The sequence below is a fragment of the Kitasatospora sp. NPDC005748 genome (genome assembly GCF_040630735.1).
Classification (GTDB): Bacteria; Actinomycetota; Actinomycetes; order Streptomycetales; family Streptomycetaceae; genus Kitasatospora.
This window is the reverse complement of record NZ_JBEXYD010000001.1, coordinates 1-230,686: the sequence shown is the minus strand read 5'-3', so window position 1 is coordinate 230,686 and position 230,686 is coordinate 1. Positions and strand designations below refer to the sequence as shown.

Annotated in this window: 174 protein-coding genes and 2 pseudogenes (1 of these 176 cut by a window edge); 73 read left to right on the top strand and 103 right to left on the bottom strand. The window is 74.2% G+C overall.

Going from position 1 to position 230,686, the window contains the following annotated elements:
* Positions 1-202, bottom strand: the beginning of a protein-coding gene (locus ABZ495_RS00880) for a BTAD domain-containing putative transcriptional regulator (protein WP_359833777.1). The gene continues 2,717 nt to the left of window position 1, outside the view; only the first 202 of its 2,919 coding nucleotides appear in the window; it begins with the start codon at positions 200-202; the stop codon falls past the left edge of the window.
* A gap of 238 nt (positions 203-440) precedes the next feature.
* On the opposite strand from ABZ495_RS00880, the gene ABZ495_RS00875 reads away from it, so the two are divergent.
* The 3 genes from ABZ495_RS00875 (at position 441) to ABZ495_RS00865 (ending at position 7,258) form a co-directional block, all read left to right on the top strand.
* On the top strand, positions 441-3,269 hold the full coding sequence (locus tag ABZ495_RS00875) for a BTAD domain-containing putative transcriptional regulator (protein WP_359833775.1): 2,829 nt from the start codon (positions 441-443) through the stop codon (positions 3,267-3,269).
* A gap of 617 nt (positions 3,270-3,886) precedes the next feature.
* Positions 3,887-6,277, top strand: a complete 2,391-nt coding sequence (locus ABZ495_RS00870) for a helix-turn-helix domain-containing protein (RefSeq protein WP_359833773.1) — start codon at positions 3,887-3,889, stop codon at positions 6,275-6,277.
* 357 nt (positions 6,278-6,634) lie between these two features.
* Positions 6,635-7,258, top strand: a complete 624-nt coding sequence (locus ABZ495_RS00865; protein ID WP_359833771.1) for a sigma-70 family RNA polymerase sigma factor — start codon at positions 6,635-6,637, stop codon at positions 7,256-7,258.
* 16 nt (positions 7,259-7,274) lie between these two features.
* Here ABZ495_RS00865 and ABZ495_RS00860 read toward each other — a convergent pair whose 3' ends face one another.
* The gene (locus ABZ495_RS00860) at positions 7,275-7,667 is read right to left on the bottom strand and encodes a hypothetical protein (RefSeq protein WP_359833769.1); all 393 of its coding nucleotides are present in this window, start codon (positions 7,665-7,667) and stop codon (positions 7,275-7,277) included.
* Positions 7,668-8,152: 485 nt separating this feature from the next.
* Here ABZ495_RS00860 and ABZ495_RS00855 point away from each other — a divergent pair, with 485 nt between their 5' ends.
* Positions 8,153-9,718, top strand: a complete 1,566-nt coding sequence (locus ABZ495_RS00855) for a hypothetical protein (RefSeq protein ID WP_359833767.1) — start codon at positions 8,153-8,155, stop codon at positions 9,716-9,718.
* Positions 9,719-9,860: 142 nt separating this feature from the next.
* Here the strand turns inward: ABZ495_RS00855 and ABZ495_RS00850 are convergent, their stop codons facing one another.
* The gene (locus ABZ495_RS00850) at positions 9,861-10,364 is read right to left on the bottom strand and encodes a hypothetical protein (RefSeq protein ID WP_329486417.1); all 504 of its coding nucleotides are present in this window, start codon (positions 10,362-10,364) and stop codon (positions 9,861-9,863) included.
* A 284-nt stretch (positions 10,365-10,648) separates the two neighbouring features.
* Positions 10,649-12,307 (bottom strand): CehA/McbA family metallohydrolase, encoded by a 1,659-nt coding sequence (locus ABZ495_RS00845; RefSeq protein ID WP_359833765.1) that lies wholly within the window; start codon positions 12,305-12,307, stop codon positions 10,649-10,651.
* A 277-nt stretch (positions 12,308-12,584) separates the two neighbouring features.
* On the opposite strand from ABZ495_RS00845, the gene hemC reads away from it, so the two are divergent.
* Positions 12,585-13,520 (top strand): hydroxymethylbilane synthase, encoded by a 936-nt coding sequence (gene hemC / locus ABZ495_RS00840; RefSeq protein ID WP_359833763.1) that lies wholly within the window; start codon positions 12,585-12,587, stop codon positions 13,518-13,520.
* A 111-nt stretch (positions 13,521-13,631) separates the two neighbouring features.
* Here hemC and ABZ495_RS00835 read toward each other — a convergent pair whose 3' ends face one another.
* Positions 13,632-14,579, bottom strand: coding sequence for an SMP-30/gluconolactonase/LRE family protein (locus ABZ495_RS00835; RefSeq protein ID WP_359833762.1), 948 nt, complete (start codon positions 14,577-14,579; stop codon positions 13,632-13,634).
* A 261-nt stretch (positions 14,580-14,840) separates the two neighbouring features.
* Between ABZ495_RS00835 and ABZ495_RS00830 the strand changes: the two genes are divergently transcribed.
* Together ABZ495_RS00830 and ABZ495_RS00825 are read left to right on the top strand one after the other, a co-directional pair.
* Positions 14,841-15,788, top strand: coding sequence for a polysaccharide deacetylase family protein (locus tag ABZ495_RS00830; protein WP_359833760.1), 948 nt, complete (start codon positions 14,841-14,843; stop codon positions 15,786-15,788).
* Positions 15,789-16,181: 393 nt separating this feature from the next.
* Positions 16,182-16,409 carry a hypothetical protein gene (locus ABZ495_RS00825; protein ID WP_329486410.1) on the top strand — a complete coding sequence of 76 codons (228 nt, stop codon included), beginning with the start codon at positions 16,182-16,184 and terminating at the stop codon, positions 16,407-16,409.
* Between the two features lie 115 nt (positions 16,410-16,524).
* Here the strand turns inward: ABZ495_RS00825 and ABZ495_RS00820 are convergent, their stop codons facing one another.
* Positions 16,525-17,190, bottom strand: a complete 666-nt coding sequence (locus ABZ495_RS00820) for a 4'-phosphopantetheinyl transferase superfamily protein (protein ID WP_329492031.1) — start codon at positions 17,188-17,190, stop codon at positions 16,525-16,527.
* 89 nt (positions 17,191-17,279) lie between these two features.
* Here ABZ495_RS00820 and ABZ495_RS00815 point away from each other — a divergent pair.
* From ABZ495_RS00815 to ABZ495_RS00800, 4 genes and pseudogenes are all read left to right on the top strand, one after another.
* A pseudogene (locus ABZ495_RS00815) lies at positions 17,280-17,612 on the top strand (Uma2 family endonuclease); the annotation flags it as partial.
* 132 nt (positions 17,613-17,744) lie between these two features.
* Positions 17,745-18,671, top strand: a complete 927-nt coding sequence (gene bla, locus ABZ495_RS00810; RefSeq protein ID WP_359803912.1) for a class A beta-lactamase — start codon at positions 17,745-17,747, stop codon at positions 18,669-18,671.
* 194 nt (positions 18,672-18,865) lie between these two features.
* Entirely contained in the window at positions 18,866-19,726 is an 861-nt protein-coding gene (locus ABZ495_RS00805; protein WP_359803913.1) for a metallophosphoesterase, read from the top strand.
* Positions 19,727-19,765: 39 nt separating this feature from the next.
* On the top strand, positions 19,766-19,894 hold the full coding sequence (locus ABZ495_RS00800) for a hypothetical protein (RefSeq protein WP_359803914.1): 129 nt from the start codon (positions 19,766-19,768) through the stop codon (positions 19,892-19,894).
* A gap of 364 nt (positions 19,895-20,258) precedes the next feature.
* Here the strand turns inward: ABZ495_RS00800 and ABZ495_RS00795 are convergent, their stop codons facing one another.
* Positions 20,259-21,164: a hypothetical protein gene (locus ABZ495_RS00795; RefSeq protein WP_359833758.1), complete on the bottom strand. Its 906-nt coding sequence runs from the start codon at positions 21,162-21,164 to the stop codon at positions 20,259-20,261.
* Between the two features lie 281 nt (positions 21,165-21,445).
* Between ABZ495_RS00795 and ABZ495_RS00790 the strand changes: the two genes are divergently transcribed.
* Positions 21,446-22,276: an SMP-30/gluconolactonase/LRE family protein gene (locus ABZ495_RS00790; protein WP_359803916.1), complete on the top strand. Its 831-nt coding sequence runs from the start codon at positions 21,446-21,448 to the stop codon at positions 22,274-22,276.
* 74 nt (positions 22,277-22,350) lie between these two features.
* On the opposite strand, the gene ABZ495_RS00785 is transcribed toward ABZ495_RS00790, so the two are convergent.
* Positions 22,351-22,608 carry a hypothetical protein gene (locus ABZ495_RS00785; protein ID WP_359803917.1) on the bottom strand — a complete coding sequence of 86 codons (258 nt, stop codon included), beginning with the start codon at positions 22,606-22,608 and terminating at the stop codon, positions 22,351-22,353.
* Positions 22,609-22,900: 292 nt separating this feature from the next.
* Here ABZ495_RS00785 and ABZ495_RS00780 point away from each other — a divergent pair, with 292 nt between their 5' ends.
* The 5 genes from ABZ495_RS00780 to ABZ495_RS00760 all read left to right on the top strand — a co-directional run bounded on the left by ABZ495_RS00780 (position 22,901) and on the right by ABZ495_RS00760 (position 27,441).
* Entirely contained in the window at positions 22,901-23,404 is a 504-nt protein-coding gene (locus tag ABZ495_RS00780; protein WP_329486399.1) for a cysteine/serine endopeptidase inhibitor, read from the top strand.
* A 444-nt stretch (positions 23,405-23,848) separates the two neighbouring features.
* Positions 23,849-25,261, top strand: coding sequence for an FAD-binding oxidoreductase (locus tag ABZ495_RS00775; RefSeq protein ID WP_359833756.1), 1,413 nt, complete (start codon positions 23,849-23,851; stop codon positions 25,259-25,261).
* Positions 25,262-25,504: 243 nt separating this feature from the next.
* Positions 25,505-26,350 carry a DUF6528 family protein gene (locus ABZ495_RS00770; RefSeq protein ID WP_359833755.1) on the top strand — a complete coding sequence of 282 codons (846 nt, stop codon included), beginning with the start codon at positions 25,505-25,507 and terminating at the stop codon, positions 26,348-26,350.
* A 231-nt stretch (positions 26,351-26,581) separates the two neighbouring features.
* Positions 26,582-26,905 carry a hypothetical protein gene (locus ABZ495_RS00765; protein WP_329486396.1) on the top strand — a complete coding sequence of 108 codons (324 nt, stop codon included), beginning with the start codon at positions 26,582-26,584 and terminating at the stop codon, positions 26,903-26,905.
* Positions 26,791-27,441 (top strand): thioesterase family protein, encoded by a 651-nt coding sequence (locus tag ABZ495_RS00760; RefSeq protein WP_359833753.1) that lies wholly within the window; start codon positions 26,791-26,793, stop codon positions 27,439-27,441. Before ABZ495_RS00765 ends, ABZ495_RS00760 begins: the two co-directional genes overlap by 115 nt.
* Before the next feature lie 467 nt (positions 27,442-27,908).
* Here ABZ495_RS00760 and manA read toward each other — a convergent pair whose 3' ends face one another.
* From manA to ABZ495_RS00725, 7 genes are all read right to left on the bottom strand, one after another.
* Positions 27,909-29,165: a mannose-6-phosphate isomerase, class I gene (gene manA / locus ABZ495_RS00755; RefSeq protein WP_359833751.1), complete on the bottom strand. Its 1,257-nt coding sequence runs from the start codon at positions 29,163-29,165 to the stop codon at positions 27,909-27,911.
* 33 nt (positions 29,166-29,198) lie between these two features.
* The gene (locus ABZ495_RS00750; RefSeq protein WP_359833749.1) at positions 29,199-30,188 is read right to left on the bottom strand and encodes an ROK family protein; all 990 of its coding nucleotides are present in this window, start codon (positions 30,186-30,188) and stop codon (positions 29,199-29,201) included.
* Between the two features lie 141 nt (positions 30,189-30,329).
* Positions 30,330-33,380: a glycoside hydrolase family 38 C-terminal domain-containing protein gene (locus ABZ495_RS00745; protein WP_359803924.1), complete on the bottom strand. Its 3,051-nt coding sequence runs from the start codon at positions 33,378-33,380 to the stop codon at positions 30,330-30,332.
* Positions 33,381-33,461: 81 nt separating this feature from the next.
* A complete protein-coding gene (locus ABZ495_RS00740; RefSeq protein WP_359833748.1) occupies positions 33,462-34,775 on the bottom strand; it encodes a glycosyl hydrolase in 1,314 nt (437 codons plus the stop codon).
* Between the two features lie 67 nt (positions 34,776-34,842).
* Positions 34,843-35,784: a carbohydrate ABC transporter permease gene (locus tag ABZ495_RS00735; protein WP_329486390.1), complete on the bottom strand. Its 942-nt coding sequence runs from the start codon at positions 35,782-35,784 to the stop codon at positions 34,843-34,845.
* 4 nt (positions 35,785-35,788) lie between these two features.
* Positions 35,789-36,661: a sugar ABC transporter permease gene (locus tag ABZ495_RS00730; RefSeq protein ID WP_359803926.1), complete on the bottom strand. Its 873-nt coding sequence runs from the start codon at positions 36,659-36,661 to the stop codon at positions 35,789-35,791.
* 239 nt (positions 36,662-36,900) lie between these two features.
* The gene (locus ABZ495_RS00725; protein ID WP_352295524.1) at positions 36,901-38,187 is read right to left on the bottom strand and encodes a sugar ABC transporter substrate-binding protein; all 1,287 of its coding nucleotides are present in this window, start codon (positions 38,185-38,187) and stop codon (positions 36,901-36,903) included.
* Between the two features lie 132 nt (positions 38,188-38,319).
* On the opposite strand from ABZ495_RS00725, the gene ABZ495_RS00720 reads away from it, so the two are divergent.
* The 4 genes from ABZ495_RS00720 to ABZ495_RS00705 all read left to right on the top strand — a co-directional run bounded on the left by ABZ495_RS00720 (position 38,320) and on the right by ABZ495_RS00705 (position 47,269).
* Positions 38,320-39,396, top strand: coding sequence for a LacI family DNA-binding transcriptional regulator (locus ABZ495_RS00720; protein ID WP_359803927.1), 1,077 nt, complete (start codon positions 38,320-38,322; stop codon positions 39,394-39,396).
* Between the two features lie 376 nt (positions 39,397-39,772).
* Complete coding sequence (locus ABZ495_RS00715) at positions 39,773-42,220, top strand: discoidin domain-containing protein (RefSeq protein ID WP_359803928.1); 2,448 nt, start codon at positions 39,773-39,775, stop codon at positions 42,218-42,220.
* 103 nt (positions 42,221-42,323) lie between these two features.
* Positions 42,324-46,544, top strand: a complete 4,221-nt coding sequence (locus tag ABZ495_RS00710) for an NEW3 domain-containing protein (protein WP_359833746.1) — start codon at positions 42,324-42,326, stop codon at positions 46,542-46,544.
* On the top strand, positions 46,541-47,269 hold the full coding sequence (locus ABZ495_RS00705) for a hypothetical protein (RefSeq protein WP_359803930.1): 729 nt from the start codon (positions 46,541-46,543) through the stop codon (positions 47,267-47,269). Before ABZ495_RS00710 ends, ABZ495_RS00705 begins: the two co-directional genes overlap by 4 nt.
* Positions 47,270-47,282: 13 nt before the next feature.
* Here ABZ495_RS00705 and ABZ495_RS00700 read toward each other — a convergent pair whose 3' ends face one another.
* Both ABZ495_RS00700 and ABZ495_RS00695 read right to left on the bottom strand, forming a co-directional pair.
* Positions 47,283-47,642 (bottom strand): SgcJ/EcaC family oxidoreductase, encoded by a 360-nt coding sequence (locus ABZ495_RS00700; protein WP_359803931.1) that lies wholly within the window; start codon positions 47,640-47,642, stop codon positions 47,283-47,285.
* Positions 47,639-47,941: a muconolactone Delta-isomerase family protein gene (locus ABZ495_RS00695; protein WP_329486382.1), complete on the bottom strand. Its 303-nt coding sequence runs from the start codon at positions 47,939-47,941 to the stop codon at positions 47,639-47,641. Before ABZ495_RS00695 ends, ABZ495_RS00700 begins: the two co-directional genes overlap by 4 nt.
* Positions 47,942-48,247: 306 nt before the next feature.
* On the opposite strand from ABZ495_RS00695, the gene ABZ495_RS00690 reads away from it, so the two are divergent.
* A complete protein-coding gene (locus tag ABZ495_RS00690; protein ID WP_329486381.1) occupies positions 48,248-49,816 on the top strand; it encodes an APC family permease in 1,569 nt (522 codons plus the stop codon).
* 118 nt (positions 49,817-49,934) lie between these two features.
* Positions 49,935-50,195 (top strand): GlsB/YeaQ/YmgE family stress response membrane protein, encoded by a 261-nt coding sequence (locus tag ABZ495_RS00685; protein ID WP_329486380.1) that lies wholly within the window; start codon positions 49,935-49,937, stop codon positions 50,193-50,195.
* An 82-nt stretch (positions 50,196-50,277) separates the two neighbouring features.
* On the opposite strand, the gene ABZ495_RS00680 is transcribed toward ABZ495_RS00685, so the two are convergent.
* Genes ABZ495_RS00680 through ABZ495_RS00665 form a run of 4 tightly spaced genes read right to left on the bottom strand, consistent with a single transcriptional unit; the run spans position 50,278 to position 54,728 of the window.
* Positions 50,278-51,618 carry a GH1 family beta-glucosidase gene (locus ABZ495_RS00680; protein ID WP_359804032.1) on the bottom strand — a complete coding sequence of 447 codons (1,341 nt, stop codon included), beginning with the start codon at positions 51,616-51,618 and terminating at the stop codon, positions 50,278-50,280.
* 35 nt (positions 51,619-51,653) lie between these two features.
* Positions 51,654-52,496 (bottom strand): carbohydrate ABC transporter permease, encoded by an 843-nt coding sequence (locus tag ABZ495_RS00675; protein WP_359803932.1) that lies wholly within the window; start codon positions 52,494-52,496, stop codon positions 51,654-51,656.
* On the bottom strand, positions 52,493-53,413 hold the full coding sequence (locus ABZ495_RS00670; protein ID WP_329486378.1) for a sugar ABC transporter permease: 921 nt from the start codon (positions 53,411-53,413) through the stop codon (positions 52,493-52,495). The genes ABZ495_RS00675 and ABZ495_RS00670 overlap by 4 nt, the downstream gene beginning before the upstream one ends.
* Before the next feature lies 1 nt (position 53,414).
* On the bottom strand, positions 53,415-54,728 hold the full coding sequence (locus ABZ495_RS00665; RefSeq protein WP_329486377.1) for an extracellular solute-binding protein: 1,314 nt from the start codon (positions 54,726-54,728) through the stop codon (positions 53,415-53,417).
* 145 nt (positions 54,729-54,873) lie between these two features.
* On the opposite strand from ABZ495_RS00665, the gene ABZ495_RS00660 reads away from it, so the two are divergent.
* Positions 54,874-56,130, top strand: coding sequence for an ROK family transcriptional regulator (locus ABZ495_RS00660; RefSeq protein ID WP_359803933.1), 1,257 nt, complete (start codon positions 54,874-54,876; stop codon positions 56,128-56,130).
* Positions 56,131-56,459: 329 nt separating this feature from the next.
* Positions 56,460-59,027 (top strand): discoidin domain-containing protein, encoded by a 2,568-nt coding sequence (locus ABZ495_RS00655; protein WP_359803934.1) that lies wholly within the window; start codon positions 56,460-56,462, stop codon positions 59,025-59,027.
* Between the two features lie 125 nt (positions 59,028-59,152).
* On the opposite strand, the gene ABZ495_RS00650 is transcribed toward ABZ495_RS00655, so the two are convergent.
* Both ABZ495_RS00650 and ABZ495_RS00645 read right to left on the bottom strand, forming a co-directional pair.
* Positions 59,153-60,469 (bottom strand): cytochrome P450, encoded by a 1,317-nt coding sequence (locus ABZ495_RS00650; RefSeq protein WP_359803935.1) that lies wholly within the window; start codon positions 60,467-60,469, stop codon positions 59,153-59,155.
* A 314-nt stretch (positions 60,470-60,783) separates the two neighbouring features.
* Complete coding sequence (locus ABZ495_RS00645) at positions 60,784-63,978, bottom strand: M28 family peptidase (protein ID WP_359833744.1); 3,195 nt, start codon at positions 63,976-63,978, stop codon at positions 60,784-60,786.
* A 308-nt stretch (positions 63,979-64,286) separates the two neighbouring features.
* On the opposite strand from ABZ495_RS00645, the gene ABZ495_RS00640 reads away from it, so the two are divergent.
* Together ABZ495_RS00640 and ABZ495_RS00635 are read left to right on the top strand one after the other, a co-directional pair.
* On the top strand, positions 64,287-65,702 hold the full coding sequence (locus ABZ495_RS00640; protein ID WP_359833743.1) for a helix-turn-helix transcriptional regulator: 1,416 nt from the start codon (positions 64,287-64,289) through the stop codon (positions 65,700-65,702).
* A 354-nt stretch (positions 65,703-66,056) separates the two neighbouring features.
* Entirely contained in the window at positions 66,057-66,464 is a 408-nt protein-coding gene (locus tag ABZ495_RS00635; RefSeq protein ID WP_359803939.1) for a nuclear transport factor 2 family protein, read from the top strand.
* 27 nt (positions 66,465-66,491) lie between these two features.
* On the opposite strand, the gene ABZ495_RS00630 is transcribed toward ABZ495_RS00635, so the two are convergent.
* Positions 66,492-67,523: a saccharopine dehydrogenase NADP-binding domain-containing protein gene (locus ABZ495_RS00630; RefSeq protein WP_359833741.1), complete on the bottom strand. Its 1,032-nt coding sequence runs from the start codon at positions 67,521-67,523 to the stop codon at positions 66,492-66,494.
* Between the two features lie 100 nt (positions 67,524-67,623).
* On the opposite strand from ABZ495_RS00630, the gene ABZ495_RS00625 reads away from it, so the two are divergent.
* A complete protein-coding gene (locus ABZ495_RS00625) occupies positions 67,624-68,571 on the top strand; it encodes a helix-turn-helix domain-containing protein (protein WP_359833739.1) in 948 nt (315 codons plus the stop codon).
* A 39-nt stretch (positions 68,572-68,610) separates the two neighbouring features.
* Here ABZ495_RS00625 and ABZ495_RS00620 read toward each other — a convergent pair whose 3' ends face one another.
* The 25 genes from ABZ495_RS00620 to ABZ495_RS00500 form a co-directional block, all read right to left on the bottom strand.
* Positions 68,611-70,791 (bottom strand): molybdopterin-dependent oxidoreductase, encoded by a 2,181-nt coding sequence (locus tag ABZ495_RS00620; protein WP_359833738.1) that lies wholly within the window; start codon positions 70,789-70,791, stop codon positions 68,611-68,613.
* A 48-nt stretch (positions 70,792-70,839) separates the two neighbouring features.
* On the bottom strand, positions 70,840-71,628 hold the full coding sequence (locus ABZ495_RS00615; RefSeq protein ID WP_329486364.1) for a DNA alkylation repair protein: 789 nt from the start codon (positions 71,626-71,628) through the stop codon (positions 70,840-70,842).
* 93 nt (positions 71,629-71,721) lie between these two features.
* Positions 71,722-72,423 carry a hypothetical protein gene (locus ABZ495_RS00610; protein ID WP_352297866.1) on the bottom strand — a complete coding sequence of 234 codons (702 nt, stop codon included), beginning with the start codon at positions 72,421-72,423 and terminating at the stop codon, positions 71,722-71,724.
* A gap of 129 nt (positions 72,424-72,552) precedes the next feature.
* The gene (locus tag ABZ495_RS00605) at positions 72,553-74,184 is read right to left on the bottom strand and encodes an MFS transporter (RefSeq protein WP_359833736.1); all 1,632 of its coding nucleotides are present in this window, start codon (positions 74,182-74,184) and stop codon (positions 72,553-72,555) included.
* A gap of 200 nt (positions 74,185-74,384) precedes the next feature.
* The gene (locus tag ABZ495_RS00600) at positions 74,385-74,984 is read right to left on the bottom strand and encodes a methyltransferase domain-containing protein (protein WP_329486360.1); all 600 of its coding nucleotides are present in this window, start codon (positions 74,982-74,984) and stop codon (positions 74,385-74,387) included.
* Positions 74,981-75,541: a hypothetical protein gene (locus ABZ495_RS00595; protein WP_329486359.1), complete on the bottom strand. Its 561-nt coding sequence runs from the start codon at positions 75,539-75,541 to the stop codon at positions 74,981-74,983. Before ABZ495_RS00595 ends, ABZ495_RS00600 begins: the two co-directional genes overlap by 4 nt.
* Before the next feature lie 99 nt (positions 75,542-75,640).
* Positions 75,641-76,297 (bottom strand): NADPH-dependent FMN reductase, encoded by a 657-nt coding sequence (locus ABZ495_RS00590; protein WP_359833734.1) that lies wholly within the window; start codon positions 76,295-76,297, stop codon positions 75,641-75,643.
* Positions 76,294-76,530 (bottom strand): ferredoxin, encoded by a 237-nt coding sequence (locus ABZ495_RS00585; protein WP_329486357.1) that lies wholly within the window; start codon positions 76,528-76,530, stop codon positions 76,294-76,296. The genes ABZ495_RS00590 and ABZ495_RS00585 overlap by 4 nt, the downstream gene beginning before the upstream one ends.
* Positions 76,531-76,603: 73 nt before the next feature.
* On the bottom strand, positions 76,604-77,227 hold the full coding sequence (locus tag ABZ495_RS00580) for a hypothetical protein (RefSeq protein ID WP_329486356.1): 624 nt from the start codon (positions 77,225-77,227) through the stop codon (positions 76,604-76,606).
* A gap of 6 nt (positions 77,228-77,233) precedes the next feature.
* The gene (locus ABZ495_RS00575; RefSeq protein ID WP_359803945.1) at positions 77,234-78,166 is read right to left on the bottom strand and encodes a carbon-nitrogen hydrolase family protein; all 933 of its coding nucleotides are present in this window, start codon (positions 78,164-78,166) and stop codon (positions 77,234-77,236) included.
* A gap of 4 nt (positions 78,167-78,170) precedes the next feature.
* Entirely contained in the window at positions 78,171-79,199 is a 1,029-nt protein-coding gene (locus tag ABZ495_RS00570; RefSeq protein WP_359833733.1) for a carbon-nitrogen hydrolase family protein, read from the bottom strand.
* Positions 79,200-79,314: 115 nt separating this feature from the next.
* Positions 79,315-80,079, bottom strand: coding sequence for a class I SAM-dependent methyltransferase (locus ABZ495_RS00565; protein WP_329486352.1), 765 nt, complete (start codon positions 80,077-80,079; stop codon positions 79,315-79,317).
* Positions 80,066-81,565: a coproporphyrinogen-III oxidase family protein gene (locus tag ABZ495_RS00560; protein ID WP_352291421.1), complete on the bottom strand. Its 1,500-nt coding sequence runs from the start codon at positions 81,563-81,565 to the stop codon at positions 80,066-80,068. Before ABZ495_RS00560 ends, ABZ495_RS00565 begins: the two co-directional genes overlap by 14 nt.
* 15 nt (positions 81,566-81,580) lie before the next feature.
* Positions 81,581-82,270, bottom strand: a complete 690-nt coding sequence (locus ABZ495_RS00555; protein WP_359833731.1) for a methyltransferase domain-containing protein — start codon at positions 82,268-82,270, stop codon at positions 81,581-81,583.
* Positions 82,267-83,406 carry a BtrH N-terminal domain-containing protein gene (locus ABZ495_RS00550; protein ID WP_359833728.1) on the bottom strand — a complete coding sequence of 380 codons (1,140 nt, stop codon included), beginning with the start codon at positions 83,404-83,406 and terminating at the stop codon, positions 82,267-82,269. Before ABZ495_RS00550 ends, ABZ495_RS00555 begins: the two co-directional genes overlap by 4 nt.
* A complete protein-coding gene (locus ABZ495_RS00545; protein ID WP_359833727.1) occupies positions 83,403-84,308 on the bottom strand; it encodes an NAD(P)-binding domain-containing protein in 906 nt (301 codons plus the stop codon). The genes ABZ495_RS00550 and ABZ495_RS00545 overlap by 4 nt, the downstream gene beginning before the upstream one ends.
* Complete coding sequence (locus tag ABZ495_RS00540) at positions 84,305-85,639, bottom strand: AMP-binding protein (RefSeq protein ID WP_359833725.1); 1,335 nt, start codon at positions 85,637-85,639, stop codon at positions 84,305-84,307. Before ABZ495_RS00540 ends, ABZ495_RS00545 begins: the two co-directional genes overlap by 4 nt.
* On the bottom strand, positions 85,636-86,688 hold the full coding sequence (locus ABZ495_RS00535) for a zinc-binding dehydrogenase (protein ID WP_359833723.1): 1,053 nt from the start codon (positions 86,686-86,688) through the stop codon (positions 85,636-85,638). Before ABZ495_RS00535 ends, ABZ495_RS00540 begins: the two co-directional genes overlap by 4 nt.
* A complete protein-coding gene (locus ABZ495_RS00530) occupies positions 86,685-88,142 on the bottom strand; it encodes a cobalamin-dependent protein (protein ID WP_329486345.1) in 1,458 nt (485 codons plus the stop codon). The genes ABZ495_RS00535 and ABZ495_RS00530 overlap by 4 nt, the downstream gene beginning before the upstream one ends.
* Entirely contained in the window at positions 88,139-89,386 is a 1,248-nt protein-coding gene (gene mfnA, locus ABZ495_RS00525; protein WP_359803952.1) for a tyrosine decarboxylase MfnA, read from the bottom strand. The genes ABZ495_RS00530 and mfnA overlap by 4 nt, the downstream gene beginning before the upstream one ends.
* Positions 89,331-90,251 (bottom strand): deoxyribonuclease, encoded by a 921-nt coding sequence (locus tag ABZ495_RS00520; RefSeq protein WP_329486343.1) that lies wholly within the window; start codon positions 90,249-90,251, stop codon positions 89,331-89,333. The genes mfnA and ABZ495_RS00520 overlap by 56 nt, the downstream gene beginning before the upstream one ends.
* A gap of 7 nt (positions 90,252-90,258) precedes the next feature.
* Entirely contained in the window at positions 90,259-91,095 is an 837-nt protein-coding gene (locus ABZ495_RS00515) for a sugar phosphate isomerase/epimerase family protein (RefSeq protein ID WP_329486342.1), read from the bottom strand.
* A 123-nt stretch (positions 91,096-91,218) separates the two neighbouring features.
* On the bottom strand, positions 91,219-91,857 hold the full coding sequence (locus ABZ495_RS00510) for a methyltransferase domain-containing protein (protein WP_329486341.1): 639 nt from the start codon (positions 91,855-91,857) through the stop codon (positions 91,219-91,221).
* A gap of 94 nt (positions 91,858-91,951) precedes the next feature.
* Positions 91,952-93,061: a 2-deoxy-scyllo-inosose synthase gene (locus ABZ495_RS00505; RefSeq protein ID WP_359803953.1), complete on the bottom strand. Its 1,110-nt coding sequence runs from the start codon at positions 93,059-93,061 to the stop codon at positions 91,952-91,954.
* A 250-nt stretch (positions 93,062-93,311) separates the two neighbouring features.
* A complete protein-coding gene (locus ABZ495_RS00500) occupies positions 93,312-94,634 on the bottom strand; it encodes a TrpB-like pyridoxal phosphate-dependent enzyme (RefSeq protein ID WP_359833721.1) in 1,323 nt (440 codons plus the stop codon).
* Between the two features lie 353 nt (positions 94,635-94,987).
* Here ABZ495_RS00500 and ABZ495_RS00495 point away from each other — a divergent pair, with 353 nt between their 5' ends.
* Both ABZ495_RS00495 and ABZ495_RS00490 read left to right on the top strand, forming a co-directional pair.
* Positions 94,988-95,761, top strand: coding sequence for a GyrI-like domain-containing protein (locus tag ABZ495_RS00495; RefSeq protein ID WP_359803955.1), 774 nt, complete (start codon positions 94,988-94,990; stop codon positions 95,759-95,761).
* Positions 95,762-96,157: 396 nt separating this feature from the next.
* The gene (locus tag ABZ495_RS00490) at positions 96,158-97,027 is read left to right on the top strand and encodes a helix-turn-helix domain-containing protein (RefSeq protein WP_329486337.1); all 870 of its coding nucleotides are present in this window, start codon (positions 96,158-96,160) and stop codon (positions 97,025-97,027) included.
* A 66-nt stretch (positions 97,028-97,093) separates the two neighbouring features.
* On the opposite strand, the gene ABZ495_RS00485 is transcribed toward ABZ495_RS00490, so the two are convergent.
* Complete coding sequence (locus tag ABZ495_RS00485; protein ID WP_359833720.1) at positions 97,094-99,169, bottom strand: discoidin domain-containing protein; 2,076 nt, start codon at positions 99,167-99,169, stop codon at positions 97,094-97,096.
* A gap of 473 nt (positions 99,170-99,642) precedes the next feature.
* Here ABZ495_RS00485 and ABZ495_RS00480 point away from each other — a divergent pair, with 473 nt between their 5' ends.
* The 5 genes from ABZ495_RS00480 (at position 99,643) to ABZ495_RS00460 (ending at position 105,179) form a co-directional block, all read left to right on the top strand.
* Positions 99,643-100,464 (top strand): alpha/beta hydrolase, encoded by an 822-nt coding sequence (locus ABZ495_RS00480; protein ID WP_359833719.1) that lies wholly within the window; start codon positions 99,643-99,645, stop codon positions 100,462-100,464.
* 397 nt (positions 100,465-100,861) lie between these two features.
* Complete coding sequence (locus ABZ495_RS00475; protein ID WP_359803958.1) at positions 100,862-101,839, top strand: helix-turn-helix domain-containing protein; 978 nt, start codon at positions 100,862-100,864, stop codon at positions 101,837-101,839.
* 290 nt (positions 101,840-102,129) lie between these two features.
* Positions 102,130-103,128, top strand: coding sequence for an alpha/beta hydrolase (locus ABZ495_RS00470; RefSeq protein WP_359833718.1), 999 nt, complete (start codon positions 102,130-102,132; stop codon positions 103,126-103,128).
* Between the two features lie 213 nt (positions 103,129-103,341).
* Positions 103,342-104,277, top strand: coding sequence for a helix-turn-helix domain-containing protein (locus ABZ495_RS00465; protein ID WP_359833716.1), 936 nt, complete (start codon positions 103,342-103,344; stop codon positions 104,275-104,277).
* A gap of 341 nt (positions 104,278-104,618) precedes the next feature.
* Positions 104,619-105,179: an endonuclease domain-containing protein gene (locus ABZ495_RS00460; RefSeq protein WP_359803962.1), complete on the top strand. Its 561-nt coding sequence runs from the start codon at positions 104,619-104,621 to the stop codon at positions 105,177-105,179.
* A 91-nt stretch (positions 105,180-105,270) separates the two neighbouring features.
* On the opposite strand, the gene ABZ495_RS00455 is transcribed toward ABZ495_RS00460, so the two are convergent.
* The 5 genes from ABZ495_RS00455 to ABZ495_RS00435 all read right to left on the bottom strand — a co-directional run bounded on the left by ABZ495_RS00455 (position 105,271) and on the right by ABZ495_RS00435 (position 111,587).
* Positions 105,271-107,547, bottom strand: coding sequence for a helix-turn-helix domain-containing protein (locus ABZ495_RS00455; protein ID WP_359833714.1), 2,277 nt, complete (start codon positions 107,545-107,547; stop codon positions 105,271-105,273).
* 225 nt (positions 107,548-107,772) lie between these two features.
* Positions 107,773-108,786 carry a 2,3-diaminopropionate biosynthesis protein SbnB gene (gene sbnB / locus ABZ495_RS00450; RefSeq protein ID WP_359833713.1) on the bottom strand — a complete coding sequence of 338 codons (1,014 nt, stop codon included), beginning with the start codon at positions 108,784-108,786 and terminating at the stop codon, positions 107,773-107,775.
* Positions 108,780-109,799 (bottom strand): 2,3-diaminopropionate biosynthesis protein SbnA, encoded by a 1,020-nt coding sequence (gene sbnA, locus ABZ495_RS00445; protein ID WP_329486327.1) that lies wholly within the window; start codon positions 109,797-109,799, stop codon positions 108,780-108,782. The genes sbnB and sbnA overlap by 7 nt, the downstream gene beginning before the upstream one ends.
* 205 nt (positions 109,800-110,004) lie before the next feature.
* Positions 110,005-111,339, bottom strand: coding sequence for an MFS transporter (locus tag ABZ495_RS00440; protein ID WP_359833711.1), 1,335 nt, complete (start codon positions 111,337-111,339; stop codon positions 110,005-110,007).
* Between the two features lie 32 nt (positions 111,340-111,371).
* The gene (locus tag ABZ495_RS00435; protein WP_329486323.1) at positions 111,372-111,587 is read right to left on the bottom strand and encodes an MbtH family NRPS accessory protein; all 216 of its coding nucleotides are present in this window, start codon (positions 111,585-111,587) and stop codon (positions 111,372-111,374) included.
* A gap of 190 nt (positions 111,588-111,777) precedes the next feature.
* Between ABZ495_RS00435 and ABZ495_RS00430 the strand changes: the two genes are divergently transcribed.
* The 3 genes from ABZ495_RS00430 to ABZ495_RS00420 are packed head-to-tail and all read left to right on the top strand — an operon-like array spanning position 111,778 to position 126,495.
* Positions 111,778-112,809, top strand: a complete 1,032-nt coding sequence (locus tag ABZ495_RS00430) for a TauD/TfdA family dioxygenase (RefSeq protein WP_352291402.1) — start codon at positions 111,778-111,780, stop codon at positions 112,807-112,809.
* Entirely contained in the window at positions 112,796-119,275 is a 6,480-nt protein-coding gene (locus ABZ495_RS00425; protein ID WP_359833709.1) for an amino acid adenylation domain-containing protein, read from the top strand. Before ABZ495_RS00430 ends, ABZ495_RS00425 begins: the two co-directional genes overlap by 14 nt.
* On the top strand, positions 119,272-126,495 hold the full coding sequence (locus ABZ495_RS00420; RefSeq protein ID WP_359833707.1) for an amino acid adenylation domain-containing protein: 7,224 nt from the start codon (positions 119,272-119,274) through the stop codon (positions 126,493-126,495). Before ABZ495_RS00425 ends, ABZ495_RS00420 begins: the two co-directional genes overlap by 4 nt.
* Positions 126,496-126,936: 441 nt before the next feature.
* Here ABZ495_RS00420 and ABZ495_RS00415 read toward each other — a convergent pair whose 3' ends face one another.
* From ABZ495_RS00415 to ABZ495_RS00370, 10 genes are all read right to left on the bottom strand, one after another.
* The gene (locus tag ABZ495_RS00415; RefSeq protein WP_359833705.1) at positions 126,937-129,234 is read right to left on the bottom strand and encodes a lantibiotic dehydratase; all 2,298 of its coding nucleotides are present in this window, start codon (positions 129,232-129,234) and stop codon (positions 126,937-126,939) included.
* A gap of 11 nt (positions 129,235-129,245) precedes the next feature.
* Positions 129,246-129,506 carry a phosphopantetheine-binding protein gene (locus ABZ495_RS00410; RefSeq protein ID WP_329486317.1) on the bottom strand — a complete coding sequence of 87 codons (261 nt, stop codon included), beginning with the start codon at positions 129,504-129,506 and terminating at the stop codon, positions 129,246-129,248.
* A 47-nt stretch (positions 129,507-129,553) separates the two neighbouring features.
* On the bottom strand, positions 129,554-130,531 hold the full coding sequence (locus ABZ495_RS00405; protein WP_359833703.1) for a pyridoxal-phosphate dependent enzyme: 978 nt from the start codon (positions 130,529-130,531) through the stop codon (positions 129,554-129,556).
* Positions 130,528-132,054, bottom strand: coding sequence for an amino acid adenylation domain-containing protein (locus tag ABZ495_RS00400; protein WP_359833702.1), 1,527 nt, complete (start codon positions 132,052-132,054; stop codon positions 130,528-130,530). The genes ABZ495_RS00405 and ABZ495_RS00400 overlap by 4 nt, the downstream gene beginning before the upstream one ends.
* Positions 132,051-134,384, bottom strand: a complete 2,334-nt coding sequence (locus ABZ495_RS00395) for a lantibiotic dehydratase (RefSeq protein WP_359833700.1) — start codon at positions 134,382-134,384, stop codon at positions 132,051-132,053. The genes ABZ495_RS00400 and ABZ495_RS00395 overlap by 4 nt, the downstream gene beginning before the upstream one ends.
* 59 nt (positions 134,385-134,443) lie before the next feature.
* Complete coding sequence (locus ABZ495_RS00390; protein ID WP_329486311.1) at positions 134,444-135,391, bottom strand: ornithine carbamoyltransferase; 948 nt, start codon at positions 135,389-135,391, stop codon at positions 134,444-134,446.
* 69 nt (positions 135,392-135,460) lie between these two features.
* Positions 135,461-136,729, bottom strand: a complete 1,269-nt coding sequence (gene ectB, locus ABZ495_RS00385; protein ID WP_359833698.1) for a diaminobutyrate--2-oxoglutarate transaminase — start codon at positions 136,727-136,729, stop codon at positions 135,461-135,463.
* A 34-nt stretch (positions 136,730-136,763) separates the two neighbouring features.
* Positions 136,764-139,967 carry an amino acid adenylation domain-containing protein gene (locus tag ABZ495_RS00380; protein WP_359833696.1) on the bottom strand — a complete coding sequence of 1,068 codons (3,204 nt, stop codon included), beginning with the start codon at positions 139,965-139,967 and terminating at the stop codon, positions 136,764-136,766.
* Between the two features lie 181 nt (positions 139,968-140,148).
* Positions 140,149-140,793, bottom strand: coding sequence for a response regulator transcription factor (locus ABZ495_RS00375; RefSeq protein WP_359833694.1), 645 nt, complete (start codon positions 140,791-140,793; stop codon positions 140,149-140,151).
* The gene (locus ABZ495_RS00370) at positions 140,790-141,413 is read right to left on the bottom strand and encodes a response regulator transcription factor (protein ID WP_329486306.1); all 624 of its coding nucleotides are present in this window, start codon (positions 141,411-141,413) and stop codon (positions 140,790-140,792) included. The genes ABZ495_RS00375 and ABZ495_RS00370 overlap by 4 nt, the downstream gene beginning before the upstream one ends.
* A gap of 536 nt (positions 141,414-141,949) precedes the next feature.
* On the opposite strand from ABZ495_RS00370, the gene ABZ495_RS00365 reads away from it, so the two are divergent.
* From ABZ495_RS00365 to ABZ495_RS00345, 5 genes are all read left to right on the top strand, one after another.
* A complete protein-coding gene (locus ABZ495_RS00365; RefSeq protein WP_359833692.1) occupies positions 141,950-145,096 on the top strand; it encodes a type 2 lanthipeptide synthetase LanM family protein in 3,147 nt (1,048 codons plus the stop codon).
* 132 nt (positions 145,097-145,228) lie between these two features.
* Positions 145,229-145,432 (top strand): hypothetical protein, encoded by a 204-nt coding sequence (locus tag ABZ495_RS00360; protein ID WP_329486304.1) that lies wholly within the window; start codon positions 145,229-145,231, stop codon positions 145,430-145,432.
* Between the two features lie 72 nt (positions 145,433-145,504).
* The gene (locus tag ABZ495_RS00355; RefSeq protein WP_359833690.1) at positions 145,505-148,411 is read left to right on the top strand and encodes an AAA family ATPase; all 2,907 of its coding nucleotides are present in this window, start codon (positions 145,505-145,507) and stop codon (positions 148,409-148,411) included.
* A 319-nt stretch (positions 148,412-148,730) separates the two neighbouring features.
* On the top strand, positions 148,731-149,540 hold the full coding sequence (locus ABZ495_RS00350) for a methyltransferase domain-containing protein (protein WP_359833688.1): 810 nt from the start codon (positions 148,731-148,733) through the stop codon (positions 149,538-149,540).
* A gap of 612 nt (positions 149,541-150,152) precedes the next feature.
* Positions 150,153-151,154 (top strand): LuxR C-terminal-related transcriptional regulator, encoded by a 1,002-nt coding sequence (locus ABZ495_RS00345; protein ID WP_359833687.1) that lies wholly within the window; start codon positions 150,153-150,155, stop codon positions 151,152-151,154.
* A gap of 17 nt (positions 151,155-151,171) precedes the next feature.
* Here the strand turns inward: ABZ495_RS00345 and ABZ495_RS00340 are convergent, their stop codons facing one another.
* The 5 genes from ABZ495_RS00340 to ABZ495_RS00320 form a co-directional block, all read right to left on the bottom strand.
* Positions 151,172-151,447 (bottom strand): hypothetical protein, encoded by a 276-nt coding sequence (locus ABZ495_RS00340; RefSeq protein ID WP_329486300.1) that lies wholly within the window; start codon positions 151,445-151,447, stop codon positions 151,172-151,174.
* A gap of 291 nt (positions 151,448-151,738) precedes the next feature.
* Positions 151,739-153,124, bottom strand: a complete 1,386-nt coding sequence (locus tag ABZ495_RS00335; protein WP_359833685.1) for an MFS transporter — start codon at positions 153,122-153,124, stop codon at positions 151,739-151,741.
* Positions 153,125-153,151: 27 nt separating this feature from the next.
* The gene (locus tag ABZ495_RS00330; protein ID WP_359833683.1) at positions 153,152-154,015 is read right to left on the bottom strand and encodes a phytanoyl-CoA dioxygenase family protein; all 864 of its coding nucleotides are present in this window, start codon (positions 154,013-154,015) and stop codon (positions 153,152-153,154) included.
* Entirely contained in the window at positions 154,012-155,166 is a 1,155-nt protein-coding gene (locus ABZ495_RS00325; protein WP_329486297.1) for a hypothetical protein, read from the bottom strand. Before ABZ495_RS00325 ends, ABZ495_RS00330 begins: the two co-directional genes overlap by 4 nt.
* A gap of 161 nt (positions 155,167-155,327) precedes the next feature.
* On the bottom strand, positions 155,328-155,456 hold the full coding sequence (locus ABZ495_RS00320; RefSeq protein WP_329486296.1) for a hypothetical protein: 129 nt from the start codon (positions 155,454-155,456) through the stop codon (positions 155,328-155,330).
* A 248-nt stretch (positions 155,457-155,704) separates the two neighbouring features.
* Between ABZ495_RS00320 and ABZ495_RS00315 the strand changes: the two genes are divergently transcribed.
* The gene (locus ABZ495_RS00315) at positions 155,705-155,854 is read left to right on the top strand and encodes a hypothetical protein (RefSeq protein ID WP_359833681.1); all 150 of its coding nucleotides are present in this window, start codon (positions 155,705-155,707) and stop codon (positions 155,852-155,854) included.
* A gap of 77 nt (positions 155,855-155,931) precedes the next feature.
* Positions 155,932-157,239, top strand: coding sequence for a cytochrome P450 (locus ABZ495_RS00310; protein ID WP_359833680.1), 1,308 nt, complete (start codon positions 155,932-155,934; stop codon positions 157,237-157,239).
* Positions 157,240-157,299: 60 nt separating this feature from the next.
* On the opposite strand, the gene ABZ495_RS00305 is transcribed toward ABZ495_RS00310, so the two are convergent.
* Positions 157,300-157,860, bottom strand: a complete 561-nt coding sequence (locus ABZ495_RS00305; protein WP_359803981.1) for a hypothetical protein — start codon at positions 157,858-157,860, stop codon at positions 157,300-157,302.
* A 132-nt stretch (positions 157,861-157,992) separates the two neighbouring features.
* Here ABZ495_RS00305 and ABZ495_RS00300 point away from each other — a divergent pair, with 132 nt between their 5' ends.
* Positions 157,993-158,349, top strand: coding sequence for a DUF6234 family protein (locus ABZ495_RS00300; protein ID WP_359803982.1), 357 nt, complete (start codon positions 157,993-157,995; stop codon positions 158,347-158,349).
* Between the two features lie 37 nt (positions 158,350-158,386).
* On the opposite strand, the gene ABZ495_RS00295 is transcribed toward ABZ495_RS00300, so the two are convergent.
* From ABZ495_RS00295 to ABZ495_RS00285, 3 genes are all read right to left on the bottom strand, one after another.
* Positions 158,387-159,472 carry a restriction endonuclease gene (locus tag ABZ495_RS00295; protein WP_359833678.1) on the bottom strand — a complete coding sequence of 362 codons (1,086 nt, stop codon included), beginning with the start codon at positions 159,470-159,472 and terminating at the stop codon, positions 158,387-158,389.
* Positions 159,473-159,728: 256 nt separating this feature from the next.
* A complete protein-coding gene (locus ABZ495_RS00290; protein ID WP_359833676.1) occupies positions 159,729-160,166 on the bottom strand; it encodes a hypothetical protein in 438 nt (145 codons plus the stop codon).
* A 156-nt stretch (positions 160,167-160,322) separates the two neighbouring features.
* The gene (locus tag ABZ495_RS00285; RefSeq protein WP_359803985.1) at positions 160,323-161,000 is read right to left on the bottom strand and encodes a macro domain-containing protein; all 678 of its coding nucleotides are present in this window, start codon (positions 160,998-161,000) and stop codon (positions 160,323-160,325) included.
* Between the two features lie 255 nt (positions 161,001-161,255).
* Between ABZ495_RS00285 and ABZ495_RS00280 the strand changes: the two genes are divergently transcribed.
* Positions 161,256-162,887, top strand: coding sequence for an ADP-ribosyltransferase domain-containing protein (locus tag ABZ495_RS00280; protein WP_359833675.1), 1,632 nt, complete (start codon positions 161,256-161,258; stop codon positions 162,885-162,887).
* A gap of 113 nt (positions 162,888-163,000) precedes the next feature.
* Here ABZ495_RS00280 and ABZ495_RS00275 read toward each other — a convergent pair whose 3' ends face one another.
* From ABZ495_RS00275 to ABZ495_RS00225, 11 genes are all read right to left on the bottom strand, one after another.
* Positions 163,001-164,470 (bottom strand): M1 family metallopeptidase, encoded by a 1,470-nt coding sequence (locus ABZ495_RS00275; RefSeq protein ID WP_359833673.1) that lies wholly within the window; start codon positions 164,468-164,470, stop codon positions 163,001-163,003.
* A gap of 125 nt (positions 164,471-164,595) precedes the next feature.
* Positions 164,596-165,114 carry a nucleoside 2-deoxyribosyltransferase gene (locus ABZ495_RS00270; RefSeq protein WP_359803988.1) on the bottom strand — a complete coding sequence of 173 codons (519 nt, stop codon included), beginning with the start codon at positions 165,112-165,114 and terminating at the stop codon, positions 164,596-164,598.
* A gap of 102 nt (positions 165,115-165,216) precedes the next feature.
* Positions 165,217-165,837, bottom strand: coding sequence for a class I SAM-dependent methyltransferase (locus tag ABZ495_RS00265; RefSeq protein ID WP_359803989.1), 621 nt, complete (start codon positions 165,835-165,837; stop codon positions 165,217-165,219).
* Between the two features lie 25 nt (positions 165,838-165,862).
* Positions 165,863-167,755 carry a hypothetical protein gene (locus ABZ495_RS00260; protein WP_359833672.1) on the bottom strand — a complete coding sequence of 631 codons (1,893 nt, stop codon included), beginning with the start codon at positions 167,753-167,755 and terminating at the stop codon, positions 165,863-165,865.
* Positions 167,756-167,862: 107 nt separating this feature from the next.
* Complete coding sequence (locus ABZ495_RS00255; RefSeq protein WP_359833670.1) at positions 167,863-169,239, bottom strand: MFS transporter; 1,377 nt, start codon at positions 169,237-169,239, stop codon at positions 167,863-167,865.
* 77 nt (positions 169,240-169,316) lie between these two features.
* Complete coding sequence (locus tag ABZ495_RS00250) at positions 169,317-170,558, bottom strand: ATP-dependent carboxylate-amine ligase (RefSeq protein WP_359833668.1); 1,242 nt, start codon at positions 170,556-170,558, stop codon at positions 169,317-169,319.
* Entirely contained in the window at positions 170,555-171,736 is a 1,182-nt protein-coding gene (locus ABZ495_RS00245) for a DegT/DnrJ/EryC1/StrS family aminotransferase (RefSeq protein WP_329486281.1), read from the bottom strand. Before ABZ495_RS00245 ends, ABZ495_RS00250 begins: the two co-directional genes overlap by 4 nt.
* Complete coding sequence (blsG, locus tag ABZ495_RS00240; protein ID WP_329486280.1) at positions 171,733-172,899, bottom strand: arginine 2,3-aminomutase; 1,167 nt, start codon at positions 172,897-172,899, stop codon at positions 171,733-171,735. The genes ABZ495_RS00245 and blsG overlap by 4 nt, the downstream gene beginning before the upstream one ends.
* A gap of 175 nt (positions 172,900-173,074) precedes the next feature.
* On the bottom strand, positions 173,075-174,178 hold the full coding sequence (gene blsF / locus ABZ495_RS00235; RefSeq protein ID WP_359833666.1) for a CGA synthase-related protein: 1,104 nt from the start codon (positions 174,176-174,178) through the stop codon (positions 173,075-173,077).
* Positions 174,166-175,155, bottom strand: coding sequence for a cytosylglucuronate decarboxylase (blsE, locus tag ABZ495_RS00230; RefSeq protein ID WP_359803994.1), 990 nt, complete (start codon positions 175,153-175,155; stop codon positions 174,166-174,168). Before blsE ends, blsF begins: the two co-directional genes overlap by 13 nt.
* Before the next feature lie 72 nt (positions 175,156-175,227).
* Entirely contained in the window at positions 175,228-176,484 is a 1,257-nt protein-coding gene (locus ABZ495_RS00225; RefSeq protein WP_359833664.1) for a hydroxymethylcytosylglucuronate/cytosylglucuronate synthase, read from the bottom strand.
* 321 nt (positions 176,485-176,805) lie between these two features.
* Here ABZ495_RS00225 and ABZ495_RS00220 point away from each other — a divergent pair, with 321 nt between their 5' ends.
* From ABZ495_RS00220 to ABZ495_RS00200, 5 genes are all read left to right on the top strand, one after another.
* On the top strand, positions 176,806-178,446 hold the full coding sequence (locus tag ABZ495_RS00220) for an ATP-binding cassette domain-containing protein (RefSeq protein WP_359833662.1): 1,641 nt from the start codon (positions 176,806-176,808) through the stop codon (positions 178,444-178,446).
* 183 nt (positions 178,447-178,629) lie between these two features.
* A complete protein-coding gene (locus ABZ495_RS00215; protein ID WP_359833660.1) occupies positions 178,630-178,788 on the top strand; it encodes an acyl carrier protein in 159 nt (52 codons plus the stop codon).
* 19 nt (positions 178,789-178,807) lie between these two features.
* Positions 178,808-179,896, top strand: a complete 1,089-nt coding sequence (locus ABZ495_RS00210; RefSeq protein WP_359833658.1) for an ROK family protein — start codon at positions 178,808-178,810, stop codon at positions 179,894-179,896.
* 310 nt (positions 179,897-180,206) lie between these two features.
* A complete protein-coding gene (locus tag ABZ495_RS00205) occupies positions 180,207-182,177 on the top strand; it encodes a cellulase family glycosylhydrolase (RefSeq protein WP_359833656.1) in 1,971 nt (656 codons plus the stop codon).
* Between the two features lie 280 nt (positions 182,178-182,457).
* A complete protein-coding gene (locus ABZ495_RS00200; protein ID WP_359833655.1) occupies positions 182,458-183,492 on the top strand; it encodes a LacI family DNA-binding transcriptional regulator in 1,035 nt (344 codons plus the stop codon).
* A gap of 233 nt (positions 183,493-183,725) precedes the next feature.
* Here ABZ495_RS00200 and ABZ495_RS00195 read toward each other — a convergent pair whose 3' ends face one another.
* Entirely contained in the window at positions 183,726-184,523 is a 798-nt protein-coding gene (locus ABZ495_RS00195; RefSeq protein ID WP_359833889.1) for a maleylpyruvate isomerase N-terminal domain-containing protein, read from the bottom strand.
* Between the two features lie 555 nt (positions 184,524-185,078).
* Between ABZ495_RS00195 and ABZ495_RS00190 the strand changes: the two genes are divergently transcribed.
* Positions 185,079-185,747, top strand: a complete 669-nt coding sequence (locus ABZ495_RS00190; RefSeq protein ID WP_329486270.1) for a cutinase family protein — start codon at positions 185,079-185,081, stop codon at positions 185,745-185,747.
* An 81-nt stretch (positions 185,748-185,828) separates the two neighbouring features.
* Here the strand turns inward: ABZ495_RS00190 and ABZ495_RS00185 are convergent, their stop codons facing one another.
* From ABZ495_RS00185 to ABZ495_RS00135, 11 genes are all read right to left on the bottom strand, one after another.
* A complete protein-coding gene (locus ABZ495_RS00185) occupies positions 185,829-186,893 on the bottom strand; it encodes an AfsR/SARP family transcriptional regulator (protein ID WP_359803999.1) in 1,065 nt (354 codons plus the stop codon).
* Between the two features lie 150 nt (positions 186,894-187,043).
* Positions 187,044-188,444 (bottom strand): serine/threonine-protein kinase, encoded by a 1,401-nt coding sequence (locus ABZ495_RS00180; RefSeq protein WP_359804000.1) that lies wholly within the window; start codon positions 188,442-188,444, stop codon positions 187,044-187,046.
* 11 nt (positions 188,445-188,455) lie between these two features.
* Positions 188,456-189,223 carry a serine/threonine protein kinase gene (locus ABZ495_RS00175; RefSeq protein WP_359804001.1) on the bottom strand — a complete coding sequence of 256 codons (768 nt, stop codon included), beginning with the start codon at positions 189,221-189,223 and terminating at the stop codon, positions 188,456-188,458.
* Between the two features lie 212 nt (positions 189,224-189,435).
* Positions 189,436-190,821 carry a hypothetical protein gene (locus tag ABZ495_RS00170; protein ID WP_359833887.1) on the bottom strand — a complete coding sequence of 462 codons (1,386 nt, stop codon included), beginning with the start codon at positions 190,819-190,821 and terminating at the stop codon, positions 189,436-189,438.
* Between the two features lie 80 nt (positions 190,822-190,901).
* Positions 190,902-192,407: a peptidoglycan DD-metalloendopeptidase family protein gene (locus tag ABZ495_RS00165; protein WP_359833653.1), complete on the bottom strand. Its 1,506-nt coding sequence runs from the start codon at positions 192,405-192,407 to the stop codon at positions 190,902-190,904.
* Positions 192,408-192,691: 284 nt separating this feature from the next.
* Positions 192,692-194,083 (bottom strand): amino acid adenylation domain-containing protein, encoded by a 1,392-nt coding sequence (locus ABZ495_RS00160; protein ID WP_359833651.1) that lies wholly within the window; start codon positions 194,081-194,083, stop codon positions 192,692-192,694.
* On the bottom strand, positions 194,080-195,819 hold the full coding sequence (locus ABZ495_RS00155; protein WP_359833650.1) for an alpha/beta fold hydrolase: 1,740 nt from the start codon (positions 195,817-195,819) through the stop codon (positions 194,080-194,082). Before ABZ495_RS00155 ends, ABZ495_RS00160 begins: the two co-directional genes overlap by 4 nt.
* Entirely contained in the window at positions 195,812-197,083 is a 1,272-nt protein-coding gene (locus ABZ495_RS00150; protein ID WP_352294768.1) for an LLM class flavin-dependent oxidoreductase, read from the bottom strand. Before ABZ495_RS00150 ends, ABZ495_RS00155 begins: the two co-directional genes overlap by 8 nt.
* Positions 197,084-197,205: 122 nt before the next feature.
* Complete coding sequence (locus ABZ495_RS00145) at positions 197,206-198,426, bottom strand: hypothetical protein (protein ID WP_359833648.1); 1,221 nt, start codon at positions 198,424-198,426, stop codon at positions 197,206-197,208.
* 173 nt (positions 198,427-198,599) lie between these two features.
* Positions 198,600-199,763 carry a cytochrome P450 gene (locus tag ABZ495_RS00140; protein WP_359804007.1) on the bottom strand — a complete coding sequence of 388 codons (1,164 nt, stop codon included), beginning with the start codon at positions 199,761-199,763 and terminating at the stop codon, positions 198,600-198,602.
* A gap of 299 nt (positions 199,764-200,062) precedes the next feature.
* Positions 200,063-203,239: an amino acid adenylation domain-containing protein gene (locus ABZ495_RS00135; RefSeq protein WP_359833646.1), complete on the bottom strand. Its 3,177-nt coding sequence runs from the start codon at positions 203,237-203,239 to the stop codon at positions 200,063-200,065.
* 751 nt (positions 203,240-203,990) lie between these two features.
* Here ABZ495_RS00135 and ABZ495_RS00130 point away from each other — a divergent pair.
* Positions 203,991-204,896 carry a phytanoyl-CoA dioxygenase family protein gene (locus tag ABZ495_RS00130; protein WP_352294776.1) on the top strand — a complete coding sequence of 302 codons (906 nt, stop codon included), beginning with the start codon at positions 203,991-203,993 and terminating at the stop codon, positions 204,894-204,896.
* Positions 204,897-205,072: 176 nt separating this feature from the next.
* Here the strand turns inward: ABZ495_RS00130 and ABZ495_RS00125 are convergent, their stop codons facing one another.
* Positions 205,073-206,320: an MFS transporter gene (locus ABZ495_RS00125; RefSeq protein WP_359833644.1), complete on the bottom strand. Its 1,248-nt coding sequence runs from the start codon at positions 206,318-206,320 to the stop codon at positions 205,073-205,075.
* A 442-nt stretch (positions 206,321-206,762) separates the two neighbouring features.
* Between ABZ495_RS00125 and ABZ495_RS00120 the strand changes: the two genes are divergently transcribed.
* The 5 genes from ABZ495_RS00120 (at position 206,763) to ABZ495_RS00100 (ending at position 211,664) form a co-directional block, all read left to right on the top strand.
* Positions 206,763-207,272 (top strand): phosphopantetheine-binding protein, encoded by a 510-nt coding sequence (locus ABZ495_RS00120; RefSeq protein WP_359833886.1) that lies wholly within the window; start codon positions 206,763-206,765, stop codon positions 207,270-207,272.
* A 98-nt stretch (positions 207,273-207,370) separates the two neighbouring features.
* Positions 207,371-209,296, top strand: a complete 1,926-nt coding sequence (locus tag ABZ495_RS00115) for a radical SAM protein (protein WP_359804011.1) — start codon at positions 207,371-207,373, stop codon at positions 209,294-209,296.
* 68 nt (positions 209,297-209,364) lie between these two features.
* Positions 209,365-209,634 carry a hypothetical protein gene (locus ABZ495_RS00110; protein WP_359833642.1) on the top strand — a complete coding sequence of 90 codons (270 nt, stop codon included), beginning with the start codon at positions 209,365-209,367 and terminating at the stop codon, positions 209,632-209,634.
* Between the two features lie 20 nt (positions 209,635-209,654).
* Positions 209,655-210,599, top strand: a complete 945-nt coding sequence (locus ABZ495_RS00105) for a chlorinating enzyme (RefSeq protein ID WP_329486254.1) — start codon at positions 209,655-209,657, stop codon at positions 210,597-210,599.
* A 57-nt stretch (positions 210,600-210,656) separates the two neighbouring features.
* Positions 210,657-211,664: a helix-turn-helix domain-containing protein gene (locus tag ABZ495_RS00100; protein ID WP_359804013.1), complete on the top strand. Its 1,008-nt coding sequence runs from the start codon at positions 210,657-210,659 to the stop codon at positions 211,662-211,664.
* A 73-nt stretch (positions 211,665-211,737) separates the two neighbouring features.
* Here ABZ495_RS00100 and ABZ495_RS00095 read toward each other — a convergent pair whose 3' ends face one another.
* Positions 211,738-212,544: an exodeoxyribonuclease III gene (locus ABZ495_RS00095; protein ID WP_359804014.1), complete on the bottom strand. Its 807-nt coding sequence runs from the start codon at positions 212,542-212,544 to the stop codon at positions 211,738-211,740.
* Between the two features lie 284 nt (positions 212,545-212,828).
* On the opposite strand from ABZ495_RS00095, the gene ABZ495_RS00090 reads away from it, so the two are divergent.
* Positions 212,829-213,602: a GntR family transcriptional regulator gene (locus ABZ495_RS00090; RefSeq protein WP_329486249.1), complete on the top strand. Its 774-nt coding sequence runs from the start codon at positions 212,829-212,831 to the stop codon at positions 213,600-213,602.
* A 138-nt stretch (positions 213,603-213,740) separates the two neighbouring features.
* Here ABZ495_RS00090 and ABZ495_RS00085 read toward each other — a convergent pair whose 3' ends face one another.
* A complete protein-coding gene (locus ABZ495_RS00085; RefSeq protein ID WP_329486247.1) occupies positions 213,741-214,919 on the bottom strand; it encodes an ROK family protein in 1,179 nt (392 codons plus the stop codon).
* Positions 214,920-215,279: 360 nt separating this feature from the next.
* Here ABZ495_RS00085 and ABZ495_RS00080 point away from each other — a divergent pair, with 360 nt between their 5' ends.
* The 3 genes from ABZ495_RS00080 to ABZ495_RS00070 all read left to right on the top strand — a co-directional run bounded on the left by ABZ495_RS00080 (position 215,280) and on the right by ABZ495_RS00070 (position 217,577).
* Positions 215,280-215,975, top strand: a complete 696-nt coding sequence (locus tag ABZ495_RS00080; RefSeq protein WP_359833640.1) for a 50S ribosomal protein L11 methyltransferase — start codon at positions 215,280-215,282, stop codon at positions 215,973-215,975.
* Positions 215,976-216,048: 73 nt separating this feature from the next.
* Entirely contained in the window at positions 216,049-216,486 is a 438-nt protein-coding gene (locus ABZ495_RS00075) for a GNAT family N-acetyltransferase (RefSeq protein ID WP_359833638.1), read from the top strand.
* Positions 216,487-216,638: 152 nt separating this feature from the next.
* The gene (locus tag ABZ495_RS00070; RefSeq protein ID WP_329486244.1) at positions 216,639-217,577 is read left to right on the top strand and encodes an aldo/keto reductase; all 939 of its coding nucleotides are present in this window, start codon (positions 216,639-216,641) and stop codon (positions 217,575-217,577) included.
* Between the two features lie 145 nt (positions 217,578-217,722).
* Here ABZ495_RS00070 and ABZ495_RS00065 read toward each other — a convergent pair whose 3' ends face one another.
* Positions 217,723-218,964: a GNAT family N-acetyltransferase gene (locus tag ABZ495_RS00065; protein WP_359833636.1), complete on the bottom strand. Its 1,242-nt coding sequence runs from the start codon at positions 218,962-218,964 to the stop codon at positions 217,723-217,725.
* A gap of 218 nt (positions 218,965-219,182) precedes the next feature.
* Here ABZ495_RS00065 and ABZ495_RS00060 point away from each other — a divergent pair, with 218 nt between their 5' ends.
* Positions 219,183-219,764, top strand: a complete 582-nt coding sequence (locus ABZ495_RS00060; RefSeq protein WP_359833634.1) for a hypothetical protein — start codon at positions 219,183-219,185, stop codon at positions 219,762-219,764.
* Between the two features lie 30 nt (positions 219,765-219,794).
* Here ABZ495_RS00060 and ABZ495_RS00055 read toward each other — a convergent pair whose 3' ends face one another.
* The gene (locus ABZ495_RS00055; protein WP_359804019.1) at positions 219,795-220,853 is read right to left on the bottom strand and encodes an endonuclease/exonuclease/phosphatase family protein; all 1,059 of its coding nucleotides are present in this window, start codon (positions 220,851-220,853) and stop codon (positions 219,795-219,797) included.
* Positions 220,854-220,955: 102 nt separating this feature from the next.
* On the opposite strand from ABZ495_RS00055, the gene ABZ495_RS00050 reads away from it, so the two are divergent.
* The 8 genes from ABZ495_RS00050 to ABZ495_RS00015 all read left to right on the top strand — a co-directional run bounded on the left by ABZ495_RS00050 (position 220,956) and on the right by ABZ495_RS00015 (position 229,459).
* A complete protein-coding gene (locus ABZ495_RS00050) occupies positions 220,956-221,999 on the top strand; it encodes a glycosyltransferase (RefSeq protein ID WP_359833632.1) in 1,044 nt (347 codons plus the stop codon).
* A complete protein-coding gene (locus tag ABZ495_RS00045; protein ID WP_359833630.1) occupies positions 221,999-222,922 on the top strand; it encodes a lysylphosphatidylglycerol synthase domain-containing protein in 924 nt (307 codons plus the stop codon). Before ABZ495_RS00050 ends, ABZ495_RS00045 begins: the two co-directional genes overlap by 1 nt.
* Entirely contained in the window at positions 222,919-222,978 is a 60-nt protein-coding gene (locus ABZ495_RS00040; RefSeq protein ID WP_352294817.1) for a hypothetical protein, read from the top strand. Before ABZ495_RS00045 ends, ABZ495_RS00040 begins: the two co-directional genes overlap by 4 nt.
* Positions 222,960-224,309 carry an aminotransferase class III-fold pyridoxal phosphate-dependent enzyme gene (locus ABZ495_RS00035; RefSeq protein WP_359833885.1) on the top strand — a complete coding sequence of 450 codons (1,350 nt, stop codon included), beginning with the start codon at positions 222,960-222,962 and terminating at the stop codon, positions 224,307-224,309. The genes ABZ495_RS00040 and ABZ495_RS00035 overlap by 19 nt, the downstream gene beginning before the upstream one ends.
* Positions 224,303-225,325 carry an NAD-dependent epimerase/dehydratase family protein gene (locus ABZ495_RS00030; protein ID WP_329486236.1) on the top strand — a complete coding sequence of 341 codons (1,023 nt, stop codon included), beginning with the start codon at positions 224,303-224,305 and terminating at the stop codon, positions 225,323-225,325. The genes ABZ495_RS00035 and ABZ495_RS00030 overlap by 7 nt, the downstream gene beginning before the upstream one ends.
* 11 nt (positions 225,326-225,336) lie before the next feature.
* Positions 225,337-226,233 (top strand): UbiA prenyltransferase family protein, encoded by an 897-nt coding sequence (locus tag ABZ495_RS00025; protein WP_359833628.1) that lies wholly within the window; start codon positions 225,337-225,339, stop codon positions 226,231-226,233.
* A gap of 77 nt (positions 226,234-226,310) precedes the next feature.
* A complete protein-coding gene (locus ABZ495_RS00020; protein ID WP_359833625.1) occupies positions 226,311-228,512 on the top strand; it encodes a glycosyltransferase in 2,202 nt (733 codons plus the stop codon).
* 11 nt (positions 228,513-228,523) lie between these two features.
* Positions 228,524-229,459, top strand: coding sequence for a class I SAM-dependent methyltransferase (locus tag ABZ495_RS00015; RefSeq protein ID WP_359833623.1), 936 nt, complete (start codon positions 228,524-228,526; stop codon positions 229,457-229,459).
* 29 nt (positions 229,460-229,488) lie between these two features.
* Here the strand turns inward: ABZ495_RS00015 and ABZ495_RS00010 are convergent, their stop codons facing one another.
* On the bottom strand, positions 229,489-230,310 hold the full coding sequence (locus ABZ495_RS00010) for an AfsR/SARP family transcriptional regulator (protein WP_359833621.1): 822 nt from the start codon (positions 230,308-230,310) through the stop codon (positions 229,489-229,491).
* A gap of 186 nt (positions 230,311-230,496) precedes the next feature.
* Between ABZ495_RS00010 and ABZ495_RS00005 the strand changes: the two are divergent.
* Positions 230,497-230,686: pseudogene (locus ABZ495_RS00005) on the top strand (hypothetical protein); the annotation flags it as partial.

Here is a 230,686-nt window from a genome sequence, read left to right as displayed (position 1 = left end):
CGGCGAGGACCTTGCGCAGCGCGGCGACGTGCCCCTGCAGGGCCGCCCTGGCGCGGGCCGGTGGATCCTCGCCCCAGAGCAGCTCGAAGAAGCGCTCCACCGCGACGACCCGACCGAGCCGCAGGGCCAGCAGGGCCAGGACGGCGCGCCGTTGCGGTCCGGGTAGCGCGACGTACCCGTCGGACCCGGTTCGCAGCTCCACGGGGCCGAGCAGTCGGATGCCCACGCGGTCGCCCACAGTCGCCCCCCACGGCGGTCCAGCCTGATATCGGGCTGCAGTGTATCCGTGCCGTTTGTCCGGGTTGGCATTTCGTCCGCGCCGTGGACGCCGGAGCGGGGTGCCGGCTCCTGCCCTTTCGGGCACACCGTGGTCCGTGATTGGGCATTTCCCGGTCGGATCCGTCAATATGCCGATCACTGACATATGACGAGGAGGCCGTATGCGGATCGACCTGCTCGGTGCCGTGACCGTCCGCTACGACTGCAGCACGGCGGCCACGCCCTCGGCGCCGAAGCGCCGTGCGCTGCTCGCCGCGCTGGCCGTGGAACTCGACCGGGTGGTGCCCACCGACCGGCTGATCGAGCTGGTCTGGGACGGGAACCCGCCCGCGACCGCGCGTGCCGCGCTGCAGGGGCACGTCGCCGGACTGCGCCGGCTGCTGGACGGTGGACTGGAGCTGGCCACCCGGGGCGCCGGCTACGTCCTGAGCGGGGATCCCGAGCAGGTGGACGCCCTGCGCTTCGAACGCCTCTGCGACCGGGCCGGGGTGCTGCTCCCCGGCCGGCCGGACCCCGCCGCCGCCCCGGCGGACCGCGCCACCGGGGCGGACGACCCGGTGCTGCCACTGCTGCGGGCGGCGCTGGACCTCTGGCGCGGTCCGGCCCTGACCGACTGCGGCTCCGCCCTGCTGCGCGAGCAGGCCGCCCCCCGGCTGACCGACCTGCGGCTGCGCGCCCTGGACCGGCTGGCCGAGGGGCTCTGCCGGCTGGACCGCGGCGCCGAACTGGTCGCCGAGCTGGTCGAGACCGCCGCGGCCCACCCCACCCACCAGCGGCTGGCCGTCCGGCTGATCGACTGCCTGGACCAGGCCGGGCGCCGGGCCGAGGCGCGGGCCTGGTACGAGCGGGTCACGGCGCAGCTGCCGACGGCGCCGGGGCCCGAACTGCGGCTGGCCGGCGAGCGCGTCGCGGGCCGGCCGGCCGTCCTCGCCACGCCCCGCGCCGAGCCCCGGCCGCCCGTTGCCACGGCCCGCCCGCCGCACCTCGTCCCCTCACAACTGCCCCGCGCCAACCGGCGGTTCGTCGGACGGGCGGCCGAGCTCGACCGCCTGGACGCGGCCGTCGCCGCCGGCCGGGAGGCCGGCCCCGTCCTGGTCACCGGACCGGCCGGGGTCGGGAAGAGCAGCCTGGTCCAGAGCTGGGCCCACCGGGCCGCCGACCGCTTTCCCGACGGCCGGCTCCACGCCGACCTGCGCGGCTTCGACGAGAGCGGCCCCCGCGACCCGGCCGAGGTGCTGGCCGGTTTCCTGGCCGCCCTGGGCGTCACCGGGAGCGCGCTGCCCGCCTCGCTCGACGGCCGCGCCCGCCGCTTCCGCGAGCTGGTGACGGGCCGCCGGCTGCTGATCGTGCTGGACAACGCGCGCTCCTACGAGCAACTCGCCCCGCTGCTGCCCGATCCGCCGCCCGAGGCCGGCTCCGAGACCGGTCGGGCCTGGGTCGGACCCGTCACCGTCATCACCAGCCGCAGCCGGCTGCGGGACCTGCTGGTGCACGAGGGCGCCACCCCGTTCCCGCTCGACGCCCTGACCCCGGCCGAGTCCCAGGAGCTGCTGGCCCGGGCGCTGGACCCGGCCCGGGTGACCGCCGAGCCGCTCGCCGCCGCCGAACTCGCCGAACGGTGCGACCACCTGCCGCTCGCCCTGCGCCTCGCCGCGGCCCGGCTGGGCGCCCGCCCGGACTGGGCCCTGGAGGACCTGGTGGCGGAGTTCGCCGAGGAGCCGTCGGGGCTCGCCGACCCGGCCCGCGCCGACCTCGGTCCGCCCGGCTTCGGCGCTGCCCTCGACCTGACCTGCCGCACCCTGGCGCCGGCCGCGGCGCGCCTGTTCGCCCTGCTCGGCCTGCACCCCGGCGCGGTCATCGAGCCGCTCGCCGCCGCCGCCCTCGCCGAGGTGCCGCCGGCCGCGGCGCGCGGCCTGCTGGTCCAGCTCGACGCCGTCCACCTGGTGGAGGAGGGCGCGCCCGGCCTGTTCGCCCGGCGGGAGCTGGTCCGCCGGCACAGCGCCCGGCTGGCCGCCGAACTCCCGGCCGACCAGCGCGCGGCGGCCCTGGACCGGCTGATCGAGCACTACCTGAACGCCACCGCCGCCTGGGCCGGCCGGCCGGGCGACGGTCCGCCGTCCGCCGTCGGCCCGTCCGCTGTCGCTCCGTCGGTCGTGGGCCCGTCCGCCGGGGACCGCCCCCTGCCGCCGAGCGCCCGCCGGGCCGCCGACTGGTTCGACCGCGAGGAGCCCGCCGTCCGCGGCCTGGTGCTGCGCGCCGAACGGCACGGCCGGTTCGCCGAGGCCTGGCGGCTCGCCCACCGGGCCGGCGCCCTCTACGCCGGGTCCGGGCACCGCCGCGCCGGGTGGTGGACCACCGTCGAGTCCGGGCTGCGGGCCGCCCGCGCCTGCGCCGATCCGGCCGCCGTGGCCCGGCTGACCACCGACCTCGCCGCGGTCCTGGCCGACCGGCGGGACGTCAGGGCCGCCCTCGACCACCTGGACCGGGCGCTCACCTCCGCCGACCAGGTCGGCGACCCGGTCGAACGCCACCACTGCCGGGTCCGGATCGCGGCCGGCCTGGCCGGCGCCGGGAGGCCGGACCGCGCCGTGCCGCTGATGGCGGACATCGTGGCCCGCGCCCGCTCGCTGGCCGACGACCGGCTGCTCGCCCGGGCGCTCGACGACCTGGCCGGAGCCCAGGTGGCCGGCGGCGCCCTCGAAGCGGCTCTCGCCCACGCGGACGAGGCCGTGCGCATCCTCGCCGCCCACCCGGACGCGGCCGAGACCGTCCGGGCCACTCACACCCGGGCCGAGGCCCTCCATGCGCTCGGCCGCCACGGCGACGCCCTGACCACGGCCCGGCTGGCCCTGGTGCTCGGCCGCACCCAGGCGGATCCGGGTGTCGAGGCCCGCTCGCACACGCTGATGGCCACGGTCCTGCGGGCGCTCGGCCGTACGGCCGAGGCCGCGGCGGAGGAGCGCCGGGCCGCCGCCACCGCTGCCCGCTGACGGCGGGTCCGTCTCGGCGGATTCAGGTGGCTCCGTCGCATGAGGCCTGCCGGCCCGCGTCGGCGGCCCTGGTCCCGGGTCGGCCGGGCCGTGCGGTCGGGGAGGCGCCGCCGCCGAGGGCGGTGTCGGGGGGCCTCGTGTGCGGGCGGACCCGTCTCGGTCGCATGAGGACCGTTCGCCTGCGCCGGTGGCCACGCTCCTGGGCGCGTCGGGCCGTGCGGTCGGGAGCCGCCACCGCTGACCGTCGCGTGCCCGCCCATGCGGACGGCGGGCGGTTCTGGGCACCTTCGTGTGCGGGGATGGGCAGAACCACAGGCGGAAGTAGCGGCGGAGCCACCGCCCCGCAGGTGGCGGCGCATCGTGTTCCGCCCATCCCGTTCCCGGGCGGGCGGACCAGCGGCCCGGCTCCGGCCGGGGCGCCACCGAGCGGCCGGGCGCGGGCCGATCCGGTGCAAGATCACGACTTTGACCAGTGCATACTGTCTGACCTGACGTGTTCGGTGAAGCGGCCGACACCGTGAGTGACAGGGGTGGCGATGGGTGCGACAGGCAACCCCGCAGGCAGCCCGCAGGGCATAGCGACAGGCAGTTCCGCCGCGGCGGAGGAGTTCTGCCTGTTGCTGGCACGCTTCCGGGTACTGGCCGGTCTGACGCAGGCCGAGCTGGCCCGGGCGGCCGGGATCAGCCTGCGCGCGCTCGGCGACATGGAGCGCGGCCGCACCCGGGGACCGCAGCAGCGCACCGTGCAGGCCCTGGCCGTCGCGCTGCGCCTCGACCCGGACCGGACCGCCGCGCTCGACCGGGCCGCCCGCGACGGGCGTCCCCGGCGCACCCCCACCCGCGCGAGGGCCCCGCGCCCGGCCCCCGGGACCGCCGCGCCCGCCGCCCCCGAGACGCCCGCCGCCGTGGACGTCCCCGTGCCCGTCCCCGCGACCGCGACCGCGCCCGAGACCGTGCCCGCGACCGCGGCCGATGCCGGGAGCGACAGCCCGGCCGAGGCGGTGTTCTCCGCACTCGCGCTGCCCCGGGACATCGCCGACTTCACCGCCCGGGAGGACGCCCTGGCCCGGCTGCACCGGCTGGTCCGGGACGCCGATCCGGCACACCCCCGGATCGTGCTCGCCTACGGTCAGCCCGGCCTGGGCAAGACCGCCTTCGCCCTGCACGCCGCCCACACCCTGGCCCCGCAGTTCCCCGACGGCCAGCTCTCCCTCGACCTGCGTGGGATGGCTCCGACGCCGCTCGCACCGCGCGACGCCCTCGGCCAGATCCTCCGCGCCCTCGGCGTCGCCGACCGCTCGGTGCCCGCCGACACCGAGGAGCGCGCCAGCCTGTTCCGCACCCTGGTCCGGGAGCGGCGCCTCGTCCTGATCCTGGACAACGCCGCCGACGAGGCACAGGTCCGCCTGCTCCTGCCGGGCTCCGGCCCGGCCCTGACGATCATCACCAGCCGGCACGTGCTGCCCGGCCTGGAATCGGTGCACCGCCTGCCCCTGGACGTCCTCGCCCCTGGCGAGTCGGCCGCCCTGCTGGCCCGGATCGCCGGCCCCGAGCGGCTCGCGGCCGAACCCGACGCCGCCGCCGAACTCGCCCGGCTCTGCGGCCACCTGCCGCTCGCCCTGCGGATCGCCGGACAGCGGCTGGTGGCCCGCCCGCAGCAGCCCGTCAGTCACCTGGTCCGCCAACTCGCCGCCGAGGAGTACCGGTTGGACGTGCTGGAGGCCGGTGACCTGCGGGTGCGCGCGGCCTTCGCGCTCTCCTACCGCAAGCTCCCCGCCGCCACCGCGCTGGTCCTGCGCCGCTGCTCGCTGTCCGCGGGAAAGGACTTCACCGCCGCCACCGTCGCCGCCTACGCGGGCCTTCCCGTCCAGCAGACCGACCGCCGGCTGGAGGAACTCGCCGACGCCGGACTGCTGCAGCCCGCCGCGACCCCCGAGCGCTACCGCCTGCACGACCTGGTCCGCCTCTACGCGGGCGAGCGGCTCGCCGCCGACGACGGCCCGCAGGCCCTGGAGGCCGCCCGCGAGCAGGCCGGCGACCGGTTGCTGCGCCGGGCCGCCGCCGCCGGTCTGCGGTTCGACGTGGAGGGCGCCGAGCACGCCGGCGCCGAATCGGCCGACCCGGATCCGGCCACCGCCCCGGTCACCCTCGCCGACGCCCGGCGCTGGCTGGAGGAGGAGCACCCCGAGTGGCTGGCCGCCCTGCAGCACGCGAACGCCACCGGCCGGCACCGGCGGGTGGTGGACACCGCCGAGGCCATGCACTGGTTCTCCGACAGCCTGCTGCACTGGGACGTCTGGGCCGAGGTCTTCCGGCTCTCGGCGGACTCCGCCCGCGCCGTCGGCGACCGGCTCGCCGAGGCCGTCCACCTGAACTACCTGGCCTGGTCCCACATCACCTGCCTGCACCGCTACCGGTCGGGGCTCGCGGTCGCCTCGCAGGCCCTGGACCTGGCCCGCCGGATCGGCGACGCCCAGCAGGAGGCCTGGGCCCTCGCCTACTGCGCCACCGCCCTGCGCCGGCTGCACCGGCCGGAGGAGGCGATGGACTCCTACCGCCAGGCCGCCGAGGTGTTCACCTCGCTGGAGGGCCGGTCCGCCGAGGTGGGGCGGATCGTGGCGCTGCGCTGCGTCGGCTCGTGCCTGCGGGAGTCCGGCCGGCCCCGGGAGGCGCTGGAGAGCCACCGGCTGCTCGTCGCCGAGATCCTCGGGTGGCTGGACGGCTCCTCCCCGCACATCGTCCACCTGTTGGCCGGGTTCGCCGCCCACGAGGTCGGCCTCGACCACTCCGCACTGCTGGAGTGGTCCGAGGCGGAGGCCGCCTACCGCCAGGCCCTCGGCCACTTCGAGGGGGCCGGGCAGCCCGACAGCATGACCCAGACCCTCACCGAGCTGGGCACCGCCCTGATCGAGCTGGACCGTGCGGACGAGGCCCGCGAGCTGCTGACCACGGCACTGACCGACCTCACCGCCGAGGGCGCCCGCGGGAACCACCGGCGCACCGGCTGACGCGGCGCCGCTCCGCCCCGGCCGTGCCGGTCGGCCCGGGGCGCCCACCGCCCGCCGGTGATCGGCCACCGGTGAACCGCGCGGCCGGGTCGGGCCGTGGGTAGGGAGTGGAAGCGGCCGCGGGCCCCGGCCGACCGGGGGCCTCCGTCGACGGGGCGTGACATCGGCCGCCCTGCGGTCGCGGTACGGGGAGCGGCGCACGCCCCTCCCGCCGCCAACGCCCTGGCGTGAGGTTCGTTGGCGCAGCGTTGGTCCGGTCTTGGCCGTGGCTGGAAATGTGTCCCAGCAAGGGGGGAGGGACAGCCGCACCGGCTCGTCCCGACATATCGACCAACCGTTGCGAGGGACTCAACCGCCGTGGCCATCGACGCTACCGTTCACGCCGAGGACACCCATCGGGCAGCCGGGGAGGCCGGGGACGCCGGGGAGGCCCCGGGCGCTCCCGTCAGCCGTGCGGACCGGCCCACCCTCGACCAGCAGACCCTGGCCGAGCTGTACCGCCTGCACGGCGGCTACCTGCTGCGCGCGATGCTGCGCGTCACCAGCGGCGACCGGGGCAAGGCCGAGGACATCGTGCAGGAGACCCTGCTGCGCGCCTGGCAGAACCCGGCCGCCATCCGCCGGGGCCCCGAGTACAGCCGTCCGTGGCTGTTCACGGTGGCCCGCCGGATCGCCATCGACCACTTCCGGATGCAGGCCGCCCGCGCCCAGGAGGTCGCCGACGACGCTCCCGAGGAGCACGCCGGCACCCACGACCCCTACGACGAGGTGCTCGCCGCCCAGGACATGGCGATCGCGCTCGCCGAGCTGCAGCCGCACCACCGCGACGTCCTGGTCGAGCTGCACATGCACGGCCGCTCGATGGCCGAGGCCGCCGCCGTCCTCGGCGTCCCGGTCGGCACCGTCAAGTCCCGCAGCTTCTACGCGGTCCGCGCGCTGCGCCCGATCCTCGAAGCCCGCGGCATGGTCGCCGCGGGGTAGCCGCCCCGGTCCGCACTCAGGTGCGGACCACGCGGTCGCAGTACGGGCACACCTGGCCGCTCCACTTCGGCGGGTACCACGGCGCGTCGGGGTCGGGCGCCCGGTACGGGTCGCGGCGCATCCGGTCGGTTCCCATGCCGCAGAGGGTCAGTTCCTCGGGCCGACCGGCCGGCGCCGGGGCGGCCCGGGCCGCGTGGACGGTGCGCACGACCTCGACGTAGTCGGTGCCGCCGCTCGCTGTCGAGGTGCGGACGAGTTCGGGTTCGAGGAGTACCAGGATGCTCACCACCTCACTCTGGTCGTCGGGGCCGGTGGGCGCACCTCGGCGGTGGGGGGTGAGGGTGCGGAACCGGCCGTCGGGCGGTGAGGGCGGCGGCCCGGGCGCCGTCCAGTACGTGGACGTGCTCACGGGGCGGCCCCCACGCCCAGGCCCGAGCCCAAGGCTCAGGGCTCAGGGCTCAGGGCTCAGGAAGTTCTCCGCGGTGGTGAACCACTCCGGGGGTCCGGGCCGTTCTCCAGGGTGGCGGTATCGCCACCGGCGCTCGTCCCCCCGTGCGGGCGCCGGTTCACCCGCCCTCCGGCGGGTGTCAACTCCGGCCCGGTGCGGCGTCTCTGACGGTCAATCCGGTGTGGAGAGCGTGAACCGGGAGGCGTGGCCCGTCCGTAGCTACTGCTGAGAGCCGCGCCCCGTGTACGGCGCGCGGCGTGTCCCGGGCCCACCGGCCCAGGTTCAGCGTCCGGCTCCGGCCATGGAACTCCCGGCTCCCGCGCCCCGGCGGGATCCGGGTCCCTGGCGCCCCGGCGGTGCCCTTGTGGGAGGGCTACCGCCGGGGCGCGCCGCGTGGCGGACGCCGGGCCGGCCCGCCCGTCCGCTCCCAGCCCAGGAGAGTCCCGATGCCCAAACACCGGCTCACCCGACGACGACGGATGGCGGCGGCCTCCACCGCCCTCGTCGCCGGCGCCGCGCTCATCCTCATGCAGCACCAGGCTCCCGCCGCCGAGGCCCCGGACCCGGTCGGCCTCAACGCCGTCTCCGAGTACCTCGGTTGGGGCGACGCCCCCGACCCGGTCGCCGTCATGAAGGCCACCGGGCTGCGGCAGTTCGCCCTCTCCTTCGTCCTCTCCGGCGGTGGCTGCGACCCGAAGTGGGACGGCAGCCGCGCCCTCACGGGCGGCGCCGACGAGAAGGTGATCAAGCGGATCCGGGCCGCCGGCGGCGAAATCCTCGCCTCCTTCGGCGGCTGGGACGGTGCCAAGCTCGGCGAACGCTGCGCCACCGCCGCCGAACTGGCCGCCGCCTACCAGAAGGTGGTCGACGCGTACGGCCTCCAGGCCGTGGACATCGACCTGGAGTCGACCGAGCTGAGCACCCCCGCGGTGCGGCAGCGGGTCGTCGACGCGCTGAAGACGCTGAAGGCCAAGAACCCCGGACTGCTCGTCTACGTCAGCTTCCCGGTCGACCCGGCCGGCCCGGACGCCGACGGCGCCGACCTGATCAGGACCGCCGCCAAGGCCGCTCTGGTGGTGGACGGTTGGACGGCCATGCCGTTCGACTTCACGAGCCATGACGGCACCATGGCCGCCGCGACCGTCACCGCCGTCAGCGGCCTCCAGCGGGCCGTCGCCGCCGCCTACGGCTGGGACGACGACAAGGCCTGGCGCCACTCCGGCCTCTCCTCCATGAACGGCCGCACCGACCAGCAGGGCGAGCAGCTCACCCCGGCCGACTTCCGCTCCGTCCGCGACTTCGCCGCCACCCACCACCTGGCCCGGTTCGGCTTCTGGGCGGTCAACCGCGACCGCCCGTGCGCGAGCGGCACCTTCACCACCGCGACGTGCAGCGGCGTCCAGCAGACCGCGTACGACTTCACCCGGATCGTGGCCGGCTACCACGTGGACTCGGTGCCCGGTGGGGACGGCCCCTGCCCGAGCCCGTCGGTCGTCACCACGCTGCCCCCGGGCCCCGGCCGGACCACCTGGCCGCTGCCGACCCCGACCGTCGCCCGCCCGGCCGACGCGGTCCCGCCGGCCGACGGCCCGTCGGCCTCGCCGTCCGCCCGCCCGTCCGACGGCACCCCGACGCCCGCCCGTACGGCCTGCGTCCCGCCGAGTCCGGCCCCGGTCACACCGGCGCCGACGGGCGTACCCACGACGCCGGCCTCGACCGCCCCCACCACCCCGGGTGCGACCACCACCACCTCGAAGCCGCCCGTGACCCCAACGGGTACGGCCACCACCGCGTCCGGCCCGGCCACCGCGGCCACCGAGGGGTCGCCCCCGCCGACCCAGGCCGCCGGCGGTGCTCCCGCGCCCGCCGCGCCGGGCGGCGGCTCGCTCGCCTCCACCGGTGCGGACGGCACCGACATCCTGCTCACCACCACCGGGGCCCTGCTCTTCCTCGGCGGTGCGCTCGGGCTGGTCTCCACCCGCCGCCGCGACCCGGAGCCGGCCGCCGGCTGATCGTGCGGGCCCGCTCCCACCGACGGCAGGTGACGACGCGCGGCCCTCGGTACCCGGTGGATCGGGGTGCCGAGGGCCGCGTGTCGTCAGGTTCGGCCGGGGGCCGCGTCCACCGGGGTGCCGGGGGCGGCCTCCGTCGGATTCACCAGCCGAGCAGGAAGGCCCCCCGGCCCAGGCCGGCGAGCACCGTCCCGGCCGTCGCCTTGGGCTCCGCCGCGACGTCGACGTCGTGCCGGTCCGGCGGGTCCGACTCCCCGGGGCCGCCGGACGGCCGCAGGACCACGTAGTGCAGGGGCGCCCCGGTCGTCCGGCTCTCCCGGCGCAGCACGTCCAGCGCCGGCGGCGCGACCGTGGCCTCCAGCACCACCTGGTAGCCGCCGGTGGCGAAGGCGAAGGCGGCCTGGATCGCGGCCGCCAGGGCCGTCTCGTTCTGCCGGTGCGCCTGCGGCAGGTGCGACGGGACGAACCCCTGCCGGATCGCCCGCCGGAAGTCGTCCGCCCGCAGGAGCACGCTCGGGTGCAGGGAGTTGGCCAGCAGGGGTGCGACCGCGCCGCTGCCGGCCCCGGCCGGGTCGGCGAGGACGACGACGCCGCCGGCGCCCCGACCGCCCCCGAGCTTCGGCCCACCTACGGTCGTACGGTTCACAGCTGCTGATCCCTTCGCGGGCCGGGGGGACGGGGTAACCGGGGGAGGGGTGGCGGCCGGTGCACCGGGCCGACCGGAGACGAACCGGCGGCCGGGCCCTGGCACGGCGGCCGGACCCGGCTACGGACAGCCGGCCGCCTCGTCCCCACGACCGACTGCTGTCGGAGATCAACCTAGTCCACGCCGGTGCTCCGAGTCCTCCCCCCGTCGGTCCTCGGACCGCCGCCCCCACCGCACCTCCACGACTCCTCCCACCGATCGTCCCGGGAATCGCCGGACTGACGCTAACGGTCCCCGGACCGCTTCGGCGTCCGCAGCACGATCGGGTTGGTCAGCGCCGCCATCGGCCCCCACGGGAGGTCCGGCCCCATCGCGTTGCCCCGGCCGGGCGTCCCGTCCGCCCTCGGCCGGCGCACCTCCGCCCGGACGTACGCGGCGAGCGAGGCGGTGGTGCGCCAGACCACCGTGCCGGCGCCGTCGGCGGGCAGCGACTCCTGGTGCAACTGGCCCTCGTCGGTCAGGAGGCGGACGGTGCCGCCCGGCACTCCGGAGACCGCGAGCCGGACGTCCACCGGCGCGTCCGCCGGAACGGTCAGCTGTTCGCCGATGCCCGCCTGGCGGCCCTGCCCGGTGGCGGTGAGGTCGAGCTCGACGGCGGCCGATTCGGCCAGCCAGCTGCGGCCGGCCCGGAGCCCGTCGAGGATCGCCGCCCGGGTGAGGTCCTCGGCCCGGACGACGGTGTGCGGGGAGCCGATGACCTGCGGGGCGCTGTGCGCGTCGCTGTTGCCGACGGCCGGCAGCCAGGGCCGCCCCTCGCGCAGCGCGACCGCGAGCTGTGCGTCCCAGGTGTCCACCGCCGACTCGTCGTCGTACGTCCACGGTCCGTTCCAGACCTCGACCGCGTCCGCGTCCTGGTAGCCGAACTTCCACTGGCAGGCGACGTACGGGCAGTACGGGTGCGCGGGCACCACCAGGCCGCCCTGGCGGCGGACCTGCCGGGCGAAGCGCGGGAACTCCCCGTCGCGTGCCCGGTAGCGCCAGTCGACGAACCGGCCCGGCTCCAGGCCCAGCGCCAGCCAGTGGCCGTTGCGGGTGGTGACCTCCTCGCCGAGCACGATCAACAGGTCCGGGCCGGCCAGCGGCCCCCAGACGCCGTGCGCGGAGGTGGTGTTGTGGTCGGTGGAGACGATGAAGTCCAGCCCGGCCTCCCGGGCACCCGCCGCCACCTCCGCCGGGAGCCGGCGTCCGTCGGAGTGCACGGTGTGCAGGTGGGAGTCGCCCCGGTACCAGGCGCGGCCCCGGCCACGGGCCCGCTCCGGCGGGTAGGACGGGGTGAACTCCGGCCCGGGCGGGCCGAACCGCAGCGTCACCTGGACGCGGTAGTCGAGCCCCTGGGGTGCCACCTGGTAGGGGCCGAGCACGATGTTCCAGCGGCCGGGGCGGATCGGACCGGGCAGGTAGCCGGGCGTCGCCCGGTCGCGGGCGACGGTGAACTCGGTGCGGAACCCGCCCGACCAGCCGCGGAAGCCGCGCCCGCCGAGTTCGGTGCCGCCCTCGTCGAAGAGGCCGATGTCGCAGGAGTTGCCGGGGGTCCCGGCGGGGACGGTCGGCCGGTCGTAGCTGTAGGAGACGGCGATCTCCCGGACGCCGTCCGGGACGTCGAACGGCAGGAGGACGAAGTCGGGGGCGCCGGTGGGGAGATGGCCGGCCAGGGTGATCGTCCGGTCGGGCAGCGCGGGGGCTGCCCCGGCGGGTGCGGCGGCGGCCAGGCCGAGGGCGGTGACGGCGCCGGTGGCCAGCCCGGTCCGGAGCAGGCCGCGCCGGTCGGGCCCGGGGCGCTCGGTCCGTGCCCCGGCCGGGACCGGGTCGGTCTGCGGCAAGCCGGCCCGGGGCGAGCCGGATCGGGCGGGCTCGGTGGGGGTGTCGGCGTCGCGGTCGGTCATCGGAGCCTCCGGTCTGGGGCGGACACCGGCGGCGGGCGGACACCCGGCCGGCACGCCCGGCCCCCTACCCCGGCCGGTGAACCGCCGGTGAGCCGGGCCGGGCCGCAGCGGGTCGGCTCGGTGAAGGTGCCCGGGAGGCCGGCCGGCGGGCACGCCGGTATGCCGGGGCGACCGGCCCGCCGGGTACGGCCCGTTTCCGACGCGCTGTCTGTAAAGGCAGCGGGCCGCCCCGCCTACGATGGAACTGACAGGCAGTCAACCGTAGGAGTTGGTTCCCGTGCCCACGTACCTGGTCGGCTCCCGTGCAAGCGCCCTGGCCCGGACGCAGGTGCGCGACTTCCTGGCCCCGCTGCGCGGCCGGTTCCCGGAGATCGCCTTCACCCAGCGGGTGATCCTCGAAGGCGGCGACCGGGACCGGACGTCGCTGCTGGCGAACGTCTCGGCCGTCAGCGGCGGGTCGGCGTTCAGCACCGAGCAGGAGGCCGCCCTCCTGCGCGGGGACGTGGACGTGGTGGTCCACTCGCTGAAGGACCTGCCGACCGCGAATCCCGAGGGCCTGATGCTGCTGCCCCCGCCGGGCCGGGAGGACGTCCGCGACGCGCTGTGCGGATCGACGCTGGCCGGGCTCCCGCACGGGGCCCGGGTGGGCACGGGCGCGGCCCGTCGCATCGCCCAGCTCCTCGCCGTGCGCCCCGACATCGTCCCGGTGCCGATCCGGGGCAACGTGCCGACCCGGCTGGAGAAGCTGCGGTCCATGAGGCTGGATGCCGTGGTCCTCGCCGTCGCCGGTCTGAACCGGCTCGGCCGGCAGGACGCGATCGGCGAACCGCTGCCCCTCGACCTCTTCCCCCCGAGCCCGGGCCAGGGCGCGCTGGGCATCCAGGTCCGGGTGGACGACCGGGCGGTGCGGGACGTGCTGTCGACCATCGGGGACCGCGCCGTCGACCGTGAGGTCCGCGCGGAGCGGTCCCTGCTGGCGCAGCTGCACGGCGGGTGCAGCGTGCCGGTGGGCGCCTGCGCCACGACCCGGCCCGACGGGACGCTGCACCTGTTCGCCCAGGTCACCTCGCTCGACGGGCGGCGCCAGGTCACCGGATCGGTCACCGGGCCCGCGAGCGAGCCCGAGCGGCTGGGCGCGGACCTGGCCGGAGACCTGGTGGACCGGGGCGCGCGGACCATCCTCGACGGAATCCGGCCCGCCGTCCCGGCCTGACCGGCGAGCCGTCGGACGCGCGCACGTCGGACGCGCGCACGTCGGACGCGCGCCCGGTGGACCGGGCACCGCCGTCGGGGGCCGCGGCACGGCGGCCCGGGCCGGGACGGCTCACCGACGGTGGGCCGGGACGTCCACGTCGACGGCCAGGAGCCGGCCGGTGCGGGCGCCCGGCGGGGGCGGCCACTCGGCGGCGGTCAGGAAGAGGGTCCGGCCGTCCGGGCCGCCGAGGGCGCAGGAGAAGCAGCCGCGGTCGAGCTCGATCCGCCGGAGCACCTCGCCGCCCTCGCGGACCCGGACGCAGCAGCGGCCGGGGACGTCGGCGAACCAGACCGCGCCCTCGGCGTCCAGGCAGATCCCGTCCGGTGCCGAGCCCGGCACCTCGGCCCAGACCCGGCGGTCGGTCAGGTCGCCGCCGGGCCCGATGGTGAAGGCGGTCAGCCGGGCGGCGTAGGACTCGGCGACGAGGAGCGTCGAGCCGTCGGGGGTGACGGCCATGCCGTTGGGGAACGCCAGGCCGTCGGCCACCCGGCGGACCTCGCCGTCCGGGGCCACCAGGGCGATCAGGCCCGGCGCGGGCGCCTCGCCGCCCATCAGGTCGAACCCGATGCCGTTGACGTAGGCGTTGCCGCGCCCGTCCACGGCCACCTCGTTCCACGGCCGGTCGGAGAGCGGGCGCAGGTCCGCGCAGGGGGCCAGGGCGCCGTCCGCCTCCTGGCGCAGCAGGCGCCCGTCACCGCCGGCGACGACCAGCAGGCGGCCGTCCGGCCCGGGCAGCCAGGCGATGCAGAACGGGAACGAGGGCACGGTGGCGGCGACGGCGGCCCGGCCGTCGGGCCCGACCGTGATCAGCTCCTGGGCGCCCCAGTCGCAGAGCCAGAGCCGGCCGTCGTGCCAGCGGGGCGACTCCCCGAGGGCGAGCCCGGACAGGACGGTCCGGACGGCCTCGGCGGGGTGTGGATCTGCGGGGTGCGGATCTGCGGGGTGCGGGCCGGTGGGGTGCGGGCCGGTGGGGCGTGGATCACCGGGCCGGGGGTCGGTGGGGTGGGGTTCGGGCACGGGGGCTCCTCGGTCGGCGGGCCCGGCCGGACCGTCGGCCGGGCGCTGCTGGGCTGTCCGGAGTAGGACGTCGGACCGGCCGACTTCCTGCTCCTGAGCCGCGTCCGCCCCCGCGTCCGGATCTGCTGCGGGGGTTCGCGCGCGGCCGGGGGAGCGGCGGGCCGACCTGGGCCTGGAGTTGCGGGTGTCAGCCGATCGGTATTCATAGAAACAGACAGGCGGTTCATCTGACGTTATGACGGAGTGCGGAGGAATGGGCGCATGGGGCTGAGTCGGCGGACGGTCCTGGTGCTGGCGGCGGGCGGCGCGCTGGCGGGTTGCCGGCCCCTCGCCGGGGCGGTGGGCGGACCGGCGGCGCAGCCCACGGCGCAGCCCGTAGCGGCGGCCACCGCCTCCGCCGCGCCGGCCGCACCGGCCATCACCTCGCCCACTGTCTCGCCCAGTGCCTCGGCCACCGCCTCGCCCACCGCCGAAGCCCCGGCCCCCGCCGCCGGGCCGCCCGCCGTCGGGCGCGCCGAGGTGGTGGCCCGCTACGGGGACGCCGTGCCCGAGGAGTGGGGCCTGGAGGTGTCCGGGGTGATCACCGGGCTGCCGGACGGGGCACGGACCACTGCGCTCACCTTCGACGCCTGCGGAGGCCCCGGCGGCTCCGGCTACGACGCGGACCTGATCGACCTCCTCCGGGCCAACGGCGTCCCCGCGACGCTCTTCCTCAACGCGCGCTGGATCGACGCCAACCCCGCCGAGTTCGAGGCCCTGGCCGGTGACCCGCTGTTCGAGATCGCCAACCACGGGACGGCGCACCGGCCGCTCTCGGTCGCGGGCCGCTCCGCGTACGGGATCGCCGGCACCCGGGACGTGGGCGAGGCGTACGACGAGATCGCGGGCAACGCGGCGAAGCTGACCGCCCTGCTCGGCCGGCCGCCGCGGTTCTTCCGCTCCGGCACCGCCCACTACGACGACGTCGCCACCCGGATCGTCACCGGGCTGGGCGAACGCGTGGCCGGCTTCACCGTCAACGGCGACGGCGGCGCCACCTTCAGCGCCGCCCAGGTCCGCAGCGAGGTGGCGGCCGCGCCGCCCGGGGCGATCGTGATCGCCCATATGAACCACCCGGGAGGCGGGACGGCGCCGGGCTTCGCGGCGGCCCTGCCGGCGCTGCTGGCGCAGGGGCGCACCTTCGTCCGCCTCAGCGACGCCCTGGCCTGAGCCGCGCCCCGGTCCGGGGCGCGCCCGCGTTCCCAGCCACCGGGGGCGACTCGCCCGGGCGCCCAGTCCCGTGCTGCCGCGGCTGGATCCGGCTTTGTCAAGCGACCGTCCGAACTCTCCCACCCCGTACGGGAAGTCTCACGGGGCGTGGCGGCCACCGCCGGCGCTGCCCGGTGCGGAGCCGCCCGGCGGCCGGGGGCAACCGGGAGCAGAGCAGGAACGGGGGCCGGAACGCGGGGGAACGGCGCCGGAACGGGGTGCCCCGGCGGGCCGCCGCGCTCGCTCGGCCACCCTCGCGGCGGGCCGGTGCCGGACGGTCGGCGGCCCGGGCGGATCCCGGAATTCGGCGCCCGGTGCGGCCGGGGACGGCAAACTGGGCGCATACTTCCAGGGATGACGAAATCACCTGCGCCGAGACGCCACCTGCCCACCAGTCCCTTCCGAAGCGAGGTCCCACCGCCCCTCAAGCAGTTCGAGGCCGGTGACCGCGTGACCCACGACCAGTACGGTCTGGGCCGCATCATCAGCACCGAGACCGCCGGCCAGGGCGCGGTCCTGGTCGACTTCGGCTCGCACCAGGTGCGAGTCGTGCAGCCCTACGACAAGCTGTTCAAACTCTGAGCCGGGCCGGCCGCCGGCAGGTCAGGCGGCCGATCCGGCCCCACCCGTCCGAGTAGTCCCGGAACGGCCCAGGCCCCGACGGCCCGGGCCGCCACGTACGACCCGCGTGCCCCGGTCAGCCGCGTGCCCCCGGCAGGACGGTGATCGCGGTGGCGAGCAGCCCGTCCCGGACGACCCACCGCCCGTCGAAGCCCCCGAGGCGGTGTCCGTCCACCACCGGGCCCGGAACCAGCAGGACGGCGTGGAAGGTGCCGTCCGGACGCAGCGTGATGTCGGCCTCCGAGAACTCCAGGAAGACGCCGGTCAGCGGGAACCACGCCTTGTAGACGGCCTCCTTGGCGCTGAACAGCAGCCGGTCCCAGGGCAGCCCCGGGTGGTCCGCGAGCAGCTTGCCGTTCCGCTCCTGCTCGCCGGGCAGCGCGATGGCGTCCAGCACCCCCTCCGGCAGGGCCTCGGCCGGCTCGGCGTCGATACCGATCGAGACGACCTCGCCCGCCCGGGCGACGGCCGCGCCCCGGAAACCGGCGCAGTGCGTGAGGCTCCCGACCACCCCGTCGGGCCAGCTCGGCGCGCCACGCAGGCCGGGTACCAGCGGCCGGTACGGGACGCCGAGCCGCCCGAGCGCGAGGCGGGCGCAGTACCGGACGGTGGTGAACTCCCGCCGCCGGGTCTCGACGGCCCGGGCGACGACCGCCTCCTCCGCCGGCTCCAGCCGCGCCTGCGGCGGGTCGTCGTAGGCCGTCTCCACCACGACCGCCGCGGGAAGCAGTTCGCCGATCACAGGTCCCCCCTGAATGTGTGGCATGCGTACGACGGTGAGCTTAACCCGGCCGACCCGCCCGGGAGGAGGGCCGCCCGACCACGGTCGAACACCCTCTCCGGGCCCTGGGGGTACCGGACCTCGCGGTCGTACCCGCCGAACTGGCGAAGACGGAGGGCGCGCTCCTGCCGGATCAGACCGTGCTGGTCGTCGAAGTGACATCGCCGTCGAACGGTGAGACCGACCGGACCGCCAAGCGGCGTCGTTACTCGCAGTTCGGGGCCCCGGTCCACCTCCTGGTCGACCGTCAGGAACGCATCTGCGCGCTGTTCTCGCAGCCGGGCCGGCTCGGCTACACCCGGGTGGAAGGGCCCCATCCGTTCGGTACCTCGCCGCACCTGCCCGCCCCGTTGGGGCTGGTACTGGACACGACCGGCTTCTGAGTCCGGCGGGCCCCGTGAAGGCGGGCCGGGGCCGTTCGTCGGACGATCCGTTGGGAAGCGGGTGAACCGGTGGGGCTGCCGGGGCGTCCTGAGTTCCGAAGGATCGTTGCCGAACAAGAGGAGAATGCGATCGTGGAGACCTTCGCAGGGCGCCCCGGGCGTCGCGCGGTGCTGGCCTTCGGTGCCGGGGCGGTACTCGCCGCCGGTGTGTCGGCTGGCGGGTCGGCCCATGCGGCGGGCCTCGCTCCGGCGGGTGGGGACGCGGTGGGCCGGGCCCTGGCCGACCTGGAACGGGAGCACGGCGCCCGGCTCGGGGTGTTCGGGCGCAACACCGTCACGGGCCGGACCGTGACGTACCGCGCCGACGAGCGCTTCCCCATCTGTTCCGCGCACAAGACGATCACCGCCGCGGCCGTCCTGCGGGACCTCGACCGGGGCGGCGAGTACCTCGCCAAGCGGATCCGGTACACCGAGCAGGACGTCAAGAACTCGGGCTACGCCCCGATCACGGGCACGCCCGAGCACCTCGCCAACGGCATGACCGTGGCCGAGCTGTGCGCCGCGGCCATCGACTACAGCGACAACGCCGCCGACAACCTGCTGCTCCGTGAGCTCGGCGGTCCGACGTCGATCACCCGCTTCTGCCGGTCCATCGGCGACCGGGTGACGCGGCTCGACCGGTGGGAGCCCGCGCTGAACTCCGCCGAACCGGAGCGCACGACGGACACCACCACCCCGGCCGCCATCGGCCGGACCAACCAGAAGCTGGTCCTCGGGGACGCGCTGGCGCCGCGGGACCGGCGGCAGTTGACCGACTGGCTGCTCGCCAACACCACCAGCACCGCCCGCTTCCGCGCCGGACTCCCCAAGGACTGGACCCTCGCGGACAAGACCGGCACCGGCGAGTACGGCACCACCAACGACGTCGGCATCGCCTGGACACCGGACCGCACGCCCGTCGTCCTGGCCGTCCTGTCCACCCAGCGCGACGCCGACGCGGCGGCGGACGAGCCGCTGGTCGCCAAGGCGGCCGCTCTCCTGGCGGCAGCCCTGGGCTGACACCCCGTGGGTCCGGGCCCGGGCCCGGACCCACGCCGGGGTGCGGCGCTTGGGGAGCCGTTCACGCGGTATACACACCGTCTCCGCCGGTCCGTTCAGCGTGATCACTTAGAGATAACGGGTCTGATCCCCACAGGCGGCGCCGCGCCGGTCCGTCCGGCACGGCGCCGCCCTCCCCCCGGAAGGACGTACCCGTGGACCGCAGGACCCTGCTCAGCACCGCCGCCGCCGGAGCCGTGACCGCCGTGACCGCCGTGACCGCCACCGCGGTCACCGCGACCCCGGCCGCCGCGCGGCCCTCCGCCGGTGGCCCCGTCACCACCTTCAACGTCATCAGCGACATCCAGGGCGACCTCGGCGACCTCGGTGTGGCGCTGCGTGACATGAGGTCCACCAACCCCGACTCCTCCGGCCTCGCCGTCGCCGGTGACATCACCCCGCGCGGCTACGACGCCGAGTACGCCGCCGTCCGGGCCGAGTTCGCCAGGACGAGCCACCCGGCGACGGTCGCCTGGGCGATCGGCAACCACGAGTTCTACGTGCCGAAGTGGCGCGACCCGGCCACCCTGGACCAGGCCGCCTGGCCCAACGGCACCACCGAGGACTCGCTGTTCCGCAGCTTCTACACCTTCGCCGGCCGCAGCACCGTCTTCTCCGAGCACGTCTTCGGCGGCATCCCGGTGCTGACCCTGGGCACCGAGCGCTACATGCACTTCCACGACCCGAAGCTCTGGGACGAGGTGTGGCTCAGCGACACCCAGTTCACCTGGCTCGAACAGCGGCTCACCCACTGGGCGCAGCGCCGCCGGCCGGTCATGGTGATCACCCATCACCCGCTGCCGAACACCGTCTCCGGCAGCCGGAACAACCTCTACCTGCACGACTACCTCCAGGCGGACCGCCTGCTCGGCCTGCTCGGCCGCCACCGCGACGTCTTCGTCTTCTGCGGCCACACCCACTGGGACCTCGGCCTCTCCGACTGGTACGTCCGCCGCGTCGTTCCGGGCACCGCCAACCTCGACGGCTTCTCGGTGGTCAACACCGGCGCCGTGTAGACCGGTTACACCGACAACGGCCAGGGCGGCGAGTCGGCCGTGCCCGGCACCTTCAACCAGGGCCTCCAGGTGGAGGTCCACAACGACCGCGTCGTCCTCAAGGCCCGCGACTTCGCCACCCACACCTGGCTGAAGCAGATCACCGTCCCCCTCGCCACCCCGATGTAGCCCCCGACACGGACCACCGGAGGAGTGCGAAGCCGGCCGGTCCGACGTCCCACTCCGGCGCCGGAATCCAGCGGATCGGCCGAACGAGGCGTGACGAGCGTATCGAATGAGTATTCTTACCGACACGTAGCGCATGCGTGGCTCGCCCGCCAATCGGCGGCCCCCACTCATCTGACGTTGACTCCGGGGGGAGAGCTGACGGTCTCCGGCTATGGCGAGACGTCGACCGCGCCGCCGAACTCCACCGTTACGGCCCGCCACCCCGAGAGCCGGTACGTCGCCACGGTGTTCAGCACCGGGGACGCCCGACTGGCGCTCAGCGTCACCACGCCGTGCCTGGTGCCGCCGCCCGGTGGGGGCGGGGTCAGGCGGGGGTCTTCGCGGTGAGGTCGTCCAGGACGATGCGGGGGCGGGTGGACTCGTGTTCGTCGCGGGCCGGGCGGGTGGAGTTGACGACTTCGGCGATGCGCTCGTAGCAGGTGACGGCGAGGGCCCAGGTCTCGACGTCCTGGCCGGTGCCCGTGTGGACGGTGGTGCGCAGGGCGTTGAGGAGGGCGATGACGCTGCGCCCGGAGAGGACGGTGTCGGCCTCGTCCTCCTGGAAGGCGCCGCGGGGGCGCTGGGCGGCCTCCTGCTGGTCGAAGTGTTCGGCGCCCTCCACCCGCGTGCCGAGGAACTCCCAGGTGTGCGGGTTGCAGGCGATCGCCACGGTGTTGACGGCGGCGGCCTTCAGCAGGGTGGCCACGTGGGCGGGCCAGGCGAGGGTGGCGGGGATGAGGTCGGCGACGCCGCCCGACTCGACGGGCGGCGCGTCGGCGGCGGGCCGGTCCGGGGCAGGCGCGGCCGCCTCGGCGGGGGTGAGCCGCGCGAGCAGGTCGATGAGCTGCTGCGCCTGTTCGGCGGTGATGCCGGGGGCCGGGCTGCTGCTCTCCTCGGCGTGGGCGGTCTCGGGCACGGGCGTCTCCTTCACGGGGAGGTAGGTGGGATCCGGCGGGTCGACGGGTTCGGGTCGGGGCTGGGCGGCCTCGGCGGCCCGGAGCTGGAGGCGGTGCAGTTCCTCGCGCGCCTCGGTGAGCCGGCGCTGCAACCGCCGGGTGTCGCGGTCGGCCTGTTCGGCGGAATGCCGCTCCCTGGTGAGCGCGGTGACGATCTCGTCGCGGTGGTCGCGCAGGCCGTCGACGATGGCGTTGAGCAGTTCGGTGTGCAGGGCGTCACCGGTGCCGCGCAGTTCGGTGAAGCCGTTCTCGACCTCGGTGCGGAGTAGGTCCACTCGGCCGGCGGTGCCCCTCAACTGCCCTCCCCTGTAGGTGCGGCACGCGAGAGTGCCGGGACCAGGGTGGCGGTGCGCGGCGGCGCCGGGGAGGTGATCGCCGGGGGCTGACCCAAACCCGATCGTCACTGTCCGGAATCGGATCGTCACACTGTTCGACCGCGGTGTGCGGCTCGTCCGGTGAATCCGTCCCGCCCCGGCACCCGCCGATCCGGCCGGCGGGTGCGATGCTTCCGGAAGTCCGTCGCGTCGAGCCCGCCGTCCAGTCCGAGGAGATGCCCATGCGTGCCGAACCCGTCGCCGACACCCCCTGCCTCACCCTGGGTGAAGGCCCGGTCTGGGATGCGGCCGCCCAGTCGATCCACTGGATCGGCATCCCGGACCGCGAGGTCCTCACCCTCCACCGCCCGAGCGGCCGGCTCACGGTGCTCGAACTGGACGTCACCCCGGGCACGTTGATGCCGGCCACGGAGGGCAGCCCGGTCCTCGCGACCGAGCGCGGGTTCGAGTCGCTGGACACCGCGACCGGCCGGACGGAGCTGCTCGCCGCCGTCGAGGCCGACCGGCCGGACCGCCGGATGAACGACGGGAAGCGGGACCCTTACGGCCGGCCGGTCGCGGGCACCATGCAGCGCACCGGGCCGCAGCAGCCGGGGCCGCTGTACCGGCTGGAGTCCGACGGCTCGGTGCGGCCGATCCTGGACGGCCTGGCCATCCCCAACGGCCTGGCCTGGCCCGAGCCGGACCGGCTCTGGCACATCGACACCCCGACCCGGCGGATCGGGTTCTACGAGTACCCCGAGCACGGCCCGGTCGGCCGCCGGATCCGTTCGCTGGACGTCTCCCACCTGCCGGGGATGCCCGACGGCATGACCCTGGACGAGGCCGGGAACCTCTGGGTGGCGTTCTGGGACGGCGGGGCGGTGCACTGCCTCTCGCCGGAGGGCCGGCTGCTGGACACCGTGGAGGTCCCGGCGCCGCGGACGACCAGCTGTGCCTTCGGTGGGCCGGGGCTGGACACGCTGTTCGTCACCACCGCCCGGAGCGAGGAACACCCGCTCTCCGGGCGGCTGTTCGAGCTGGCCGTCCCGGGGGTGCGCGGCCGGGCCTGAGGGCGCGGGGGCGGGAGCGCGGGAGTGTCGGGCGGCCGGTGCCGGGGCCGGCCGCCCGGTGCTGAGCGGGTGGCTCAGGACTGCCCGAGCAGGCGGGCGAAGTCCATCCCGAGGCTGCCGAGGACGGGCAGCGCGCCGAGGTCGGTGATGCCGCCGACCGGGATGACGTAGCCCTGGTTCACCTCCCGGGGCACGGCCGCCGCCGGAGTCGCGGTGGCGCCGGTCAGGACGGCCGCGCCCAGCAGGGCGGCGCCGAGGGCGGCGCTGCGGAGCGGAACGCGGAACGCGGGGCGGAGCGGGGTGCGGGACGGCGTGCGGGACGGGATGCGCAAGGGGGCCTCCGGAGAGTGGGACGCGTGAACTGACAACGCGTCGTCCGCTCTGCGGTCACGTATCGTCCCGCCTTCGGCCGTTTTCGTAAAGCTTCCTGCTTTGTGTTCATGACAACACGTCAAAGGTATGGACCTCCCTTCGACGTCCGGCATACGGTCCTTCCCTGGGTAGCTCGGACGTGCCCGAACTCCACTGCACCGCAAGCCGATTCGGCCTGCTCGGGAGCTTCCGCAGGTCCGCCGGCCCGCCCGTACTCGGTCATGCCGTCCGCACCGACAATCGGAGGGAACCATGCGAGTCGTCAAGAACCTCAGGATCCTGGCCGGCGCTCCGCTCGCCGCCGCCGCACTGATCGCCCTGACCGCGGGTTCGGCCAGTGCCGCGATCCCGATCAACAAGCCGATGACCGGCAAGGCGACCTACTACAACGACGCCGGCTACGGCGCCTGCGGCACCCAGATCAACGCGTCCAACCAGATGCTGGTGGCGGTCTCGCACACCTGGTGGACTTCGGCGAATCCGAACAACGACCCGCTGTGCAAGGGCATCTCGGTCAAGGTGACCTATCAGGGCAAGACGGTCACCGTTCCGGTCCGGGACAAGTGTCCGTCCTGCGACTCCACGCACCTCGACCTGAGCCAGCCGGCCTTCGCCAGGTTCGCGCCACTGGGCCAGGGCGTGATCAACGGGCTCACCTGGCAGTTCGTCAAGGCCGGTTTCGCCGGGGAGACGATCCCGCTGTCGGCGCCCATCGAGGGCTCGACGATCGGCGCGGGAGCGGGCGCTTCGCGCTGACCCGCCGCGGGCCGGACCGGTCGGCGCCCTGCCGGCCGGTCCGGGTGCGGGCGGCCGTCACTTCGCGGCGACGCTCCGCTGCGGCTGTCGAGGACGGCCAGGGCCACCTGGACGGCGTCCACTGCGCAATGGTGGCGCCCGGTGTGCGCGGCCGGGTCGGGCGGGCCGAGGGCGCCCTGGAGGATCCGCGCGAGTGCCGCCCGCTCCGGGGCGGTGATCTCGGGTGTCGACATGGTGGTAACTATAGTTGCCGAAATCCCGTGAGGTAACCAGAGTTGTCGACCGGGCCGGCGTCGGAGGCTCTGACAGGTCGGAGGCTCTGACAGGTCGGAGGCTCTGACAGTGTGCAGGGCGGGGTGCGCGGATCCTGCCACCGTGTCGGTGGTCGCGGCGCACCGCCGCGGCATAGCGTCCGGGGAGACCACCGAGCGAAGGCAGGTTCCCGTGGACCGCACCGGCGACGAATCCCCGGCCGTCAACGGCCGCGTCTCCTTCTGGTACGCGCAGACCGGACTGCCCGAGCCCCGGCCCGCGCTGCCGGGCGACGCGGACGCGGACGTGTGCATCGTCGGTGGCGGGTACACCGGGCTCTGGACCGCCTACTACCTCAAGAAGGCCGACCCCGGACTGCGGATCACCGTGCTGGAGCGCCGGTTCTGCGGCTACGGCGCCTCGGGGCGCAACGGCGGGTGGCTCTACAACGGGTTCGCCGGCCGGTCGGCCTTCGCCCGCCGGTACGGGGCCGGGCCGGCCGCCGCCATGCAGCGGGTGATGGACGAGGCGGTCGGCGAGGTGGCCGACACCGTCGCCGCCGAGCGCATCGAGGCGGACCTCGTCCGGGGCGGCGTCCTGGAGGTCGCCCGGACCCCGGCCCAGCTGGCCCGGTTGCAGGCCTTCGCGACGGCCGAGCGCTCCTTCGGCGCGGACCGCGTCCGGCTGCTGACCGCGGCCGAGACCGGTGAGCGCATCCGGATCGCCGGCACCCTCGGCGGCACCTGGACGCCCTACGGCGCGCGCGTCCAGCCCGCCAAGCTGGCCCGCGGGCTCGCCGAGGTGGTGGCGGGTCTGGGCGTCCGCGTCCACGAGCGGACGCCGGTCACCGCCGTCGAACCGGGCGGCGCCGGCCGCCGGGCCCGCGCCGTCACCCCGCACGGCACCGTCACCGCCGACCACGTGCTGCGCGCCACCGAGGGGTTCACCGCCGGGCTCCGGGGCGAGCGGCGGACCTGGCTGCCGATGAACTCCGCGATGATCGCCACCGAACCGCTGCCGGAGTCCTTCTGGGCCCGGACCGGCTGGACCGGCCGCGAAGTCCTCGGCGACTTCGCCCATGCCTACATGTACGCGCAGCGCACCGCGGACGACCGGATCGCGCTCGGCGGGCGCGGCGTCCCCTACCGGTACGGCTCGCGCACCGACGCGGACGGGACCACCCAGCCGGCCACCGTCCGGCAGCTGCGCGAGATCCTCGACAGCTTCTTCCCGGCGGCCGCCGGTGCCCGGATCGACCACGCCTGGGCCGGGGTGCTCGGCGTCCCCCGCGACTGGTGCGCCACCGTGGACCTCGACCGCGCCTCCGGGCTCGGCTGGGCCGGCGGGTACGTGGGCAGCGGGGTCACCACCGCCAACCTGGCCGGCCGCACCCTGCGCGACCTCGTCCTCGGCCGTGACACCGAGCTCGCCCGGCTGCCCTGGGTCGGCCACCGGGTGCGCCGCTGGGAGCCGGAGCCGCTGCGCTGGCTCGGTGTGCACGCCCTCTACGCCGCGTACCACGCCGCCGACCGCCAGGAGTCCACCGGCCGGGCCACCGGCTCACCGCTCGCCCGGCTGGCGGACGCCATCTCCGGACGGCACTGACCGGGGGGCGACCGAGCGGCCGTGCTCCCGGCGGCCGTTCGGGCGTGCCGCGGTGGCAGCGGCGGTCGCCACGACGCACGGTGGTCCCGGGGTCGAGGCGGCGGAGGGACGGTCCGGGTGCGCAGGTGGCGAGTGGGACTGGTGGGGCTGGCCGTGTCACTGGGGCTCGGTGCGCCGACGGCCTCGGCCCTGCCGGTGCGGCCGGGCTGGGCGGTCGTGGTGGTGGATCAGGGATCACGCAGCGTGCTCCTGCTGCAGAGCGCCGAGGAGCTGATGGCCTATCGGGGACCTGGCCGGCTGCCGGTGGTGTGGTCCTGGAGCGCGGACCGCGCGGCGGACCTCGCCGATCTCACCCCGGTGCACAGCTGGTCGATGCCGGACGAGGCGAAGAGCCGGGTGCGCGGCGGCCGGCGCTACCTGCTGACCACCGCCAGCGGCGGGCTGGTGGCGGTGGTCGACACCGCGACCGGCGGCACCTACTGGGCCGCCGACACCGGCGGCGCCAACCCGCACAGCGTGGAGCTGCTGCCGGACGGCAACGTCGCCGTCGCGGCCAGCACGGGCGGGTGGGTCCGGCTCTACGCCGCCTCGCGGGGGCCGCGCAGCACCGTCCACGCGGTGTACCCGCTCAAGGGCGCGCACGGCGTCCAGTGGGACGGGCGCACCCGGCTGCTCTGGGCGGTGGGGGACGACGAACTCACCGCGCTCCGGGTGGGCGGCACACCGGCCGCGCCGGTGCTCACGGCCGCCCGGAGTATCCCGCTGCCGGAGCCGGGCGGGCACGACCTCGCGCCGGTGCTCGCCGCGCCGGGCCGGTTCTGGGTGAGCACCGCCGAGCACCTGTGGCAGTTCGACCCGGCCGGCGGGCGCTTCACCCGGGTGCGGTTCGCCGACGAGGCCGCGGAGCGTGACATCAAGAGCGTCGGCGACGAACCCGGCACCGGGCGGCTGCTCACCGCCGCCCCCGACCATGCGGGGGCCTGCTCCTGGTGCACCTCCGTCCTGGCACTCCACGGTCCGGACGGTGCCCGGACCCTGCGCGGTACGCAGGTGTACAAGGCGCGCTGGTGGGCCGGTTGGAGCGGGTGACGGTCGCTCAGGGTGACGGCCCGGGGTGGCATTCGGCTGATGCGGCAGATTTTATGCCCCGGCAAACTACTCCAATGGTGGGCAGTTTCCCCTGCGGCCGCCCAAACCTCGTATGCGGTGCCCAGCCTGGGATAGCGTCCAGTGCACCGGGGGGTACCTCGCTTGCGTGTGTGCCGCACCGGTCCGTTCGAACGCATCCGACGAATGCCTCAGCTAATTCGGGAGAAACTCATGGGTAATAGCATTTCGGAAATCCGGCCGGTCGCCGTGGACGAGCTGCGGCTCGCCGTGGACTCCCTCGCGGCCTTCCCGGCCCGGGGCGGGGCCGGCGGCTCCGACGTCCCCGAGCGCCTGGCGGCGGTCGCCGACCTCTGCCGGGCCGTCGACGGGGTGCTGGACAGCCTGGTCGTCCAGGCTGCCGCCGAGGCCGCCGAGGAGGGGTGGACGGCGGCCCGGATGGCGTCCGAACACGCCGTTTACTACGCCCGGTTGCGGCGGGCGCTGCTGCCCGCCGGAGCGGGCGGCCAGGGCGATGCCGGGCTGAAGAAGCCGTGAGCGCGCCGCACTCCAACGCGCACGTCCTGACCTGCCCCACTCGGTGGAGCGACGTGGACGAGAACGGGCACATCAACAACGCCCGGCTGGTCTCCTACGTCCAGGAGGGGATTTACGACCTCTTCTGCCACCACAAGGTCGCCGTCCGGGAATCCCTCTTTCCGTCCGGATTCCTGATCGCACGGCACGAGATCGATTACCTGGAACAGTTGCACCACCAGCCGGAGCCATTGCTGGTACGGCTGACCGTGGAGCGGCTGGGCCGGAGTTCCGCGCATGTGGTGGTGAATGTCTGCCGCGATCCGCTCACCTATATGCGGGCGCGCACCGTGGTGGTCGCCCGGGACCGCGAATCGGGCCGTTCCCGTAAACTCAGCCAGTCCGAGCGCCGATTTCTCTCGGCGTTCGTCCCGGGCGAGGCGGTCGAGGCGACGGCCTCGGCGCCGTCACAGCGGGTGCCGGTGTCGGCATCGCGCAGCCCGCTGCCCAGCTCGGCGCTCCGCGCCCGCCGACGCTGTCGCGCCTCGGCGCGCTGACGGCGGCGATGCCGGCACCGATGACGCTGCCGGCATCCAGCACAGTCAGCACATCCAGCACATCCAGGGCGTCCGGGACCACGGACGCGTCCGGGACAGGGCCCACTGGGCCATAGGACGAGCATGACCCGCAGCGCGGGCAGGACCGGGGGGCGAGGCCGCGGCGGCCGAGCCCGCGGACACCGCCGGGCGCCTGGCCGGGCCGCGATCGTCGTGGCCGACGCGAGGGCGGCGGGTACGGGGGCGGCCGCGGCGAGGACGGCGGCGGTGGGGTGGGCAGCGGCGGCAATGGCGCCGCCGACTGCGGAGCACCCGACCGGGGCGCCGACCGGCTGCCGCGCTCCCGACAACCCGACGAGGCGGCGGCCGGAAGCGGCCGTGGGAGCCGCCCGGTGCTCACCCGGTGGGTCGTCCGGTGCTCACCCGGTGGGTCTCCCGTGGACCGTCCGGTGGGTCGCCCGCGCCGCTCAGCCGGTCGTGGCGCGAAACAGCTCCGCGCCGGCGCCCGTCAGGAGGACCGGGTCGCCGGTCGGCCGCAGGTAGGCCGATCCGCCCGGCCGCAGGTCGAGGGTGTGGCCCGCGGCGCTCCGCAGCCGGGCCCGCCCGGCCGTACAGAGCAGGATCTGCGGCGCGGTCAGGTCGATCCCGGTGGGGGTGGCGGTGGGCCGCAGCCGGGAGAGCCGGAACTCCTCGGCCGGTGACGGGAAGACCTCCTCGATCCCCCGACCGGCCCCCGAGCCGTCCGCGGGGGGCCCGGCGGCAGGGGAGGCGGTGAGCACGGGGGGCTCACCGGTCCGGAACGAGGTCACCGCCAGCAGCCCGTCCACGTCGATGTGCTTGGCGGTGAGGCCGCAGCGCAGCACATTGTCCGAGTTGGCCATCAACTCGACTCCCAGACCGTGCAGATAGGCATGCGGCACCCCGGCGTCCAGCGCCAGGGCCTGGCCCGCCCCGAGCCGGACGTGGTTCAGCAGCAGCGCGGCGACCAGGCCCGGGTCGCCGGGGTAGTCCCGGGCCGCCCGCGCGTAGGCGGCGCAGGCGGCGGCGTACGGTCCGCCGCCGGCGGCGACTCGCCGCAGTGCCGCGCCCACGGCGGCGAGCTCGGCCGGCCCGGGGCGGACGTCCTCCAGGACGTGCCGCAGCATCGCGGGCAGCACCTCCTCGGCCGGCCGGTCGCGCAGCGCGGTGACCCAGGGGGTGAGCGGCGGGACGGCCAGCGCGTCCAGCAGCCCGGCCGTGGCGGGCGCCGGTCGGAACCCGCAGAGTGCCTCGAAGTCGCCGAGGGCGCAGATCAGTTCGGGCTTGTGACCGCGGTCCCGGAAGATCCGCCGCGGGGCGTCCCGGGGGATGCCGCGGGCCTCCTCGGCGGCGAAGCCGACCTCGGCCTGCGCCCGGGTCGGGTGCACCTGGAGCGAGAGCGCCCGGTCGGCGGCCAGCACCTTGAACAGGAAGGGGAGTCGCGGCCCGAACCGCTTCACGGTGTCCGGCCCGAGCTCGCCGTCCGGGTCCTCGGCGATCAGCCGGTCCAGCGGGCGGGGGCCCGCGTCCGCGCCGTCGTCCCGCAGCGAGGGCGCGGACGGGTGGGCACCCATCCAGAGCTCGGCCTGCGGTTCGCCGGTGGGCGGGGCGCCGGTGAGCGCGGGGATGGCGGTGACGGACCCCCACGCGTAGCCGCGGACGGGGTTGAGGAGCGGGGCGAACGGGGGACGGGTGGGTGCGGGCATGCGGGGCCTCTCCTGAGGGGGCCGACGGGGTGGCTACAGCGGGCCCGGGAGTGCCTGACACCCCGCCGGCGCCGGTCGGCAGAGCGCCGCCGCGCCGATCAGGCCCGCGTCGGTGCCGAGTTCGGCGCGGCGGACGTCGAGGCCCCGGACGTAGGGCAGCGCGGCGTACCGGTCGAGGTGGCGGGCGAGCGGGTCGAACAGCGGGGCGCCGGCGGCGGCGACCCCGCCGCCGATCACCACCCGGTCGAGGTCGACCAGGGCGGCGGTGGCGGCGATCCCGGCGGCCAGCGCCTGGGCGGCCCGGTCGAAGGAGGCGAGCGCGACCGGATCGCCGGCCAGCGCGTCGGCGGCGACGGCGCGCGCCGAGCGGTCCTCGCCCCCGTTCGACGGGCGCCAGCCCCGGGCCACGGCCCGCCGGGCGATCGCCGGACCGGAGGCGATCCCCTCCAGGCAGCCGCGCGAGCCGCAGGGGCACGGGTCGCCGTCCAGGTCGACGCTGATGTGACCGAGGTGGCCCGCGTTGCCGCTGGGGCCGGGCCGCACCGCGCCGTCCAGGACCAGCCCGGCGCCGACCCCGGTGGAGACCACCAGGCAGAGCGCGTTGGCGGCGTCGCGCGCGGCGCCGCGCCACTGCTCGGCGGCCGCCATCGCGACGCCGTCCCCGGCCAGCGCCACCGGGACGGCGGCCCCGGCCACGGCGGGGTGCGCGGCGACTTCGGCGACCAGCGGGAACGCCCGCCAGCCGGGGATGTTGACCGGGCTGACGGTGCCGTGCCTGAGGTCCACCGGCCCGGCGCTGCCGATGCCGACGGCGGTCACCGCGGCCCAGCCGGGCGCGGTGGCGAGCCGGTCGAGCACCTGGTGCACCACGGCCAGCACGGCCGCGCCGGACCGCGCGGCGGGAGTGGGCAGTTGGAGTCGGTGGGAGAGCTCCCCGCGTTCGTCGACGAGCGCCCCGGCGATCTTCGTCCCGCCGATGTCGAGGGCGGCGAACAGCGGGCGGACGGGCGGGGCGGCGGTCATCGCAGGGGCTCCAGAACCGGGGACGGGGCCCCCGCCCGGGCGGGCGGGGGCACAGGGGCAGGGTAGGTCCGGCCCGGGCGGGCCCGCGGGACGCCCGGACGGACGGCGTCGGGCGGGCACCCGCCGGGCCGGACCGGGGCGTCAGCCCGCGGCGGCCGTCAGGCGCAGCGTGACCAGCTCGAACGGCCGCAGGGCCAGCTCGACGCCGTCGCCGCTCACCGTCACCGAGCCGCGGGTGCCGTCCCACGGCCGCTCCAGCAGGTCGCAGGGCACCGCCCCGGCCAGCGGGAACGAGGTCGTGAGCCGGCCCCGGGCGCGGCCGCCGTTGGCCTCGTAGACGCGGACGACCACGTCCCCGCTGCCGTCGTCGGCCAGCTTGACGGCGCTGACCACCAGGGCGTCCTCGTCCAGCTCCACCAGCGGCCGGACGGCGTCGGCGGTGCCGGTCACCCGCCGCTCGGGCAGGCTGATCAGGTAGCCCTCGCGGACGGCGTCGGCGATCCCGGCGCCCGGCACCAGGGCGTGCCGGAACCGGTGCAGGCCCTGGTCGGTCTGCGGGTCGGGGAAGCGCGGGGCGCGCAGCAGCGAGAACCGCACCGTGGTCGTGGTGCCGCCGTCCGCCGCGCGGACCGTGCGGGTGACGTCGTGGCCGTAGGTGGAGGCGGTGACCAGCGCGACGCCCCAGCCCGGCTCGTCCAGGTGGACGAAGCGGTGGTTGCAGGCCTCGAACTTGGCCGCCTCCCAGCTGGTGTTGGTGTGGGTGGGCCGGTAGAGGTGGCCGAACTGGGTCTCGGCGGCGTACCGCTCGGTGTGCACGTCCAGCGGGAAGGCCGCCTTGAGGAACTTCTCCGTCTCGTGCCAGTCCACCTCGGTGTCGATGTCCAGCCGCCGGGCGCCCGCGCGCAGGGTCAGCGTCTGGACCACCGTGGAGGAGCCGAAGGAGCGGGCCACCCGGACGGCGACCGCGTCCGGTGCGGCGAGCGACACGGTGAGCGCGTCCACCCCGGTCAGGTCGGTGACGGAGTTGCGGTAGAACTGGTCCACGTCCCAGGCGTCCCACATGTTCGGGAAGTCCGGGTGCAGCTGGAGCAGGTTGGCGCGTTCGCCGGGGGCCACCGTCTCGCGCCCGGTGGCGAGGTCCACCGCCGAGACGACCAGGCCCTCGCCGTCCACCGTGACGGACAGCAGGCCGTTCTCCAGCACGAACCCGCCGCCCGCCCGCGCGGTGACCGCGCAGCCGTCCGCGGGTGCCGCCGAGGCCGGCGCCGCGCCGCCGGCGGGCGCCGCCGAGCGGGTGTGCGGGGCGCCGTTGAACACCAGCTCGCGCCCGCCCGCCCGGTCCCCGGCCAGGGCCTGCTGGGCCCGCTCGATCAGCGCCTCCAGCTCCTCGCCGAGCGCCGCGTACGTCGCCTCGGCCTCCCGGTGGACCCAGGCGATCGACGAGCCGGGCAGGATGTCGTGGAACTGGTGCAGCAGCACCGTCTTCCAGATCCGGTCCAGCTCCTCGTACGGGTACGCCAGCCCGGTGCGCAGCGCGGCGGTGGCGCACCACAGCTCGGCCTCGCGCAGCAGGTTCTCGCTGCGGCGGTTGCCCTGCTTGGTCTTGGCCTGGCTGGTCAGGGTGGCCCGGTGCAGCTCCAGGTACAGCTCGCCGACCCAGACCGGCGGGTTCGGGTACTCGGCCTCGGCCTTCTCGAAGAACTCGGCCGGCCGCTCCCAGCGGACCGTGGCCGAACCCTCCAGGTCCCGCAGCCGGGCCGCCTTGGCGATCATCTCGCGGGTGGTGCCGCCGCCGCCGTCACCCCAGCCGGTCGGGGCGATCGAGTGCCGGGCCACGCCCTTGTCCTTGAAGTTCCGCGCGGCGTGCGCGATCTCCTTGCCCTTCATGGAGCAGTTGTAGGTGTCCACGGGCGGGAAGTGGGTGAAGATCCGCGTCCCGTCGATGCCCTCCCAGAGGAAGGTGTGGTGCGGGAACTTGTTGACCTGGCTCCACGAGATCTTCTGGGTCAGCAGCCACTTGGAGCCCGCGTTGCGGATGATCTGCGGCAGCCCGCCGGTGAAGCCGAAGGTGTCCGGCAGCCACGCCTCCTGGTTCTCGACCCCGAACTCCTCCAGGAAGAACCGCTTGCCGTGGACGAACTGCCGCGCCATCGCCTCCGAACCGGGCATGTTGGTGTCGGACTCCACCCACATGCCGCCGGCCGGCACGAACCGGCCCTCGGCGACGGCCTTCTTGACCCGCGCGTAGACCTCGGGCCGGTGCTCCTTGATCCAGGCGTACTGCTGCGCCTGCGACATGGTGTAGACGAAGTCGGGCTCGTCCTCCAGCAGCGCCGTCATGTTGGCGGTGGTGCGGGCGACCTTGCGGACGGTCTCGCGCAGCGGCCAGAGCCAGGCCGAGTCGATGTGCGCGTGGCCGACCGCGCTGATCCGGTGCGCGGAGGGCACGGCCGGCGAGGCCAGCACGCCGGCCAGCTGCTCCCGGGCGGCGGCCGCGGTGCCGTTGACGTCCTGGAGGTCGATCGCGTCCAGGGACCGCTCGACGGCGCGCAGCACGTCCCAGCGGCGGGCGCCGTCGACCGGCAGCTCCTCCATCAGCTCGCCCAGCACCTCCAGGTCCATGACGAGCTGCCAGACCGTCTCGTCGAAGACCGCGAGGTCCATCCGGGCCAGCTTGTACTGCGGCCGGTCGCCGGCGGTGTCCTTGTCGCCGAGCTCGGTCGGCAGGAAGGGGTGGTAGTCGAGGATCACCGGGTTGGCGGCGGCCTCGACGTGCAGCAGCACCTGCTCGCCGCCGGCCGCGGGGGCGGCGATCCGCACCCACTGGTTCTGCGGGTTGAGGCCCTTCACCGGGCTGCCGTCCGGGCGGTAGACCAGGCCCTCGCACTGGAAGCCGGGCATGTTGGCGTCGAAGCCGAGGTCGATCAGCGCCTCGACGGTCCGCCCGGCCCACGCCTCGGGCACGGTACCCGCGACGGTGATCCAGCTGGTGCTCCACGGGGCGCCCCAGGCGTCGCCGACGGCGATCGGGGTGCGCGGCGCGGCGAGGCCCTCGGCGACCGGGACGGGCTCGCCGGGCGCGGTCCAGACCGTGACCTCCAGCGGGACGGACTCCGGGTAGAGCGCCGGTCGGATGCGCTCCTCCAGGACCCGCTTGAGGCGGGACTCGACCAGGCTGCGGTCATCGTGCATGTCAGCAGGCTCCGTTGCGTGACTGAGGGGTGGTGACGGGGAGTCGGGGTGCGGCTTTCGCGGGGTCCGGGCGGTGGTTCGTCAGCGTACGTCGTCCGGGTGGACGACCTCGGTGATGCCCCGGGCGGCCAGGTGGGCGCGGTCCTCGGCGCGCTCGGCGAGCACCGCGGTCGGCCGGGCGCCGGCCTCGGCGAGGCGCATGAACGCCTCGAAGACGGTGCCGCCCGGGCCGCAGACCGAGCGCTTGGGCGAGGTGACGTCGTCGCCGGTGGCGACCACCACGGCGGTGGTGCGCGGCCGGGGCGGCCGCCGGTCGGTGCGCAGGTCCGCGACGGCGGCGGCGAGCCGGGCGCCGGCCGGTTTGACCCGGCGGTCGGTGGTGAGCAGGCCGAGGCTGTACTCCAGCTCGGGGAAGTCGGCCAGCGAGCGGTCGACGTCGTGCGAGCACCACCAGGTGACGCCCCAGAGGTCCGGGCAGTCCAGCACGGCCGCCACCGTGTCGCCGGTGAACCGGGCGGCGTCCTCGGCGGTGATGTGCGGGGCCGGCGCGCCGACCTCCTGCAGCCAGACCGGGCGGTGCGGGTCGTCCGCCCAGGCCTTGGAGAGCTCGACCAGGTAGGCGGCGTGCTGGGCGGTGGCGGTGGAGTGCGCCCCGTAGCGTTGGGCGGTGCCGTTGAACACCCAGGAGTGCACGGCGGTGGCGGCGCCGAGCCGGGCCGAGTGCCAGGGGGTGAACGGGTGCTCGTCCAGGTACCAGGCGGCGTCGTAGGAGGCGTGCAGGTGGAGCCGGCCGGGCGCGCCCTGCTCGCAGGCGGCGAGCATCCGGCGCAGCCAGGCGTCGACCTGCCCGGGGGTGGCCCGGTCCGGGTCGGGGTGCGGGTCGCCGGAGAACTGGTTGACCTCGTTGCCGACCGTCATGCCGAGGAAGTTGGGCCGCTCGTGCAGGGCCGCGGCCAGGGTGCGCAGGTAGGCGGCCTGGCCGTCGATCACGTCCGGGTCGGTGAAGAGGTTGCGGCGGTGCCAGGTCTGCGTCCACGAGGGCTGGAAGTCGAAGCTCGACAGGTGGCCCTGGAGGCCGTCCACCGCGACGTCCAGGCCGCGCTCGCCGGCCGCGTCCACCAGCTCGGTCAGCTGCTCGACGGCGCGCGGGCGGATCAGTGTCCGGTTCGGCTGGAAGACGGGCCAGAGCGGGAAGACCCGGACGTGGTCCAGGCCGAGCGCGGCGATCGAGTCGAGGTCGGCGCGGACGGCGTCGAGGTCGAAGTCGAGCCAGTGGTGGAACCAGCCGGCGCTGGGCGTGTAGTTGACGCCGAAGCGCGGGGCGGCGGTGGCCTGGGTGCGGTCCCCGGCCCGGTCCTGGGCGCGGTCCTGCGGGCGGTCCTGAGCGGCGGTCATGCGCGGTGGGCTTCCTCGGTGGGTGCGGCCGTCGCGGGTACGGCGACGGGTCGGGCGGATGGCGCGGCTACCCCTTGACGGCCCCCTCCTCGACGCCCTTGAAGAAGAAGCGCTGGCAGACGCCGAACACCACGACGATCGGCAGGAAGGCGATCATGGTGCCGGCCGCGATCAGCCGGGGGTTGGCGCTGAACGTGCCGTTGAGGTACTGGAGCCCGACGGTGAGCGTGTACTTCTGCGGGTCGTTGAGCACGATCAGCGGCCAGAGGAAGTCGTCCCAGGCGCCGATGAAGGTGAAGATGACGATCACGCTGAGCATGCCGCGCACGTTCGGCAGGCCGATGTGCCACAGGCGCTGCCAGACGGAGGCGCCGTCCACCAGGGCGGCCTGGTCGAGTTCGGGCGGGACGGCCGCGAAGGCCGTCCTCATCAGCAGCACGTTGAGCATGGCGATCGCGCCGGGCAGGGCGACGCCGGTCAGCGAGTCGGCCAGGCCGAGGCTGCGGACCGTCACGTACTGGGAGACGATGGTGACCTCGCCGGGCAGGACCAGCGTGGCGAGGAAGAGGCCGAAGACCAGCCGGGCGCCGCGGAAGCGCAGTTTGGCCAGGGCGTAGCCGGCCAGGGTGGTGCCGACCACGTTGCCGAAGATCGCGATCGCGGCCACGACCAGCGAGTTGGCCGCGTACGTCCAGACCGGGATGGTGTCGGCGACCTTGCCGTAGTTGGCGAAGGTGAGGTCCTGCGGGAAGAAGCTCGGGTGCTTGGTGTAGACGTCCTCGCCCGGCCCCTTGAGCGAAGTGGAGAGCTGCCAGAGGAACGGGCCGATCACCAGCAGCAGGACGACCAGCAGGAGCAGGTAGCGCAGCGCGGTCTGGGCGGGGGAGGGGGAGTTGAAGCTCCGGGCGCGCCGGGCGGCGGCGGGGCGGTCCGCGGGCTCGCGGGGAGCGGGGACCGGGGCCGTGGCGGGTGCCTGGGCGGGCCCGGTGGGGGTGGCGGGTCGGGTCACGGGGTCAGTCCGCCTTCCGGTTCAGGCGCGTCAGGAGCAGCATCGGGCCGAGGGTGATGACGAACAGCAGCAGGCTGAGCGCCGAGGCGTAGCCCAGGTGGCCGGTGAAGCCGCGGCTGTACATCTGGATCAGCATCACCACCGACATGTCCCGGCCGCCGGGGCCGCCGGTGCCGTTGGAGAGCACGTACAGCTCGGAGAAGACGCGCAGTGAGGAGACCGAGATCAGGACCGAGATCAGCATCATGGTGGGGCGCACCCCGGGCAGGGTGACGTGCCAGAACCGGCGGAAGGCGCTCGCGCCGTCGACCGCGGCGGCCTCGTGCAGTTCGCGGCCGACGTTGGCCAGCGCCGACAGGTAGATCACCATGTAGTAGCCGAGGCCCTTCCAGGTGGTCAGGGCGATCGAGCTGAGCAGCAGCAGCCAGCGGTCGGTCAGGAACGCGACCGGGGAGTCGGCCAGCCCGGTCTGCTGGAGCAGGCCGTTGACCAGCCCGCGGTCGTCGAGCACCCAGCCCCAGATCAGCGCCACCACGACGGCGGAGGCGATCACCGGGGTGTAGAAGGCGGTGCGGAAGAAGGTGATGCCGGGCAGCTTGCGCTGCACCAGCAGGGCGAGCAGCAGCGGCAGGACGGTCAGCAGCGGGAGGCAGATCAGCAGGTAGACGATGCTGTTGAGCAGGGCGTCGGCCAACTGCTCGTCGCTGAAGATGCGTTCGTAGTTGGCGAGGCCGGTGAACCGGCCACCGCCCAGGGGCTTGGCGTTGGTGAACGAGAGGATCACCGTGTTGATCGTCGGCCAGAGGTTGAAGACGACCAGCCAGATGATCGCGGGCCCGGCGAGCAGCCAGGGGGTGAACCAACGCCGGTGGGTCATACCGATGCCTTCCTGGGGCGGGGAGGGTGGGTCCCCGGGGGTGGTGCGGTGCGGGCCGGGGCCGTCGGGCCGGGGAGCCGCGGCGGGGGCTGCGGCCGGGGTTTCGCGGCCGGGTCCCGGCGGGCCGGGGGCGGTGCCGGCGGCCGGTGCGGGCGGCCCCGGCGGGCGGCGGCTCCTGGGGGAGGACGCCGCCGCGCCACCGGTACGGGGTACTGCCGGGGGCCGGTCCGGGGACCGGATCAGCCCTTGAGCAGCTGGTTGCAGCGCTCGACGGCGGTGTCCAGGGCCTGCTTCGAGGTCGCGTCGCCGCTGATCGCCAGGGCGATCTGCTGCTTGATGACGGTGCCCATCGCGTCGTCGACCTCGACCGGCTGGAGGATCTTCGCCTTGGCCAGCGAGGTGAACGCGACGACCTTGGCGTCACCGGCGTTGGTGCCGTCGCTCTTGCTGAAGAAGGGGTCGCCGGCGGATGCCTTGGTGGACGGGAAGATGCTGGTCAGGTGGGCGAACTTGGCCTGGTTCTCGGCGCTGGTGACCCAGCGGGCGAGGGCCACCGCGGCGGCCGGGTTCTTGCTGTTCCTCGGGACGGACAGGCCCTGGACGTAGAGCGGCGGCGTGCCCGTCGCGGGGGAGGAGACGATCTTCGGGGCGAGGGTCGGGTTGTCGGTCGCGACGCTGGTGATGAAGTTGGCGCCACCGGTGGTCCAGCCCGCGGTGCCGGCGTTGAAGAGCTTGGAGTTGCCGGCGTAGGTGTCGGTCAGGACGTCCTTGGGCAGCAGGCCCTCCTTGAACGCCGCGCGGTACTTGTCGAGCAGCGCGGCGGCCTCGGGGGTGTTGAAGGTGAAGGACTTGCCGTCGTCCGACATCACCTTGACGCCGGCGTTGACCAGGTCGCCGAGGCCGGGCTTGCGGCTCATCAGGTAGGTCGAACCGTCCGACTTCTCCTTGAACACCCGGGCCTGGGCGATCAGTTCGTCCAGGGTGCCGGGAAGGGCCTTGGGGTCCAGGCCGTTCTTCGTCAGCAGCTCGGAATTCCAGTAGTTCACATCGGTGTTGAGGTACCAGGGGTAGCCGTAGGTGCCGTCCATGCCGCGGAAGCGGTAGGCGTCGACGCCGCCCGCGACGTACTCGTCGGCGAGCTTCGGGTCGGCCTTGGCGATGTCCAGCAGCTGGTTCTGCCTGGCCAGCGGGAGGGCGAAGTCCGGCGGGAGGTTGACCACGTCGGGGAGGCCGCCGGCCGCGGCCTGGCTGAGCACCTTGTCCGAGTAGCCGTCGCCGGGCTGGTCGAGCCAGTCGACCTCGACGCCCGGGTACTTCTGCTTGAAGCCGTCGATCACGCTCTGCATGTAATCGGTGAACTTCGGCTTGAGTGCCCAGGTCTGGAGCGAGACCTTGCCCTTGACGTCACCGGTGGCGGCCGCACTCGCCGCGGTGTCGTCGCTCTTGGTGTCGGAGCCGAGTCCGCAGCCGGTGAGCGTGGCGGTGGTGACCGCCGCCATCGTCAGTGCCGCCCAGATTCTTCGCATGAGGGTCTCCCGGTCCAGGGGGTGGGTGGGGGATTGTGCTGACGTACAGAACCTGACTTACTAAACCGGTCTAGCTGTTGCAGGGACTATGCTCCCGCCTAAACTTGGATGTCAAGAGAGGAGTCGGATTCTGTGGGCAGACCGACCATCGCCGACATCGCGCGCCAGGCCGGGGTCTCGAAGGGCGCGGTGTCCTTCGCGCTCAACGGGCGCCCCGGGGTGAGCGAGGCGACCAGGGCCCGGATCCTCCGGGTCGCCGAGGAGATGAACTGGCGGCCGCACAGCGCCGCCCGCGCCCTGGGCGGCGCCCGGGCCGACGCGGTCGGGCTGGTGATCGCCCGCCCCGCCCGCACCATCGGGGTCGAGCCGTTCTTCAGCCAACTGCTCTCCGGCCTCCAGGCGGTGCTCTCCGCCCACGCGGTCGCGCTGCACCTGATGGTGGTCGAGGACACCGCCGCCGAGATCGGCGTCTACCGGCGCTGGGCCTCCGAGCACCGGGTCGACGGCTTCATCGTGGTCGACCTCCAGGTGCGCGACCCGCGGCTGGAGGCGCTGGAGGAACTCGCCCTGCCCGCCGTGGTGCTGGGCGGCCCCGGCAAGGGCGGCGGGCCGCTGCGGATCTGGGCCGACGACCGGGAGGCGATGCTCTCGATCGTCGACTACCTGGCCGCGATCGGGCACCGCCGGATCGCCCACCTGGCCGGCCTGCCGCACTTCCAGCACACCCAGCGCCGGATCCGCGCCCTGCGCGACGCCTCCCGGCGGCTGGACCTGGAGGAGGCGGTCTCGGTGCCGACCGACTTCAGCGACGCCGAGGGCGCGGCCGCCACCCGGGCCCTGCTCTCCCGGCCCCGGCGGCCCACCGCGATCGTCTACGACAGCGACGTCATGGCGGTGGCCGGCCTGGGGGTGGCCGGCGAGATGGGCGTGGCGGTGCCCGGGGAGCTGTCGATCGTCTCCTTCGACGACTCGGTGCTCGCCCGGATCGTCCACCCGCCGCTGACCGCGCTCAGCCGGGACACCTTCGCGCTCGGCGAGCAGGTCGCGAGCAGCCTGCTCGCGGTGATCGACGGGACCGGCCCCGGCCGGGACCTGCAGATGCCCACGCCGCGCCTCACGGTCCGCGAGTCCACCTCACCGCCGGCCCCCGAATCACCCTCAGGGGTGGCTGTTGCCGGGGCCGTTGACAGTCGGTCTGAACCGGTTTAGCCTCGCAGCGCCGAGCCGGTCCGCTCGGCGCGCCACGGTGGGCGGGGAGTCGGGCGGCTCCCGGCCCCGGGCCGGGGCGGCGGGGGCGTCGTGCCCGTGCTGCCCCGTGTGCCCCCTGGGCGGGAGCCGGTGCGCGGCCGTTCTGCCTTCCTCGTACCGCCGTTCCCCGTTCCGCTGTGCCTCGCACCGTCGGCCCCTCGGCCGTCCGGCACCGAGTGGGCCGGGGCCCGCCGGGCGGGGACTCCCCGCGATCGGCGCCACCGCACCCGCACCACCACGCCCACCCGCACCACCGCACGTTCCTCGCACATGCACCCGGACCGCCCCTCGCGGGCGGCTCCGCCCCCACCCTCCTCCGCTCGATCGGAGCCACCGCATGTCACGACGTCTCCCCCTCCTGCTGAGCGCCGCCCTCGGGGCCGCCGTCCTCGGCGCCGCGCCCACCGCCCACGCGGTTCCCGCTCCGGCACCGGCCACCCCGGCCGCCGCCGCGGCCGCCGGCACCCAGCCCTACGCCTCCTACTGGTACCCGAACACCATCCTGAACTGGGACCCGGCCACCGACCCGGACGCCCGCTTCAACCGGTCCCGCGTCCCGCTCCGGCCGCGCACCAGCGACCCGGCGCTCAAGGCCAACCCCAACGCCCGGGCCGGCGAGGGCAAGGTGGCCTCGCTGGTCTCCTTCGGCCCGACCTCCAACAACCCCTCCCAGGGCTCGGCCGACCCGAACTACTACGCCTTCGGGTACTGGCAGTACGTCGACAAGCTGGTGTTCTGGGGCGGCTCGGCCGGAGAGGGCCTGATCCTCGCCCCCAACCCGACCGTCATCGACGCCGCGCACCGCAACGGCGTCAAGGTCTACGGCACCGTCTTCTTCCCGCCCGCCGCCTACGGCGGCCAGCTCCAGTGGGTCCGCGACTTCGTCCAGAAGTCCGGCTCCCGCTACCCGGTGGCCGACAAGCTCACCCAGGCCGCCCAGTACTACGGCTTCGACGGCTGGTTCATCAACCAGGAGACCGGCGGCGGGGATTCGGCGCTGGCCGGCGAGGTGCGCAACCTCATGCAGTACACCAAGGCGCAGACCGGCACCGAGTACATGTGGTACGACGCGATGACCGAGTCCGGCTCGGTGTCCTGGCAGAACGCGCTGACCTCCGCCAACGACTCCTTCCTCCAGGACGGCGCCAAGCGGACCTCCGACTCGATGTTCCTGAACTTCAACTGGAGCCCCGGCGGGCTGGATTCGTCCCGCTCGCTGGCCCGCGGCCTCGGCCGCGACGAGTACGACCTCTACTCCGGGATCGACACCGAGTCCAACGGCTACAACACCGGCGTCGACTGGAACGCGCTCTTCCCGGCCGGCAAGGCGCACACCACCTCGCTCGGGCTCTACCGGCCCGAGTGGACGTGGAAGTCCGCCACCGACCGCGCCGACTTCTACGCCAAGGACTCCCGCTACTGGGTCGGCGCCAACAACGACCCGTCGAACACCGCCACTTCGTCGAGCTGGAAGGGCCTGTCGACCTACATAGCCGAGTCCTCGCCGATCACCGCGAAGCCCTTCGTCACCAACTTCTCCACCGGTCAGGGCGACTTCTACAACGCCGGTGGCGGCCGGGTCGCCACCGGCGGCTGGAACAACCTCTCGCTCCAGGACGTCCCGCCGACCTACCGCTGGCTGGTCGGTTCCAGCGGCACCAAGCTGACCCCGTCCGTCGACTTCACGGACGCCTACGAGGGCGGCTCCTCGCTGAGGCTCAGCGGCAAGCTGGACGCCACCAACACCGTCCGCCTCTACCAGAGCAGACTGCCGGTCGCGGCGGACAGCAAGCTCTCGCTGGTGCTCAAGACCCCGGCCGCCGGGGCGACCGGGCTGAAGGCCGCGATCTCCTTCACCGACGCACCGGGCACCTTCACCACCGTCGACGTCGGCGCGAACTCCGGTACCGGGTGGGAGCGGCACACCCTCGACCTCTCCGCCTACGCCGGCCGCACCATCGCCCAGATCGGCCTCCAGGTCGAAGGCTCCAACCCGGCCTACGACCTGGGGGTCGGTCAGCTCGCCGTCTACGACGGCGCGGTGGACGCTCCCGCCGCGCCGAGCGGCCTCACCGTGCTCGGCGCCAGTGACGTGGTGGCCGGATCCAGCCAGTCGCTGCGGCTCTCCTGGACGGCCTCGGCGAGCGGTTCGGTGCACCACTACGAGCTGTACCGGCGCAACGCCGACGGCAGCCGCAGCTACCTCGGCGCGACGCCGTCCGACGCCTACTTCGTCAACAAGCTGGAGCGGGCCGGGACGGAGAGCACCACCACCGTCGAGGTGGAGGCGGTCTCCACCGAGTACGGCCGCTCCGCCGCCACCACCACCACGGTCTCCTGGACGGGCACCCCGCCGGCCGGCGGCAACCTGGCACTGAACCGCCCGGCCACCGCCTCCGGCCAGTGCAACGGCAACGAGACCCCGGCCAAGGCCGTCAACGGCAGCGTGAACGGTGGCAACGGCGACAAATGGTGCACCACCACGTCGGCCAAGTGGCTGGAGGTGGACCTCGGTTCGGCCAAGCCGCTGAGCAGGTTCGTGGTGAAGCACGCCTCGGCCGGGGGTGAGAGCCCGGCGTACAACACCCGGGACTTCACCATCCAGGTGCGCGACTCCACGGCCGACGCGTGGACCACCGTCGCCACCGTCACCGGCAACACCGCCGGGACCACCACCCACCCGGTGAGCACCACGGCCCGCTACGTCCGGCTCTCGGTGACCAAGCCCACCCAGGGCACCGACCCCGCCGCCCGGATCTACGAGTTCGAGGCCTGGGGCGCGTAGGGCTCCTCCGGTGATTCCCGCCGCGCGCTGATGCGACGGGAATCACCGGACAAGTCCCGGCCCCGGCTCCCGACCCGCTCCGTCTTCCGAAAGGACCCACCCCGTGCCGGTCACCATCACCGCCGTCGAGAGCACGGACCTCTTCACCGGCCCCGAGGACGCGCCGCGCCAGCTGCTGCGCGTGACCCTCGACGGCCCGCCCGCCCGGATCACCGTCACCGGCCCGGGCGTACGCGGCGAGGAGGCCGGCACGGGGCTGGTCGAAGTCCCCCTGGAGATCACCGGCGCCGAGCCCGGGGCCCGGCTCCCGGTCCTGGTGACCGCGGCGACGGACGGCGTCACCGCGACCGCCGAGGCCGTCGTCGAGGCGGCCGAACCCGGCTGGACGATGTACCTGGTCTCGCACTTCCACTACGACCCGGTCTGGTGGAACACCCAGGCCGCCTACACCTCGCCCTGGGAGCTGCTCTCCGCCGACGCGACCACCCGGCCGCTCTGGGAGCGCAACGGCTTCGCGCTCGTCGACGCGCACCTGGACCTCGCGCTGCGTGACCCGGTCTACAGGTTCGTACTCGCCGAAGTCGACTACCTGAAGCCCTACTTCGACCAGCACCCGGAGCGCCGCGCGGCGCTGCGGCTGCTACTGGAGCGCGGTCAGGTGGAACTGGTCGGCGGCACCTACAACGAGCCCAACACCAACCTCACCGGTGCTGAGACCACCATCCGCAACATCGTCTACGGCATCGGCTACCAGCGCGACATCCTCGGCGGCGACCCGCGGACCGCCTGGCAGCTGGACGTGTTCGGCCACGACCCGCAGTTCCCCGGTCACCTCGCGGCCGCCGGGCTCACCGGCAGCGCCTGGGCCCGCGGCCCGTTCCACCAGTGGGGCCCGATCCAGAAGAACTTCCGCGAGGCCAAGGACGACGCCCGGGTGATGCAGTTCCCGAGCGAGTTCGAGTGGATCGCGCCCTCCGGCGACGGCGTGCTCACCCACTACATGCCGCACCACTACTCGGCCGGCTGGTGGATGGACTCCTCCGCCGACCTCGCCACCGCCGAGCAGGCCGTCTACGAGCTGTACCGCAAGCTCAAGCCGGTCGGCGCGACGAAGAACCTGCTGCTGCCCGTCGGCACCGACTACACCCCGCCGAACAAGTGGGTCACCGAGATCCACCGCTCGTGGGCGCGCAAGTACCTCTGGCCGCGGTTCGTCTGTGCCACCCCGCGCGACTTCCTGGACGCCGTCCGCGCCGAGCTGGCCGCCACCGGCCGCCGGCCCAGCCCGCAGACCCGGGACATGAACCCGGTCTACACCGGCAAGGACGTCTCCTACATCGACACCAAGCAGGCCCAGCGGGCCGCCGAGGTCGCCGCCGTCGACGCCGAGAAGCTCGCCACCCTGGCCACCGTGCAGGGGCTGGGCCGCTACCCGGGGGCCGCGCTGGACAAGGTGTGGCGCCACCTCGCCTACGGCGCCCACCACGACGCGATCACCGGCTCGGAGTCCGACCAGGTCTACCTCGACCTGCTCGGCGGCTGGCGCGAGGCGTACGACCTGGCCGCCGACGTCCGGGACCGGTCGCTGGACGCGCTCACCGCCCGGATCGACACCGCCGGCATCGGTTCGGCCGTCCTCGTCACCAACACCCTCTCCTTCGACCGCACCGACCTGGTCGCCGTCCGGCTGCCGCGGGGGCGCTCCCGGGCCGTCCTCGTCCTGGACGACACCGGCGCCGTGGTACCCAGCGCCGTGGACCGGGGCACCCTGCGCTTCCTGGCCGCCGGGGTGCCCGCCCTGGGCTGGCGCACCTGGCGGCTGGTCCCCTCCGCCGACGGGGTCGAGGACACCGCCTGGTCGCGCGCCGCGGGCCACACCGTCGCCAACGCCCGCTACCGGGTGACCGCCGACCCGGCCCGGGGCGGCGGACTGACGTCCATTCAGGATCTGTCGCACGAGAGGGAGTTGATCCAGAGCGGCCGGATCGGCAACGAGCTGCGGGTGTACGAGGAGTACCCGCAGCACCCCGACTTCGGCGAGGGCCCGTGGCACCTCGTCCCCAAGGGGCCCGTCCTCGGCTCCGGCGGGCAGCCGGCGAGCGTGCGCCGCGAGACCGGCCCGCTCGGTGAGCGGCTGGTGATCGCCGGCACCGTGGACGGCGTCCGGTACGAGCAGACCGTCACGCTCTGGCGGGGCGTCGACCGGGTCGACTGCCGGACCAGGGTGGTCGACTTCTCCGGCGCCGACCGCCTGCTGCGGCTGCGCTTCCCGGTCGACCTGCCCGGCGCGCTGCCGGTCAGCGAGGTCGCCGACGCGGTGGTCGGGCGCGGTTTCGCGCTGCCCGACGTGGACTCCGCCGAGGCGCCCTGGACCCTGGACAACCCGGCCAACACCTGGTTCGGCCTGGGCTCCACCGCCCGGATCGCCCTCACCGACCCGGCCGGCGCGCCGCTCGGCGAACGCGCCCTCGGCGTCGCCGAGGTGATCACTCCCGACCTCGACTCCGCCGCCGACGCCCGCGACCTGGTGGTCGCGCTCGCCCGGATCGGCGTCACCGCCACCACCTCCGGCGCCGACTGGGCCCGCTACGGCTGGCTGGACGTCGACTCCAACCTGCCGGACTTCCGGATCGTCCTCGGAGGTCCGGAGGTCAATGCCGCCGCCCGGGAGCTGATCGAGCGGGCGGGGGAGGAGTACGCCACCGTGCTCAAGACGCACGGCGCCGTCTGGGTGCCCGCGCTGACTCCGCTGACCGAGGTCTGGCAGCCCGGCGCCGACCTGCGCGACCTGCGGGCGCTGCCCGCCCTGGTGGTGACCGACCCGGCCGCGCTGGTCCACGACCTCGCCGACGCCCGGATCACCGCCGTCTGCCCCGGAACGCTCCACCCGGCGGAGCGGCTCACCGACCACAGCGTCGGACTGCTGAGCTTCGGCCTGCCCGGTTTCGCGGTCGACGCCACCGGCGCGCTGCACCTCTCGCTGATGCGCTCCTGCACCGGCTGGCCCTCCGGCGTCTGGATCGACCCGCCCCGGCGCACCCTGCCCGACGGCGCGTCCTTCCAACTCCAGCACTGGACACATGAGTTCAGCTACGCGCTGGTCGGCGGCGCGGGGGACTGGCGGGCCCAGGCGCTGCCCGCCCAGGGGCAGGAGTTCAACCACCCGCTGTACGCCCGGATCGCCCCCGCGCGGAGGGGGCCGCTGCCCGCCACCCTCTCCTGGCTGCGGGTCGAACCCGCCCGGGAGGTGCTGCTGGGCACCCTCAAGCCGACCGGCAACCCGATCGCGCACGGCTCGGCCGCCGCCCCGGGCGACGGCCGCCTCACCGTCCGGCTGGTCGAGTCCACCGGCCTGGGCCGCACCGCCACCCTCGGCGGCGCCCTCGGGCTGACCGACCCGCACCGCGCCGACCTGCTGGAACGGCCGCTGGACTCCGTCGACGGGGCCCTGGACCTCGCCGGTTCGCAGATCGCCACCGTGCTGGCCCGGCCGAGCGTGGCCGCCGACCCGGCCGGCCCGGTGCTCGGCGCGGTCGCCGAGGTCGCCCAGCCGGTCCACGCCCGCTACTGGCTGCACAACCGGGGCCCGGCGCCGCTCGGTTACCTCCCGGTGTCGGTCGGCGTCTCGCCCGGCCTGCTGCGGACGGCCGGGCCGGGTGAGCCGGTCGCCCTCTCCGTCGCCCTCTCCTCCCAGCTGCGGGACGCCGCGGTGGAGGGCGCCGCGCTGATCCTGCCCCCCGAGGGCTGGACGGCGAGCCTCGGCGCCCGCCCCTACCGCCTGGAGCCGGGCGGACACCTGCGCTTCCCGGTCACGATCACCCCGCCGGCGGCGGTCGAACCCGGCTTGTACTTCGCCGCCGTCCGGATCACGCACGAGGACCAGCGGATCGAGGACGTCGTCACCCTCGCCGTCGGGGAGCTCCCCGGCTTGCTGCCCGCCCCCGGGGAGACGCCCGAGGACTGGACCGCCGCCCAGGGCACCGAGTCCATGGACGGCCGCGACACCGGTCTCACCGTGACGGTGGCCGAGGAGCGGCTGCGGCTGACCCCCGGCGGCCGGGCCACCCTCGCCGTCCGGCTCGCCAACCGGACCCGCGGCGAGATCCGGGGCGAACTCCAGCTGGTCTCACCCTGGGGGACGTGGGAGGCGGTCGGCGCCCCCGTCCGCGGCTTCACCCTCGCCGCCGGCGCCACCGAGACCGCCGCCTTCGAGCTCGCGGCTCCCGAGGACGCCGAGCCGGGTGCCTCCTGGGCGCTGGCCAAGGTGATGTGGTTCGGCCGCTGCCAGTACTCCCCGGCCGTCGCCCTGGTGGTGGAGCCGTGACCGCCGGGGCCCCGGTGGCCGGCGCCCTCGGTCTGCTCGACGGCCGCCCGCTGCCGCGCACCGAACTCGACCGCCGCCTCGCCGCCCTGCGGTCCGGCCCGCGCTCCGCCGCCCTGCCGCGGCCCGGCAGCTCCGAGGACCGCCAACTCGCCCGCTGGGTCGCCCAGGTGGTGCTGACGGAGGAGCTGTGCTCCACCGTGTGCGCCGAGCGCGGGCTGCCGCTCGGCACCGGCACCCCCGCCCGGCTCGACCAGCAGGCCGCCGTCGAACTCGGTTCGATCACGGCCGCCGCGTACGAGGGCAGCGCGGCCGTCCGGGCGGTCTTCGAGGCCGTCACGGCGGACGTCCGGCCCCGGGCGGACGAGGTGGCCCACTACCGGGCGATGACCGCCGACCGCCCCGCTCCCGCCCTCTGGCGGCTGGGCTTCCCCGACGGCGGCGGCTGCGAGGCCGACCCGGCGACCCTCCCGCTCGCCCTCGCCGACGCCCTCCGCGCCGCCGGGCCGGGCGCCTGGGTCACGGCGGGCGGGTGGACGGCGGCCCTGCTCGCCGTCCACCCGCCGGGGGAGGCGGGCGGCGACCCGGCCCGCGCCGTCCGGGCCGCCGCCCGCCGCGCCGCCTTCGTCCGCTGGCTCGACCGCACCCGCGCCACCCGGCTCACCCTGCTGCCCGGCCTCGAACACCCCGGCGATCCGGCCCAGCCCGACAACCACCACCGGCACTGACGCGGGACCGCCGTCAGGGCAGCAGCGAGACCTGGTAGTGGGCGATGGACCAGCTGTCGCCCGCCCTGCTCAGCAGGACTCCGAGGTTCACGGTCAGCGTCGGCCGGTCGACGAAGGCGAAGTCGACGGCGAGGTAGCCGAGCAGGAGGCCGTCGGTGAGCCGCCTGGTCTCCAGGACGCGGTAGTCGGCCGTCATCCCGGGCGGCTGGGCGGCGTAGTAGGCGGCGACGCCCGGCCGCCCGACGCTGTACGGGTGCAGGCCCTGGAAGACCGCGTCCTCGGTGAAGCAGGCCGCGACCGCCTCGGGCCGATGGGCGTCGACGGCCGCCTTCCAGCGGTCCAGCACGCCCCGCAGCACGGCGGTGTCGCTCATCGGACGCCCTCCGCCCCGGGGTCGCTCGGGTGCGGCGACAGCGGCGTGACGCGGTCGCGCCGCCAGACCCGCAGCGGCATCGAGGCCAGGAGCCGCTCCAGCCGCTCCGCGTCGGGCGCGCTGAACAGCCCCCAGGTGCGCCACTCGCCGGCCGAGAGCGGCGGCCGCCAGAGCCGCAGCAGGCTCCCCTGCGCGGCCAGCTCCCCGGCCCGGACGGCCTCCCGGGCCCGCATCCGCGCCACCTCCTCCTCGCTCGTCCCGTCGGGGACGGTGGTCACCATGTCGACCAGGAACTCCATCGGGAATCGGGATCCTCTCGCTCACTCCTCCGCCGTCGCTCGGCTGCTCGGAGTATCGGCGACCACCCCGACCGCACCCGGCACCGCCACGCGGAGTCGGCGGCCGGGCCGCCCGCGGTCGGCGAGTGCCGGTCGGTGGGGGTGACGCGGCGCCCCGGAGCGGGCCGGGGCGCCCCCAGCTGGGCCGCGCAGGCGCGCAGCGAGCCGGGGAGGGGTGGCGGCAGTATGGTCGGTTCAGGGTGATTTGTCTGACCCCGTGACCGGGCCCGAGGCACTCGGGTGGGTCAGGGGGAGGAGGTGGGACCCATGCCGCACTCCTCCGACGGCCCGGCCCCGGGCGTGGCGCCAGTGGCGACCGGCTCGGGTGCGGGCGAGAAGGGGCTGAAGACCGGTGCGCTCGGTCTGGTCTCCTCGGTCGCCATCGGGCTGGCCTCCACCGCGCCCGCGTACAGCCTCGCCGCGACGCTCGGCATCATCGTGGTGGGGGTGGGGTTCCAGGCGCCGATCGTCACCATCCTGGCGTTCATCCCGATGCTGATGATCGCGTACGCGTACAAGGAGCTGAACGCCTCCGATCCGGACTGCGGCACCACCTTCACCTGGGCCGCCCGGGCGTTCGGGCCGCGCACCGGCTGGATGGGCGGCTGGGGGATCATCGTCGCCGACATCATCGTGATGGCGAACCTGGCGCAGATCGCGGGCGTGTACGGGTTCCGGCTGGTGGGGCTGGACTCGCTCGCCGACAGCACGGTCTGGACGTCGATCGCCGGCGTGGTCTGGATCGTCGTGATGACGGCGATCTGCTACGTCGGGATCGAGATCTCCGCCGCCCTGCAGCGCTGGCTGCTGTCGATCGAGGTGGTGATGCTGGTCGTGCTGTCGGTCACCGCCCTGGTCAAGGCCTACGGCAGCGGTGCGCCCGCCACGGCGGCCCACGTCAGCGCCTCCTGGTTCAACCCCTTGGACATCCCCTCGGCCGGTGCCTTCACGGCCGGGATGCTCGCCGCGGTGTTCATCTACTGGGGCTGGGACACCGCCGTCTCGGTCAACGAGGAGACCGCCGACGCGAAGCGCACCCCGGGGCGGGCGGCCGTCATCTCCACCGTGCTGCTGCTGTTGATCTACACCCTGGTGTCCACCTCGGCGCTGTCGTTCGCGGGGATCGGCACCGAGGGCATCGGACTGGGCAACGAGGAGAACTCCGGGGACGTGCTGTCCGGCCTCGGTGACGCGGTGTTCGGCACGGCGGGCTTCGGCGGGTTCCTCAGCAAGCTGCTGATCTTCATGGTGCTGACCTCGGCGGCGGCCTCCACCCAGACCACCATCCTGCCCACCGCCCGGACCGCCTTCTCGATGGCCGCGCACAGGGCCGTGCCCGCCGCGTTCGGCCGGGTGCACCCCCGCCACCGCACCCCGACCTGGTCGACCGTCGGCATGGGCCTGGCGTCGATCGCCTTCTACGTCCTGCTGACCGCGATCAGCGGCAACGTCCTGGCCGACTCGATCGCCTCGGTGGGGCTCGGCATCGCCTTCTACTACGGCCTGACCGGCTTCGCCTGCGTCTGGTACTACCGGCGGGTGCTGACCAGGAGCGTCAAGGACTTCGTCTTCAAGGGGCTCGTCCCGCTGCTGGGCGGCGTGGTGCTGCTGTACTTCTTCTGCTACGCCGCGTTCGACGTCTACGCGGCCGCCGACTACGGGGCGACCTCGATCGATCTGCCGCTCATCGGCGAGACCGGCGGGGTGACCGTGATCGGCATCGGCGCCCTGCTGCTGGGCGGTGTGCTGATGCTGGTCCAGTGGGCCGTGCAGGGCTCCTGGTTCCGCCACCCGGACGTGCCGGTGAGCGCCGCCGACCCGGTCGACGCGCCGTAGCCTCCCCGGGGCGCGGCCGGCTCGCGGGCGACCCAGGAATGAAGCGGGGCCGGCGGGGCAGGCGGAGGGCGCCCCGGTCGACCGGCCGGGAGCCCGGCCCACAGGGAGGTTGTTCCCCATGACGCTGATCTGGGCGCTCGTCGTCGGACTCGTCGTCGGTCTGCTCGCCAAGCTGGTACTGCCGGGCCGTCAGCCCGTTCCGCTCTGGCTGACGGTACTGCTGGGGCTGGTGGGCGCACTGCTCGGCAATCTGCTCGCCTCGGCGGTCGGCGTGCGGCACACGGACGGGGTCGACTGGATACGCCACCTGCTCCAGGTGGCCGCGGCCGCCGTGCTGATCTCCGCCGTCACCCCGGCCTACCTGGGACGGCGCCACTGACGCGGCCGACGGGGCGGTGCGGGGGCAGGGGTGCACCCGAGGGGCGCGGACCGATTCGGCCCGCGCCCCTCGGGTGTCGGCGTCAGCGCCCCCGGTGGGCGGTGATCAGGTCGGCGTAGCGCCGGCCGCTGGTCTTGACCGTCCGCCGCTGGGTCGCGTAGTCGACGTGGACGAGGCCGAAGCGCTTGTCGTAGCCGTACGCCCACTCGAAGTTGTCCAGCAGCGACCAGGCGAAGTACCCGGCCAGCGGGGCACCCTGGGCGGTGGCCCGGGCGCAGGCGGCCAGGTGCTGCTCCAGGTAGGCGGTGCGCTCCGGGTCGTGGACGCTGCCGTCGGGGCCGACGGTGTCGCGGTAGGCGGAACCGTTCTCGGTGACGTAGATCCGCCGCGCGCCGTACTCGCGGGTGAGGCGCAGCAGCAGCTCCTCCAGCCCGGGGGCGTGCACCTCCCACGGCATCGCGGTCCGCTCGGGGCCGGGGCCGGGCAGCTGGCGGAAGTGCGGGGCGGGGCCGGTCGGGTCGTCGGCGACGATCTGGCGGAAGTAGTAGTTCAGGCCGATCCAGTCCAGCGGGGCCCCGATGAGGTCGAGGTCGCCGTCGCGCACCGGCAGGTCGACGCCGTAGGCCCGCACCATGTCCTCGGGGTAGCCGCGGCCGAGGACCGGGTCCAGCCACCAGCGGTTGATGTGGCCGTCGGCGCGGACGGCGGCGGCCCGGTCGGCCTCGGAGTCGGTGGCGGCGGTCACCGGGCTGAGGTTGTTGACGATGCCGATCCGGGCCCCGGCGACGTTCTCGCGCAGCACCTGGACGGCCAGGCCGTGGGCGAGGTGCAGGTGGTAGGAGGCCCGGACGGCCGCGGTGAGGTCGGTCAGGCCGGGGGCCATCGCCCCGTCCAGGTGGCCGATCCAGGCGGAGCAGAGCGGTTCGTTGAGGGTCGCCCAGTCGGTCACCCGGTCGCCGAGCCGGGCCGCCACCGCGGCGGTGTACTCGGCGAAGCGCTCGGCGGTCTCCCGGACGGGCCAGCCGCCGCGGTCCTGCTGGGCCTGCGGGAGGTCCCAGTGGTAGAGCGTCGGGAAGGGCGTGATGCCGGCGGCCAGCAGGGCGTCCACGAGGCGGTCGTAGAAGTCCAGACCGGCGGTGTTGACCTCGTCGTCGGCGAGCGGCACCACCCGGGGCCAGGCGATCGAGAACCGGTAGGCGTCGAGGCCGAGCCGCTTCATCAGCGCGACGTCCTCGGGCCAGCGCCGGTAGTGGTCGCAGGCGGTGTCGCCGGTGTCGCCCCCGGCGACCTTGCCGGGGGTGTGCGAGAAGGTGTCCCAGATGGACGGTGCGCGGCCGTCGGCGTCCACCGCCCCCTCGATCTGGTAGGCGGCGGTGGCCGCGCCCCAGAGGAAGTCGTCGGGGAGGGCGCTGAGGTCGTTCACGGCGAGCCTTTCGCTCAAGGGGAGGTCGGGGAGGGTCACTTGACGGCTCCGGCGGTGAGCCCGGCGACCAGGTAGCGCTGGAGCAGCAGGAAGCCGGCGACCACGGGCACGCTCACCACCAGGGAGGCGGCCATCACCTGGTTCCAGTACACGTCGCTGAGGGTCGCGTAGCCGCGCAGGCCGACGGCGAGGGTGCGGGTCTCGTCGTCGGTGAGCACGGAGGCGAACAGCACCTCGCCCCAGGCGGTCATGAAGGCGTACACCGCGACCGCCACGATGCCGGGCACGGCCGCCGGGACGATGATCCGCAGCAGCGCCTGGACCGGCCCGCAGCCGTCGACCAGGGCGGCCTCGTCGAGGTCGCGCGGGATGGAGTCGAAGTAGCCGACCAGCATCCAGATCGAGAACGGCAGCGAGAAGGTGAGGTAGGTCAGGATCAGGCCGCCCCGGCTGCCGTAGAGCGCCACCCCGGTCGCGTTGCCGACGTTGACGAAGATCAGGAAGAGCGGCAGCAGGAAGAGGATGCCCGGGAACATCTGGGTGGAGAGCACGGTGACGGTGAACAGCCGGCGGCCGCGGAAGCGGTAGCGGCTCACCGCGTAGGCGGCGAGGATCGCGACCAGCACCGAGAGCACGGTGGCGCCGCCCGCCACGATCAGCGAGTTCACCAGGTACCGGCCGAGCGGGATGGTGCGCCAGATGTCCAGGTAGGGCCGGAGGGTGACGGTGCTCGGGATCCACCGGAACGGTCCCTGGACGTCCTGCAGCGGCTTCAGCGAGCTGCTGAGCATCACCAGGACGGGCGCGGCCGCGAAGAGGGCTAGCGCGGTCAGCAGGATCCGGCGGATCCAGCGGAAGGACGCGGGCGGGCCGATCATTGCGCATCCCTTCGGCGCGAGGTGAGCAGCAGGTAGCCGGAGGTCACCAGCAGCAGGAAGAGCAGCAGCAGGACCGACATCGCGGAGCCCGCGCCGAAGTTCCAGGTGACGAAGGAGGACTGGTAGATGTGGACCGAGATCAGGTCCGCCGCCTCCGGCGCCGACCGGCCGAACAGCACGTACGGCGTGTTGAAGTCGTTGAACGTCCAGAGGAACAGCACCAGGACGAGCACCAGGTTGACCGGGCGCAGCGAGGGCAGGGTGATCCGGCGGATCTGCTGCCGGACACCGGCGCCGTCCAGGGCGGCGGCCTCGTAGAGCTCGCGCGGGATGTTCTGCAGGCCCGCGGTGAGGGTGAGGAAGGCGAACGGCCAGCTGCGCCAGACCGAGACGGTGACCAGGGCGGTGAAGCTGTTGTCGCCGAGCAGCCAGAACGGCTTGTCGTCGACCAGGTGGAGCTGGTCGTGCAGCACATGGTTGATCAGGCCGGTGTCCCGTTGGAACATGAACGACCAGGTGATGACGGCGGCGTAGACCGGCAGCGCGTACGGGAGCAGGAACAGGGCGCGCAGCAGGCCGCGGCCGCGGAAGGTGTCCTGCATCATGATCGCGGCGGCGGTGCCGAGCAGCCAGGAGAGGCCGACGGCCAGGGCGGTGAAGGCGCAGGTGACCCAGAAGGAGTGCAGCAGGGCCCGGCCGACGGGGGCGTGGAAGTCCACCGCCATCCGGTAGTTGGCGAGACCCGCCCAGGGGGCGGCGGTCCAGTCCCGGAGGAAGAACTGGGTGAGCTGTTTGAAGCTCATCACGATGCCGACCACCATCGGCACCAGGTGGATGAGCAGTTCGAGCACGAGGGCGGGGAGCAGCAGCAGGTACGGCAGCGCGCTGCGACGGGGGAGGAGGCGCTTGCGGATCACTTCACTTGGCCGGCATCTGCTGCTGGGCCTTGGTGAGTTCGGCCTTCACGGACTCGTCGGTGACGGCCTTGCCGCCGGCGGCCGCGGCGAGCAGGTTCTTCACGGCGGTGCCGACCAGGGTCTCGAACTGGCTCTCGTCCGCGACCTGCGGGAGCGGTTGGGCGCTCGTCGAGAGGACGTCGGTGAGGGCCTTGAGCTCGGGGGTGGCGAAGGCCGGATCGGCCTGGGCGTCCTTGACCGGCGGGATGGAGCCGTACGTCCGGTTGAGCTGGGTCTGCTCCTCGGTGCCGGTCATGAACTTGACGAAGGAGAGCGCGCCGTCGGTGTTCCTGGTGTTCTTGAACACGGCCAGGTTGATGCCGGCGACCATCGAGGTGGTGGCGCGTCCGCCGGTGGCGCCGGCCGGGACGGGGACGGGGGCGACGCCGTAGTCCTCGGGGTTCATGCCGTGGGACTTGAGGTTGGCGCCGGCGGCCTGCCACATCAGCATGGCGGCCTTGCCGGTGGCGAAGTCGGTGACGGACTGGTTGTTGGCGTACTCGGCGTTGCCGGGCGCGGCGATCTTCTCGGTGCCGAGCAGGCCGACGTACTGTTTGACGGCGGCGACGGCGCCCGGGCTGTCGAAGGCGGGCTTGCCGGCCGCGTCGAAGAAGTCGGTGCCCTGCTGCTTGGCGAGGACGAAGGCGTGGTGGACGTTCTCGGAGACGTTGCCGCCCTCCAGGGCGATGCCGTGACGGTCGCCGGTGGTGAGTTTCTTCCCGTCGGCGACCAGCTCCTCCCAGGTGGCCGGGGGCTTGTCGAGGCCGGCCTCGGCGAAGAGCTTCTTGTTGTAGTACAGGCCGTAGGCCATCGAGTACAGCGGGACGGCGGCCGGGTCCTGGCCGGGGGCGCCGGCCGAGGCGAGCGCGGCGGGCAGGAAGCGCTCCTTGCCGCCGATCCTGCTGAGAGCGGCCGCGTCGAAGGGGAGCAGCGCGCCGGTGGCCTGGAGCGAGGCGGACCAGGTGTTGCCGATGTTCAGCACGTCGGGGCCCTGGCCGGAGCTGGTGGCGGCGAGGATCCGGTTGAGCAGGTCGGCCCAGGGGATGACCTCCAGCTTGACCTTGATGCCGGTCTGCTGCTCGAACTTCCTGAGTTCCGGCTCCAGGACCTGCCGGTCGTTCTCCAGACTGGTGCCCTGGTTGGAGGCCCAGTAGGTGAGCGTGCCGGGGCTGCTGTTGTCTCCGCCGCCGGACGTGGAACCGCCGCCGCAGGCGGTGGCGGTGAGGACCAGGGTGGCGACCAGGGCGGTGGCCGCGGCGACTCGACTGATGGGCATGACCGATTGCCCCTCTCGGGCGGGGTGGGCGGGTTCGGGTGAAGTACCTTGATGGAATGCTTACTTCAGGCCGTGATTTAACGTGTGAGAAAAGCTTCCGTCAAGGGTTCGGACAGCGATAGATTCGGATCAGGAGGGAGATGCCATGACCGAGCGAGGCAAGAAGACGGTGCGTGACCTGCGCAGGGGCAGCCGGTCGGCGCTGCTGCGGCGGCTGTACTTCGACGGGCCGCTCAGCCGGCAGGAGCTCGGCGTGATCACCGGGCTCAGTGCCGGTTCGATCAGCAACGTGACCGGCGAGCTGCTCGCCGACGGGCTGATCGAGGAGTGCGGCTCGGTGGAGTCGGACGGCGGCCGCCCCCGGATCCTGCTCCGGGTCGCCGCCGGGCGGGCCCGGCTGGTCGGCGTGGACGTCGGGGAGACGCAGGTCAGGGTCGCCCTGTTCGACCTGGCCCGGACCGAACTGGCCGCCAGCGACCGGCCGCTCTCCGACTGCGGCCACGACGTGGACCACGTGGTGGAGCTGATCCTGTCCGGACTGGCCGAGGTGCTGGAGCGCACCGGCACCGATCCGGCGACCGTGCTCGGCGTCGGCATCGGCGTCCCGGGCATCGTCGACCAGGGCGACCCGGCTCCGGACGGCCTCGGGATCGTCGTGCACAGCCAGACCGTCGGCTGGGAGGGCGTCCCGCTCGGCCGGCTGCTGAGAGCCGGTACCGACCTGCCGCTGTTCGTCGACAACGGCGCCAAGACGCTCGGCCAGGCCGAGATGTGGTTCGGCGCCGGGCGCGGGGTCCGGCACGCGGTGATCGCGCTGTTCGGCTCCGGGGTCGGCGCCTGCGTGATCGCCGACGGCGTGCGCTTCCGCGGCGCCACCAGCAGCGCCGGCGAGTGGGGCCACACCAAGGTGCATGTCGGCGGCCGGCGCTGCCGGTGCGGCGCGCGCGGCTGCCTGGAGGCGTACGTCGGCGCCGAGGCGCTGGTCGAGCGGTGGGGCGCGGCGCCGCCCGGCGGCGGCGAGAAGGCCGGGCTGGCCGCGCTGCTGGCGGCCGCCGAGGCGGGCGAGCCGGCGGCCACCGGGCTGCTGGCCGAGGCGGCGGAGTACCTGGGCGCGGCGATCGCGGACCTGGTCAACCTGTTCAACCCCGAGCGGATCGTGATCGGCGGCTGGGCGGGGCTGCTGCTGGGCCCCCGGCTGCTGCCCGCGATCCGCGCCGCCGCCACCGAGTACGCGCTGCGGTTCCCCCGGGAGCAGACCTCGATCGTGCTCGGCATGCTCGGGCCGGAGGCGGTCACCGTCGGCGCGGCGACCCTGCCGCTGACCGACTTCCTGGACTCCGGCGGGGAGTTCCCGCGTCGCGCCGAACCGCGGGCCCGGGAGGTGCGGGCCACTCCCGCCTGACCTGGCTTCTTCCGCTGATCCGTTGGCACACCAGCAAGTTCACGGTGTGAGGAAAGTCGGCGCGAAGGGTTGACACCCCCGATCGGCAGCCCCGAGACTCCCGGTCGGGGGCGCTCCCCGAGCCCGGACGACGGGCCGGTGGCGCTCCGTCGGACCTCCGGCGGCCGTCCACCCGTGCCCGGCCGGCCACCACCTGCCGAGCCCGGCCGGCCGGCCGTCGACCGCTGACCGCCCGGCCGCCCCGCCGTTCCCCCACGCCCGGTACCTGCGCCGCACCGGGTGCGGGGCGCGCCCCCACACCCCACCCACCCCCACCGCAGGAGAAGCCCATGAGGCTCGCTTCAGCACGCCCCCGCAGGGCCCCGGCCGCACTGGCCGGCCTCGCCCTGCTCTCGGGCGCCGTCCTGGCGCTGCCCGCGCCGGCCGCCCACGCCGCCGACGCCCTGATCTCCCAGGGCCGGGCGGTCACCGCCTCGTCCACCGAGAACGGCGCCACCCCGGCCGCCTACGCCGTCGACGGATCCACCGGCACCCGCTGGTCGTCCGCGGCGAGCGACCAGCAGTGGCTCCAGGTCGACCTCGGCGCCAGTGCCGCGCTCACCAAGGTGGTGCTCACCTGGGAGGCGGCGTACGGCCGTGCGTACCAGATCCAGGTCTCGGACGACGGATCGAGCTGGCGGACGCTCTACAGCACCACCACCGGTACCGGCGGCACCGAGACGCTCGCCGTCTCCGGCAGCGGCCGCTACGTCCGGATGAACGGCCTGGCCCGGGGCACCGGATACGGCTACTCGCTCTGGGAGTTCCAGGTCTACGGCGCCTTCACCCCCGGCGGCGCCGACTGCGGCAGCACCGACGCCGCCCAGGGCCGGCCCGCCACCGCCTCGTCCGCGGAGAACGCCGGCACGGCGGCCGGCAACGCCGTCGACGGCGACCCGGGCACCCGCTGGTCCTCCGCGGCGAGCGACCAGCAGTGGCTCCAGGTCGACCTCGGCTCGGTCCGCCCGCTCTGCCGGGTCGTCCTGAACTGGGAGGCGGCGTACGGGCGTTCCTACCAGCTCCAGACCTCGGACGACGGATCGAGCTGGCGGACGCTGTACGCCACCGCGACCGGTACCGGCGGCACCGAGACGCTCGCCGTCTCCGGCAGCGGCCGCTACGTCCGGATGAACGGGCAGGCCCGCGGCACCGCCTGGGGATACTCGCTCTGGGACTTCCGGGTCAACACCACCGACGGGCCGACCGTGCCGCCGGTCCAGGGCGGCGGCGACCTCGGCCCCAACGTGCTGGTCTTCGACCCCGCCACCCCCGGGATCCAGGCCAAGGTCGACGCGGTCTTCCACCAGCAGGAGGCCAACCAGTTCGGCAGCGAGCGCTACGCGCTGCTGTTCAAGCCGGGCACCTACAACAACCTCAACGCGCAGCTCGGCTTCTACACCTCGATCGCCGGCCTCGGCCTGAAGCCGGACGACACCACCATCAACGGCGATGTCACGGTGGACGCCGGCTGGTTCAACGGCAACGCGACGCAGAACTTCTGGCGCTCCGCCGAGAACCTCGCGCTCAACCCGGTCAACGGCACCGACCGCTGGGCGGTCGCCCAGGCGGCGCCGATGCGCCGGATGCACGTCAAGGGCGGCCTCAACCTGTCGCCCGACGGCTACGGCTGGGCCAGCGGCGGCTACATCGCCGACAGCCGGATCGACGGCACCGTCGGCAACTACTCCCAGCAGCAGTGGTACACCCGGGACAGCGCGGTCGGCGGCTTCTCCAACGGGGTCTGGAACCAGGTGTTCTCCGGCGTGCAGGGCGCCCCGGCGCAGGGCTTCCCCAACCCGCCCTACACCACGCTCGACAGCACACCGGTCTCCCGCGAGAAGCCGTTCCTCTACCTGGACGGCAACGACTACAAGGTGTTCGTCCCGGCCAAGCGGACCGACGCCCGCGGCGTCTCCTGGGACGGTACCCCGCAGGGCGGTTCGCGGCCGCTCAGCCAGTTCTACGTGGTCAAGCCGGGTGCCACTGCGGCGACCATCAACGCGGCGCTGGCCCAGGGGCTCGACCTGCTCTTCACCCCCGGCGTGTACCACGTCGACCGGCCGATCGAGGTGAACCGGCCCGACACCGTGGTGCTCGGCCTCGGCCTGGCCACCGTCGTCCCGGACAACGGGGTGACGGCGATCAAGGTGGCCGACGTCGACGGCGTCCGGCTCGCCGGTCTGCTGGTCGACGCCGGAGCGGTCAACTCGCCCTCCCTGGTGCAGATCGGGCCGGACAACGCCGCCGCCGACCACGCGGCCGACCCGACCACCCTCCAGGACGTGTTCATCCGGGTCGGCGGCGCCGGCCCCGGCTCCGCCACCGCCGGGATCGTGGTCAACAGTGACGACGTGATCGTCGACCACAGCTGGATCTGGCGGGCCGACCACGGCGCCGGGGTCGGCTGGACCACCAACCCCTCCGACTACGGCCTGCTGGTGCGCGGGGACGACGTGCTCGCCACCGGCCTGTTCGTGGAGCACTTCAAGAAGTACGACGTCGAGTGGTCCGGCGAGCGCGGCCGGACGGTCTTCTTCCAGAACGAGAAGGCGTACGACGCGCCGAACCAGGCGGCCGTGCAGAACGGCGCGACCAAGGGCTTCGCGGCCTACAAGGTCGACGATGGCGTGACCACCCACGAGGGCTGGGGCCTCGGCAGCTACTGCTACTTCAACGTGGACCCGACCATCCGGATGGACCACGGCTTCGAGGTCCCGGTCCGGCCCGGGGTGCGCCTGCACGACCTGTCGGTGGTCTCGCTCGGCGGCAACGGCCAGTACGAGCACGTGGTCAACGGCACCGGTGGCGCGACCTCCGGCACCGCCACCGTCCCGTCCACCGTGGTCGCCTTCCCCTGACCGGTCCCTGACCCGACCCTGACCCGGCCCTGAACGCCCTGACGGCCCCTGAACTGACCGGCCCTGCACTGACCGTCTCCGACCGGCCGTCCCCGACGGTCGCCCCGCAGGCCGGCCCGCCCCGGTCACGCTCCCGCGAGCGTGGCCGGGGCGGGCCCGTCGGGCCGGACGGTGATCCCGTACGCGGAGCCGGTGGGGACGGCGAGCAGCCGCGGGCTGTGCTCCAGCAGGAGTTCGACCAGGGCGGTGGTCTCCCGCACGGCGAACTGGGTGCCCAGGCAGGCGCGCGCGCCGAGCCCGAAGGGGTAGTAGGCGCCCAGGTGGGCGGGCTTGCGGCCGGGGGAGGTGAACCGGGCCGGGTCGAAGCGCTCCGGGTCGGGCCACAACTCCGCGTCCCGGTGGGTCAGATAGGGGCAGACCAGCAGGTCCGTACCGGCCTCGATCCGGTGGCCCGCCAGGGTGTCGGCCTCCGCCGCGTGCCGGGGCAGGATCCAGGCGGAGGGGTAGAGCCGCAGGGTCTCGCTGACCAGCGCCTGCACCGCCTCGCGCCGCCCGGCCGAGCCCTCGGGGCCGGCCGCCAGCGCCCACGCGCGGGCCCCGGGGTTCCCGTCGAGCAACAGGAAGAGCCAGGTCAGTGTGGTGGCGGTGGTCTCGTGCCCGGCGACCAGCAGGGTCACCAGCTCGTCGCGGATCAACCGGTCGGTGTACTCGGGGTGTTCGTCGGCGGCCTCGACCAGCACCCGGAGCAGGCCGTCGCCCGCCGGGTCGCGCCGGGCGGCGTCGATCGCGGCGTGCGCGACGGCGTCGATCCTGGCCAGGTCCTCGGCGACCGCGTCCCGGGCGTCGGCGCCGTCCGCGGGCAGCGTCGGCAGCGCGGCCACCACCCGCGCCACCGACGCGAGTTCGCGGTCGGTCCGGTCGTCCAGCGGGCGGCCGGTGAGGGCGCGCCAGATGGTGTCGAGGGCGAAGTGCCGCATCTCCTCGCCGAGGTCGAAGCGCTCGCCGGTGCGGGCGTACCCGGCCCAGCGGTCGGCGGCGCGGCGGGCGGCCTCGGCGATCCGCCGCTCGTAGCGGCGCATCCCCGGTCCGGTGAACTGGGACTGTAGCATCCGCCGTTGGCGCTTCCAGGCCTCTCCGGTGGCGGACAGGACGCCCTCGCCGGCCAGCATCCGGGCCCGGTGGGAGCGCTTGACGTAGCGGTCCGGGTGCCGCCCGAGCACGTGCTGCACCGCCTCCGGATCGGTGACCAGCACGGTGGGGGCCGGTCCGAGCCGGAACGCCGCGACGCCGCCCAGCTCCCGGTGGGCGAGCGCGAGCAGCTCGACCAGCTCGGACCCCTCGGCCCGCCACCGGGTGACGGCCTCGGCCGGCAGTTCGGGAACGGGCCGGGCGGCCCCGTCGGCGGGCGGCGGGACGGGGACGGGGTGGGCTTCGGTGGCCACGGCGCTTCTCCTCTGCCGGCACGGTCGACTGCTGGGCGGGGCACGGGCCCCGGCCTGACTGTACGTCAGCGCACGGTCACCGCGCGCCGCCCTGCCGCCGGGCGTAGGTGTTGCGGGCCCCGGCCGCACCGCCGGGGCCCGCAACGACGGCGGGGTTCCGATCCGCCCGGACGGCAGTGCCGACCGGATCGGGTGCCGACCGGGGCCGCACCCCGTCGTGCGCCCGGTGACCCCCGCCGAACAGACGGCCGGGCCGCGGTTCGTCCCCCTCGACGAACCGCGGCCCGGCCCGGCCCGACGGCCTCCGGATCAGGTCAGATCTGCTGCCAGAGGGCCGGGACGATGTTGGGCTCCCAGCCGACCTGGGCGGTGTGGCCCTGGATGCAGCGGTAGCTGACACCGTTCCAGGTGACCACGTCACCCGCGCTGTAGGTGGTGCCCGGCGTCCAGGTGCCGCCCGGGTTGCCCGGGTCGGTGCCGACCACCAGCGAGTACGTGGTGCTGTGGGTGGCCGAGCCGGTACCGGTCACCGTGATGGTGTAGGTGCCGGCCTGGACGCCGGAGCCGACCGAGACGTTCAGCGTCGCGGAGGAGCCGGACTGCACCGAGGACGGGCTGACCGACACGGTGACCCCGCTGGGCGCGCCCGAGGCGGTGAGGTTCACCGTCTGGGCGGAGCCGGAGGTGGTGGCGGTGGAGACCGTGGCGCTGGTGCTCCCGCCCGGGAGGGCGTTGCCGGTGGTCGGGTTCACCGCGACCGAGAAGTCGTTGGTCGGGATGGGCCCGGTGCCGACCGAGGTCTTCCACAGGGTGTACGCGACGCCGTCGGCGCTGCGGTCCAGGGCGGTGGCGTTGATGTTGCTGGTGGTGTCGCACGCCTGGTGGTAGCAGGAGTCGTACGCCCGGTTGGCGGTGCCGCCCCACTTGGTCGCCTGGGCCGCGGTCTTGACGGCGCTGGCGCCGGCCGCGTAGCCGGAGGTGGGGATGCCGCCCTGCTGGAAGGAGTAGTCGTCGGAGCGGCCCTGGCCCTCGACGTTCTCCTCGGGCTGGATGCCCAGGGAGTCCCAGTAGGCCTTCATCGGGGCGGAGGTGGCGGAGCCGATGTTGTTGATGAAGTAGCCGGCGTTGGGCGAGCCGACCATGTCGAAGTTGTAGTAGCCCTTGATGGCGCTGCGCTGGGTGGAGCCCAGCTGGTTGACGTAGTGCTGCGAGCCCTGCAGGCCCTGCTCCTCACCCGTCCACCAGGCGAACCGGACGTGCCGGGTCAGGGTGGGGTTCTGCTGGGCGAGGGTCAGCGCGTTCTCCAGCAGGACGGCGGAGCCGGAGCCGTTGTCGTTGATGCCCGGGCCGGCGGCGACGCTGTCGAGGTGGGCGCCGAACATGGTCACCTGGTCGGCCGGGCCGCCCGGCCAGTCCGCGATCAGGTTGTTGGAGCTGTAGGTGCAGGAGGTGCAGGTCTGCTCGCTGACGGTGTAGCCGGCGGCCTGCAGCTTGCCCTTGATGTAGGCGAGCGACTGGCTGTGGCCGGCCGAGCCGGCCCGGCGGTTGCCGCCGTTCTGCGAGGCGATGGTGTTCAGCTGGGCGAGGTGCGCCTGGACGTTGGCGACGCTGATGTCGGGCACGCCGGGGTTGGGGTTCCCGTTGCCGACCGTCAGCGTGTACTGCGCGCTGTGGGTGGCGGAACCGGTGCCGGTCACCGTGAGCACGTAGGTGCCGGGGGTGGCCGAGGAGGAGGCCGAGACGTTCAGCGTCGCGGAGGAGCCGGCCTGCACGGAGGACGGGCTGACCGAGGCGGTGACGCCGGCCGGGGCGCCGGAGACGGCCAGGTTGACGGCCTGGGCGGTGCCCGAGGTGACCGCGGTGCTCACCGTGGCGCTGGTGGCGGCGCCGGGCTGCACGGAGCCGGCGGTCGGGTTGACCAGCAGCGAGTAGTCGTTGGTGCCGGACGGCGTGCAGGTGGGCTCACCGCTCTGGGCGGGGACGCTGATCGCGTCCCAGGCCGCCTTGGTGCGGGTGAACAGGCCGCAGCCGGGGTCGAGGCTCTTGGCCGCGGTCAGCGTGGTGACCCGGTACTTCTTGTAGGTCATGCCGCTGGTCTTGAGCAGCATGCCGCCGTAGAAGATCCGCCCGGCGTCCTTGATGCCGACGCCGGTCACCGAGGAGTTGTTGCAGGTCGGGCTGGTGGGCTTGCCGCCGCCCGGGTTGGAGCCCTCGGAGAGCAGGTAGAACCAGTGGTTCAGCGGGCCGGCCGCCGCGTGCACCTCGGTGCTCGGGATCGAGGACGAGTAGCAGTTGGGGTTGTTGCCCACCAGCGAGGGGTTGTACATGTTGCGGATCGGCCCGCTGCCGACCAGGTTGATCATCTCGCCGACGGTGTAGTCCGGGTTGTCGTACGGGGACGGCTCGTTGGCGTACGCCTCGGTCAGCGCGCCGAAGATGTCGCCGGTGCCCTCGCCGAGGCCGTTCTCGTTGTTGGCGCCGCCCGGCGTGTACTGGTCGATGCCGTGGCCGAACTCGTGGCCGACCACGTCGATGGAGGCGATCCACTCGTTGGCGTTGTTGTGGCCGATCGAGACGGAGGAGCCGTCCCAGTAGGCGTTGACGTCGTTCAGGCCCACCTTGACCGGCCAGCTGCCGCCGTTGCCGTTGTGGCCGTTGCGGCCCAGCCAGTCGCGGAGCATGTCCCACTCCTTCTGCGCCGCGAACATCACGTCGGCGCAGCCGGTCTCCTTGCTGGTCGGGTTGCCGGTGCCCCAGGAGTCGCTGGACTTGGAGAACACCTGGCCGGAGCTGTAGTCCGCACAGCTCAGCCCGGACCGGCTCGGGTCGCGCAGCGAGTAGGTGCTGCCCGAGGCGGTGGTGTTGATGGTGACCGGGGCCGGGCCGTTCCACTTGCTGTTGGCGGTACCGGCCTTGACGTCGTCGTAGCTGTCGATCACCTCGCCGGTGCGGGCGTCGACGAAGACGTGCAGCCGGCTCGGGGCCGCGCCGGTCCGGCCGGTGAGCACGGTCTCCCAGGCGAGCCGCCCGGTGCCGTCCTGCACCTTGACCACCAGGCGGCGGGTGTCGACGCCGTCGACGGCGGCCAGCCGGGTGCGTGCGGTCTTCTCCGCCTGGGCGGCGCTGATCGCGGCCTTGGTCGGGCCGCCGACCGGACCGGTGGCGGCGGACTGGAGGCCGCGGACCCTGCCCTGGCCGTCGGCTATGACGACGGCGTCGCCGCCGACCACCGGCAGGCCCTGGTAGGTGCGCTCGTAGGCCACGGAGTAGAGGCCGCCGAGCCACGGGGTGACGGACTGGCGCTCGTAGGTCTCGCCCGGGCCCTTGGCCAGGGCGTCCAGGCCCGCCGCGGCCGCCTGGTCGGCGGCGGAGACGGCGGCGGCCAGGGCGCTCGGCGGCGCGCTGACGGCCGGGCCGGGCTGGGCGGCGGCCTGTCCGACCGCGGTGGCGGTCAGCATGCCGGCCAGGACGGTCAGGGTGGTTCCCGCCGTCAGTAATCTGCGTTTCATTCCGAGGCTCCTCGAACGTGGGGGTGCTCGACCGCGGACGACGTGCCTGTCTGGCGCTCACCGCGGGGCCGCATCGGGGGACGGCCGTTGCGGGCGTCCGCGCTCGGGTGCCGGAACACTCACATGCCGTCATGCCCCGGTCAACGGCTGCGGCATGGCTTCCGTGCAGTTGGCAAGTTCTGTCAAGCTGCGGGTTTTGTGAAGAGGTTGAGACCAAGAGGTTGAGACCACCTCATGTACGGAGCCCGCCCGGTCCAGTACCGTCCTGTCCATCGGAAGGACCGGAACCGACTCGGGAGGGCAGCCCCGTGCACCGGAGCCACACCGACGTACCGTCCGTCGGTCCGCCGCCGGCCGACCCGCTCTGGCGCGCCTTCGGCGCCCGGCTGCGGCACTGGCGCCGCCGGGCCGGCCTCACCCAGGCCCAGCTCGGCGCCGAGATCGGCTACGACCACACCGCCGTCAGCAAGCTCGAACACGGCGCCCGCCGGACCACCCCGCGGATCGCCGAGCGGCTGGACGGTCTGCTCGGCGCCGGCGGCGAACTGCGCACCGCCTGCCTGCGGGCCGAGGAGGGGGACGCGGGGGAGTGGGACCGGCCAGCCCCGGCCGCCCCGCCAGCCCCGCCCGGACCGGCCGGCTGGGCCCGCCCGCCACTGCCCGGCAGCCCCGCCGCCCCGCCCTCGCCGCTGCCGCCGCTCGCGGCCGGCGGCCCGCCCCGCCGGCTCCCCGACTACGGGCTGCTCTGCCCGCTGCACGGCGCGACCGGCTGCGCCGTCCCCGAGGCCGCCGAACTCGCCGCCCTGCACGCCGCGTTCTGCGCCGCCGCCCCGGACACCGCGCCGCCGCTGGACGCCGACACCGCACACGCCCTCACCGGCCTGCTCGCCGCCCACCTGCGCGCCGGCGAGGCGCCCGCCGGGCCCGGCACGGCCGCCGTCGAGGAGACCCTGCGGGCGATCCTGCGCCGGCTCGGCGGCACCACCGACGCCCGGGCCCGCCAGGCGCTCGCCCGGCTCGCCGCCGAGTACGCGCACGCGGCCGGTGGGCTGCGGATGCAGCACGGCCGCAACGCCACCGCGATGGCCTGCTTCGACCGCGCGCTCACCTGGTCCGAACTGGCCGACGACCCGGCCACCCAGGTCGCCGCGCTGAGCGACATGAGCACCCTCGCCCGGCTCGACGGCGACCCGGCCGCCGCGCTCGGCTACGCCCGCGAGATCGCCCGGGCCGCGCCCGGCCGGCACTGGGCCGGCGCGATGTCCCAGATCGGCCAGGCCCGGGCGCACGCCCTGGCGGGGGACGTCCGCGCGACCGTCCGGCACATCGGCCGCGCCCGGCTGCACCTCGACCACATCGGCGAGCACGACGAGACCGACGCGCCCTGGCTCTCCATCGCCTCGATGCGGCTGCGGGTCGAGTCGGCCGCCGCCGCCGCACTGCGCGACGCCTCCGCGGCCGTCGGGGACCACCGGCTGGCGCTGCGCGCCGTGGACGCCGCCGACACCGCGCTGCGGCTGCTCGCCCCGGACCAACTGCCCTCCACCCGCCTGCTGTTCACCATCCGGATGGCCGACTGCCACCTGTGTGCCCATGACCCGCGGACTGCCGTGGAGCTGCTCGCCCCGGTCCTGGACGAGGCGACCGCGCTGCCCGCCCTCGCCCGCCACGAACTGCGCGGGCTGCGCATCCGGCTGGGCGCCCACGGGCTGGCGGTATCTTGACGAAGGCGCCCCGCGCTCCGGGATCTCCTGCGCCTGCTGAGGCCGGTGCGCCCGGCGCCGGGCGGGTCGGCCGGCAGGCGGGTCGCAGTGGCGTTCCACGGGTCAATGTGGCGGCTGTGTTTCGCTCCTGTGACGTGCGGTTTTCGGAATGCCCCGAGGCCGCCGAATCCCCGGTCCGGCCGTTGAGAGATCGTCCCGGCGTTCCTAGAATCGGGCGGCGGAGAACGTCGGCCGCGGGCCCCGGCCGGCAGCCCCGTCACCGGGGTGCACTCAGCTGACGCGACGTCAGGTCACCGGTGCGGTCGAGGTCCGGGTGCCGGACCCCCGCCCCGACTTCCCTGCCGAGGAGACCGCATGGCCGCCGACCTGTCCCCGACCGACGCCGAGCAGATCCGCCAGCTGCTCGCCCGCTTCCCGCACGCCTTCGACAACGCCGACACCAGGGCGCTGGGTGAGGTCTTCACCGCCGACGGAGTGCTCGAACTCGCCCGCACCGGAGCGGTGTTCAGCGGACTGGAGAAGATCCGGGTGTTCAGCCGCGACCTCGGCAGCCGGTCCCCCGACCAGCACACCCTGGACAGCGTGCTCACCGTCGAGCCGGACGGCACCGTCCGGGGCCACAGCCGCTACCTGGCGATCCAGTTCGACGGGACGGTCCACAACGGGGACTGGTTCGACGTCTACGTCCGCACCGGGGACGGCTGGCGGATCGCCCACCGCCGCTCCGTCCCCCGCTACCCGCTGCGCGCCGGTGAGGCGTAGCGGGTAGCGGGGGACGGCCGAGCGGCGTCAGTGCGGGAGCTCGACCGAGAGGTGCGGGCCCAGCGCCCGCAGGAAGTCCGCCGCGTCGAACATCGCGCCGGCCGAGGCGACCCCGGTGGTGCGGCTCCGGCCGGTCAGCAGGCGCTCGACGGCCTCCACCGCCAGCGGGGCGGTGATCGCGTAGATGTCCCGGCCGCGGGCGGTGGCCCGGCGCCCGACCCCGCCGGACTCGATCAGGACGTCGACGACGAAGCTCTGGTCCGACCGGCCCAGGTCGTCGACCGCCTCCGGGGCCGGGGTGTCCGGGCCGGCGAGGTCACCCGCGGCCTCGACGGTCATGTAGGTGCGGACCTCCGGCACGGCCAGGTGGCTGGGTACCGTGACGACGTCGGCCATGGTGAACTCCCCGAGCACCGCGCGGGTACCCAGCGGCGCGGGGAACGTCCACTGCTGCTCGGACGGCGCGTCGTCGTGGTACCGCAGCGCGCCGTCCGCGAACCTCACCCGGCGGCCCGCGCGGCGCTCGTGGGACACCCGGCCGGCCTCCCGGGTGCCCGGCGTGGGGTGCCAGCTGTCCAGCCCGTACGCGACGTGCACGAGGTCCGCCGAGGTCCACTCGCCCATCGCGGCGGTGACCAGCAGGTCGCCCAGGCCGCCGTAGAAGGCCATCGCCGGGACGACCGGGGTGCCGGCCTCCCGGGCGGCGTCCGCGTGGTCGGCGAAGGTCGCGGCGTTCGCCTCGATCTCCGCCGCGACGTCGACGTAGGGGATCCCCGCGCGGATCGCGGCCTCGACGACCGGGCCGCCGGTCACCGCGAACGGTCCGGCGCAGTTGACGACCGCCGCCGCCCCGGCGAGGGCGCGGTCCAGCGAGGCCGGGTCGTCCACGGTGGCCGGCCGGACCTCGGTACCGGGCCACTCGGCCGCGAGCGCCTCCAACTGGGCCGCGTTGCGGCCGGAGAGGACGGGGGCGAAGCCACGCCGTCGCAACTCGGCCACCATGAAGCGACCGGTGTGCCCCGTCGCGCCGTAGACCACCACTGCAGCCGTCGTACCCATCGCTGTTCCCCGTTCTCGTCGTCCTGTCGACCCTCAGTCTGGTCGCCGGCGGGGCCCGGGTGTGATGGTCCGGAACGACAACACCCGTACACTTTCGGACATGCCCACTGTCGCGCTGCCGACCGCCGGAAACCTGCTGCACTTCGAACTGGGGGTGGCCTACGAGATCTTCGGCAATCCTCCGCGCGAGGCCGTGGACGGCTGGTACGACGTGGTGCTCTGCGGGCCCGGGCCGGTACGGGTCGGCCCGTTCGTCGTCGAGCCGGACCACGGGCTGGACCGCCTGGTGGACGCCGACACGGTGATCGTGCCCGCCTGGGCCGACGTCGACGAGCCGCCGCCCCCGGAGCTGGTCGAGGCGGTGCGCGCCGCGCACCGGGCCGGCGCCCGGGTGGCCTCGCTCTGCACCGGCGCGTTCGTGCTCGGCGCGGCGGGCCTGCTGGACGGCCGGCGGGCCACCACCCACTGGGCCCACACCGCTGAGCTGAGCGCCCGCCACCCGCTGGCCGTGGTCGACCCGGACGTGCTCTACACGGACAACGGCAGCGTGCTCACCTCCGCGGGCAAGGCGGCGGCCGTGGACCTCTGCCTGCACCTGATCCACCTCGACCACGGCGCCGGGATCGCCAACTCGGTCGCCCGTCGCCTGGTCATGCCGCCGCACCGCACGGGCGGTCAGGCCCAGTTCGTGGCCACGCCGGTGCAGGCGACGGGCGACCACCCGCTGACCCAGGTGCTCGCCTGGGCGCAGCAGCGGCTGGACCGGCCGCTGACCGTGACCGACCTGGCGCGGCGGGCGAACACCAGCCCGCGCAACCTCGGCCGGCAGTTCCGGTCGGTGCTCGGGCAGACACCGCTCCAGTGGCTGCTGAACCAGCGGGTCCGCCGGGCCCAGGAGTTGCTGGAGGCCACCGACGAGAGCGTCGAGGCGGTGGCCGTCGCCACCGGGATGGGGACGGCCACCACGCTGCGGCGCCAGTTCAAGCGGATCGTCGGCGTCCCGCCCAACAGCTACCGGGAGGCGTTCCGCAGCGCGAGGGCCGGCTGACCGGTCGGCGCCCGCCGCCGGCCCGGCGGACGGCCGGGCTCACCGCCCCGGGGCCCGCGGATCCGCCGCGGCGGCGGCCGGTCCGCCCGGGGCCGGGGACTGGTCCGCCGCGCGGGTGACGGTGCAGCGCAGGCCGCGGAAGGTGGAGGAGCCCATCTCGGCGTTCTCGTCCTCGTTGGTGGTCAGCAGGTTGACGTTGGCCTCCCGCCAGCCGCCGTCGGCGCCGCGCTCCGGGTACCACCAGGCGGCGGGGGCCATCACCACCTCGGGAGCGATCCGGTCGGTGAGCAGGACGCGCAGCCGGATGCGGCCGGTGCGGGTGGCGAGTTCCGCCCACTCGCCGTCGGCGAGGCCCTCGCGGGCGGCGGCCTCGGGGTGCATCTCCAGCCGGGGCTCGGGCTCCTTGGAGCGCAGCGAGGGCAGGTCGCGGAACTCGGAGTTGAAGTAGAACGCCGAGTGCGCCGAGGTGAGCAGGTAGGGGCCGTCCTCCGGCCCGCCGACCGGCGGACCGGGGGTGGGCAGCGGCGGGTAGCCGAAGGCGCGCAGGGCGTCGCAGCGCAGCCCGACCTTGCCGCTGCGGGTGCCGAAGCCGCGGCTGCGGTACTTGTGGTACTCCAGGGGGGTCGCCCGGTAGTGGAGTTCGGCCAGCTGCCGCCAGTCCATGCCGATCGGCTCCAGCCGGGTGTCCAGGGAGTCCGCGGCGTCCGGCCAGAAGTCGGCGGACAGGCCCAGCCGGTGGGCCAGTTCGGTGAGGATCCACTCGTCGGAGCGGGTGTCGCCGACCTTGGCGAAGGCCCGGCGGGCCGCGACGTAGTGGGCGTGCTCGACGATCTGGTCCCGCTCCAGCCAGCCGCCGACCGGGAGGACGACGTCGGCCATGGCGGCGGTCGGGGTGAGCCGCAGGTCGGCGACGGCGAGGAAGTCCAGCCGCTCCAGGGCCCGCCGGACGCGGTCCGAGTCGGCGTAGTTGAGCAGCAGGTTGCTGCCGTGCACCAGCATGGTGGTCACCGGGTGCGGGGCGTCGGGTTCGAGCACGGCGTCCCAGACGGAGCCGGGGTGGGCCCAGCCGGACATCGCCAGGATGCGGTGCCGGTCGCCGCCGAGGCGCTTGGCGGCCTGCTCGGGCGCCAGCAGCTCGGCGCGCGGGAAGGACCGGCGGCCGTCGATGCCGGGCGGGTCCCACAGGACGTCGCCGCCGGGCCGGTCCAGGTTGCCGCAGATCGCCGAGAGCAGCAGGACCGCCCGGCAGGTGTGGAAGGAGTCGCGGTGCTGCTGGGGCCCGGTGCCGAGTTCGATCGCGGCGCTCGACGCGGCCGCGTAGGCGAGCGCGGCCGATCTGATCAGGTCGGCCGGCACGCCGGTCCGCTCGGCGACCGACTCCGGCGTCCAGTCGGCGACGTGGGCGGCGAGGTCCTCGAAGCCGACGGTGTACTTCTCGACGAAGGCGTGGTCGTAGGCGTCCGCCTCGATCACGGTGTGGATCATCGCCAGCGCCAGCGCCGCGTCCCCGCCCGGGCGGACCTGGAGGAACTGCTCGGCGCGGGCGGCCAGCGAGGTCCGCCGGGGGTCGATCACGATCATCCGGGAGCCGTCCCGGACGGAGGCGAGCAGCCGGGTGCCGATCACCCCGTCGCCGTGGGTGAGCGCCTTGTTGGAGCCCCAGACCAGGACCAGGTCGGGCCGGCCCTCGTAGTCGCAGAAGGTGAAGCCGCCCGCGGTGAGGATGCCGGCCATCACCCTCGGGTAGAAGCAGACGTGCGCCGGGCCGAGCACATTGGGCGTGCCGAAGCTGTTGGCGAACCGGAAGAGCCACTCCTGGTAGTTGCGGTCGGTGCCCTGGGCCAGCACCACCGCCTCCGGGCCGTGCTCGATCCGGGCCCGGTCGAGCGCGACGGCCGTCCGCTCCAGCGCCTCGTCCCAGCCGATCGGCCGGAACTCGCCGCTGCCGCGCGGCCCGGTGCGCAGCAGCGGCGTGGTCAGCCGGTCGGGGTGGTTGAGGTGCTCCAGCGAGGCGCGGCCCTTGGCGCAGAGGAACCCGTGGTTGTTGGGGTTCTCCGGGTCGCCCTCGATGGCGGTCAGCCGCCCCTGGTCGACGGTCACGACGGCGCCGCAGCCGCCGTGGCACATCCGGCAGATCGTCCGGTGCCGGCCGTCCTCGGCGAGCACCTGGACGACCGGGAGCGGCCGGCGGTGCCGGTCGGCGGGACTGTGCGTGGTCATGCGGGCCTCCGGGCGGTGTGCGGTGGCGGCCGGGCGCGGCGCGGGCGGTCAGCCGCGCGGTCGGCGCCCGCCGAGTTCGGCGTGCTCCTGCAGGAGGCTCCGGCAGGTGTCGTCGTCGATCGGCCGGATCGCCTCGCGCAGGGTGAGCCCGGAGACCCGGGGCAGGCGGGCGCGCAGCCAGTCGGCGACCTCCTCGGGGTGGTGCTTGGCGCCCTCGCGCAGGGCCCAGCCCAGCGCCTTGCGCACGAAGAACCGGGAGTCGGTCAGCAGCGGGTCGGCGAGTTCGCCGAAGGCGGCGAAGTAGTGCGGGAACTCGCCCCGGTCGCGCAGGGCCAGCAGGTAGGACAGGATGCCGCCGCGCCGTACCCACTGGTGGTCGTCCCGGCTCCAGCGCAGGAAGTCCTCGGCGGTCTCCGGCAGCCGCAGCAGCAGGGCGCCGGCGCCCTTGGGGGCGATCAGGTCGACGTGCGCCCAGGTCTCGCACTCGCGCAGCAGCTGTTCCAGGTAGCCGGTGTCCTCGCGGACCAGCAGGTCGGAGCGGCTCTCCAGGAGCAGCGCGGCGCAGGAGCGCGATTCGTGGACGGGCGGGGCCCAGAGCTCCTCGGTGAGCTCCAGGAGGGTGTCCCGGTCGATCCCGGGGTGGCGGCGGACGAAGTTGCGCACCACGGTGCGCATGGCGGGCAGCGGTACGCCGATGTGCTCCAGCCGGCTCTTCAGGTAGGCCTTCTCGCCGTCGGCCCGGCCGGGCACGGCGCTGTCCTCCAGCTCGGACCTGAGCCGGTCGGCCAGGACGGGGGCGGGCGGGGTGTCGAAGGTCTGGGGGGTCTTGCGGGTCACCGAGGAAGCTCCGGTCGGACGGGGCCGGACGGGCCGGGGGCGGCGCCCCGGCCCGTCCGAACGCTGATGGTTCTCTGAGGTGTTGACGTTACGTCAGTCGGCGTCGTGGTACGGGTAGCGGAGCTCGCCGGCCCACAGGTACTCGGAGGCGGGGCGGCCGCTGCGGCCCTCGGTGTAGCGGAACACGTCCTGCCAGATCGCGCTGACCTTGTCGTTGCGGTACGCGATGCTGGGGCCCTGCTGGTCGTACCAGCGGACGATCTCCAGGAAGAACGGGCCGGTGGCGTCCTCGCCGAAGTAGACGACGGCGCGGTCGCCGGTGGTCAGCTTCTCGTCGCGCAGGGTCGGCCAGTCACGGGCCATCAGCTCGTGGAACTCGGCGACCTTGTCCGGGCGGACGAGGTAGTGGGCGAGCCCGGTGTAGGCGTCCTCCTCGGGGAGGTCGGGCTCGTCCTGGAAGTAGCCCATCCGGTGCACGATCGGGTAGTCCACCGGCGGCCGGCCCTCGCGGGCCTCGGTGATCGCCGCCATCTCCTGCCAGATCGCGTTGACGTCCGGGGTGTTGAAGGCGCGGCTGACCGCGTTCTCGTCGACCCAGGTGACGATCTCGAAGAAGACCGGACCGTGCTCGCTCTCGCTGTGGTAGACGGTGGCGGGCTCGTCGGTGACCAGGCCGTGCGCCTTCAGGGTGGGCCAGTGCCGGGCGATGATGTCACGGGCCTGCTCGGCGCAGCCGGGCTTGACCATGTACGTCGCCATCATGTGCGTGGACAGCACCACGGGGGACTGGGACATCGGATGACTCCTCGGTTCTGTTCGTTCCGCCGGTGCGGACCGGCCGGATGCGGTTCGGATCGGTAGGTGGTGGGTGGATGGTGGACGGGGGACGTCGGTCGGTGGCGCGGAGCCACCGGTCCGGTGGCCTCAGGCCTTCTCGGCCGCCGCCGGGGCGCTGCCCGTGGCCCTGGCGGCGGGCGGTCGTGGAGCTCCGAAGGCCGGTGCCGGGACGTCCCGGATGAGGAGCAGGGCGGCCACCCAGCCGACGGCCAGCAGGCCCACCGGCAGGAGCAGCCCGCTGTGCATGGCGCTGGTGAAGGCCTCGGCGAAGGCGTCCTGGACCTTGGCCGCCTGCGCCGGGTCGGCCCCGGCCAGGGCGGGCGGCGGACCGCCGCTGCCGATCTTCAGGGCGCCGTCGGTGAGCGGGGCGAACGCCCGCTTGAAGCCCTCCCGGGCCTCCGGCGGCAGTGCGAGCGCCTGCTCGTTCACCCAGCCGCGCAGGCCGCTGGAGAGCCGCAGCGACAGGATCGCGCCGATCGCCGCGCTGGCCAGCAGGCCGCCGATCTCCTGGGCGGTGTTGACCAGTCCGGAGGCCACCCCGGCCTGCGGCGGCGGAACCTGGCGCATGCCGACGCTGAACAGCGGCGAGAACACCAGGCCCATGCCGAGGCCGGCCAGCACGAACGGGCCGATCAGCTGGAGCGTGCCGGTGTCCGTCCCGGTGACCAGGATGAACGAGCCCAGCCCGGCGGTGAAGCAGGCCAGCCCGGTCAGGATGACGGCCTTGCCCGAGCCGCGGTCGGAGAGCTTGCCGCCGACCCCGGCGACCAGCGCCGAGGTGAGCGGCATCGCGGCGATGGTGAAGCCGGCCCGCAGCGGGGACATCCCGAGCACGGTCTGGAGGTAGAGCGAGATCGGCAGGAAGGCGCCGAGCATCGAGAAGCCCATGATCGCCGCGATGATGTTGGCGGAGGCGAAGTTGCGCAGTCGCAGCAGGTCGAAGGGGAGCAGCGGGCCGGACCGCTGGTGCCTGCGCTGGTCCAGGACGAAGTACGTCAGGACCAGGAGCCCCGCCGCGATCGCCGCCCAGGCGGTGGCGTTCCACTCCAGGCGTTCGCCCTCGATCAGACCGAAGGCCAGCGCGGTGAGGCCGAGGACGAGCAGGGCGGTGGGCAGCACGGCGAGCGGCTGGCGTTTGCCCGGCCGGTAGTCGTGGACGTGCCGCAGCACCAGGTAGGCGGTGGCGACGCCGATCGGCAGGTTGAGGTAGAAGATCCACCGCCAGTCCAGGTAGCTGACGATGACCCCGCCCAGGGTCGGCCCGGTGAGCACCGCGAGCCCGGAGAGCGCGCCGGTGAACCCGAACGCCGCGCCCCACTTGGAGGGCGGGAAGACCATGGTGACGATCGGCAGGATCTGCGGGGCGAGCATGGCCCCGCCGATGCCCTGGACGGCCCGGGCCGCGATCAGCACGCCCGCGTTGGGGGCGACCCCGCACACGCAGGAGGCGACCACGAACACCGCCAGGCCGTACAGGTAGACCCGGCGGGGGCCGAACAGGTCGCCGAGCCGGCCGGCGACGATGAGCAGGGTGGCGTAGCCGAGGATGTAGGCGCTGAACACCCACAGGCCCTCGTCCAGCGAGGCGTGCACTCCGGTCATCACATGGGGCAGCGCGATATTGACGATCGTCATATCGAGCAGCGTCATGAAGAAGCCCATACTGAGCACGCCGAGGATGAGCCAGGGACTTTTGTCCCGGCTTTGCGGGGTGGGCATAGGTGGCTCATTTCTTGGAGCGCCGGAAGCCGTCGGACGAAGCGGGCATCGGGCTCCGGAAACGGGGAAGCACGGAATGTCCGCCGGTCTCGGTCAGGCCGGCGCGAAACGGATCGCGAGGGGTGGTCGCGGCGGTCCGCCGCGAGGGTGGCGGGCGCGCCGCACGGGCGCGCCGGCGGGCGGCGGGGGCCGCCCCGGAGTCAGTCGGCGCGGCGCAGGACCACCGCGTTGGCGTCCAGCTGGAGGACGTCGGTGTGGAGCTGGAAGGGCATCAACGGGCCGGTGCTGAACCGGTCCGAGGGGAAGTGCCGGGCGAGCGAGGCGGCGTCCACCGGCTTGAAGGGGAACATCTCCTGCCGGCTCCCGCGCAGGTAGAGCAGGCCGCCGGGGGCCAGCAGCCGGGCCACCTCGGCCGCGTAGCGGTCGCGGTCGTCCGGGCCGAGGTGGTGGAAGCAGCCGCGGTCGACCAGCAGGTCGAACTCCTCGTCCGGCAGGTCGAGTCCGCGGACGTCGCCGACCGACAGCTCGATCTCCAGGCCCAGTTCGGCGGCGCGCGCGACGGCCATGCCGACGGCCTCACCGCTGATGTCGACCCCGGTCGCGCGGTACCCGGCCCGGGCCAGCGCGACGGTGTCCCAGCCGGTGCCGCAGCCGAGGTCCAGGGCCCGGGCGCCGGGCGCGGGCGGGGTGGCGGCGAGGAAGCCGACCAGGTCGGGGGAGGGGGCGCTGAGCTCCCAGTACTGGTGGTGGTCACCGGCCTTGTAGGCCCGGTCCCAGTTCATCGTGGTCGTCGTGGTCATGGTCGTTGACCCCTTCCGGAGGCGCGCCGGACCGCACCGTACGGCCGGCGGGGCACGCCGGTGGCGGGCGTGCGCGGGGGGAGGTGGCTGCCGCCCACGGCGCCGGCCGAGGAGGCCGCGGTGGCGTACCAGCCGATCACCTCGGGGTGCCCGGGCGTGAGCACGGGCGAGCCCCGGTAGACCTCGTAGCGCGGCCAGTTGGCCCGCAGCGGGAGGTCGGCGGCCGGTGTGACGTGCCGGTGGCGGACGGGCGGTTCGGCCTGGGCCGAACCGCCCCGCCAGAGCATCAGCCGTTCGCTCAGGACGGGCAGCACGCGGATGCCCAGGCTGTCCCGGCGGGGATCGAGCAGGGACAGCCCGGCGACCCGGTCCCGGGGCACCGACAGGCAGGCGTCGAAACGCCGCCGGTCGGGCGCCGTGGACTCCGGATCGTCGTACAGGACTTCGATACCGACGGTGCGGTCGTCGGAAATCCCGCGATTGAACAGAAAGGCGGTGAGGCGAAGCCAGGTCGCCTCCCGCGGAGTTCCGTTGGACGGATGGCGGAGACTGATCACGAGAAGTGGTCTGGGGTGCACCGGGAACCATTCTCCGGCCCCCTGGAAATGCGCACCCAATGTGTGCGTCTTATTCACAGGGGTGACGCTACCAACGGGTCAGCTCCCGCGTTTGACTGTCCTGGACACGTTCGGAACTTCTTCCGGGACGGCCGGTCCCGGCCGGACCGACCCGACGACGGCCGGACCGCCCGCCCCGGGCCGCAGCAGCGCCGCCGCCCGGGCCACGCTGCGGGCCAGCTCGTCCACCCGCGCACCGAGCTCGGGATCGGCCGGCTCGCCGCCCGGCAGCGCGCCGCGGGCCTGCGGGACGGCGACCTGCTCGGGCACCATCCAGGCCCGGTACCAGCGGGCCACCAGGCGCAGGTGGTTGAGCGCGTTGGAGTTGCTGCGGCCGCCGAGCGCGCAGATCGCCCCGAAGACCTTCCCCTCGACGTGCTCGAAGTCCAGCAGGTCCAGGGCGTTCTTCAGGGCCCCGCCGATGGTCCCGTGGTACTCCGGCCCGGCCAGGATGACGCCGTCGGCGGCGCGGAACTCCTCGCGCAGCAGCTTGACGTCCGGGCGGCTCGGCCACGGGTCCTGCTTGTCGCCGTTGCAGAACGGCAGGTCCAGCTCGCGCAGGTCCAGCAGGGAGGTCCGGCAGCCGTCGGCGTCCAGGACGGCGAGGGCGCGGCGCAGCAGCAGCTGGCTGGTCGAGCCGGGGCGCAGCGAGCCGCCGAGGCCGAGGATCCTCGGCCCCGGCGGACGGGGGCTCACTCGTCCTCGCAGATGGCGTCGGCCGGGCAGCAGTCCATCGCCTCGTACACCAGCTCCTCCTCGTCCTCGTCGGCCGGCTGGCGGGCGACGAAGGTGTAGCCGGCCTTGTCGTTGCGGACGAAGGAGTCCGGGGCGATGCAGCGGCAGGTGTCGCAGTCGGTGCACTCCGCGTTGACGTAGAACCGCCCGGGCACGTTCTCCGGCAGCCGGGCCGGTACCGGGAACCCGCTCATGCGCCCGCCTCGCTTCGCTCGGTGGCCGCTTCGCGGAACGCGCGGCACTGGATGATGACCTCGCTCCGCTCGCTCATGCCTGGCTCCGTCCGGCGTGCACCAGCTCCAGCACCCGGTCGGTGTCGGTGCGCAGCAGGTGTCCGTAGGTGTGGCCGAGTTCGTCCTCGGGGGCGTAGGCCAGCACCTCGACGCTGTCGAAGCCGGCCAGGTAGTCCAGCACCCGGCGGACGTGGTCCGGGGTGTCGACGCTGAGTCCGAGGTGGGACATCAGCGCCCGCTTGCGCTCCGGCGGCTCGTCGGCCCAGGCCCCGTAGGCGCGGCAGGTGAAGAACTCGACCTCGGTGCCGCGTTCGGTGGTCAGGTTGATCCAGTGCCCGGGGGTGCCGTGCACCCGCGGCGCGATGTGCGAGGGGCCGGCGGACACCCGGCCGAGTCCCGGGTGGGACCGGACGGTCTCCAGCCAGGCCTCGTACTCCTCCTCGGTGCGGTAGTCGCCCAGGTAGACGGCGACGTGGTGCAGGCCGGTCAGCCGCAGGGTGCGCGGGTCCAGCGGCTGGCCGAAGAAGGCGAGCAGTGCGTCGGCGGTGTTGGTGGCGGCCGCCCGGTCGGCCCAGTCGAGGACCTCCTTCAGGGCGGGCTCGCGGTCGGCACCGGTGGGCAGGTGGTCGGCGGCGGGGTACAGCAGGCTGGGTGCCATGGCGAATCAGCTCCGTCGGGCGGTGAGGTAGTCCGTGATGAGGGTCTCCAGGTCCTGGTGGCCGGCGTACGGCTTCAGCAGGTCCTGGTACAGCTCGGGCCGACGGCCGTGCAGGCAGAAGTAGAGGCTCTTGCGGAACGACAGGTCGACCTCCCGCAGTTCGCGCACCCGGTCCAGGTCGAGCTCGGCGATCAGCACGCCCTCCTCCTCGTCCAGCGAGCCGACCAGGTGCTCGGGCGAGGCGACGGTGCTGTGGCCGGCCACCGAGATGGTGACGGTCCGTCCGGCGCGCTCGCCGGTCACCTCGCCGACGGCGCTGGCCAGCAGGGTGTAGCAGACGTTGAAGGAGGAGTTGGCCTGGATGCACGGCCGGGTGATCTGGATGTTGCCGCGCAGCGCCGCCCCCGGCACCGCGATGATCTCGGCGCCGCGCATCGCCAGCGTCCGCGGCACCTCGGGGATCCAGAAGTCGGAGCAGACGCAGATCCCCAGGCGGCCGAACGGCGTGTCCACGATGACCAGTTCGTCGCTGGGCGAGACGGTGACCATCTCGGCGGCGAACCGGTGGGTCTTGCGGGCCTTGGCGGCGATCCGGCCCTGGTCGTCCAGCAGGACGGAGGTGTTGTAGTACCGGTCGCCCTCCCGCTCCACGACGGTGCCGCAGAGCAGGTAGCAGCCTTTGGCGCGGGCCACCTCGGCGAGCTGGTCGAAGAGCGGGCCCGGTACCGGCTGGTCGATCACGCCCTTGAGGTGGGCGCGGCCGGGGAAGTAGAAGGGCGGGCCGAGGAAGAACTCCGGGAGGATGATCAGTTCGACGTCCTGGACGGTGTCCAGCAGGGCGAGGGTCCGGGCCAGGTTGACTTCCGGGTCCGGGTCCCAGAAGGACTGGATCAGCGCGACCCGGGGCCGGCTGGTGGCGAGCGAGCGTTCGACGGTCATCTGGTCAGGCTCCATCCGAGGCGAACGAGGTGTCCGGGGCCGCCGAGGTGTGCGGGGCCGCCGGGGCGTCGGGGGCTTCCGGGGTCGGGGCGTCCGGGGTGTCCGAAGCGGCATGCGGTGCGGTGTGCGGGGGGAGGGCCGCGGCGGCCCAGTCGGGCAGCGGCCCGTCCGGGTGGGTGGCGGCGGTCAGCGCCAGGCCGAGCGGCGAGCGGCGGAAGTCGGCGGCGAACGGCGCCGCCTCGCGCATCCGGCGCAGCTCGTGCAGGTCCAGGTCGGCGGTCAGCAGTACCTCCTCGCGGTCGGCCTCGGCGAGCACCGGCTGCTGCTTGCGGAAGTCCCGGGAGTAGGCGCCGATCGCCAGCGGGCTGCGCAGGATCGCGCTGCGGCCCATGTAGGTGAGCCCGGCGAGGGTGTTCTCGCCGGTCGCGCTGGCGAACAGCACGTAGGCGCAGTTCTCGGCGGCCCGGGCGAGCAGCATCTGCCGCACCGGCTCGGCGAACGGCCGCAGCAGGACGGAGGGGGCCACGATGATCTCCGCCGAGTCGGCGAACAGGCCGCGCAGCACCTCCGGGAACTGCACGTCGTAGCCGAGCGCGAAGCCGATCCGGCCGAGCGGGGTCGGGAAGACGCGGGCGCCGGTGCGGCCCGTGATGAAGTGCGCCTCCAGGTCGTACACCATGGTGCGCCGCGCGGTGCCGACGAGCTCCCCGGTGTCGTCCAGCAGGACGGCGGTGCTGTGCACGTCGTCCCCGGCGCGCTCCAGCACGCCGGCGGCGATCCAGACGCCGAGTTCGCGGGCCAGGCCGGCCAGCCACTCGGTGAGCGGCCCGGGCACCGGCTCGGCGATCTCGTGGCTCTTCGGCAGGTTGAGCGCGGTGGCGAACACCTCGGGCAGGACGACGAGCCGGCAGTCGTCGTCGGCCGCGGCGCGCACCAGCTTCTCGGCCCGCGCCAGGTTCTCCGCACGGCGGTTGGTGGCGACGGACAGCTGGACGACGCCGACCCGGTACCGGCGAAGATCGGCGGTGGGCATGGTCGTGCTCCTTCCGGGGACGGGCGATGGCGCGGGCGGGGTGGTCCGGGGGTGGTCCGGGTGGGGTGCCCGCCGCAGCGGCGGGCACCCCACCCGGACCTGGGGACGGGGACCGTCAGTCGAAGATCCGCTCGTAGATGCCGGGCTCGCCGACCGTGTACCCGGTGTCCCTGGCCCGGGAGGAGACCACCAGGTTGATGCCTTCCTTGGTGACGCTCCAGTCGTTCAGGCCGACCTGGTCGAGCAGCTCGCGCATCTCCTCGGTGGAGTACGAGGCCCGCAGCGAGGTCATGAACGCGTTGGCGTCACCGCCGGCGTACTGCAGCACGAACGAGACCATGCCCTCGTCGGCGTCCCGGGCCAGGTCGTACAGCAGGACGGCGCCGCCGGGGCGGCAGACCCGGGCCAGCTCGGGCAGGATCCGGGCGGGCTTGTCCCACCGGTTGATCGCGCAGAAGCTGAACACCACGTCGAAGCTGTCGTCCGGGTACGGCAGCCGGCTGTACCGGGCCCAGTCGCAGGCGAAGTCGCCGCCGTAGGAGACCAGGTTGGCGAAGATGGTGTTCTCCCGGGCGACCTCCAGGAAGGCGTCGTTGCTGTCCAGCCCGGTGAAGGTGGAGTCGCGGTGCTGGGCGGCCAGGCGCAGCGACAGCAGGCCGCTGGCGCAGCCGATCTCCAGGACGTCCTTGTCCGGACCGCAGTCCGGCCCGATCAGCTTCATCATGTGCTGCATCGGGATGATCATCGAGGTGCGCACGCTGCGGTCGTAGGCGCGGCACTCCTCGGCGGTCTCGAACGGGTCGCCCTGCGGGGCCCGCTCGGCGAGGTCGAAGATCCGCCCCCGGCGGGAGCGGCGCGCGGTGGTCTCAGAACTGGACAAGGGGGAGCCCCTTCCGGCCGTCGGTGCGGTCGATCTGCCACTTGAGGATCTCGGTGCTCGCCGAGGTCGGCTGCGGGAGCCGGTAGTTGGCGTCCGAGTAGAAGCTCTTGGAGATGTTGTCGATGTAGTACCAGCCCTTCGGGTAGGTGACCTGGATCGCGTCGGCGTCGACCTCCAGCAGCCCCTTGGCCACCAGGTCGTCGATCTTGTCCTTGAAGTACTCGTACGGGTCGACGCCGTGCCGCTCGCGGTAGACCGAGCGCTTGACCCGCAGCAGCTTCAGCCCCAGGACGAGGCTGCGGCAGCGCTGCTCGTGCTCGTCGGTGTAGGCGCCCATCACCACCGGCAGCCGGCCCTCGTTGCACCGGCTGATGTACGACTCGATGTCCGGCTCGTTGAGGTACATGTGGTTGTTCAGGTACCCGTAGGCGCCCGAGCCGATGGCCACCATGTCCCCGCACCGGCCCCAGATCTGGGACAGGTGGTCGGTCAGGTAGAAGGTGTCCGTCTCCAGGCCGCGGTACGGCTTGCTGCCGTCCTTCACCACCGGGTACGTCTTGACCCCGGCCGCCTCCCACTCGGGCCGCATCGGCTCGATGAAGTCGTTGTAGGTGAGCGCCAGGTAGCCCGCGTCCATCAGCGTGGTGTGCAGGTACTGGTACATCTCGTCGGCCTCGCGGGTGCTCGGGCAGGGCGGCGTGGCGCCGCTCTGCAGCGCGAAGAACACCTCCGAGCCGGGCATGACCGCGTAGTTGTAGACCGAGAAGGACGTCACCGGGAGGTCCATCAGGGTGCGGATGTCCTGCGCCCACAGCTCGGGGGTCTGGCCGGGGATGCCGATCATGTAGTCGATGCAGAGGTTCTCCAGGCCGCTGCGGTCGATCAGCTCGATGGTGCGGGTGGCGGACTCGCCGGTGTGCGCCCGGGCCCGGCCGAGGTAGCGCAGCAGCGGGTCGTGGAAGGTCTGGACGCCCAGGCTCATCCGGTTGACTCCGTGCTTGAGCAGCACGTCCAGCTTCTGCTGGTCGACGTCGACGGGGGTGGACTCGATGGTGACCGAGCAGTCCGGGCTGAAGTTGAGCCGCTGCTTCATGTAGCCCAGCAGGTCGTCGAGCTCCTCGGCGCGCAGCGTGGTGGGCGTGCCGCCGCCGAAGTAGCCGGAGGTGAAGACGGTGTCCCGGACGTGCGGCAGCTGCGAGTAGAGGTCGATCTCCCGCTTGAGCGCCTGGATGTAGCGCTGGGTGAGGGTGTTGCGGGTGGAGAACTTGTTGTACGGGCAGCTGGTGCAGACCTGGTTGCAGAACGGGATGTGCACGTAGAACGACGTGGTCTTCGGGAACTTCTCCCGGGTGGCGTAGATCTGGTCCGCCGACAGCGGCTTGACGTCGCACGGGTACCAGCGGACGAACTCGATGTCCCGCTCCGGGTAGTCGCGCCAGAAGCTGGGGGTGTCGAGGAAGTTCCGGGTGATCGCTTCTTGGGTCATGTGCCTCTCCGGTCGTCAGGTGGCGCGGTGGTGCTCGACGGTGAGTGCCATCGGGCCGTCCGGGCCGACCGCCCAGTCGGCCATCCCCGCGACGTCGAGCAGTTGACGCAGTTCGGCGCCGGTCCAGGCGCCGCGCAGGGAGTCCAGGTAGGTGCGCAAGCGGTACTGGCCGTCGGGCGAGTCGTCGGCGGCCATCTCGCGCAGGGTGTATTCGAGGATGAACGGATCCGGGTCCCGGCGCAGGTCGTTGACCAGCAGCCGGCCGCCGGGGGCCAGGGCCCGCGCCGCCCCGCGGAGCAGGGCGGTGGGGTCGGTGCACTCCCCGAGCGCGTGCACGCTGTAGACCAGCGGGTGGCGCCCGGCGAGGGGGGCCGGCAGCGGGGCGCCGGCCGGCCAGTGGTCGACCGGCACCGCCGCGCCGAGCCGCTCGCGCAGCGGGGCGACGGCGCCCGGGTCGGTGCAGAGCACCCGCAGGTCGACCGGGCGGCGGGCCAGCAGCAGGGCGGCGAACCCGCCGTAGCCGGGGCCGACCTCCAGCACCGGGCCGTCCGTGCAGGCGCTCTCCAGCAGGTCGAGGAACTCCTCCTTGTACTGGTTGCGGGCGGCCACGTACCGGTCGTACGCCAGGCGGTCGGCCTCGTCGGAGAGCCGGTGGCGGGTCGGCGTCCGGACGGCCGGCAGCAGGCCGGTGGACACCCCGCTCACACCTCCCTCAGCAGGGCGAACAGCTCCCGCTCGGTCTCGGCGACGGAGGCCAGGGCCGCCCGCAGCTCCCCGGCGAGGCGCTCGCGCACCGGGGCGAGCCCGGCGGCCGCGGCGGCCCGCAGGTCGGGCAGCCGCTCGCCGAGCAGGGCGGCCCGGGCGAGGGCGGCGGCGCCGCCGTCCAGCAGCTCGGCCTCCCGTGCCCGGTAGGCGGCGCCGAGTTCGGTGAACGCGGGCGTCCAGTCGGGCAGCAGCAGGGCGATCACCCGTTCCCAGCGCCCGGCGCTGTCGGCGCAGAGCAGGGCGGCGTCGGCCAGCCGGTGGTCCCCGGTGAGCTCGGCGGCTTCGGTCAGGAAGGTCCGGAACAGGTTGCGGAAGGCGTTCCCCCCGGTGCCGGCCAGTTCGAAGTCGACGTAGGCGCCAGCGAGTTCGTCCACCACGGCGGCGGCGGGGGTGTCGCTGAGCAGCAGGTGCCGCAGACCGGCGCCGTAGGAGTCGAGGCCGCGCAGCCCGAAGCTGGGCACGGGCGGGTGCAGCATCGCGCGGCAGGACCAGCGGATGCCCTGGCGGATGTCGTCCTCGGTGGGGTGCCGGGCGGCCTTCCAGTCGGCGCGCAGCAGGGCGTGCCGGGGCGGGAAGGGCTGGTGGCCGGAGGCCCGGGCGGTGGCGAGTTCGGCCGTGGTCAGGGTCTGCGCGCGGGCCGGGCGGTCCGAGACGGTGACGGTGTCGTTGTCCCGGTCGTGGCCGACGACGACGATCGCGTGGCCGCCGAAGTGCCGGGTGGCCTGGAAGTACGGCAGGTGGAAGAGGTCCGCGTAGACCACCGCCGGGCGGCCGAGGTCGAGTTCGGCCAGCAGGTCGCCCCAGGCGCGCCCGGGGTCGTCGGTGACGGCGACCTCCAGGTCGAGGCCGACGCCGGCCGCCATCCGCCGGGTGAACTCGGGGAACGGGCCGTTGCGGCCGCCGGTGAAGCCGCGTCCGCCGGGCGGGGCGGGCATGTGCATGAAGTTGATGCCGCCGGCCACGCCGAACAGCATCGCCTCGCTGATCGGCAGGTCGTGCGCGGCCAGTTGCTTGCGCATCGACGCGGTCTCGCAGTGCGCGCCGCCGTGCGGGACGTCCGGCGGGGTGGTGGTCATGCGGGTCCTCCCGGGGTGACGGGGCGCTCGGCCCAGGCGGCCCAGCCGAGCGCGTCCGGCGGGACGAGGTCGGTGGGCGGCAGGACGGTCGGTGGCAGGACGGTCGGTGGCCGGACGGCGGCCCGCGGCCCGGCCGGTGCCCGGTCGGCGGCGGGCGGCGCGGTGCCGGCGGCCTCGGCGGCCTCGGCGGCGATCTCCTCCAGCACCGAGCGGGTGTAGGGGTTGGCGTCCGAGGGCGGGTAGTCCAGCGCCGTCCCGACGAAGACGTTGCGGATCGCCGCCCGCACGATGTCGGTGGGCAGGCCGCGGCCGGTCAGTTCGGCGGCCAGTTCGGCGCAGGCGCGCAGGGCGGCCTTGGTGGCGGCGCGGTTGGCCGGGCCGACGCACGCCTCCGGTCCGAGCACCACCTCGCCGAGGTCGGCGGCGAGGGTCCGCAGCAGGCCGATCCGGCGCGGTGCGGAGGTGACCAGGACGGTCTTGAGGCCGAGGGCCACGGCGGTGAACTGGCAGACCGGCTTGAGGCCGACCACCTCCACGCCGAGGTCCGGCAGGTCCTCGGTGGGCACGCTGGTCGCCATGTTGACGAACAGCGCCCGGCGGCCGACCTGTTCGGTCAGCGCGGCGAGCCGGCGCAGCGCGGCCGCGGTCTCCTGCGGCGGGACGCAGAGCAGCACGGTGTCGGCGGCGGAGAGGATCTCGCGCTGGTCCATGTCGGGCAGCGACAGCTCGGCGGCGACCCGCCGGGCGACCGCGGGGTCGCTGTCGTTGAGCAGCACCGGGAAGCGCTCGGCCAGCCGGTCGGCCAGCACCGAGCCGAGCCGGCCGAGGCCGACCACGGCGATCGTGCCGGGGTCGTTGTGCCGGGGTTCGGCGGGGTTGCCCGGGCGCAGGCCGAGGGTCATGAGACCGCCTCCAGGTCCTCGATGGTGAGGCTGCCGGGCTTGAGCATCCGGTCCATCGCCCGCCGCACCTGGGCGCGGTCGATCGGGGCGACCGAGGCGGGCACCGCGAACTCCGCGGTGACCCGCTCGGCGACGGCCGCGCAGAGCGCCGCCGGGTCCTCGACCTCGGCCTCGACCCGGATCTCCAGGTGGTCCCCGGAGACGCCGGCCGCCCAGTAGAGGCCGGCGCCCTCGGTGGCGAGCACGGTCTGCTCCAGCGCCAGCTTGTTGATCCGCTGCCCGCCGACGGTCAGCTGCTCGCTGACCCGGCCGTGGTGCGAGAGCACCCGGCGCGGGCTGCCGCAGGCGCAGGGCTCGGCGGAGACGGTGACGAAGTCCCCGCTGCGGTAGCGCAGCAGTGGCATGGCCCGGCCGGCCAGGGCGGTGATGACCAGTTCGCCGGCGGTGCCGTCGGGGACGGGTTCGGTGGTCTCCGGGTCGATCACCTCGAACAGGTGCCGGTCCTCGGTGAGGTGCAGGCTGCCCCGCTCGCAGACCAGGCCGAGCGAGTTGGTCTCGGTGGAACCGTAGGCGTTGGAGAGCCGGACGCCCCAGAGCGCGGCGATCTTCTCCAGCTTGGCGGGGGAGCAGGTCTCGCCGACGTAGAGGAAGGTCTTCAGCCCGATCTCGGCCGGGTCGCGCCCGGTGTCCTTCAGCATGTCGTAGAGGCGCAGCGCCCGGCTGGGCGTGCAGACCAGGGCGGTCGGGCGGACGGTCCACATCATCTCGACCATCCGCTCGAACGGGCAGACCAGGCTGAGCGTGCCGACCGGCACCACGGCCGCGCCGTTCTGCTCCAGCGCCCGGTCCAGGTCGTAGGAGGCGAAGGCGAGTTCGTAGGGGATGGCGATGAAGACGAGGTCGCCGGGGCCGAGCACGTGGCCGACGGACTGCTCGACCGCGACGTTGCCGCGGATCCAGTCCTCGTAGGTGATCATCGAGGAGGTGGGGCTGCCGGTGGTGCCGGTGGACTCGCCGTAGCGGATCAGCTCCTCCCGGCCGACGGCCAGCAGGCCGAACGGGTAGGCGCCGCGCAGCTCGGCCTTGGTGGTGAAGGGCAGGGTCCGCAGCTCCTCGGCACTGGTGGGCCGCAGAGAGCCGTGCCGCCCGGCCCAGCGCTCCCGGTAGAATGGCGAGTTGGCGAAAGCGTGGTCCAACTGGCGCCGCAGCAGCGCGAACTGGTGGTCGGGCACCTGGTCGGGGCTGAGCTTCTCGAACGCGGCCAGGTCGGCCAGCGCGGCCTCCCGGATCTCCGGATAGCGCAGGTGCGGGGGGCGGTCGGCGGTGGTCACCGGGCATCCTCTCCAAACATCAGCTGGGTCTTGATCCGGGTACGGGGGTCGAGCGTGAAGGCCTCCGCCGCCCGTTCGGCCGGCAGGCGGTGGGTGACCAGCAGCCCGGCCTCCTCGCGGTGGCCGGCCAGGAACTCCTGGGCGCGGTGGAAGCCGCCGGTGCCGCCGATCGAGCCGACCAGGGTCAGTGCGTTGGCCACCAGCAGGTCGGTGCGGAGCGCGGCGCTGCGGCGCAGCCCGAAGCAGAGCACCCGGCCGCGGGGGACGGCGCAGGCCAGCGCGGTGGCGAGGCCGTCGGCGCCGCTGGAGCAGTCCACGGTCAGGTCGTACCGGGCGGCGGCGGTCAGGGCGGCGTACCCGCCGGCGGACCGCGCGGCGGCGTCGGGCTCGGGCGCGGCGGTGCGGACCCGGGCGCTCGGCAGTAGCGCGGTGACGGCGGCGGCCTTCACCGGGTCCGCCTCCAGCAGCTCCACCCCGCCCGCCCCGTACGCCCCGGTGAGCAGCAGGTAGCTCGCCAGGCCGAGGGCGCCGGCGCCGATCACCAGGATCCGCTCGTCGGGGCGCGGGTCGATCCGCTGCAGGCCCTGGGCGGCGACGGCGAAGAACTCGGAGAGCGCCAGCAGGCCGGGGCCCAGGCCGTGCGTGTCGGGGTAGAGGTAGCGGCGGTCCACGGTCCGCAGCCGGGTCGAGAAGCCGTCGACGGTGAGGCCGAACTTCTCGATCCGGGTGCAGACGTTGCGGTCGGTGCCGCAGCGCGGGCAGTCCCCGCACCAGCGCGAGCAGTCGCCGGTGACCCACTGGCCCAGCAGCGCGCGGCCGTTGCTCCCGGTGCCGACCACCAGGCCGGACCACTCGTGGCCGAAGCGCAGCGGGTAGCTGCTCGGGCCGCCGTAGGCGCCGTCGTACAGCGCCTGGTCGCTGCCGCACAGGGTGACCCGGTCGACCTCGACCAGGACCTCGTCCGGGCCGAGCGGCGCGGTCGGCGGCTTCGCCTCGTCGACGGTGAGCCGGCCGGGGCCGGTCAGCCGCAGGTCCGCCCCGGCGCTCACCGGGCACCGTCCCCGGCCGCCGGGAGCGGCGGCAGGTGGTCGTTCAGCTCGGCCTCGATCCGCTCGCTCTCCGCGCGGGCCATGGTGATGCGCTCGCGCAGGCTGATCGAGTTGAGCCCCCACCACAGGTACCAGTTGTCGTTGGCGAGCACCCGCGCCTGGATCTCGTCGAGGACGGCGGCGTCCTCGATGACCGCGCGGGAGCAGTAGTACTTGGGCACGATGAATCGCTCCGTTCCGGTGATCATGCCTTCGGCGACGGCGGTGGTGTGCAGGGCGGTGCCCCGGCAGACCCGCAGGCCGAGCGTCCAGAAGGCGTGCACGTCGGGCGTGGCGGGCGGCACGAGCTGCTCCATCACGTCGAAGGTCTCGCGGACCGAGTCCCGGTCGTCGCCGGGGCTGCCGATGAACAGGCAGTGCTCGACCCGGATGCCGGCCTCGACGAACTTGCGGTGCGACTCGATGATCTGGCGCTGGCGGAAGTTCTTCTTCAGCCCGCGCAGGATCCGGTCACACGCCGAGTCGGTGCCGAACTCGACGTAGTAGCAGCCGGTGCGGACCATCAGGTCGACCAGTTCGGAGGTCACGTTGCCCGGGTTGACCATGCAGGACCACGGCATCTCGATGCCCCGGCGGACGAACTCCCGCAGCACCTCCAGCGAGTAGTTGAGCGGCAGGTTGAAGACCCCGTCGACGATCTCCAGGACCTCCAGGCCCTCGTCGCGCAGCCGTTCCACCTCGTCGGCCACCCGGGAGACCTCGTCGAACTTCACGCCGGTGCCGTCCACCAGGAAGTTGCTGCAGAAGACGCACTCCAGCACGCAGCCCTTCTTGGTCTGGATGGTCGCCGGCACCTTGAGGCTGCGGTCGTGGGTCTCGTACGAGTAGCTGAAGTAGCGCTGGTCGTACAGGGCCGGGTCGGGGCGGGCGGCCTTGCGGTAGTCGATCCGGAAGACGGCGTCGCGCCGGTGGTAGCCGCCGCCCTCGCGCGGGCTGATCACCCCGGGCACGTCCAGCGGTTCCTCGCCCCGGGCCAGGTGGTCCAGCAGCGGCTGGACGGACTCCTCGGCGAAACCGGTGATCCCGTAGTCGGCCCGGACGAAGTCCATCAGGTCCTCGGGGACGGTGGAGAACCCCGGACCGCCCAGCAGCACGGTGACGCCGGGCAGTTCGTCGCGCGACCAGTCGGCCACCTCGCGGGCGAGCGGGGTGTAGACGACCGGCTCCAGCATGCTCTGCGAGTCGACGTTGCGGATCGAGATCCCCACCACGTCGGGCTTGAAGGCGCGGACCGCGGCCCGGACGACCGGCTCGTCCTCCTCCTCCCACATCAGGTCCAGCGTCTCGACCTGGTACCCGGCCGCCCGCGCCTGGGTGGCGATGGTGACCATGCCGATCGGCAGGACCGGCCGGAAGGACTTCAGCTTGTTGATCGAGACGAAGAGGATCTTCACGGCCGGCCCCCGTCGACCTCGGCCAGCGCGGCGACCAGGCCGCGCAGCTGCCGCTCGCTCTGGTGCCAGTGCACGACCAGCCGCAGCAGGCCCAGCCGGCGGGCCACCGAGGCGATCAGGCCGCGCTCCTCCAGCGCGTCGACCAGCTTCTCCGGGCTCGGGTGGCGGACCGTCACCACGGTGAGCTCGGGCCGCGGGGCGACCTCGAAACCGGCCTCGGTGAGCAGCCGCACCAGCAGCGCCCGGCGCTCCCAGAGCCCGGCGACCGAGGCCCGGTAGCCGCTGCGGCCCTGGGCGCGCAGCGCCGCCCAGGTGGCCAGCAGGGCGCCGCCGGGCCGGGTGCCGAGCAGGGCGTGGTGGTCGAGGGTGCCCCGGTAGTGCGAGGAGGTGCGCAGCGCGTCCGGCGCCCCGGGGTCGCGGAAGAGCACGTGGCCCGCGGGGATCGGCGCGCCGCCGTACTTGTGCGGGTCCAGGGTGATGGAGCTGACGCCGTCGACGCCGAAGCCGATCGCCGGCAGGTCGTCGCCCAGCTCGCGGGCGAACGGCACCAGGAACCCGCCGGTGGCGGCGTCCACGTGCACCGGTACGCCCAGCGCCGAGGCGTGCGCGGCGATCGCCGGCACGTCGTCCACGGCGCCGGACTCGGAGCTGCCGGCGGTGGCCACCACCAGCGCGGTCTCCGGGGTCACCAGCGGCAGCAGCCGCCCGGTGTCGACCCGCAGCCGCTCGTCGGAGGGGACGCGGACCACCTCGACCGCCAGCAGCGCGGCGATCTTGTCGAAGGAGAAGTGCGCGCTGTCGCCCATCAGGACCCGGGCCGGCGCACCGGCCCCGAAGCGGGCCCGGTGGTGCCGGAGCGCGGCGAGCACCGCCAGCAGGTTGGCCTCGGTGCCGCCCGAGGTGGCCACCCCGGCGGCCCCGGGGCCGTCCATCAGGTCGGCCAGCATGGCCGTCACCTCGGCCTCGGCGCGGGGCAGCGAGGGGAAGATCCGGTTGTCGCCCATGTTGGACTGCTGGTGGGCGGCGAACACCTGCTCGGCCACCGGCAGCGGCGTCGAGCAGATCGAGTTGAAGACGGTGCCGTCCCGGTAGTCGTGGTCGTCCGCGCAGAGCCCGGCCAGCTCGGCCAGCACCCGCTCGACGGGGACGCCCCGGTCGGGCAGCCCGTGCGGGCGGGCGCCGGCCGGCTCACCCGGCGGCGGGGACCCGGTGGGGGACGGCGAAGAACTGGGCAGCGTTGCCATGAGCGAGAGCCCTCACGATCTGCTCGGGGACACCATGGAGTCGGAGCCGGTGCACCGTCCTGGCCAGACCCAGCGGGTCGGCCGAGCCGAAGTGCAGGCCGGTGTTGAGCATCAGCCGCTCCGGGCCGAACCGGTCCAGCAGGCCGAGCACCTCGCGGTGCGACTGCTTCTCGCGGACCTGGAACAGCGCGTCCTGGCGCGGGGCGACGGCGATCCCGTACCCGCCGAGCCCGCGCAGCGCCGGGTGTTCGGCCAGCAGGTCGATCCGCTGCTCGTCCAGGTCGAGCAGGGCGATCGTGGCCGGGTCGATGCCGGCCCGTTCCACCGCGCCCGCCAGCGGCGCCAGCATCTCCCGGAAGGCCGGCAGCGCGGGCGGCGACTCGACCAGTACCGGCAGCGCGCGCGCCGACGCCAGCTTCAGCTGCCGCTCCAGCACCTCGACCTCGTCCGGGCCGCCGCCGCGCAGCGACACCTCGCCTAGCGCCCGGACCCTCGGGTGGTCCAGGTACCGCTCCAGCACCTCGATCCCGGCCAGCGCGCCGCGCAGCCCCGCCATGTCGGCCGCGTGCACCGCGAGCGCCACGTGCAGGTCGATCCCGTACGCGGCGGCCCGGGCGGTCTCGGCTCCGGCGAGCCGCTCGAAGCGGGCGGCGAAGGCGCTGCCGGAGTCCCGGGCCTCCAGCGAGGCGGAGCACGGGGCGAGCGCGGTGAGCACCCCGCTGACGGCCATCAGCTCGTAGTCGTCCGCGTTGCGCAGGTCGGTGTGGATGTGGTGGTCGAACAGCGGCGTCAGTCCGGTCCCGTGCAGGGCCCGGGGGGCCAGCGGCGGCGGGGGCGGCGGCGGGCCGGGGCGGTCGGCGGGCACGACGGGCTCAGCCCTGCGCGGCGGCGGCGATCGCGGCGGTCAGCACCTCGCGGCTGCGGCGCAGCGCGTGCTCGTAGCGGTCGGCGTGGTTGTACAGCTCCACGCTGACGTAGCCGTCGTAGCCGCCGCGCCCCAGCACCGAGAAGAAGCCGGCGAAGTCGATGTCGCCGTCCCCGGGGATCTCGTGGTGGTGCACCCGGCCCTTGATGTCCTCGACCTGGATGATCTTCGTATAGGGCAGGTTCCGCTCCACCGAGGCGAGGTAGTCCTCCTCCACCACCCGGCAGTGGCCGAGGTCCTGGGCGAGCGCGAAGCGGTCCGAGGCCAGCGCGTCGGCCAGCCGGGCGACCCCGTCGTTGCTCTCCAGGAAGAACTCCGGCTCGGGCTCCATCGCCAGCACCGCGGTGCCCGGGCCGTCCAGCACCTGCCGGACGCCCTCGTCCAGCCACTGCCGGGCCTGCTCCTCGGCCACCTCGGGCTTGCGCTTGCCGGTGGCGAAGTTGACGTAGGGGATGCCGAGTTCGTCGGCGATCCGGACCGACCGCAGGACGAGGTCGACGCGGCGGGCCCGGCCCTCGGCGGTGGGGTGGATCAGCGAGGGCTCGAAGCGCTCCTCACCGAGCAGGTTGTCGGCGCCCGCGGCCAGGCAGCAGGCCGTCAGGCCGGTGCGCTCCAGGGCCTTGCGGATCGGCGCGGCCTCGGCGGGGCCGAAGGCGAACGGGTCCAGGTGGGCCGGGTGGAGCGAGAGTTCGATCCCCTCGTAGCCGGCGTCGGCGACCGCCTCGATCGCCCGCTCCACCGAGATCGTCCGCAGGCCGTTGGCGTTGTAGGCAAGCTTGACCACGACAGTTCTCCTTCTGGCTGGTGACGACGGTGACCGGCGGGTCCTGACCGGCCGGTCGCCGGGTGCTGGTGCGCGGCCGCGTCGGTGCGTGCCGCGCCGGGGCTCCGGTGCCCGGGGGGCCGGTCACTTCTCCGCGGTGGCGTGCACGTGGAAGTCGTGCCAGGTGCGCAGCTCGATCCGCTGGAAGCCGGCGGCGCGCAGCATCTCCTCCAACTCGTTGAGGGTGAAGCGCAGGTGCACCTCCTCGGGACCGGCGCCGTCGGGCTGGCGGGCGTACCAGGCCTCGATCTCCCGGTTGCGCTCCTTGTCGGCGGTCTTGCGGTAGTCCGCCAGCGCCACCCGCCCGCCGGGGCGCAGCACCCGGTACATCTCGGCGATCGCGGCGGGCGCGTCGTCGGCCAGCTCGTGCAGGACGTAGGTGGAGATCACCAGGTCGGCGGCGGCGTCGGCGACGGGCAGCGGGACCACCGGGCTCACGGTGCGGGTCACCCGGTCGGCCACGCCCTCGCGGGCGGCCCGGCCGGCGAGCACCTCCAGCAGCTCCGGGCTGCCGTCGACGCAGTGCACCGAGCCCTCCGGCCCGACCAGCCGGGCGGCGGGCACGGCCGCGTAGCCGGTGCCCGCACCGACGTCGACCACCTGCTGGCCGGGCGCGGCGCCGACGGAGCGCAGCAGGTCCTGCACCTCGCCGAGCGCCCAGCGCAGCGGGCCGTCGAGCCGGTAGACCGTCTCGGCGATCTCCGGCGAATGCGCGTCGTTCATGGATGACTCCTTCGGGAGGCCGAACGGGCCGTCCGGCCCTGCTGGGCCGGCGGTCGGGGGTGTGCGCGCGGTGCCCGGGCGCGTACGGGGGCGGTCAGGCCTCGGCGAGGACGCTCTTCAGCAGCGGCTCGGGCACCGGCGTCTCGTGGTCGCCGTCGACGATGTGCACCCGGCCGATCTCGGGCACCAGCACGAACCGCACCGCGCTGCCCGCCCGGCGCTTGTTGTCGCTGAGGATGACCTCGACGATCCGCTCCGGGGTGAACTCCCGGGGCACCGTGGTCGGACTGCCGATCAGGGTGCCCAGCAGGTGCTCCTGGCGCGCCAGCACCTCCGGGGCGGTGATCCCGAGCCGGATGCCCAGCCGGGCCGCGGCACACATCCCGATGCCGACCGCCTCGCCGTGCAGCAGCGCGCCCCCGGAGAGGAACTCCACGGCGTGCCCCACGGTGTGGCCGTACTCCAGGATGATGCCGGCGCCGCGCTCGCCCGGGTCCTGCGCCAGGATGCCCAGCTTGCTGCGGACCACCTCGTGGCAGACCCCGAGCAGGTCGTCCCGGATGCCCGCCACACCGCCGGTCAGCAGGCCCTCCATCCGGTCGACCCACGCGGCGTCGTTGACCAGGCCGTTCTTCAGCGCCTCCACCAGCGCGCTGCGGTGCTGGCGCTCCGGCTCGCTGCGCAGCATCGCCACGTCGGCCCAGATGAACAGCGGCGCGTGGTAGACGCCGAACTGGTTCTTGCCGAGGGCGCCGTTGATCGCCTGCTTGTTGCTGAGGGTGCCGTCGGTGAGGTTCAGCATGGTGGTCGGGATCTCGACGAAGCGCAGGCCCCGGTAGACCATGGCGGCGGCCAGTCCGGCCAGGTTGCTGATCATGCCGCCGCCGAGCGCGCCGACGATCGAGTCCTTGGTGGCCCCGGCGGCCACCAGCCGTTCGCAGAGGGCGGTGAGCTCGGGCCAGCCCTTGACGCCCTCGCCCTCGGCCACGGTGATCAGGTTGACGGCGACGCCGGCCCGGCCGAGCCGGTTGGCGAGGTCCCGGCCGAACAGCTCGTACAGCGGCTGGCTGGTGACCAGGTAGAACTCGTCGAAGGCGTGCCGGCCGAGGTACTCGGGCAGCCGGTCGCCGATGGACTCGCCGAGATAGTACGGGCAGCTTGGGCTGGTCCCGCTGGACAGCTCGATGATGGTTCCGTCGGACACGTCGGTCCTTTCGTGCAGGGTGTCGGAACGGGTGGTGTCGGAACGGGTGATCCTGGGGCGCGTGCGCCTCGCCCGGGCGGTGCCGGTGCGGGTGGTGCCGTGACCTCGGTCGTGCGCGGGGGTGGTGCCCCCGGTGGTGCGCGCGGCCCCGGGTACGCGGTGGCACGCTCTCGGCGTGCGCGGGCGGTGGTGCGGGGCCCGGCGGAGGGCCCGGTGACGGGTGCCTGTGGTGGGCGCGGGGCGCCGGTGGTCAGCGGTGCGCGAGGTAGCCGTCGAGGTCGAGCAGCCCGTTGCCGCTGACGCAGGCGACGATCACCTCGGCCCGCCCGGTCTCGCGGGCCAGGACGGCCCGGTCCACGGCCGCGCGCAGGGCGTGGCAGGACTCCGGCGCGATCAGCATCCCCTCGGTGGAGAGCACCAGCCGCCCGGTCTCGAAGACGTCCGTCTCCTCGTACGCGACCGCGTCCAGCAGCCCCTCGCCGCGCAGCACGCCGATCAGCGGCGAGCCGCTGTGCTGGCGCAGACCGCCGACGTGGGTCTCCGGCAGCTCGTAGTCCCGGCCGAGGGTGTACGACTTGCCGAGCGGGGTGACGCCCTCCGGGTCGGCGTGGTCGTAGCGCAGCGTGCCCCGGGTCAGCCGGGGGGCGCTCGCGGACTCCGCGCCGAGCAGCAGCAGGTCGTCGCCGCGCTCCGCCTTCTCGGCGAGGTAGGGGCCCATGAAGCCGCCCAGGTTGCTGCCGCCGCCGACGCAGGCCACCAGCGTGTCCGGCCGCTCGCCGAGGGCGGCCAGCTGGGCCTTGGTCTCCTGGCCGATGACGGTCTGGTGGATCAGTACGTGGGCCAGGTTGCTGCCGGAGATGTAGCGGGTCTCCGGGTGCAGCGCGGCGTGGCTGATCGCCTCGCCGATCGCGGTGCCGAGCGAGCCCAGCAGGTGCCGGCCGTCGCGCAGCAGCGCCTTGCCGACCGGCGTCCGCTCGCTGGGGGAGGCGTGCACCTCGGCGCCGAGCATCTCGATCAGCGCCCGGCGGCCGGGCTTCTGGCGGGCCGAGACGCCGGCCCAGTAGATGACGGCCCTGAGGCCGAATCGGCGGGCGGCCCAGGCCACGGCGTGGCCCCACTGGCCGGCGCCGGTCTCGGTGACCATCGTGTCGACGCCCTGCTCGGCCGCGTAGTGGGCCTGGGCGATGGCCGAGTTGAGCTTGAAGCTGCCGGTGGGCAGCACGTCCTCGCGCTTGAGGTAGATCCGGGCCGGGGTCTCCAGGTAGCGCTCCAGGGCCCGGGCCCGCAGCAGCGGGGTGGGGCGTCCGATCGACGCCAGCTCCTCGCGCACCCGCTCCGGGATGGCCAGGAAGGGTTCGGTGGCACCGTCCTGGGCGCGGACGGCGTCGAGCCGGATCCGCTGCTGCAGGGCGAGCCGGGAGCCCCAGGCGTCGTGCTCGGCGCCCTCGGGCTCGCGGGGCGGCGGGACGGGGCCGGGCAGGCTGGGGACGAGGTTGAACCAGTGCGACGGGACCTCATGGGGGTCCGCTGCGGCCGGCACCGGCACGGGGGTCCACTGGGCGGCTGGAGTCACGATGCATCCCTCTCGTCATCCGGATGGGGGAACCGCGCACGTCAGTTCTCGCAGCGAAACGACCGGGTGAGAAGCGGTAGGAGCGTTGTTGACCGGCTCAGTCAAGCTTTGGATCGGTTGCCGGGGGAGTACTTGACCGCAACGGTGGAAAAGCGGTCCCGGACCGGCCCGCTCCTGGGTGAAGCCCGGGTCAGGAGCCCGGACCGACGGCGGGGCGGCGGCCCGGACCGTGCGACCGGACGCGCGGTGACCGTCGTCGCGCCGTCTCGTTCGCCCCTGCGGGGGCCACCGGTCGCCCTGTTCCACCGGCGCCCCGGGCGCCCCGATCCGCAGTCGTACGGGAGTTGTGCACCATGGGTACCACCGGCAAGGCCGAGAACAAGACCGAGCAGAAGGCCGAGAAGGCAGAGCAGGCAGGGCAGGCCGGCAAGGCCGGGGGGAAGACCGGGCAGACCGGGAAGAAGGCCGAGAAGACCGACCACCGCAAGCTGGGCGGCGAGCTGTACCGCGCGAAGGCCGTCCCGCAACCGCTCGACGTCCCCGAGTTCGCCTTCCTGGCCCTCGACGGGACCGGCGACCCGCAGCAGAGCCCCGAGTTCGGGCCCGCCATCGCCGCGCTGTACGCGGTCTCCTACGCCCTGAAGTTCGCCGTCCGGGCCGACACCGGGACGGACTACGCGGTGATGCCGCTGGAAGGGCTCTGGCACAGCGACGACCCGCACTTCGACGCCGTCTCCGCCGACTCCTACGGCCCCGGCGCCCGGGCCGGCTGGCGGTGGACCCTGCTGATCCGCCAGCCCGTCCCCTACACCGACGCGCAACTCGCGGCCGCGCTCGCCAAGGCGGAGGCCAAGGTGGAGGCCAAGGCGGAAGGGAAGGCGGAAGGGAAGGCCGGGGCCGAGGCGGTCGGCCGGCTGCGCCGGGAGTCCTTCACCGAGGGCCGCTGCGTCCAGGTGCTGCACCAGGGCCCGTACGAGACCGAGCCGCGGACGGTGAAGCTGCTGCACGACTACCTGCACACCGAGGGGCTGCGCGAGGCCGGCCGGCACCACGAGATCTACCTCTCGGACCCGACCAGGACGGCCCCCGAGCGACGCCGTACCATCCTGCGCCAGCCGGTGTCCTGAGGCGTCGGCACACCCGGGTACGGACCCCTGACCTCCCGTGGCCGCCGTGGCGCACCTCCGTGCACCGGCTGCGGCCCGCTGGACAGCCATGGACGCCCCCCCTAGCATCGTGAGAATCCCCGTCAGGGCCAGGTGCCCGTCGGGGCCCGTCTTCGCCCGTCCCCGGGAGCCGCTGTCAGGGCGGCGTCCGTCCATCGGACATGCCACGGGGCGAGGTGGATCTGGACGTCTGACCCTGGCGCGCACGGGGGGTGACCGCGCAGGTAGGCATTGAGGTGCGATCGATTGTCATGCCATCGGTCGGTCAGGCGTCGGCTCCAACAGGCCCGGGCTCGGCTCCGGTCGCCCGTCGGACCCCGCCCGAGGGACCCGAGAAGCGGAGGGCTTCAGTCTGCTATGAAGATCGACACGCTGAGCAGCCACGACGAGCGTCTGCGCCGGGCCATCCCCCACATCGTGGCCCAGGTCAGGGACGGTGAGGCCGCCGTCTCGCTGGAGGAGCTGGCGATGGCCACCAACACCTCGCCCGACTACCTGCGCCGGGTCTTCCGGCACCAGGTCGGCGAGCCGATCCACCGCTACGTCCGCAGGCTCCGGCTCTCCCTGGCGGCCTACCGGCTGGTCTACGGGGACCGCACGATCATCGACATCGCGGTCAGCGCCGGCTACAACTCGCACGCGGCCTTCACCCGCGCGTTCCGGTCCGCGTACGGGATATGTCCCACCGACCTGCGCACCAACCCGCAGAACACCGCCTGGCCGACCGCCGGTGCGGCCGGTTCGGACATCCGGCCGGCCGCGATCCCGCAGCGCCGGGTCGCGTTCTACTCCCACCTCGGACCGATCGACAGCGCCGACACCGCCTGGGAGCGGCTGCGCGGCTGGCTCACCACCCACGGCCACTGCCCGGCCCGCTCCAAGGCGTTGGGCGTCTCCTACGACGACCCGGACTTCTTCATCGGCGCCCGGACCCGGCACGACATCTGCGTCCCGGTCTCGGACCGCTTCGACCCGCAGACCAGGGACGGGATGGGCGTCCAAGTCGTTCCGGCTTCAACAGGATTGGCGATGCGTCACGTCGGACCGCCCGAGCTGATCCCGTTCACCTACATGCACCTGGCGGTCAGCGCCGCCACCAAGGGGATGCAGCGCACCGAGCGCCCGCCGCTGCCGTACTACCTGGAGTTCTCCTCGTTCCCCTCGGCGCACCCCGAGCGCCAGGTCGCGGTGGACGTCTACCTGATGCCGCACACCCGCCGGAACTGACCGTCGCGCACGCCCCGCGGCCCCGGACGGTCGCCCGGGGCCGCGAAGCCGTGCCCGCGCCGCCCGTCAGGTGCTGTAGACCCCGACCTCGTGGAGCGAGTAGCCCCAGCTGGTGCCGCGCTGGACCCCGTGGACGCGGACGTACCGGGCCGGGACGCCGGTGAACCGCGCGGTCTCCAGCCCGCCCGCCCCCGTGGTGGTGGACCACACCGACTTCCAGGTGGCCCCGTCGGTGGACACCTCGATGCGGTACGCCTTCCCGTAGGCGCGTTCCCAGTCCAGCGTGACGCGTCCGACCAGGGTGGTGGACCCGAGGTCGAGCCGCAGCCACTGGTCGTCGTTCCAGTCGCTGGCCCAGCGGGTGCCGCCGTCGCCGTCCACGGCCCGGCCGGCCGCGTAGCTGACGAACGGGTTCCATTCGGTGGACGCGGCCGTGGCCGGGGCGCCGGCGGCCAGGTTGGTGCCGGCCCGGTGCTGTTCGGTGCTGCCCCAGGTGGTCAGGTAGGACTCGGCGCCCCGGAACAGGTCGTCCACCACGCCCTGCCCGCCGACCAGCCGGATCTCCTCCAGCCAGTCCGGCACGAGGCCGTAGTGCGCGGCGCCGTCCGTGTTGTAGTCCCAGGTCCGCTCGCCGGTGGTCTGCCGGTCGACGAGCGAGCCGCCGTCGGTGGTGCGGAACGGGTACTGGACCGGGTGCGGGGCGTTCGCGCCGGGCGGCGCGGGCCAGCCGCCGAGGCCGTTCATGTCGGTGCCGTAGCCGTAGCCCACCCCGTACTTGTCGCGCAGCGCGTCGGTGCGCTTCGCCTCCGCGCTGAACGCCTCGGCGCCGTTCATGTACTGGGCGACGAAGCCGCCGAGCTTGTAGACGCGCTCGGTCCAGTCGAGGTCCATCCAGCTGTGCGAGGAGATCACGCCCGGGTAGGACGCGGACTCCAGGATGTCGAAGGCGCGGTCGGCCGCCTTGACGCTCATGTGGTCGACTTCCAGCATCATCTTGCGCTGCATCATCCCGCGCACGGCGTACTCACCGAGGTCGGTGAGGCCGCGGGAGTTGCACTGGGCGCCCGCCGCGTACGCCGGCACGGTCACCCCCGGCGGCAGCAGCTTCTCGGCCTCCGGTGCCGCGGCGAGGCCGATGGGGTTGTCGTGCTGCGGCCCGGCGCACTGCTCGGTGGTCCAGAAGGTGCCGGTGGACAGGAACTGGCCGGCGTTGATCGCCGTGCCGAGCGCGCCCTCGTCGAAGCGGACCCCGCACAGCGCGTTGTCGAACTTGTGGCACAGGAACATGCTGCGCACGCCCAGGCCGTACAGCTCGTCCAGGCCGCGGTCGATGTCGGCCTTGCCGCACTGGGCGACGTCCAGGATCTGCTTGCAGCCGAACGGCTCGGAGGTCTCCACGCCGAGCACGACGGCGAGCTTGCCCTGCGCGACGACCTGGCGGGCCTGCGCGCTGTCGGTGACGATCCGGAACCAGCCCTTCCCCGTTCCGCCGTACATCCGGTCGATGTAGGACTGCAGGTCGTACGTCTTCTGCGCCTGGAGGCGGATGGAGTCCATCTCGTCGCAGCCGCGGTCCTTGAAGAAGTAGACCGAGCAGATCACCCCGTTGGTGACCAGGTCGTCGACCAGCACCCGCTGGCCGCCGCGCCAGGCCCGCTCGACCCAGGCGTAGTAGTTCTGCTCGTGGGTCAGCGAGTCGTGGGCCGGCCAGTCCTTGAAGGTGGGCCAGCCGACCGGGTCGTGCTTGCCGTCGCCACCCTTGGTGATCATGTCGAAGACCGCCAGCGAGCCGTCGGGGTAGTGCTCGGGACAGTCCTTGAGCGCGTCCGCGATCCCGGCCTCGGAGAACGTCTTCCCGCACAGGAGACGGCCGCCGAAGGCCTCGTTGGACATCAGGTGGTCGTGCGCGTCGACGAAGCCGCGGACCTTGCCCTGGGCGTCGGTCCCGCGGAACGGCTCACCGGTGACGCCGATCTGCGAGTCCGGCGCGGGCCGGGCGACCGGGTTCCACCAGCCCGTCCCGCCCGAGGCCCCCGGCGCGGGGGCCGCGAACAGCAGGGAGAAGAGGGTGAGGAGCGAGGCCAGGGCCGTGACGATTCTGCGCCTGCGGTGCGGATGAGGGTGGGACTGTGGGGGTTTCATCGGTCACCATTCGTGTCGTCGATGCAGGGACGACGGGGACGAACGACCCGCCCGCGCGGGGTGTTTGATTGTTTCGCGCCGGGCGACTGTCATGTCCCGCGTACTCGATGCGATGAGAATCGCCACTGTTGGATTCTTAGTCAATAGCCCTGGACGGATGGTCCGTTGACGTGAAAGGCCGTGTTCGATGCGGTAGTTGACTGTCCGGTATGCGGAGACCGGCCGGGCGGTCCCCGGCCGGCCCGGAGCCGCCCCGGGTGGTCGGGGAGACGGGCGGTGCGCGCGTGGGCAAGGGCTGTGCAGGGAGGGAGCACCGCCTGGCCCGCCGGTGCCCTAGCGTTCCCGGTGTTCCGCACGGAGGCCGGGCCCACCCCGTGGCCGCCCCCGGGCCGCCCCCCCCGGCCCGGCTCTCCGGGCCCTCCCCCGGCCGGGCTCTCCGGCCCGGCCGTGACACCCCTTCCGAAAGGCGCCTCATGCCCACCATCACGCTCTCCGACGGCTCGCAGAAGTTCTACAAGGACTGGGGCACCGGTCGCCCCGTCGTCCTCTCGCACGGCTGGCCGCTGAACGCCGACGCCTGGGACGGCCTCGCCGTCGCCGTCGCCGAGGCCGGCTACCAGGTCGTCGCCCACGACCGGCGCGGGCACGGCCGGTCCGAGCAGACCTGGGACGGCAACCACATGGACCGGTACGCGGACGACCTGGCCGAGCTGATGGAGCGGCTCGACCTCACCGAGGCCGTCCTGGTCGGCCACTCCACCGGCGGCGGCGAGGTCGCCCGCTACCTCGGCCGGCACGGCAGCGACCGGGTGCGCAAGGCCGTCCTGCTCGGCGCCGTGCCGCCGCTGATGCTGCGCACCGAGGACAACCCCGAGGGCACCCCGATCGAGGCCTTCGACGGCATCCGGGCCGGTGTCGCGGCCGACCGCTCGCAGTTCTACTACGACCTCAGCGAGGCCTTCTTCGGCTTCAACCGGCCGGGCGCCGAGGTCTCCGAGGGCAAGCGCCGCGAGTTCTGGCTGCAGGGCATGCAGGCCGGCCTCAAGGGTGCCCTCGACTGCGTCGAGGCGTTCTCGGAGACCGACTTCACCGAGGACCTCAAGAAGATCGACATCCCGGTCCTGGTCGCCCACGGCGACGACGACCAGATCGTGCCGATCGCCGCCTCCGCCGAGAAGAGCGTCGAGCTGCTCTCCCAGGGCGTCCTCAAGGTCTACCCGGGCGCCCCGCACGGCCTGGTCGGGGCCTACGAGGCCGCGTTCACCAAGGACCTGCTGGAGTTCCTCGGCGCCTGATCCGACGCCTGATCCGGCGGGTGGCCCGCCCCGGCGGCCACCCCACCACCCCCCGCGGCCCCCGCACGCCCCGGACCGGCGCATCGGCGCAGGTCCGGGGCGTGCGGGCGGTGCCGGGCGGGCGCGAGCACGGCTGACGGCCGGTTAGCCTTGACCCTGCCCGGCGACGGGTCGCCGCCCGGCGACCAGGCCCGCCGGGTGCCGCGCCCCGGCGCGGGCGGAACGGACGGCCGACCCCGCCGGGAGGGTCGCCGGCCCGGGGGAGCCGAGCCCAGCGCGCCCGGTCGCCCCGGCTCGTCAGAACGACAGTCAGACGACCTAGGCACTCTTCTGCTGCCTGCCGCAGGCTGGTCGTGCGGGGCTTCGGCCGTGAACGCCGACAGAGAGGGGCAGCCAGGTGAACCTGCGGGTCACAACCGCCGCGGTGCCGGACGGGGAGAAGGCGGGGCACTGGGGCCGGGCGGTCTCGTACGCGCTGGCGCCGGTGGAGGTGGTGCCGCTCGCCGACGGCCCGTTCGACGGCCGGCTGGAGTCGCACCGGCTGGGCAGCCTGCGGGTGTCCACCCTGGAGGCGGACGCCACGCGGCTGTCCCGGACGCCGGGCCTGATCGCGCGCTCGGCCGGGGCGGAGGCCCAGGTGGCGGTGGGCGTCCAGGTGTCCGGTCACGCCGTGCTGACCCAGGACGGCCGCCGGGCCGAGGTCGCGCCCGGCGACCTCGTGCTGTACGACACCGCGCGCCCCTACTCGGTCGACTACCCGCAGCGCTTCCGCTCCCACGTGTTCCACCTGCCGCACCGGCTGCTCGGTGTGCCGGAGGCCGACATCCGCCGGGTGACCGGGCGGGCCGTCACCTCGCGGGAGAGTCTCGGGGCGGTCCTGCTGCCCTTCCTCGACACCCTCGCCGACGCCGCGCCCAGCTACCCGTCCGCCGTCGGGGACCTCCTGGCGGGCAGCGTCGCCGACCTGTTCCTCACCCTGGTCGGCGAGCTGGCGGGGCGCCCGGCCGCCGGCCCCGACGAGGCCGGCGCCCACCTCGTCCGGCTGGTCCGCGCCCACATCGACCGCCACCTCGGCGATCCGGGGCTGACCCCGCAGGGCATCGCCGACGCCCACCGCATCTCGGTGCGCTACCTGCACCGGCTCTTCGAGAACGAAGGCGTGACGGTGGGCCGGCTGATCCAGCGGCGCCGGCTGGAGGAGTGCGCCCGGGAGCTCGGCCGGCGCAGCCGCAGCGCGCCGACCGTCTCGGCGGTCGCCCAGCGCTGGGGGTTCGTCAACCCCGCGCACTTCAGCCGGGCCTTCCGGGCCGCGTACGGGACGTCCCCGCGCGAGTGGCGGGCGCGGCGTACGGAGGAGGCGCGCACGGCCGGCTGACCGCCGTGCACGGAGCGGCGCGCGGGACCGGCCGACCGCCGTGCACGGAGCGGCGGCTTCCAGTGCGCTCAGGGTACGGTCCCGGGCCCGGCCGGTCCCTAAGGTGACGACGTGCCGGCCGGGCGCCCCGGGCCCCGGCCGGCACGCTCTCCGGGCACGGTGGCAGTACCCCCGGCTCGCCGCCGTGCCCGGACCCGCGGCGCCGGGCGAGCCCGCGACCACCCGGGCGGGGCCACGCCCACCCGCGGAAGCCGGTCCGACCCGGCCGCTACGCCAGGAGCAGCACACCAGTGTCCGAGAGCACCACCCCCGAGGCCCCGGGCCCGATCCTGGACGACGGCCTCCAGGACTTCCTGGCCGCCCGCGCCCACGCCCGCCGCGATCGGACGGCGGCGCCGCCCGGCGGGAGCGCGCCGGAGCCCCTCGACCTCGCCTTCCTGGCCGGGCCCCACCCGTCGGACGGCCACCGGGACACCGTCGCCACCCGGCTGGCGCTGCCGACACCGGCCGGTCACGTCCGGATCCAGGTGATCCGCCCGGTCGACGCCGCCCGGCCGACCCCGGTGGTCCTCTTCCTGCACGGCCTCGGCTGGGTGCTGGGCGACGCCGACAGCTACCGCCACCTGCTGCGGGAGTTCGCCGTGGGCGCGGACGCCGCCGTGGTCCTCGTCGACTACGGGCGCCCGCCCGCCGAGCGGTTCCCGGTCGCCGTCGAGCAGTGCTACGCCGTCGCCCGCTGGATCGCCGCGCACGGCCACGAGATCGGGCTGGACGGGAGCCGGATCGCCGCCGCCGGCGACTCCGCGGGCGCCAACCTGGTCGCGGCGCTCACCCTGCTCCTGCGCCGGCGCGGCGGCCCGGAGCTGCTCCACCAGGTGCTGATCTGCCCGGTGACCGACGCGGACTTCGACACCCCCTCCTACCGTGCCTTCGCCGACGGGTACTTCCTCCACCGGGCGGACATGCGCCGGTTCTGGGACGCCTACCTGCCCGACCCGGCCGGCCGGGCGCAGTCCCTGGCGGCCCCGCTGCGCGCCGGACTGGAGGAGCTAGCCGGGCTCCCACCGGCGCTGGTGATCACCGCCGAGGCCGACGTGCTGCGGGACGAGGGCGAGGCCTACGCGGCCCGGCTGCGCCGGGCCGGGGTGCCGGTGGTGGCCACCCGCTACCAGGGCGTGGTGCACGGCTTCGTCCTGCTCGACTCGCACTGCCGCACCGGCTCGGCCCGCTCCGCCCTCATCCAGGCCGTGGACACCCTCCACCTCGCCCTGCACCGCCACTCCTGGTAGGCCGGCCGCCGCTGGCAGCCGGGGCCGGTGCGGGGCAGGACGGGGGCTCGTGCGGCACCGGCGACCGCGCAGTTCCTCCTGCTGTTCTTCCTGGTCACCCGCTGTCCGACCGGCTGGGATGGGAGGGCGGGCCGCGTCGCCCGCGCCCTTCCCTCACCCCGTGCCAGCACCCGGCCGCCCGGGACCACCCCGGCGGCCGTCGCAGGAGTACCGATGCCCGTCCTCGCCCCCGTCCCCGTCCCCGTCCCCGTCCCGTCCGTCCCCGTCGCGTCCGGCCACGTCCCCTTCGCCGCGAGCATCGCCGGCCACCGGCTCGGCCCGCTGCGGGTCTCCTCGATCGTCGCCGGTCCGTGGCCGGCCGCGCACGGCCGCAGCGTGGTGCTGTGCGGCCGCGGCGACCACATCACCCTGGTGCTGCCGCGGCACGGCACGGCCGCGCTGCTCCTGGACGGTCACGGGACGCCCCTGCGGCCGGGCGAGTTCGCCGTCGCCCGGACCGGCCGCCCGGTCGTCCTGGAGGTGTCGGAGGCCTTCTCCGGCACGGCCTTCCACTGGCCCCGGGCAGCGGCCGGAGTGGCCGAGGAGGACCTGCGGGAGCTGTCCGGCACGGCCTTCCGCTCGGACACCGGGACGGCCGCGCTGGTGGCCGCCTACCTGGACCGGCTGGCCCGCCCCGGGGTCGCACCGGACCCGCAGGTGGCCGCCCGGCTCGCCGGTACGGCACTGGACCTGCTCACCGTCCTCGCCCACGAGCACCGCCGGCGGGCGGCCGGACCGGTGCCCGAGGAGGTCCTGGCCACGATCGCCCGGACGAAGGAGTACATCCTGCGCCGGCTCCCCGACCCCGGGCTCTCCCCGGAGGGGATCGCGGCCGCCCACCACTTCTCGGTGCGCTACCTGCACAAGCTCTTCCAGTACGAGGGCGTCACCGTGGGCCGCTGGATCCAGCGGCGCCGCCTGGAGATGTGCCGCCGCGACCTGGCCCGCCCGTCGGCCCGCCCCGCCACCGTGGCCGCCGTCGCCGGCCGCTGGGGCTTCGTCAGCACCAGCCACTTCAGCCGCGTCTTCCGCACCACCTACGGCCTCACCCCCCGCGCCTGGCAGTCCACCGCCCACGACCCCGCCACCCACCCGGCCCTCCCGGGCTGAGCCCGGTCGACCGGGGGCCGGACGGGATCAACGCGTCCGGAGCGGTGGCGGAGTCAGTGGCCCCCCCGGCGTCCACCGCGCCGATCGGGGTGAAACCGGGCAGGTCGTGCAGGTACCCGTCCTGGAAGACCAGCTTGATCGCACCGAAGGCAGCCCGAACCGCGTCCGCCTCGCGGTGCTGGCCATCCAACAGGGCCTGGCCGACACCTGACCGCGGCGTCGGCGAGAGCGGCCGGCGCACAGGCGCGGAGGTCGGGTGCGGAGCAGTCGCAGTCCAGCGTGGTCAGGACGGCGGCTGTCACCGTCCCGGGACTGTCAGTGATGCTCTCTAACCTGCTCCGGTGGACTGGGAAACCGACGAGGAGTTCTACGCATGGGTCGAGACCCTGGGCGACCCCTGCGAAGTGTGCGCGGACACGCTGTGGCGGATCGATGCGGGCCCCCGGGGGAAGACATGTCAGAGGTGTCGCAACGCGATCCGGCAGGCGCGCCGGCACAAGCTGACGCTCGCCCGGGTGAACGCGATCCTGAGAGCACAGGACGATACCTGCCCGCTGTGCCACCGCTTGGGGGGCGATTCGTCGATGGAGGGCCCGTCCTGGTGGCACATCGATCACGACCACCGATGCTGCCCCGGACAGTCGTCGTGCGGGCGGTGTGTGCGGGGGCTCCTGTGCAGGAACTGCAATGTCCGTGGCCTGGCCTGGTACGAAGCGCTCCCGGGCGAGCTTCGGACCTGGGATCACGGCAACAGCTATCTGGCCGATCCTCCGGCACGCAGGCCGGAGGCCGCAGTGCTGTTCGAAGGCGACCTTGAGGGCGTACGTTCCCGCGACGGCTCGTTCGCCGGGTGGCGCTCCGATCGACCACTGCGGACCGCGCACGAGGCCCCGAGCCGGTAGCAGAGGGCAGCTCCGCCGTGCCGGACACCTGAGGGTCGCCCCGAGGCGCTCGGGCAGGAACGAGTCCGGCTCCGTCGGCGCCGCGCCAGGGTCAGTCCTTCAGCGCCGTCAGGGTGGCTTCCAGTTGGGTGGCTTCGGTGAGGCGGGTGGGGTCGGCGGCGGATTCGGCGAAGGTTCTGGCTTCGCGGGCGGCGGTGAGGGCGCGGTCGTGGTGGCCGAGGGCGGCCAGGGCCTGGGCCTGGCCGAGGGCGGCGATGGCCTGGAGGAGGGGGACGGCGACGCGGGCGCCCACGGTGCGGGCTTCGGCGTAGGTGCGCTCGGCCTCCTGGGCGCGGCCGAGGGCGAGCAGGGCGCCGCCCTGCTGGGACAGGGCGTTGGTCCGGGTGAAGTCGCCGATGTGCGCGGCGGGTGCGGTGGCCGGGTCGGCGAGCAGGGCGAGGATGGTGTCGGTGGTGGCCACCGCGTCCGCGTGGCCGCCGGTGCCGGCCTGGGCCGAGGCCAGGGCCAGCAGGGCCTGGGGGCGGCCCTCGCGGTCGCCCGCCGTCGCGAAGAGTTCGGCCGACCGCCGGGCCCGGGGGACGGCGTCGGCGGGCTCGCCCAGCCGGTTGGCGGCCGCCGCCGCGTAGAAGTGCGCCCACGCCTCCTGGGTGACGTCCCCGCCGCGGCGGGCGAGTTCGGCCGCCTGTTCCGCGATGGCGGACGATTCGCGGGGCTGGTGCGAGCAGTAGTGCACCGCCCAGGCCAGGTAGTTGGCGTGGGTGGCCGCGAGGACGTCGTCGCCCAGGGCGTGCGCCGCCGTGCGGGACAGTCCGAAGACGGTGGGCCAGTGGCCCCAGTTGGTCCAGCGGTCGGAGAACCAGTGCATGGACTCCGCGGTCCGGACGACGTCGGTGTGCCGGCCGGCCGCGGCCGCGGCGCGCAGGGCGGCCAGCCAGTTGGCGCTCTCGGCCTCCAGCCAGGCCTGCGCGGCCCGCGCCGAGCCGAAGCCGACGGGTGCTGCCGCGCGGCCGGCCGGCGGCGGTCCGGGCTGGAACCACTGCCCGGCCTCCGCCGCCCCGTCGAGCAGCCAGCGGTACAGCGCCGCCTCGGCGGCGGCGACGTCCTGCGGGGTCTCCTCCTCGTGGAGCCGCTCGCGCGCGTACAGCCGCAGCAGGTCGTGGAAGAGCAGCCGGTCGCCGGCGGTGTGCCCGAGCAGGCCGAGGTCGAGGAGTTCGTCGAGCATCTCCTCGACCGCGTCCGGCCGCAGACCGGTGAGGGCGGCGCCGGCGCCGGTGTCGAAGTCCGCCCCCGGGACGAGCGCGAGCCGGCGGAAGAGGCGCCGCACCGGCTCGGCCAGCTGCTCGTAGGAGAGTCGGAACGCCGAGCGGATGCGCAGGTCCCCGGCGGTCAGGCGGCGCAGCCGGAGGTCCTCGTCCCCGAGCCGTTCGGCGAGGCCGTCCGCGCTCCAGGCGGGTCGGCTGAGCAGCCGGTTCCCGGCGATGCGCAGCGCCAGCGGGAGGTGCCCGCACAGCTCCGCGATCCGCGCCAGCGCCGCCGGGGCGGACCCGCCAGCCGGCTCGTCCTCGCGCTGGGCGAGGATCGCGCCGAGCAGCGCGGTGGCGGCGCCGACGGGCAGCGGCGCCAGGACGAGCCGCCGGGCGTGTTCGATCCCGGCGAGCGTGCGGCGGCTGGTCACCCAGAGCCGGCCCGCGCCCGGGCCGGGCAGCAGCGCGCGGACCTGGGCCTCGTGGGCGGCGTTGTCCAGGACGACGAGGGCCTCCCGCTCCCGCATCAGCCGGCGGTAGAGCCCGCGGCGCTCGTCGGTCTCGCCCGGCAGGTCGCGTTCGCGGACGCCCAGCGCCCGCAGCAGGCGGCCCAGGGCGTCGTGCGGGGTGACCGGTTCGGCGTCCAGGCCGCGCAGGTCGACGAAGAAGCAGCCGTCGGCGAACCGGTCGGCCAGCCGCGCCCCGGCGTGCACGACGAGTGCGGTCTTGCCCAGTCCGGGCGCGCCGGAGACGATCGAGACCGGTGGACCGGCCGGGGCGCCGGCGGTCCGGGCGAGCCAGTCGGTCTCGGTCTCGCGGCCGGTGAAGTCGGGTACCGCGGGCGGCAGGTCGCAGAGCCCGGTGGCCTCGGCGGCCGGGTGCCGTCGCCGGCCGGCGCGGGCCGCGCCCAGCAGCGTCCCGGTGGCGGCCGGGGCGAGCCCCAGGGTGGTGGCGAGGGCCTGGACGGTGCGGGCCTGGGGGCCGCGGCTGTGGCCGCGCTCCATGTCGCCGATGGCGCGGGCGCTGACGCCCGAACCCTCCGCCAGTTCCTCCAGGGTCAGCCCGGCGGCGTGGCGGTGCGCGCGCAGCAGCGGTCCCAGGGCCGGAACGTCCGGCTGGCTCATCTGACCCCCCGATAGGTGAGGGATCATCGTACCGGCCCACGGCTCTGACCTGCGACGACCCGGTTTCCGGTCGGTGGGGCGCACCCCCGGGTGTCCCGCGGCGCGCCCCGCCGCCGGGCCCCGCCCGCCGCCGGGCCCCGCCCGCCCCCGGGCCCCGACCGCCCCCGCACCCCGGGCCGCCGCCGGCCGAGCGGCGGTCCCGGGGCCCCGGCGGCGCCGGTGGCGTCACCCGGCGGCGGCTCCGGCGCCCTCCGGCAGGAATCCCGCCACCCGGGTGCCCAGCCCGCGCTCGCGTGCCTGCCGGTGGACCAGGCCCGCCAGGGCGAGGTCGAGCGCGCCGAGCCCGAACGGCGAGAAGACGGTGACGCCGTCCTCGGTGCGCCGGTAGTGCTGGTCGGCGCGGAGCACGGCGCCGAGCGAGGTGGAGATGAAGTCCCGGTTGCCGACCAGCTCCTCGGCCAGGTGCAGGGACGTCCGCTCCCGGCAGACGTGGTCGGCGTCGTCGACCACGTTGACCGCGCCCAGGATGCTCTCGGCGGTCAGGTCGCGCAGGGACACGTGCAGCACCAGGGTGCCCGGCCGGCAGGCCTCGGTGGTCAGGTGCGGGGTCCCGGCGGTGGTGGCCAGGCAGACCAGCCGGTGGGCGGCCATCGCGTCCTCGGCCGTCTCGGCGACGGCCGTCTTGAGCCCGGGCCAGCGGGCCTCGCAGCGGGCGGCGAAGGCCTCCGCGCGGGACCGGTCGAGGTCGAACACGGTGACGGTGCCGAGGTCCGGCAGGACGGCCCGGAGGTAGTTCAGGATCTCGAAGCCGATCACGCCGCAGCCGATCAGGGTGGCTCCGGTCTCGGGGGTCTCCGAGGTGAGGACGGACGCGGCGAGGGCGGCGCTGGCCGCCGTCCGCCGGGCCGAGATCAGCGAGCCCTCCAGCAGGGCCTCCGGGTGCCCGGTGGCCATGGAGTTGAGGATCACCGCGGCGGAGGCGCGCTCCCGACCGGCGGCGGTGTTGCCGGGGAAGGAGGAGATCCACTTGATGCCCGCCACCGGGACGTCCTCGCCGAGGTAGGCGGGCAGCCCGATGATCCGGTTGCGCGGGTCGTCGGGAAAGCGGAGGAACACCGAGTGCGGCAGGGCCGTGCGGCCCCGGTCGTGCAGGACGTAGGCGCGGCGGACGGCCGCGACGACCTCGCTCTCGGCACCGTCGAGGACCTGCCGGACCTCCCCTGCTCCGAGGATCAGCATGGTGCCACCTTCATCGCGTACTCCTTCTCCTTCCACAGGTGGGACACGTCGCCGAAGTGGCGGGCGACCCATTCGTCGTTGTAGATCGTGTCGAGGTACCGCTCGCCGCGGTCGGGCAGGACGACCGCGCAGCGCGAGCCGGCGGGGATGCGGTCGGCCATCAGGTCGATCGCCGCCACCAGCGCGCCGGACGAGCCGCCGGCCAGGATGGCCTCGCGCCCGGCGAGCCGGCGGCAGCCGACCACGCATTCGAGGTCGGTCACGTGGACGACCTCGTCGGCGAGACCGTCGCGGTAGAGCGCGGGCCGGACGGCCGCGCCGTGGCCCGGGATCAGCCGGGAGGTCGGGACGCCGCCGAAGATGGCGCTGCCCCTGGCGTCCACCGCGACCACTGTCACCGGCAGGCGCAGTTCGCGGACCTGCTCCGCGCAGCCGCGCAGGGTGCCGCAGGAACTCGTCGCGCAGAACAGGTAGTCGATCCCGCCGGGGACGGCGTCCAGGATCTCGCGCATCGTCCGCCGGTGCGCCTGGGGGTTCAGCGGGTTGGCGTACTGGTTGGGCCAGTAGGCGCCGGGGATGCGGGCGGTCAGCTCGCTGATCCGGCGGATCCGGACCGGCAGGTACTCGCCGGTCACCGGGTCGGTCTCCTGGACCACCTCCACCTCGGCGCCGAGCGCCCGCATGATGGCGATGTTCTGGCGGTTGGTGCGCGGGTCCACCACGCAGATGAACCGGAGCCCGTAGTAGGAGCAGACCTGGGCGAGTCCGATCCCGAGGTTGCCGGAGCTGGATTCGACGACCACGGAGCGGCCGGGCACCAGCGCGCCGGTGCGGATCCGTTCGCGGAGCATCTCCAGCGCCGAGCGGTCCTTCATGCTGCCGCCGGGGTTGAACGCCTCCAGCTTGGCGTAGGTGGTGAAGTGTCGGCCCGGGGCGAGTTTGGCGAGTTCGACCAGCGGGGTGCCGCCGATCGTGCCGAGGACGCCGGCCGGCCGGTCGTCAGGTGCCGGCATGATGGCCTCGCCCCGTCGGATCGGGGCGCGGCCCGAGCATGGTGCGGAACACGCTAGTTCCTCCTGTCAGCACTGGATCGAGGGGTGGTCCGGCCGTCGCCGCCGGGGCCGGGGGTGTGGCCGCGGGGGAGCGCGGGGACCGGGGGAGCGGCCGGGGCGAGGGCCGCCGGCGGAGCGGTACGGCGGCGGGGGTGGCGCCGCCGGGTCACGGGTTCGCCGGGCCGGGCACGGTGCGCACCGTGCGGGCGACCGAGGCGGCGACGGCGAGCAGGACCATCCAGCCCGCCAGGGCCACCGCGGCGGTCCGCGCGCCGGCCGAGTCGAGCAGCAGGCCGCCGAGCAGCGAGCCGATCGGCAGGGCCCCGTTGGACAGCGTGCTCATCGCCGCGAGCACCCGGCCGCGCAGCCGGTCGGGGGTGATGCCCAGCTGGTAGCTGCCGAGCGCCACGTTCCACAGCGGCCCGACGAACCACATCGCCGCGTAGGCGGCGGCGAGCGTGAACGGGTCGCGGCTGACGGCGATCACCACCATCAGCACGGCCCAGGCCCAGTTCGCCGCGATCACCAGGGCGCTGAGGCCCAGGCGGCGGGCGCACCAGGGGGCGGCCAGCGAGCCGGCGAGCCCGCCGGCACCGGCGACCCCGACCATCAGGCCGACCCCGGCCGAGGACGCGCCGACGTCGGTGGCCAGCACGATGGCGACCAGGAACAGCGCCCGGAACATCAGGTTGCTGCCGGCCACCAGCAGGGTGGTGGTGCGCAGGAAGGGGTGCTTCCAGAGCCACCCCAGGCCCTCCCGGACCTGCTCGCGCATGGTGCCGGTGCCGGCGGACCGCTCGGCCTCGAACTCCTTGCGGATGAACAGCAGGCCGGTCAGCGAGACCAGGTAGGTCAGCGCGTCGGCGACGAACGGCACGGCCCGGCCGAGCCCGAACAGGATGCCGCCGAGCGGCGTGCCGAGCATCACGGCGCCCCGCCCGCGCGCCTCGTTGCGGGACAGCGCCAGCGAAAGCTGGCCCGGTGCCACGACGTTGGGGACGGCCGCGTGCGCGGCGAGGCCGTGGAAGACGGTGAGCGCGCCCTCGGTGAACCCCACCACCAGCACCAGCGGGAGGCTGAGCAGGTCGAGCGCCGCCGCGCCGGCGATGACCGCCGCGCCGAGCGCGCGCAGCGCGTCGCACCAGATCATCAGCCGCCGGCGCGGCCAGCGGTCCACCAGGGCGCCGGCCGGCAGCTGGAGCAGCAGGGCGGGCAGCAGCGCGACGAAGCCGGCGAGCCCGGCGTCGAACGGCGAGCCGGTGAGGGCGAGGACCAGCAGCGGGTAGGCGATGGTGGTCGCGGTCGAGCCGAGCAGGGAGACGGCCGAGCCGCCCCACAGCAGCAGGAAGTCGCGGTTGCGGTGCAGCGGGACCACGGCTTCCGTCCCGGCCGCGTCCGCCGGGCCGGGTGGATCGGCCGCGTCCGCCGGAGCGGGTGGATCGGGCGGGTCCGGCGGCCGGGTCTGCTCGTCCGCCGGAGCCCGCGTGTCGGGGCTGGTCATCTGTCACACACCTCGCGGGGCCGGACCGGCCGCTAGCCGGCCGCCCGCTCCATCTGGCGGCGCAGACTGAGCGGCCGCATGTCGGTCCAGACCGTGCCGATGTGGGTCAGGCAGTCGGCCCTGGTGCCCTCGGTGCCCTCCGCGTACCAGCCGAGCGGGAGGTCCCGGTCGGCGGGCCAGACGGAGTACTGCTCCTCGTCGTTGAGGACGACGCGGTAGGTGCGGTCGTCGGTGTCTTCCTCGGCCACGACGGGCCTCCCTCGGGTGAACTGCCGCGTCACGCACCTCACGTGACCGGTGGCGGCGCCAGCGAGCCTGCCGCACCGGCCCGGTCCGGCTGCAGAGAAGGAGGCGCAGTCACCGCGACGCCAAGCCTGCCGCCGTGACTGCCGGTTGTTCTCTCCGGGGAGCGGCCGCCGGGCGACGACGCTGAGGCGCATGACTGCGAACCCCTCCATACGGCCCGCGCCGGCGGACCGACCCCGGGAGAACGGCGCGGGCTCCGTCCTCCCCCTGACGGTGCCGGCCGACACTCCCGGCATGCCCCTGGCCGAGTACCTCTCGGCCGCCCGACCGTTCGTCCGCGGCCGGCTGCTCGAACACGGCGCGGTCCTGCTGCGCGGGTTCGGCGTCGGCGGGGTGGACGGGTTCGAGGCGGCGGTGCGGGCGGTGTCCGGCTCGCCCCTGGCCTACGCCGAGCGGTCCTCGCCGCGCAGCACCATCAAGGGGCAGGTGTACACCTCGACCGACTACCCGCCGAGCGAGGAGATCTTCCTCCACAACGAGAACTCCTACCAGGCCGACTGGCCGATGACCCTGTTCTTCCACTGCGTCGAGCCGCCGGAGACGCTCGGCGCCACCCCGCTCGCCGACACCCGCCGGGTGTACGAGGCGATCGACCCCGCCGTCCGCGAGGAGTTCGCCGCCCGCGGCTGGATGGTGGTGCGCAACTTCTCGGACGGCTTCGGCGTGCCGTGGCAGCAGGCCTTCAACACCTCCGACCGCGCCGAGGTCGACGCCTACTGCGCCCGCAACGGCGTCGCCACCGAGTGGACCGCCGACGGCCTGCGCACCCGCGCCCGCCGCCGGGCGGTGCACCGCCACCCGGTGACCGGCGAGACGGTCTGGTTCAACCACCTCACCTTCTTCCACGTGACCACGCTCGGCGAGGAGGTGAGCTCGGCGCTGCGCGAGATGTACGACGACTCCCAGCTGCCGACCAACACCTACTACGGCGACGGCCGGCCGGTGCCGGACGAGGTCATCGCGCACCTGCGCGCCTGCTACCGCGCCGAGTGGCGCCGCTTCGACTGGCAGCGGGACGACGTCCTGCTGGTGGACAACATGCTGTCGGCGCACGCCCGCGAGCCGTTCACCGGCCCGCGCCGGATCGCCGTGGCCATGGCCGAGCCGTACTCGGCCGCCGTCAGCCCCGACTCGCTCCTGGAGGCGTCCGATGCCCACCGGTGACAGCGGACTCCCGCTCTCCTACGCCCAGGAGCAGCTGTGGTTCCTGGACCAGCTGCGCTCCGGCGCCTCCACCGAGTACCTGATGTGCGAGGCGTTCCGGATCCGCGGCCCGCTCGACCTGCCGGTGCTGGAGGCCGCGTTCACCGAGGTCGCGGCGCGGCACGAGGTGCTGCGCTCGCGCTACGGCACCGAGGGCGGCACCGGGGTGCAGTACGTCGACGAGCCCGGCCCCGTGCCGCTCGCCGTGCTCGACCTGACCGGGGTGCCGGCGGACGGCCGCGAGGCGCGGGTGCGCGAGCTGCACGCCGCCGAGTTGCGCGCCCCGATCGACCTGCGCGCCCGGGCGCCCTGGCGGCTGACCCTGGCCCGGTTCGCCGAGGACGAGGCCGTCCTGCTGGTGACCGTCCACCACATCGCCTTCGACGGCTGGTCCTGGGGCATCCTGGCGCGCGAGCTGCACGAGCTCTGCGACGCCTTCGCGGCCGGGCGGCCGTCGCCGCTGGAGCCCGTCCCGGTGCAGTACGCCGACTTCGCGCAGTGGCAGCGCGACACCTGGGCCGCCACCCCCGAGCGGGCCGAGCGGCGGCGCGGCTACTGGCGGGAGCGGCTGGCCGGCCTGGAACCGCTGGAGCTGCCCACCGACCGCCGCCGCCCGGCGCAGTGGGACCCGGCCGGCGACAGCGTCCCGTTCACCGTGCCGGCGGAGCTGGCGCAGCGGCTGGCCGCGCTCGGCCGGGACGGCGGCGCGACGCCGTTCATGGTGCACCTGGCCGCGTTCCAGCTGCTGCTCGCCCGCTGGTCCGGCGCCCGCGACGTGGCCGTCGGCGTCTCGGTCTCGGACCGCGACGAAGTGGCCCTGGAGCCGCTGGTCGGCATGTTCCTCAACACGCTGGTGCTGCGGACCGACCTGTCCGGCCGGGGATCCTTCCTCGACCTGCTGGCGCGGGTCCGCGAGACCACCCTGGACGCCTACGAGCACCAGGACGTCCCGTTCGGCTGGGTGGTCGCCGACCTCGCCCCCGAGCGCGACCTCTCCCGCAACCCGGTGTTCCAGGTCGGCTTCGCGCTGCACAACGCCGAGCGCCGCCCGCTGCGGCTGCCCGGGCTCGACGTGAGCAAGGTCGAGGCGGCCACCGAGCACTCCGCGTTCGACCTCTCGCTGCACCTGTCCGAGCTCCCCGACGGCTCGTTCGCGGCCCGGCTGATCTACCCGACCGCGCTCTTCGACCGGGCCCGGATCGAGCGGATGGCGGCGAGCCTGCTGCGGCTGCTGGCGGCCGTCGCCGAGCGCCCGGCGGCCCCCGCCCACACGCTGGAGACCGTCCCCGACGCGGAGCTGGCCGACCTCGCCCGCTGGAACCGCACCGAGACCGGGCGCCCGCGGCAGTCGCTGGCCGAACTGTTCTTCGCCCAGGCACTGGCCACCCCGGACGCGGTCGCCGTGGTGTCCGGCGCGCGGCGGACCGACTACGCCGCTCTCGCCGACCGGGTCCGGCGGCTCGCCGGGGTGCTGCGCTCGCGCGGCGTCGGCCGGGAGAGCCCCGTCGGCGTCGCCCTGCACCGCGGCACCGACCTAGTCGCCACCCTGCTCGCGGTGCTGACCGCGGGCGGCGTCTACGTGCCGCTGGCCCCGGAGCAGCCGGCCGAGCGGCTGGCCCACCTGGTCGCCGACGCCGGGGTGGGCCTGCTGGTCACCGAGGAGTCCCTGCTCGGCCAGCTGCCGCCGCACCCGAACACGCTCGTCCTCGACCGCGAGGGCGGCGAGGGCGGCGAGGACCCGGCGGGGGCGCCGTCGGCGGACCTCGAACCCGCCGGCGCCACCGGCGCCGAGGCCGCGTACGTGATGTACACCTCCGGCTCCACCGGCCGGCCCAAGGGCGTGGTCGTCCCGGAGGCCGCGATCCGCAACCGGGTGCTCTGGTCCGTGGAGCGCTACGGCCTCGGCCCCGGTGACCGGGTGCTGCAGAAGACCACCATCGGCTTCGACGCCGCGGTCTGGGAGTTCCTCTCCCCGCTGGTCTGCGGCGCCACCGTGGTCACCGGCCCGCGGGACGCCCACCGCGACCCGGCGGTGATGGCCCGCGCCGTCGCCGAGCACCGCGTCACCGTGCTCCAGGGCGTGCCCTCGATGCTGCGCCTGCTGCTCGACGAACCGGCGCTGGCCGACTGCGACGCGCTGCGCGTGGTCTGCTCGGCGGGCGAGCCGCTGCCCGCCGAACTCTGCGCCCGGCTGCGCCGGATCGTCGACGTCGAGGTGGTCAACACCTACGGCCCCACCGAGTGCGCGATCGACTCCACCGCCTGGCCCTACGACCCGGCCGAGCCCGGCGAGCAGGTGCCGATCGGCCTGCCGCTGCCCAATGTGCGCACCTACGTGGTGGACGCCGAGGACCGTCTGGTGCCGGTCGGCGTCGTCGGCGAACTCTGCGTCGGCGGCATCGGTCTGGCCCGCGGCTACGCCGGCCGCGGCGACCTCACCGCCGACCGGTTCGTCCCGGACCCGTTCGCCGCCGTGCCCGGCGCCCGCCGCTACCGCACCGGCGACCTGGTGCGCCGCCGCGCGGACGGCGCGCTGGAGTACGTCGGACGCGTCGACGACCAGGTCAAGATCGGCGGCGTGCGGATCGAGCCCGGCGAGATCGAGGCGCTGCTGGCGACCGCCCCCTCGGTGGCCGCCGCCGTGGTGGCCGCCCACCGGTCCGGCACCGGCGACACCCGGTTGACCGCCTACGTGGTGGCCGCCGCCGGGGCGCGGATCGAGCCGGACGGGCTGCGCGCCCGGCTGGCCGCCGCGCTGCCGGAGGCCATGGTGCCGTCCGCCGTGGTCGAGCTCGACGAGCTGCCGCTCACGCCCAACGGCAAGGTGGACCGCCGCCGGCTGCCCGCCGCCGAGCCGGAGCGCCCGGCCGCGCGGGCCTGGGAGGCCCCGCGCACCGACGCCGAGCGGACCGTCGCCGCACTGATGGCCGAGGTGCTGGACGTCGAACGGGTCGGCGCGCACGACGACTTCTTCCTGCTCGGCGGCTACTCGCTGCTCGCGATCAAGCTGGTGCTGCGGCTGCGGCGCGCGTTCGGCATCGAGCTGACCGTCGGCGAGCTGTTCCACGCGCCGACCGTCGCCGGGCTGGCCGCCCGGATCGACGGCGCCGCGGCTACCGGCCCCGACACCGGGGCGGACGCCGTCCGCCCCGTCGGCCGGGACCGCCCGCTGCCGCTCTCCTTCGGCCAGCAGCGGATGTGGTTCCTCGACCAGCTGGAGCCCGGGAGCCACGAGTACGTCGTCCCGCTGGCGCTGCGGCTGACCGGCCCGCTCGACACCGCGGCGCTGCGCGGCGCGCTGGACGCGCTCTCCGCCCGGCACGAGGTGCTGCGCACCCGGTACCGCTCCGAGGGCGGCGACCCCGTCCAGGTCGTCGACCCCGCCGGGCCGGTCGACTTCACCCTGACCGACCTGTCGGCCGGGCCGGACGCCGCGGCAGGGGCCCGCGCCCTGGTCGACGAGCTGGCCCGCTCCCCGTTCGACCTGGCCCAGGGCCACCCGCTGCGGGCGACCCTGATCCGCACCGCCCCCGAGGACCACCTGCTCGTCCTGACCCTGCACCACATCGCTTTCGACGCCTGGTCGACCAACGTCTACCTGCGCGAACTCGACCTCGCCTACCGGTCCTTCACCGAGGACGCGCCGGCCCTGCCGGCCCCCGAGCCGGTCCAGTACGCGGACTTCGCCGTCTGGCAGCGCGAGCAGCAGGACGCCGGCCGGCTGGACCACCAGCTCGCCTACTGGCGCGACCGCCTGGGCGGCCTGACGCCGGTCGAGCTGCCCACCGACCGGCTCCGCTCGGCCGTCCGCGACTCGCGCGGCGCCAACGTGGTCGTCGAGGTGGCGCCGGAGGTCGGCCGGGCCGTCACCGAGCTGGCCGGCCGGCACGGCGCGACCCCGTTCATGGTGCTGCTCGCCGTCTTCCAGGTGATGCTGCACCGCTACACCGGCCTCGACGACCTCGCGGTCGGCACCCCCGTCGCCGGGCGGACCCGCCAGGAGACCGAGGACCTCGTCGGGTTCTTCACCAACAACCTGGTGATCCGCAACGACCTGGCCGGCAACCCGGCCTTCCCGGACCTGCTGGACCACGTCCGCGGCTCGGTGCTCGACGCCTTCGCCCACCAGGACGTGCCGTTCGAGCACCTGGTCGACGCGCTGCGCCCGGAGCGGGACCTCTCCCGCAACCCGCTGTTCCAGGTCATGTTCGAGCACCAGCACCTGGCCGGCGTCCCCGCCCGGCTCGGCGCGGCCGCCGTGGAGCCGGTCCGGGCCGGCCTGGAGATCGCCAAGTTCGACCTCACCGTGACCGTCAAGGAACGCGGCGGCCGGATGTACTGCTGGTTCGAGTACGCGACCGCGCTCTTCGACCGGGCGACCGTCGAACGGATGGCCGGCCACTACCTGACCCTGATCGGCAGCGTCACCGCCGCCCCCGGAGCCCGGATCGGCGACCTCGGCATGCTCACCGACGAGGAGCGGCACACCGTCCTCACCCGCTGGGCCGACCCGGCCGGCGGGCGGGCCGCCGAGCTCGACCCGGTCGAGGAGCACGGGCTCTGCGTGCCCGAGCTCTTCGCCCGGCAGGCCCGGCGCACCCCGGACGCGGTCGCCGTGGTCTTCGGCGACCAGCGGCTGAGCTACGCCGAACTCGACGCGCGGGCCGACCGGTTCGCGGCCCGGCTGCGCGCCCTCGGGGTCACCTCGGAGACGGTCGTCGGCTCCCTCCTGGAGCGCGGCGTCGAGGCGGTCGTGGTGCTGCTCGCGGTGCTGAAGGCCGGCGGCTCGTACGTGCCGTTCGACCCGCAGCACCCGGCCGAGCGGCTGGAGTTCATGCTCGCCGACGCCGGCCCGGAACTCGTGGTCACCACCGGGGCCTTCGCCGACCGGGTGACCGGCTCCCACCGGGTGGTGCTCGCCGACGGGACCGACGACGGGACCCGCACCGACGACGGGACCGCCGCCGGAACCGACAGCGCCGCCACCGGGGCCGAGCCGGTCCTGATCCGGCCGGAGAACCTCGCCTACGTCATCTACACCTCCGGCTCGACCGGCCGCCCCAAGGGCGTCATGATCGAGCACCGCTCCTACGCCCACCACTGCCGGGTGATCGCCGACCAGTACGGCATCGCCCCCGGCGAGCGGGTGGTCCTGCTCTCCGCCCTCACCTTCGACGTGGCGATGGACCAGATCGCGGCCACCCTGGTCGCGGGCGCCACCATCGTGGTCGCCGACCCGGTGTTCTGGACCCCGGCCGAGCTGCCGGTCCGGCTCGCCGAGCACGGCGTCACCGTCGTCGAGATCACGCCGTCCTACTACCGGGCCGTCCTGGAGTCCCCCGACCTGCACCTGCTGAGCGGGCTCAAGCTGATGAACGTCGGCAGCGACGTGGTCACCGGCCTGGACGCGCGGCGCTGGGCGCAGACCGGCCTGCCCGCCCGCTTCCTGTGCAACTACGGCCCGACCGAGGCCACCGTCACCTGCCTGCTGCACCCCGTCTCCGAGGTGCCGGCGCAGGGTGACGAGGCCTCGGCCCTGCCGCTCGGGCGGCCCGTCCCCGGCACCCGCGCGCACATCCTCGACGCCGACCAGCGGCCCGTCCCGGTCGGCGTCCCCGGCGAGCTGTACCTGGGCGGCGTCCGGCTGGCCCGCGGCTACCACCGCCGCCCGGAGCTGACCGCCGAGCGCTTCGTGCCCGACCCCTTCGGCGGCGAGCCGGGCGGGCGCCTCTACCGGACCGGCGACCTCGCCCGCCACCGGCCGGACGGCACCATCGAGTTCCTCGGCCGGATCGACCAGCAGGTCAAGGTCCGCGGCCTGCGCATCGAACTCGGCGAGATCGAGGCGGCGCTGGCCCGCCACCCCGCCCTCCAGGAGGCGGTGGTGACCGCCCCGGAGACCGCCCCCGGCGAACGCCGGCTGGCCGCCTACCTGGTCGCCCGGCCCGGCAGCCCGATGCCCGACGTGGCCGAACTCCGCGGCCACCTGCGGGCGCTGCTCCCCGAGTACATGATCCCCGCGCTGTGGGTGCCGCTCGACGCGCTCCCGCTGACCGCCAGCAAGAAGGTCGACCGCAAGGCACTGCCCGACGCCTCCGCCGCCCTGGCCGGCGGGGCCCGCGAGCACCTGGCCCCGCGCGACCCCGCCGAGGAGGCGGTCGCCGCGATCTGGGGCGAGGTGCTGGGCGTCGAGCGGATCGGCGTCCAGGACGACTTCTTCGCCCTGGGCGGCCACTCGCTGCTGGCCACCCGGGTCCTGGCCCGGCTCCGCGAGACGTTCGCCGTCGAGCTGCCGCTGCGCCTGCTGTTCGAGGCCACCACGGTGGCCCGGCTCACCGAGGCGGTGACCGACGCCGTCGAGGCCGAGATCACCGCGCTCACCGACGAGGAAGTGGCGGGCCTGCTCGCCGAGGAGGGGCACCGATGACCGACACCACGGACCGCACCCGGCTGCGGCAGGAGCTGCTGCGCCGGCGCCTCGCCGGCCGGGCGGGCACCGCCCCGGCCGAGGGCATCGCCCGGGCACCGCGCGGCGGCCCGCTGCCGCTCTCCTTCGCCCAGCGCCGCCTCTGGATCCTCGACCGGCTCCAGCCCGGCAGCACCGAGTACCTGGTGACGGCCTCGCTGCGGCTGACCGGCCCCCTCGACCGGGCCGCGCTGCGGACCGCGCTCGACGGGATCCAGCACCGCCACGAAGTCCTGCGGACCAGGTACCCGGTGGTCGACGGCGAACCCGTCCAAGTGGTCGACGCGCCGAGCGTCGTGCCGCTCACCGAGGAGGACCTGAGCACCCTGGACCGGGCCGCCGCCGACGCCCGGCTGGCCGACCTCGCCACCGGCGCCCGCCGTCCGGTGGACCTCGCCGAGGGCCCGGTGCTGTCCGCCGTCCTGGCCCGGCTCGCCCCGCGGGAGCACGTCGTCCTGCTGACCGTCCACCACATCGCCTGCGACGGCTGGTCCGAGGACCTCCTGGTCGGCGAACTCGCCGAGCGCTACGACGACGCCGTCGCCGGGCGCCCGGCCCGCACCCCGGACCTGCCGGTCCAGTACGCCGACTACGCCGTCTGGCAGCGCGAGCGGCTCTCCGACGGGGCGCTCCGGCGCCGCCTCGACCACTGGAACGAGCGGCTGGCCGCACTGGCGCCGCTGGAGCTGCCCACCGACCGGCCCCGCCCGCCGGTGCGCGACGCGGCCGGCGCCCTGGTGCCGCTGGTCGTCCCGGCCGCGACCGCCGGACGGCTGACGGCGCTGGCCCGGGACCACGGCGCCACCCCCTTCATGGCTCTGCTGGCCGCCCACGCCGTCCTGCTCGGCCGCTGGAGCGGGCAGCGCGACGTCGCCGTCGGCTCCCCGGTCGCCGGGCGCGACCGCGCCGAGGTGCAGGACGTCGTCGGCCTCTTCCTCAACACCCTGGTGCTCCGGGTCGACCTGGCCGGCCCGCGGACCTTCGCCGAGCTGCTGTCCCAGGTCCGGGAGACCGCCCTGGACGCGTACGGCCACCAGGAGGTGCCGTTCGAGCGCCTGGTCGAGGAGCTGGCGCCCGAGCGCGACCCCGCCCGGACACCGCTGTTCTCCTCCATGCTGCTGTGGCAGGACGCCGCCGGCGCCTCCACGCCCGCGGCCATGGGAGGCCTGACCGTCGAGCGGCTGCCGGTCGGCGAGAGCACCGCCAAGTTCGACCTCACCGTCGGCCTGGCCGCCCAGCCGGACGGCTCGCTCGCGGGCGGCGTCAACTACGCCTCCGCGCTGTTCGACCGGGCGACGGCCGAGCGGTTCGCCGCCCAGTTCACCCAGCTGCTGGAGCACGCCGTCGCGGAGCCCGACACCCCGCTGGACGAGCTGGAGATCCTCCCCCGGGAGGAGCGCGAGCGCCAGCTGCTCAGCTGGAACGCCACCGGCCGCGGCTACCCCACCGGCACCCTGCCGCTGCTGTTCGAGGCGCAGGTCGCCCGCACCCCGAACGCCACCGCCCTGCGGTTCGAGGGCGCCGAGCTCAGCTACCGCGAGCTGGACGTCCGGGCCAACCAGCTCGCCCACCACCTGCGCCGGCTCGGCGTCGGCCCCGAGTCGGTGGTCGGCGTCTGCCTGCACCGCGGCGCCGACCTGGTGGTCGCGCTGCTCGCGGTGCTCAAGGCCGGCGGCGCGTACCTGCCGCTCGACCCCGACTACCCGGCGGACCGGCTCGCCTTCATGCTGGCCGACTCCGGCGCCCTCGCCGTGGTCACCGACCCGGGGCTCACCCCGCTGGTGACCGGCGGCGCCCCGCACCTGGTGGACATCACTGCCGAACTGCCCGGCGGCTGGGGCCACGACCCGGTCTTCGCGGCGGCGCCCGAGCACCCGGCCTACCTGATCTACACCTCGGGTTCGACCGGCCGCCCCAAGGGCGTGCTGGTCGAGCACCGGGCCATCGTCAACCGGCTGCACTGGATGCAGGAGGCCTACGGGCTCGACGCCGACGACCGGGTGCTGCAGAAGACCCCGTACAGCTTCGACGTCTCGGTCTGGGAGTTCTTCTGGCCGCTGATCACCGGTGCGACCCTGGTCCTGGCCCGCCCCGGCGGCCACCGCGACCCGGCCTACCTCGCCGAACTGATCGGCACCGAGCGGATCACCACCCTGCACTTCGTACCGTCGATGCTGCGGGCCTTCCTCGCCGAGCCGCTGCCGCCGCTGCCCTCGCTGCGCCGCATGGTGTGCAGCGGCGAGGCACTGCCCGCCGAGCTGGTCACCGCCGTGCACGAGCGGATCGGCTGCGAACTGCACAACCTGTACGGGCCCACCGAGGCCGCCGTCGACGTCACCGCGATCCGCTGCGAGCCGGGCCGGCCGGTCACCATCGGCCGCCCGATCTCCAACACCCGCACCTACATCGTGGACGCCGCGCTGCGCCCGCAGCCGATCGGCGTGCCGGGCGAACTCCTGCTCGGCGGGGTCCAGTTGGCCCGCGGCTACCTGAACCGGGCGGAGCTCACCGCCGACCGCTTCGTGCCCGACCCCTTCGCCACCGAGCCCGGCGGCCGGCTCTACCGCACCGGCGACCTCGCCCGGTACCGGGCGAACGGCGAGATCGAGTACCTCGGCCGGCTCGACCACCAGGTGAAGATCCGCGGCCAGCGGGTCGAACTCGGCGAGATCGAGGCGGTCCTGGCGCAGGCCCCCGGCGTCGCCGCCGCGGCCGTCGCCGTCCACGACGACCAGCTGGTCGGCTACCTGGTCCCGGCCGGGGCCGACGTCGAGGCGGCCCGCGAGCACCTGCGCGGACGGCTGCCGGAGCACATGCGCCCGGTGCACTGGACGACGCTGGAGACGCTGCCGCTGACCCCCAGCGGCAAGACCGACCGCAAGGCGCTGCCCGCACCCGACCGGACCCGCTCCGAGCTGGTCGGCGCGTTCGTCGCCCCGCGCAGCGCCCTCGAACAGACCCTCGCGGACGCCTTCGCCGCCGCCCTCGGCGTCGACAAGGTCGGCGTGCACGACGGCTTCTTCCAGCTCGGCGGCGACTCGATGCGCGCCATCCGGGCCGTCGGCGCGCTGCGCGACCAGGGGCTCGCCCTCTCCGTCCAGGACGTCTTCGCCCGCCAGACCGTCGCCGAGCTGGCCCCGCTGGCGGCCGACCGGCCGGCCGCCGGCGCGGCCGAGACCGCCCTGGTGGGCCGGTTCGAGCTGCTCGACCCGGCCGACCGCGAGCGCCTCCCCGAGGGCCTGGCCGACGCCTACCCGATGGGCCAGGTCCAGGTCGGCATGGTCTACGAGATGCTGGCCGACCCCGAGCGCAACACCTACCAGAACGCCAGCACCTTCCAGATCGTCGACGACGGCCCGTTCTCCGCCGAGGCGCTGAACGGCGCGGTCCGGCTGCTGATCGAGCGGCACGAGATCCTGCGCACCTCCTTCGACCTCTCCGGGTACTCCGAACCGCTCCAGCTGGTGCACGCGGCGGACGACCTGCACCTGGAGATCGGCGTGGACGACCTGCGCCACCTGCCGGCCGAGGAGCAGCAGGCCGCCGTCCGGCGCTTCCGCGCCGAGGCCCAGCGCACCCCGTTCGACGTCGGGCGCGCCCCGCTGCTGCGCTACCACGCCCACCTGGTCGGCGACCGGGAGTGGCTGCTGACCCACGTCGAGTGCCACGCCATCCTGGACGGCTGGAGCCACCACTCCGTCATCGGCGAACTGCGCGCCGCCTACCGGGAGCTGGCCGCCGGCACCGGCGCCCCGGCCGCGGCGCCGCCGGAGGTCCGCTACGCCGACTTCATCCAGCTGGAGAAGCGCGCCCTGGCCTCCCCGGCGGACCGGGAGTTCTGGCGCGGCCGGATCACCGGCCACGACCGGCTGCGGCTGCCCGCCGACACCGCCCCGGCCGAGGCGCACCTGCCCGCCACCGAGGTTCGGCTGCCCTGGGCGGCGCTGGAGCCGAAGCTGCGCCGGCTCGCCGCCGACACCCAGAGCTCGCTCAAGACCGTCCTCTACACCGCCCACCTGAAGGTGCTCGGCCTGCTCAGCGGCCAGCGCCGGTTCCTCGCCGGGGCGGTGACCAACGGCCGGCCCGAACTGCCGGGCGGCGACCGGGTCCGCGGCATGTACCTCAACACGGTGCCGTTCGCCGTGGACCTGCGGGCGCCGAGCTGGCGCGAGCTGGTGCGCTCGGTGTTCGCCGAGGAGCTGGCCCTGTGGCCGCACCGCCGCTACCCGCTGCCCGCGATGCAGCGCGAGTGGGGCGGCGGCGAGCCACTGGTCGAGGTGGTCTTCGCCTACCTGGACTTCCACGTGCTCGACGAGCACCGGTCGGACATCGGCACCGTCACCGACCACAGCCCGAACGAGTTCACCTTCGACGTCTGGACCTTCCCCGGCGAGCTGCGGATGACCTGCCGCCCCGGCTGGGTCGGCCGGGAGCGGCTGGCGGCGATCGGGGAGACCTTCATCGCCGTGCTCACCGCGATGGCCGAGGACGCCGACGCCGACCCGCAGGCCTTCCGGGCCCCCGGCCTGGACCGGCCGGGCGCGACCGCCCCCGCCACCCGCCCGCTGCCCGAGGTCTGCGTGCCCGAGCTGGTCGCGGAGCGCTCCGACCCGGACGCGATCGCCCTGGAGGACGCCGAACGGAGCCTCACCTACCGGGAGGTGGACACCGGCAGCAACCAGCTGGCCCACCTGCTGCGCGGGCTGGGCGTCGGCCCGGAGACGCCGGTCGCGATCTGCCTGGACCGCGGCGTCGAGGCGGTACTGGCCATGCTCGGCGTGCTCAAGGCCGGCGGCTACTACGTCCCGCTCGACCCCGCCTACCCGGACGCCCGGATCGGCTTCGTGCTGGACGACGTCCGCGCCGACGTGGTGATCTGCCGGCCCGAGGACACCGACCGCCTCGCACGGATCGCCGACCTGCGCTGCGTCCCGCTGGACGCGGCCTGGACCGGCCTCGCCGTCCTGCCGGAGACCCCGGTCGAGGCGGGCACCCACCCCGACAACCTGGCCTACGTCACCTACACCTCCGGCTCCACCGGCCGGCCCAAGGGCGTCCAGGTCACCCACCGGGCCGTGGTCCGGCTGGTGCACGACCCCAACTACGCCGACCTCGACCCCGGCCAGGTGCTGCTGCTGCACGCGCCGCTCGCCTTCGACGCCTCCACCCTGGAGGTCTGGGGGGCGCTGGGCAACGGTGCCCGCCTGGCGGTCTGCCCGCCCGGGGCGACCACCGCCGCCGAACTGGCCGAGGTGCTCCGCCGGCACCGGGTCACGCTGCTCTGGCTCACCGCCGGCCTGTTCCAGCACATGGTGGAGACCGAGCCGGCCGCGCTGGCCGGGGTGCGGCAGGTGCTGGCCGGCGGCGACGCCCTCTCGCCCGCGCACGTGCGCACCGCCCTCGGCCACGGCGTCGCGCTCACCAACGGCTACGGACCCACCGAGTGCACCACCTTCAGCACGGCGCTGCGCGGGGTGACCGGGGCCGACGCCGACCGGGGGGTGCCGATCGGCGTGCCGATCACCGACACCCGCGTCCTGGTGGTCGACGACCACCTCGACCCGGTGCCGTTCGGCGTGGCCGGTGAACTGCTGGTCGGCGGCCCCGGGCTCGCCCGCGGCTACCTCGGCCGCCCCGACCTCACCGCGGACCGCTTCGTGCCGGACCCGTCCGGCGAGCTCCCCGGCGCCCGCTTCTACCGGACCGGGGACATCGTCCGCCGCGACCCCGACGGGACGCTGTCCTTCGTCGGCCGCCGCGACAACCAGGTGAAGATCCGCGGCCACCGGGTGGAACTCGCCGAGGTGGAGGCCATGATCGGCGGCCTCGCGCCGGTCCGGGCGGCCGCGGCGGCCGTGCACCCCGGACCGGACGGCCAGAAGCGCCTGGTCGGCTACGTCGTCCCGGAACCCGGGTCCGGCCCGCTGGACGTCGCCGCGCTGCGCGAGCAGCTCCGGCGGCGGGTGCCCGACTACCTCGTCCCCGGCGCCTGGGTGGAACTGCCCGCACTCCCGCTCACCGCCCACGGCAAGATCGACCGCGCCGCGCTCCCGGAGCCCTCCGGGCCCGCGCCGACCGCCGGCTCCGCGGCGCCGCGCACCGCCACCGAGCGGGCCGTCGCCGAGGTCTGGGCCGAGGTGCTCGGCCTCGGACAGGTCGGGGTGGACGACGACTTCTACCTCCTCGGCGGCCACTCGCTGGCCATCCTGCGCATCACCGCCCTGCTGCGCGAGCGGCACGGAATCGACCTGACCGTGCGCTCGTTCGTGGCGGACCCGACCGTCGCCGGGCTGGCGGCGGCCGTCGACGCGGCGGCGGCCGGCGAGCCGGTGGAGGCGCTGGTCTGGCTCCGCCGGGAAGGCAGCCGGCCGCCCCTGTTCTGCGTGCACCCCGGCGGCGGCAGCGCCCACTGGTACCGCCCGCTGGTGCCGTACCTCGACCCGGACCAGCCGGTCGCGGCCTTCGCCTGGCCCGGCCTCCAGGCCGAGAACGGGCAGCCCGTCCCCTCCACCGAGCAGATGGCCGAGCGCTACCTGGCCGAACTGCGGGCCGCCGCCCCGCAGGGCCCGTACCGGCTGTTCGGCTGGTGCGGAGGCAGCGGCATCGCCAGCGAGCTGGCCCACCGGCTCACCGCCGAGGGCGAGGAGGTCACCTTCGTCCTGCTCGACCCGGGGCTGGACAACCACGAGCGGCCCGAGCTGTGGAAGGAGTACCGGCTGATCGAGAGCTGCGTGGCGAAGCTGACCGAACTGGCCGCCGCCCCGGCCGGGCAGGACACCTCGGCGCTCCGCGGGGAGACCCTGGCGCTGCTCGAACACCTGGTGGACGACGTCGACCCCGAGGTCGGGATCGTGCTGCCGGAGCACGGCGCCGGCGAGGTCTGGCTGCCCTCCGCCCGGATGTGGCGGGAGGTCATGGAGATGTGCCTGACCTACCGTCACCGCAACTACCCCGGGCGGCTGAACCTGATCGCCAGCGACGAACTCGCCGACGGCGAGCACGAGGTGGCCTCCGGGCAGGACTTCGGGGAGTACCTGACCCGCTGGCAGGAGCTCACCGGCGAGGTCGCCCTGCACCGGATCCCCGGCGACCACTTCGGCGTCATGAAGCCGCCCCACCTCGGCCGCCTGGCCGAGACGATCACCGCGATCCTCGCCGACGGCGGAGCGAGCACCGGCTGACCCCGGGGGAGGGAACCACCGCGAGGGCGGGGGCGCACACAGCGCCCCCGCCCTCGCGGTTTCGCCGTGTCCGGGCCGGGCCCGGACGGCCTCCACCCGTCGGCGCGGGGCGGGGTGGGCCGCGCCGCCGCGGTCGCTCCACCGGGGTGAGGTCCCGCCCCCCGGCGCCCCGTCCCGGGCGCCCCGTCCCCGGCGCCTCGTCCCGGGAGCCCCGTCCCCGGCGCCCCGTCCCCGGCGCTCCGGGCGCCGGCTCTCGGGCGCCGGGCCGGGTACACCCCGCCGCCGACGGCCCGCCCCGCCCCCGGCCCCGCCCTGGTTCCCGACAGCCCGCGTGGGACGGCCGCGCGCGGCGCCCCGCGTCGGCCGGACACACCACCGACCCGGGCCGGGCTCCTGGGGGAGCCCGGCCCGGGTCGGTGGTGCTCGGGTGGTGCGGGTCGGTCAGTCGGTCACCGCGACGAGGCGCAGTTCGGAGGTGTAGCGGCGGCCCTGGTCGTCGGTGAGCCAGGCCTGCTCCGGCGTGGGGAACATCTCGGTGACGGTGAGCCGGGCGTCCGGATCCTTGCGGGCCAGCCGGCGGGCGGCCTTGGCGAGGATGTTGACGTAGACCGGGCTGTCGAAGTCGACGAAGAACGGCCGCGGTTCGGTGGGGGAGACCACGAAGACGAAGCGGGGCAGCTCGTTCGCGTCCTGCCAGTGCCGGGCCCGGACGAACCGGCGCGGCTCGGTCTTCTCGTCCGCGAAGTCCAGCGCGGAGCCGACGAACCGCCAGGTCTCCCGGGCCACCACCATCTTGTCGATGGTGATCCGGGGGGAGTGGTCGGCCTCCGGCAGCAGCCGGAAGCGGTCCATCACCAGGGTGGTCAGCACGTGTGAGAAGACCTCGATCGCCGGGAACACGGCGCCGTCCGGCAGCACCACGGTCAGCCGGCCGTCCCGCTGCTCCACCACGGCGTCGGCGCTCGGCGCCGTGCGGTCGCGGTGCGGGTCGGCCGTGTTGTCGAGCAGGGCGACCTGGTAGTCCTGCGGGCGGACCAGCGCGTGCCGGATCCGGGCGGAGAGCCGGGCCTTGTGCTCCTTCGGCAGCAGCGGCATCAGCCGCGGCGCCGGGTGGTCGCGGTCGGTCCGGTCGAACAGCTCCCGGCGGTCCGGGTGCTGGTTGACGAACAGCTCGTTGCCGAGCGTGTTCGAGGCCAGGTGCAGCTCGCCGAGGGCGAGTTCGAACTCGCCGCGGTCGATCGCCGCGGTGTCCTCCGCCGCGATCATCATGTCCGGGCTGATGTACCGGGCGGCGGTCCAGCCCGCGGCGGTGGCCGGCCCGAAGGCCTCCGCCACCCGGTCGGCGAGGTCGGCGCCCGCGACGTTGACCCGGCGCACGCCCTCCGTGGACGGCAGGATCCGCTGCCAGCGGCGTTCGAACTCGGCCTGCAGCTCGGCGGCGTCGGCCCCCGCCGCGCCGTGCAGCACGGGCATGCAGGCGAACCAGAAGGTGGCGAGGTCCACCGGGCGGTCGGCGTCGGTCTCGGCGCGCAGCTTCCCGTACACCGCGGCGACCCGCTCCGACACCCGGGTGGCCAGCGCGGCGGCGAGCCAGGCGGCGCCGTCCATCAGCAGTTCGAGCGGGGCGAGCGCCTCCAGCACCCGGCTGCCGAGCGTCACGTGGGCCGCACGCCGGCAGTCCTGGTAGACCACCGCGCGACCGGGCGCCGTGGTGCCGCTCTTCTCGCGCTTGGCGGCCGCGTCGGTCACCCGCTGGAAGGTCTGCTCGACCTCGGTGAGGGCGGCCACCAGGCGCTCGGGGTCGTCGGCCGCGGCCCGGACGGCCTCGCCGGCGCGCTCCAGCTCGTCGAGCCGGGCGAGCGCCTCGGCGCGCACGGCGGGTTCGCCGATCCGCTCCAGGGCGGTCCGGAGCCGGCGGTCCGGCCGGATGTCGGCGGGGAGGTCGAGCTGCCAGGTGATCCAGCGCCGCCGGACCAGCTCGTCGAGGAGCGCGGGGACGTCGGTCCCCGGGCCGGTCTCCTGCTGGATGGCGTGGGCGGTGCGGGTGCCGTCGCAGAGCCGCAGCACCCGCAGCGTCTCCGGCTCCACCGGGCGCGGCGGGCGGCCGGGGACGCGTACCGCGTTCTCCTCCAGCCGGACGAAGGGCACCCGGCGGGGCGCCGTCCAGACGCGTACCGCCGGGTCGGCGCCGATCTCGCGGGCCAGCGCGTCCATCGACCAGCTGGACCAGAAGACCTCCGAGGAGGCGATCAGCCCGGTGCCCGGGTCCATGGTGATGCCGGGCCGGTCGGGGTCGAAGGTGCCCCAGCCGACCGGGCCGAAGAAGCCGATGGTGTCGTTCTTGACGCAGAACCGCTGCCAGTAGTGGGCGACCAGCTCCTCGCGCTGGCGCTGCTTGAAGGTCCGGCCCTCGGTCGCGGGCGACCAGTTGAGGAACGGCCGGATCGCCGAGTCGAGCACCCCGCGGTTCTGCCAGGCGACCGCCGCGCGGAACGGCCCGGAGGCGGCGATCTCCTGCGCGTTCTCCGCCGCCCGGGCGGCGGACTGCGTGAACTCCTCCTCGAAGGCCTGCCAGGCGGCCCCGGAGAGCTTGTCCCGGGCCCCGAACTTGTCCGCGGCCGCCGCCAGGCCCTCCGGCGCCAGCCGGAGCACCCCATCGGCCGGGAACCCCGGGCCGCGCACCGCGACCTGGTCCCACAGCCGCCACCGGCCGCTCAGGGAGACGGATTCCTCGTGCATGCCGGTGCCCCCTAGGCCGAGGCGGGAGCGAGGGACAGGTCGTCGACGACGACCTCCGCGAGCTCCGCGGGGGACGGGTAGGTGAAGACCAGGGCGACGGCGATCTCGGCGCCGACCAGCTCCTGGAGCCGGTCGACGATCTGGAAGGCGGCGAGCGAGTCGCCGCCGGCCTCGAAGAAGTCGCTGTCGGTGTCCAGGCTGTCGTCGCCGAGCGTCTCGCGGTAGAAGCCGGCGATCTGGCCGGCGAGTTCGGCGGTGTCGATGGTGGTCATGGTGGGTCCTTCCGAAGGGGTGGGGTGTACGGGGAACGAGAGGGCGCTCAGCGCGCCGCGGCGGCGGCCAGCACGGCGGCGGAGTTGCCGCCCGAGACGACGACCGCGGTGCGGTCCGCCGCGCCGGGCCGCAGGGCGCCGGAGCCCAGCGCGCCGGCCAGCGCGGCGGCGCCGCTGGGTTCGGCGGCGATGCCGGCGCGGTGCAGCAGGTCCATGGCGCGCAGCACCGCCGCGTCGTCGACGCCGATCAGGTCGTCGACCCGCCGCCGGACGATCGGGAAGGTCAGCTCACCGGGCCGCTGGCCGCGCAGCCCGTCCGCGACGGTGTCGCTGGGCGGCAGCTCGACCGGTTCGCCGGCGGCCATCGAGCGGGCGTAACGGCGGGCCCGTTCGGGCTCCACGCCGATGACGCGCACCGGCCTCGGCAGCCGGGCGGCCGCCAGCAGGACGCCGGCCAGCAGGCCGCCGCCGCCGACCGGGACGAAGATCGCGTCGAGGTCGGGGGCGTCCCGGAACACCTCCAGGCCGACGGTGCCCTGACCGGCGATCACGAGTCCGTGGTCGGAGGAGGGCACCAGCGCGGCGCCGGTGCGGGCGGCGAGGTCCCTGGCGTGGCGGTCGCGTTCGGCGACCCCGCCGGGGACCCGCAGGACCCGGCCGCCGAGCGCCCGGATCGCCCGCTCCTTGGCCTCGGCGGCGCCGGCGGCCATCACCACGGTGACCCGGACGCCGAGCATCCGGCCCAGGGTGGCCACCGCGATGCCGTGGTTGCCGGAGGAGCCGGCGACCACCTCGTCGGCGCCGAGCGCGAGCATCGCGTTGGCCGCGCCGCGCAGCTTGAACGACCCGCTGTGCTGCAGGTGTTCGGCCTTGACGAGCAGGCCGGGCAGGGTGTCGTGGCGCAGCAGCGGGGTGTGCCGCACGTGCGGGGCGATCCGCTCGGCGGCGGCCAGGACGTCGGCCGGCCCGGGCAGGCCGGTGTCGGTGGCGAGACCGGTCAGCGGGCGGGTGTCGGCGGCCGTCACGCGACGGCCTCCGGCACGGGCGCGCGCAGGGCGCGGCGGTCGGTCTTGCCGCTGTGCGTCACGGGCAGCCGCTCCAGCCGGGTGAAGCGCCGGGGCATCATGTGCGGCGGCAGGGTGAGCGCGAGGTGGGCGCGCAGCCGGGCGTCGGGGGTGGCGGCGAGCGGGCCGGTGACGTGGGCGTCGAGCCAGGTCCGGCCCCGGTCGTCGGTCTCGGCGGTCACCACGGCGCCGGTGACGTCGGGGTGGGTGAGCAGGGCGCCCTCGATCTCGGCCGGGTCGACCCGGTGGCCGCGGATCTTGAGCTGGCGGTCCGCGCGGCCGAGGTAGTCGAGGGTGCCGTCGGGGCCGCGCCGGGCGAGGTCGCCGGTCCGGTACAGCCGGGTGCCGGGCGGGCCGTGCGGGTCGGGCGGGAAGCGGTCGGCCGTCAGGCCGGGCAGTCCGCCGTAGCCGCGGGCGACCCCGGCGCCGCCGATGTGCACCTCGCCGACCTGGCCGCCCGGGACTTCGCGGCCCTGCGGGTCGAGCAGCCGGACGACGGTGCCCTCGATCGGGGTGCCGACGGTGTCGGTGGCGGTGTCCGGGTCGGCCGGCACCTCGTAGCGGGTGGAGGTCATGGTGCACTCGGTGGGCCCGTACTGGTTGACCAGCCGGCCGCCGACCAGGGCGCGGCCGCCGGCGGCGAGGAACGGGCGCAGCGACTCGCCGCTGGAGCAGAGCAGGCGCAGGGAGCGCAGCCGTTCGGCGGCACGCGGGTGCTGGGAGAGGAAGGTCAGGAAGGACGGGGTGGTGCTGAGGACGGTGTCGACGCCGTACTCGGCGACGGTGTCGGCGAAGGCCTCGGCGCGCAGCAGGCGCGAGCGGTCGACGAGGACGACGCAGCCGCCGGCGGTCAGCGGGGCGAAGGTGTCCCGGATCGAGGCGTCGTAGCCGGGCGGGGCGAGTTGGAGGGTGACGGTGCCGGGGCCGAGGTGGTTGTCGCGGGCGACGGCACGCAGATAGGTGTCGAGGCCGTGGTGCTCGATCAGCACCGGGTTCGGCGCTCCGGTCGAGCCGGAGGTGTGGCTGACGTACGCGAGCGACCGCGGGTGCGGGGCGGGGAACGCGGGGGCGGCCGGCGGGTCGGCGGGCAGCCGGTCGAGCAGCAGGGCGGGCGCGCCGACGAGCGGGCCGAGCCGGTCGGCCAGGGCCGCGGTGGTGAGCAGGTGCGCCGCCGCGCCGCCGGCGGCGAGCGCGGCGAGCCGCCCGTCGGGCAGTTCGGTGTCCAGGGCGAGAAACGCCCCGCCGGTGCGGACGACCGCGGCGATCGCCACCACGGCGTCGGCGCCGGGTGGCAGCGCCACCGCGCAGACCCGTTCCGGCCCGAGGCCGTGGGCGGCCAGGTGGGCGGCCAGCCGGTCGATCCGCTCGGCGAGTTCGCCGTAGCCGACCGGTCCGCCGGGGGTCAGCAGGGCGGGGGCCTGCGGTGCGCGGTCGGCGTGCGCCCGGATGGCGTCGACGAAGGTGGCCCCGGCGGGGGTGCTCATGCCGGCTCCTCCGTCCCGGTGGTCCGGTCGACGGCGACGAGGCGCAGTTCGGAGGTGTAGCGCTGCCCCTGGTCGTCGGTGAGCCAGGCCTGTTCGGGCGTGGGGAGCATCTCGCTGACGGTCAGGCGGGCGTTCGGGTCCTTGCGGGCGAGCCGGCGGGCGGCCTTGGCGAGGATGGTGACGTAGACCGGGCTGTCGAAGTCGACGAAGAACGGCCGGGGCTCGGTGGGGGAGACCACGAAGACGAAGCGGGGCAGCTCGTGGGCGTCCCGCCACTGCCGGGCCCGGACGAACCGCCGGGCCTCGGTCTTCTCGTCCGCGAAGTCCAGGGCGGCTCCGGCGAAGCGCCAGGTCTCCCGGGCGACCACGGTGGAGTCGATGGTGATCCGCGGCGAGTGGTCGCCGTCCGAGCGCAGGGTGAAGCGGTCCATCACGCGGTTGGTGAGCGCGTGGCAGAAGACGTCGAGCAGTTCGAACTCGGAGCCGTCGGGCAGTACGGCGGCCAGCCGGTCGTCGCGCTCCTCCACCAGGACGTCGCCGGAGCGCACGGTGCGCGGGCGGTGCGGGTCGGAGGTGTGGTCGGTGAGGGCGACGTAGTGGTCCTGCGGCCGTCCCAGCGCCTGCCGGCTGCGGGCGGACCACTTGAGCGGCAGCTCCTTGGGCAGCATCGGGAGCAGGCGCGGGCCGGGGAAGTCGCGGCTGGTCTCGTCGATCAGCTGCTCGCGGTCCGGGTGCTGGTGGACGAAGAGGGACTGCCCGAGGGTGTTCATCGCGACGTGCAGCTCGCCGATCACGAGCTCGAACTCGCCGCGCCCGACGGCGTCGAGGTCCTCGGCGATGATCATCAGGTCGGGGCTGATGTACCGGCTGAGCGACCAGCCCCGGCCGCCCTCCGGGAACGCCTCGTGGACCTGCTCGGCGATGTCCGCGGCGGCGAGGTGGACCCGCCGGGCGCCGGCCGGTGCGTCGATGATCCGACGCCAGCGCTCGCGCAGGTCGGCCTGGATCCGTTCGATGTCGGCGATCGACTCCGGGTGCGGGGCGGGCAGGCAGGCGAACCAGAGCGAGCCGAGGTCGACCGGGCCGCCGCCGCGCTCGCGCAGGGCGCGGTAGGCCGTGCGGATGCGCTCGCCGACCGCCTCCGCGTACCGGTTGGTCATCCAGCGGGCGGCGGTCATGCACAGCTCCAGCGGGGCGAGCTGTTCCAGGACGGCGGTGCCCACGGTGGCGGTGGCGGAGCGGCGGGTGTCGGAGTAGACCAGGGCGCGGTTGGGCGCCGTCCGGGCGCCCTTCTCGCGGACCGCCGCGACCTCGGTGATCTCGGCGAAGGCGCCCTCCAGCGCGGCGAGGGCGGCGGTCAGCTCCTCGGGGTCGGTGCCGGCCCGCTGCACCCGGTCGCGGCCCTCTTCGAGGACCGCCAGCCGGGCCAGCGCGGGTTCGCGCACCTCGGCGTCGCCGATGCGGTCGAGCATGGCCCGCAGTTCCCGCTCCGGGTAGGTGCCGGCCGGGACGTCGAGCTTCCACAGCACCAGCCGACGGGCGACCAGCCACTCCAGCGCGGCGGTGACCTCCGCGGCGGGCAGCGGCCGGCCGAGCTCCCGGCCGGCCAGTTCGGCGATCCCGGCCGGGGTCCGGCGGCCGTCGCAGAGCCGGAAGACGGCGAGCGCGGCCTCGGAGACCGGCAGCGGCGGGCGGCCGGGCACCAGCACGGTGCCCTCGGCGGCCCGGACGAACGGCACCGGGCGCGGCGGCGTCCAGTCGCGGACCCGGGGGTCCCGGTCGATCGCCTTGGCCAGCGCGTCCATCGACCAACTGGAGAAGTACACCTGGGAGTCGGCGACCAGGCCGGTGCCGGGGTGGACCTCGACGCCGCGCCGGTCGGTGTCGAAGGTGCCCCAGCCGACCGGGCCGAAGAAGCCGATGGTGTCGTTCTTGACGCAGAACCGCTGCCAGTAGTGGGCGACCAGTTCCTCGCGCTGGCGCGGCATGCTGGTGCGGCCCTCGGCGGACGGCGTCCAGTCGAGGAACGACTTGATGCCGGTGCCCAGCACCGCCCGGTTCTGCCAGGCCACCGCGGCCCGGAACGGTCCCGAGGCGGCGATCTCCTGGAGGTCCCGCGCGGTCTGCACGGCGGCCGCGGTGAAGGCCTCCTCGAAGGCCTCCCAGTCGGCCTTCGCCGGTACCTCGCCGGGGGTGAACTTGTCGGCGGCCGTGGCCAGGCCCTCCGGCGCCAGCCGGAGCACCCCGGCGGCGGGGAAGCCCGGCCCGCGGAGTGCGAAGTGCGGCCACAGGCGCCACCCACCGCCGGGCATTCGTATGGTGTCGGACATTGCTGAGCTACCTCCCTGGGAAACGTGCGCCGGGTCGTCCGCCGGTGGCCGACCGGCCGTCAGGCCTGTTCGGCCGGGATGCCGCCGAGGCACCACTCCAGGACCGCGCGGGCGCTGTGGTACTTGTTCTCGGCCTGCTGGAACGCGATGCTCGCTGGGCCGTCCAGCACGTCGCCGGTCACCTCGTCGCCGCGGTGCGCCGGCAGGTCGTGCATGAAGACGGCGCCGGGGCAGGCCGCGAGCACGGAGGAGTCGACCCGGAACGGCTCGAAGTCGCGCCGCCAGTCGGGGTCGGCCTTGGCCGTGCCGGTGGTCTGCCAGCGCGTGGTGTAGACGACGTCGGCCTCCGGCAGGTCGGCCATGTCGTGCCGCTCCTCGACCAGGGCGCCGGCCTCCTTGGCGAGGGTGCGGGCGCGGTCGAGGTAGGCCGGGTCGAGCCCGTAGCCGGCCGGGGTCCGCAGGTGCAGCTCGGCGCCGGGGAAGCGGGCGAGCGCGAGGGCGAGCGCCGAGGCGGTGTTGTTGCCCTCCCCGGCGTAGAGCACCCGCAGTCCCTCGATCCGCCCGAAGTGGCCGAGCATGGTGGTGAGGTCGGTGAGCGCCTGGGTGGGGTGCTCGGCGGCGCTCATCGCGTTGACGACGGACATCCGCTGCTGGGCGGCGTAGGCGCGGAGTTCCTCGGTGCTGCCGGCGGTGCGCGCCACCAGCACGTCGAGCATCCGGGAGAGCACCTCGGCGGTGTCCTCGGTGGTCTCGCCGGTGTTCTCCTGGAGGTCGTCGGGACCGTAGGTGATCAGCCGGGCGCCGAGCCGCAGCGCGCCGGCGGAGAACGCCGTGCGGGTGCGGGTGGAGGTCTTGCGGAACAGCACGCCGACGACGGCGTCGGAGAGCGGCCGGGCGCTCTCGCACTCGCCGGCGGCGTACTGGGCGCCGCGGTACGCGATCCAGCGCAGCTCGCGGTCGGAGAGGTCGTCCAGGGAGACCAGGTGGCGGCGGGGCGGTCGGGGCATGGGGGGTTCCTCCTCGGGTGACGCGGTGACGCGGTGACGCGGTGACTCGGTGACTCGGGTGGCGGACCGTCAGTTGGCGCGCAGGGCGTCGTGCAGGACGCCGAGGCCCTCGTCCAGCAGCTCGGGCGCGATGGTCAGCGGGGGCATCACCTTGAGGACCTCGTCGTGCCGGCCGCAGCGCTCGATGATCAGGCCGTGGTCGAAGGCGTACCGCTGGACGCGCTCGGCGCGGTCGGCGCCGCCCGCCGGGGCGGTGTCGATGCCGAGCACCATGCCCCGGCCGCGCAGCACCAGCTCCGGGTCCAGCCCGGCGAGCTCCGTCCGGAACCGGTCGAGCCGGGCCGAGTTCCGCTCCAGTGCGGTCAGGAAGGCGTCCTGCTGCCAGAACTCGCAGGCGGCGGTGGCCGCGACGAAGGCCAGCTGGTTGCCGCGGAAGGTGCCGGTGTGCTCGCCGGGCTGCCACAGGTCCAGCTCGCGGCGGAACAGCGTGAGCGAGAGCGGCAGCCCGTAGCCGCTGAGCGACTTGGAGACGGTGACGATGTCCGGCACGATCCCGGCGTCCTCGAAGCCGAAGAAGGTGCCGGTGCGGCCGCAGCCGGACTGGATCTCGTCGAGGACCAGCAGCACGCCGTACTGCTCGGTGACGCCGCGCAGGCGGCGCAGCCACTCCCGGCTCGCCGGGTAGACGCCGCCCTCCATCTGCACCGGCTCGACGACGACCGCCGCCGGCGGCTCGGTGCCCGAGGACGGGTCGGCCCAGAGCCGCTCGATCAGGTCGATCGAGTCGAACGGGCCGAGCGGGCCGTCCTCGAAGGGCACGAAGGTGACGTCGCCGCCGGTCACCGCGCCGGCCCGGCGGGCCCGGCGGCTGCCGGTGACCTCCAGCGAGCCGCGCGACATGCCGTGGTAGGCGCCGGTGAAGGCGGTCAGCCCGGTGCGGCCGGTGGCCCGGCGGGCCAGCTTGAGGGCCGCCTCCACCGCGTCGGTGCCGGTCGGGCCGGTGAACTGCACCTTGAAGTCGAGCCCGCGCGGCCGCAGGACGATCTCGTTGAAGCGGGTGAGGAACTCGCGCTTCGCGACGGTGTGCATGTCCAGGCCGTGCATCACGCCGTCGGCGGCGAGGTAGTCCAGGACGCGCTGCTTGACCGCGTCGTCGTTGTGCCCGTAGTTGAGGCTGCCGGCGCCGCAGAAGAAGTCGATGAAGGCCCGGCCGTCGTCGGTGTGCAGCAGCGCGCCCTTGGCGCGCTCGAACACCACGGGGAAGGTGCGGCAGTACGACCGCACCTCGGACTCGAGCTTCTCGAAGACGGAGGTGTCGGTGGTGGTGGCGGTGGTCATGGGGGTTCCTTGGGGCGAGGAGGGCAAGGAGGGGTCAGCGGCCCGCGGTCGCGCGGTCCCCGCGCGGGCGGGCGGTCAGCCGGGGCAGCGGGCCGTCCGCGGCCGTCCGCGGGTAGTCGTCCAGGGCCGCGGCGAGGGCGGCGACGGTGGGGTGGTCGAAGAGCGCCCGCACCGGCACGTCCACCCCGAGGGCGGCGCGCAGCCGTACGGCCACCCGGGTGGCGAGCAGCGAGTGCCCGCCGAGCCGGAAGAAGTCGTCGTGGGCGCCGATCCCGGTGCTGCCGAGGACCTCCTCCCAGACCGCGGCGACGGCCCGCTCCCGCGGGGTGCGCGGGGCGGCGGAGGCGGCGGTGGCCGTGCGGGGCTCCGGCACCGGCAGCGCGTGCCGGTCGACCTTGCCGCTGACCGCGGTCGGGATGGCGTCCAGCAGCACGAACGCGGCCGGGACGAGGTGGTGCGGCAGCGAGTCGAGCAGGGCGGCGCGCAGCTCCTCGCCGGTGGGCGGCCGTTCGGCGTCCTCCGCGACCAGGTAGGCGGTGAGCTGGCGGCCGCCGGAGCCGTCCGGGGTCGGGTGGACGACGGCGGAGCGCACGCCGTCCAGGGCGAGCAGCGCGGCCTCGATCTCGCCCGGCTCGATCCGGTGGCCGCGGATCTTCACCTGGTGGTCGCTGCGGCCGAGGATCTCCAGCGAGCCGTCCGGACGCAGCCGGCCGAGGTCGCCGGTGGTGTAGAGCCGGCCGCCGGGGACGGTGGCGTGCGGGTCGGGGAGGAAGGCGCCGGCGGTCTGGCCGGGCCGCCCGCGGTAGCCCCAGGCGAGGCCGTCGCCGCCGATGCAGACCTGCCCGGTGCCGCCCTCGGCCACCGGCTCCAGCCGGTCGTCGAGCACCCGGACGCTGGTGTTGTCCACCGCGGCCCAGGTCAGCACCTGTCCGTCGGCGCCGTGGCGGGCCACGCTGGTCCAGATGGTGGCCTCGGTCGGCCCGTAGAGGTCCCACACCGGGGCGCCGCCGGCGGCGAGCGTCGCCGCCAGCTCGGTGTGCAGCTTCTCGCCGCCGGAGAGCACGGTGAGGCCGGGAGCGGGCAGCCAGCCGGTGTCGGTCAGCATCCGCAGCATCGAGGGGGTGGCCTGGACGACGTGCGGGCGGGCCTCGCCGATCAGGCGGATCAGCCGCTCGGGGTCGCGGGCCTGCTCGGTGTCGGCGAGCACCAGCCGGGCGCCGGTGAGCAGCGGCAGGCAGAGCTCCAGCATCGAGGGGTCGAAGGAGGCGGTGGTCAGTCCGAGGACGGTGGCGTGCGGCGGCAGCTCCAGCCGGGCGGCCATCGACCGGAGGAAGTTGGTCAGCGCCCGGTGCGGGATCTGCACGCCCTTGGGCATGCCGGTCGAGCCGGACGTGTGGAAGACGTAGGCGAGGTCGTCCTGGCCGGTGGTCCGGTCGAGCCGGTCCGGCCGGGTCACCGGGCCGGTCTGCGGGCCGTCGCCGTCGAGCAGCAGGGTGGTCGCGGCGGTGTCCGCCACCCGGCCGGCCAGCGCGCCGGTGGTGACCACCACGGCCGCCCCGGTGTCCTCGACCAGGTAGCCGATCCGCTTCACCGGGTGCATCGGGTCGAGCGGGACGTAGACGCCGTCCGCCTTGAGGACGGCGAGCAGCGCGGTGAGCAGGCCGGTGCCGCGCTCCAGCAGGACGCCGACCCGGACGCCGCGGGCGACGCCGAGGCCGCGCAGCCGGTGCGCCAGGCGGTCGGCCCGGGCGTCGAGTCCGGCGTAGCTCAGCTCGCCGTCCGTGGAGCGGACGGCGATGGCGTCCGGGGTGCTGCGGGCCTGCCGTTCGAAGAGGTCGGTGACGGTGGGGGAGGGCACCTCGCGGGCGGCGCCGAGGCCGAGCGCGAGCCGGCGGCGGCGCTCGCCGGAGGGCAGCGGCGCCAGCCGGGCGGTGGCGAGGGCCAGCGGTTCGTCCGGGGCGGCGAGCACCTCGCGCAGCAGCCCGACGTAGTCCTCGGTGAGGCGGGCCGCCGTCTCGGGGGCGAACAGCGCGGTGGCGTACTGCAGGCGCAGGCCCAGGCTGCCGTCGGGGCGGCCGAGCAGGTCCAGCGCCAGGTCGAACGGCGTCCCGGCGACGGGGGTGGGCACCAGCTCGACGTCCAGGCCGGGCAGCGCGGGCGGTTCGGCCTGGGAGTCGAGGGTCAGGAAGGAGACCTGGAAGAGCGGGTTGCGGCTGAGGTCGCGGTTCGGGGCCAGCTCGGTGACGACGCGTTCGAACGGCGTCTCGGCGTGCGAGAGGTCGGCGAGGGAGCCGCTGCGGACCCGGTCCACCAGCTCGCCGAAGCTCGGCCGGCCCGACAGGTCGGCGCGCAGCACCACGGTGTTGACGAACGGGCCGATGAGGTCCCGGGTGGCGGCCTGGCCCCGGCCGGCGACCGGGGTGCCGACGGCGAAGTCGCTCTGCCCGCTGTACCGGCCCAGCTGGGCCTGGAAGGCGGCCAGCAGCACCATGAACCGGGTGGCGCGCCGGGACCGGGCCAGCCGGTCGGCGCGTGCCACCAGCTCGGCGGGGAGGGTGAACCGGGCCACCGCGGCGGCGCCGTCCCACTCGGCGGGCCGGGCGCGGTCGGTGGGCAGCTCCAGGGGCGGCAGCCCGGCCAGCCGGGAGCCCCAGTAGCCGAGCTGGCGGGCGAGCCGGGGCCCGGTGGTGCGCTCGTGCTGGCGGGCCGCGAAGTCGGCGTACTGGAGCGGGAGGTCCGGCAGGCCGTCGGGGCTGCCGGTGGTCGCCGCGCGGTAGGCGGCCGCCAGCTCGCGGGTGAAGACGTTCCAGGAGGAGAAGTCGAAGGCGATGTGGTGCACCACGACGACCAGCAGGTGGTCGTCGGCCGCGAGCCGGGCCAGGGTGGCCCGCAGCGGCGGCGCGGTGGTCAGCTCGATCGGCCGGTGCAGTACCAGGTCGAGGACGGCGGTGATGCCGGCTTCGCCGGGGGCGGGCGCCTCGACGGTCTCCAGCGGGACCTCGACGGCGGGCGCCACCCGGGCCACCGGCTCGCCGTCGGCGGCCGCGTACCGGGTGCGCAGTACCTCGTGCCGGGCGACCACGGCGGTCAGGGCGGCGGCGAGGGCGGCGGCGTCGACGCCGCCGCGCAGGCGCAGGGCCAGCGGCAGCAGATGATCCGCCGTACCGGGCCGCAGCTGGTCGAGGAACCACAGCCGTTGCTGCGAGAACGATGTCGTCCGGACGTCACCGCGGTCCACCGGCTCACCTCCAAGGGATAGTCAGAACGTCGCGCGCCCCGGGTGGTCGGGGCACAACCGGAGCTTGCCGGTCGGGTGCGGCGGGGGAGTAGGGAAGGAGCGGCAGCGCGGGGCGCCGCTTTTGCTGCGTCAATGTCTCTGTTCGGCGGCTCCGGCCGCGGCGGGCCGGGGCGGCGCCGGGTCAGATCAGCCCGGTGCGGACGGCGTGGGCCACCGCGTGGGCCCGGTTGCGGACCTGGAGCCGGGCCATCAGGTCGTAGATGACGTTCTTCACGGTGTGCTCGGAGCAGGAGAGTTCGCGGGCGATGGCCGCGTTCCCGTGGCCCTCGGCGACCAGTCCGAGCACGGCGGTCTGCCGGGCCGTCAGCGGGGATTCGGGGGCGGGCCGGCGCGGGGCGGGCGCGCCGTCCTCCGCCGGGCCGAGCAGGCCGACCAGGACGCCGTAGGGCATCCGGCCCTCGCCGTGCCGGGCGCAGCGGACGGCGGTGAGCAGGCGTTCCGGGGTGGCCTCGGCGGACTGCAGCATGGCCACCGCGCCGGCGCGGACGGCCCGCCGGACCCCGTCGGCCGTGAAGGTGTCGGCGACCAGCAGCAGCGGGCGGCCGTCGGGCTCCGGCCAGCCGTCCAGCGCGGCGCCGGGCGTCGGCCCGGCGGCCACCCGGACGGTGGCCCCGGAGTGGCCGGCCGCGAGTTCGATGCCGGCCCGGCGCAGGTCGGCGGCCACCTTCTCGCGGGCCGGCCCGCCCGCCGGGCCGAGGTGGACGCGCAGGGCGGTGGCGGGCCGCCGCTCGGTCTCGGGCCTGGTGGCGAGGGCGAGGGCGCTCACAGCAGACCCGCCCGCAGGGCGTAGGCCACCGCGTGGGCGCGGTTGCGCAGCCGGAACCGCTGGGTGATGTCGCGGACCACGGTGGTGACGGTCCGTGCGGAGTAGCAGAGCGCCCGGGCGATCTCGTCGGTCTCGTGGCCGTCGGCCACCAGCCGCAGGACGGCGCGCTCCCGTTCGTCCAGGCCCCAGCCGGGGCCGTGGCCGCGGGCGCCGGGGTGCGGGTCGAGGTCGGTGCCGTGGTCGAGGAGCCCGTCGATCAGGTCGGGCGGCACCGTGCAGTCGCCGCCGGCCACGGTGAGCACCGTCCGGGCCAGCCGGTCGGCGTTGACCTCGCGCCGGCGCAGCAGGCCGCGGGCCCCGGCGTTGATGGCGTCCGCGGCCTCGGCCGGGGACAGGTCGGCGGCGATCACGACGACGGCGGGCCGGTGCGGTCCGGTGCGCGTCGCGGTCACCAGGTCGAGCTCCTGACGGTCCACCCGGTCGACCAGGACGACGGCGACATCGGCCTTCTCCTCGGGCTGGACCAGGGCGATGTCCGGGTTGCCGGACAGCGCGCTGACGGCGCCGGCTTCCAGCACCGGGTCCAGGGCCACGACACAAAGCGGCAGGGGGTTGCCCATGTGCACTCCTCGGTCAGCGGGGTGAGCCTCTCGGCGAGGAGTCTTCGCTTCCGGTGCGCCGCGCCGCATGGGGCGCGATCACCCGCATTCCCCGCCGCGGGGGGCGCCGGGGCCGGTCCGGACGGCCCCCGTCGCGCGGACGGCGCCGGGCGCCCCGTCCGGATCCGCCGGCGAATCGTCCCGGTCCGTCCGGTACGGGGCGGCGGGCCCGAAGGGTGGGGGCGGCCCGCTGCCGCCCACCGGGGGCGGCGCGCCCGTGCGACCGCGGACCCCCGCCCCCGGCCGCCCCCGCCGCCGCCCCGCCGCGACCGGGTGCGGCGGGTGGCGCCGCGGGTGGCCGCGGGACCGCTCCGCCGCAGCTCCGCGCGGTCCCGGCGGCCCCCGGGGCCGACCCGGCGCCCGCCCCCGCGACCCGTCCGACCACCCGGGCGCGCAAAGCTGGGGCACGCCGGGTACGGCGTCTGGGTAGTCCGCGGCGAAATCTACGGGTGGTGCTCCCCTGTACGGAGGGTCGCGCCGCTGGAAAAGTGGCGGACGTGACCACAACCGACACCGCTTCCCGGGCCTCAGGGCCGGCGCCCTCCTGGTGGGCGCCGGCCGCGACGCTGCGCGAACGGCTGTCGGCCCCGCACCCGCCGGTGGCGCCGGCGGCGGGCCCGACGGCCGGGGCACGCACCCGCTCGGCGGTCGAGCAGGCCTGCGAGGCCGCCCGGCTGGCCCGGCTGGGCGTCGACCCGGGGCTGGCCGCGGCGCTCGCCGCCGAGGCGCCGGAGCGCCTGGCCGGCCGGCTCGCCAAGCCCTCGTGGGCGGTCTTCGCGGAGCGGGCCGTGGCCGGCGCGCCGGAGCACCCCGGGGGCGTGCCGCTCGAAGCGGGCGAGGGGGCGACGGTGTTCGCACCGCTGCTGCGCCCGCTGGTGGCGGCCGCCACCGCCGAGCTGACCGCGCGGGCGCTGGCGGGCGGCGCCGAGCCGGCCGACCTGGCGGTGTTCGCCCCGGCGTACTCGCGCTGGCTGGCCGAGCGCCTCGCCGGCGAGGCGGCCCGGACACTGGTCGTGGAGCTCGCCGCCGCCCGGGACGCGGGCGGCCTGGCCGGCGCCACCGGCGCGGACCGGTTCGCCGACTTCGCGGCCCGCACCGGCACCCGGGCCGGACTGGCCCGGCTGTTCACCCGCTACCCGGTGCTCGCCCGGCTGATGGCCCGGACGTCCCGTCACACCGCCCGCTCCGGCGCGGAGCTGCTGACCCGGCTCGCCGCCGACCGGCCGGCGCTCACCGCGGGGCTGTTCGACGGCCGGGACCAGGGCCCGCTGGCCGCCGTCGAGCTGGGCCGCGGGGACCTCCACCAGCAGGGCCGGTCGGTAACGGTGCTGCGGTTCGCCGCCGGCGCCACCGCGGTCTACAAGCCCCGGCCGATCGGCCAGCACGCGCTCCTGGACGCCATGACGGACTGGCTGGACGCCAAGGTGCCGGGCCTGGCGCCGCGCACCCCGCGCTGGGTCGGCGGGGACGGCTACGGCTGGCTGGAGTTCATCGAGCACCGGCCCTGCCGCTCGCTGGTCGAGATCGACCGGTTCCACCGCCGCCAGGGCGCCCTGCTCGCCCTCGCCTACACCCTCGAAGGGGTGGACCTGCACTGCGAGAACCTCCTCGCGCACGGCGACCAGCCGGTGCTCGTCGACGTGGAGACGCTGCTGCACCCCGTCCTCGGCGAGGGGAGCACCACCCTGCCGGACCCGGCGGCCGCGGCGCACGCCGCCTCGGTGCACCGCACCTGCCTGCTGCCCCAGCTGCTGGTCGGTGAGCTGGGCGCGGTCGACGTCTCCGCCCTCGGCGCCGCGCCGGGCGGGGAGTTCCCCAACACCCGGATGGTCTGGGAGGACACCGGCACCGACGAGATGCGCCTGGTGCGCCGCGGGGCGCCGTTCACCGGTGCCAAGAACCGGCCGTACGGCGTCGTGCCGGGAGCCGGCAGCGCGGACCGGCTCTCCGCGACGCTGGCCGGGTTCCGCGCCGGGTACGACGCCGTCGTCCGGCACCGGGCCGAACTCGCCGACCCGGCCGGGCTGCTGGCCACCGGGGCGGCGGCCGTCGGCCGCCTCGTGATCCGCCCGACGATGCTCTACGCCACCCTGCTGGCCGAGGCGACCCACCCGCAGCTGCTGGGCGACGGGCTCGACCGCGACGCCCTGTTCGCGGTGCTCTGGGCCGAATCGCAGGGCGACCCGGCCCGGCAGGCCCTGATCGAGCACGAGATCGCCGACCTGTGGGACGGCGACGTCCCGGTCTTCTTCCACCGGCCCGGCGAGCCCGCGGTGTTCGCCTCGGACGGGAGCCCGGTGCCCGGCGTCCTGGACACCTCCGGCCTCGCCACCGCGCGGGCGAAGCTCGACGGCATGAACACCGTCGACCGCCACGACCAGGAATGGATCATTTCGGCCACGCTGGCCTCCGTCGGGCCGGACGCCACCGGCCCCCGGCACCGGACGGGTGGGCGCACCCGCCCCTCGCCCGCCGCCGTCCCGGAGCCGTCCGCGCTGCTCGCCGCCGCCTCCGGGATCGCCGACGAGATCGCCGGCCGCTCCGTGAGCGGCCACGGGCGGGTCAACTGGATCGGCCTGGAGGCCGTCGACGAGCACTGGACGGTGCTGCCGATGGGCGCCGGGCTGGCCCAGGGCTACTGCGGGGTGGCGCTGTTCCTGGCCCAGCTCGGCGCGCTGACCGGCTCCGCCCGCCACACCGGTCTGGCCCGGGCGGCGGTCGCCCCGCTGCCCGACCTCGTCGCCGCGACCGCCGCCGACCCGGAGCTGAGCCTGGCGGTGGGCCCGGGCGGCTTCGAGGGCCTGGGCGGCCTCTGCTACTCCCTCGCCCGGCTGGCCGGCCTGGTCGACGAGGGCCTCGCCGACTGCCTGCCGGCCGCCCTGGACGCGCTGGCCGTGGCGGCGCTCGACGAGGAGGCCCGGCCCGGCGTCTCGGCGGGCCTGGCCGGGGCGCTCGCGGCCCTGCACGCGGTGCACCGCGAACGCGGGCTGGAGCGGGCCGCCGAGCTCGCGGACCGGATCGCCGAGCGGCTGCTCGGCCTGCCGCCGCCCGGTCCGCTCGGCGCCGCGGCGCCGGACCGGGTCGGCTTCGCCTTCGGGGAGGCCGGGATCGGCTGGGCGCTCACCCGGCACGCCCGGTTCACCGGCGGCCCGCGCGGCGCGCGGTTCGCCGCCGCCGGCCGGGCCCGGCTGACCACCGCCCTGGCGGCGGACCGGCTCACCGGCGGCTGGTGCTCCGGGACGGCCGGCACCGTGCTGGCGGCGGCCGACGCGGGCCTGTGCGCCGAGCAGCCCGACAGCCCGCTGCGGGATGCCGTGCACCGGCTCACCGGACAGCCGCCGGTGGCGGACCTCAGCCTCTGCCACGGAGAGCTGGGCACCGCGGAGGCGCTGGCGGCGCTCGCCGAGCGCGGCCACCGCGGCGCGCGCAACAGCCTGACCGGCCGGGCCGGAACGGTCCTCGGGCAGCTCCACGACTGGGGACCCCGCTGCGGGACCCCCGGACAGGTGCCGACGCCGGGGCTGCTCACCGGGCTCTCCGGGATCGGCTACGCGCTGCTCCGGCTGGGCTTCGCCGACACCGTGCCCTCCGTCCTGCTGCTGGACGCGGCCCCCGGCCCCCCACCGGCCCCTTCGACCATCTGAAGAGAACCGAAGAGAACCGAAGAGAACCAAACAGGACCGAATAGCACAAGACCACCTGAAACGAAAACAAAACAGCAGAGCACAGCGCCACTTATCACCACGCACCGCTTCCCGAATGGAAAGGAAAGCCCCATGTCCCACTCCCTGTACAACGGTGCTGTCCGCAGCGAGGCCACGAACCAGGCCGCGACCACCCCGGACCCGGCCGGCGAGATCCGCCTGGTCCGCCGGAACGGTGCCTGCGCCCGGACCCGGGCCCTGGCCGGAATGAGCCTCGGCAGCGGCGTGGTCGTGGGCCTCGGCTCCATCACCACCACTGTCTCGGTGCCGTTCTGACCTGCACTCACGTAGGGCCGATCCGAACATGAACACGACGCTCCGCGGGGAGAGCGACTACTATCCGGGGCTATGCGTGTGCGGGCAGCCCATCTCATCGGCCGTGATGCCGAAGTCGCCGGACTCGGCGAATCACTGCGGGATCTCCGCCGCTCGCGCGGCTGTACCACATTCCTGGTCGGCGAGGGCGGAATCGGTAAGTCGCGACTGGTCGCCGAGCTGATCGGCGAGGCGGTCGACGCAGGAGTCCGCGTCCTGCGGGGCCGGAGCAGCACCATCGGACCGATGGTGCCGCTCCGGCCGCTCACCGAAGCGCTGATGCCGCTCTCACGCGGCGGGGAGACGCCGGACGAAGCGAGCCTCGGCCCCTACCGCCCGGTGCTCGGCCGGCTCATCCCGGACTGGAGCACCGGCACCCCGGACCAGGGATCGACCGTGGTGCTCGCCGAGGCCGTCCTGCGGCTGCTCGCCTCCGCGGGCCGCGACCAGGGCTGCCTGCTGGTCCTGGAGGACCTGCACGACGCCGACACCGAGACGCTGGCCGTCGTCGAGTACCTCGTCGACAACCTCGAACAGCAGCCGGTCATGCTGGTGGCGACCGTCCGGTCGGAACCGGGCGAGGCACTCCTGCTCGCCGAGTCGGCCGGGCGCCGCCGCAGCGGAACGGTCTTCCGGCTGGCGCCGCTGGACGACGACGAGGTGAACCGCCTGATCGCCTCCTGCCTCGACACCGAGCCGGACCTGGTCCCCGCCGAAGTGCTGACGCAGATCCGGGAGGACAGCGCCGGCATCCCGTTCCTGGTCGAGGAACTCCTCCAGGGCGCCGTCACCGGCGGCGCGCTGGTCCGCGAGAACACCGCCTGGCGGGTGGCCGGGAACCTGCGCCGCAACGTGCCGAGGGCGCTCCTCGAAGGCGCCATCCACCGCATCGACGAACTCGGCCCGCAGGGGCAGACCCTGCTCTCCGCCGCCGCCGTGCTCGGCCGGCGCTTCCCCCTGTCGGTGCTCCAGCTGATGACCGGCGCCGACGACCGCAGCCTGCTCAGCCACCTGCACGCCGGTGTCACCGCCCGGCTGGTCGCGGCCGACGAGCCCGCCCCCGACTGGTACGCCTTCCAGCACCCGCTGACCGCCGAGGCACTGCTCGCCCAGCTCACCCCGACCGCCCGGGCCGCCCTGTCCCACCAGGCCGCCGACGCGATCGAGGCCCTCCACCCCGACCTCCAGGGCGACTGGTGCCCGCTGGCCGCGACCCTGCGCGCCGACGCCGGCGACCCCGTCCGGGCCGGCCGGCTGTTCACCGAGGCCGGCCGCCGCGCCCTCGCCAACGGCACGGTCGGCTCCGCGGTCACCCTGCTCGACCGGGCCGAGACCCTGCTGGCCGGGGGCACCGACTCGGCCGCCCGCGCCGAGGCCCTGGAGGCCCTGCTGCCCGCCCTCGCCGAGACCGGCGAGCTGACCCGCGCGCTCAGCCTCGCGAGCAGCCTGCGGGAGCTGGTCGGCGCCGGTCTGGGCGCGCCCCGGCTGGCGGCCCTGCACACCCGGCTGGCACAGGTGGCCTACATGGCGGGCCGCTGGGCCGACGGCAACAACCAGATCGAGCGGGCCCGCGCCCTGCTCGGACCGGACCCGGACGAGGCGCACACCGCGCTGACCGACGTGGTGGAGGCCTACCTGTGCCTCGACACCCCCGGCCAGGACCGCACCCAGCGGGCCGAACGGCTGGCCCGCGCCGCGATCGACACCGCCGAGAGGCACGACCAGCCGCTGGTCGCCTGCCAGGCCTGGGAGCTGCTGGGCGTCGTCGCCCGCGAGCGCGACCCGGCCGAGGCGGTCACCTACCTGGAACGGGCCATGAACACCGCCGAGCGGCACAGCCTGCCGCTCCAGCGGATGTACGCGCTCACCCGGCTCGGCGGCAGCCGCTGGCTGGCCGACGGCGGCACCGCCACCCTGGACGAGGCCCGGACCGAGGCCCGCCGCCTGGGCGCCGTCACCGTCGTCTACACCCTCGACGGCATCCTCGCCCTGCACGACGTGCTCTGCGGCCGGTTCGCCGAGGCCCGGGTGCTGGGCGACGAGGCGCTGACCATGGCGGCCCGGCTGCGGCTGACCCCGGTCGCCCGCTACCTGCTGATGACCCGCTCCGTCCTGGCGGCCCATCAGGGCGACCGGGTCGCCATGGAGGAGTCGCTCACCGAGTTCGGCCGCTGGGGCGGCAGCGGCTCGCCCGAGGAGCCGCTCGCCCTCGGGCTGGCCCGGGTGTTCTGCGCCCTCCTGGAGGAGGACCGGGACCGGGCCGCCCGGGACATGGCAGGCCTCCAGGCCCTGGAGGCCGAGAACCCGAGCACCTTCCACCTCGGCGGCCGGCACGGCCTCGGCCTGCTGCTCGACCTGCTGGACGGCCGTCTCGACCGCGGCCGCCTCGACCGGGTGGCCGCCAGCTCGGCCGGCCGGATGCGGTGGAACCGGCACTTCGTCCTGCTCGCCGACGCCGTGCTGCTCGGCCGCGAGGGCGATCCCGAGGCGGCCGGCCGGGCCGCCCAGCTCGCCCAGGAGGTCGGTGCGCCCTACCCCACCGCCCGCCACCTCGGACAGCGGCTGATCGCCGAGGAGGCGCACGCCCTGGGCTGGGGCGACCCGGAGGGATGGCTCCGGGAGGCCGAGCACCACTTCCGGGAGACCTCCGCCACCGCCGTCGTCGGCGCCTGCCGGACGCTGCTCCGGGCCATCGGCGCGCCCGTCCGCCAGCACCGCACCGGCAGCAACCGGATCCCGGCGCAGCTGCGGCTCAAGGGCATGACGGTCCGTGAGTACGAGATCTTCCAGCTGCTGGCCGACCGGCTCAGCAACAAGGACATCGCCGCCCGGCTCTACATCTCGCCGCGCACCGTCGAGAAGCACGTCGCCAGCCTGATCGCCAAGACCGGGCTGCCGAACCGGTCCGAGCTCTGCGCGCTGGCGGCGCAGCAGTCCTGAGGGCGGGCGGGGCCGGCGGGGGCGCGGTCGGGGTCCGCGGGGGCGCGGTCGGGGCCCGGCGCCCGGCGCGCAAGTGGTCGGTTGCTGCCGCCCGGAACCGGCGCCCGGGGCGGTTTCCGGCCGGGCCCGGCCGGGCGGAAGCGGCCGGACCGGGCGGAACGGGCCGGTTCATGCCGGTGCAGGTTTCGGCCACCGGCCGGCCCGGGACAACGGCCCGTCGGGAGCAGCACACTGGCTGCGCGGCGCCTCACCGGGACCGGCCGGCCGAGGTCCCGCGGCGCCCGCCCCACGACGGCATCCAGGAAGGGACCGACCCCCGATGACGAAACCCGCCGCCTGGCCGGAGCGGAACCTCTGGACGGACTCCGCGCAGGCGCGGGCCGACGCCTACCTCGACCACGCCCGGAGCATCCGCGGCGAGGTCCGGTTCGACCTGGTCACCCGCGCGCTGGCCCGGCACCTGCCGCAGCGCCCCTGCCGGGTGGTGGACATCGGCGGCGGCTTCGGCCGGCAGGCGGTCCTCCTGGCGCGGGCCGGGCACGAGGTGACCGTGGTGGACAACGACGAGACCCTGCTGCGGGCCGCCGCCGACCTGGTCGCCGCGGAGCCCCCCGAGGTCGGCCGGCGGGTGACCCTGGTCCAGGGGCTGGGCGAAGCGGCGCCCGACCTGGTCGGGACGGGCTTCGACCTGGTCTGCTGCCACAGCGTCCTGCTCTACCTCACCGACCCGGGCCCGATGCTGGACGCGCTGGTCCGGCTGGCCGCGCCCGGCGGCCTGCTCTCGCTGCTCACCGTGAACCGCGACTCCCAGGCGATGCGCGACGGGCTCCAGGGCGACTGGCGGGGCGCGCTGGCGACCCTGCTGGAGTCCGGCGAGCGGGGCGGGCAGTACCTGCCGACCCGGCCGGACACCCCGCAGGACCTCGGCCGGCGGCTGGCCGGGCTCGGCGCTCCGACGGTGGAGTGGTTCGGCGTGCGGGTCTTCTCCGACCACCGCCGTGACGAGCCGTCACCGGAGGAGTTCGTGGACCTCTGCGAGCTGGAGTGGCAGGCCGGACTGCGCGATCCCTACCGCGGGTTCGCCCGGCTCTTCCACCTGGTGGCCCGGCGCGGCGCCGCGGCCCGGTAGCCGTACCGCTTGGCGGCCGCGCGGGGACCGAAGCGCGCGGGGCCGGAAGCACGCGGGGCCCGCACCCGCGCGGAGGCCGGAATCCGCGCGGAGGCCGGAAACGCGGTGGTGACCACCGCCGGCCGGGACCGGCGGCCGACGGTGGTGCGACAGGGCGCCGGGCGCGTGACCGTGCGCCGGTACCGGAGTGAGTGCGCCGGAGCCCGTGCCGGTGCGCCGCGGCCCGGCCGGAACCTGCCACCGAGCGTCCGGGCCCGCCACCGGCCCGCCCCGGGCGCGGCCGAGGACCGGCCCCGGAGCGCCGCTGACCCGCGACGATGCCGGACGGGCCGCCGGACCGGGCGGCCCCGGGGCGGGCGCGGCGGGGGGCGCACCGGCCGCCGGCGCCGCCGCCGTCGGCCTGCCGTCGCAGGCTCACTTGTGGGTGGCCACGTCAAGTGCCAGTCTGTGAAAGTCAATTGCCGGACTCAGTGCGTGCACGTCGAGAGCAGGGGTTGTGCGCCGACGTCAGCCGCCGGACCGAGTCAGGGCATGTCCGGAATTCGCGCCCCGCCGGGACGGTCGACCCGCGTCCCGGCGGGACGGTCGGACGAGCCCTGGAGGGAGTGGTCAATGTTCGAAGGGCTTGGGCTGAGCAGCCTCGCCGAGTCCGTGTACCTCGCGATGCTCCAGCACCCGGACGAGAGCCTCGACGTCCTCGCCCGCCGGCTCGACGTGGACCACGCCCAGATCCGGGTCGCGCTCGACGAGCTCACCGGCATCTCGCTGCTCCAGGTGTTCCCGGGCCGGCCCGGGCCAAGAGCCGTCCGGCCGGAGATCGGACTCTCGGCGCTGGTGGCCCGTCAGCAGGCCGAGATGGCCCGCCGGCACCAGCAGATCGAGGAGGGGACGGCCGCGCTGTCCACCCTGCTGGCCGAGCGCGCGGAGAGCCGCCCGGCCGAGACGGAGCCGGGCATCGAGCGGCTGTCCGGCATCGAGGCGATCCGCGACCGGCTGAGCGAACTCGCGCGCAGCTGCGAGTGGGAGGCCAGCTCCTTCATGCCGGGCGGCGCCCAGTCGGAGGAGAACATCAAGGCCAGCCGGGAGCTGGACGCCGAGGCGATCGACCGCGGGGTGCGGTTGCGCACGGTCTACCAGGACAGTGTCCGCAACCACCGGCCGACGCTGGAGTACGCCCAGTGGCTCAGCGGGCTCGGCAGCGAGGTGCGCACCACCGCGTCGCTGCCCCTGCGGATGCTCATCGTCGACCGGCGGGTGGCCGTGGTGCCGCTCGACACGGCCGACGAGCAGGGCACCGCAGCGGTCGTGATCTCCAGCGTCGGGATCATCACGGCCCTCACCGCGCTGTTCAACTCGGTCTGGCGGTCCGCGACCGTGCTCGGCGCCGCGCGCCGGCGCGACGACGTCGGGCTCTCCGGCCAGGAGCGCCAGGTGCTCAGGCTGCTGGCCGCGGGGCTGACCGACGAGGCGATCGCCCGGCAGCTGGGCGTCTCGGTCCGCACGGCCCGCCGGGTCGCCTCGGACCTGCACACCAGGCTCGGTGCGCGCAGCAGGTTCCAGGCCGGCGCCCAGGCCGTCTCGCGGGCCTGGATCACCCCGGACGACCTGGAGTAACGCGGTCCCCGGCGGCCTCAGGGCCCCACCTCGGTGGAGCGGACGGCCCAGCTCGGGCAGGTTCCGGCGCCGGCCATGGTCCGGCAGCAGAGCTGCTCGGCCACCCGCGCCGCGTCCAGCAGGTCGCGGGCCTGCACATAGAGGTTGAACACCACGAAGCCCTCGTGGACGTCGATCCGCGCGTGCTGGAGGCAGTCGGTGCCGGCCCTGCTGCACAGCAGGTGCCGGTGCAGCTCGCGCGCGGACTGCGGCGCGGCGCCCGGGGTGTCAACCGTGGTCTTGGTCAAGTACATGGGTGGACCCGCTCCCGGCCGGGGCGTGCGGTCCGGTCCGGGGGGCTCGGGCGCCGTCGCGCCCCTGACCCCTTCCGGCCGGCTGGTCAGACCTCACGCGTCGCGTTCTCACGCCGACCCCTTCACGTACGTCGTTGCGAGCCGGTCCCGGGCCGGTTCCGCCGCGCGGTCACCGCGGCTCCGAGGAACCGGAACCGCGGTGGGTGGGCGGCCGGACCGGTGCCGGGGGCCGGAGTTCAGGGCCCGGCCCCCGGAGCCGGCCCCGGGCGGGGGCCGGCTCCCGAAGGACCGTCAGAGGATGATGGGCGGATCCGGGGCCCACCGGGTCAGGGCCCAGCGGACGAGTTGCGGGCCCAGTGCGGCGGCCATCACCGCGAACGCGGCGATCATCGCCCACCGCGTCCCGAAGGCGACGGCCAGGGCGCCGCCGACCGGCACCCCGATCAGGCTGGCGGCCTGCAGCAGCACGAAGGCCATCGCCATCACCTGGGCGATCCGGTCCTTCGGCGCCGCGGCCTGCAGGCTGCCGAAGACACTGGCGATCAGCAGCGTCCCCCCGAAGCTGCCCGCGAGTTCCAGCAGCACCAGCCCGGCCATCGCGCTCGGCCCGGCGGCGGCGAACGGCAGCAGGGCCAGCGAGAGCAGGCTGACGGCGGTGCCCAGGGCGAGCGTGCGGCCCGACCCGAACCGCTTCTGCGCGCGGCCGACGAGCATGCCGCCGGTCACCCCGCCGACCGCGCCGAGTGCCAGCAGCGAGCCGATCAGCGACGGCCCCATGTGCACCGCGTGCACGAGGAAGAGCACGAGCACCGGCTGGGTGACCCCGTTGACGAAGGACACCGTGACCACCGCCCGGACCCCGGACTGCCGGCCCATCGCGAGGGCGAGGCGGACGTTGGCGGCGGCGCCGAGCCGCTGCTTCCAGGTCGTGGACGTCTTCGAGGTCTCCGCGGTCTTCACGGGCTCGGCCGGCACGGCGCCTTCGGCGGTTCTGGCGGGACCGGCGGCGCCCGCGGGCCCACCGGCCACCGCGTCGGCCGGCCCGGTGCCGGCGCTCGCGGGCCGGACCCGGGTGAGCAGGGCCGCGGAAGCCAGGAACGAGAGCGCGTCGACCAGCACCACGTACGGCGCCGCGACCCGGGCGAGCAGGGCGCCGCCGAGCGCGGGCCCGCTGATGTCCGCGACGCTGCGGGTCGCCGAGATCTTCCCGTTGGCCTCCACCAGGTTCGCCTTCGGGACGATCTGCACCAGCAGCGGACTGGACAGCGCGGAGTACACCCCGAGCGCCGCCGAGGCCACCGCGGTCAGCGCCAGCAGCAGCACGATGTGCAGCGCCCCGAGCCACCAGAGCAGCGGTACGGACCCCATGATGGCGGCCTGCACCAGGTTGCAGGCCGCCATCATCGGCGCGCGCGGACGGCGCAGCCCGTCGGACCACGCCGCCGCCGGGAGCCTGATCAGCAGCGACGGCAGCACCTCGACCACCGCCAGCGAGGTCATCTCCAGGGCCGAGGCGCCCAGCGTGACCGCCGCGCACATCGGGATGGTGACGTTGCTGACCGCCGAACCGACCTGGGAGAGACCGGTCGCGGCCCACAGGGCCCGGAACGGCCGGTCGGGGAAGACCGGCGGGTCCGCGGTCTGCTCACCCCCGCCGGCCAGTGCCGTCGTCGTCACGTCGCTCGTCCTTTCACGCCGGTCCTCTCAGAGCGTGGGGATGCGGACGCCCGCGTCGGTGGCTCCCTGGGCGAACCAGGCCGGGAAGCTCTCCGGGTAACGCATCCGGGCGATCTCGGCCAGCCGGGGGATCAGCCGGGAGACGCCGTTCATCGTCCGCATCGAGTCCACGGCGATCTGGCTCAGGAACCGGTGGTTGTCGCGCACATGGGGCCGGGCGTAGCTGAAGAAGACCCCGAACTTCTCCCGGCCCGGGTCCCGCAGGACGGTGGTGCTGGTGTGCATCAGACGAGCGTTCCACATCACGACGTCGCCCGCTCGGGTATCGACGCGTTCGCGGAGATCCGACTCGCCCACCGTCCGCGCCGGGATGTCGAACTCCGGTTCGGTGGTGCCGTATCCGTCGAAGGACATCAGGTGCGAGGCGCGCACCACGTCGATGCCGCCGCCGCCGACCGGGTCGTTGTCCTGGAGGTACAGCCCGCACTGGACGTGGGCGAACCCGGGCTCCCAGACGTACGAGGCGGTCGGTCCGACGAAGGTCGCGTCGACGTGCCAGGGGACGTACACGTTCTTGCGCGCCGTGCAGTTCGGGTACAGCACGGGGTGGTCCTCGCCCAGCAGTTCCTTGGCGGCGCGCACCACGCGCTCGCGCAGCACGATGCCGGCCAGGAAGTCGTCGGCGAGGAAGTCGCTGGTGAGCATCTCCTGCGAGCCGGTGCCCGTGAGGTAGCCGGAGCACAGGGCCCGGGCGCGCTCGACCTCCGGGGCGTCCAGGACCCCGCGCAGGATCACGTAGCCGCGCCGGGCGAAGTCCTCGGCGGAGACCTCGGCGCACGCTCCGGTGGCGGGCGCGGGGGCGACCGTGGCGGTGCCGTTCGCCGCCGTCATCGCTGGACCCGCACCGGGCTGCCGGGGACGACGCACGCGGCCAGGCCTTCGAGCTGGCCGTAGCCCAGGCCGCAGCAGTCGCCGGTGATGTCCTCGTCCAGGGCGTCCGCCGGGTGCTCCGCGTCGGTCGCGGTGAAGGTCTCCAGGTCGATCGGCTCCGGATCGTCGTCGACCCAGACCAGCGCGCCGGCGGTGATCAGGTCGAGGTGGACGTCCGCGATGTACGGGACCTTGCTGACCCGCTGGTTGTGCTGGCCGAAGCCCAGGTGGACACCGCAACGCCGCTCGTTGATGTGCGAGTTGGCGGTGATGAACTCGTCGATGCCCCGGTTGGTGCCCAGGCCGAACTCCCCGACGTTGCGGCCGTAGGGGCTGTTCAGGCAGAGCTGGAACATCGCGTCGAGCTCCGGGTCGGCGCAGGTGAGGGAGACGGCCTGGCCGTTCTCGATCTCCACCCGGACCGGGTTGGCCGCCAGGCTGGCGTTCAGCGGGGTGATGATGTTGGCGTTGAAGGCGCCGTCCGCGACCAGCACGCCGTCGACCGTGACCGGGTACGTCGCGACCTCGCCGGCCGGCAGGATGGTGAAGCCGCCGGGCCGCCAGACGCCCCGGTTGCTGATCCAGTGGTACTTGTCCGCGTCCAGCTCGATCGTCAGGTCGGTGCCGCCCCGGCTGGTGACCCGCACCTTGCGGGCCGGCTTCACCCGCTCCAGCAGCGTCGCGTTGAACCGGGTCAGCTGCGCCGGCGCCAGGTTGAGGGACTTGGTGAAGAACGCGGTGGAGGCGCTGATGATCCGCAGGATCATCGTGCGGTCGCCGCCGAACCTCCGCAGCGCGTTCTCGAAGACGTTGAAGTGCGACATGGTGTCGCGCTCCAGGGTGAGGATCACCAGACGGCCCGGCAGCGTCTCCGGGTCGGGGAGCACCGCCTCCAGGCGCCCGGCGAACTCCGGGTCCTCCAGCTTGCGCATCGGGACGATCGGCGCCGTGAAGCCCCGGTGCCGGAGCGCGAGCGCCAGCCAGGCCGCCGGGTCGCGGCTGTCCGGGGTGTAGGTGATGACGAAGGTGTCGGTGCTGTTGACGAGGACGTAGTCGTCCAGCAGGACCTTGACGCCCTGCTGGACCTTCTCGTCCGGAATGACGAAGTTCATGGTCGAGCTCCTCGGATCGACGGGGACCCGCCGGGCGGATCCGCAGGCGCACATCGCGCACGGACGGTAGGGGTACGGTGCGGCGGACGAGGCAGGGGCACCCGTCGCCCGGCCGGAGGAGGTCCTCCGGCGCGGTGCGGCGAGTGCCCCTGCCGGCACTGCTAGTTGTTGTAGAAGGTCGAGTACGAGACCTTCCACGCCACGTCGCCGAGGCCGTCCTCGTCGACCTCGGCCGGCTCGGCGGCAGCCATCGTGTTGACCAGTTCCTCAAGCTCCTCGAACGCGGACATCGCAGTCTCCTTCGGCTGGTGGTCGTCAGCGGGCTGCTGACTGGTCCCATGCTGTGGCCCGGGTCGGAGCGGGCGGTAGTGGTCACTTCCTGCACCCCCGAAGGCCTGGCCTGAACCGGCCTCCCGGCGCCCGGACGGACTGTCCCTGCCATGTCGGCCCGAGGCCGGTGCAATCTGCTGACCAGCCCGGAAAGCCCCTGTATACAGGTTTCCGACACCCACGCCGCACCCCCCCCGGAGGCAGGACCATGAGCAACTTCGCTGGCACCAAGGCCGGTTCGGACATGCGGCGGTCGCCCGCCCGCCTCGTGGCGACCGCCGCCGCCCCGGCCGCCGGGAGCCGCGGGACCTCGGGCGACGACGACGGCTTCGGCTGGCAGGTCGCGCCGCGCTCCTGAACGCCCGCGGTCCGCACACCTCACGCACGCCTCACGCACGCTGCCCGAGCCCGTCGCGTCGCAGGAAGGAACGAACGGTGACTCACCCCGAATCCGCACCGGAGGTGCTTCGCTACCCCTTCGGGGAGCCCCACCTCCTCGACCTCGACCACCGCTACGCCGGCCTGCGGGACACCGAGGGGCTCGGCCGGGTCGAGGTCAGGGACCTCGGTTCGGCGTGGCTCTGCTCCCGGTACGCCGACGTCCGCCGGATCCTGACCGACAGCCGCTTCGGGCTGACCCCGCCGGCCGACCCGGCCACCCCGCCCGATGGAGCCGGTCCGGCCGCCGACGCGGCCGCGCGCTGCCCGGTCGCCGTCACCGGCGCGAGCACGGCGGCAGCACCCGGGCGGGAGCCGGCGCCGACCTCCGCGCAGGTGACCAGGGTGACCAGGGGCGGCCTCAAGCCGCGGCAGATCGAGCGGCTGCGCGGGGCGACCGAGAAGATCGCCGACGAGCTGCTGGACGGGCTGGGCCGGCTCGACCGTGGCGGGCCGCCCGGTGCCCGGGCGACCACCGATCTGATGGCCGGATTCGTCAAACCCCTTGCCGCCGAGGTCCTTTGTGAACTGCTCGACATACCCGCCGGGGAACGCCCCGGGGTGCGGGCCAGGCTGCTGGGAGCGGCCACCACCGCGTCGCCCCCGTCCGGGGCGGACCAGGAGGACCGGCGCGCCCTCGCCCGCCGGCTGGCGGAGCTGATCGCCGCCCGCGACCCGGCCGGGCGGAGCGCCGACGACCTGCTGAGCGCCATGATCCGGGCCCGCGGCGAGGGCGAGGAGCGGCTCTCCGACCGCCAACTGGTCACAGCCGCACTGCGGTTGCTCCTGCCCGGGCTCCAGAACACCGTTCTGATGCTGTCCAATTTCGTACGCGCGCTGATGCACCACCGCTCCGAGCTGGAGCGGCTGCGCCACCGGCCGGACCTCGTACCCTCCGCCGTCGAGGAACTGATCCGCTTCACGCCGTTCCACAGCACCTCGACCTTCCCCCGCTACGCCTCGGAGGACGTCGAGGTCGGCGGTACGCTGATCCGCCGCGGCGAGGTCGCGGTGGGAGCGCTCTGCGCGGCCAACCGGGACGAGCGCGCGTTCACCGACCCGGACAGCTTCGACATCGGGCGCGGCGAGAACGCCCACCTCGGCTTCGGCATGGGAACCCACCACTGCCCGGGCGCCGCCCTCGCCCGGATGCAGCTCCAGGTCGCCATCGCCGCCCTGGCCCGCCGGGTCGACGACCTGTACGTCGCGCCCGTCGCGAACGCCCGGTCGGTTCACGATCCCGGCGGCCGCGTCATCGGCTGGTTCGACGCGCTGCCCGCGACCTGGTCCGCGATCCGGCCCTGACCCCGCCCCCGCCCCCGGGGCCGGACCCGAGTCGGGTCCGGCCCCGGGGGCGCGTCCGTGCTACGCGGCGGCCGGGCAGGTCATGGCGATGGTCGGGCTGCCGCCCGCCTCGATCCACTGCCTGCCCTCGTAGGTCTGCGTGCCCTGCGCGTACTCGTAGTAGAAGTAGAGGACGCCGAAGGCGACGACGGAGGGGCTGTGGCAGTCGGACTCGGGAGTGAACCGGTAGGCGAGCCGCACGCTGCGGCTCTCGCCAGGGGCGATGGGCACGACGGGGGCGGTCATGTTGAAGTACGACATGGTCTGCTCGAACCCGCACGCGCTGGCGTCACCGGTGCAGGAGACGAATTCCGGACGCGAGCCGGCCGGGGTCGGTGAGGTCTGTTCGGAGGCGTAGGTCGTCACGTAGAGGAACTGCACGTCACTGGCCTGGTGATTGGTGAAGGTCACGGTCAGCGTGCCGACCTGGCCGGGAGTCACGACGGGGTGGTCCACGCTCAAGGTGAACGGCGGCGGGGGCTCGGCGGCGGAGGCCGGGTGGCCGAAGCCCAGCAGGCCGAGGAACAGGGCGATGACGGCGATGAGGCGCACGCGCCTCAGTGCGGGGGCGGGTATACGCATGACGGTTGAGCGTAGGGACACGATGCCCGTCGCGGCAGCCCCGCCCGGCGGATCCGGCCATGATCCCGCCCGCGCCCGGAGATGAGTACGGGTACTCAGGAATCCGGCCGGGCGGCTTGGCAGAATCGCCGGATGGACGAGACCCCCTCCCGCCCCGGGCGCCTGCGGCGGCCCGCGCGCACCGGCACCGGGGCCGATGTGGCCCTGGGCCTCCTGCTGCTGCTGCTCGTCGCCGGGGCGCTCGTCGCCCGGCTCTTCGACTCCGGCCTGGAGGGCTGGGCCCGGTCGTACGACGGCCCGGCCGGGCAGGAGGCGATCCGCCGCCTGCACCGGCGGGACGGCGACTTCATCGGCTACGAGATGGCCGCCGTCCTCGTCCTGGCGGCCGTGGCCGCCTGGGCCCGCCGCCCCTGGACGGCGGCCCTCCTCCTGCTGGCCACGGCGGGCCTGGTCGCGGCCCTGGTGGCCCAGGCCCATCCGTCGGCGTGACGCCGGGGGCGGGGGCGGGGGCGGGGGCGGGCGGGGGCTACGCGTCCTCGACCTCCAGGCCGTAGGCGACGACGGCCTGGTGCAGTCCTCCCTGGTAGCCGGCGAGGGCGGGGGTGAAGTCCCAGTTCCCGGCGCTGTCGCGGTCGAAGCGGCCCAGGCGCATCGCGGTGTTGGTCTCGGCGCCGTCGGCCAGGTGCACGACGGCCGGGGCCTGGTCGGCGCCGGCTTCGAGGATCAGCGCCGGTCCGGCGAACCCGGCCATGGTGGCGCTCGGACGGTTCGCGGTGTCGGCCGCGGCGACGATGACGAGCCGGTCGGCGTCGGCGGGGAGCGCGTCGAAGTCCACCATCAGACAGGCGTTCGCGTCGCCGTAGCCGGTCACCAGCCGGACCGAACCGTCCGGCGTGGATGCGTTGTTGTAGAAGACCAGGTGCTCGTCCGACAGCGCCCTGTTCCCCTGGCACACCAGGGCGGCGATGTCGTACTCCTCCTCGCCGGTCCAGTGCAGGAGGAGCCGGGCGGGCTCGGTGGCCAGCTCGATCCCGGACAGGCCGTCGCCGCCCTGGTCACCGGCACCGTCATCGGCGCGGTCGTGGTGCGCGGCCGCGAACACCTCGTGGAAACCGTGGTGCTTGAGCAGGCCGACCAGTTCGGCGCCGTTGATCAGGGTGATGGGCTTGCCCGCCACGAACTGGTGCGAGCTCGGGCCGAACCGGCTGGTGGTGACCAGGACGCCCTTCGTCGCGGCCCGGTCGTGCTGGAGCGTGCCGTAGAGGTCCCGCACGGCCGACGGCGTGACGGTGTCCCGGTACCGCTTGACCTGCACGATCACGTTTCCGCCGCGGAAGGGATCCGTGTCGATCCCGCGCACGTCCACCCCGCCGTCCCGCGAGCGGGCGGTGAGCTCGACCTTCATGCCCATGGCCTCCATCAGCCGGGCTATCAGCTGCTCGAACTCGACCGGGTCCATCGCCAGGAGGAGCTGGAGCTCGCGCACCCGTTTGGCCATCCGGCCGCGGTTCGCGTTGGTGTCGTCGCGGAGGTGGCGGAACAGCATCCGCTGGGCGTGCCGCTCGCTGGTGTCGGGATTGCTGAGGCGATGGAGCTTCCGGCTCCGGGGCATACGGTGCTCCCTTGCAGGGGTGGCTGGTGGGGCAGGCGTGACGGTGGACGACTCGCCGACGCGGTGTCAGTCGTGTGTCGCCACCGATAGTAGGGCCTGCGCCTGGACAGCTCCTGCGAGCATGAGCATGACTGGCGGTAACTCAGTTGTCCTGTAGACGGAGGGAGTTGGACGAACGGGCCTCGAACGGCGGGGCCGGTGGCAGATCGGCCCGGCCGTGGTGGGAGCAGGTCCTGCCGGACCCGGCCGGGGTAGGTCAGGCGTTGCGCTTCACCGCGAGGAAGCCGGCGGTCTGGCCGGCCGGGGCCAGGTTCTCGCCGGTGCCGTGGGGCTCGGCGCGCAGGACGGTGCCGGCGAGAGTGGTCCGCTGGTTCACCCCCGTGTCCCAGTGGTGCAGGATGATGCCGTCGTAGTCGTAGTGGAAGTCCGAGATCGGGGTGCCGGGCCGGCCCTTGCCGGTCAGGGTGAAGGCCACCGGCGAGGAGCCCGACACCTGGCCGGTCATGACCATGGCCTGGGCCTCGGTGCCCGGCGGCGCCGGGAAGACCAGCAGGCCGCTGACGGTGCCGTCCGGCGCGGCCGTCAGTCTCAGCTCCAACTGCGCGAACCGCAGTCTGTTGAAGTCCTGGACCGGGTCCGGCAGCTCCAGGAAGCTCCGGTAGGTGTAGGTCCCGGTCAGCTCGGCCGCGTCCATGGCTCCTCCTGAACGGTGCGACGCCCTTCGGTCCCCCCTTCCAGCCTGCCGGGGTCGGCCGGACTCCGCGAGCGCGGCGGGGCGGACCGGGCCGGCCCGGCGGCCGGTCCGGGCGCTCGTCGTCACGGAGGGTGCGGGGGAGCCGGGCGCCCCCGGTCAGCGGCGGCCGGTGCGGCGGGCGGGCGGGGTGATGCGAATCCGCTGCGCGGGGGGCGCGCTCTCCAGGTCGTGGAGCTGTGCGGTGATGGTGGCGCGCAGGTCGTCGTCGTCCTCGAAGGTGTGGTCGTTGAACAGGGTGTAACCCGTCCACATCAGGTTGGCGCAGACCCGGGCCGGTACCCGGCCGGTCCGGGCGCCCATGCCGACCAGGGCGACCGAGCGGATGCTGCCCGGCGCCGCCGTGTTCTGCCGGTGGACGGCCTGGAACGCGGCGGCGCAGGCCAGGGCCACGTTCAGGGTCTCGCTCACGTTCTGCGAGGACTCCTGCATGGTCGGAGCGGAGATCAGGAACGCCGGGTTGGTGGCGCCGGAGGGCACGCACACCGCGCTCCCGACCGGCAGCGCCCCGGCGAAGCGGTCCCGGATCGCCCGCTGCACGCGCAACTGGATGCCGGCGCCCAGGTGCCGCTTGACGGCCGCGTCGACCCCGCCGTCCATCCGGCCGCGGGAGTTGGTCGGGCTGACCCAGGCGTCGACGACCTCGTCGAGGATCGACCCCCGGCGGATCTCGATCTCCGGAGTGTCGGCGAACGCGGCTCGCCAGGCCTCCACGACCGGCGCGTTGAGGTCGGTCAACACGACCCTGAGCGGCGTCTGCGGGCGATCGGTGGTCATGCTCCACTCCCCTTCGGGACACGGTTCCTCGAACTGGTGACGACGCTATCGCCGACCACTGACAGGGCGACAACGGGTGCGTGCCGCACCGGCGGTGCGTGGAAGCGGGCCGACGGGTCCGGACGGCCGACTGTCGGACCGGGCCGGTACAACAGTGGAGTCCGCCGCAGAGGTGACGGGCCCTCACCGAACGACCGGTCCGTCCGGCCGCCCCGTCACGTCCGCCGAACCACGGCTGTACGGAGTCACACCACCATGAGCGATGCCCACGCCCCCGCGCCGTCCGCCCCGACCGACCCGACCGACCCGCTGGCGCTCGCGGAGCTCTTCAAGGGCGGCGGTGAACCGTGGCTTCCGCTGCTGAAGCCGGTCATCGAGGCCCAGCCGGACGCGGCCGCGTTCATCGGCCCGGGGCGCGGCCCGGAGGTCGTCCCCGTCCGCGAGCTGACCTTCCAGGCGCTCAAGCCCAACGCGCCGCACAAGTGGAAGGTCGTCGTCTTCGGCCAGAACCCCTACCCGCGGCCGGAGAGCGCCACCGGCATCGCCATGTTCGACAACACCTTCCACGACTGGAAGGACAGCCAGTTCGGCCGGGTGGTCAGCATCCGCTGCATCATCAAGGCGGCGGCGATGTGGAAGCACGGCATCCCCAAGAAGACGCCGATCGCCGACATACGCGGGCTGCTGAAGGAACAGGACACCGTGCAGCCGCCGGAGTGGTTCCAGGCGATGCTCACCCAGGGCGTGCTGCTGCTGAACGCGGCGCTCACCGCGAGCAGCGACGGGTCGACGGCGACCGACCGGCACACCGCGTTCTGGCGCCCGGTCGCCGAGCGGATCGTGGAGGAGATCCTCCGGGCCAAGCAGGACGCCGAGGACGAGGAGGACCGGGGCGTCGTCTTCGCGTGGTGGGGCGCGCACGCCCGCAGCCTGAAGAAGGTCGTGCTCCGGCTCCAGCAGAAGTATCCCGGGGTCGAGGTCCGGCACATCGACCACGCCAACCCGGCCGCGCAGGGCGACATCTTCTGCGACGGCGACCACTTCGCCATGGTGAACGCGGCGCTCGCCTCGCTGGGCGCCGAGGGGATCGACTGGCTGCCGGCCAAGGGGTGGAACGAGGGCGCGGCGCAGGGCGGCGGGGAGGGCGGCGATCTCGCCGAACGCATGGGCGCGTTCATCACCTCCACCATGGAGCTGCACCAGCTCTACCTGGAGCGGCTCGCGAGCGTCAAGGACGAGGGGCTCGTCCTGCCCGCGATCACCGGGGTGTTCGACACCCCGCTGATGGACTTCCGCGCGGCCGTCGCCCCGGTGGCCGCGCTGCTGTCCGGTCTGGACCGGCACGTCGAGCGGTCGCACGCCTTCGGCCGCAGGCGGGCGGAGGAGGCGGTGGCCGGCGGGCTCTCCGCCGAGGCCATCTCGGCGCTCTACCTCTACACCTGCGAGTCCGCGTTCTACCGGGAGATCAACGCCATCCTGCGCGCACCGGACCGGAGCCGGGTCGTGCCGTACCTCCCGTACCTACGGCTGCTGTTCTCGGCGGTGTCGCAGCTCCCGGCCCGCACCGAGCCGCTCTGGCGCGGGGTCTCGCTGGACCTGCGCGCCCAGTACCCGCTCGGACGGACCGTCACCTGGTGGGGCGTCTCCTCCTGCACCTCCGAGCTCGGCGTGGCAAAGGGGTTCCTCGGCAGCCGGGGCAGGCGGACGCTGTTCGAGGTGCTCCCCGTCCGGGCCGCGGGCATCCAGCGCTACTCCGCGTTCACCGGCGAGGAGGAGTTCATCCTGCTGCCGGGCACCCAGCTCAAGGTGACGAACGTGAAGGCCGAGCGCGGCGGCCTGTGCACCGTGACGCTGACGGAACTGGAGGAGCAGAGCCTGGTCTCCTGACCGGGGCCGGGCAGGAGCCCGGGCGCGGCCCCGGGCTCCTGCCTGCCCGGCCCCGGGCTCCTGCCTGAGCGGCTCCGGGCTTTGGCCGAGCCGCTCCGGAGCGCCGGGGCCGCTCAGACGCCGATCCGGTGCGCCGCCCAGAACGGGGCCAGGTCCTCCGCGGTGGCGGCCCCGGCGGCGGCCAGGAACGCGGGGGTGCCGCTCACGCCGTACCAGTGCGCGCGGGTGTAGCCGTGGAGCAGGCGGGCCATCGCGTCCGCGCCGATCAGCCGCCGCAGGTCGTGCAGCGCGCAGGCGCCGTAGTCGTAGACCACCACCCCGTACCGGTCGGGGTGCTCGTCCCAGTAGGCCATGCCGTTGGTGATCCGCTCCTCGGGGGCGGACCAGGCGACGCGGCTCCAGCAGTCCGCGCCGTCCCGGCCGAGGGCGAGGTCGGTGGCGTACTCGGCGAAGGACTCGTCCAGCCAGGGCTGGTGGTACTGGTCGTCGCCCACGATGCCGTACCACCACTGGTGCGCGATCTCGTGGACGAGGGCGGTCGTCTTCACCCGGTCCAGGACGAAGCCCGGGTACTCCATGCCGCTGAACCAGAGGTCGTCGTCCAGCACGACGTCCAGCTCCGCGTACGGGTAGCCGCCGAAGGCGCGGGCGTGCGTGTCCAGCGCGGACACGGCGAGGCCGAGCATGGTCCGGGTATCCGCCGCACCGACTCCGGCCACCGCGTGCACGGTGACCCTGACCCCGCCGGCCGAGACCGCGGAACTCCTCTCGAACGGGCCCGCGGACCAGGCGAAGTCACGCACCTGCCGGGCCGTCGCCGTGGTCACGGTCCGTCCGGCGGCGCCCGGGCCGTCGGCCGAGCTTCCGGAGGCCGGGACCCCTAGGGCCGCCGGGTGGTCGAGCACCACGGTGAAGTCGGCGGCCAGCGCGTAGAAGGACTCCCCGGTGTCGGTGAACGGGTCGAGGTGCCAGCCGTCGGCGTCCCGCACGGCGAGCACCGGCAGGGCGTTGCCGAAGTGGCTGTACGCCCCGTGCCGCCCGAACCGCCCGGCCTTGTCCGCGAGTTCCGGTGCCCTGAGGTCGAGGTCGAAGCCGATGCTGTGGCGGCCCCCGGGGTGCAACGGGGCCGGCAGGGCGACCCGCAGCACCGTGCAGTCGGCCGACAGGGTGGCCGCGGCGCCCCCGACCAGGCGCGTCACGGTGACGGCCGGCGCCGGGCAGCCCCCGTGGGCGTTGCCCCACAGCCGCAGGTAGACCTCGGGGAGAGGCTGCGCCGAGACATTGGTGAAGCTCACCCGCTCGTGGCCGGTCCAGCGGGCGCCCGAGGAGTCCCCGGTCAGCGCGACGGTGTAGGCGGCCGCCGCCGGTGTGCCGGCCGGTTCGGCGGACCGCTCCCGGCCGGGCGGGGCGAAGCCCGTCGCGGTGGCGACCAGCGCCAGGCAGGCGAGCAGCGCGGCCAGCAGCCGGTCCGGTGGGCGGCCCGGTGGGCGGCCCGGTGGGCGGCCCGGTGGGCGGCCCGGCGGGCAGTCCGCGGGGGCCGCCCGGGAGCCGTGGCCCGGGGACGGGTCTGGGGACGGCCGCACGGACGGGCCCGGGGCGCCGGTGGACGGCGGCCGTCCGGCCGGGCGGTGCGGCGGCACGGCCGGACGGGTCCCGTCCCGGCCCGGGGTGCGGGACGGGACGGGACCGGGAGTCGGTCGGAGGACGGTCACCGGGTGCCGCTGCCCTCCCGCTGCCGCAGTACCGCCAGGTCGACCGCCCGGTCGACGGCCGCCAGGCCGGCGGCGAGGTCCGTGTGAACCACGTACTCCACCGAGGCCACCGTGTGCAGGCCCTGGACCAGGAAGGTGTACTCCCGGTCGCGCTCCAGCAGCAGCACGATCGGCTTGTCGAAGGCGCTGGCCCAGCCGATCTCGATGTGGGTGCCCGGCGAGGCCGGGTGGCCGGGCAGGGCGACGAACACGTCGGCCTTGCGGATCTCGTCCTGGTCGAGCTTCGTGCACTGCTCCGGCCGCATCAGCTCCGCCCCCCAGGCCTCGCGCCGGTGGGCGTTGTGCACGGCGAGCCCCTGCGACTCGAAGTGCTTGATCAGGATGTCGAACGGGGCCCGCGACTCGGCGGACATCTCTCCGGTCTCCGGGTCCAGGAGCTGGATGAACGGGCCGGCGAGGAACACCGACCGGATGCCCAGGTCGGGGCGGGAGCCGTTGGTCAGGGTGATGCTCATGGGGGGAGGTACCTCCGGAACAGCGCCGGTGCGCGGGGTGGGTGGGAGTCGGCCGGCGGGGCGGTCACGGGCCGGACCGGCCGAGGGGGAGTGGTGGACCGGTCAGTCCTTGAGGAAGCACTGGATGAAGGCGTCACCGCTGGTGCCGCCGTGGGTGTACTCGGTGGTGTCGTAGGCGACGAAGGGGTGCCGCTCGACCCGGATCGAGCGGAAGTGCGGCAGGTACTGCCAGCGAAGCTCCGGCTTGGTGCTGAAGAAGGGGATGAACACTCCGCCGGGGCGCAGCACCCGGACGACCTCGGGCATGGTCCTGGCCCACAGCTCGGCGTCGGTCCAGACGTCCATGTCGAGGGCGGGGTCGAAGAACATCCCGTCGATGCTCTCGGACGGCAGCTCGAAGATCCGCTGGAAGAAGTTGCCGCGCTCGATGGCGAGGTTGCCGGGCAGCTCGGGGTGGCGGGCCCGGAAGAGGTCCTCGACCTCGTCGAAGAGCTCCAGCACGGTGTGCCGGCGGGTCGCCGGGTTGCCCGCGATCCGCAGCGCGGACAGGCCGAGGCCCAGCCCCACCTCGTAGAAGTCCTGGCCGTACTCGCAGAGCATGTCCGCGCTGGCCCACATGAGGTCCCGCTCCCAGGCCTGCATGGCCTGCTCGCCGCCGATGCTGAGGGTCACCTCGCCGTTCTGCTCGATCAGTTCGATCGCCGGCTTGGTCTGGCTCTCCATGGTTCTCCTTGGGTTGTGCGGTGGGTCAGGCGCTGCGGGGGACGACCCCGAAGTGGCGCCGGGCCGTCGAGACGGCGAGGTCCTGCACGGCGAACACCGTGAAGTAGTAGGCCTGCGGGGCGGTGTCGGCGGCGAACCGCACACGGAACCCCACCTCCTCGGGCCGGCCGCCGGTCAGCCGGAGCCGGGTGGTGACCGGCTCGACCGTGGTGTCCTCGCGCAGGTAGCTCGGGACGAAGAGGCCGAGGCGGACGGGGCCGCTCCGGGCCGCGGTGACCGTGGCCCGGATCTCCAGCACCCCGCCCTGCTCGACCTCGTCGGGGGCGTGGGCGAGCAGCGCGGGGGAGTCCGGGAGCCGGAAGGTGACGTCGCCGCAGCGCATGCAGACGGCGCAGGTGGTGTCCAGGATGTGCGGGAGCAGGCCGCGCCGGGTGAACTCCTGGGCGGGGCGGCCGCAGTGGCAGGTGACCTCGCGCACCTGCGGGTCCAGGCTGCTGCGGTCACCGAAGTGCGCCGGGTAGTTCATCAGTTCGTGCTCGGGGTTGGCCGCGACCTGTTCGGTGATCACGTGGTCGAGGGACTGCAGGTCGGCCGTCAGCGAGCCGTGGATCTGCTCGGGCGACTGGTCGGCGAGATGGGTCGGCCGCGCCACCCAGAGGTCGACCTTCCGGGCGAGCCTGGTCAGCCGGGGCCGCAGCGGGTGGTTGTGCGGCAGCAGCTCCGAGCCGAGGTAGGCGGTGAGCCGGGCGCCCACGGTGAGCAGCAGCGGGTCGGGGCGGTGGTCCGCGGGGGCGGGCGGCGGCGGGGTGTCCTCCGGCGCCGCCGGCAGCCCGAAGCGCATGAACGCCGGGTACGGGTGCGAGCCGGCCAGGCTGGCGTTGAGGGTGTCGACGGAGTCCGCGCCGACCAGGGCGCCGTGCATCCAGGCGACGTTCTCCGGCCGGTCGGAGTCGTGCACCGACACGGCCGAGACCACCGTGCGGGCCGGGCCGTCGAGCGCGTTCAGCAGCAGCTGGTACTTGGGGTCGTACAGCGCGAGGTCCGCGAGCGGGCCGCTGTTGCACGCGCTGAGCACCAGCTCCACCGCCTCCACCCGGTTGAGCGGGACGAGCTTGTCCTCGGGCTTGTAGCAGGGCAGTCCGTAGGCGCAGCGCGGGCCGAGCAGCCCGGGCACGGCCGCGGCCGTGCCGTTGAGGCCGCAGATGGTGAACTCGCCGAGGTTGACGCTGTCGTCCTTGCCGTGCCCCTGGAAGGCCACCCGCCGCCACCGGGTGCCGAGGATCCGGGCCTGGATGTCCTCGCGCTCGAAGTCACGGTCGTCGAAGACCTGGACCCCGGGCAGCCGGGGCGGCCGGTCGGTGTCGGTGAACAGGCCCAGCGCGTCGACGTCGAGGGCCGGTTCGGCGTACTGCTTGGCGATGTTCCAGCCGACCGAGGCGTCGTCCCGGCCGCTCAGCAGCGTCAGCCCGTGCCGCCGGCCGCGGTAGGTGTCCAGCAGCAGGTCCCGGACGGGGTCGAGGGTGAGCCGGTCGTAGCGGCCGACGAGCAGCAGCGAACCGCTGTGCCGCGCCCGGAACGACGCGACGTCCGCCAACTCCTCCTCGGCCACCCATGTCCGGGCGAGCGGGCGGGCCAGCTCGGCGAGCCCCTCGGGCAGCTCGGCCGCGCCGAGGACGATCCCGAAGTCGAGCGGGTGCGGTTGCCGCCGGCCGCCGTACAGCCGGCCGGCGAGCTCGACGCTCTGCGCCAGGTCGGCGCGGTCGTCGGTGGGCACCGGCACCGGCACGAGCTGCGGGGAGTCCAGGAACTCCCGCACGGCCCGCGGTAACTGGTGCCGGGTGACGGTGCGGAACAGGGCGGCCGGACCGGGAGTGTCGGGCCGTTGGTCGGGCCGTGGGTCGGCGGGGGCGGCGTTCATGGTGGACCACCTCTGGGGCGTGGGAAGGACGGATGGGACGGCGGGTGCGACGGGCCGGCGGGCCGCTGCGCGGACGGCCGGGGGGCCGCGGCCGGCGGGTCCGGCGGTCATACCGCGCACTCCACCATCGGCGCCGCCCGCCGGGTCAGCAATCCCCGGCAGGCGAAGGCCAGGGCGGCGGCCGCCAGGGCGGTGCCGGTCGCCACGGCGAACACCGCGCGCGGCCCGAGCGGGTCCATCAGCAGCCCGCCGGCCTGCTGGCCCAGCGCGTCACCGAGGACGGTGGCGAGCGAGGCCCAGGTGAACGCCTCGGCCAGGGACCGGCCGTCGGCGATCGTGCTCACCAGGGTCATCTCGGTGGCGGAGACCAGCGCGATGGGTGCGCTCCCCACGGCCAGCGCCAGCGCGAGACCGAGCTGGGAACCGGCGAGCAGGGTCAGACCCGTCCCGAGGGCGTAGGCCAGCAGCAGCCGGGGGAAGCGCGTCTGCGGCGCCACCTCGGACTGCGAGCGGCCGAGCCAGAGGGCGCCCACGGCGCTGCCGACCCCCCAGCACGCGTAGACCACGCCGGCGCCGCCGGGAGCCCCGTGCCGGTCGACGAAGGCCGGGATGGCCAGGGTCAGCAGGCCGATGGGCACCGCGGACAGGGCCATCACGGCGGTCAGCGCCAGCAGCGCCGGCTCCCGCAGGGGGCTCAGCAGCCGGCGTGGGTCACTCCGGTCGGCGGGTCCGTCGGCGGCCGGGGACCGGGACGGGCCGGTGTCATGGTGGGCCGTGCCGGCGCCGTCGGCGCGGGTGCCGGCGGTGCCGGGGCCTTCGGTACCGGCCGCTTCGGGGCCGCGGCCCCCGGTGACCGCGGCTTCGGTACCGGCGGCTTCGGTACCGACCGGCAGCCGGGTGTGCGCGAGCCCCAGCGTGCCGAGGCCGCCGATCACGGCGACCGTGGTGAGCGCCAGGCCCGCCGAGCCGACCAGCATCAGCGCCGCCAGCATCAGTGGTGCGCTGATCACCAGCACCTCGGTCAGCAGGGCCTCCCAGAGGTAGGCCGTCTCGCGTTCCTCCTCCCGCAGCGGCAGCCGCGCCCACAGCGAGCGCATGCAGGCGTTCGCCGGCGGCAGCACCGCCCCGGCGACGACCGCCGCGGCGGGCTGGGCCCAGCCACCGGGGTGGGTGAACCACACCAGCACGGTGAGCGCCGCCGGGTAGGCGAGGGCGGTCGCGGTCAGCACCGCCGCCCGTCCGCGCCGGTCGAGGTGGCGGGCGATCAGCGGACTGCCGAGCGCCATCCCGAGCGTGTACAGCGCGGCCACCAGGCCGGCCTGGGCGTAGCCGCCGCCCTGCTCACGGACCGTCAGGACGAGGGCCAGCGACATCAGGTAGACCGGCAGCCTGGAGACCACGCTCCACCAGGCCGGCCCGGCCACCAGGGGTCGGGTGAGCAGGTCGAGGAAGCGACGCGGCAGGCCGCCGGAGGGGAGGGTCACGCGGTCGGTCTCCGTTCAACAACCGTAGGGGGCGGCGGAGTCGGGCGCCGGGCCGCCGCGCGGGCGGCCCGGCGGGGTCAGGTGGGGACGGCATCGGCCTCCCGGGCCGGTACCACCTCGATGGTGAACCGGTCGAGCACCTCGCGCATCCGGGTCTCCACCTCCGCGACCGACCCTCCCACGACATGGGCGTACCCCGAGGCGTTGTGGGAGGCCCGGCGGGCCGCCACCCGGTCACCGGCACCGACCTTGAGGACGGCGTCGACCACCCCGGGCAGGCCCAGGAGCTCCTCCCGGGAGGTGATCCGCCGGATCGTCCCCGACCCGGGCAGCGGCAGCAGCAGGTCGCCCGCGCAGCGGCGCTCGCGGTAGTCGAGCTCCGGCCGGCGGCCGAGGTAGACCGCCAGCGTCGCGCCGAACACGTCGAAGCCGTACGCGTGCCCGTGGTTGGCGGGGATCTCGCAGCCCGCCAGCCGGACACCGATCTCGCCCGCGTACACCTCGCCGTCGATCAGGAAGAACTCCATGTGGGCGTACCCGTGGTCGATGCCCATCCCGGTGATGACGCGCTGGACCAGCGCCCGCACGTCGACCGCCGGCCCGTCGCCGGTGCCGACGCTGATGTTGGCGTTCATCGCGCCGTCGACGATGTCCAGCGGGCGGCAGGGCATCGCGCTCGGCCAGGCGTCCAGCACCTCGCCGCCGAGCACGATCGCGCACACCTCCCACTCGGTGCCGCCGAGGTGCTCCTCCACCATCCAGCGCCGGGCGCCGAGGTCGATCCCGGTGAGGTCCCCCGGCCCGGCCAGCCGGTAGGTGTCCACGCAGGCGAACGAGTCCACCGGCTTGAGCACCACCGGCCAGCCGTGCCGGTCGGCGAACCGCCCGATCTCGGCGCCCGACCGCACCCGGGCGAACTCCGCCGTCCGCAGTCCGAGTTGCCGGAAGCGCTCCTTCATGACGGCCTTGTCCCGGACCAGGGTCACCTGCTGCTCCGTCAGGTGCGGGAGGCCGGCCAGCGCCGCGAACCGCTGGGCCGCCGCCTGCCGGGGCTCCGACGGGTTGCAGAACCGGGTGGGCGGTACGGGCAGCCCCGCCGCCCACTGCCGGTACCGCTGCGCCTCCCGGGCCGGCGTCGCGCCCTCGCGCACCCAGAAGGCCGGCAGGTGCGCGGTTTCGAGGAGGTAGTCCTCCGAGAGGTCCTGGCGCGTCTCGGCGAACCGCAGCAGGACCAGCCGGTCGGCCAGTTCCCGGGCGGCGTAGCGGGTGAAGGAGGACGGCCGGTCGTCCACCATCAGCAGCACCTCGGTGTCGTTCACACCGACTCCAGCACCTGGCGGACGGCCTTGGCCGCGAGGGCCTGCTCCTCCTCGGGCAGTTCCGGGGAGAGCGGTACGCACAGCGTGCGGTCCAGGACGTCCCTGGTCCGGGCGAAGCCGTCGTGGCTGAGGGCCAGGGGGACGTCGGGGGCGTGGTTCCACGGGAAGCCGTCGCGGTAGAGCGAACGGCGGCCGGTGAGCACCGGGTGGTCGGGCAGCAGGTACTTCCCGAGCGTCCAGTTGGCGATGCCGGCGGCGCTGAGCGCCGCCACCGCGGCGTCCCGCAACTCCCGGCTCTCGCAGCGGAACCGCAGACTGACCTTGACGTCGCCGGCGGCCCGCGGCCGGACCTCCAGGTCGGGCCGGTCGGGCAGCTCGCCCATCGCGATGGCGTACATCCGCTCCAGCCCCGCGAGCAGCTCGTCGAGGTGCCGGAACTGCTGGCACTGGACGGCCGCGACCTGCTCGCTGGTCACGAAGTTCTCGCCGAAGTGGGCGTCCTGGTTCCACGTCGGGTAGTGGCCCGGCACCCGGGCCGAGCCGTGGTCGTGGTAGCAGCGCATGGTCGACCAGGCGTCCTCGTCGTTGGTGACGAGCAGGCCGCCCTCGCCCGAGGTGAGGACCTTGTTGTGGTGGAAGCTGAACGTCCCGGCGTATCCCGCCGTGCCGACCTGCCGGCCGTCGGGGAAGCGGGCGCCGAGCGACTGCGCGCAGTCCTCGACGAGGTACGGCACCCCGGCCGGCAGTGGGGCGACGGTGCCCTCCATATGGGCGACGATCACCCGCTGCGCGTCGGGCGGCACCAGCGTCGGGTCCATCGAGAGCGAGTCGTCGGCGTCGACGAGCACCGGGATCAGGCCGCAGGACAGCACCGCGCCGGCCACCGCGACGAAGGTGACCGCGGGGATGTACACGAGGTCCCCGACGGCGGGGCGGGTGGAGATCAGCGCGAGCCGCAGCGCCTCCGTGCAGTTGTGGACGGCCAGCGCGTGGCCCGCGCCCAGCCGCTCGGCCACCGTCCGCTCCAGCCGGGAGGCCATGCTCTCGGTCTCGGTCTGGTAGCGGAAGAGGACCTGGTGCTCGATCACCTTGCGCAGCTCCGACATGTCGGACCAGTCGAGGTAGTTCGCGCCGTAGGGCAGGAAGCGCTGCCCGAGCCGCTTGTCGAGTGAGCTCATGCGGTGTCCGACTCCGTGATCGGCTGCGCGGAACCGTCGACGACCATCTCCTGGCCTCGGTGGTTGCGGAGCAGCAGGCCTTCGGGGATCTGGGTGTAGGAGGGCGGCGGGATGGGGATCTTGCCGATCTTCGTGGTGAGGACGTACTGGGGGACGCCGAACCCGGTGATGTGGCCCTGCAGGCCGGCCATGATCTCCCAGCCCTTCTCGACGGACGTCATGAAGTGCGAGACCCCGGTGACGTTGTCGCAGTGGTACAGGTAGTACGGCCGGACCCGGATCCGCAGCAGCTCGGTCATCAGCGTGCGCATGGTGGCGACGTCGTCGTTGATCCCGCGCAGCAGCACCGTCTGGTTCCCGACCGGGATCCCGTGCCGCAGCAGGCGGTCGACGGCCGCCGCGGCCTCCGGGGTGATCTCCTTCGGGTGGTTGAAGTGGGTGTTCAGCCAGACCGGGTGGTACTTGGCGAGCATCGCGCAGAGGTCGTCGGTGATCCGCTGGGGCAGCAGCACGGGGAACCGGCTGCCGATCCGGATGATCTCCACGCTGGGGATCGCCCGCAGACCGGCGATGATCTCCTCCAGCTTGCCGTCCTGGTAGGAGAGCGGGTCGCCGCCGGTCAGCAGGACGTCCCGGATCTCGGGGTGGTCGGCGATGTAGCGGAGGTCCTCGTCGTAGGAACCGCCCTCGTCGTCGCGGAAGTAGGTGCCGTCGACGTCGGTCGTGTGGAACTTGCGGGTGCAGTGGCGGCAGTAGACCGGGCACGCCTCGGTGATCAGCATGATCACCCGGTCCGGGTACTTGTGCACCACCCGGTTGGTCTTGCGGTAGAAGGTGTCACCGACCGGGTCCACCTCGGCGCCGGGGAACTCCATCAGCTCGCCGAGGGCGGGCACCGCCTGCTGCCGGACCGGGCAGCTGGGATCGTCCGGGTCCATCAGCGAGGCGTAGTACGGGGTGACGCTCCAGCGGTACTTGCCCGCCACCCCGGCGATGGCCTTCTCCTCGTCGGGGCTCGGGTTGATCCACTGACGGGCCTTGTCGAGGGTGGTGATGCGCCGACGCATGTGCCAGCGCCAGTCGTCCCAGTCGCTCTCCGGGACCCTGGGACGGATCAGTTCGGGGCGGGTGACAGCCGTGGGTTCGCGAAGGGTGTCGGACATGGCGGCTCCAGTACGACGCGGTCGACGGGTGTGAGGGTGCTGAGGGTGCTGAGGGTGGGGCTGTGGAGGTGGCCGGGACGGGTGGGGCCGGACCGGCGGCCGGACGGGGTGGGGGGATCAGGACGGGCCCGGGGCCCGGGTGGGGTCCGGGGCGCGGATCGGGGCGGGCGGCGGCTCACAGCGGAGCCAGCGCGAGTTGGCGCAGCGTGCGGGCGACCCGCTGGGCGCCGCGCAGGTCGTCCAGGGCCGGGTCGAGCAGGTGCCACGGGCCCGCGGCGGGTGCGCCGCCGGCGCCGGACCGCGCCCACAGGCCCGGATCTGCGGGATCCTCGGCCGAGGGCAGGGGCAGGACGCCGGCGAGCTGCTCGGCCAGAGCGCGCTGGGCGGGCCCGAGCGCCGGTAGCAGGGCCAGCGGTGCCCGCCGCGCCTGGGCGAGGGCGAGCGCCCCGAGCACCGGGGAGGCCAGGAACACGCCGGCCTCGGCGTGCAGCGCGTCCGGGTCGGTCTCGGCGGCCCGGCCCAGTCGCAGGCCCGGCCGCCCGGTGAGGCCGCCCAGGGCGGATCGCAGCAGGTCGAGCCCGGTGTCGGCGACCACGGTGCAGCCCCCGGTGCGGTGCAGCGCGGCCGCCACCAGGGCGGGCAGCGCCGCCCCGGTGAAGGCCTCCGCCTCGGCGGCGGGTACGCGCCAGAGCGAGAGCAGCAGCAGGGTGCCCGAGCGGGACCGGCTCCGGCCGGTGCGCTGCGGCGCGAGCACTCCGGTGGGCCGGACGCCCCGGGCGGCGGGCCCGGCCGCCGGCAGCCACCCGGGCCGGTGGACCCGCCCCAGGGCGCGCTCCGGCGGCGCGTCGGTCTCCGGATTGTCGGCCGCCGGGGTGCCGGCCGCCGGGGTGCCGGCCGGCAGGTGCTCGGTCGCCGGGCCGCCGACCGGGTGGCCCGAGATCAGGTGCACCACCGGCACGCCCAGGCCCAGCAGGTGCTCCGTCCTCGCCACGTCGTCGCAGACGAGTGCGGCGACCGGCGGCGGATCGACGTCCTCGGCGCCGACCGGGCGGAGGTCGCCGAGGTGGGCGGCCACCCGCCGTAGGGCGAGCGTCGAGTCCAGCTGGTCCGGTCGGGCGCTCAACAGCACGCGGGGGCCCTGCGGCGAGCCGTGGGCCGCCGCCGACCCCGAGCCGGCGGGCGTGCGCCGGGTGGGCGTGGCCGGGTCGGTGCCGGGGTCCAGGGGTGCCGGTCGGTCGGGTGCGGCCGGTGCCTGCGGACCGGAGCTCAGTAGTGCCACGGGCCCACCGCCCCCAGTCGCGCCACGTCGTCGCTGTATCCGGCGGCCGTGGTGGAACACCCGTTGCACACCGCGGGACCGCGTTCGCGGAACCACTCGGCGTGGGCCCGGAAGACCGGGGTGTCCAGCTGGATCGCCCCCTGCTCCCGCAGCGGGGCGCCACCCGGCCCGTCGTCGCCCTCCCGGTGCGGGATGCAGCTGCACGCGTACATCCGCCCGTACTTGCCGTCGACGTAGATGACGTCGTCCGCGACGTGGCAGAGCGGTTCGGCCGCGCGCGGGGTGACGGAGTCGGTGAAGTACCGCTCCTGCTCCTGCGGGGTGTCGCCGTAGAAGCGCTTGCCCATCGGGACGAGCAGCGCGGCCGGATCGGCGTCGTAGATCGGATCGCAGACGCTTCGGACGTGGTCGGCGTCGGGGTAGGTGATGCTGCGGTCGAGCTTGAGCGCGGACAGCTCCCACTGACGCACCCCCGCCCCGGTCAGGACCTCCTGCAGTGCGGGCATCTCGGTGTAGTTGTGCGGCCCGACGACGGTGTTGACCCGGGGCAGCACGCCGAGTTCCGCGGCGGCGCGCAGCCCGGCGAGCCCGCTGTCGAACATCCCGGGCGAGCGCCGGTAGACGTCGTGGGTGGCGCCCGAGGAGCCGTCCAGGCTGACGATCACCTGCGCCAGGCCGGCCGCGGCCAGCGGGGCGGCCATCCGCGGCAGCAGCGACCCGTTGGTGATGAGGGACATCCTCATCCCGGCGGCGGCGCCCGAGCGGACCAGCTCCACCACGTGCGGGTGCATCAGCGGCTCGCCGCCGGTGAACCGGACGTAGCCCACGCCGGCCGCCCGGGCCTTGGGCAGCAGGTCGTCGAAGTCCTCGCGGGAGAAGCGGAAGGTATCGCGGGAGAGAGCGAACTCGCACATGAAGCAGTCGGCGTTGCAGGCTTCCAGGATCCGGATGAAGAGGTAGCGATCACGTGCACGCACGGAGGGGGGACCTTCCAGACGACTCACGGGACGGGCGGGGCGGGTGACGGGCGGTGCGCCCGGGACGGGCGGTCAGACGGGCCGGTCCGGTGCGGCCAGGACGCCGAGCAGGGCGTCGGCCACCTGGACCGCTCCGCCGGTGCCGACCGCGGTGGTGAGCGCGCCCCAGTCGTCGACCGCGGTGGACCGGCGCAGCGCCTCCAGGACGCCGTCGCGCAGGGCGTGGCGGACGGCCGGGCGGTCGTCGCCGAGCGCGGCCCGCCCGATCGAGTCGTAGATCAGCTCCAGCGCGTGGTCCTCCCCCTCGGAGCGCAGCGCCAGCGCCTCCTCCTCGACGAGCACGTCCTTGGGCCAGAGCACCCGCAACGGGGCCCCGAGCGCCTGGCCGTGGTAGCGGCCGTTGAAGATCTGGCTGAGGTTCTGCGGCGGCAGGCAGACCGTGGGGACGCGCAGGCCGCCCGCCTCCAGGAGGGTGGTCAGCCCGGGGGAGGTCAGCAGGACGTCACTGTCGGCCAGCCGTTCCAGGAAGGCGCCGTGGCCGAGCGGGCCGGTGGTCGTCCGGGGCGGGGCGACCGACTCGTCGACCAGCCGGCCCGCCAGCTCGGCGGGCAGGTTGCCGGCGATGTGCACCTCCTCGACCCCGTGGGCGGCGAGGGCCTCCAGGGCGGCGGGGACGACCAGGCGCGGGTAGTGCCCCGGATCGCCGAGCGTCGGCGCGCGCAGCCCGCCCAGGCTGACCAGCGCCCTCCGGTACGGGCGGCGGGGGCCGGCGCGGCGGTGGCCGGTCGCCGGATCCGGGCCGCGGGGCCCGGCGATGACCGCCTCGACCCAGCGCAGCGCCCGGGCGTCGGCCAGCACGTCCAGGCACTCGGGCGGCAGCTCGACGCTCTTCTGCGCGCAGTACACCGTGGCGTCCAGCGGCAGCGCGGCCCGGTCGCCCTCGGACCAGAGGAAGGGCAGGCTGTCGACGAACACCGTGGGCACCCCGGCCGCCAGCAGGGCCGTCGCGGCGGCGCCGTCCAGTACGACCAGGGCGGCCCGCACCCCCTGGGACCGCACGAACTCCTCGACGGCCGGGGCCAGTCGCCCGGGATCGGCGGGCAGGTCGTGCCAGGCGGCCACCGCGTGCTCGGCGAGCAGCGGGCGGCCCAGCCCCGAGGCCAGCCCGACGAACCGCAGGGGAGGGGTGGGCCGGTCCCGCAGGGCGGAGAGCACGGCACTGAGCTTCCCCGAGCTGCCCCAGCCGAATTCCGCGCCGACGAGTGCGACGGTGGCCGGACCGGACCGCGAGCTGTGGTGGTCGGAGTGCGAAGCGAGATCGGACGGCATGGGATATCTCTCGCCTTCCTGGCAGGGCCGGCAGGGTCGGAATCGGAAGGAGCGCGGCGGCGCGGACGAACACGGGGAAAGCCGGAGGGAGATCACGCCCGCCCTGCGGTTCCGCTTCCTTCGGGTACAACCGTTCCGCAGATCAAGGAATGGCACAAGGCCTTTATCCGGCATTCCGACTTGCGAGTGAATTGCGCGATCGAGCGACTAACGATGATCTGATGAACGAGAGTTGGTGATCCATCAGTCCGGCCGGGCCCGCTCCGGAGGCATCGCCGAAAATGGATCGCCCACCGAGTGTCCGGCCGCTACAATCCGCGCATGGGCTACCTCGAAGCCGCCAGTCTCGGGCATGTTCTCGCCGACGGTCGCGAGCTCTTCCACGACGTCTCGTTCCGTGTCCCGGCAGGCGAAACCGTCGCGCTCATCGGCGACAACGGCGCGGGCAAGACCACCCTGCTGCGCATCCTCGCGGGAGAACTCCCCGCGCAGCGGGGGTCGTTCCGCAGCCAGGGCGCGGTCGCGGTGATGCCGCAGTTCATCGGCAGCCTGCGCGACGACCGGACGGTCCGGGACCTCCTGCTCACCGTCGCGCCACCGCCGCTGCGGGCCTCGGCCGCCGCCCTCGACGAGGCCGAGCTCGCGATGATGGAGGCCGACGACGAGCCCACCCAACTCCGCTACGCGCAGGCGCTGGTGGACTGGGGCGAGGCCGGGGGCTACGACTACGAGGTGCTCTGGGACACCGTGACGGTCGCCGCGCTCGGCACGCCCTTCCAGGTGGCCCAGTACCGCGAGGTGGCGACGCTGTCCGGCGGCGAGCAGAAGCGGCTCGTCCTGGAGGCGCTGCTCCGGGGCCCGGCCGAACTGCTGCTGCTGGACGAGCCGGACAACTACCTCGACGTGCCCGGCAAGCGCTGGCTGGAGGAACAGCTCGCCCAGACCCGGCAGGGCGTGCTGCTGATCACCCACGACCGGGAGGTGCTGAGCCGCACGGCCGGCCAGGTGGTCACCCTGGAGGGCGGCACGGCCTGGACGCACGGTGGCGGGTTCGCCACCTGGGCCGAGGCCCGGGAGGCCCGCTGGCAGCGCGCGGCGGAGGTGCGGCAGCGCTGGAGCGAGAAGCACGAGCAGCTCAAGGAGCTGGTCCGGACGCTGCGTCAGCAGTCCTCGATCAGCGACGAGATGGCCTCGCGCTACCACGCCGCGCAAACCAGGCTGGCGAAGTTCGAGGAGGCCGGGTCGCCGCCCGCGCCGCCACGCCGCCAGCGGGTCGCGCCGGACCTGCGCGGCGGCCGGACGGGCATCCGGGCGATCACCTGCCAGGGGCTCGAACTCAGCGGCCTGATGCTGCCGTTCGACCTGGAGGTGTTCTTCGGGGACCGGGTCTGCGTGCTCGGGTCGAACGGGTCCGGGAAGAGCCACTTCCTGCGCCTGCTGGACGAGGCCGGCGGGGAGGCGGCCGGTACGGTGGCGCACACCGGCGAGTGCCGGCTGGGCGCACGGGTGCGGCCCGGGCTGTTCGCCCAGACGCACCGGCACCCGGAGTGGGCCGGCCGGACGCCGGCCGAGATCCTGGGCGCCGGCGAGGGCGACCGCCCCGGGCTGGACCTGGAGCGCGCGATGTCGGCCCTGAGCCGGTACGGGCTGGCGGGCGCGGGCCGGCAGAACTTCGAGACCCTGTCGGGCGGCCAGCAGGCGCGGTTCCAGATCCTGCTGCTGGAGCTGGCCGGGGCGACGCTGCTGCTGCTGGACGAGCCGACCGACAACCTCGACCTCATCTCGGCCGAGGCGCTGGAGGAGGCCCTGGCGGCGTTCACCGGGACGGTGGTGGCGGTCACCCACGACCGCTGGTTCGCCCGGGTGTTCAGCCGCTTCCTGGTCTTCCGGGCGGACGGCCGGGTGGTCGAGGCCGACGAACCGGTCTGGGACGAGGGGCGGGTCAGCCGCGTCCGGAGCTGACCCCGGCCGCCCCGCGGCGGCCGCGGCCGGTGGCGCGACCCATCGCGCCCGGCCGACCGGAAGGCCGACGGGACGGCTGACCGGAAGCCCGCCCCGAAGGCTGCCCCGCCGTTGGTCCGCGCGCCCCTGCGGCACGCCACCAGCGCGACGGCCGGCGCCGACGACGCCTCGCAGTCCCACCGGATGGCCGACCTGCCCGACGACCGCCGGGCGCGCGCCGTCCTCGACCTCGTCCGGGCGCAGGCGGCCGCCGCCCTCGGGCACGGCGAGGAGGCGGAGGCCGACGGCGGGCGCGCGTTCCGCGAACCGGGCTTCGACCTAATACTGGACAACGTTATTTAATTGCGAGTACGTTGCCGCCGTGTTTCCGAATCACTCGCAGCCGCTGGTCTCCGCGCCTGCCGAGACCGCCGTCCTCGCCATGCTGCTGGCCGAGGGCCCGGTCGGCAGGGTCGAACCGGTCCGCCGTACCGGCCTGTCGCCCACCGCCGTCACCAAGGCCGCCAGGCCACTCCTCGTCGGCGGCTACCCGCGCGAACTCCCCCCGGAGCGCACGGCGCCGGGGGCCGGTCGCCCGGTGCACCCGCCGGCCGTCACCGCCGGGCGTGAGTACTTCGTCGGCGTGAAGATCGCTGCCGAGGCGCTCCGCGGCACCGTCCGCGACTTCCGGGCCCGGAGGTGCGCCGACACCGTCAGCCGTCCACTGGGGCTCGTTCGCGGCCCCGCGGCCGTCTGCGCGCTCCTGGCCGAGCTGGTCGCCGAACTCCTCGACATCGGAGCCGAGTTCAGGGAGCGTACCCGGCGCCTGGGGATCGCGGGCTCCGGGGACGTCGACCGCCGTCCGGGTCGCGTCCGCTACTCCGTCCTCCCGGACCGGCGCGACGTGCCGGTCGTCGGGACGGTATCGGCCGCGACCGGGCCGCGGGGCACTGTGGACAACGATGTCAAGGCCTTGACCGTCGCCGAGCACCGGTTCGGCGAGGGCATCGGCACCGGAAACTTGGCCCTGATCACCATCGGGGCGGAGATCGGATCGGGTCTCGTCGTCAACGGTGAACCGGTCGCCGGAGCCTACGGAGTGGCCGGCGAGAGGGGGCACGTCAGCGTCGATCCGTCCGGCCCGCGCTGCCACTGCGGCGCGGTCGGCCGCGTCGAGGCCATCGCCTCCGCCGATGCCATCCTCCGGACCGTCCGACGCGCCCTCGAGGATCCGGAGGCGGACTTCGCCGGCGCCGTGCAGCTCACCCGGGACGGGGACCGGGCCGCGCGGGGAGCCTTCGTCCGGGCCGGTCGGGCCATCGGGGTCGGCATCGCCACCCTGGTGAGCCTCGTCGGGCCCGAGCGCGTCGTCGTCACCGGCGAAGGGCTCGACACCTGCGACCTCTTCGGCGCGCACATCAAGGAGGCCTACACCTCGCGCTGCGCAAGGCGGCCGCGAAATGCCCGCTGACCCTGCGTCCCCTCCCCTGGGACGAATGGGCCCGCGGTGGCGCCGTCGTGGGCATCCAGGCGCTCTTCCCCTGAGGGCGCCACCACCCCGCTCCCGGGCCACCGGAGCCCGAACACCCGCACCGAGTCGCCGGTGCCCGTCACCGCCGGCCGTGCACGGCGGAAACCGGCCACGTCGGACGACGAGCCGTACTCCGCATCGCCACCACCAGCCGCGCCCCGACACCGGACCGCCCTACGGTCCGGCCGCAGCAATCCACGGTCGCACCACTCCGGGACGCCACCGTCCCCCACCCCTGGAGGGAAGCACCATGAGATCCAGCAGTACGGCTCCTGTTGTCCGGCGATCGGTCAACCGCTTCCTGCCCGCCGCGGTCGCCGCGGCGGCACTCGTCCTCGCGGGCGTGCCCGGCGTCACCGCCGTGCCGGTCGCCGCCGCAGCCGACTCCGCGGTCACCGCCCCGGTGCTGACGGGCCGACAGCTCGCCGCGTCCTGGACGGGACCGCTGAGTACCCAAGGCCGGTACATCGTCGACGCCAAGGGAGACCGCTTCAAGCTGAAGTCGGCCAACTGGGCCGGCGCCCAGGGCACCTGGGAGGGCAGCGGGGACGTCGACGACCCGGCGAACAACCAGGCGGGGCAGGTGTCGCACAACATCCCGCTCGGTCTGGACCGGGTGCCGATGGCCCAGTTGATGTCGGACTTCCACGGCCTGGGCATCAACAGCGTCCGGCTGCCGTTCGCCAACGCGATGATCCACGACACCACGACGGTGCCCGACGCGGCGGTCACCGCCAACCCGCAGCTCAAGGGCAAGACCCCGCTGCAGGTCTACGACGCCGTGGTCGCCGCGCTCACGGCCGACGGCTTCGCGGTCGTCCTCAACAACCACACCACCAGCTACCGCTTCTGCTGCTCCCTGGACGGCAACGAGCGGTGGAACAGCGGTCAGTCCACCCAGCAGTGGGTCGACGACTGGGTGTTCCTGGTGAACCGCTACAAGGCGAACAAGCGGGTGGTCGGCGCGGACCTGCGCAACGAGGTCCGCCGCGACACCTGGGACGACCCCAACTGGGGCTGGGGCAACGACAAGGACCTGTACAAGGCGTTCGAGGACGCCGGGAACAAGATCCTCGAAGCCGACCCGGACATGCTGATCGTCATGGAGGGCATCAACTGGCAGGGCATCCCCCAAGGCATGTTCAGCCACGGCCGCCCGATGCTCACCCCGGTGCGCAACCTCTCCAACACCCTGATCCAGTCGGGCAAGCTCGTGTACGCCGCGCACTTCTACGGCTACACCGGCCCCAACCACACCGGTGCGAGCGGCGGCTGGCAGAACGGCGAGACCAACGACCCCCGCTACCAGGACCTCAGCCCCGCGGACCTCATCAAGACCGTCCACGATCAGGCGCTGTTCGTCACCGAGGCCGGTCAGCACTTCACCGCCCCGGTGTGGATCAGCGAGTTCGGCGCCGCCGGCCGCGGGTCCGACAACGCCAAGGAGAAGTCCTGGTTCGACCGGTTCACCGACATCCTGGCGAACAACGACACCGACTTCGCCTTCTGGCCGCTGGTCGGCTGGGCCGACGCCAACGGCAAGCCGAACGACAACTGGGCCATGATCTCCTACGACGCCAAGGGCAAGCGCTACGGCCTCCAGGACGGCGGCGACTGGCGGGTCGACGACTGGAACAAGATCGTCAACGCGCAGGGCAGGACCGGTACGGTCGACCAGGTCGACCACTGGAACATGCTCAGCCTCTCGGGCGGTGACCAGAACCTCTCGATCACCATGCGCGCCAAGCCCGACCGGTCGCCCGGCAATTACAAGGCGGTCTGCCCGGACAGCGAGCGCCTGATCGCTCTCGGGCGCGGCAACAGCAGCGGTCTGTGCACCGACGCCGACGAGCCCGCCGCCGGCAGCGGCGACTGGACCGTCGTCAACAGCGAGAAGTACGTGACCAGTGACTGGGCCTGGGGCTACAACAAGATCCAGTGCCCGGACGACACCTTCGCCGCCGGCTACAGCGCCAACGGCTCGATCGTCGCCCTGGTCTGCCGGCCCTCCGCCGCGCCGCTGCCGACCGGCGGCCGCACCATCTGGTTCGACCACGGCGACAACCGGCCGACCACCGGCGGGTCGGTGCAGAGCGACTGGGCGGCCGGCTACTACAAGGGCCAGTGCAAGGACGACGAGTACATCGCCGGCGTCGCGATGACCTGGCGCTGGAACGAGCACGGCGTCCCCGACGCGCTGCTCTGCCGCCCGCTGAAGTGATCCGTCCGTCGGCCCCGCGCCGGGGCTGATCGGCTTCATCGACGCTCGGGACCTCCGTCCCCCGGAACCTCCGTGCCCCCCGGCCCGGAGACTTCCGGGGGCGCGGAGGTCCTGCCGTTTCCCGACCTCTCCGCCGTCGCCGAGGGCCCGCGCCCCCGGCCGCGGCCGGATCCGGACGTGTGGGACGGTCCCGGCTGCCCACCCTTCGGCAACGTTATCTACGCTGGTGGAGTTACTGTCCGGCTGGTAGCACCCAGGTCCAGGAAGAGGCGGTCACGTCATGCCAGTGGGAGCGGAGCGCGTCAGGCCGGAGTCCTCCGGGCGACCGACCATGAAGGACGTGGCGGCCGTCGCGGGCGTGGCGCTGAAGACGGTGTCACGCGTGGTGAACGGTGAGCCGGGCGTGAGCAAGGAGACCGAGGCCAAGGTCCGCGCGGCGATCGAGCAGCTCCGCTTCCGCCGTCACGACGGTGCCCGGATGCTGCGACAGGGCAGCCGGACGCGGTGCGTCGGCCTGATCCTGGAGGACCTCGCCGACCCGTTCTACGCACAGCTCGGCCGGGCGGTCGAGGAGGTCGCCCGCGCGCACGACTCGCTGCTGCTGACCGCCTCCTCCGTCGAGGACCCGGTCCGGGAGGAGGAGCTGGCCCTGGAGTTCTGCGAGCGCCGGGTCGACGGGCTGATCATCGTGCCGACCTCGGCCGACCACGGCTACCTGGCCGGCGAGCTCGCCGCGGGTACGGCGGTGGTCTGCGTCGACCGCCCCGCCGCGGGACTGTCGGTGGACACCGTCCTGGCCGACAACCGGGGTGGTGTGGCGGACGGGGTCGGTCACCTGATCCGCCAGGGGCATCGCCGGATCGGCTACCTCGGTGACGCCCCCGGCATCTACACCGCCGCCGAGCGGCTGGCCGGCTACCGCGAGGCGATGGCGGACGCGGGGTGCGGGACGGGGGAGCACTGGGTGGCGATGGGCCGGCCCGACCCGCTGGGCATCCGCTTCGCCCTCGACCGGATGCTGGCCGGCCCCGAGCCGGTGACCGCGCTGATGTGCGGCAACAACCGGGCGACCGTCGCCGTCCTGCGCGACCTGGCCACCCGCGGGACGCACCCGGCGCTGGTCGGCTTCGACGACTTCGAACTCGCCGACATGCTCCCCGTGCCGGTGACGGTGGTCGCGCAGGACCCGACCGCGATGGGGCGGATGGCGGCCGACCTGCTCTTCCGGCGGATGGACGGCGAGCAGGCGCAGCCCCAGCGGCTCCAGATCCCGACCCGGCTGATCCAGCGCGGCTCCGGAGAGCTGCCCCGCTGACGCCCTGACGCGGTGCCCGGTTCCGGCGGCCGGACCCGCAGCCGGCGAGGTGTGGGACGGTCTCCTCTCCCATCGATTCCGCCATCGGCTGACACCGTTGTCATCAGTTGCCCAGAAGGGCACCCAGGGTGAACGGTGCCCCTGTTCACGGCTGTGCTGTTCACGGCTGTGCTCTTCGAGGAGGACGATGTCAACTGAGCCTCCGGGCGCGCGGGGTGGCGCGCCGTCACGTCCTACTCGCTCGGGTCCCAGGCGGCGAGCTGCTCGAAGACGCCGCGGTCGCCGTCGAGCTCCAGGGAGTCGATCGGGATGCGGTTGTGCAGGATGAGGACCAGCTCGTTGGCCGTGCCCCGGATCGAGAGGGAGGCGGGAGCCGCGTCCGGGTCCTGGCCGGCCGCGGTGGCCGGCTGGGTGCCGGGCTCGGCGAGGCGGACGGTCCGTGCGCCGTCGGCGGAGAGCGAGAGGCGCCAGGAGCGACCCTCGGAGGCGTGGAAGTCGATGGCGGCGGGCTTGTGGGGCCACGCACTTGTCGTGGCGACGCAGGTGGACAGGAACTCCTCGACACCGTCGAGCGCCACCTCGACCGGCAGCGGCCGCGGGGCACCGACGGTGATCTCGGCGTCGTACGTGTGCACCGCCATCTGCTGGAGCTGGTGCCGGGCCACGGCACCGGTGGTGTGCGGCGACTGCAGCGTCTCCCACCACGACCAGCAACCGCGATCCGGGCCGGCCTTCCGCAACGCGTCGACCAGCTGCTCCGTGGACTCCGCCAGCCAGGCCAGCAGGGCCTCGCGCTCCCGGGGCGCGGCCGGGGCGCCCTGCGCCGCGGACTTGGCCGGAGCGGGCCCCGCGGCGACGGTGGCGGCCCAGTCGCGGCGTCCCTCGCCGATGTGCTGTGCCAGATCGAACAGCGTCCACTCGGGGCAGGTCGGTACCTGCGCGTCGAGGCTGGGCGCGGAGGCGATCGCGGCGCGGAAGGCGGTCGATCGTTCGTCGATCAGTCGCAGCAGAACGGGGAACTCGAGTGTCATGATCACCCCGAGTTTCTATCACCGTGCTCCGATGATCCGACAGCGATTATTCACAGCGCCCTCACGGGCGGACCTGCGTCACCGCGGCGAACCGATGGCGGACGTCGCGGACCGGAGACGGCAGGTCGACCGGAGGCGGGCCGCAGATTGCCCATCAGCAGGCTTCAGCGCCACGTCCCGGCCGAGCACCTCGTCCTCGGTCCGCCAGGCCGTCCCGATGCCGCCGGCCCGGTGTGTTCGGCCGGCCGCTACCGCCCGCCGACCAGCCGACCCCGGTCCGACACGATGCGTACCTCCGCTCGCCCCGCCTGCAGGAGGGAACTCTCGACAACGTGGGACTTCACCCCGGTCGGCGGAGCGGAAGCGGGTGCGGAATCCCGCTTCGGACACCACAGCACCGGTCCGTGACCGCCGCGTCGCGTGCCGTGGCCGCCCGGTGACCGGGGGCGTCATCGGGATGTCATCGGTCGCTGCCACGGTGGTCCGGTGACCTGGGTCGACCGCGGACCGCACCGGAGTGCGGACGCGTCGGCGCCAACTGCGTAGGAGGATCGAATGCGAGCACGAAGGATCGCGGCCGCGTCGGCCGGAATCCTGCTGACCGTCGGGCTCACGGCGGCACAGGGCGCCACGGCACAGGCGGCCACCACGCGGGTGACCGCCCCGTGCGAGGGCACCTACACGATCGTTGTCGGGGGCACCGGCAGCTCGTGGAACAACGACGGGTTCTACGGCAACATCCAGCAGCACGTCGGGTATCCCACCCAGATCCCCAACGGTGCGAGCGCCCGGGCGGGCGTCAACGAGCTGAACCGGCTGGTCCGCGACCAGCGCGCCGCGTGTCCGGGCCAGCACGTCAAGATGGCCGGGTACTCGCTGGGAGCCGGCGTGGTGCACACCTGGGTGAGCGAGAACTGGAACACGTTCGACAACGTCAACGCCATCCTCGTCGCCGACCCCAAGCGCCAGGGCCCGCCCGGTGCCAACGGCGGCGCCGTGCCCTTCGGCGGCCTGATCGGCCCGCCGCTCGCCGGTGCCGACCGGAACTTCGGCAACGTGCCCGTCAAGACGATCTGCCACTGGGACTACGTCTGCGACGAGTCCGCCGGCATCTGGACCTACCCGAACAACCACGTCAAGAACTACCCCGAAGACTTCAACATGGACCACCACAACGACAGCGCCAGCGAGCAGTGGTACAACGGCGCCTGGTACCCCTGGTAGCCGAAGAACGCTCACGCGGGCCTCCGTCGGCCGCCGGTGGCCGGGACTCCCCGGCCACCGGGGGCCGACGGCCCACCGGGCTCAGCGCCCGGTGAGGCCGAGACCGGCCTCGTCCCCGCGCAGGACCATCTGGAACGTCCGGCGCAGCATCCGGCTCGGCGGCACCCCCAGCTCGCCGGCCAGCCGGCGGCGGGCGCGGTCGAACACGGCCAGGGCGTCGGCCTGCCGGCCGCTCCCGTACAGCGCGCGCATCAGCATCGCGGCCACCAGCTCGTTGAGGGGGTGCTCCGCGGACAGCGCGAACAGCTCGGCGATCGCCTCGCAGTGCCGGCCCAGCCGCAGCTGCCACTCCAACTTCCGCTGCGCGACGGCGATCCTGCGCTCGGTGAGGCGCAGCCGCTCCAGTTCGGCGAGCGGGCCCGGCAGGCCGGCCAGCAGCTCCCCGCGGAACAGGTCCAGCGCCTGGGAGCAGAGCCGGACCGCCTCGGCCGGGTCACCCGCCCGATGGGCCGTCCCGGCCTCGGTGACCAGGCCCTCCATCCGCGCCAGGTCCACCTCGGCGGCGCCGGGGGCGAGGCGGTAGCCGCACCGGTCGTGCTCGATCACCGCGTCCGGGCCGCCCCCGCCGCGCAGGGTCTTGCGCAACCGGTAGACGTGGACCGGCACCACGTTCGAGAACGGCGGCTCCGACCCCCACACGCCGTCGAGCAGCTCCTGCTGACTGACCGTCCGCCCGCCGCGCAGCGCCAGCGCCGCCAGGACGGCCTGCTGGCGCAGGTGCCCCAGGTCCAGGGACCGCCCGTCGTACCGGGCCCGCAGCGGCCCCAGCACGGAGATCTGCACCTTCGCTCCGGCCGCCCGCCCGGCGGAGCTCCGCGGCACCGGTCCCGCCACCGGCGGGCGGGGGCCGCGGCCCGGGGCGACCAGTCCGCAGTCGAAGGCGTGGACGATGGCGGCGGCCCGGTCGCGCAGCCCGAGCTTCCCGAGGATCCGCGCGATGCGCCCGGCCACGGCTGCCTCGGAGACGGCCAGGGCGGCGGCGATCTCGTCGTCCCGCAGGCCGCAGCCGACCGCGTGGAGCACCTCGCGCTCCTCGTGCCCGAGGGCGGCGGCGCTCGGCCGGCGGGTGGTGGCAATGGTCGGCATCGCTGCTCCCTGGACGCTGGGCCGGCCGGACTGGCGGACGCCGTCGAAACGGTAGAAGGAGCGGCGCCGGCCGGGAATCCGGAACGATCCGGGGTGCTGCCCCCGGCGGATCGGCGGATCGGCGGATCGGCGGATCGGCGGAACGGCGAGTCAGGGGCAGGGGAGGAGCGCGGGGCGGTCCCTGGTGCGGACGGCCGGGAGCCAGCCGGTGGTGGGGCCGGGGAGGCGGATGCGGTACCAGAGCGTGGAGGTGCGGTCCTCCTCGTCGATGACGGGGAGCCCGGTGGGGAGCTGGCAGTCGACGTCGAGGACGTCGTCGTGCCAGACGCGGGTGGGGACGACGTTCTCGGCGGTGTAGGGGTGCCGGGGGTCGACGGCCAGGCCCAGGCTGCACTGGGGGTCGCGGTCGGTGCGGTCCTGGCAGCCGCGTTCGGCGTTGAAGACCCGGATCTGGGACGGGTGCGCGGCCGGCCGCGGGTGCGGCCAGAGAGCGGCGGCGGTGACGGCGGCCGTGGCGCAGGTGGCGAGGGCGAGCAGGGCGGTGCGCGGTCGTGGGCGGCGCGGACGGCGGCCGGACCGGTGGGCGCGGACGCGGGCGAGCAGGCTCTCGGCGGTGTGCGGGGCACGGGCGGCGTGGGTGGGGGCGAGGCAGTCGGTAGCGAGGGCGCGCCAGAACGGCGGGACGGCGGGGGACAGGCGCAGCGGGGCGCGGCCCTCGGCGTACTGCTGGGCGGCGGCGCTGCGGGTGGTCGGCGTCGCGCCGGGGAAGGGCGGGACCCCGGCGGCGAACACCTCGTGGATCACCACGCCGAGCGCCCAGATGTCCGCCGTGGTGCGGATCTTGACGCCGTGTTCGCCGAGCGGTTCCTTCCAGCGTTCCGGCGGGAGGTAGTCGGGGGTGCCCATGGGGGCCGAGTGGCCGTGGGTGCCGGTGAGTTCGATGGCGAGGCCGAAGTCGGAGAGGCGGACCTCGCCGTCCCGGCCGATCAGGACGTTCTCGGGCTTGAGGTCCATGTGGACCCAGCCGGAGCGGTGCAGATGGGCCAGGCCCTCGCAGACGCCGGCGACGATCCCGGCGCCCCGGGCCTCGTCGACGCCGGTGGCGAGCAGGTCGCGCAGGGTGCCCCGGGCGCGTTCCATGACCAGGACGATCGCGCCGTCGAGCGCCGGGTGGCCGGGGGCGGCCAGGGTGAGGGTGTCGAGCAGTCGGATCAGCCGGGGGTGCGGGGCGGTCCGGGCCAACTCGGCCTCCCGGCGGGCGGCTTCGGCGACCTGGCGGGCCTGGCGGGGGGCGAGCCCGGCGACCGGCAGCACCTTGAGGGCGACCGTGTCGTCGGTGGCGGCGTCGGTGCCGGAGTCGGTGTCGGCGTCGGTGTCGGCGTCGGTGTCGTCGGAGCCGGGCGGGCCGGCCGGGTCCCCGGTGCGGCGGGCGGCGTAGACGGTCGCCCAGCCGCCCTCGCCGATGACTCCGGTGACGGTCCAGTCGCCGACCCGGTGGCCGGGCGGCAGCAGTTCCCCGTCGTCTCCGCCGAAGGCCTGGTCGCGCACCACGGCGCCCCTCCCTAGCGTGCCGGCTCGGCGGTCTCGGGGCGCGGCAGGAGCCCGAGGTGCTCCTCGCGAACGATGCCGAACTTCAGGGCCACGCCGACGACGGCCTCGCGCTTGCCGCTGCGGCGGTCCGAGCGGTCGGTGTCGTCGGGCAGGTCGACGCGGAGCTTCTCGTCGGCGAGGTAGTCCAGGTGCGAGCTGACCGCGCGGGCGGTGAGCCGGGCGCAGGCCGGGTGGCCGCGCAGCCGGGCGACCACCTGGGGGGTGGTGGGCACGGCCGCGGGGGAGCGGTCGCGAAGCCACGGTTCGCAGAGCGCGACCAGCACCAGGAAGTAGGTGGCGGTCTCGTCCAGCGAGTACGCCGTCATGGTGCGGCTCTCCCAGGAGCCGCCGCCGCGGGCGTGCGGGTCCAGGTAGACGTGGTCGGGCGCGAACACCTGGAAGGACAGCGGGGTCTCACGCCGCGAGGGCAGCACCACCCGGGCGAACTCGAACGGGATCGGCGCGCCGATCCGCCGCGGCGGCACCCGCAGGTACTCGCCGGCGCCCTCCGGGTTCTCCACCAGGTAGGCGTGGGTGCTGCTGAGGTTGCTCAACTGCCAGTGGTCGTCGGTCGCGTGGATCTCACCGGCGAGCCGGGAGACCGTCTCGTCGCCGAGCCGGAGCTCCACCGGCGTGCCGGCGGAGCCGCGGCCGAAGCGCGCCCGCTCTCCCGGACCGAGCCGCAGGGTCACCGCGTCGTCGCCGTTCCCCGCCGGCAGGTGGACGAGAATCCCGCTCACCGTTCCCCCGTTTCGCATGCCGACCATTGCCAGACGGACGAACGTTACCTCCTTGCGCATGACAATAAACCGTATGGTGGCGCAGGCCACGTGACGCAGGGTCGGGCAGTGGCGGGGCGGGATCGGTGGGCCGGGGGCGGTGGGTGGCCGTCGAGGGGGCGGACGGCTCGCGGGCGGGAGCGCTCGCGCTCCCGCCCGCGGCACCTGTCCCCTCAGGTGACGGCGGGGCCGGGGGTGGTGTTCAGCCAGGTCCATGGGGACCAGGTGGCGAAGCCGGTCTGCCAGCGGTGGTGGACGCCGGCGGCGCTGGTGCCGAAGACCTCGATGCGGCCGTCGGCGTTGGCGGTCGCGACGATCTCGGTGCCGGCGTCGCCGAAGGCCGTCCACGGCCCGTAGGGCGCGTTGACACCGGTCTGCCAGAGGTGTTCCGCCGTACTCCCGTTGATGGCGAACACCTCCACCCGGCCGTCCGGCGACCGCTCGCTGGTGAGCTGTGCGTCGGCGGGTCCGCCGGTGGGTTCCCAGCCGGACCAGGTGGTGGGGTCGGTCTGGTAGCGGTGGAAGACGCCGACGGGGCCGGAGGCGAAGACTTCGAGTCGGCCGTCCTGGTTGTGGTCGACGGTGAGGTCGTGGCCGCCGTCGCCGAAGGTGTCCCAGCTGGACCAGGTGCCGTTGACGGCGGTCTGCCATTGGTGTTGGAAGGTGGTGCCGTTGAGGGCGAAGGCTTCGAGGCGGCCGTCGGGGGCTTTGCCGAGGGCGAGTTGGCTGTCGGCCGGGCCGCCGCCGGTGGGTTCCCAGCCGGACCAGCCGCTGTTGGGCGCGTTCTGGTAGCGGTGGAAGACGCCGACGGGGCCGGAGGCGAAGACTTCGAGGCGGCCGTCCTGGTTGGGGCCGACGGCGATGTCGTGGCCGCCGCCGCCGAACTCCTCCCAGTTCGACCAGGTGCCGGAGGGCTGGAGTTGGTAGCGGTGCTGGAAGGTGGTGCCGTTGATGGCGAACACCTCCAGGCGGCCGTCCGCGTTGGGGGCGATGGCCAGTTCGGCGCCGCCCGGTCCGCTGAGGGTCTCCCATTCCGACCAGGCGCCGCTGACCGCGGTCTGCCAGGCGTGCGAGACGCCGTTCGCGCCGGCGGCGAAGACCTCCAGCCGGCCGTCCGCCGAACGCGCGGACACCACCCGGCCGGACTGCGCCGGGTACACCAACGGCGCCGGACCGGGGCCGTGGTGGCCGAGCCGGTCCGCGGCGGCCTGCGCCTCGCCCAGGTACCGCAGGTGGACCCGCGCGTTGTAGGTCGACCAGGGCTGCCAGTCGGTGCCGCCGTTGGAGATCCTGAAGGCCGCGTCGGCGTTGCACTGGGCGTCGTAGGCGCAGGCGTCGTCGACCTCGGGGTGCCAGTAGCTGTTGATCTCCCACAGGCCGCGGTCGGTGGACGGCGGGGTGTTGTTCTGGACGTTGGACGCCAGCGGGTTGCAACTGGACTCGGCGAGGCCGACGGCGATCGCGGTCACCAGGGCGTCGCCCCGGAACCCCGCGCGGTAGCCGACCTCGGCACAGAGATCGCTGCCGGTGGCGGCCGGCGCGGGTGTGGCGCCGACCATCAGGGCCGCCGCCACGCCCAACGAGACGAGGGCGGCCAGCAGGACGCGGCAGGGCTGCGTGCTGATCACGTGACGACTCCTCAGGTGACGGCGGGGCCGGGGGTGGTGTTCAGCCAGGTCCATGGGGACCAGGTGGCGAAGCCGGTCTGCCAGCGGTGGTGGACGCCGGCGGCGCTGGTGGCGAAGACCTCGATCCGGCCGTCGGCGTTGGCGGTCGCGACGATCTCGGTGCCGGCGTCGCCGAAGCTGTCCCACGCGGTGTACCGGGCGTTCAGGCCGGACTGCCAGGTGTGCTGCGCGGTGCTGCCGTTGATGGCGAACACCTCGACGCGGCCGTCCGCGGTGGGCTGGCTGGTGAGCTGTGCGTCGGCGGGTCCGCCGGTGGGTTCCCAGCCGGACCAGGTGGTGGGGTCGGTCTGGTAGCGGTGGAAGACGCCGACGGGGCCGGAGGCGAAGACTTCGAGTCGGCCGTCCTGGTTGTGGTCGACGGTGAGGTCGTGGCCGCCGTCGCCGAAGGTGTCCCAGTTGGACCAGGTGCCGTTGACGGCGGTCTGCCATTGGTGTTGGAAGGTGGTGCCGTTGAGGGCGAAGGCTTCGAGGCGGCCGTCGGGGGCTTTGCCGAGGGCGAGTTGGCTGTCGGCCGGGCCGCCGCCGGTGGGTTCCCAGCCGGACCAGCCGCTGTTGGGCGCGTTCTGGTAGCGGTGGAAGACGCCGACGGGGCCGGAGGCGAAGACTTCGAGTCGGCCGTCCTGGTTGGGGCCGACGGCGATGTCGTGGCCGCCGCCGCCGAACTCCTCCCAGTTCGACCAGGTGCCGGAGGGCTGGAGTTGGTAGCGGTGCTGGAAGGTGGTGCCGTTGATGGCGAACACCTCCAGTCGGCCGTCCGCGTTGGGGGCGATGGCCAGTTCGGCGCCGCCCGGTCCGCCGAGGGTCTCCCATTCCGACCAGGCGCCGCTGACCGCGGTCTGCCAGGCGTGCGAGACCCCGTTCGCGCCGGCGGCGAAGACCTCCAGCCGGCCGTCCGCCGAACGCGCGGACACCACCCGGCCGGACTGCGCCGGGTACACCAACGGCGCCGGACCGGGGCCGTTGCCCGGGGTGCAGGGCATGGCGATGCCGCGATCCGCGAGGTAGGGGACCGGGTCGGTGCGCACGGTCGCGTTCGCGTCGGCCCAGACCCGCAGGTGCAGGTGCGGGCCGCTGGAGGTGCCCTCGCTGCCCATCCGCGCGATCAGTTGCCCGGCCGTCACCTGGTCACCGGTGGCCACCTCCCGCTCCCGCATGTGGCCGTACTCGGTGATCGTCCCGTCCGGGTGCAGGACGCGGATCCACTGGCCGTAGCCCTGCGCCGGGCCGGAGACCAGCACCCGGCCGTCGCCGACCGCGTAGATCGGGGTGCCGTAGTCGTTGGCGATGTCGATGCCGTTGTGCTCCTCGGTGTAGCCCTGGGAGATGTACCCGGAGGCCGGGCAGGAGGCCGTGAACCCGGCGGCCTCGGCGGGGGCGGCCGGTACCGCGACCGGCAGCAGCAGGGCGACCGCGGCCAGGGCCAGGCGCGCGGTGCGGCGGGAGAGGGAGGGGAGCACCGGAACGCCCCTCACGCCGTGCGCCGGCGGCCGAGGACGCCGCCGGAGGCGAGGGTGTTCCTGCGGGTGAGGTGGTGCGCGGTCAAGGTGACCTCCTGAGGGCGCGTGACGGCGGCCGGTCCGGACCGCCGGGTGTGGAGCGGTTGGGACGGTAGCCGCGCGCCGCGCGCCGCGGTACCCGGAACCATCCGGACTGACAGGAGCGGACCGGCCGCCGGGACCGGCGCCCTTCGGGGCGGCGCCGCGCCACGGCTGCCGCGCCACGGCCGCCGTGGGACGGACCGCTACCCGTCGGCGGACCCGGCCGGCGGGACCGGCTCGGCGTCGGTCAGGACGTAGGCGACGAGCTGGTGCCTCCCGTCCGCTCCCTGCTTGGCGACGACGGCGGCCGCCCGGACGTCCGGCGCGGCGGACAGCACCGACTCGATCTCGTCGAGTTCGATCCGGACGCCCGAGATCTTGACCTGCCGGTCGAACCGGCCGACGAATTCGAGCGCGCCGTCCGGTCGGGTCCGCGCCCTGTCGCCGGTCCGGTACCAGCGCCGCGGCACGGCACCGGCCTCCTCGACGAACCGCTCCCCGGTCTGCTCCGGCAGGCGGAAGTAGCCCGCGGCGACGCAGGGACCGCCGACCCACAGTTCGCCGACCTCGCCCGGTGCCACCGCGGAGCCGTCGTCGCCGACGACCCGGACGGACGCGTGGCGCAGGGGCCGCCCGATCGGGATCGCGGTGGACCGGGCCTCCTCCGGTGTCACCTCGTGCGTGGTGGCCCAGACCGTCGCCTCCGTCGGGCCGTACATGTTGTGGACCCGGACGCCCGGGAGGGCGGTCACCAGGCGCCGGGCGAGTCCCACCGGGAGCACCTCACCGCCGACGTGGAGCGCGCGCAGGTGCCGCAGGGACAGCAGGGCCTCCTCGGACGACGCGATCGCCGAAAGGAGCGAGGGGGTCGCCTGGAACAGCGTCGGCCGAAAGCGCCGCACCAGGCTCGGCAGACCGTCGTCACCGGGCGAGTCGAGCCGGTCCACCATCCTGGCCGGGCTCACGACGGTGGCTCCGCCGCGGGTGAGCGGCCAGAGCAGCTCCATGACCGCGATGTCGAACGCGACACTCGTCACGGCGAGGAACGTGTCGTCGAACGGGCTGCCGTAGGCCGTGTCGAGCGCGTCGAACAGCGCGGCCACGTTGGCGTGGGTGACCACGACGCCCTTGGGCCGACCGGTGGACCCGGACGTGTGGATGACGTAGGCGGGGTCCTGGGGGGAGGGCGAGGGCAGCACGATCTCGGCGAGGCCCGGTTCGGCCCGGCGCGGCGTGACCTCGACCGCGTGGACGTCGAACTCCCGCCCCCCGCCGTCCGTGACGAGGAGCGCGAGGTCGGCGTCCTCGACGACGGTCCGCCGGCGCTCGACCGGATAGCCCGGATCGAGGGGGACGTAGGCGGCCCCGGCGGCGGACACGCCGAGCAGGGCCACCACCAGGTCGACGCCCCGCTCGACCATGACGCCGACCCGGTCGCCCGGCCCGGCCCCCCGGGCGACGAGCCGGCGTCCCAGGGCCTCGGCCGCCAGCGCCAGTTCCGCGAAGGTGAGCGTGGTCGTCCGGTCGGACACGGCGGGCCTCGACGGATGCTCCAGCGCCACCGCCCTGACCTGGCCGAACAGGGCGGGCGTCACCGTGCCGATCCGAACGCGAGCAGCCGGGACACGCCTTCGCGGTCGTTCATCAGCCCCTCGTGGCTGTAGTCCGAGGAGAGCATCAGCCAGCAGGAGCCGATCCGCCGCGCGGTGCGGACCTGTTGCGTCCCCGGGAAGTACAGGTCGTCCGCGGCTGCCACGGCGTAGACGGGCACGGTGTTCCTCCCCAACTGGTCGAGGTCGTAGAGACTGGTCCATCCGGTGTACCGGGCGAGTTCGTCGGCCACCTCGGCGAACGGCGCCAGCGCCGCGAACTGACGGAACATCCACGGGAAGAACACCTCGCCGTAGAAGTGGAACGGACGGGCCCCGGCGGCGAACGCCGGCTCGTCCGCGTAGAGCCGGTCGGCGGCCCACCCGGTGGCGCGTCCGGGGTGCCCGTAGGTGTACTCCTGCAGGTAGAAGAGCGGGGAGTCGACCAGGTACGTCGCCGCCGCCACCGCGGCCAGGAAGTCCTCGGTGAGGTGGTCGCCGTCCCAGGCGCCCTGGAGGAGGTCGTGGACCGCGGCCATCCCGCCGGCGAAGCCGAACTTCAGACCGAGGAACCGGAACCGCTCGGGCGACAGCCGCTCTCCCGTCGGCAGCAGCACCTCGTGGTCGCCGAGGTGGTCGACGATCCGGTCGACGAGCCCCGCGTCCCCGGGATACCGCCGGTAGTACTCGGCGTTCTTCCTCCTGCTCATCACCAAGGTGTCTCGCAGCAGGTCCTCGGCCGTGCTGACCGGGCCCAGGAGCCCGCTGGAGATGAACACCCGGTCGACGCACTCCGGGGAGAGGGAGAGGTAGGTCAGGGCGATGGAGCCGCCGTAGCTCTCCCCGAACAGCGTCCAGGCCGGGACCCGCAGCACCCGCTCCCGCAGGAACTCCGCGTCCCGGACGACGGCGTCCGCGCGGTAGCACCGGAGCCGCTCCAGCGCCTCGGCCGGCGTCATGCCCGCGATGGTGGCGGCGGTCACCGGCGAGCTGCGGCCGCCGCCGCGCTGGTCCAGCAGCACCACCCGGTACCGGTCCAGGGCGGCGTCCAGCCAGGCGGGGATCCTGGTGCGCGGATCGGGGCACTGTCCGCCGGGGCCGCCTTGGAGGAAGAGCAGGTACGGCAGGTCGCGGTCCACCGCGGCGCGGCGCACCACCGTCCTGGCGAACAGCTCGATCGACGGGCCGGCCGGGTCGTCGTGGTCGACCGGGACCGCGAAGCGGTGGTCCTCGACCACGACCTCGTCGTGCTCCCGGTCCGCACCGGTCGGCGCGGAGAAGGCCAGGATGTTGCGGACCGTGGGGTTGCGGCGCAGCCGGTGGCCGTCGACGCGCCTGCCCGTGCGGTCCGTCCACGCCGCGCAGGCCGTCGTCAGGAGCAGCGACGTCACCCCCAGGTGGGTGAGGTCCTCGTCGGGATCGAGGTCGGCCCGGGCCAGCTCCGCCGTGAACAGCCGCAGCAGGAAGTCGAGGTCGCCGATCGGTTCGCCGCCGGGCGGTTCGTCGCCGGCCGGTTCGCCGCCGGGCGCCGCCCCGGTCTCCGGGGACGACGGCGCGGACGCCGTCTCGGCGGCCAGCCGTTCGAGCGCGGCCCGGTCCGTCTTCCCGTTGGGCAGCACCGGCAGCGTGTCGACGAACACGAACCGCGTCGGGACCGCCTCGGGCGGCAGGGCGGCCCCGAGGTGTGCCCGCAGCCGGGCGGTCACGTCCGCCGTGGTGTCCCGCTCGGTCCGCTCACTCATAGCGGCGCCGCAGCAGCGTCTCGTCGTACTTGGTGCGGAACAGCCCGCGCTCCTGCAGCAACGGCACCACCTCGTCCACGAAGTCGGCGAGGCCGGCCGGGAACACCGCGGGCATGAGGTTGAACCCGTCCGCCGCGCCCTCCCCGACCCAGGTCCCGATGACGTCCGCGATCCGCTCCGGGGTGCCCGCGACCACCAGGTGGCCTCGCCCGAAACCCTGGTGCGCGATGATGTCGCCGACGGTGGTGCCCGGCCGCCGGGCCATCCCGGTGATCAGCTCGTAGGTGGTGCGGTTGCCCTGGATGCTGTCGGCCGGGGGGAGGCGCTCCACGGGGAAGGGCGCGTCGACGGCGCAGTCGGTGATGTCCACGTTCAGCATCATCGAGATGTGTTCCAGGGCGTAGTCGACGGCCTGCAGGCCGGTGAGTTCGCGCTTCTTCTCGTCCGCCTCGGCCTGCGTGGCACCGACGATCGGGATCAGCCCCGGCAGCACCTTCACCGTTCGCCCGTTCGCGGCGGCGCGGCGGCGCATCTCGGTGCGGAACCGCGCGCCGTCGCGGACGTTCTCCTGCACGGTGAACACCGCGTCGGCGTGCCGGGCGGCGAACGACCTGCCCGCCTCCGACGCGCCGGCCTGGACCAGGAACGGGCGGGACTGGGGGCTGCGCTGGATGTTGAGCGGCCCGCGGACGGCGAAGTACTCCCCCTGGTGGTCGATCCGGTGGATCCGGTCCGGGTCGGTGTAGTGCCCGTTGGCGCGGTCGCGGACCACGGCGTCCTCGTCCCACGACTCCCAGAGCCGGTGGGCGACGGCCAGGAACTCGTCGGCGCGGTCGTACCGTTGCTGGTGCGGGAGCATCGCCGGCCGGTTGAAGTTCCTGGCCTCGTTGACGCTGTTGGACACGACGATGTTCCAGCCGACGCGGCCGCCCGAGATGTGGTCGAGCGAGGAGAACATCCGGGCGAGGTGGAACGGCTCGTAGTACGAGGTCGACGCGGTCGCGATCAGTCCGATGTGCTCGGTGCCCAGGGCGAGGCCGCTCAACACGGTGAGCGGTTCGAGCCCGCCGCAGTAGTTGCTGCGCGGCTTGTGCCAGAGCGCGTCGGCGATGAACACGGAGTCCAGCAGCCCTCGTTCCGCGAGTCGGGCGAGTTCGAGGTAGTAGTGGATGTCGGTGACACGGGCCGAGTCGCACCCGGGATGCAGCCACGCGGAGTCATGGTGCCCGGGCAGCAGCATGAACAGGTTGAGGTGAATACTCAAGGCGCCTGACACTTTCGGCTGGTCGGAGCGGTGGTCGTCGAAGCGGTCGCCGTGGGAGCGGTGGTCGGCCGAGCGGTGGTCGGGGGAGCGGTGGTCGGGGGAGTGGTGGTCATGGCGCCGGCCTACGGCAGGCTCTTCGCCTCGTGCAGCTCGGTGACCAGCTGGATGGCCTCGTCCATGCGCTTCGCGCAGTGCTCGACGTCGTCCCCCTCGACGAGGGCCCAGGCGACGGCGATCGAAGTGGTCTTGAGCTCCTTCATGACCTCGCCCACCGGCGCCTTCATCCGGACGTGACGCACCCCGGGCAGGCTCTCCAGGTCCTCCTGCGTCACACCGTTGCGGAAACCGGACTTGACCGGCAGGCACACGAAGCCCATGACGCCGGTGGGTTCGAACGCGGGCGCCGGCACGGGCGCGTCGATGTGGACGAGGGCGTGTGCCGCCCAGAGGCTGACCCCGACGGTGTGCTGTGCGCTGATGCTGACCAGGCCGCCGGCCGGTCGCCAGGCGAGCTCACCGGCGACGAACCGGCCCGGGCCACCGAACACTTCGAGGTGGAAGACGGTGTTGCGGCCGCCGAGCGCCGACCGGCAGCGTTCGGCGAAGGCACGGGCCTCCTCGTAGAGTTCCGGGTACGCCTTGGGCGGGAGGGCGATCGAACGGAACGGGTTCCCGTTCTTCGCCTCGATGCACGGGTTCACGTCGCGCGACACCATGAAGGTCTCGATCCGGCCGTCGACGACGACGCCGTCGAAGTGCCACTCGTCCCCCGACTGCCACTCCTCCACCATGAAGGCGTCGAGTTCCGGTGTGGCGGTCAGCCGGTCGAACAACTCCTCGGCGGTTTCCGCCCGGAAGACGAGATGGGCGCCGCCGTCGGCCGTCGGCTTGACGATGTAGGGGGGAGCGAGGTCCCCGAGCGCGTCGCGGAACCCGGCGACCGAGGTCGGCCGCTCGGGGAACACCACGAACCGCGCCGTCGGTACGCCGTGCCGCTGCCAGAGGGTCTTCTGCAGCGGCTTGTCGCGACCGGCGAGCGCGACCCGGGCGTCCATCGGCTTCCGGCACCCGAGGATGTCGTTCAGGATGGCGGCGGTGGTCACCGCGAACTCGTGCCCCGAGACGACGACGTCGACCTGGTCGGCGACACCGAGATGGATCAGGGCGGCCCAGGCGAGTTCCGGCCGGTCGAAGGAGGGGAGGAACGCGCGGTGCGTGATCAGGCCCTGGCAGGCCTCCATCACCACGCGGTCGTGCGCCACGTACAACACCGTGACGGTGTGGCCGAGGCGGGCCAGCTCCTCGATCGCTTCTTGTTCCGCACCTAGAAGAACGACGTTCACCTTGTACCAGATCCCTCGGTTCGACGGATGTGTCTGCTCAGCTCCGGTCAGCGCCGCTCTTGCCCGGGGCTGCTCTGCGCTGTTCGGCGTCGCGCCGCGCTGCTCTGCTCTGTGGGGCGCCGCGCCGCGCTGCTCTGCTCTGCTCTGTGGGACGCCGCGCCGCGCTGCCCCGCTCAGCGGTCGAGATACACCGGAAGGGTGTCCAGGCTCCGCACGGTGGCGGTGGTGCGGCGGGTGGGCTCCGCCGCGAGGCGCAGCCGTACGCCCTCGTCGCTCAGCGCGTTGATCACCGCGGTGACGCTCAGCTTGCCGAACTCGGAGCCGAAGCAGGCGTGCGGCCCCGAGCCGAAGCCCAGGTGCGGGTTCGGCCGGCGGTCCAGGTTGATGTCCTGCGGGTCGGCGAAGACCCGGGGGTCGCGGTTGGCGGCGGCCAGCAGCGTCACCACGTTGTCGCCCGCCGCGATGCGGGTGCCCTCGATCAGGGTGTCCGTGACCGCGATCCTGCTGGTTCCCTGCGCCGGTCCGTCGTACCGGATCAGCTCGTCGACGCCGGTCGCCGTGCGGGACGGGCGGGACAGCTCCGGCAGCAGGTCGGGCACGGTCGCCAGCAGGTGGGCCGCGTTGCCGACCATGGCGAAGATCGTCCCGTAGCTGGCGTTGAACATCATGGCGGCCGAGTTCCGGATGTAGTGGCTGCCGGAGAACTCCTTGTCCGCCCGCCGGATGAGGTTGGCGATCAGGCCGTTGTCGCCCTCGGGGCGCGGGAACCAGCTCTCGCCGAGGTCGTTCAGGCGCTTGCGCGCGGCATCTCCCTGCGGGATGTTCTCCGGCGCGAGGCCCGAATCCATCCGGAGCGCGATGCCGTGCGAGATCTCCGCGTAGTCCGCGTCGTCGGGTTCGGGGACGCCGAGCAGGGCCGCGGAGATGTGCAGGGCGAAGGGCGCGGACACGTCCGCCATCAGGTCGAACGGCTCGCCCGGCCGCTGGGCGGCCAGTCGCCCGCGCACGAAGTCGACCGCCTCGCGGAACAGCCGGTCCTTGTCCTGCGAGCGCATCGCGCTCACCAGGAGCTGGCGCAGCGGGTTCTGCTCCGGCGGGTCCATCATCTGCACGTTCTGGCGGAAGTCCGGGATCTTCTCCCCGACCCGGCTGGGGTCCCGCGCGAAGGTCGCGTGCTCGCGGAGCACGCGCACGCAGTCCGCGTGCCGGACGACCACCCACGCGCGCATGCCGGCATGCCAGTGGACGGGCTGCTCCTCAAGCATCCTGGTGTAGGTCGGATAGGGATCCCTGAGCATGGCCGGGGACAGCGGATCGTAGGTCGGGGTGGGGGTCACCAGGCTCCGCCTTCGTGTCATCGGGGTGGAGAACGCACGCCGCCGCGCGTTCGACGCGGGGCGGCGTGCGTCCGGTGTCTTTCACGAATTCCTTGTTCTCACTGCGGGATCACTCGACCCCGGGACCGGGCGTAGCTCACCGGTCCTCCGCCGTGTCTCAGTGGTTGTAGGACATGGACGTCACCCCCGTTCCGCGAGCAGTGGCACGAGCCGGGCAGGTGTCGGGTGCTCGGACGCGGCCCCGTGTGGCAGGTCCGCACCGAGCGCCGCGGTGTCTCAGTGGTTGTAGGACATGGACGTCACCCCCGTTCGGCGAGCAGTTGCACAAGTCCGGCAGGCGTCGGGTGCTCGAACACGTCACGGAGCGGCAGGTCGACACCGAGCCGCCCGTGAATGTCGTGCGCGACCCGTACCATGCCGAGTGAATGGCCGCCAGTTGCGAAGAAGTTCTGGTGGACGTCGGCCACCGGCACTCCCAGCACCTCGGCGAACACGTCGCAGACGGTCTGCTCCGCCCCTGCGGCCGGCGGCCGGCCGGCGGACTCCTCGGTCAGTGCCGGCAGCGCCTTCCGGTCGAGCTTCCCGTTGGGAGTCAACGGCAGGGCCTCGACCATCCGGAATCCGGTGGGCACCATGTGGAGCGGCAGCGACTCGGCCGCGTGTCGGCGCAGGGCGGTCGGCGTCAGCGCCTCGGTCGCGGGCACGACGTAGGCGACCAGGCGGGTGGCCGGGGTGTGCTTGTTGACCGCGAGCACGGCGACCTGGACCACCTCGTCGTGACCGCGCAGCACGGCCTCGATCTCGCCGAGCTCGATGCGGAAGCCCCGGACCTTCAGCTGGTCGTCCACCCGGCCCATGAACACGAGCTGCCCGTCGGCGCGCCAGCGCACCACGTCTCCGGTCCGGTACATCCGGCTGCCCGGCGGGCCGAAGGGATCGGCGACGTACCGGTCGGCGGTGAGGCCGGGCCGGTTGAGGTACCCGCGGGCCAGCTGCACTCCCGCGATGTACAACTCGCCGGCGACGCCCGGCGGTACCGGCTGGAGCCACCGGTCGAGGACGTAGGTCCGCATGTTGTCGACCGGTCGGCCGATCGGCGCCTCCTCCGGCCAGTCGCCGGGATCGGCGGGCAGGGCGAACGAGGTGGCCACATGGGTTTCGGTGGGGCCGTAGTAGTTGGCCAGCCGGCGGTCCGGCACGGCGCGGTGGAACGCCGCCAGTTCGGGGGTCAGCGCCAGGCTCTCACCGCCCTGGATCACGTGCCGCAACCGGGGCAGTTCGGTCCCGGCGGCCTGACTGATGTCGACGATCGCGGCGAGGACGAGGTTGGGCACGAAGACCTCGTCGACCTCGCTCTTCTCCAGCCACGTCACCAGCTTGTCGAGGTCCCGGCGGGTCTCCTCGTCCGGGAGCTCGACGCAGCCGCCGCGCACCGTGGCGATCAGGATCTCCACCAGCGCCACGTCGAAGCTGATCGACGAGAAGTTGGCGATCCGGTGGGTGGCCGCGCCGTCCGACGTCGCGGACACCCGCTCGTACCACCTGATGAGGTTCACCAGGGCGGAGCCGGGCATCACCACCGCCTTCGGCAGCCCGGTCGACCCCGAGGTGTAGATCATGTAGCAGGGGTGGGCCGGCAGCAACGGCGTGACCCGGTCCGCGTCCGTCAGGTTGCCGTCCGCCATGCCCTGCTCGTCGACCGGTCCGGTCAGCACGAGTTGGGGATCGCTGTCCTTGAGCATGAACGCCACCCGCTCCGGCGGGTACTCCGGATCGACGGGACAGTAGGCCGCGCCGGCCTTCAGCGTGCCCCACACCGCGACGATCAGGTCCACGGACCGGGCCATCGACAACGCGACGACCGACTCCGGCCCGATGCCGCGGCCGGCCAGGTGACGGGCGACCCGGTTCGCCCGCGCGTTCAGCTCGCCGTAGGTCAGTGCCGAATCCCCGCACCGCACCGCCACCGCGTCCGGGGTCGCGGCGGCCCGCGCCTCCAGCAGTTCGGGCAGCGCGCTCTGCGCCACGTCCCTCGCCGTGTCGTTCCAGGCGGTGAGGACGTTCGAGAGCTCGGTCGCGGAGAGGATGGTGACGGCGCCGATGGTCCGGTTGGCGTCGGCCGCCATGGCTGTGAGCACGCGGACCAGCCGGGCCGCGATCGTCTGGGCGCTCGCGCGGTCGAACAGGTCGGTGTCGAACCGCAGGTCGCAGACGAGGCCTGCCGCCGTCCCGTCCGGCCCGTGGCGCGCGTCGACGTTCAGGTGCAGGTCGAACCCGGACGCTCCGAACCCGGGCGCTCCGAGGTCGGGCACGTCCGCGGTCGTGCGCAGCCCGGCCGGCCGCCACTCGACCGCGCGGGCTCCGGCGGTCACGAGGACCTGGCACAGCGGGTTCCGGCCCGGGACCCGTGCCGGAACGACGGCCCGCACGACGTGCTCGAACGGCACGTCCTGGTGCGCGAAGGCGGCCAGGTCGACCTCACGAACCCGGTCGAGCAGCTCCGCGAAGGTGGGGTTTCCCGCGAGACCGGTGCGCAGCACGACCGTGTTCGCCACGAGTCCGACGACGTCTTCCGACGCCTCGTCGGGGCGCCCCGGGGTGAGCGTGCCGATCGGCACGTCCACGTCGCCGGTGAGCCGGCTGAGGAGCACGGCCAGCGCGGCCTGGACGATCATGAACATCGTCGTCCCGGTACGGTGCGACAGCTCGACCAGCCGTGCGTGCTCCTCGGGGGGGACCTCGAAGCGCACCGAGTCCTCGCCGCGACTCGGCGTCGCCGGACGCGGGCGGTCGAACGGCAGCCCGATCTCGCCGCCCAGCCCTGACAACGTCGTCCGCCAGAAGGCCAGTTGCCGCGCCGCGAGGCTGTGCGGATCCGACGCGTCACCGAGGCGCCGCAGTTGCCGCAGCACGTGGTCGGCGTACTGCACGGGCGGCTTCGCCCAGTCGGGGGCGGTGCCCCGGCACCGTGCCTCGTAGGCCAGGGTGAGATCGCGGCCGAGCGGGGCCATCGACCCGCCGTCGCAGGCCGTGCGGTGCAGTGACAGCACCAGGACGTGGTCGTCCGCGGCGATCCGGAACAGGCCGGCGCGGACGGGTATCTCCGTCGCGAGGTCGAAGGTGTGCGCCGCGGCGGCGGCGACCTCCCGCTCCAGGGCGGAGGGTGCGACGGTGCGGGTGTCGAAGACCGGGCGGGCATCCGGAAGCACGCGTTGGACCGGCACCCCCGCCACGGGCACGATCACGGTGCGCAGGCTCTCGTGACGCAGGACGACGTCGGTCAGTGCCGCTTCGAGCGCGGCCCGGTCCAGTGCGCCGTGGAGCCGCAGGACGAGCGGGATCTGGTGGGTCGACGTGGTGCCGTGCACCCGGTCGAGGAACCAGAGGCGGAACTGGCCGGAGGAGACCGGCAGCGGATCCGGCCGTCGCAGGGGTCCTGACTGCTCCGGCTCGGCCAACGGCGCGATGTCGTTCAATACTGCTCCTCTTCGGTGCGTTCTCGGACACCGTCAGCGGTTCCCCGTGTCCCCACCGGGCGGATCGCCCGCCGTTGGAGAGTCGCACACGACGACGATCGGTTCGAGTGGTCGACGAATGATTCCGGTCAGGAGAACACACGGAACACTCCACCAGCCTGGTGCCAGCGGCTTTGCTCGAGTTCCGGGCTGTCACCGCAGTCACGCCCGCCACGCGCTCCCCGCCGTGCTGGCCGGTCAGGAACACGAAAGGGCGAAGGCGAACGGGACTTGTCCGGCCCCATACTGGCCGAGATTCGTTGTCGACCGGCATCCGTTCTCATATCCCCCCCTCGGACCCGCCATCACATGGTGATACGGCCCCCCACTGCTACGGTCACCAGGCACGATCCCGCCGCGATGACCGTCCCGCGGCCGCGGTCACACTCCCACCCAACTGGCCTCGCACCATGACAAATTGACGGGGCGTGCGTGGATGGCCCGGCAAACGGGCCGGGTGGCCCCGCCGGCGTCACCGTCCGAACTCCCGCCGTAGTCGCCGCCCCCGGCGGAAGAAGATCCATCACCAGCCCGACGTTGATCGACGACCTCATCGCCGGGCCCGGCGAATGCCCCGGCCGTGCCGTGGCGTCACCCCGAAGCGAAAGCCCGGAAGCGCTCTGCCGTCAGCCCGGACCCGTCGGGAGCTTGTACACGCCCTGGCTTGGTGCGAGACTGGCGCGGCCACGGAAGTCGCGATTAGGGGGTCGCATTGAACGTCCCAGAGAGCGTCCGCGCGGAGTACGAGGAGCAGGGCTTCAGCATTATCCGCGACGTCATTCCGAAGGATTTACTGGAGGAGATCAGAGCCCATGTCGGTTGGCTCACCGATCGCTATCCGGACCTCCGCCCGGAACATCTCCACCATCCGCTGATACGCAATGACGCATTCTGGGTGAGACTCGTCTCCGATCCCCGGCTGGTGGATATCGCCGAATTCTTCCTCGGCCCGGACGTCGCGTGCTTCACGGCGCACTACATCTGCAAGCCCCCCCAGGACGGCCAGCCGGTGCTCTGGCACCAGGACGGTTCCTACTGGAACCTCGACCCGATGCGCGCACTCACCGTCTGGCTGGCCGTCGACCGGTGCACCACCGAGAACGGCTGTCTGCGGGTCATCCCCGGCAGCCATCGCATGCCGCTCCACGCGCCGGTCCGCTCGGTCGACTCGCCGAACATGCTGTTCTCGGTCTCCGAGGAGGAGCTGGTGCGGGAGTGGTCGGAGCGCAACGGTGTCGTCGACATCGAACTCGACCCGGGCGACGTCGAGATCCACCATCCGAACATCCTGCACTGCTCGGGGCCGAACACCTCGCCGCGCCGCCGCTGCGGGCTGGACATCGGATACATTCCGGCGACCACCAGGATCACCAGCGACGGCCTCTATCTGAATCCGCTCCTGGTGCGGGGCGAGCCCGTCGCCGGAATCAACAGCTACCGGCGGTATCCCTCCTATGTTCCGGAGGAGACGATCCCGTTCGCGGGCATGGAGAGCTGGGGCGAGGAGATCGCGGCCCGCAACGCCAGGAACTCCGACGAAGCCGCCGATCCGGAGACGCCGCTCGACGCCACCCACCGGATGATCGACCGGCTCCACGAAGGCACCGTCAAGCGGTGAACCCGCCTCTGTGACCCAGGAGTCGGTCGAGGCGGTGTCCGGCGGCGCCGGATCCTCCCCGGACCGCCCGGGCGCCCTCCTGCGGGTCGATGTCCACGCGCAGGAGGGCGGTTGACGGGTGATCGGGCCGCTCGTCCCCGTGGGTCCGGGGCGCTCGCCCCCATGGGGCCGGGGCGCTACGAGGCCGGCGCCGCCGGCGCTCCCTCCGCCCGCATGGCGCGGACTTCCCGACTCAGCAGCGGCAGCAGGCACAGGGCGATGTAGGCGACTCCGCAGGCGAGTACGACCTCGCGCGCCCCGTACGCCGCGGCGAGCGGCCCCACGGCGAGCTGCGAGAGCGGGATCGCCACGAAGGACAGCAGCTCGTCGTAGGCCGCGACTCGCGACAACGACTCCGCGGGGACGGCGGCCTGGAGCGTCGTCTCCCAGCCGATGGACGCCACGGTGAGGCCGAGCCCCCCGACGAAGGCGGCCGCCGACACGATCCACGCGTTACCGGTCAGACCGACCGCCAGCAGCGGTAGGCCCGCCAGGGTCCCCCAGACCGCGCCGTCACGCAGCGGCCGGCGCAGGACCACCTTGACGGCCACGACGCTCATCACCAGGAGCCCGATCGCGCGTACGGTCTGCACGGTGCCCCAGCCCATGGCGCCGTCGTTCCCCGACACCACCTGCGCCCCCAGCACGTTCCACGGCCCGACGTTGGCGGCGTTGACCAGGGCGAACGAGATGGTCATGATCACCACCCAGCGCATCGACCGGAAGGTGGCCCAGCCGTCGAGGAGGTCGTGCCAGAGCGGCTCGCGCGCCGCGGGCGGCCGGCTCTCTGCCGGGATGCGCGTGAAGGCCGCGGCGGCCAGGAGGTAGGAGGCCGCGTCGGCCGCGAGGGCCCACCCGCCGCCGACCGTGGCCACCAGGACGCTGGCGATCATGGGACCGATGATGCGCACGGTGTTCTGGCTGCTGGCCAGGAGCGCGTTGGCGCGCTGGAGGTCCTGCCGCTCCACGAGTTCGGGCACGATGCCGCGGAGCGCGGGCTGCGAGAACGCGTTCACGACGCCGCCGACGAGGGCGAGGCCGACGAACGCGACGAGGTGGTAGCGATCCGTGATCAGCAGGACGGCCATCGTGGTCATCACGGCCGCGGTGCAGAGGTTGGACAGGAGGAGCACGGTCCGCCGGCTCACCCGGTCGGCGACCGCGCCGCCCAGGAGCAGGAGCACGAGAGTGGGGATCATGTTGGCGGCCAGGACGATGCCCAGATCGGCCGCTCTGCCGGATGCCTGGAGCACGGAGAGGGCGAGCGCGACGGTGGTCATGGACGAGCCGGCCAGGTCGACGGTCCGGCCCACGAAGAACCAGCCGAACCGGCCCTTCAGGAGGCGTTTCGTCGGGGTTGGAACTGATGTCACGGTATCTGTCACGCGGACAATATCGAGCCCGGTGGGGGGCCGGGTGAATCCTTGCGACAACAGTCGCAACAACCGCCCGGCGTCCCCGCGGTGGGGGAAGCCGACGACGGGAAGGCCGCGCCGGCGGCGCGGCCGGACCGGCCCGGCCCATGGCGCCGACCTGTCCGGAACTCATGACCCCCGATGCGCCGTCGTTCGGCCGGCGCCCGTCCGCGAGCGCGGACGCGTTCTGCTCCGGACCGGTCGGCGGCGGCGCCGGCGCTCCACCGGAAAGGCCCGTCACCAGCCACGAAACCACGTCCGCGACGAATCGTGAGCGGAACTGCCGCCGCCGCCCCGGATCCCGGCGGACCACCGAATTGCGGCGAATCCGGACCGATCTCGGCGGCTGCCGGACTTGTACGCCAGTACAGAACTGGCAATTTCTGCTCCGTGGGCGTCTCTTGACACCGAAGTGAAGACCGGGGACTCTGATCACCGGAGCAACATATTGGTGCGTTTCCAGCTGTCGCACGGCCGACTGCCGCTCAGGAGAACGCGCGCGTTGCGGGGGTTCACGGCTCATGTCCGGTATGGACATATCCGCCGCACTCCGGCAGGTCGCACCGCTCAGGGCGGTTTCCCCTGGTGCCACACAGGGTCATGGCAAGGCGTTCCCTCGGGCCGCCGGTGGACAGCGAGACTTCCGGCGAAAAGGGACACCTTGAATCCGACCGAAGCCAGGCTGGCAGAGATCTGGCGTACCGTACTGGGAATATCCGAAGTGGGTCGCGAGGACGACTTCTTCGCCATCGGCGGTGACTCCCTGCTGATGGCCAAGGCCGTCGGCCACATTCGGCGGACCTGGCTCATCGAGATCAATCTTCGGGACCTCATCGAGCGCCCGGTGCTCTCCGAACTCGCCCACTGGGTCGACCAGCGGGCGGCGGACGTCCCCGCGGCGTCGCACGCCGAGCGCGACTGACCCGAACCAGGCGGCAGGCGGGCCTTCGGCCCCACGGCCTGGGCGCCCGCGAGGAGACAGGGAACGACCCCGAGGCACGCCGAGCGAAAGGTCCTACGATGAAGTCGGTCGTGTTTGTCGACCTGCCGACCTACGAGAACATGCTTCCGCTTGCCGCCGGATACATGCAGGCGTACGCGCAGAACGACCCGAAGCTCAGGGCTTCCTACCGCTTCGAGATCGCCTCGTTCCCGGCCGCCATGGACCGTGGGCGCATCCTGGGCGAACTCCTCTCCCGGGAAGCGGACGTCTACGCCATCGGGTGCTACATCTGGAACTCGAAGCTGGTGCAGTGGCTGCTGCGTGAACTGGTCTCGAAGCGCCCCGACGCGCACTTCCTGCTCGGCGGTCCCCAGGTGATGAAGAACGCCCTGCGTTACCTGCCCGAACCCGTCGACCGGGTCTACGTCTGCAACGGCGAGGGAGAGCTGACGGTCCACGGGCTGCTCACCCAACTGGCGGCCGACCGGGCCGACCTGAGCCTCGTCCCGGGCCTGTCGTACTGGGAGGCGGGCGAGCTGGTGACGACGGAGGCGGCTCCGCGCGTCAAGAGCCTGACCGAGATCCCGTCACCGTTCCTCACCGGCGTCTTCGACGGGCACGAATTCAGCTTCGCGATCATGGAGACGAACCGGGGGTGCCCGTTCCGTTGCAGCTTCTGCTACTGGGGGGCCGCCACCAACGACAAGGTGCACAAGTTCGAGGTGGACCGCATCAAGGCCGAGCTCGACTGGATCACCGATCACGGGTTCGCCGGGCTCTTCATCGCCGACGCCAACTGGGGCCTCGCCCCGCGGGACGTCGAACTGAGCGAGTACCTGGTGGAACGCAAGAACCTGACCGGATTCCCGTTGATGGTGAACATGGCGGCGGCCAAGAACAAGCCGGACCGCATGGCCGAGATCACGGAGATCTTCGTGCGCGGCGGGCTGATGGCCGCCCAGCCGATCTCCCTGCAGAGCCTGAGCCCCGAAGCCCTCAAGATGGTCGAGCGCCAGAACATCCGGCAGGAGACGTACACCAGTCTGCAGCGGACGCTGCGCGAGAAGGGAATCAGCTCGTACGTCGAGCTGATCTGGCCGCTCCCGGGGGAATCGTACGCCTCGTTCAAGGAGGGCGTCACGAAACTGTGCCGCTCCGATGCGGACACCCTCATCATCTATCCGCAGCTGCTCCTCAACAACACCCCCATGTTCGGCCGGCAGGAGGAGTTCGGGCTCCAGGTGGAGTCCGCGCCCAGCGAGATCGCCGAGGCGGACGTGGTGGTCGCCACCAAATGGGTTTCCCGTCGTGAGTGCGAGGACGGGTTCTGGCTCTACTACGCGATTCACTGCCTGTACAACATGCGGGGCCTGCTGCTGGTCGCCAGGTACCTCGACCGGCAGGGCGTGGTGTCCTTCGGGGACCTCTTCGCCTCGTTCGCCGAATACCTCAAGAAGGGCGACGGCGAGATATGCGACTTCATCTCCCGGTCGATCGAGAACCTCGCGAACTATGACCTCATGAACACCGGTATCACCGCCCACATGATCCTGAGTTCGCACCGCGACGAGTTCGACCGGTTGCTCTTCGATTTCGTGAGCGGCCAGGAGTGGTGGGCCGATCCGGTGGCACGCACGGCATTCGAGATGGATCTGCTGGTCCGGCCCTACGTCTACCGGGAGCCGTTCCGGCTGCCTTCCGTCGGATTCCGGGAGGTCGAGCCGGAGGCCGTGGACGACTACGCGGTGCAGGTGCGCCTGCCGCAGGACCTGACCGAGCTGGTCGCGGTGTTCGAGGACGGCGGGACACCGGCGGTGGGGAACGACGAGGGCACCGGCGGGACGACCGTGCGGATCGACCACCGGGGCCGGCAGAAGGTGCCCTACATGGCGCGCCGCAGTCTGGAGCACAACGCGAACTACTGCCAGGGCATCGTCCTGCGGTTCCGAGAGGTGCTTCCGACCCTGAGCCGCGTCAGGACCGAGTCGATCTCCAGCAGGTGATGTCGATTCCCGGCAGGTGACGTCGATCCCCGGCAGGTGACGGAGTGCAGCGACAGGACGGAGCGTCCATGCAAACCCCAGCGGACAACGGCAAGGCCGGCCCGGCGGACCCCGCGGACGTCGCGGAGGCGCTCGTCGACTGGCTGCGCGGCGAACTCAACGACGGGACCATCTCGGCTTCGGACAACTTCCTCGACGTCGGCGGCTACTCGCTGTTGTTCTCGAAGCTGAACAGGTTCCTCGGCGCGACCTACGGCGTGGCCCTCGACATCCGGACGACCTACACCGAGCCGCTCGACGTGGCCGTGACGAAGATGCAGCCGGCGGAGAAGCGGTAGAGACGATGGAGGGGAAGGACATGAGCAGCTCCGAACGCACGGATTTCTCGCTCACACCCGACGAGTTGGCGTCGTTCCACCGGAGCGGCTTCCTCGGACCGGTGACCGTCTACGGCGAGGACGAGATGGACCGGATCTGGAGGACGGTCCAGCGCGAGTCGCTGGACCGGTCGCGGGCCGCGTACCCCGAGGCCGCGGGCAGCGGGGCCGGGAACATCGTCAACTACGACCGCCACCTCGACATCGACGTGCTGGCCCGGCACGTGCTGAACCGGAAGATCGTGGACCGGGTGGCGTCCATCCTCGGCCCGGACGTGCTCTGCTGGCGCACCGAGTTCTTCCCCAAGTACCCCGGCGACGAGGGCACCGACTGGCACCAGGCGGACACCTTCGCGAACGCCAGCGGCAAGCCCCAACTGCTGTGGCCCGGAGAGTCCGAGACCGAGTTCGGGGCGGGCACGCTCACGGTGTGGACCGCCTTCACGGACTCGACCCGTGAGAACGGCTGCCTGCAGATCATTCCCGGCACCCAGCACGAGCGGAACTACGACGAGACGCGGCGCATGGAGTACGACGCGCAGCGCATCAACACCGAGGTCAAGAACGGCGTCAGGCGGGGGTTCTTCGGGTACGACTACCGCCAGCTCCAGGTCGATCCCGACTGGCGGCCGAGCGAGGAGGACGCCGTCCCCCTGGTGATGAAGAAGGGCCAGAGCGTCATCTTCTGGTCGACGCTGATGCACGCCTCGCTGCCGAACAGCACCGAGGACAGCTACCGGATGGGGTTCGCCTGTCGGTACGTTCCGACGAAGGTGCGGATCTACCCGGACACGGATCACATCGAGGAGTACGGCGGTGCCATCTCCCTGGAGAAGTGGGCGGCCGTGCTGGTGAGCGGCGAGGACACCTTCGCCCACAACAGGATCGCCAAGGACGGCCGGTACGGCGGGCGGCGCGTCGGGTAGGCGGCCCGGGGCCGGGTGATTCCCTTGATCGCGGCGGTCGTCGTAGGCTGTCACGCCGTGACCCTCTTGCGCTTCGGACCGGACGCGTTGCAGGCGAGCCGGTTCGCCGTGTCCCCGCTCGCCGAGACGCTCAGCGAGATCACCCTGCTGCGGCAGGCGTGGGACCGCAGGGTCACGGGCCCCCGCGTCGAGGCGTTCGGCCGCTGGCTGACCGCGGGCCCGTTCGTCGGCGGTCTGCTGCGACTGGTGACGGCCACCAAGTACCTGCCCGACTTCGTGGCCATTCCACCGCCCGGGGGGCTCACCGGCAGCCTGGCCGACGAACTGGCGGCCATGCGCGCGATCGACGACCCGGCGGCACGCGCCATGCTCGCCGAGGCGCAGCGGTTCGCCTGGACCAGCGACGGGATCGCCTGGGCCGAGGTCGACGGGATCACCCGCCGCACCGCCGACGTCTTCACCGACCTCTGGGCGCAGTTCGTGGAGCCGGACTGGCAGCGGCGCCGGGCCGTCATGGAACGCGACATCCGCCACCGGGCGGGCGTGATCGCGGTCAGCGGGTGGCGGCACGCGCTGGAGGGCATGGCGCCCGGCGTCCAGTGGGTCGGTCACGACGCGATCCAGTTCTCCACGCAGAACTACGCCGACCGCCACATCGGGAGCGACGGCCTCGTCTTCGTCCCGCACACCGGGCTGTCCGGCCAGTGGACCTGTGAGTCGCCCTCGCGGATCGCGTTCGTGTACCCGGCCAAGGGCGCCCTGGCCGCCGACTCGCGGGGAGACGGCGGGGTGGCCCGGCTGCTCGGTCGGGGCCGGGCCAGTGTCGTCGCCGAGTTGCGGATGTCGGCGACCCCGTCCCAACTGGCGGTCGTGCTCGGTGTCTCGCTCGGTACGGTCTCCGCCCACCTGGCGGCGCTGCGCGAGGCCGGGGTGGTGACCACCCGGCGGAGCGGCCGCGCGGTGTACTACGAGCTCACGCCGGTCGGCGACGAGCTCGCCCGTCTCGTCACGGCCGACAGCGGGGCCGGACCGGTCGGCCCGGCGGCCGCTGAGGCGGGCCGCTGAGGAGGCCGCGCGGTCACGGCGCCGGCGCCGGGCCGGCGGGTACGCGGACCCGCCGGCCGTCCGTCTCCGCGGGTCAGTCGTCGCCGAAGTCGAACGCCGCCGTGACGGGTGCGTGGTCGCTCCACCGCTCGGCGTGGGTGGCCGCTCGTTCGACGCGGGCCTCGACGCACTTCTCCGCCAGGCCCGGGGTCGTCACGATGAGGTCGATCCGCCAGCCCGAGTCGTTGTCGAAGGCGCGGCCGCGGTAGGACCACCAGGAGTAGGGGCCGGTGCGGTCGGGGTGGAGGCGGCGGACGACGTCGACGTAGCCGGCCTCCTCGTAGACCCGGGTGAGCCAGGCGCGCTCCTCGGGGAGGAATCCGGCCGACTTCTGGTTGGCCTTCCAGTTCTTGAGGTCCTCGGGGCGGTGGGCGATGTTCCAGTCGCCGCACACCACGACCTCGCGGCCCTCGGCGGCGGCGCGGGTGCGGAGTTTGCCGAGGTGCACCAGGAACTCCGCCATGAAGCGTTCCTTCTCCTCCTGGCGTTCGGTGCCGACTTCACCGGAGGGGAGATAGAGACTGGCCAGGGTGAGCCCCGGCAGGTCGATTTCTACATACCTGCCCGAATTGTCGAATTCCGCCGACTCGAATCCGACCACCGTGCGCTCCGGCTGCTGCCGCGACAGCACGGCCACTCCCGCGCGGCCCTTGGCGGAGGACGGTGCCCAGACGGCGTGCCACCCCTCCAGGTCGCGCAGTTCCACGGGCAGCTGCCCGGGCTCGGAGCGCACCTCCTGCAGGCAGATCACGTCCGCCTCGGTGGCCGCCAGCCACTCGATGAAGCCCTTCTTGGCCGCCGCCCGGATTCCGTTCACGTTCACACTCGTCACCACGATCACCCGGGCAGCCTACCGAGCCCGGTACCCGGCCCGGCGCCCGACGCGGTGGGGCGCCGTCCGTTTGTCGGCCTGTCGTGAACGCGGCATGAATCCGCGCGACATCGGCACCAACCGCCGTCATTGGTCTTGACCATCTCCCGACACAGCCCCTAGGGTCACTTACTGCAAAGACCTTTAATAAAGAAGGACGGATAAAGCCCGCTCTCCCACCTGCCGCAACAGCGGACAGCGGGCCGGGTCCGCCCTCCTTTCGGCAGGGCGGACAGAGCAGGGTGGAGGCCACGGTGGGAACGACAGGGCAGCTCACGGCGGTACCGGAACCGAAGTACTGGCACCTGCGCACGGTGCTGCTCCGCGCGATCGACACGGAGTTCTCCACCGGACAGGTCCTCCCCAACGAGCGCGAGCTCTCGGCCCGCTTCGGCGTGGCCCGGGCCACCCTGCGCCAGGCGCTCGACCAGCTGGAGCTGGAGGGCCGGCTGGTCCGCCGCCGGGGCATCGGCACCCTGATCGCCGCCCCCCGGGTCGGCGTTCCGGTCAACCGCCACGAGGAGGGCTGGCCGGGCACCGCCCGCAGCCAGGCCTGGCGCACCGTCGACTGCACCACCGCCCCCGCCACCGCGCAGCTCGCCCAGGGCCTCGGCATCGCCGAGGGCGCCACCGTGCACACCGTGCGCCGGGTCCGGATGGTCCAGGGCAAGAACGTCGCCACCGAGTCGCTGCACGTACCGGCCTCCGCCCTGCCGCACCTGCCCGGCTTCCGCGCCGAGAGCGACCGGGCCCGCTCGGTGCTGCGCCAGCTGGAGCGCCTGGAGGTCGACGGCGAGTCCCGCTCGGTCGAGCTGGGCGTCGCCGAGGCCGAGCAGGCCGCCCTGCTGGAGCGTCCGCCGGGCTCGCCGGTGCTGGTGATGACCACCCAGTACGCGGCCGCCGGCCGGCTGGTCGCGCTGGCCGTCTCCACCTACCGCGCGGACACCTGCAAGCTCACCTTCGGCGAGACCGGTCTGGTGGAGGTCACCCCCGTCAGCGCCGGCACCGAGGTGCGCACCGCCTCCTGAACCACCTGTCGCACACCCTCAGGCCCAGGCCCGGACGCCCCCGCAGGCAGCCGGGCCTGAGTCGTTCCCGGCGGCGCCGGCCCCGGTCGGACCCGGGCACCGGGTGCGGGGCCGCCGGTTCCGCACCCGGACCGGGCGTCAGGCCCGGGCGGCGCCGCCGGTCGGCGGGTCGACGGCGAAGAGCTGCTCCTCCACCTGGTCCAGCGCCACCCGCAGGGCGCCCATCGCGACGACCTCCGAGCCGAGCGCCGCCAGCGCCACCTCGGGCGCGCGCAAGGTGAACTGGGCGAGGCGCTCGCGCAGCGGCTCCAGCACACCGTCGAGGCCGGCGGCCCAGCCGCCGACGACCACCAGCTGGGGGTCGATCGCCAGCACCAGGGCGGCCACGCTCTGCACCAGGCGGGTCAGGAAGCGGTCCATGGCGACCTTCGCCACCTCGTCGCCCTCGCGGGCGAGCCTCAGCACCCGGGCGACGGCCGCCTCGTCCAGCGGATTGAGCGGCTTGCCGGTGGTGGAGAGCAGCCGCTCGGGGGTGACCTCCTGGCCGAGCAGGTGCAGCGCGCCGATCTCGCCGGCCGCGCCGCCGTACCCGCGGTGCAGCCGGCCGTTGATGAGCGAGCCGGCGCCCGGGCTCAGACCGGCCATCACGAAGACGACGTCGTCCGCGCCGACCGCCGCGCCCTGCCAGTGCTCGGCGATGGCGGCCAGGTTGGCATCGTTCTCGATCATGACCGGGCAGCGGAAGGACCGGCGCAGCCGGGCGCCCAGGTCCAGGCCGGTCCAGCCGGGCATGGCGGTGCCGAGCTGGATGGTGCCGTCGCGGTCGACGATGCCGGGGGTGCCGACGCCGACCGCCCACAGGTTGTCGCGGGAGACGCCGGCCTTGCGCAGCACCTCCGCGACCGCGGTGCGGACGGCGCTCAGCCGCTCCTCCGCGTCCAGGGTCTCCTCGATCGGGCGGAAGTGACTGCCCACCACCTGGCCGGTGAGGTCGGCCAGTACGACCCGCAGGTCGTGCACGCCGATCTCGACGCCGAGGATGTGTCCGGCCTCGGCGCGGAACCGGAACCAGCGGGCCGGTCGCCCGCGCCGCCCGCCGCCCGGCTGGCCGCCGTTCTGGGGCTGGTCCACCTCGGCGACCAGGCCGGTCTCGACCAGGCCCTCGATCACGCCCTCCACCGTGGGCCGGGACAGCCCGGTGTCCCCGACCAGCTGAGTGAGGGTCACCGAGTGGCCGGCCCGCAGCGCCCGAAGCGTGACCGCCGCATTGATGCGCCGCAGCAGCGAGGAGTCTCCTCCGGTGAGCCGATCCGCCAAGATGCTGCCCTTCGCCGTTCGCGCGACAGCTCTGGCGCGCGGTGCCGAGTGCGCGGAGACCACCGAATGTCCCGCGAGAGTCCGCCACCCGGAACGCGGCGCGGCAGCGCTGGGCAGCCTGCGCCGGGCCCGGAGGGCACGTGCCGGATGCTACCCGGGCCCGGGGCCGGCGGGCGAGCATCTCCGCAGCTCATCCCGGCTTCGGTATCGAAATGGTACGCACCGGGTGGCGGTGCGTGACCCGGGGTTGCCTCGCGTCCCGGGGTGCTCGCGCGGGCCCGCTCCCGGGGGCCGGCCGGGCGGTCGGGGAGCGTGCTCCGGTGGCGCTCCGGGCGGTCGGGGAGCCTCTATGCTGCGGGCATGTTGAACGAGACGCACGCCGCTCGCCCGGCTGCGGCGGCGCTGTCCGACCGGGAGTTCGTGCGGAACGCGACCAGCCCGGCGCCCGTGCCCTTCGTCCCCGAGATCAGCCTGCGGATGGCCGACGACGCCATCGAACTCTGGGAGACCACCGAGTCGGCGCGCGGCGAGGTGGGGCTGGCGCCGCCGTTCTGGGCGTTCGCCTGGGCGGGCGGGGTCGGGGTGGCGCGCTATGTGCTCGACCACCCGGAGGTGGTGGCCGGGCGGACGGTGCTGGACCTGGCGGCCGGGTCCGGGCTGGTGGCGATCGCGGCGGCGATGCGCGGGGCGGAGTCGGTGCGCGCCGCCGAGATCGACGCGTACGCGGTGGCGGCCATCGGCCTCAACGCGGAGGCCAACGGCGTCCGGGTGGCGGCCGCGGTGGAGGACCTGCTGGACGGGGACGGCGCTCCGGCCGACGTGGTGCTGGCCGGGGACGTGTTCTACGAGCGGGCGATGGCCGCGCGGTTCCTGCCCTTCCTGGAGCGGGCCCGGGCGCGCGGCGCGGTGGTGATCGTCGGCGACCCGGGGCGGGCGTACCTGCCGCGCGGGCACTTCACGGAGCTGGCCGCGTACCGGGTGCCGGTCGTGGCGGACCTGGAGGACGCCGCGCTCAAGACCACCACCGTCTGGGAGCTCGCCGCACCGGCCCGCTGAGGCGGGGCCGGGGCCGGTCCCGCGGTGCGGAATTCCCGGCGGCCCGGCCGGAGGTCCTGGTAGACAGACCGGCATGACCGCCGACATCGTGCTGCGCACCGCCACCCCCGACGAGGTCCCCGCCCTGCTCGTGCTCTGGGCGCGCGCCGCCAAGGGGACGAGCATCACGGACGACGCCGACGGGGTGGCGGCCCTGCTCGCGCGCGACCCGGAGTGCCTGATCGTCGCCACCCCGGCCGGTGATCCGGCGACCCTCGTCGGCACCGTGATCGCCGGCTGGGACGGGTGGCGCTGTCACCTCTACCGCCTCGCCGTCGACCCGCGGTACCGCCGCCGGGGGATCGGCGCGGCCCTGCTGGCGGCGGCGGAGGCCCGCTTCACCGCCCTCGGCGGCCGCCGGGCCGACGCGATGGTGCTCGACGCCAACGCCGAGGGGCAGCGCACCTGGCGGACGGCCGGTTACGGGCCGCAGCCGCAGTGGACCCGCTGGGCCAAGCCGTTGACCGCCTGAGGCCGGTCGCCCGCGCAGCTGGTCGTCCGCCGGTCCGGCCGCGCGGGTGGGCCACGGCCGCGCCGACGGCGGGTGGTGATGGGGTGGCGCTCTGTTGCGTGCGGGGCGGGATGCGACTTGAATGGTCCAGACCACATGGGAGGGGAAGACCTATGGCCATTCCACAACGCACCATCGCCCTCGGCACCTTGGGCTTCGGCACGATCGTCGACGAGCGGACTTCGTTCGAGATCCTGGACCACTTCGTGGAGTCGGGCGGCACCGTGCTCGACACCGCGAACAACTACGCGTTCTGGCTGGACGGCGCCACCGGCGACGAGAGCGAGGAGGTGATCGGACGCTGGCTGGCCAGCCGGGGTGCCCGCGACCGCGTGGTGATCAGCACCAAGGTCGGGGCCCGGCCGACCGTCCCGGGGACCGGCCTGGAGACCGCCGAGGGCCTCTCGGACAAGGCCGTCCGGACGGCGCTGGAGGGCAGCCTGCGCCGGCTCGGCACCGACCGGGTCGAGGTCTACTGGACGCACATCGAGGACCGGTCGGTGCCGCTCGCCGAGACGGTCGACACCCTGGCCGACCTGGTGGCCGCCGGGAAGGCCGGCGAGGTCGGGGCCAGCAACCACGCCGTCTGGCGGGTCGAGCGGGCCCGGGCGCTCGCGGGGGACCGGGCCCGGTACACCCACATGCAGTACCGCTACTCCTACCTCCAGCCCCGCTTCGACATCCCGCTGCCCTCCTCCGCCCATGTCCACGTGACCGGTGAACTGCTGGACTACGTACGCTCCGAGGGGGACATCCGGCTCTGGGTCTACAGCCCGATCCTCTCCGGCGGCTACACCCGCGAGGACGTGGAGATCCCGGCCGCCTACGACCACCCGGGCACGCCCAGGCGGCTGGCGGCGCTCGGCGCGGTGGCCGAGGAGCTGGGGGTGACCAAGAACCAGGTCGCGCTCAGCTGGCTGCTGGACCACGACCCGCGGATCGTGCCGCTGGTCGGCGTCAGCAGGATCGCCCAACTGGACGAGGCGCTGGGCGCCCTGGCGGTGACCCTCTCCGCCGAGCAGCGCCGGCGCCTCGACGAGGCCGCGCTCTGACCACTGGCGATGCTCTGACCACTGGCGATGCTCTGACCAACGGCCGTGCGCCGACCACTGGCCGGACCCGGCGGCGCCGGTAGGGCCGCCGGGGGCCGCCGGGGGGCCGTGCCGTTCGCGGTACGGCCCCCCGGCAGGCGCGCGGTCAGAACCAGTGCAGGCAGTGCGGGGAGCGCTCGCCCCGGAAGAGGGCGTCGGCGCGGGCGGCCGCCCCCGGATGGTGGGCGAGGACGTGGCCGGCCCGGACGAGCGTGCTCGGGGCGGTGCCGCCGAGGTAGAGCGAGCCCAGGTCGCGGACGTCCAGGGACAGGTCGGGCTCCCGGTCCGTCGGGACGCAGTCGGCCCTGCCGTTCCGCACGGTCAGCAGATAGCGGTCGTGCTCGCCGAGGAACGGGTCCTCGACGTCGAGGACGAGCTCGCCGTCCGCGCACCAGCCGCGCGCGGTCAGCGCCCGCGGCACGTCCAGCAGCCGCACCCAGAGCCAGTCGGTGTCCTGGTGCACCTCGCCGGCGCGGAAGTCGGTGAGCCGCCAGCGCAGCGGGTGGTCGGGCGGGACGTGCTTGAAGACGACCCGGTCGACCAGGTCGTGTTCGAGGACGAAGCGGGCCAGGGCGGTGAAGACGGCGTCGTCGGCGGCGATGACCTCGTCGACCGTCAGGCTGTCGGGCTTGTCCTTGGCGTAGCAGGCGTACCCGTCCGGGACGCCGTCGGCGTCCCGGTGCAGGGCGATGTAGCGCGGTGTCGGCGCGATCGGGGGCTGTCCGGCGCGCAGGGCCCACCAGCGGTGCGGCCGGGACAGCGCGCCGGGCTGGGTGCGGCGGTACCGGTCGTAGACCTGCTCCAGGAGCTCGCCGCAGTCGGCGTGCCGCAGCACCTCGACCGTGCCGCTGTCCGGGGCGGCCGGGCCGGTCGCGGCGGCGTCGGCCCGGCGGGCCCGGGGGGCGGCGAGGGCGGCCCGGTGGTGCGGCACCGTCAGCCGCGCCGTGTACGTCGCCGGTCCGTAGCCGAACCTGCCGTAGATCGTGGCCTCGGAGGCGAGCAGGACGGCGAGGAACTCCCCGCGGGCCCGGAACCCGGCGAGCTGGTGACGCATCAGCGCGGTCAGCACGCCCCGGCGCCGGTGGGAGGGCAGGACGCCGACGGCCGTCACCCCGGGGACCGGGACGAGGGCCCCGCCGGGCAGGGTGAGCTCGAAGGAGTACGCACCGGCGGTGCCGACGGGCCTCCCGTCGTCCGACACGGCGAGCAGGCCGCGGTCCATTTCGAGCGCCGACCACCAGGCCCCGCCGCCGTCCTCGGCCGTGGTCTCCCGGAAGAGCCCGAACGGGGCGAGCAGGGTGTCGACGAAGACGTCGTGGTCCTCGTCGGTCGTGGAACGGATCTCCATGGTCGCCGTCGCCTCCTCGCGTACCGGCACCACGGCTCGTGGTGCCCGGCCACATTGGAACGCCGACCCGCGGCCGGGGCAAGCGAATTTCGGCCCGGGCCCCGCGACGGCCGCGGCGGCCGTTCCGCCCCCGGGGTACTGACAGGGGTTCAGGGACCGGTAGCCTGGGCGGACTTCCGGACGTGCGGATCGACCGGCACCGGGCAAATGGGGGGACCATGGCAGGTCAGGCGAGACGAACGGCCGCGGGGCGGCGGCGCGGTACGGCGGGCCTCGCCGTCGGAGCGCTCGCGCTGCTGCTCGCGGTCGCCGGCTGTTCGAGCAGCGGGACGGCCGCCGCGCCGTCGGCCTCCGCGCCGCCGGTCCGGCCCACGGAGCCCGCCACGCCCACGCCCACGCCCACGCCGACGGCCACGTCCGCGGTCCCGTCCCCGCCCGCCGCCGTGCCGTCCGCCTCGGCCCCCGGGGCGCCGCCGGAGCCGTCCGAGGCACCCGGCTCCGTCTACGGGTGCGACGGGCAGCCGCTCATCTCGCCGAAGTCCCTGGCCCTGGCCTGCGACAAGGGCGCGTCGATGCTGGACGGGCTGGTCTGGACGGCGTGGGGCGGGCTGAGTCCCACCGCCACGGGCCGGCTCTGGGAGAAGAACGCGGCCGGCGGCGTGGCCGCCGTCCCCGCGACGGTGACCCTGGGCGGTCTGACCGGCGGCGACTACACGACGATGCGGATCTCCGCGCCGAAGGCCGAGCGGCCCAACCTCACCTTCACCCTGAGCCGTTCCGGCCCGGCGCCGAAGGACTGACGGCCGGGCGGCCGTCCCGCCCGGCCGGTGTCACGGCCGCAGCGCCACGCGCAGCTGCTGCGCCCGGTGGTCCGACATCCCCCGCTGGTCCGCGAAGGAGTACCGCTCCACCGCGACCCGGCGGTCGGTGAACGCCCAGTCCAGCCGCCACAGGTCGCTGCCCAGCAGGCCGCCCCAACTGCCCGGGTAGAGGTCGCCGGAGGCCGAGCGGGCGTCGCGGAAGCGGGCGCGCAGGCCGCTCAGGTCGCCCATCGCCGGGGTGGTGTTGAAGTCCCCGGCGATCAGCAGCGGGTGGTGGTTGGCGGCGGCGTCCGACTCCAGTGCCGTGTACTGCTCCCGGCGTGCGGCGTCCGCCGCGCGGACGGTGCGGTAGAAGTCGCCGCCGAACACCGACTGCCGGGTGTCCACCTGGACCGGGATGTGCACGTTGTAGAGGGACACCGCCCGGCCGTGGACGTCCACATCGGTGCGGAGGACCTTCTTCCTGGCGAAGGTCACCTCCCACGGCGTACCGGCCGGCAGCGCCGCGCCGACCGCCGGGGTGGCGAGCACCGGGAACCGCGAGAGCGTGACCAACTCGCCGAGCACCGCCACCCGGTAGCCGGGGAACTCCTGCCGGATCCGGTCGAGCCGGTCGATCCGGGTCGGCGTCTCCTGGACCCAGGCCAGGTACTCCTGGAGCAGGTAGACGTCCGCGTCCCTGCTCCGGAGGTAGCGGTAGAAGGCGTCCGGGTCGTCGGTGGTGTCCCAGTACTCGGTGTTCCAGGAGAACACCGTGAACGCCGGGCCGGGCGCGCGGTCCCGGCCGGGCAGCAGCGCCGCGGGGTTGAGCCCGGTGCGCGGCAGGCCGGCCAGCAGCAGGGCGACCACCACCGGGACGAGCCACCGCCGCGACGGCCGGGTGACCACCGCCAGGGCCAGCAGCAGCACCGGCACCGCCAGGAAGAGCAGCGGCGGCGCGAGGTCCGGTATCAGCCAGAACCACCAGCGGCCGCTCAGCAGGCGGTCGAGGAGGAGGAAAACACCCCAGCAGGCCGTGACGGCGACCAGCGACCGGGGCCCGAGCGAACGCGGGCGAGCGGAATCCATGGCGCGGAGAGTAGCAGGGCGGCGGCGCCCCGGATTTCACCCGGCCGCATTCCAATACCGAGACGATACCCGGCCGATACGCGGCCCGCCTGAAATGGCGGCATGACGTTTTCCGTATCGGTCGTCATACCGGCCCACAACTCCGCTCGTACCCTGGGTGCCTGTCTCGACTCGGTGTACGCCCAGACCGCCCCCGTCCACGAGGTCATCGTGGTGGACGACGGCTCCACCGACCGGACCGCCGAGGTGGCCGAGGGCTATCCGTGCACCCTGATCCGGCGCACTCCGAACCGCGGAGTGTCCGCCGCGCGAAATGCCGGAATCGCCGCGGCGACCGGTGACATTCTGTTCTTCCTCGATTCCGACGAGGCGCTGACGCCCGATTCGGTGGCCAACGCGCTGGAAATCCTGGCGGCCGACCCGGAGTGCGGCTGCGTACACGGAGTGATCGCACCGGATCCGCTGTTCGACGACGGTCCGGTGGAGCGCTACCGGGTGCTGCACGCGCACTGGTGGCGAGTGCGCGGCGCGGGCGTCGTGGAGACCGCCTTCTTCGCCCAGGCGGCCGTGCGCCGCGAGGTCTTCGAACGCCTCGGCGGCTTCGACGAGCGGCTGCGGGACTCCGAGGACCTGGAGTTCAGCGACCGGCTGGCGCCCCACCACCGGATCGTCCTCACCGACCGGGTGGTCGCCCTGCACGACGAGGAGCACCGGCTCCGGCCGCTGCTGGCCGAGACCTTCCGGCGGGCGCTGGTGCTGGTGCCCGCGCTGGCCTCGGCGCGCCGCGGCGGGCGGCGCAACCTGACCGCCAACAGTCCGGCATCGGTCGCCGCCGCCGCCCTCACCCTGGCCACCCTGCCGCTGGCGCCCTGGTACCCGGTGCTGCCGGCCCTCGGGGCGCTCGGGTTCTGCGCCGCCAACGGCCGGCTGCTGCGGTTCGTCGCGGGCCACCGGGGCCCGGGTTTCGTGCCGTTCTTCACCGGCGTCCACTTCCTGGTCATCACCGCCCTGGTGAGCGGCGCCGCCGTCGGCACGGTCCGGATGCTGCTCCCGGACCGTGCCGACGGCGCCGGGGCGGCCTCGGCGACGGCGGCCGAGCCCGGTACCGCACCCGGTACCGCACCCGGCACCGGGGCGGCCCGGTGATGCTGGACCGGCTGCGCAAGGTGCTCACCCCGCTGATCGTGCTCGCCGCCCTGGTCGGCCTCGGCCTGCTGCTCCGCCACGAAGGCCCGGTCGCCGTACGGGCGTTCGCCCGGGCGGACGCCCTGCCGCCGCTCGCCGCCTCGCTCGCCGCCAACGTGGCCGGCCTGGTGCTCGCGGTGCACGCCTGGCGGGTACTGATCCCCGGCGACCACGCGATCCGGGGGGTCCACGCCGCCCGGATCTACTTCCTCGGGCAGCTCAGCAAGTACCTGCCGGGCCGGGTCTGGGGCGTGCTCACCCATGTCACGCACGGCCGGGCGGCCGGGGTGCCGGCCGCCCAGATGACCTCCGCCTACCTGCTCAGCCTGGCGCTTACCCTGCTCACCGGCGCGGGCGTCGGGCTGCTGGCGGCGCCGGCCGCGCTGCCGGGGCAGTGGGTCTGGCTCTGCCTGCCGGCCGCGGGCTTCCTGGCCTGCGTCGTCCGCCCGGCCCTGGCCACCCGGCCGGTCGCGGCCGCGGCCCGGCTGCTGCGGCGGCCGGTCGAGGCGCCGCCGGACGCCGCCGTCCGCCGCGCCGTCCTGCTGGCGATCGCCTCCTGGCTGGTCTCCGGACTGCATCTCTGGTTCCTGGCCCTGGCGTTGGGCGGGTCGGCCGGGGCCTCCCTCGGCCCGGCGGTCGGCGCCTTCGCGCTCGCCACCGTGGTCAGCAGCCTGGCCGTGATCGTGCCGGACGGCTGGGGGGTGCGCGAGCTGACCATCACGGCCGCGCTCGCCACCGTGCTGCCCGGGGGCGTCGCGGCCACCGCGGCGATCGCCAGCCGGGTCGTCTGCGTGCTGGCCGAGCTCGGTAGCTCGGCCGTCGTCCTGACCTGGGCCCGGCTCAGGTCCACCCCGATGCGAGAGGAAGCCCGTGTACACCCTTGACGACGCCGAACGGTTCCAGGTCCGTGAGGTGCACGACCTGTACCGGCGGTACGTGAACAAGAGCCAGGTCTCGCTGATGACCTCCTTCGGCTTCGGCCGGGAGCTGGTCGCCGAGGCCCGGGGCGCCCATCTGACCCTCACCGACGGCCGCCGGATCCTGGACGTCACCGGCGGGGTCGGCGTGCTCAACCACGGCCACAACCACCCGCGGATCCTGGCCGCCCGCGAGCGGTTCGCCCGGGCCGGCCGGATGGAGGTCCACAAGACGTACTTCTCGCCCTACCTCGCCGCGCTCGGCCACAACCTGGCCGAGGTGCTGCCCGGCGACCTCTCGATGTCCTTCCTGCCCAACTCCGGCGCCGAGGCGGTGGAAGGAGCCGTCAAGCTGGCGTACAAGTACCACGGCGGCAGGCGCGGGACGGTGCTGCGCGCCGACTGCGCCTTCCACGGCAAGCTGCTCGGCTCCGGCGGCCTGACCGGCCAGAGCCAGTTCGCCTTCCCCACCATCCCGGGCATCGACACCTTCACCTACAACGACCTCGACTCGGTCCGCCGCGCCGTCGACGCCCACCCGGACGACGTCTACGCGATCCTGATCGAGCCGTTCAGCGCCTCCACCGTGCAGGCCTGCTCCGAGGAGTTCCTGCGCGGGCTGCGCGAGCTGTGCACCCGGAAGAAGATCGTGCTGATCTTCGACGAGATCTACACCGGCTGGGGCAAGACCGGCACCCTGTTCCACTTCATGCGCTACCCGGGCCTGATTCCGGACGTCCTCACCACCTCCAAGTCCTTCGGCGGCGGCAAGTCCTCGATCTCGGCGTTCGTCGCCCGCGAACCGGTCTTCCGCAAGGCCTACGACAACCTCGGCGACGCGCTGCTGCAGTCCACCTCGACGACGTACTACGGCTTCGGCGAGGAGTGCGCCACCGCGCTGGAGGCCGTCAACATCGCCATCGAGGACGACTACCCGGCGCGGGCCCGGGCGATCGGCGCCGTCCTGGAGCCCGGGCTGGCCCGGCTGGCCAAGGAGCACCCGGAGGCGGTCGGCCGGGTGACGGGTGCCGGGGCGCTCTGGGGAGTCTTCATCGAGGGCGGGCCGAAGATCCTCGACCTGGTCGCCAGGCTGGCGCCGGGCGGGATGGCCCGTGACCCGAGGTTCAAGACCAAGCTGGTCACCTGCGCGGTGATCAACGCCCTGTACCAGGACCACGACATCTTCGCCTACTACACCCTCAACGGGCTCAACCCGCTGGTCATCGGCCCCTCGCTGGTCACCGACCCGGCCGACGTGGAGCGCACGGTCGAGGCGCTCGGCGAGGTGCTCGGCAAGGGGCTCGGGCACCTGGTGACGCGGTTCCTCAAGCAGAAGGTGGGGTCCCAGTGGTGATCGCGATCACCGGCGCCGCGGGCATGCTCGGCTCGCGGCTCGCCGAACGGCTGCTCGCGGACGGCAAGGACGTCCGCGGGGTCGACCTGCGGCCCGGCCCCGGCGTGGCGGTGGTCGGCGACATCCGCGACCCGGCCGTGATGGCCCGGGCGCTGGACGGCGCCGAGGTGCTGGTCCACGCGGCGGCCGCGCTGCCCAGCTACCCGGACGAGCAGATCCGCTCGATCATCGTCGGCGGCACCGAGAACGTGTTCGCCGCCGCGCGCGCCGCCGGCACCCCCCGGGTGGTGCACATCTCCTCGACGGCCGTGTACGGCCTGCCCAAGGTCGTCCCGACGCCGGAGACGTATCCGCGCGAGCCGGTCGACACCTACAGCCGGGCCAAGGCCGCCGCCGAGGAGATCGCCGAGCGCCACCGCGCCGCCGGGATGTGCGTGCCGATCCTGCGGCCCAAGACCTTCGTCGGCCCGGGCCGGATGGGCCTGTTCTCGATGCTGTTCGAGTGGGCGGAGGAGGGCCGGAACTTCCCCGTGCTCGGCCGCGGGGACGTACGGATCCAGATGTTCGGCATCGACGACCTGGTGGACGCCGTGGTCACCGTGCTCACGGCGCCCGAGGACGTCGCCAACGACACCTACAACCTGGCGGCCGCCGAGTTCGGCACCCTGCGCCAGGACTTCCAGGCCGTCCTGGACGCGGCCGGCCACGGCAAGCGGGTCGTCGCACTGCCCGCCCGGCCCGCGCTGACCGTGCTGAGCACCCTGCAGAAGGCCAGGCTCTCGCCGGTCTACGGGCGGCTGCTGCACAAGCTGATGGAGGACTCCTACGTCAGCATCGACAAGGCCGGGGAGCGGCTCGGCTTCGCACCCAGGCTGTCCAACCGGGACGCGATCCTGCGCACCTACGACTGGTGGCGCACCGCCCGCCACGACCGTCCGGCGGGCAGCCCGACCGGCCGGACCAGCCGGGACCCGTGGAGCCAGGGCCTGTTGTCCGCCGTGAAGATCTTCTTCTGAGGGAGTGCGCGATGACCTTCCTGAGCGAACAGACGGAGCCCCTCCGGCGCGGCCCCACCTCCCGGCTGCCGGCACCGCTGGAGCTGCTCCGGCCGGGCCAGTGGCCGAAGAACCTCCTGGTGGTGCCGCTCTCCCTGCTCGGCGCCGACCTGGACTGGGGCATGGTGGCCCGAGTCGCCGTCACCACCTGCGCCTTCGTGCTCGCCTCGTCGCTGGTGTACGTGGTCAACGACATCGCCGACATCGACCGGGACCGGCGCCACCCGGTCAAGCGCCACCGCCCCCTGGCCGCCGGCCGGGTGGGTCGGCGCACGGCCGTGGCGCTGATCCTGCTGCTGGCCGGGCTGCTCGCCCCCGTCCTGCTGCTCTCCCGGCCCGCCGCGGTCTGGCCGGTCCTGCTCTACCTGGTGGTGAACGCCGCCTACAGCTGGAAGCTCAAGCACCTGCCGCTGCTGGACGTGTTCATCGTCGCCACCGGGTTCGTCCTGCGGCTGTTCGGCGGCTACGGCGCCGGCGGCCGCCCGGTCGCCGCCTGGCTGGTGTTCACCGTGCTGACGCTCTGCCTGGTCCTGATCGTGGGCAAGCGGCGGCACGAACTGGGCGTCTCCGGCAGCGGCCACCGGCCCGCCCTGGTCGGCTACTCGGCGCACTTCCTGGACCTCGTCCTGGTGCTCTGCTCCGGGCTGACCGTGGTCGGCTACCTGCTCTTCCTGCGCACCGAGTCCGGCTACGCGGCCGGGGCGCTGCTCACCGCGCCCTGCGCCCTGCTCGCGCTCTTCCGCTACCTGCAGCTCGTGGTGGTGCAGAGCGAGGGCGGCAACCCCGTCCGGACCCTGCTGCGGGACGGCGTGATGCTCACCAACTCCTCGCTCTGGGCCGGCCTGCTGCTGGCCTTCCAGCTGCTCTGACGCGCCATCAGGCCGCGGCCGCCGAATCCCGAAGTGCGAACCCCGAACCCCGAACTCCGAACTCCGAACGAGGTCCCATGCCCACACCCCCACCGCTCGTGTCGGTGGTCGTCCCGATGTACAACGACCGCCGCACCGTGGACCTCTGTCTGCGCTCGATCCTGGAGCAGAGCTACCCGGCCGTCGAAGTGATCGTCGTGGACGACGCCAGCACCGACGACTCCGCCGACCTGGCCGCCGCCCATCCCGTCACCCTGGTGCGGGCCGAGCGCAACGGCGGCCCGGGCGGCTCGCGCAACCTCGGGGTCCGGCACGCCGCCGGCGAGATCCTCTTCTTCCTGGACGCCGATCTGACCATGCACCCGGACGCCGTCGCCGAGGCGGTGCGGATCTTCACCGAACACCCCGAGTACGGCGCGGTGTTCGGCGTTCCCGACAAGGAGCCGCTGTTCCCCGAGGGTGCCGTCGGGCAGTACCGGATCCTCCAGTACCACTACTGGCGCAAGAGCGCCGAGGGCCTGGTCAGCGGCGGCTTCTACGCGCTCGGGGCGGTCCGCCGGTCGGCCTTCCTGGAGGCCGGCTGGTTCAACGGCGCGCTCCGCCAGACCGAGGAGATCGACCACGCCGAGCGGCTCGCCGCGCTCCACCCGATGGTGCTCACCTCCCGGGTCCGGGGCCGGCTCTCCGACGAGAGCCGGATGCGGCCGCTGCTGCGGAAGGCCTTCGTCCGCAGCCGGCTGCGGGTGCCGTTCTACCTGGGCCGGGGCCGGGCGATGCAGGGGATGGAGACCCCCGGCCGGGCGGTCGCCTCGGCGCTGGCCGGGCTGGCGGTGGCGAGCCTGCCGCTGATCGCCTGGCAGCCGCTGACGGCGCTGGTCACGGCCCTGGCGGTGGCCGGCTTCGTGCTGACCGACCTCGGCCAGTACCGGTTCGTCCGGCAGGAGCGCGGGCTCGGCTTCCTGGCCTTCTTCACCCTGGCGCACCTGCTGGTGAACGCCGTCGTACTGGCCGGTCTGGTCGCCGGGCTGGCCCAGTTCGCCGTCAGCCGCCGGTTCCGCCGGATGTACGCCGTGGCCGCCGCGCCGGCCCGCGACGACGGAGCCGGCGGGAGCGCCGACGGAGACCGGGGGGCGACGGACCCGGACCCGCCGAGCCGGGCCCGCCGGATCGCCCGGCGGCTGCGCACCTGGTACGGGTGGGCCCTGATCGCCCTGACCGGGCTCTGGCTCTGCTACGCCGTGCTGCGCCGGTCGGTCAGCGGCCGCTGGCACTGGGCCATCCTGCTGGACGCCACCCCGCCGGTGTTCCTGGTGGCGGTCCCGCTGGTGCTCCTGGCCGCCAGTGCCGCCGCCTGCGGCCCGCGCCGCCGCTGGGCCGCCGCCCTCGCGCTGCCCCCGCTGCTGCTCGCCCTCCTCACCGGCTCCGGGCTGAACTGGCCCGCCCTCTGGCACGGGGGTCGCCCGGTGCCGCCCGGCGCCCTGCACGTGGTCTCCTTCAACACCCAGTACTGGGCCGCCGCCACCGACGTGAACCGGCTGTACGACCTGATCCACCGCCAGAACGCGGACGTGTACCTGTTCCAGGAGCACGTGGTCTGGCAGGCCGGCCGCGGTGAGGACGGCTATCTGCGGCTGGACGACGACGCGCGGCTGGCCGCCGAGTTCCCCGGCTACCACATCGCCCGGCGGGGCGAGCTGCTCACCGTCTCCCGGTACCCGATCGTCGCCCAGCCGGCCGTCGGGACCGGCGCCGAGCTGGCGCCGGACGCCCCGTTCGGCACGGTCTTCGCCCGGGACAAGGTGCTGCGCACCGACCTCCAGGTCGGGTCGAAGGTGTTCAGCGTCTACAACGTGCACGTCACCGTGCCGCTCGCGCCCGACCTCGACCCGTTCTCGGACTTCGACTTCGACTCCTACTTCCGGCGCAAGTTCGACTGGCGCCGGGCGGAGATCCGCGGCCTGGAGCGGGACCTCGCCGGCAACCCCCACCAGGTGCTCGTCTCGGGCGACTTCAACGCCGGCGCGTCGATGCGCGACCTGGACGGCCTGCGCGACCGGGCGGACGACGCGATCCGGGCCAACAACGACTTCCTGCCGCTGAGTTGGAAGTTCTCCGCGCCGGCCGGCTTCGACTGGGACAGCGCGGTCAACCGCTCCTTCCCGTTCTGGCGGCTGGACTGGAGCTTCACCGCCGGCCCGGTCCGGGTGCACCGCTACGACTTCCGGCCGACCGACGGCATCTCCGAACACCGGCTGCAGGACCTGTGGCTCTCCCTCTGAAAGGAACAACGATGGTGCTCAAGGATCTGCGGACCGCCGTCCGGACCGCCTCCGGCGTCGAACTGCTGGAGCGGCTTCCCGTACTGCGCCGGCCGGTCGACTGGCTGGCGGAGCGGCCCGTCCTGCACGGCCTGACGCTCTGGGCGTTCGGGCTGCGCAAGCCGCTCTTCTGGGACCACGTCGTCACCCCCGAGCCGCGCGCCGAACTCACCGAGGTGCGGGCCCTGTTGGAGAAGAACCGGGAGCGCTACGCGCAGCGGCTGACCGGCTTCCTGGAGTTGACCGAGCTGCTCCGGGGGATCCCGCTGAGCGGCACCGCGGCGGGCTCCACCCCGTACTGGAACAACGGCTGGCTGCCTCCGCTGGACGCGCTCTCGCTCTACGGCTTCCTGGCCGAGGAGCGCCCGGCCCGGTACCTGGAGGTCGGCTCCGGCAACTCCACCAAGTTCGCCCGCCGGGCGATCGAGGACCTCGGGCTGGCGACCCGGATCACCTCGATCGACCCGGCGCCACGCGCCACCGTGGACCGGCTCTGCGACGAGGTGATCCGCACCCCGCTGCAACACGCGGACCTCGGGGTCTTCGCCGATCTGGAGCCCGGTGACATCGTCTTCTTCGACGGTTCGCACCGGCTGCACATGGGGTCGGACGTGGCGGTGTTCTTCTTCGAGGTGCTGCCCAGGCTCAAGCCCGGGGTGATCGTGCACGTCCACGACATCATGCTGCCCGCGGACTACCCGCACTCCTGGCGCTGGCGGCACTACTCCGAGCAGTACCTGCTCGCCGCCCTGCTGACGGCCGCCCCGGACCGCTTCGACCTGGAGCTGCCCGACGCCTTCGTGCACGCCGACCCGGAGCTGCGGAGGATCGCCGAACCGCTCTGGCGCGCCCTCGGCGTCCGGGACCACTACGAGCCGGGCTCGTTCTGGTGGCGCCACCGGGGCTGAGCCCCCGTCCGGCCCGCGCGGCGGTGCGGCTACACCGGGCACCAGGAGGAGTGGACGGCGTCGCCCGCCCTGGTCCGGCGCCGCACCGCCGGCTCCCCGGGGGGCGGCGCCGCGGCTACGCCGAGCAGGATCTCCCGTTCCAGCGAACGCAGTTCGGGCCCCGGCTCGATGCCCAGCTCCTCGATCAGGGCGGTCCGGAGCCTGCGGTACACCGCCAGCGCCTCGGCCGTGCGGCCCGACCGGTGCAGGGCGAGCATCAGCCGGCCGTGCAGGTACTCGCGGAACGGGTGCGCGCAGACCAGCTGCTCCAGCTCGCCGACCAGGTCCTGGTGCCGGCCCAGCCCGAGCTCCAGCCGGATCCGCTCCTCGACGGCGCGCAGCCGGCTCTCCTCCAGTCGGCGGGCCCAGGCCTCCACGGGCGGGCAGGCGAGCCCGGCCATCGCCGGGCCGGTCCACCGGGCGAGGGCCCGGCGCAGGCCGGTGACGGCCTCCTCCGGCGCGCCCTGGGCGGCCAGCAGCCGGGCCCGGGCGACCTCCTCGTTGAACGCCGAGGCGTCCAACTCGCCTGGGCCGACCCGGAGTCGGTACCCGTTCGGATGGGTCTCGATCACGGTCGGCGCACCCGCCTCGGCGAAGGCCCGGCGCAGCTGGGAGACGCAGATCCGGATCTGCGTCCGGGCGCTGGCGGGTGGCGCGGGGCCCCAGACGGTGTCCACCAGCCGGTCGAGCGGCACGACCCAGTTCGGGGTCAGGGCGAGGGTCGCCAGGACGATCTGGGACCGCCTGCCACCGAGGGCCACGGCGGTTCCGTCGACGTCGACACGAAGCGGTCCCAGGACATGCACGAGCACAACGATCTCCCCCGTATGAAGCTGTCACCTGTGCCGAAGTCCCGCTGCGGAAGCGGAGTTCGCCCCGCCGCCGGGGCGCCGCTCGCAGCATGGTATAGACCTATAAACGTGTCAAGGGCATCTCAAGCCCGCTCCCCGGCGGACTCCGCGGCCGCTGCGGAGCCCGGGGCGGGCGGGCCCCACGGGCGTCGGACGGCCTCCGGCCGGCGTCCGGTCGGCGGATGGGGGAGGGCGCGCGCGGGGCGTCGGCGGGCCGCTGGACGGAGGCGTCACGTCGAGGGCACCGGGGAGCGGGTCCTGGTCGGCGCCTCCCCCGAGGTGCACGTCCGCCAGAGCGGCGGCACGGTCGTGATGAACCCGATCTCCGGCACCTACC

What these genes read in the sequence shown, in the direction of transcription:
- sbnB (WP_359833713.1), bottom strand. Translation starts at nt 108,786, where the DNA reads ATGCTGATCCTCGGAGCAGGGGAGGTCCGGCAGGTCCTCGACGGTGCC.
- mfnA (WP_359803952.1), bottom strand. Translation starts at nt 89,386, where the DNA reads ATGGCAACGCTGCCCAGTTCTTCGCCGTCCCCCACCGGGTCCCCGCCG.
- ABZ495_RS00685 (WP_329486380.1), top strand. Translation starts at nt 49,935, where the DNA reads ATGACGCTGATCTGGGCGCTCGTCGTCGGACTCGTCGTCGGTCTGCTC.
- ABZ495_RS00700 (WP_359803931.1), bottom strand. Translation starts at nt 47,642, where the DNA reads ATGAGCGACACCGCCGTGCTGCGGGGCGTGCTGGACCGCTGGAAGGCG.
- ABZ495_RS00845 (WP_359833765.1), bottom strand. Translation starts at nt 12,307, where the DNA reads ATGACCGACCGCGACGCCGACACCCCCACCGAGCCCGCCCGATCCGGC.
- ABZ495_RS00625 (WP_359833739.1), top strand. Translation starts at nt 67,624, where the DNA reads ATGCCCACTGTCGCGCTGCCGACCGCCGGAAACCTGCTGCACTTCGAA.
- ABZ495_RS00745 (WP_359803924.1), bottom strand. Translation starts at nt 33,380, where the DNA reads ATGCACGATGACCGCAGCCTGGTCGAGTCCCGCCTCAAGCGGGTCCTG.
- ABZ495_RS00015 (WP_359833623.1), top strand. Translation starts at nt 228,524, where the DNA reads ATGGTGCTCAAGGATCTGCGGACCGCCGTCCGGACCGCCTCCGGCGTC.
- ABZ495_RS00575 (WP_359803945.1), bottom strand. Translation starts at nt 78,166, where the DNA reads ATGACCGTCGAACGCTCGCTCGCCACCAGCCGGCCCCGGGTCGCGCTG.
- ABZ495_RS00425 (WP_359833709.1), top strand. Translation starts at nt 112,796, where the DNA reads ATGCCCACCGGTGACAGCGGACTCCCGCTCTCCTACGCCCAGGAGCAG.
- ABZ495_RS00260 (WP_359833672.1), bottom strand. Translation starts at nt 167,755, where the DNA reads ATGAACGCCGCCCCCGCCGACCCACGGCCCGACCAACGGCCCGACACT.
- ABZ495_RS00635 (WP_359803939.1), top strand. Translation starts at nt 66,057, where the DNA reads ATGGCCGCCGACCTGTCCCCGACCGACGCCGAGCAGATCCGCCAGCTG.
- ABZ495_RS00580 (WP_329486356.1), bottom strand. Translation starts at nt 77,227, where the DNA reads ATGGCACCCAGCCTGCTGTACCCCGCCGCCGACCACCTGCCCACCGGT.
- ABZ495_RS00190 (WP_329486270.1), top strand. Translation starts at nt 185,079, where the DNA reads ATGCGAGCACGAAGGATCGCGGCCGCGTCGGCCGGAATCCTGCTGACC.
- ABZ495_RS00215 (WP_359833660.1), top strand. Translation starts at nt 178,630, where the DNA reads ATGGCCGACCTGCCCGACGACCGCCGGGCGCGCGCCGTCCTCGACCTC.
- ABZ495_RS00395 (WP_359833700.1), bottom strand. Translation starts at nt 134,384, where the DNA reads ATGTCCGACACCATACGAATGCCCGGCGGTGGGTGGCGCCTGTGGCCG.
- ABZ495_RS00305 (WP_359803981.1), bottom strand. Translation starts at nt 157,860, where the DNA reads ATGCGTATACCCGCCCCCGCACTGAGGCGCGTGCGCCTCATCGCCGTC.
- ABZ495_RS00585 (WP_329486357.1), bottom strand. Translation starts at nt 76,530, where the DNA reads ATGAGCGGGTTCCCGGTACCGGCCCGGCTGCCGGAGAACGTGCCCGGG.
- ABZ495_RS00205 (WP_359833656.1), top strand. Translation starts at nt 180,207, where the DNA reads ATGAGATCCAGCAGTACGGCTCCTGTTGTCCGGCGATCGGTCAACCGC.
- ABZ495_RS00560 (WP_352291421.1), bottom strand. Translation starts at nt 81,565, where the DNA reads ATGACCCAAGAAGCGATCACCCGGAACTTCCTCGACACCCCCAGCTTC.
- ABZ495_RS00330 (WP_359833683.1), bottom strand. Translation starts at nt 154,015, where the DNA reads ATGACGGCGGCGAACGGCACCGCCACGGTCGCCCCCGCGCCCGCCACC.
- ABZ495_RS00465 (WP_359833716.1), top strand. Translation starts at nt 103,342, where the DNA reads ATGCCCGTCCTCGCCCCCGTCCCCGTCCCCGTCCCCGTCCCGTCCGTC.
- ABZ495_RS00200 (WP_359833655.1), top strand. Translation starts at nt 182,458, where the DNA reads ATGCCAGTGGGAGCGGAGCGCGTCAGGCCGGAGTCCTCCGGGCGACCG.
- ABZ495_RS00290 (WP_359833676.1), bottom strand. Translation starts at nt 160,166, where the DNA reads ATGGACGCGGCCGAGCTGACCGGGACCTACACCTACCGGAGCTTCCTG.
- ABZ495_RS00690 (WP_329486381.1), top strand. Translation starts at nt 48,248, where the DNA reads ATGCCGCACTCCTCCGACGGCCCGGCCCCGGGCGTGGCGCCAGTGGCG.
- ABZ495_RS00400 (WP_359833702.1), bottom strand. Translation starts at nt 132,054, where the DNA reads ATGAGCACCCCCGCCGGGGCCACCTTCGTCGACGCCATCCGGGCGCAC.
- ABZ495_RS00325 (WP_329486297.1), bottom strand. Translation starts at nt 155,166, where the DNA reads ATGAACTTCGTCATTCCGGACGAGAAGGTCCAGCAGGGCGTCAAGGTC.
- ABZ495_RS00455 (WP_359833714.1), bottom strand. Translation starts at nt 107,547, where the DNA reads ATGAGCCAGCCGGACGTTCCGGCCCTGGGACCGCTGCTGCGCGCGCAC.
- ABZ495_RS00155 (WP_359833650.1), bottom strand. Translation starts at nt 195,819, where the DNA reads ATGAGTGAGCGGACCGAGCGGGACACCACGGCGGACGTGACCGCCCGG.
- ABZ495_RS00750 (WP_359833749.1), bottom strand. Translation starts at nt 30,188, where the DNA reads ATGACCGCCGCCCCGCCCGTCCGCCCGCTGTTCGCCGCCCTCGACATC.
- ABZ495_RS00605 (WP_359833736.1), bottom strand. Translation starts at nt 74,184, where the DNA reads ATGCCCACCCCGCAAAGCCGGGACAAAAGTCCCTGGCTCATCCTCGGC.
- ectB (WP_359833698.1), bottom strand. Translation starts at nt 136,729, where the DNA reads ATGACCACCGCCACCACCACCGACACCTCCGTCTTCGAGAAGCTCGAG.
- ABZ495_RS00080 (WP_359833640.1), top strand. Translation starts at nt 215,280, where the DNA reads ATGTTGAACGAGACGCACGCCGCTCGCCCGGCTGCGGCGGCGCTGTCC.
- ABZ495_RS00825 (WP_329486410.1), top strand. Translation starts at nt 16,182, where the DNA reads ATGACGAAATCACCTGCGCCGAGACGCCACCTGCCCACCAGTCCCTTC.
- ABZ495_RS00245 (WP_329486281.1), bottom strand. Translation starts at nt 171,736, where the DNA reads ATGAGCTCACTCGACAAGCGGCTCGGGCAGCGCTTCCTGCCCTACGGC.
- ABZ495_RS00610 (WP_352297866.1), bottom strand. Translation starts at nt 72,423, where the DNA reads ATGTCCCAGTCCCCCGTGGTGCTGTCCACGCACATGATGGCGACGTAC.
- ABZ495_RS00630 (WP_359833741.1), bottom strand. Translation starts at nt 67,523, where the DNA reads ATGGGTACGACGGCTGCAGTGGTGGTCTACGGCGCGACGGGGCACACC.
- ABZ495_RS00410 (WP_329486317.1), bottom strand. Translation starts at nt 129,506, where the DNA reads ATGACCACCATCGACACCGCCGAACTCGCCGGCCAGATCGCCGGCTTC.
- ABZ495_RS00675 (WP_359803932.1), bottom strand. Translation starts at nt 52,496, where the DNA reads ATGATCGGCCCGCCCGCGTCCTTCCGCTGGATCCGCCGGATCCTGCTG.
- ABZ495_RS00780 (WP_329486399.1), top strand. Translation starts at nt 22,901, where the DNA reads ATGCGAGTCGTCAAGAACCTCAGGATCCTGGCCGGCGCTCCGCTCGCC.
- ABZ495_RS00320 (WP_329486296.1), bottom strand. Translation starts at nt 155,456, where the DNA reads ATGTCCGCGTTCGAGGAGCTTGAGGAACTGGTCAACACGATGGCTGCC.
- ABZ495_RS00115 (WP_359804011.1), top strand. Translation starts at nt 207,371, where the DNA reads ATGAAGTCGGTCGTGTTTGTCGACCTGCCGACCTACGAGAACATGCTT.
- ABZ495_RS00055 (WP_359804019.1), bottom strand. Translation starts at nt 220,853, where the DNA reads ATGGATTCCGCTCGCCCGCGTTCGCTCGGGCCCCGGTCGCTGGTCGCC.
- ABZ495_RS00285 (WP_359803985.1), bottom strand. Translation starts at nt 161,000, where the DNA reads ATGACCACCGATCGCCCGCAGACGCCGCTCAGGGTCGTGTTGACCGAC.
- ABZ495_RS00430 (WP_352291402.1), top strand. Translation starts at nt 111,778, where the DNA reads ATGACTGCGAACCCCTCCATACGGCCCGCGCCGGCGGACCGACCCCGG.
- ABZ495_RS00545 (WP_359833727.1), bottom strand. Translation starts at nt 84,308, where the DNA reads ATGACCCTCGGCCTGCGCCCGGGCAACCCCGCCGAACCCCGGCACAAC.
- ABZ495_RS00480 (WP_359833719.1), top strand. Translation starts at nt 99,643, where the DNA reads ATGCCCACCATCACGCTCTCCGACGGCTCGCAGAAGTTCTACAAGGAC.
- ABZ495_RS00105 (WP_329486254.1), top strand. Translation starts at nt 209,655, where the DNA reads ATGAGCAGCTCCGAACGCACGGATTTCTCGCTCACACCCGACGAGTTG.
- ABZ495_RS00110 (WP_359833642.1), top strand. Translation starts at nt 209,365, where the DNA reads ATGCAAACCCCAGCGGACAACGGCAAGGCCGGCCCGGCGGACCCCGCG.
- ABZ495_RS00265 (WP_359803989.1), bottom strand. Translation starts at nt 165,837, where the DNA reads ATGGAGAGCCAGACCAAGCCGGCGATCGAACTGATCGAGCAGAACGGC.
- ABZ495_RS00420 (WP_359833707.1), top strand. Translation starts at nt 119,272, where the DNA reads ATGACCGACACCACGGACCGCACCCGGCTGCGGCAGGAGCTGCTGCGC.
- ABZ495_RS00695 (WP_329486382.1), bottom strand. Translation starts at nt 47,941, where the DNA reads ATGGAGTTCCTGGTCGACATGGTGACCACCGTCCCCGACGGGACGAGC.
- ABZ495_RS00790 (WP_359803916.1), top strand. Translation starts at nt 21,446, where the DNA reads ATGCGTGCCGAACCCGTCGCCGACACCCCCTGCCTCACCCTGGGTGAA.
- ABZ495_RS00070 (WP_329486244.1), top strand. Translation starts at nt 216,639, where the DNA reads ATGGCCATTCCACAACGCACCATCGCCCTCGGCACCTTGGGCTTCGGC.
- ABZ495_RS00390 (WP_329486311.1), bottom strand. Translation starts at nt 135,391, where the DNA reads ATGCCCCGACCGCCCCGCCGCCACCTGGTCTCCCTGGACGACCTCTCC.
- ABZ495_RS00660 (WP_359803933.1), top strand. Translation starts at nt 54,874, where the DNA reads ATGACCGAGCGAGGCAAGAAGACGGTGCGTGACCTGCGCAGGGGCAGC.
- ABZ495_RS00495 (WP_359803955.1), top strand. Translation starts at nt 94,988, where the DNA reads ATGGGTACCACCGGCAAGGCCGAGAACAAGACCGAGCAGAAGGCCGAG.
- ABZ495_RS00195 (WP_359833889.1), bottom strand. Translation starts at nt 184,523, where the DNA reads ATGACACTCGAGTTCCCCGTTCTGCTGCGACTGATCGACGAACGATCG.
- ABZ495_RS00655 (WP_359803934.1), top strand. Translation starts at nt 56,460, where the DNA reads ATGAGGCTCGCTTCAGCACGCCCCCGCAGGGCCCCGGCCGCACTGGCC.
- ABZ495_RS00490 (WP_329486337.1), top strand. Translation starts at nt 96,158, where the DNA reads ATGAAGATCGACACGCTGAGCAGCCACGACGAGCGTCTGCGCCGGGCC.
- ABZ495_RS00350 (WP_359833688.1), top strand. Translation starts at nt 148,731, where the DNA reads ATGACGAAACCCGCCGCCTGGCCGGAGCGGAACCTCTGGACGGACTCC.
- ABZ495_RS00045 (WP_359833630.1), top strand. Translation starts at nt 221,999, where the DNA reads ATGCTGGACCGGCTGCGCAAGGTGCTCACCCCGCTGATCGTGCTCGCC.
- ABZ495_RS00550 (WP_359833728.1), bottom strand. Translation starts at nt 83,406, where the DNA reads ATGACCACCACCCCGCCGGACGTCCCGCACGGCGGCGCGCACTGCGAG.
- ABZ495_RS00270 (WP_359803988.1), bottom strand. Translation starts at nt 165,114, where the DNA reads ATGAGCATCACCCTGACCAACGGCTCCCGCCCCGACCTGGGCATCCGG.
- ABZ495_RS00315 (WP_359833681.1), top strand. Translation starts at nt 155,705, where the DNA reads ATGAGCAACTTCGCTGGCACCAAGGCCGGTTCGGACATGCGGCGGTCG.
- ABZ495_RS00740 (WP_359833748.1), bottom strand. Translation starts at nt 34,775, where the DNA reads ATGACCGCCGCTCAGGACCGCCCGCAGGACCGCGCCCAGGACCGGGCC.
- ABZ495_RS00300 (WP_359803982.1), top strand. Translation starts at nt 157,993, where the DNA reads ATGGACGAGACCCCCTCCCGCCCCGGGCGCCTGCGGCGGCCCGCGCGC.
- ABZ495_RS00620 (WP_359833738.1), bottom strand. Translation starts at nt 70,791, where the DNA reads ATGACCACGCACAGTCCCGCCGACCGGCACCGCCGGCCGCTCCCGGTC.
- ABZ495_RS00600 (WP_329486360.1), bottom strand. Translation starts at nt 74,984, where the DNA reads ATGACCACGACGACCACGATGAACTGGGACCGGGCCTACAAGGCCGGT.
- ABZ495_RS00830 (WP_359833760.1), top strand. Translation starts at nt 14,841, where the DNA reads ATGGGGCTGAGTCGGCGGACGGTCCTGGTGCTGGCGGCGGGCGGCGCG.
- ABZ495_RS00485 (WP_359833720.1), bottom strand. Translation starts at nt 99,169, where the DNA reads ATGAAACCCCCACAGTCCCACCCTCATCCGCACCGCAGGCGCAGAATC.
- ABZ495_RS00185 (WP_359803999.1), bottom strand. Translation starts at nt 186,893, where the DNA reads ATGCCGACCATTGCCACCACCCGCCGGCCGAGCGCCGCCGCCCTCGGG.
- ABZ495_RS00225 (WP_359833664.1), bottom strand. Translation starts at nt 176,484, where the DNA reads ATGCCGTCCGATCTCGCTTCGCACTCCGACCACCACAGCTCGCGGTCC.
- ABZ495_RS00075 (WP_359833638.1), top strand. Translation starts at nt 216,049, where the DNA reads ATGACCGCCGACATCGTGCTGCGCACCGCCACCCCCGACGAGGTCCCC.
- ABZ495_RS00345 (WP_359833687.1), top strand. Translation starts at nt 150,153, where the DNA reads ATGTTCGAAGGGCTTGGGCTGAGCAGCCTCGCCGAGTCCGTGTACCTC.
- ABZ495_RS00415 (WP_359833705.1), bottom strand. Translation starts at nt 129,234, where the DNA reads ATGCACGAGGAATCCGTCTCCCTGAGCGGCCGGTGGCGGCTGTGGGAC.
- ABZ495_RS00855 (WP_359833767.1), top strand. Translation starts at nt 8,153, where the DNA reads ATGCCCAAACACCGGCTCACCCGACGACGACGGATGGCGGCGGCCTCC.
- ABZ495_RS00570 (WP_359833733.1), bottom strand. Translation starts at nt 79,199, where the DNA reads ATGCCCACCGCCGATCTTCGCCGGTACCGGGTCGGCGTCGTCCAGCTG.
- ABZ495_RS00440 (WP_359833711.1), bottom strand. Translation starts at nt 111,339, where the DNA reads ATGACCAGCCCCGACACGCGGGCTCCGGCGGACGAGCAGACCCGGCCG.
- blsG (WP_329486280.1), bottom strand. Translation starts at nt 172,899, where the DNA reads ATGTCCGACACCCTTCGCGAACCCACGGCTGTCACCCGCCCCGAACTG.
- ABZ495_RS00340 (WP_329486300.1), bottom strand. Translation starts at nt 151,447, where the DNA reads ATGTACTTGACCAAGACCACGGTTGACACCCCGGGCGCCGCGCCGCAG.
- ABZ495_RS00510 (WP_329486341.1), bottom strand. Translation starts at nt 91,857, where the DNA reads ATGAACGACGCGCATTCGCCGGAGATCGCCGAGACGGTCTACCGGCTC.
- ABZ495_RS00280 (WP_359833675.1), top strand. Translation starts at nt 161,256, where the DNA reads ATGAGCGATGCCCACGCCCCCGCGCCGTCCGCCCCGACCGACCCGACC.
- ABZ495_RS00645 (WP_359833744.1), bottom strand. Translation starts at nt 63,978, where the DNA reads ATGAAACGCAGATTACTGACGGCGGGAACCACCCTGACCGTCCTGGCC.
- ABZ495_RS00725 (WP_352295524.1), bottom strand. Translation starts at nt 38,187, where the DNA reads ATGCGAAGAATCTGGGCGGCACTGACGATGGCGGCGGTCACCACCGCC.
- ABZ495_RS00060 (WP_359833634.1), top strand. Translation starts at nt 219,183, where the DNA reads ATGGCAGGTCAGGCGAGACGAACGGCCGCGGGGCGGCGGCGCGGTACG.
- ABZ495_RS00170 (WP_359833887.1), bottom strand. Translation starts at nt 190,821, where the DNA reads ATGGTCGGCGCCACACCCGCGCCGGCCGCCACCGGCAGCGATCTCTGT.
- ABZ495_RS00220 (WP_359833662.1), top strand. Translation starts at nt 176,806, where the DNA reads ATGGGCTACCTCGAAGCCGCCAGTCTCGGGCATGTTCTCGCCGACGGT.
- ABZ495_RS00355 (WP_359833690.1), top strand. Translation starts at nt 145,505, where the DNA reads ATGCGTGTGCGGGCAGCCCATCTCATCGGCCGTGATGCCGAAGTCGCC.
- ABZ495_RS00065 (WP_359833636.1), bottom strand. Translation starts at nt 218,964, where the DNA reads ATGGAGATCCGTTCCACGACCGACGAGGACCACGACGTCTTCGTCGAC.
- ABZ495_RS00020 (WP_359833625.1), top strand. Translation starts at nt 226,311, where the DNA reads ATGCCCACACCCCCACCGCTCGTGTCGGTGGTCGTCCCGATGTACAAC.
- ABZ495_RS00665 (WP_329486377.1), bottom strand. Translation starts at nt 54,728, where the DNA reads ATGCCCATCAGTCGAGTCGCCGCGGCCACCGCCCTGGTCGCCACCCTG.
- ABZ495_RS00295 (WP_359833678.1), bottom strand. Translation starts at nt 159,472, where the DNA reads ATGCCCCGGAGCCGGAAGCTCCATCGCCTCAGCAATCCCGACACCAGC.
- ABZ495_RS00715 (WP_359803928.1), top strand. Translation starts at nt 39,773, where the DNA reads ATGTCACGACGTCTCCCCCTCCTGCTGAGCGCCGCCCTCGGGGCCGCC.
- ABZ495_RS00875 (WP_359833775.1), top strand. Translation starts at nt 441, where the DNA reads ATGCGGATCGACCTGCTCGGTGCCGTGACCGTCCGCTACGACTGCAGC.
- ABZ495_RS00370 (WP_329486306.1), bottom strand. Translation starts at nt 141,413, where the DNA reads ATGGGCAACCCCCTGCCGCTTTGTGTCGTGGCCCTGGACCCGGTGCTG.
- ABZ495_RS00765 (WP_329486396.1), top strand. Translation starts at nt 26,582, where the DNA reads ATGGGTAATAGCATTTCGGAAATCCGGCCGGTCGCCGTGGACGAGCTG.
- ABZ495_RS00050 (WP_359833632.1), top strand. Translation starts at nt 220,956, where the DNA reads ATGACGTTTTCCGTATCGGTCGTCATACCGGCCCACAACTCCGCTCGT.
- ABZ495_RS00025 (WP_359833628.1), top strand. Translation starts at nt 225,337, where the DNA reads ATGACCTTCCTGAGCGAACAGACGGAGCCCCTCCGGCGCGGCCCCACC.
- sbnA (WP_329486327.1), bottom strand. Translation starts at nt 109,799, where the DNA reads ATGCCGGCACCTGACGACCGGCCGGCCGGCGTCCTCGGCACGATCGGC.
- manA (WP_359833751.1), bottom strand. Translation starts at nt 29,165, where the DNA reads ATGCCCGCACCCACCCGTCCCCCGTTCGCCCCGCTCCTCAACCCCGTC.
- ABZ495_RS00360 (WP_329486304.1), top strand. Translation starts at nt 145,229, where the DNA reads ATGTCCCACTCCCTGTACAACGGTGCTGTCCGCAGCGAGGCCACGAAC.
- ABZ495_RS00730 (WP_359803926.1), bottom strand. Translation starts at nt 36,661, where the DNA reads ATGACCCACCGGCGTTGGTTCACCCCCTGGCTGCTCGCCGGGCCCGCG.